The organism is Mesorhizobium sp. P2_B5 (assembly GCF_056404775.1).
Window position 1 is genome coordinate 1 of record NZ_JBFUDJ010000002.1, and the last position, 227251, is coordinate 227251.

Annotated in this window: 211 protein-coding genes, 5 tRNA genes and 7 pseudogenes (1 of these 223 cut by a window edge); 100 read left to right on the forward strand and 123 right to left on the reverse strand. The window is 62.0% G+C overall.

Going from position 1 to position 227251, the window contains the following annotated elements:
- Positions 1-260, forward strand: a pseudogene (locus tag AC1D1N_RS06505) (alcohol dehydrogenase); the annotation flags it as partial.
- A gap of 162 nt (positions 261-422) precedes the next feature.
- On the opposite strand, the gene AC1D1N_RS06510 reads toward AC1D1N_RS06505, so the two are convergent.
- From AC1D1N_RS06510 to AC1D1N_RS06525, 4 genes are all read right to left on the reverse strand, one after another.
- Positions 423-797, reverse strand: coding sequence for an alpha/beta hydrolase (locus tag AC1D1N_RS06510; protein ID WP_436260295.1), 375 nt, complete (start codon positions 795-797; stop codon positions 423-425).
- The gene (locus AC1D1N_RS06515; protein WP_436260296.1) at positions 737-1078 is read right to left on the reverse strand and encodes an alpha/beta hydrolase; all 342 of its coding nucleotides are present in this window, start codon (positions 1076-1078) and stop codon (positions 737-739) included. The genes AC1D1N_RS06510 and AC1D1N_RS06515 overlap by 61 nt, the downstream gene beginning before the upstream one ends.
- Positions 1079-1390: 312 nt before the next feature.
- Entirely contained in the window at positions 1391-1960 is a 570-nt protein-coding gene (gene gfa / locus AC1D1N_RS06520) for an S-(hydroxymethyl)glutathione synthase (RefSeq protein WP_436260297.1), read from the reverse strand.
- A 28-nt stretch (positions 1961-1988) separates the two neighbouring features.
- Positions 1989-2755 (reverse strand): IS5 family transposase gene (locus AC1D1N_RS06525; protein ID WP_436260298.1). Its coding sequence is split into 2 segments (ribosomal slippage): positions 1989-2431 and positions 2431-2755, totalling 768 coding nucleotides; the frame shifts between segments, so codons are not numbered across the junction.
- Positions 2756-3013: 258 nt separating this feature from the next.
- Between AC1D1N_RS06525 and AC1D1N_RS06530 the strand changes: the two genes are divergently transcribed.
- Entirely contained in the window at positions 3014-4246 is a 1233-nt protein-coding gene (locus AC1D1N_RS06530; protein WP_436260299.1) for a hypothetical protein, read from the forward strand.
- Positions 4247-4624: 378 nt separating this feature from the next.
- Here AC1D1N_RS06530 and AC1D1N_RS06535 read toward each other — a convergent pair whose 3' ends face one another.
- The 3 genes from AC1D1N_RS06535 to AC1D1N_RS06545 all read right to left on the reverse strand — a co-directional run bounded on the left by AC1D1N_RS06535 (position 4625) and on the right by AC1D1N_RS06545 (position 8218).
- Positions 4625-5752: an S-(hydroxymethyl)glutathione dehydrogenase/class III alcohol dehydrogenase gene (locus AC1D1N_RS06535; RefSeq protein ID WP_436260300.1), complete on the reverse strand. Its 1128-nt coding sequence runs from the start codon at positions 5750-5752 to the stop codon at positions 4625-4627.
- A gap of 103 nt (positions 5753-5855) precedes the next feature.
- Positions 5856-7277, reverse strand: a complete 1422-nt coding sequence (locus AC1D1N_RS06540) for an FAD-binding oxidoreductase (RefSeq protein ID WP_436260301.1) — start codon at positions 7275-7277, stop codon at positions 5856-5858.
- A gap of 44 nt (positions 7278-7321) precedes the next feature.
- Positions 7322-8218, reverse strand: a complete 897-nt coding sequence (locus AC1D1N_RS06545) for an SMP-30/gluconolactonase/LRE family protein (protein ID WP_436260302.1) — start codon at positions 8216-8218, stop codon at positions 7322-7324.
- 356 nt (positions 8219-8574) lie between these two features.
- Here AC1D1N_RS06545 and AC1D1N_RS06550 point away from each other — a divergent pair, with 356 nt between their 5' ends.
- The 6 genes from AC1D1N_RS06550 (at position 8575) to AC1D1N_RS06575 (ending at position 15034) form a co-directional block, all read left to right on the forward strand.
- Positions 8575-10197 (forward strand): ABC transporter substrate-binding protein, encoded by a 1623-nt coding sequence (locus AC1D1N_RS06550; protein ID WP_436260303.1) that lies wholly within the window; start codon positions 8575-8577, stop codon positions 10195-10197.
- A 44-nt stretch (positions 10198-10241) separates the two neighbouring features.
- Positions 10242-11261: an ABC transporter permease gene (locus AC1D1N_RS06555; protein WP_436260304.1), complete on the forward strand. Its 1020-nt coding sequence runs from the start codon at positions 10242-10244 to the stop codon at positions 11259-11261.
- Positions 11262-11276: 15 nt separating this feature from the next.
- A complete protein-coding gene (locus AC1D1N_RS06560; RefSeq protein WP_436260305.1) occupies positions 11277-12134 on the forward strand; it encodes an ABC transporter permease in 858 nt (285 codons plus the stop codon).
- 1 nt (position 12135) lies between these two features.
- A complete protein-coding gene (locus AC1D1N_RS06565) occupies positions 12136-13137 on the forward strand; it encodes an ABC transporter ATP-binding protein (RefSeq protein ID WP_436260306.1) in 1002 nt (333 codons plus the stop codon).
- Positions 13134-14189 (forward strand): ABC transporter ATP-binding protein, encoded by a 1056-nt coding sequence (locus tag AC1D1N_RS06570; RefSeq protein WP_436260307.1) that lies wholly within the window; start codon positions 13134-13136, stop codon positions 14187-14189. Before AC1D1N_RS06565 ends, AC1D1N_RS06570 begins: the two co-directional genes overlap by 4 nt.
- A gap of 98 nt (positions 14190-14287) precedes the next feature.
- Positions 14288-15034: a GntR family transcriptional regulator gene (locus AC1D1N_RS06575; protein ID WP_436260308.1), complete on the forward strand. Its 747-nt coding sequence runs from the start codon at positions 14288-14290 to the stop codon at positions 15032-15034.
- 98 nt (positions 15035-15132) lie between these two features.
- Here AC1D1N_RS06575 and AC1D1N_RS06580 read toward each other — a convergent pair whose 3' ends face one another.
- Both AC1D1N_RS06580 and AC1D1N_RS06585 read right to left on the reverse strand, forming a co-directional pair.
- Complete coding sequence (locus tag AC1D1N_RS06580) at positions 15133-15951, reverse strand: SDR family NAD(P)-dependent oxidoreductase (protein ID WP_436260309.1); 819 nt, start codon at positions 15949-15951, stop codon at positions 15133-15135.
- Between the two features lie 32 nt (positions 15952-15983).
- Complete coding sequence (locus tag AC1D1N_RS06585) at positions 15984-17219, reverse strand: amino acid deaminase (protein WP_436260310.1); 1236 nt, start codon at positions 17217-17219, stop codon at positions 15984-15986.
- A gap of 569 nt (positions 17220-17788) precedes the next feature.
- Between AC1D1N_RS06585 and AC1D1N_RS06590 the strand changes: the two genes are divergently transcribed.
- From AC1D1N_RS06590 to AC1D1N_RS06600, 3 genes are read left to right on the forward strand one after another with little or no spacing between them, the layout of a single operon-like run.
- The gene (locus AC1D1N_RS06590; protein WP_436260311.1) at positions 17789-18889 is read left to right on the forward strand and encodes a fatty acid desaturase family protein; all 1101 of its coding nucleotides are present in this window, start codon (positions 17789-17791) and stop codon (positions 18887-18889) included.
- 40 nt (positions 18890-18929) lie between these two features.
- The gene (locus AC1D1N_RS06595; RefSeq protein ID WP_436260312.1) at positions 18930-19259 is read left to right on the forward strand and encodes a MocE family 2Fe-2S type ferredoxin; all 330 of its coding nucleotides are present in this window, start codon (positions 18930-18932) and stop codon (positions 19257-19259) included.
- Positions 19256-20479: an NAD(P)/FAD-dependent oxidoreductase gene (locus AC1D1N_RS06600; RefSeq protein WP_436260313.1), complete on the forward strand. Its 1224-nt coding sequence runs from the start codon at positions 19256-19258 to the stop codon at positions 20477-20479. The genes AC1D1N_RS06595 and AC1D1N_RS06600 overlap by 4 nt, the downstream gene beginning before the upstream one ends.
- Before the next feature lie 232 nt (positions 20480-20711).
- Here AC1D1N_RS06600 and AC1D1N_RS06605 read toward each other — a convergent pair whose 3' ends face one another.
- The 4 genes and pseudogenes from AC1D1N_RS06605 to AC1D1N_RS06620 form a co-directional block, all read right to left on the reverse strand.
- Positions 20712-21587 carry an aldose 1-epimerase family protein gene (locus tag AC1D1N_RS06605; RefSeq protein ID WP_436260314.1) on the reverse strand — a complete coding sequence of 292 codons (876 nt, stop codon included), beginning with the start codon at positions 21585-21587 and terminating at the stop codon, positions 20712-20714.
- 369 nt (positions 21588-21956) lie between these two features.
- Positions 21957-22988 carry a LacI family DNA-binding transcriptional regulator gene (locus tag AC1D1N_RS06610; RefSeq protein WP_436260315.1) on the reverse strand — a complete coding sequence of 344 codons (1032 nt, stop codon included), beginning with the start codon at positions 22986-22988 and terminating at the stop codon, positions 21957-21959.
- Positions 22989-23155: 167 nt separating this feature from the next.
- Positions 23156-23296, reverse strand: a pseudogene (locus AC1D1N_RS06615) (pantoate--beta-alanine ligase); the annotation flags it as partial.
- A 212-nt stretch (positions 23297-23508) separates the two neighbouring features.
- Entirely contained in the window at positions 23509-24327 is an 819-nt protein-coding gene (locus AC1D1N_RS06620; protein ID WP_436260316.1) for a shikimate dehydrogenase family protein, read from the reverse strand.
- Between the two features lie 93 nt (positions 24328-24420).
- Between AC1D1N_RS06620 and AC1D1N_RS06625 the strand changes: the two are divergent.
- A pseudogene (locus tag AC1D1N_RS06625) lies at positions 24421-24597 on the forward strand (IS481 family transposase); the annotation flags it as partial.
- On the opposite strand, the gene AC1D1N_RS06630 reads toward AC1D1N_RS06625, so the two are convergent.
- From AC1D1N_RS06630 to AC1D1N_RS06650, 5 genes are all read right to left on the reverse strand, one after another.
- The gene (locus tag AC1D1N_RS06630) at positions 24594-24941 is read right to left on the reverse strand and encodes a hypothetical protein (protein WP_477347405.1); all 348 of its coding nucleotides are present in this window, start codon (positions 24939-24941) and stop codon (positions 24594-24596) included. The pseudogene AC1D1N_RS06625 and the gene AC1D1N_RS06630 sit on opposite strands and share 4 nt — an antisense overlap.
- 430 nt (positions 24942-25371) lie before the next feature.
- Positions 25372-26439 (reverse strand): LacI family DNA-binding transcriptional regulator, encoded by a 1068-nt coding sequence (locus AC1D1N_RS06635; protein ID WP_436260318.1) that lies wholly within the window; start codon positions 26437-26439, stop codon positions 25372-25374.
- Between the two features lie 402 nt (positions 26440-26841).
- Positions 26842-27510, reverse strand: a complete 669-nt coding sequence (locus AC1D1N_RS06640) for a class II aldolase/adducin family protein (protein WP_436262007.1) — start codon at positions 27508-27510, stop codon at positions 26842-26844.
- Between the two features lie 20 nt (positions 27511-27530).
- Entirely contained in the window at positions 27531-28916 is a 1386-nt protein-coding gene (locus AC1D1N_RS06645) for an FGGY family carbohydrate kinase (RefSeq protein ID WP_436260319.1), read from the reverse strand.
- A gap of 308 nt (positions 28917-29224) precedes the next feature.
- The gene (locus tag AC1D1N_RS06650; protein WP_477347408.1) at positions 29225-30595 is read right to left on the reverse strand and encodes an MATE family efflux transporter; all 1371 of its coding nucleotides are present in this window, start codon (positions 30593-30595) and stop codon (positions 29225-29227) included.
- Between the two features lie 623 nt (positions 30596-31218).
- Here AC1D1N_RS06650 and AC1D1N_RS06655 point away from each other — a divergent pair.
- Entirely contained in the window at positions 31219-31434 is a 216-nt protein-coding gene (locus AC1D1N_RS06655) for a helix-turn-helix domain-containing protein (protein WP_436260322.1), read from the forward strand.
- 234 nt (positions 31435-31668) lie between these two features.
- Here AC1D1N_RS06655 and AC1D1N_RS06660 read toward each other — a convergent pair whose 3' ends face one another.
- From AC1D1N_RS06660 to AC1D1N_RS06680, 5 genes are all read right to left on the reverse strand, one after another.
- On the reverse strand, positions 31669-32403 hold the full coding sequence (locus AC1D1N_RS06660) for a hypothetical protein (protein ID WP_436260323.1): 735 nt from the start codon (positions 32401-32403) through the stop codon (positions 31669-31671).
- A gap of 46 nt (positions 32404-32449) precedes the next feature.
- On the reverse strand, positions 32450-33982 hold the full coding sequence (locus AC1D1N_RS06665; RefSeq protein WP_436260324.1) for a hypothetical protein: 1533 nt from the start codon (positions 33980-33982) through the stop codon (positions 32450-32452).
- Between the two features lie 125 nt (positions 33983-34107).
- The gene (locus tag AC1D1N_RS06670) at positions 34108-34563 is read right to left on the reverse strand and encodes a hypothetical protein (protein ID WP_436260325.1); all 456 of its coding nucleotides are present in this window, start codon (positions 34561-34563) and stop codon (positions 34108-34110) included.
- Complete coding sequence (locus AC1D1N_RS06675; RefSeq protein WP_436260326.1) at positions 34560-35093, reverse strand: protein NO VEIN domain-containing protein; 534 nt, start codon at positions 35091-35093, stop codon at positions 34560-34562. Before AC1D1N_RS06675 ends, AC1D1N_RS06670 begins: the two co-directional genes overlap by 4 nt.
- Positions 35084-35425, reverse strand: coding sequence for a hypothetical protein (locus tag AC1D1N_RS06680; protein WP_436260327.1), 342 nt, complete (start codon positions 35423-35425; stop codon positions 35084-35086). Before AC1D1N_RS06680 ends, AC1D1N_RS06675 begins: the two co-directional genes overlap by 10 nt.
- 400 nt (positions 35426-35825) lie before the next feature.
- Here AC1D1N_RS06680 and AC1D1N_RS06685 point away from each other — a divergent pair.
- Positions 35826-35996, forward strand: a pseudogene (locus AC1D1N_RS06685) (JAB domain-containing protein); the annotation flags it as partial.
- Positions 35997-36069: 73 nt separating this feature from the next.
- On the opposite strand, the gene AC1D1N_RS06690 reads toward AC1D1N_RS06685, so the two are convergent.
- The gene (locus AC1D1N_RS06690) at positions 36070-36849 is read right to left on the reverse strand and encodes an alpha/beta fold hydrolase (RefSeq protein WP_477348813.1); all 780 of its coding nucleotides are present in this window, start codon (positions 36847-36849) and stop codon (positions 36070-36072) included.
- A gap of 193 nt (positions 36850-37042) precedes the next feature.
- Entirely contained in the window at positions 37043-37975 is a 933-nt protein-coding gene (locus AC1D1N_RS06695) for a LysR family transcriptional regulator (RefSeq protein ID WP_477347412.1), read from the reverse strand.
- Positions 37976-38141: 166 nt separating this feature from the next.
- Here AC1D1N_RS06695 and AC1D1N_RS06700 point away from each other — a divergent pair, with 166 nt between their 5' ends.
- The 7 genes from AC1D1N_RS06700 (at position 38142) to AC1D1N_RS06730 (ending at position 44413) form a co-directional block, all read left to right on the forward strand.
- Entirely contained in the window at positions 38142-39068 is a 927-nt protein-coding gene (locus tag AC1D1N_RS06700) for a DMT family transporter (RefSeq protein WP_436260329.1), read from the forward strand.
- Positions 39069-39217: 149 nt separating this feature from the next.
- On the forward strand, positions 39218-40102 hold the full coding sequence (gene coxB / locus AC1D1N_RS06705) for a cytochrome c oxidase subunit II (RefSeq protein ID WP_352557488.1): 885 nt from the start codon (positions 39218-39220) through the stop codon (positions 40100-40102).
- Positions 40103-40121: 19 nt separating this feature from the next.
- Entirely contained in the window at positions 40122-41891 is a 1770-nt protein-coding gene (ctaD, locus tag AC1D1N_RS06710) for a cytochrome c oxidase subunit I (protein ID WP_436260330.1), read from the forward strand.
- Positions 41888-42592, forward strand: coding sequence for a cytochrome c oxidase subunit 3 (locus AC1D1N_RS06715; RefSeq protein ID WP_352588670.1), 705 nt, complete (start codon positions 41888-41890; stop codon positions 42590-42592). Before ctaD ends, AC1D1N_RS06715 begins: the two co-directional genes overlap by 4 nt.
- Positions 42593-42605: 13 nt before the next feature.
- Positions 42606-43328, forward strand: a complete 723-nt coding sequence (locus AC1D1N_RS06720; RefSeq protein ID WP_112564734.1) for a heme-copper oxidase subunit III family protein — start codon at positions 42606-42608, stop codon at positions 43326-43328.
- Positions 43329-43337: 9 nt separating this feature from the next.
- On the forward strand, positions 43338-43742 hold the full coding sequence (locus AC1D1N_RS06725; RefSeq protein ID WP_436260331.1) for a cytochrome C oxidase subunit IV family protein: 405 nt from the start codon (positions 43338-43340) through the stop codon (positions 43740-43742).
- Between the two features lie 197 nt (positions 43743-43939).
- A complete protein-coding gene (locus AC1D1N_RS06730) occupies positions 43940-44413 on the forward strand; it encodes an aminoacyl-tRNA deacylase (RefSeq protein WP_436260332.1) in 474 nt (157 codons plus the stop codon).
- Between the two features lie 54 nt (positions 44414-44467).
- On the opposite strand, the gene AC1D1N_RS06735 is transcribed toward AC1D1N_RS06730, so the two are convergent.
- From AC1D1N_RS06735 to tig, 4 genes are all read right to left on the reverse strand, one after another.
- Positions 44468-45286: a DUF2189 domain-containing protein gene (locus AC1D1N_RS06735; protein ID WP_112564858.1), complete on the reverse strand. Its 819-nt coding sequence runs from the start codon at positions 45284-45286 to the stop codon at positions 44468-44470.
- Between the two features lie 317 nt (positions 45287-45603).
- Entirely contained in the window at positions 45604-46530 is a 927-nt protein-coding gene (locus AC1D1N_RS06740) for a heme o synthase (RefSeq protein WP_436260334.1), read from the reverse strand.
- 52 nt (positions 46531-46582) lie between these two features.
- The gene (locus AC1D1N_RS06745; RefSeq protein WP_436260335.1) at positions 46583-46963 is read right to left on the reverse strand and encodes a c-type cytochrome; all 381 of its coding nucleotides are present in this window, start codon (positions 46961-46963) and stop codon (positions 46583-46585) included.
- 262 nt (positions 46964-47225) lie between these two features.
- Positions 47226-48701, reverse strand: a complete 1476-nt coding sequence (gene tig, locus AC1D1N_RS06750) for a trigger factor (RefSeq protein ID WP_192257266.1) — start codon at positions 48699-48701, stop codon at positions 47226-47228.
- A 340-nt stretch (positions 48702-49041) separates the two neighbouring features.
- Between tig and AC1D1N_RS06755 the strand changes: the two genes are divergently transcribed.
- Positions 49042-49124, forward strand: a tRNA-Leu gene (locus AC1D1N_RS06755).
- A 100-nt stretch (positions 49125-49224) separates the two neighbouring features.
- Here AC1D1N_RS06755 and AC1D1N_RS06760 read toward each other — a convergent pair.
- The 3 genes from AC1D1N_RS06760 to AC1D1N_RS06770 all read right to left on the reverse strand — a co-directional run bounded on the left by AC1D1N_RS06760 (position 49225) and on the right by AC1D1N_RS06770 (position 52445).
- Entirely contained in the window at positions 49225-50673 is a 1449-nt protein-coding gene (locus tag AC1D1N_RS06760) for an aromatic amino acid lyase (protein ID WP_477347415.1), read from the reverse strand.
- 81 nt (positions 50674-50754) lie between these two features.
- The gene (locus AC1D1N_RS06765; protein ID WP_477347417.1) at positions 50755-51336 is read right to left on the reverse strand and encodes a GDYXXLXY domain-containing protein; all 582 of its coding nucleotides are present in this window, start codon (positions 51334-51336) and stop codon (positions 50755-50757) included.
- Positions 51333-52445 (reverse strand): DUF2157 domain-containing protein, encoded by a 1113-nt coding sequence (locus AC1D1N_RS06770; protein WP_477347419.1) that lies wholly within the window; start codon positions 52443-52445, stop codon positions 51333-51335. The genes AC1D1N_RS06765 and AC1D1N_RS06770 overlap by 4 nt, the downstream gene beginning before the upstream one ends.
- A 235-nt stretch (positions 52446-52680) precedes the next feature.
- Between AC1D1N_RS06770 and AC1D1N_RS06775 the strand changes: the two genes are divergently transcribed.
- Together AC1D1N_RS06775 and AC1D1N_RS06780 are read left to right on the forward strand one after the other, a co-directional pair.
- Positions 52681-52821, forward strand: coding sequence for a DUF1127 domain-containing protein (locus tag AC1D1N_RS06775; RefSeq protein ID WP_006335194.1), 141 nt, complete (start codon positions 52681-52683; stop codon positions 52819-52821).
- Between the two features lie 51 nt (positions 52822-52872).
- A complete protein-coding gene (locus tag AC1D1N_RS06780; RefSeq protein ID WP_112564748.1) occupies positions 52873-53016 on the forward strand; it encodes a DUF1127 domain-containing protein in 144 nt (47 codons plus the stop codon).
- A 368-nt stretch (positions 53017-53384) separates the two neighbouring features.
- Here the strand turns inward: AC1D1N_RS06780 and AC1D1N_RS06785 are convergent, their stop codons facing one another.
- Positions 53385-54284 (reverse strand): LysR family transcriptional regulator, encoded by a 900-nt coding sequence (locus AC1D1N_RS06785; protein ID WP_477347421.1) that lies wholly within the window; start codon positions 54282-54284, stop codon positions 53385-53387.
- Positions 54285-54418: 134 nt separating this feature from the next.
- Here AC1D1N_RS06785 and AC1D1N_RS06790 point away from each other — a divergent pair, with 134 nt between their 5' ends.
- The 3 genes from AC1D1N_RS06790 (at position 54419) to AC1D1N_RS06800 (ending at position 56198) form a co-directional block, all read left to right on the forward strand.
- Positions 54419-54898, forward strand: a complete 480-nt coding sequence (locus AC1D1N_RS06790) for a carboxymuconolactone decarboxylase family protein (protein ID WP_192257275.1) — start codon at positions 54419-54421, stop codon at positions 54896-54898.
- Between the two features lie 58 nt (positions 54899-54956).
- Positions 54957-55709: an SDR family oxidoreductase gene (locus AC1D1N_RS06795; RefSeq protein WP_477347423.1), complete on the forward strand. Its 753-nt coding sequence runs from the start codon at positions 54957-54959 to the stop codon at positions 55707-55709.
- A gap of 63 nt (positions 55710-55772) precedes the next feature.
- Positions 55773-56198: a cupin domain-containing protein gene (locus tag AC1D1N_RS06800; RefSeq protein WP_477347425.1), complete on the forward strand. Its 426-nt coding sequence runs from the start codon at positions 55773-55775 to the stop codon at positions 56196-56198.
- Between the two features lie 48 nt (positions 56199-56246).
- Here AC1D1N_RS06800 and AC1D1N_RS06805 read toward each other — a convergent pair whose 3' ends face one another.
- A complete protein-coding gene (locus AC1D1N_RS06805) occupies positions 56247-56867 on the reverse strand; it encodes a hypothetical protein (protein ID WP_477347427.1) in 621 nt (206 codons plus the stop codon).
- Positions 56868-56997: 130 nt separating this feature from the next.
- Here AC1D1N_RS06805 and AC1D1N_RS06810 point away from each other — a divergent pair.
- Positions 56998-57129: pseudogene (locus tag AC1D1N_RS06810) on the forward strand (mechanosensitive ion channel family protein); the annotation flags it as partial.
- 137 nt (positions 57130-57266) lie between these two features.
- Here AC1D1N_RS06810 and AC1D1N_RS06815 read toward each other — a convergent pair.
- On the reverse strand, positions 57267-57755 hold the full coding sequence (locus AC1D1N_RS06815; RefSeq protein WP_436260344.1) for an RrF2 family transcriptional regulator: 489 nt from the start codon (positions 57753-57755) through the stop codon (positions 57267-57269).
- 166 nt (positions 57756-57921) lie between these two features.
- Here AC1D1N_RS06815 and trmFO point away from each other — a divergent pair, with 166 nt between their 5' ends.
- Positions 57922-59340, forward strand: a complete 1419-nt coding sequence (gene trmFO, locus AC1D1N_RS06820) for a methylenetetrahydrofolate--tRNA-(uracil(54)-C(5))-methyltransferase (FADH(2)-oxidizing) TrmFO (RefSeq protein WP_477347429.1) — start codon at positions 57922-57924, stop codon at positions 59338-59340.
- Between the two features lie 3 nt (positions 59341-59343).
- Here the strand turns inward: trmFO and AC1D1N_RS06825 are convergent, their stop codons facing one another.
- The 6 genes from AC1D1N_RS06825 to yajC form a co-directional block, all read right to left on the reverse strand.
- Positions 59344-60294, reverse strand: a complete 951-nt coding sequence (locus tag AC1D1N_RS06825) for a sterol desaturase family protein (protein WP_477347431.1) — start codon at positions 60292-60294, stop codon at positions 59344-59346.
- Positions 60294-60728: a hypothetical protein gene (locus AC1D1N_RS06830; protein WP_477347433.1), complete on the reverse strand. Its 435-nt coding sequence runs from the start codon at positions 60726-60728 to the stop codon at positions 60294-60296. Before AC1D1N_RS06830 ends, AC1D1N_RS06825 begins: the two co-directional genes overlap by 1 nt.
- Positions 60729-60810: 82 nt before the next feature.
- Positions 60811-61632 carry a phytoene/squalene synthase family protein gene (locus AC1D1N_RS06835; RefSeq protein WP_477348815.1) on the reverse strand — a complete coding sequence of 274 codons (822 nt, stop codon included), beginning with the start codon at positions 61630-61632 and terminating at the stop codon, positions 60811-60813.
- A gap of 25 nt (positions 61633-61657) precedes the next feature.
- Entirely contained in the window at positions 61658-62047 is a 390-nt protein-coding gene (locus AC1D1N_RS06840) for an Mth938-like domain-containing protein (RefSeq protein ID WP_112564768.1), read from the reverse strand.
- A gap of 11 nt (positions 62048-62058) precedes the next feature.
- The gene (secDF, locus tag AC1D1N_RS06845; RefSeq protein WP_477347435.1) at positions 62059-64608 is read right to left on the reverse strand and encodes a protein translocase subunit SecDF; all 2550 of its coding nucleotides are present in this window, start codon (positions 64606-64608) and stop codon (positions 62059-62061) included.
- Between the two features lie 287 nt (positions 64609-64895).
- Complete coding sequence (gene yajC, locus AC1D1N_RS06850) at positions 64896-65243, reverse strand: preprotein translocase subunit YajC (protein WP_112564772.1); 348 nt, start codon at positions 65241-65243, stop codon at positions 64896-64898.
- A 271-nt stretch (positions 65244-65514) separates the two neighbouring features.
- Between yajC and AC1D1N_RS06855 the strand changes: the two genes are divergently transcribed.
- Positions 65515-66390 carry an ATP-binding protein gene (locus tag AC1D1N_RS06855; protein WP_477347437.1) on the forward strand — a complete coding sequence of 292 codons (876 nt, stop codon included), beginning with the start codon at positions 65515-65517 and terminating at the stop codon, positions 66388-66390.
- A 115-nt stretch (positions 66391-66505) separates the two neighbouring features.
- Here AC1D1N_RS06855 and AC1D1N_RS06860 read toward each other — a convergent pair whose 3' ends face one another.
- The 13 genes from AC1D1N_RS06860 to AC1D1N_RS06920 all read right to left on the reverse strand — a co-directional run bounded on the left by AC1D1N_RS06860 (position 66506) and on the right by AC1D1N_RS06920 (position 82417).
- Entirely contained in the window at positions 66506-68011 is a 1506-nt protein-coding gene (locus AC1D1N_RS06860; RefSeq protein ID WP_477347439.1) for a peptidoglycan DD-metalloendopeptidase family protein, read from the reverse strand.
- A 117-nt stretch (positions 68012-68128) separates the two neighbouring features.
- Positions 68129-68782, reverse strand: a complete 654-nt coding sequence (locus AC1D1N_RS06865) for a protein-L-isoaspartate(D-aspartate) O-methyltransferase (protein ID WP_112564778.1) — start codon at positions 68780-68782, stop codon at positions 68129-68131.
- Between the two features lie 26 nt (positions 68783-68808).
- Positions 68809-69570: a 5'/3'-nucleotidase SurE gene (gene surE / locus AC1D1N_RS06870; RefSeq protein WP_477347441.1), complete on the reverse strand. Its 762-nt coding sequence runs from the start codon at positions 69568-69570 to the stop codon at positions 68809-68811.
- The gene (gene serS / locus AC1D1N_RS06875; RefSeq protein ID WP_477347443.1) at positions 69570-70874 is read right to left on the reverse strand and encodes a serine--tRNA ligase; all 1305 of its coding nucleotides are present in this window, start codon (positions 70872-70874) and stop codon (positions 69570-69572) included. Before serS ends, surE begins: the two co-directional genes overlap by 1 nt.
- 116 nt (positions 70875-70990) lie before the next feature.
- Positions 70991-71866 (reverse strand): twin-arginine translocase subunit TatC, encoded by an 876-nt coding sequence (gene tatC, locus AC1D1N_RS06880; protein WP_477347445.1) that lies wholly within the window; start codon positions 71864-71866, stop codon positions 70991-70993.
- Positions 71863-72609, reverse strand: a complete 747-nt coding sequence (tatB, locus tag AC1D1N_RS06885; protein WP_477347447.1) for a Sec-independent protein translocase protein TatB — start codon at positions 72607-72609, stop codon at positions 71863-71865. Before tatB ends, tatC begins: the two co-directional genes overlap by 4 nt.
- 29 nt (positions 72610-72638) lie before the next feature.
- A complete protein-coding gene (locus tag AC1D1N_RS06890) occupies positions 72639-72860 on the reverse strand; it encodes a twin-arginine translocase TatA/TatE family subunit (protein ID WP_023667688.1) in 222 nt (73 codons plus the stop codon).
- Positions 72861-73040: 180 nt separating this feature from the next.
- Complete coding sequence (gene scpB, locus AC1D1N_RS06895; protein ID WP_477347449.1) at positions 73041-73826, reverse strand: SMC-Scp complex subunit ScpB; 786 nt, start codon at positions 73824-73826, stop codon at positions 73041-73043.
- Positions 73823-74626 (reverse strand): segregation and condensation protein A, encoded by an 804-nt coding sequence (locus tag AC1D1N_RS06900; protein ID WP_192257679.1) that lies wholly within the window; start codon positions 74624-74626, stop codon positions 73823-73825. Before AC1D1N_RS06900 ends, scpB begins: the two co-directional genes overlap by 4 nt.
- A gap of 174 nt (positions 74627-74800) precedes the next feature.
- On the reverse strand, positions 74801-75820 hold the full coding sequence (gene nagZ / locus AC1D1N_RS06905) for a beta-N-acetylhexosaminidase (RefSeq protein ID WP_023681654.1): 1020 nt from the start codon (positions 75818-75820) through the stop codon (positions 74801-74803).
- A gap of 132 nt (positions 75821-75952) precedes the next feature.
- Positions 75953-79279 carry an SPOR domain-containing protein gene (locus AC1D1N_RS06910; RefSeq protein WP_477347452.1) on the reverse strand — a complete coding sequence of 1109 codons (3327 nt, stop codon included), beginning with the start codon at positions 79277-79279 and terminating at the stop codon, positions 75953-75955.
- A 103-nt stretch (positions 79280-79382) separates the two neighbouring features.
- A complete protein-coding gene (gene argS / locus AC1D1N_RS06915; RefSeq protein ID WP_477347454.1) occupies positions 79383-81140 on the reverse strand; it encodes an arginine--tRNA ligase in 1758 nt (585 codons plus the stop codon).
- A 62-nt stretch (positions 81141-81202) separates the two neighbouring features.
- Positions 81203-82417, reverse strand: coding sequence for a deoxyguanosinetriphosphate triphosphohydrolase (locus tag AC1D1N_RS06920; RefSeq protein WP_477347456.1), 1215 nt, complete (start codon positions 82415-82417; stop codon positions 81203-81205).
- 77 nt (positions 82418-82494) lie between these two features.
- Between AC1D1N_RS06920 and erpA the strand changes: the two genes are divergently transcribed.
- From erpA to AC1D1N_RS06940, 4 genes are all read left to right on the forward strand, one after another.
- Complete coding sequence (gene erpA / locus AC1D1N_RS06925) at positions 82495-82842, forward strand: iron-sulfur cluster insertion protein ErpA (protein WP_142865088.1); 348 nt, start codon at positions 82495-82497, stop codon at positions 82840-82842.
- Between the two features lie 4 nt (positions 82843-82846).
- Entirely contained in the window at positions 82847-83239 is a 393-nt protein-coding gene (locus tag AC1D1N_RS06930; protein WP_112564799.1) for a VOC family protein, read from the forward strand.
- An 8-nt stretch (positions 83240-83247) separates the two neighbouring features.
- Positions 83248-84042: an exodeoxyribonuclease III gene (gene xth / locus AC1D1N_RS06935; protein ID WP_352588203.1), complete on the forward strand. Its 795-nt coding sequence runs from the start codon at positions 83248-83250 to the stop codon at positions 84040-84042.
- A gap of 115 nt (positions 84043-84157) precedes the next feature.
- Complete coding sequence (locus AC1D1N_RS06940) at positions 84158-84412, forward strand: hypothetical protein (RefSeq protein ID WP_352588200.1); 255 nt, start codon at positions 84158-84160, stop codon at positions 84410-84412.
- A 157-nt stretch (positions 84413-84569) separates the two neighbouring features.
- Here AC1D1N_RS06940 and AC1D1N_RS06945 read toward each other — a convergent pair whose 3' ends face one another.
- From AC1D1N_RS06945 to AC1D1N_RS06980, 8 genes are all read right to left on the reverse strand, one after another.
- The gene (locus AC1D1N_RS06945; RefSeq protein ID WP_112564806.1) at positions 84570-85394 is read right to left on the reverse strand and encodes a tetratricopeptide repeat protein; all 825 of its coding nucleotides are present in this window, start codon (positions 85392-85394) and stop codon (positions 84570-84572) included.
- Positions 85381-87105 carry a dihydroxy-acid dehydratase gene (ilvD, locus tag AC1D1N_RS06950; protein ID WP_477347459.1) on the reverse strand — a complete coding sequence of 575 codons (1725 nt, stop codon included), beginning with the start codon at positions 87103-87105 and terminating at the stop codon, positions 85381-85383. The genes AC1D1N_RS06945 and ilvD overlap by 14 nt, the downstream gene beginning before the upstream one ends.
- Positions 87106-87395: 290 nt before the next feature.
- Positions 87396-88631: an outer membrane protein transport protein gene (locus tag AC1D1N_RS06955; RefSeq protein ID WP_477347461.1), complete on the reverse strand. Its 1236-nt coding sequence runs from the start codon at positions 88629-88631 to the stop codon at positions 87396-87398.
- Between the two features lie 359 nt (positions 88632-88990).
- Complete coding sequence (locus tag AC1D1N_RS06960) at positions 88991-91774, reverse strand: valine--tRNA ligase (RefSeq protein WP_477347463.1); 2784 nt, start codon at positions 91772-91774, stop codon at positions 88991-88993.
- Between the two features lie 256 nt (positions 91775-92030).
- The gene (locus tag AC1D1N_RS06965; RefSeq protein ID WP_477347465.1) at positions 92031-92948 is read right to left on the reverse strand and encodes a DUF2497 domain-containing protein; all 918 of its coding nucleotides are present in this window, start codon (positions 92946-92948) and stop codon (positions 92031-92033) included.
- 271 nt (positions 92949-93219) lie between these two features.
- Entirely contained in the window at positions 93220-94608 is a 1389-nt protein-coding gene (locus tag AC1D1N_RS06970; protein ID WP_112564815.1) for a TolC family outer membrane protein, read from the reverse strand.
- 186 nt (positions 94609-94794) lie between these two features.
- The gene (locus AC1D1N_RS06975; RefSeq protein ID WP_112564817.1) at positions 94795-95469 is read right to left on the reverse strand and encodes a protein-L-isoaspartate O-methyltransferase family protein; all 675 of its coding nucleotides are present in this window, start codon (positions 95467-95469) and stop codon (positions 94795-94797) included.
- 109 nt (positions 95470-95578) lie between these two features.
- Positions 95579-95652 (reverse strand) — tRNA-Cys (locus AC1D1N_RS06980).
- 218 nt (positions 95653-95870) lie between these two features.
- Here AC1D1N_RS06980 and AC1D1N_RS06985 point away from each other — a divergent pair.
- Complete coding sequence (locus tag AC1D1N_RS06985) at positions 95871-96077, forward strand: hypothetical protein (protein WP_477347468.1); 207 nt, start codon at positions 95871-95873, stop codon at positions 96075-96077.
- Positions 96078-96101: 24 nt separating this feature from the next.
- On the opposite strand, the gene AC1D1N_RS06990 is transcribed toward AC1D1N_RS06985, so the two are convergent.
- Entirely contained in the window at positions 96102-96362 is a 261-nt protein-coding gene (locus AC1D1N_RS06990) for a hypothetical protein (protein WP_436260370.1), read from the reverse strand.
- Between the two features lie 233 nt (positions 96363-96595).
- Here AC1D1N_RS06990 and AC1D1N_RS06995 point away from each other — a divergent pair.
- Positions 96596-96670 (forward strand) — tRNA-Asn (locus AC1D1N_RS06995).
- Positions 96671-96788: 118 nt separating this feature from the next.
- A complete protein-coding gene (locus AC1D1N_RS07000; protein WP_477347470.1) occupies positions 96789-96932 on the forward strand; it encodes a hypothetical protein in 144 nt (47 codons plus the stop codon).
- Here the strand turns inward: AC1D1N_RS07000 and AC1D1N_RS07005 are convergent.
- Positions 96919-97809 (reverse strand): adenylate/guanylate cyclase domain-containing protein, encoded by an 891-nt coding sequence (locus AC1D1N_RS07005; protein ID WP_477347472.1) that lies wholly within the window; start codon positions 97807-97809, stop codon positions 96919-96921. The genes AC1D1N_RS07000 and AC1D1N_RS07005 overlap by 14 nt on opposite strands.
- 574 nt (positions 97810-98383) lie before the next feature.
- The gene (locus AC1D1N_RS07010) at positions 98384-98770 is read right to left on the reverse strand and encodes an ATP-dependent DNA ligase (protein WP_477347474.1); all 387 of its coding nucleotides are present in this window, start codon (positions 98768-98770) and stop codon (positions 98384-98386) included.
- Positions 98771-99196: 426 nt separating this feature from the next.
- On the opposite strand from AC1D1N_RS07010, the gene AC1D1N_RS07015 reads away from it, so the two are divergent.
- Positions 99197-99433 carry a hypothetical protein gene (locus tag AC1D1N_RS07015; RefSeq protein ID WP_162712363.1) on the forward strand — a complete coding sequence of 79 codons (237 nt, stop codon included), beginning with the start codon at positions 99197-99199 and terminating at the stop codon, positions 99431-99433.
- A gap of 1257 nt (positions 99434-100690) precedes the next feature.
- Here the strand turns inward: AC1D1N_RS07015 and AC1D1N_RS07020 are convergent.
- Complete coding sequence (locus AC1D1N_RS07020) at positions 100691-101008, reverse strand: hypothetical protein (protein WP_477347476.1); 318 nt, start codon at positions 101006-101008, stop codon at positions 100691-100693.
- A 395-nt stretch (positions 101009-101403) separates the two neighbouring features.
- Between AC1D1N_RS07020 and AC1D1N_RS07025 the strand changes: the two genes are divergently transcribed.
- From AC1D1N_RS07025 to AC1D1N_RS07035, 3 genes are all read left to right on the forward strand, one after another.
- The gene (locus tag AC1D1N_RS07025; RefSeq protein WP_477347478.1) at positions 101404-101835 is read left to right on the forward strand and encodes a cupin domain-containing protein; all 432 of its coding nucleotides are present in this window, start codon (positions 101404-101406) and stop codon (positions 101833-101835) included.
- Between the two features lie 106 nt (positions 101836-101941).
- Positions 101942-102697, forward strand: a complete 756-nt coding sequence (locus AC1D1N_RS07030) for a copper homeostasis protein CutC (protein WP_477347480.1) — start codon at positions 101942-101944, stop codon at positions 102695-102697.
- On the forward strand, positions 102694-103200 hold the full coding sequence (locus AC1D1N_RS07035; protein WP_477347482.1) for a GNAT family N-acetyltransferase: 507 nt from the start codon (positions 102694-102696) through the stop codon (positions 103198-103200). The genes AC1D1N_RS07030 and AC1D1N_RS07035 overlap by 4 nt, the downstream gene beginning before the upstream one ends.
- A gap of 118 nt (positions 103201-103318) precedes the next feature.
- Here AC1D1N_RS07035 and AC1D1N_RS07040 read toward each other — a convergent pair whose 3' ends face one another.
- A complete protein-coding gene (locus tag AC1D1N_RS07040; protein WP_112565398.1) occupies positions 103319-104557 on the reverse strand; it encodes a flavin-containing monooxygenase in 1239 nt (412 codons plus the stop codon).
- A 149-nt stretch (positions 104558-104706) separates the two neighbouring features.
- Here AC1D1N_RS07040 and AC1D1N_RS07045 point away from each other — a divergent pair, with 149 nt between their 5' ends.
- On the forward strand, positions 104707-105195 hold the full coding sequence (locus tag AC1D1N_RS07045; RefSeq protein WP_112565396.1) for an SRPBCC family protein: 489 nt from the start codon (positions 104707-104709) through the stop codon (positions 105193-105195).
- A 17-nt stretch (positions 105196-105212) separates the two neighbouring features.
- Here AC1D1N_RS07045 and AC1D1N_RS07050 read toward each other — a convergent pair whose 3' ends face one another.
- From AC1D1N_RS07050 to AC1D1N_RS07065, 4 genes are all read right to left on the reverse strand, one after another.
- On the reverse strand, positions 105213-105323 hold the full coding sequence (locus AC1D1N_RS07050; protein WP_112565394.1) for an MFS transporter small subunit: 111 nt from the start codon (positions 105321-105323) through the stop codon (positions 105213-105215).
- A 35-nt stretch (positions 105324-105358) separates the two neighbouring features.
- Positions 105359-106156 carry an FAD binding domain-containing protein gene (locus AC1D1N_RS07055; protein ID WP_112565392.1) on the reverse strand — a complete coding sequence of 266 codons (798 nt, stop codon included), beginning with the start codon at positions 106154-106156 and terminating at the stop codon, positions 105359-105361.
- A 12-nt stretch (positions 106157-106168) separates the two neighbouring features.
- Positions 106169-108520, reverse strand: a complete 2352-nt coding sequence (locus AC1D1N_RS07060) for a xanthine dehydrogenase family protein molybdopterin-binding subunit (protein WP_112565390.1) — start codon at positions 108518-108520, stop codon at positions 106169-106171.
- A gap of 116 nt (positions 108521-108636) precedes the next feature.
- Positions 108637-109137, reverse strand: a complete 501-nt coding sequence (locus AC1D1N_RS07065; protein WP_436260389.1) for a (2Fe-2S)-binding protein — start codon at positions 109135-109137, stop codon at positions 108637-108639.
- A gap of 246 nt (positions 109138-109383) precedes the next feature.
- Between AC1D1N_RS07065 and AC1D1N_RS07070 the strand changes: the two genes are divergently transcribed.
- From AC1D1N_RS07070 to AC1D1N_RS07085, 4 genes are all read left to right on the forward strand, one after another.
- Positions 109384-110568 carry an FIST signal transduction protein gene (locus AC1D1N_RS07070; RefSeq protein WP_112565386.1) on the forward strand — a complete coding sequence of 395 codons (1185 nt, stop codon included), beginning with the start codon at positions 109384-109386 and terminating at the stop codon, positions 110566-110568.
- A 4-nt stretch (positions 110569-110572) separates the two neighbouring features.
- The gene (locus AC1D1N_RS07075) at positions 110573-111916 is read left to right on the forward strand and encodes an ATP-binding response regulator (protein WP_477347486.1); all 1344 of its coding nucleotides are present in this window, start codon (positions 110573-110575) and stop codon (positions 111914-111916) included.
- A gap of 3 nt (positions 111917-111919) precedes the next feature.
- Positions 111920-112351: a hypothetical protein gene (locus tag AC1D1N_RS07080; RefSeq protein ID WP_477347488.1), complete on the forward strand. Its 432-nt coding sequence runs from the start codon at positions 111920-111922 to the stop codon at positions 112349-112351.
- A gap of 79 nt (positions 112352-112430) precedes the next feature.
- Complete coding sequence (locus AC1D1N_RS07085) at positions 112431-112754, forward strand: hypothetical protein (protein WP_477347489.1); 324 nt, start codon at positions 112431-112433, stop codon at positions 112752-112754.
- Between the two features lie 289 nt (positions 112755-113043).
- Here AC1D1N_RS07085 and AC1D1N_RS07090 read toward each other — a convergent pair whose 3' ends face one another.
- On the reverse strand, positions 113044-113727 hold the full coding sequence (locus AC1D1N_RS07090; protein WP_023681717.1) for a response regulator: 684 nt from the start codon (positions 113725-113727) through the stop codon (positions 113044-113046).
- 177 nt (positions 113728-113904) lie between these two features.
- Here AC1D1N_RS07090 and AC1D1N_RS07095 point away from each other — a divergent pair, with 177 nt between their 5' ends.
- From AC1D1N_RS07095 to AC1D1N_RS07105, 3 genes are read left to right on the forward strand one after another with little or no spacing between them, the layout of a single operon-like run.
- On the forward strand, positions 113905-114597 hold the full coding sequence (locus AC1D1N_RS07095; protein WP_477347490.1) for a fumarylacetoacetate hydrolase family protein: 693 nt from the start codon (positions 113905-113907) through the stop codon (positions 114595-114597).
- A 4-nt stretch (positions 114598-114601) separates the two neighbouring features.
- On the forward strand, positions 114602-115252 hold the full coding sequence (maiA, locus tag AC1D1N_RS07100; protein ID WP_477347491.1) for a maleylacetoacetate isomerase: 651 nt from the start codon (positions 114602-114604) through the stop codon (positions 115250-115252).
- A gap of 32 nt (positions 115253-115284) precedes the next feature.
- The gene (locus AC1D1N_RS07105; protein ID WP_477347493.1) at positions 115285-116325 is read left to right on the forward strand and encodes a zinc-dependent alcohol dehydrogenase family protein; all 1041 of its coding nucleotides are present in this window, start codon (positions 115285-115287) and stop codon (positions 116323-116325) included.
- Positions 116326-116351: 26 nt separating this feature from the next.
- On the opposite strand, the gene AC1D1N_RS07110 is transcribed toward AC1D1N_RS07105, so the two are convergent.
- The gene (locus AC1D1N_RS07110; protein ID WP_477347495.1) at positions 116352-117215 is read right to left on the reverse strand and encodes a DMT family transporter; all 864 of its coding nucleotides are present in this window, start codon (positions 117213-117215) and stop codon (positions 116352-116354) included.
- 107 nt (positions 117216-117322) lie between these two features.
- Between AC1D1N_RS07110 and AC1D1N_RS07115 the strand changes: the two genes are divergently transcribed.
- Positions 117323-118756, forward strand: coding sequence for an aminotransferase-like domain-containing protein (locus AC1D1N_RS07115; protein WP_477347497.1), 1434 nt, complete (start codon positions 117323-117325; stop codon positions 118754-118756).
- Between the two features lie 4 nt (positions 118757-118760).
- Here the strand turns inward: AC1D1N_RS07115 and AC1D1N_RS07120 are convergent, their stop codons facing one another.
- On the reverse strand, positions 118761-119654 hold the full coding sequence (locus AC1D1N_RS07120) for a LysR family transcriptional regulator (RefSeq protein WP_477347499.1): 894 nt from the start codon (positions 119652-119654) through the stop codon (positions 118761-118763).
- Positions 119655-119785: 131 nt separating this feature from the next.
- On the opposite strand from AC1D1N_RS07120, the pseudogene AC1D1N_RS07125 reads away from it, so the two are divergent.
- Positions 119786-121233: pseudogene (locus tag AC1D1N_RS07125) on the forward strand (MFS transporter).
- Between the two features lie 15 nt (positions 121234-121248).
- On the opposite strand, the gene AC1D1N_RS07130 reads toward AC1D1N_RS07125, so the two are convergent.
- The 3 genes from AC1D1N_RS07130 to AC1D1N_RS07140 all read right to left on the reverse strand — a co-directional run bounded on the left by AC1D1N_RS07130 (position 121249) and on the right by AC1D1N_RS07140 (position 123755).
- Positions 121249-121746 (reverse strand): MaoC family dehydratase, encoded by a 498-nt coding sequence (locus tag AC1D1N_RS07130; protein WP_112565372.1) that lies wholly within the window; start codon positions 121744-121746, stop codon positions 121249-121251.
- A gap of 178 nt (positions 121747-121924) precedes the next feature.
- Complete coding sequence (locus AC1D1N_RS07135; protein WP_477347501.1) at positions 121925-122350, reverse strand: phasin family protein; 426 nt, start codon at positions 122348-122350, stop codon at positions 121925-121927.
- A gap of 109 nt (positions 122351-122459) precedes the next feature.
- Positions 122460-123755 carry a DUF445 domain-containing protein gene (locus AC1D1N_RS07140; protein ID WP_477347502.1) on the reverse strand — a complete coding sequence of 432 codons (1296 nt, stop codon included), beginning with the start codon at positions 123753-123755 and terminating at the stop codon, positions 122460-122462.
- A gap of 281 nt (positions 123756-124036) precedes the next feature.
- Here AC1D1N_RS07140 and rirA point away from each other — a divergent pair, with 281 nt between their 5' ends.
- The gene (rirA, locus tag AC1D1N_RS07145) at positions 124037-124498 is read left to right on the forward strand and encodes an iron-responsive transcriptional regulator RirA (protein WP_112565484.1); all 462 of its coding nucleotides are present in this window, start codon (positions 124037-124039) and stop codon (positions 124496-124498) included.
- 5 nt (positions 124499-124503) lie between these two features.
- Here rirA and AC1D1N_RS07150 read toward each other — a convergent pair whose 3' ends face one another.
- From AC1D1N_RS07150 to hemP, 5 genes are read right to left on the reverse strand one after another with little or no spacing between them, the layout of a single operon-like run.
- Positions 124504-125292 carry a heme ABC transporter ATP-binding protein gene (locus tag AC1D1N_RS07150; RefSeq protein ID WP_477347504.1) on the reverse strand — a complete coding sequence of 263 codons (789 nt, stop codon included), beginning with the start codon at positions 125290-125292 and terminating at the stop codon, positions 124504-124506.
- A gap of 23 nt (positions 125293-125315) precedes the next feature.
- The gene (locus AC1D1N_RS07155; protein WP_477347506.1) at positions 125316-126413 is read right to left on the reverse strand and encodes a FecCD family ABC transporter permease; all 1098 of its coding nucleotides are present in this window, start codon (positions 126411-126413) and stop codon (positions 125316-125318) included.
- Between the two features lie 4 nt (positions 126414-126417).
- On the reverse strand, positions 126418-127305 hold the full coding sequence (locus AC1D1N_RS07160) for a heme/hemin ABC transporter substrate-binding protein (RefSeq protein ID WP_477347508.1): 888 nt from the start codon (positions 127303-127305) through the stop codon (positions 126418-126420).
- 11 nt (positions 127306-127316) lie between these two features.
- Positions 127317-128375: a hemin-degrading factor gene (locus AC1D1N_RS07165; protein WP_477347510.1), complete on the reverse strand. Its 1059-nt coding sequence runs from the start codon at positions 128373-128375 to the stop codon at positions 127317-127319.
- A 32-nt stretch (positions 128376-128407) separates the two neighbouring features.
- The gene (gene hemP / locus AC1D1N_RS07170) at positions 128408-128614 is read right to left on the reverse strand and encodes a hemin uptake protein HemP (protein ID WP_023673860.1); all 207 of its coding nucleotides are present in this window, start codon (positions 128612-128614) and stop codon (positions 128408-128410) included.
- Between the two features lie 255 nt (positions 128615-128869).
- On the opposite strand from hemP, the gene AC1D1N_RS07175 reads away from it, so the two are divergent.
- The 4 genes from AC1D1N_RS07175 (at position 128870) to hmuQ (ending at position 132964) form a co-directional block, all read left to right on the forward strand.
- Entirely contained in the window at positions 128870-131017 is a 2148-nt protein-coding gene (locus AC1D1N_RS07175) for a TonB-dependent hemoglobin/transferrin/lactoferrin family receptor (protein ID WP_477347512.1), read from the forward strand.
- Between the two features lie 5 nt (positions 131018-131022).
- A complete protein-coding gene (locus tag AC1D1N_RS07180) occupies positions 131023-131463 on the forward strand; it encodes a hypothetical protein (protein WP_436260409.1) in 441 nt (146 codons plus the stop codon).
- 127 nt (positions 131464-131590) lie between these two features.
- Positions 131591-132583, forward strand: coding sequence for an energy transducer TonB family protein (locus tag AC1D1N_RS07185; protein ID WP_477347514.1), 993 nt, complete (start codon positions 131591-131593; stop codon positions 132581-132583).
- A gap of 66 nt (positions 132584-132649) precedes the next feature.
- A complete protein-coding gene (hmuQ, locus tag AC1D1N_RS07190; protein WP_112565354.1) occupies positions 132650-132964 on the forward strand; it encodes a heme-degrading protein HmuQ in 315 nt (104 codons plus the stop codon).
- 38 nt (positions 132965-133002) lie between these two features.
- Here hmuQ and AC1D1N_RS07195 read toward each other — a convergent pair whose 3' ends face one another.
- Positions 133003-134064 (reverse strand): glycosyltransferase, encoded by a 1062-nt coding sequence (locus tag AC1D1N_RS07195; protein ID WP_477347516.1) that lies wholly within the window; start codon positions 134062-134064, stop codon positions 133003-133005.
- 88 nt (positions 134065-134152) lie between these two features.
- A complete protein-coding gene (putA, locus tag AC1D1N_RS07200; protein WP_477347518.1) occupies positions 134153-137761 on the reverse strand; it encodes a bifunctional proline dehydrogenase/L-glutamate gamma-semialdehyde dehydrogenase PutA in 3609 nt (1202 codons plus the stop codon).
- A gap of 164 nt (positions 137762-137925) precedes the next feature.
- Between putA and AC1D1N_RS07205 the strand changes: the two genes are divergently transcribed.
- The gene (locus AC1D1N_RS07205) at positions 137926-138378 is read left to right on the forward strand and encodes an Lrp/AsnC family transcriptional regulator (protein WP_436260413.1); all 453 of its coding nucleotides are present in this window, start codon (positions 137926-137928) and stop codon (positions 138376-138378) included.
- A gap of 1 nt (position 138379) precedes the next feature.
- Here AC1D1N_RS07205 and AC1D1N_RS07210 read toward each other — a convergent pair whose 3' ends face one another.
- Both AC1D1N_RS07210 and AC1D1N_RS07215 read right to left on the reverse strand, forming a co-directional pair.
- On the reverse strand, positions 138380-139579 hold the full coding sequence (locus AC1D1N_RS07210) for a cytochrome-c peroxidase (protein ID WP_477347520.1): 1200 nt from the start codon (positions 139577-139579) through the stop codon (positions 138380-138382).
- A 4-nt stretch (positions 139580-139583) separates the two neighbouring features.
- On the reverse strand, positions 139584-140027 hold the full coding sequence (locus AC1D1N_RS07215) for a FixH family protein (protein ID WP_477347522.1): 444 nt from the start codon (positions 140025-140027) through the stop codon (positions 139584-139586).
- 156 nt (positions 140028-140183) lie between these two features.
- Between AC1D1N_RS07215 and AC1D1N_RS07220 the strand changes: the two genes are divergently transcribed.
- Positions 140184-141104, forward strand: a complete 921-nt coding sequence (locus tag AC1D1N_RS07220; RefSeq protein ID WP_477347524.1) for a sugar kinase — start codon at positions 140184-140186, stop codon at positions 141102-141104.
- Between the two features lie 7 nt (positions 141105-141111).
- Here AC1D1N_RS07220 and AC1D1N_RS07225 read toward each other — a convergent pair whose 3' ends face one another.
- The 3 genes from AC1D1N_RS07225 to AC1D1N_RS07235 all read right to left on the reverse strand — a co-directional run bounded on the left by AC1D1N_RS07225 (position 141112) and on the right by AC1D1N_RS07235 (position 144833).
- Positions 141112-142137, reverse strand: coding sequence for an aldose epimerase family protein (locus AC1D1N_RS07225; protein WP_192257688.1), 1026 nt, complete (start codon positions 142135-142137; stop codon positions 141112-141114).
- A 93-nt stretch (positions 142138-142230) separates the two neighbouring features.
- Positions 142231-143688, reverse strand: a complete 1458-nt coding sequence (locus AC1D1N_RS07230) for an NAD-dependent succinate-semialdehyde dehydrogenase (protein ID WP_112565342.1) — start codon at positions 143686-143688, stop codon at positions 142231-142233.
- A gap of 194 nt (positions 143689-143882) precedes the next feature.
- Positions 143883-144833, reverse strand: a complete 951-nt coding sequence (locus tag AC1D1N_RS07235) for an AEC family transporter (RefSeq protein ID WP_112565340.1) — start codon at positions 144831-144833, stop codon at positions 143883-143885.
- Positions 144834-144943: 110 nt separating this feature from the next.
- On the opposite strand from AC1D1N_RS07235, the gene AC1D1N_RS07240 reads away from it, so the two are divergent.
- The 11 genes from AC1D1N_RS07240 to AC1D1N_RS07290 all read left to right on the forward strand — a co-directional run bounded on the left by AC1D1N_RS07240 (position 144944) and on the right by AC1D1N_RS07290 (position 155587).
- Entirely contained in the window at positions 144944-147958 is a 3015-nt protein-coding gene (locus AC1D1N_RS07240) for a caspase family protein (protein ID WP_477347526.1), read from the forward strand.
- A 102-nt stretch (positions 147959-148060) separates the two neighbouring features.
- On the forward strand, positions 148061-148609 hold the full coding sequence (locus tag AC1D1N_RS07245) for a histidine phosphatase family protein (RefSeq protein WP_477347528.1): 549 nt from the start codon (positions 148061-148063) through the stop codon (positions 148607-148609).
- 217 nt (positions 148610-148826) lie between these two features.
- A tRNA-OTHER gene (locus AC1D1N_RS07250) sits at positions 148827-148900 on the forward strand.
- Position 148901: 1 nt separating this feature from the next.
- Positions 148902-148968 (forward strand) — tRNA-Met (locus AC1D1N_RS07255).
- Positions 148969-149332: 364 nt separating this feature from the next.
- Positions 149333-150025: an SPFH domain-containing protein gene (locus tag AC1D1N_RS07260; RefSeq protein ID WP_477347530.1), complete on the forward strand. Its 693-nt coding sequence runs from the start codon at positions 149333-149335 to the stop codon at positions 150023-150025.
- Positions 150019-150474 carry a slipin family protein gene (locus AC1D1N_RS07265; protein WP_477347532.1) on the forward strand — a complete coding sequence of 152 codons (456 nt, stop codon included), beginning with the start codon at positions 150019-150021 and terminating at the stop codon, positions 150472-150474. Before AC1D1N_RS07260 ends, AC1D1N_RS07265 begins: the two co-directional genes overlap by 7 nt.
- Before the next feature lie 177 nt (positions 150475-150651).
- Positions 150652-150933 (forward strand): acyl carrier protein, encoded by a 282-nt coding sequence (locus AC1D1N_RS07270; protein WP_006335407.1) that lies wholly within the window; start codon positions 150652-150654, stop codon positions 150931-150933.
- Positions 150934-150989: 56 nt separating this feature from the next.
- Complete coding sequence (locus AC1D1N_RS07275; RefSeq protein ID WP_477347535.1) at positions 150990-152180, forward strand: beta-ketoacyl-ACP synthase; 1191 nt, start codon at positions 150990-150992, stop codon at positions 152178-152180.
- Between the two features lie 42 nt (positions 152181-152222).
- The gene (locus AC1D1N_RS07280) at positions 152223-153518 is read left to right on the forward strand and encodes a beta-ketoacyl-ACP synthase (RefSeq protein WP_477347537.1); all 1296 of its coding nucleotides are present in this window, start codon (positions 152223-152225) and stop codon (positions 153516-153518) included.
- A 37-nt stretch (positions 153519-153555) separates the two neighbouring features.
- Positions 153556-154584, forward strand: coding sequence for a zinc-binding dehydrogenase (locus tag AC1D1N_RS07285; RefSeq protein WP_477347539.1), 1029 nt, complete (start codon positions 153556-153558; stop codon positions 154582-154584).
- Between the two features lie 4 nt (positions 154585-154588).
- Positions 154589-155587: a lipid A biosynthesis lauroyl acyltransferase gene (locus AC1D1N_RS07290; RefSeq protein WP_477347540.1), complete on the forward strand. Its 999-nt coding sequence runs from the start codon at positions 154589-154591 to the stop codon at positions 155585-155587.
- 98 nt (positions 155588-155685) lie between these two features.
- Here AC1D1N_RS07290 and AC1D1N_RS07295 read toward each other — a convergent pair whose 3' ends face one another.
- Positions 155686-156117: a L,D-transpeptidase gene (locus tag AC1D1N_RS07295; protein WP_436260424.1), complete on the reverse strand. Its 432-nt coding sequence runs from the start codon at positions 156115-156117 to the stop codon at positions 155686-155688.
- Between the two features lie 223 nt (positions 156118-156340).
- On the opposite strand from AC1D1N_RS07295, the gene AC1D1N_RS07300 reads away from it, so the two are divergent.
- The 5 genes from AC1D1N_RS07300 to AC1D1N_RS07320 all read left to right on the forward strand — a co-directional run bounded on the left by AC1D1N_RS07300 (position 156341) and on the right by AC1D1N_RS07320 (position 162651).
- Positions 156341-157621, forward strand: a complete 1281-nt coding sequence (locus AC1D1N_RS07300; RefSeq protein ID WP_477347543.1) for an acetylornithine deacetylase/succinyl-diaminopimelate desuccinylase family protein — start codon at positions 156341-156343, stop codon at positions 157619-157621.
- A gap of 122 nt (positions 157622-157743) precedes the next feature.
- Positions 157744-159222, forward strand: a complete 1479-nt coding sequence (locus AC1D1N_RS07305; RefSeq protein WP_477347545.1) for an ABC transporter substrate-binding protein — start codon at positions 157744-157746, stop codon at positions 159220-159222.
- Positions 159219-160166, forward strand: coding sequence for an ABC transporter permease (locus tag AC1D1N_RS07310; protein WP_112565321.1), 948 nt, complete (start codon positions 159219-159221; stop codon positions 160164-160166). Before AC1D1N_RS07305 ends, AC1D1N_RS07310 begins: the two co-directional genes overlap by 4 nt.
- On the forward strand, positions 160163-161032 hold the full coding sequence (locus tag AC1D1N_RS07315) for an ABC transporter permease (RefSeq protein ID WP_192257462.1): 870 nt from the start codon (positions 160163-160165) through the stop codon (positions 161030-161032). Before AC1D1N_RS07310 ends, AC1D1N_RS07315 begins: the two co-directional genes overlap by 4 nt.
- Entirely contained in the window at positions 161029-162651 is a 1623-nt protein-coding gene (locus AC1D1N_RS07320; protein ID WP_436260427.1) for an ABC transporter ATP-binding protein, read from the forward strand. Before AC1D1N_RS07315 ends, AC1D1N_RS07320 begins: the two co-directional genes overlap by 4 nt.
- A gap of 119 nt (positions 162652-162770) precedes the next feature.
- Here the strand turns inward: AC1D1N_RS07320 and AC1D1N_RS07325 are convergent, their stop codons facing one another.
- Complete coding sequence (locus AC1D1N_RS07325; RefSeq protein ID WP_112565315.1) at positions 162771-163202, reverse strand: TerB family tellurite resistance protein; 432 nt, start codon at positions 163200-163202, stop codon at positions 162771-162773.
- 198 nt (positions 163203-163400) lie between these two features.
- Here AC1D1N_RS07325 and AC1D1N_RS07330 point away from each other — a divergent pair, with 198 nt between their 5' ends.
- The 4 genes from AC1D1N_RS07330 to AC1D1N_RS07345 all read left to right on the forward strand — a co-directional run bounded on the left by AC1D1N_RS07330 (position 163401) and on the right by AC1D1N_RS07345 (position 165857).
- On the forward strand, positions 163401-164186 hold the full coding sequence (locus tag AC1D1N_RS07330) for a TSUP family transporter (protein ID WP_436260428.1): 786 nt from the start codon (positions 163401-163403) through the stop codon (positions 164184-164186).
- Between the two features lie 52 nt (positions 164187-164238).
- A complete protein-coding gene (locus tag AC1D1N_RS07335) occupies positions 164239-164409 on the forward strand; it encodes a hypothetical protein (RefSeq protein WP_112565466.1) in 171 nt (56 codons plus the stop codon).
- A 130-nt stretch (positions 164410-164539) separates the two neighbouring features.
- Positions 164540-165454: a helix-turn-helix domain-containing protein gene (locus AC1D1N_RS07340; RefSeq protein ID WP_436260429.1), complete on the forward strand. Its 915-nt coding sequence runs from the start codon at positions 164540-164542 to the stop codon at positions 165452-165454.
- Positions 165438-165857, forward strand: a complete 420-nt coding sequence (locus tag AC1D1N_RS07345; RefSeq protein WP_436260430.1) for a VOC family protein — start codon at positions 165438-165440, stop codon at positions 165855-165857. The genes AC1D1N_RS07340 and AC1D1N_RS07345 overlap by 17 nt, the downstream gene beginning before the upstream one ends.
- Here the strand turns inward: AC1D1N_RS07345 and AC1D1N_RS07350 are convergent.
- Both AC1D1N_RS07350 and AC1D1N_RS07355 read right to left on the reverse strand, forming a co-directional pair.
- A complete protein-coding gene (locus AC1D1N_RS07350) occupies positions 165854-167329 on the reverse strand; it encodes a cobyric acid synthase (protein WP_436260431.1) in 1476 nt (491 codons plus the stop codon). The two genes, AC1D1N_RS07345 and AC1D1N_RS07350, sit on opposite strands and share 4 nt — an antisense overlap.
- 3 nt (positions 167330-167332) lie before the next feature.
- Positions 167333-167965: a dimethylsulfonioproprionate lyase family protein gene (locus AC1D1N_RS07355; RefSeq protein ID WP_477347550.1), complete on the reverse strand. Its 633-nt coding sequence runs from the start codon at positions 167963-167965 to the stop codon at positions 167333-167335.
- A 127-nt stretch (positions 167966-168092) separates the two neighbouring features.
- Between AC1D1N_RS07355 and AC1D1N_RS07360 the strand changes: the two genes are divergently transcribed.
- Entirely contained in the window at positions 168093-169259 is a 1167-nt protein-coding gene (locus tag AC1D1N_RS07360) for an isobutyryl-CoA dehydrogenase (protein ID WP_477347552.1), read from the forward strand.
- 23 nt (positions 169260-169282) lie between these two features.
- A complete protein-coding gene (gene mmsB, locus AC1D1N_RS07365; protein ID WP_477347554.1) occupies positions 169283-170167 on the forward strand; it encodes a 3-hydroxyisobutyrate dehydrogenase in 885 nt (294 codons plus the stop codon).
- Positions 170168-170449: 282 nt separating this feature from the next.
- Here mmsB and AC1D1N_RS07370 read toward each other — a convergent pair whose 3' ends face one another.
- The 5 genes and pseudogenes from AC1D1N_RS07370 to AC1D1N_RS07390 form a co-directional block, all read right to left on the reverse strand.
- Entirely contained in the window at positions 170450-171097 is a 648-nt protein-coding gene (locus AC1D1N_RS07370) for a cytochrome c oxidase assembly factor Coa1 family protein (protein WP_477347556.1), read from the reverse strand.
- A gap of 112 nt (positions 171098-171209) precedes the next feature.
- Positions 171210-171575, reverse strand: a complete 366-nt coding sequence (locus tag AC1D1N_RS07375) for a hypothetical protein (RefSeq protein ID WP_436260436.1) — start codon at positions 171573-171575, stop codon at positions 171210-171212.
- A gap of 123 nt (positions 171576-171698) precedes the next feature.
- Positions 171699-173078 carry an aspartate aminotransferase family protein gene (locus AC1D1N_RS07380; protein WP_477347558.1) on the reverse strand — a complete coding sequence of 460 codons (1380 nt, stop codon included), beginning with the start codon at positions 173076-173078 and terminating at the stop codon, positions 171699-171701.
- Between the two features lie 252 nt (positions 173079-173330).
- Positions 173331-175388, reverse strand: a complete 2058-nt coding sequence (locus AC1D1N_RS07385) for a prolyl oligopeptidase family serine peptidase (protein WP_477348817.1) — start codon at positions 175386-175388, stop codon at positions 173331-173333.
- Between the two features lie 135 nt (positions 175389-175523).
- Positions 175524-176697, reverse strand: a pseudogene (locus AC1D1N_RS07390) (MFS transporter).
- A 244-nt stretch (positions 176698-176941) separates the two neighbouring features.
- On the opposite strand from AC1D1N_RS07390, the gene AC1D1N_RS07395 reads away from it, so the two are divergent.
- The 4 genes from AC1D1N_RS07395 to AC1D1N_RS07410 all read left to right on the forward strand — a co-directional run bounded on the left by AC1D1N_RS07395 (position 176942) and on the right by AC1D1N_RS07410 (position 184153).
- A complete protein-coding gene (locus AC1D1N_RS07395; RefSeq protein WP_477347560.1) occupies positions 176942-178519 on the forward strand; it encodes a trimethylamine methyltransferase family protein in 1578 nt (525 codons plus the stop codon).
- Positions 178520-178594: 75 nt separating this feature from the next.
- A complete protein-coding gene (locus AC1D1N_RS07400) occupies positions 178595-181165 on the forward strand; it encodes a GcvT family protein (RefSeq protein ID WP_477347562.1) in 2571 nt (856 codons plus the stop codon).
- 43 nt (positions 181166-181208) lie between these two features.
- The gene (locus AC1D1N_RS07405) at positions 181209-182786 is read left to right on the forward strand and encodes an ArnT family glycosyltransferase (protein WP_477347564.1); all 1578 of its coding nucleotides are present in this window, start codon (positions 181209-181211) and stop codon (positions 182784-182786) included.
- A gap of 56 nt (positions 182787-182842) precedes the next feature.
- The gene (locus tag AC1D1N_RS07410; protein ID WP_477348819.1) at positions 182843-184153 is read left to right on the forward strand and encodes a M24 family metallopeptidase; all 1311 of its coding nucleotides are present in this window, start codon (positions 182843-182845) and stop codon (positions 184151-184153) included.
- Between the two features lie 11 nt (positions 184154-184164).
- Here AC1D1N_RS07410 and AC1D1N_RS07415 read toward each other — a convergent pair whose 3' ends face one another.
- The 4 genes from AC1D1N_RS07415 to AC1D1N_RS07430 all read right to left on the reverse strand — a co-directional run bounded on the left by AC1D1N_RS07415 (position 184165) and on the right by AC1D1N_RS07430 (position 187988).
- On the reverse strand, positions 184165-185352 hold the full coding sequence (locus tag AC1D1N_RS07415; protein WP_477347566.1) for a hypothetical protein: 1188 nt from the start codon (positions 185350-185352) through the stop codon (positions 184165-184167).
- Positions 185353-185365: 13 nt separating this feature from the next.
- Complete coding sequence (locus tag AC1D1N_RS07420; RefSeq protein WP_477347568.1) at positions 185366-185974, reverse strand: hypothetical protein; 609 nt, start codon at positions 185972-185974, stop codon at positions 185366-185368.
- Positions 185975-186051: 77 nt separating this feature from the next.
- On the reverse strand, positions 186052-186885 hold the full coding sequence (locus tag AC1D1N_RS07425; protein ID WP_477347570.1) for a phosphate/phosphite/phosphonate ABC transporter substrate-binding protein: 834 nt from the start codon (positions 186883-186885) through the stop codon (positions 186052-186054).
- A gap of 92 nt (positions 186886-186977) precedes the next feature.
- Positions 186978-187988 (reverse strand): fatty acid desaturase, encoded by a 1011-nt coding sequence (locus AC1D1N_RS07430; protein ID WP_436260444.1) that lies wholly within the window; start codon positions 187986-187988, stop codon positions 186978-186980.
- Positions 187989-188217: 229 nt separating this feature from the next.
- Between AC1D1N_RS07430 and AC1D1N_RS07435 the strand changes: the two genes are divergently transcribed.
- Positions 188218-189075: a helix-turn-helix domain-containing protein gene (locus AC1D1N_RS07435; protein ID WP_203278444.1), complete on the forward strand. Its 858-nt coding sequence runs from the start codon at positions 188218-188220 to the stop codon at positions 189073-189075.
- Between the two features lie 115 nt (positions 189076-189190).
- Complete coding sequence (gene bmt / locus AC1D1N_RS07440; RefSeq protein WP_477347572.1) at positions 189191-190213, forward strand: betaine--homocysteine S-methyltransferase; 1023 nt, start codon at positions 189191-189193, stop codon at positions 190211-190213.
- 13 nt (positions 190214-190226) lie between these two features.
- Here bmt and AC1D1N_RS07445 read toward each other — a convergent pair whose 3' ends face one another.
- From AC1D1N_RS07445 to AC1D1N_RS07475, 7 genes are all read right to left on the reverse strand, one after another.
- Positions 190227-190415: a hypothetical protein gene (locus AC1D1N_RS07445; RefSeq protein ID WP_477347574.1), complete on the reverse strand. Its 189-nt coding sequence runs from the start codon at positions 190413-190415 to the stop codon at positions 190227-190229.
- A gap of 341 nt (positions 190416-190756) precedes the next feature.
- Positions 190757-192952 carry a vWA domain-containing protein gene (locus AC1D1N_RS07450; protein WP_477347576.1) on the reverse strand — a complete coding sequence of 732 codons (2196 nt, stop codon included), beginning with the start codon at positions 192950-192952 and terminating at the stop codon, positions 190757-190759.
- Positions 192953-192954: 2 nt separating this feature from the next.
- Positions 192955-193515: an RNA polymerase sigma factor gene (locus AC1D1N_RS07455; protein ID WP_477347578.1), complete on the reverse strand. Its 561-nt coding sequence runs from the start codon at positions 193513-193515 to the stop codon at positions 192955-192957.
- A gap of 79 nt (positions 193516-193594) precedes the next feature.
- The gene (locus AC1D1N_RS07460; RefSeq protein ID WP_477347580.1) at positions 193595-194773 is read right to left on the reverse strand and encodes a BaiN/RdsA family NAD(P)/FAD-dependent oxidoreductase; all 1179 of its coding nucleotides are present in this window, start codon (positions 194771-194773) and stop codon (positions 193595-193597) included.
- Positions 194774-194831: 58 nt separating this feature from the next.
- On the reverse strand, positions 194832-195563 hold the full coding sequence (locus AC1D1N_RS07465; RefSeq protein WP_477347582.1) for a dienelactone hydrolase family protein: 732 nt from the start codon (positions 195561-195563) through the stop codon (positions 194832-194834).
- 114 nt (positions 195564-195677) lie between these two features.
- Complete coding sequence (locus AC1D1N_RS07470; RefSeq protein ID WP_477347584.1) at positions 195678-196361, reverse strand: hypothetical protein; 684 nt, start codon at positions 196359-196361, stop codon at positions 195678-195680.
- Between the two features lie 89 nt (positions 196362-196450).
- On the reverse strand, positions 196451-198025 hold the full coding sequence (locus tag AC1D1N_RS07475; RefSeq protein ID WP_352587969.1) for a trimethylamine methyltransferase family protein: 1575 nt from the start codon (positions 198023-198025) through the stop codon (positions 196451-196453).
- 260 nt (positions 198026-198285) lie between these two features.
- On the opposite strand from AC1D1N_RS07475, the gene AC1D1N_RS07480 reads away from it, so the two are divergent.
- Complete coding sequence (locus AC1D1N_RS07480; RefSeq protein ID WP_013531175.1) at positions 198286-198984, forward strand: corrinoid protein; 699 nt, start codon at positions 198286-198288, stop codon at positions 198982-198984.
- Positions 198985-199073: 89 nt separating this feature from the next.
- Here the strand turns inward: AC1D1N_RS07480 and AC1D1N_RS07485 are convergent, their stop codons facing one another.
- Complete coding sequence (locus AC1D1N_RS07485; RefSeq protein WP_023670401.1) at positions 199074-199214, reverse strand: entericidin A/B family lipoprotein; 141 nt, start codon at positions 199212-199214, stop codon at positions 199074-199076.
- A 65-nt stretch (positions 199215-199279) separates the two neighbouring features.
- On the opposite strand from AC1D1N_RS07485, the gene AC1D1N_RS07490 reads away from it, so the two are divergent.
- The 10 genes from AC1D1N_RS07490 to AC1D1N_RS07535 all read left to right on the forward strand — a co-directional run bounded on the left by AC1D1N_RS07490 (position 199280) and on the right by AC1D1N_RS07535 (position 208486).
- Positions 199280-199909: a DUF1638 domain-containing protein gene (locus tag AC1D1N_RS07490; RefSeq protein WP_477347586.1), complete on the forward strand. Its 630-nt coding sequence runs from the start codon at positions 199280-199282 to the stop codon at positions 199907-199909.
- Between the two features lie 114 nt (positions 199910-200023).
- Positions 200024-200599: a DUF4893 domain-containing protein gene (locus AC1D1N_RS07495; protein WP_477347588.1), complete on the forward strand. Its 576-nt coding sequence runs from the start codon at positions 200024-200026 to the stop codon at positions 200597-200599.
- A gap of 112 nt (positions 200600-200711) precedes the next feature.
- Positions 200712-201494 (forward strand): formyl transferase, encoded by a 783-nt coding sequence (locus AC1D1N_RS07500; protein WP_477347590.1) that lies wholly within the window; start codon positions 200712-200714, stop codon positions 201492-201494.
- Positions 201495-201686: 192 nt separating this feature from the next.
- Positions 201687-201989: a virulence factor gene (locus tag AC1D1N_RS07505; protein ID WP_477347592.1), complete on the forward strand. Its 303-nt coding sequence runs from the start codon at positions 201687-201689 to the stop codon at positions 201987-201989.
- Entirely contained in the window at positions 201982-202593 is a 612-nt protein-coding gene (locus AC1D1N_RS07510; RefSeq protein ID WP_477347594.1) for a methylenetetrahydrofolate reductase C-terminal domain-containing protein, read from the forward strand. The genes AC1D1N_RS07505 and AC1D1N_RS07510 overlap by 8 nt, the downstream gene beginning before the upstream one ends.
- On the forward strand, positions 202590-203681 hold the full coding sequence (locus AC1D1N_RS07515) for a methylenetetrahydrofolate reductase (protein WP_112565255.1): 1092 nt from the start codon (positions 202590-202592) through the stop codon (positions 203679-203681). Before AC1D1N_RS07510 ends, AC1D1N_RS07515 begins: the two co-directional genes overlap by 4 nt.
- Before the next feature lie 76 nt (positions 203682-203757).
- The gene (locus tag AC1D1N_RS07520) at positions 203758-204732 is read left to right on the forward strand and encodes a methyltetrahydrofolate cobalamin methyltransferase (protein WP_477347597.1); all 975 of its coding nucleotides are present in this window, start codon (positions 203758-203760) and stop codon (positions 204730-204732) included.
- Positions 204683-206812: an ASKHA domain-containing protein gene (locus AC1D1N_RS07525; protein WP_477348821.1), complete on the forward strand. Its 2130-nt coding sequence runs from the start codon at positions 204683-204685 to the stop codon at positions 206810-206812. Before AC1D1N_RS07520 ends, AC1D1N_RS07525 begins: the two co-directional genes overlap by 50 nt.
- Positions 206813-206986: 174 nt before the next feature.
- A complete protein-coding gene (locus AC1D1N_RS07530; protein WP_185970170.1) occupies positions 206987-207160 on the forward strand; it encodes a hypothetical protein in 174 nt (57 codons plus the stop codon).
- Between the two features lie 252 nt (positions 207161-207412).
- Positions 207413-208486, forward strand: a complete 1074-nt coding sequence (locus AC1D1N_RS07535) for an alpha/beta hydrolase (RefSeq protein WP_477347599.1) — start codon at positions 207413-207415, stop codon at positions 208484-208486.
- Here the strand turns inward: AC1D1N_RS07535 and AC1D1N_RS07540 are convergent.
- A complete protein-coding gene (locus AC1D1N_RS07540; RefSeq protein ID WP_023670389.1) occupies positions 208378-209277 on the reverse strand; it encodes a LysR substrate-binding domain-containing protein in 900 nt (299 codons plus the stop codon). The genes AC1D1N_RS07535 and AC1D1N_RS07540 overlap by 109 nt on opposite strands.
- A gap of 203 nt (positions 209278-209480) precedes the next feature.
- Here AC1D1N_RS07540 and AC1D1N_RS07545 point away from each other — a divergent pair, with 203 nt between their 5' ends.
- Positions 209481-209666, forward strand: a complete 186-nt coding sequence (locus tag AC1D1N_RS07545; RefSeq protein ID WP_112565246.1) for a hypothetical protein — start codon at positions 209481-209483, stop codon at positions 209664-209666.
- Positions 209667-209852: 186 nt separating this feature from the next.
- On the opposite strand, the gene AC1D1N_RS07550 is transcribed toward AC1D1N_RS07545, so the two are convergent.
- Positions 209853-210170, reverse strand: coding sequence for a hypothetical protein (locus AC1D1N_RS07550; RefSeq protein WP_436262099.1), 318 nt, complete (start codon positions 210168-210170; stop codon positions 209853-209855).
- Between the two features lie 343 nt (positions 210171-210513).
- On the opposite strand from AC1D1N_RS07550, the gene AC1D1N_RS07555 reads away from it, so the two are divergent.
- Positions 210514-211452 carry a GlxA family transcriptional regulator gene (locus AC1D1N_RS07555; protein ID WP_352560327.1) on the forward strand — a complete coding sequence of 313 codons (939 nt, stop codon included), beginning with the start codon at positions 210514-210516 and terminating at the stop codon, positions 211450-211452.
- 4 nt (positions 211453-211456) lie between these two features.
- On the opposite strand, the gene AC1D1N_RS07560 is transcribed toward AC1D1N_RS07555, so the two are convergent.
- The 11 genes from AC1D1N_RS07560 to AC1D1N_RS07610 form a co-directional block, all read right to left on the reverse strand.
- Positions 211457-212305 (reverse strand): DUF1194 domain-containing protein, encoded by an 849-nt coding sequence (locus tag AC1D1N_RS07560; protein WP_436260460.1) that lies wholly within the window; start codon positions 212303-212305, stop codon positions 211457-211459.
- Positions 212306-212399: 94 nt separating this feature from the next.
- On the reverse strand, positions 212400-214961 hold the full coding sequence (locus AC1D1N_RS07565) for a GcvT family protein (protein WP_477347601.1): 2562 nt from the start codon (positions 214959-214961) through the stop codon (positions 212400-212402).
- A 154-nt stretch (positions 214962-215115) separates the two neighbouring features.
- The gene (locus AC1D1N_RS07570; RefSeq protein WP_477347603.1) at positions 215116-215874 is read right to left on the reverse strand and encodes an FkbM family methyltransferase; all 759 of its coding nucleotides are present in this window, start codon (positions 215872-215874) and stop codon (positions 215116-215118) included.
- Entirely contained in the window at positions 215871-217106 is a 1236-nt protein-coding gene (locus AC1D1N_RS07575) for a hypothetical protein (RefSeq protein WP_477347605.1), read from the reverse strand. Before AC1D1N_RS07575 ends, AC1D1N_RS07570 begins: the two co-directional genes overlap by 4 nt.
- Positions 217107-217121: 15 nt before the next feature.
- On the reverse strand, positions 217122-218552 hold the full coding sequence (locus AC1D1N_RS07580; protein WP_477348823.1) for an aspartate aminotransferase family protein: 1431 nt from the start codon (positions 218550-218552) through the stop codon (positions 217122-217124).
- Positions 218553-218618: 66 nt separating this feature from the next.
- Complete coding sequence (locus tag AC1D1N_RS07585) at positions 218619-219626, reverse strand: NAD-dependent epimerase/dehydratase family protein (RefSeq protein ID WP_436260464.1); 1008 nt, start codon at positions 219624-219626, stop codon at positions 218619-218621.
- Positions 219623-220057, reverse strand: coding sequence for an EamA family transporter (locus tag AC1D1N_RS07590; protein ID WP_112565444.1), 435 nt, complete (start codon positions 220055-220057; stop codon positions 219623-219625). The genes AC1D1N_RS07585 and AC1D1N_RS07590 overlap by 4 nt, the downstream gene beginning before the upstream one ends.
- 122 nt (positions 220058-220179) lie before the next feature.
- The gene (locus tag AC1D1N_RS07595; protein WP_477347608.1) at positions 220180-221532 is read right to left on the reverse strand and encodes an FAD-binding oxidoreductase; all 1353 of its coding nucleotides are present in this window, start codon (positions 221530-221532) and stop codon (positions 220180-220182) included.
- Between the two features lies 1 nt (position 221533).
- Complete coding sequence (locus AC1D1N_RS07600) at positions 221534-222967, reverse strand: UbiA family prenyltransferase (RefSeq protein ID WP_477347610.1); 1434 nt, start codon at positions 222965-222967, stop codon at positions 221534-221536.
- Positions 222968-223174: 207 nt separating this feature from the next.
- The gene (locus tag AC1D1N_RS07605; protein ID WP_352560214.1) at positions 223175-223438 is read right to left on the reverse strand and encodes a hypothetical protein; all 264 of its coding nucleotides are present in this window, start codon (positions 223436-223438) and stop codon (positions 223175-223177) included.
- A gap of 144 nt (positions 223439-223582) precedes the next feature.
- Entirely contained in the window at positions 223583-226072 is a 2490-nt protein-coding gene (locus AC1D1N_RS07610; protein ID WP_477347612.1) for a mechanosensitive ion channel family protein, read from the reverse strand.
- 184 nt (positions 226073-226256) lie between these two features.
- On the opposite strand from AC1D1N_RS07610, the gene AC1D1N_RS07615 reads away from it, so the two are divergent.
- Positions 226257-227251, forward strand: the 5' portion of a protein-coding gene (locus tag AC1D1N_RS07615; protein ID WP_477347614.1) for a sarcosine oxidase subunit beta. It continues 265 nt past the right edge of the window; the window shows 995 of its 1260 coding nt (coding positions 1-995); the start codon lies at positions 226257-226259; its stop codon lies beyond the right edge, outside the window.

The following is a 227251-nucleotide window of genomic DNA, read 5'->3' on the forward strand; positions in this document are numbered from 1 at the left end:
AGGTCGGGCTGATGCTGGGCGAGCATGCCAGGGCACAGGTGCCGATGGATCAGGTGATCGCCTTCGAGCTCGAAATCCTCGGCAGCCTGGGCATGCAGGCCTACCGCTATCCGGCGATCATGGCGATGATTGGCAGCGGCAAGCTGAAGCCCGAACTTCTGGTCAGCAAGAGGCTCAGCCTCGAAGAGGCTCCGGCCGCCCTGATGGCCATGGGCGGCTTCGAAGGCATCGGCATCGGCGTGGTGACCACGTTCCAGTAGCCGCCCTCAAGCCCCCCGAGCCTGGTGGCAACTCGCAACGCCACCTCTCGATGCAGCGCTTCATCGAGGGGCGGTCGATGCCTGCAACATTCGCCCCGCTGCCGTGAAATCCGAATGATCAAGGAGTGGCCTTGGCGGGGCCGAATGGAGCACTCGCGGGCATCAACACGGGAGCAGCGGTTTTGGTCCCGCCATGGAAGGTATTTCCCAAGCTCCGCAGGATATCGGCGTTTTCTGAAAAAGTGCTATGCCGAAGAACATCCCCCTGCTTCGCATCGGAGGCATCGATAACGGTGATGCCGTATTGTGAAGCAGATTTTCGTATGGCCGAAAATCGGTAGCACCGAGGCGCTGCACATCGCGCGCGATCCAGGTGGATACTTTGAGCGCCAGATCGTTTTGCGAAGAGTATGGTGATACGCGACCGGTTGTCGCCCAGCTCCAAAACCTGACGCTCGAATACGTCGACATCGATGTCAGGCGAGGCGAGAATGACTGAACGAATTTTGGGCGACACTTTTGCGTCCTGTTGGCCATGTCGCGCAGAGCCCTCCATGGTCAGCCATGCCCATTGAATGGGCCAGGATCACCACCTCGGCGACGTCGGGGCTATCGACGGCTGCGTTCAGAACGGCGTCGAGCCCGAAGCGGGAATAGATCGTGCTTTCGCGATCGTAGACGTAGTCGAGCACGTTGCCGCGCGAAGGCCAGGTGAACGGCACCGGTGCGGCACTGATGCGCGCATCGTGAACGAGTTGTGCGAAACGATAGACGGCTTCGGCATGGCCATTGTCGAATCCAGGCACGAAAATCAGCACGCGCTTCGTTCCCCGGCTTGCCTTGCGAAACCACGGCACAACCTGCTCCTCGCCAAGAAGGTCGGCCTTGAGCGTGACGATGGATCGTCGGGGATCGAGCTTTTCAGCATTCGGCCACTGAACGAGACCTGTCTGACGAGCGCTGGCGGGGGAAACGGATACGACGATGTTGTCGAGGCGGACGTCGTCCCCACGCTCTCCGGTATATCTGAGCGCGGCATTGTCGGAGGGCTGGCGTGTGGTAGCAACTAGCATCCAGGGAATATGGGGCCGGATCGCTGTTCCGGCCCCATGAACGCTTGTTTCAGATCTTCAGGCCGGCAACGCCCCGGACTTCTTCGCGGTCCAGGTGGCGATGTAGTCCATCAGGCCGGGATTGAGGCAGTCATAGGGCTCGATGCCGATTGACTTCAACTGCGCACGAATGCCGTCCATGCGCTTGGGGTCGACACCGGATTCGATGATCGACGAGACGAAGGCGGTGAAGCCCGGCGGCGACCAGCCGTCTTCCTCGAAGCGCTCGGGATGGATGAAGGACAAGCCCTTGAACGGATGGTCGCGCTCGACCGGCCCATGCATATGCACACCGCAGCCGGTGCAGGCGTGACGCTGGATCAGCGCTGAGGGGTCGACAACTTTCAGCTTGTCGCCATTCTCGGTGACGGTGACGTCACCAGTGCCGGCGACGGCCACGACCGAGAACACCGCGCCTTCTGGTTTCCAGCATTTGGTGCAGCCGCAGGCGTGGTTATGGGCGATCTGGCTCTTGACCTTCACCTTCACCGGCTTGCTGGTGCAGGCGCAGACCAGCGTGCCGCCGGCAAAGCTCGCGCTTTCCTTGGGCAAGCCATTGTCGATCTTGGGATGCAGTTTTTCAGGCATTTTCTTCCTCCCTGTTTTGTCATCTCGACTAGGGCGTAGACTCATTACCGCGTAGCCAGATGCGAGTTGAGACGAGTTTGAGGGCAGCAAGATAGTTTTCTGCCAGCTTGTCGTAGCGTGTCGCGATCCGCCGGAACTGCTTGGCTTTATTGAAGAAGCGCTCTACCAGGTTGCGCGCCTTATAGAGAAACGGACTGAAGCAGATCGGGTCCTTGCGGTTGGCCTTGGGCGGAATGTTGGCCCATGCCTTTCGCTCGGTGATGGCCGTGCGCAGGGCGTTTGCATCGTAGCCCTTGTCGGCGAGCAGCATGGCACCCTCGGGCAGATCCCTGATCAAGTCGACTGCGGAGGCGATGTCGCTCTTCTGGCCCGCCGTCAGCGTTAGCTTGATCGGCCTCCCTTGGGCGTCGACAAGAGCATGGATTTTGGTTGTCAGCCCGCCTCGGGAACGACCAAGACAATGATCTCGACCCCCCTTTTTGCCGTCGCGCCCTGCTGGTGGACGCGAACAATGGAGGTGTCGATCATCTGCACCTCGCCGTTATGGGTTTTGGTAATGTTGGCCATGAGGCGGTCCCATACACCTGCTTTCCGCCATCGGACAAAGCGATTGTAGCAGGTGGTGCGTGGGCCGTATCGCTCTGGTAGATCGCGCCATGGCGCACCCGATCGCAGCACCCAGAAGATGCCGTTAAGCACCCGCCGGTCATCGACGCGCGGCACTCCTCGCGGCTTGTTGGGCAACAGCGGCTCGATCACACGCCACTCGAAGTCGGTCAGGTCATATCGGCTCATGCAGAGCCTGAATCAGATTTCGCCGCAATATGAAAGCCGCCAGTCGGAAAACTACCCCCATATTGCCATTACTGGCATAGTTCCGTGCGCCATAGTGATCGGCATCCTCGCTGGGATATCCTTGGTAGATACCTGATCTACTGCCAGGCTTATTCATTCGTTAGTAAGGCGAAGTTAGACCCAACGAGGAAGCTAAAGTGCACGCCCTTAAGATCGTGAATCGCGATATCGTCCCGTGAGCTTCGATAGGATTGGATCATGCATTATCCCACAGGTTTGGCGCTGGCGCTGCTGCTAGCAATGTTGTCGATCAGCGAAGCAAGGGCGGGAAAGGTGGCCGTCTCCGGTTGTGGGGATGGGCACTACGATCCGGTCCCAGCTTTGATGCCGTTGAAGTCCGGTCCATTGGCTCTGGCAAAGATTTTTTGCCTGAAGATTCCTGCGAGCAATTTTCCAGTTTCTCCCCCTCAACCGTCGCCCGATCACAACAGTGTCTTCGTCTTCGACAGCATCCAAGGGTTATCCATCACTGGAACGGGCACTGCGGCGGGAAGTCAGCAATTCGACGGACGCATAACAGCGGTCTTGCCGTTCATGGGGAATGTTCCGTTCGCGTGGTCGAATGACTCCCGATCAGTCCTCGGCGTCCGACAGGAAACGGTAAAGCCAAGCGGCTTCGCGCTTGGATCACTCAGGCCTATCCGCTTCCACATCAACGGCACCAACGAGAAACTTGCTGAGTTGTCTAGCTCGGCCGGGCCCCTCGACGAGATATATTGGATCGGCCATACCGGGTTGGCGATTGCAGCTTTCGGAACGAAAGGAGCCTATTACCGACCTGAGCATCCCGATCTCAAGCCGACGATCGCCTTTGTTGACGCACGTGCGGGCAAAGTGATCCAGTCGATTGCGATCGCAGATGTGCCCGGCCTGGCTGTCAAGTCCAGGATAAATGGCGTTGCTTCCAGTTTGGACGTCCGAGGAAACGCCTATGCTTTGATCACCATGGCGCCGAACCAGTGGCTGCTGTGGAATCAGGGCCGATTGCCTCGCCTCGTTTCGATCGGCGTGAAGCCACGGTGGACGCCTTACGCACTCTCACCTGGCGGCAAAACTGTACTCGTCATGAGAAATCTGAGCGCAACCGGGGTCATATGCGAACTCAATCCGCGATGCCCTGCACCAACCCCACAGAGCGGCGCAATCGCCGAACTCCATGAGCTTCCCAGCGGTAGACTATTGTGGACCCTTAACGGGACGGCAAATACATTCGCTCGGAGTGACGTACCATCGGTAAGCCCGAATAATCGATTTGCGCTCATCTCGATGCCAACCGGCACGGTTGCGCTTCTATCGATGACGAACGGCGCGGTTCTTCAAGAGCTTCCAAAGCCCTGGACGAGCGAATGTGCGATGGGCTTCTCGGCCGACGGCAAGACGGTTTGGATTAGCGGCGGATCCCGCATCGTCTTCTACAAGTTGATTGCATAACTGCCTCTCCTCGATGTCCGGAGTTCTGTCGTCTCCCAGAGGAAAGGCAGCTATCCGACCTTCTTCGCCGGAAGCTGCCGGTCCACAAACACCACACCTCGGTCATTCAGCATTTATGAGTTCACGGCCTAGGTCTCAATGACCACTTCATTTTCCATGAAGTGCACCTTCAGCAGACGATGCACTTCGGTCAGGCTCCTCCTTAGAAACTGTCCATGCACGAGATAAAGCGATCTCATCTTGGGCACAGTCGATCTCCTCCAGATTGACCGTGACGCGCTTTTCTTCGCGGAAGCTGCGCCAGAGATCCTCGCCAAAGTTCCGTATTCGATTGGATCCTCGACCTCTCAGGGTCGACGAAGCGAATTCGAACCTCCTTCAATAGACCACCACGCTCCGGATCGACTTGCCTTCGTGCATCAGGTCGAAGCCCTTGTTGATGTCTTCCAGCTTCAGCAAATGGGTGATCATCGGGTCGATCTGGATCTTGCCGTCCATGTACCAGTCGACGATCCTCGGCACGTCGGTGCGGCCACGTGCGCCGCCAAAGGCGGTGCCCATCCAGGTGCGGCCGGTGACCAATTGGAAGGGTCTGGTCGAAATCTCCTGGCCGGCGCCGGCGACGCCTATGACGACCGACTTGCCCCAGCCGCGATGCGAGGCTTCCAGCGCCTGGCGCATCACCTTGGTGTTGCCGGTGCAGTCGAATGTGTAGTCGGCGCCGCCGATCTGGTCGGCGCCGCGCTTGGTCATGTTGACGAGATGAGGGACGATGTCGCCGTCGATCTCCTTCGGATTGACGAAATGCGTCATGCCGAAGCGCTCGCCCCAGGCTTTCTTGTCGTTGTTGAGATCGACACCGATGATCATGTCGGCGCCGGCCAGCTTCAGGCCCTGGATGACGTTGAGGCCGATGCCGCCGAGGCCGAAGACGACAGCAGTCGCGCCTTGCTCAACCTTGGCGGTGTTGATGACCGCACCGATGCCGGTGGTGACGCCGCAGCCGATGTAGCAGATCTTGTCGAAGGGGGCGTCCGGGTTGACCTTGGCCAGCGCGATCTCGGGCAGCACGGTGAAGTTCGAGAAGGTCGAGCAGCCCATATAGTGAAAGATCTTGTCCTTGCCGATCGAGAAGCGCGACGAGCCGTCCGGCATCAGGCCCTGGCTCTGGGTGGCGCGGATGGCCGTGCACAGATTGGTCTTGCGCGACAGGCAGGACGGGCACTGTCGGCATTCAGGCGTATAGAGCGGGATGACGTGGTCACCCTTCTTGACCGAGGTGACGCCCTTGCCGACATCGACGACGACGCCGGCGCCCTCATGGCCGAGGATGGCCGGAAACAGGCCTTCGGGATCGGCGCCCGACAGCGTGAACTCGTCGGTGTGGCAGATGCCGGTCGCCTTGATCTCGACCAGCACCTCGCCCTCGCGCGGTCCGTCGAGTTGTACCGTCATAATTTCCAGCGGCTTTCCGGCCTGAACGGCAACGGCAGCGCGTACGTCCATCGTCTTTCTTCCTTCTTCAACCCTTTTCAGCAGGCCTTTGCCCCTTGCTGATCGCCTTTTCCGGCTCCAGCCGGGCCTCGAAGAGATCCGGCGAGGTCAATTGCTAGCCGAACCTCACCGCACCGAGACCCGCTGGTGAGGTGATCGTTTTGAGTTCTCGCGCCATATGTTTCAGCACAGCCGGCGTGAACTTGTCGTAGTAGGCTTGGTTTCTCCGGCCAATCGCATGTTCACCACTGAAGCTGCCATCAAAGTCATTGACCACGACGTCATACACCCAGTCCCGGAGCTGGCCCTCCATGCTCGCATCTGCAGCAACGCCGCTTGCCCGATCGGCAACGAGATTGAAATGCACACCACCATCGCCGATATGACCGAAATCGCAGACCGCAACGCCCGGGAAGCGCGCCGGTATTTCGGCTTTCATCCGCTCGCAGAACGTCATCACGTCACCTCTGCGAAAGGCCAGATCAAACGCGACAAGCTTTCCCATCTGTCTCACGCCCTCGGAGATCGCATGGCGCAGCGCCCACATTTCATGCGCCGACCCGAACAGAGCATCGGCCAAGGGCGCCTCTTGCAACTCCCACATCTCTGCCAGGACCGTTTCAAGCACGCTGTCGAGCGTCTGCTCATTGTCGCGAAGATCCCAGGTTCGCGTTAACTCCGCCAAGATCACGTAATCGGGGATTTCGCGGTTTTCGAAGGGATTGCGCAAAGATGGGATATGATGGAGCGTGGCCTTAATCGCATTTGCGGACATGCCCTCGAAGGCAGTGAGATAGCCACCGGCGCGTGTTTCCATTGCACGAAGCAGTGACATGACATGGCCGGCACTTGATGGAACCAGCAATGCAGCGGCGCTTTGTCTTGGGCGCCGTTCAAGGTTGAGAACACATTCGGTGATAATGCCGAGACTGCCGGATGTACCAATAAAAATCTGCTTCCAGTCGATGCCGGTGTTGTTCTTTCTGAGCTCGCGGCCGAAATCGAGGATCGTACCTTCCGCATCCGCCAACACGACCTTCATGCCAAGCGTATTCTTGCGGGCGTCGCCATATTTGAGAAATCGTGCCCCACCTGTATTTGTTGACAGCATGCCGCCCAGCCGGGGATCTGCACCAAGATCAATTGGGAAGAACAGCCCTTCGGTTTCGAGCGCGGCATTCAGATCCGACAGCAGGAAACCCGCATCTACGGCCACCGAACGGTTGTCGACGTCCAGATTGAGGCTCCGGGCCAACCGGTCAATGCTAATCACCGCCTGGGTTCCACTGGAGTCCGGCGTCGAAGCCGCGACGACGCCCGTGTTGCCCCCTTGCGGAATGATATGTATCCCGTGGCGCACGCAATAGGACACTGCTTGGGACATTTCCTTTGTCGTAGCCGGTCGCACAACGAATGAGGCGCGCCCCTTGTCATAGCGGGCACCGTCCTCATACGAGGCCGCGTCATCGCCGAACATGACGGCTTTTTCTCCAAGCATGGCGCCCAGGGTTTCAACGTGTTGAATATCAGCGACCATGCGGGGCCCTCCGGGGTTGAGATGATAAAAGTCCCGACACCGCGCTATGCGGGATGCAGGGCATGGGGTGCCTGCTCCGGAAACCTGTATGTGGGAAGACCAGGCACAGCGACGTCAAAGGCGATCAAAGTACCGGTTGAATGCTTCCCGTCCCGATCGGTTGTCAGGGACGTGACGAACATTGTCTTGAAATCCGGTCCGCCGAAACAAGGCATCGTCGGCGCTGCTACCGGCAATACCAGGGTCTCGAGGAGAGAGCCGTGGGCCGTGAACCGGTTGAGGACCCCAGCGGAAATACCTGCGCTCCAATAGCAACCCTCGACATCCACCGCTGCCCCGTCGGGCAGGCCGCCTTTTTCGTCGAGGACGATGATGGTCCGTTGATTGGAGACTTGTCCACTGCCCGGATCGAAGTCGAAAGCTCGCACGACCGGCCCCCGCGAATCCGCGTGATACATTGTTGTTCCGTCGGGATTCCAGGCGAGGCCGTTTGAGACACGCAGCCCGTCGATAATGGTCGTCACTTCGCCACCTGGTGTTACACGGTACAGGCTCGCCGTCGGTTGCCGCGGCAACGCATCGTGCATGCTACCGACCCAAAACGACCCGTCGGGACCGACTTTCCCATCATTGAGCCGGTTCGTCGGACGGCCAGGTTCAGGGTGAACGAGAAATTGGAGCGACCGGGTGGCCGGGTCGAAAATATGGACACCGCTCCTGAGTGCTACAATTAACTTGCCGCCCGCGACGAGGCCAAGACTGCCTATCTCGTCGGGCATCGGGTACTCCACCACCGTTCCTGAGGCCGGTTCGAGGGTGAAAGCTGCCGGCCGCAGGACGTCTATAAACCACAGGAGGCCTTTCTCTTCGTCCCAGACCGGGCTCTCACCGATGGCCAGCTCGAAATCTATACAGGTCTCAAAATGAGATGTTGTCGGCACAAAAGCCTCCACCCGGGATCGGAACGATCATTTTTGATATAGCAAACTCTTCGCTAGTGTCGAGACGCAATCTTCCATCGATCGCAACTTTCTCCGGTTCGGATCGAAATCATTGAAAATTCTCACATTTCTTTCCGGCTGGAGAATGCTACGGCCATTTTGACATAGCAGATAAGCCGTCTCTGAACGTCCTTTCTGCCGAAATAATCGGACTGACCTCTCGCCATTTATGGCCTGCGGGGCTGGTTCCCGCCAAATTTCCCATTGACAGGTGGCCCAAAATTCAACGTTATGATATATGATGGACGTTCTGAAGCGCCGCGTTTCGTCACCAATCAACAAAGGGGAAGATCAAAATGACCGTAGCGTTCGATAAGACTCCCAATCGCAAAAGAGTCGGCCGTGCCTTGCTCCCGCTGGCTATCGCCCTGGCTATGCTTGGCTCGACGTCTCTTGCCTCCGCGCAAGCGCAAAAACCGCTCATTATTGCCCGCAACCTTGCCGTCAATTCACTCGATCCCGCTCGTACCACGTGCGATACCTGCAACATCTATTTGTATGCGGTCTACGAGACGCTGGTGAGGCTCGGAGATGACAACAAGACGATCACCCCGGCGCTGGCCGAAAAGTGGGAGGTCAACGACAACAATACGCAGTTCACGTTTCACATGAATCCGAAGGCGGTCTTCTCCGACGGATCGCCGGTCGAAGCCAAGGACGTCAAATGGTCCTGGGAGCGGCTGGCCAATCTCCAGGGAGGCATGGCCTGGCTCTTCGAAACCGTTACGTCGATCGAGACCCCCGATGCACGCACGGTCGTGGTCAAACTGTCGGCGCCGGATTCGGAATTCCTCGGCAAAGTCATCGCGCCATACTCCGGTGTGGTAAACAGCGACGTCGCCTCGACACAGGGTGCCAAGGCCTCAAAGGATGGGGCTGCCTCGGACAGCGCGGAGCCTTGGTTCCTCACCAATTCGGCAGGCAGCGGCCCTTATGTGCTGGGAGGCTACAGCCCGAACGACGAATTGCGGTTCAAACGCAACGAAAAATACTGGGACAAGCCAGCCGCGATCGCCGAAATCGTCATAAAGCAGACGAAGGATTCTGTTGCGCAGGCACAGGCGCTTGAAAGCGGCGCGGTCGATATAGCGATGCAGATCGCACCGGATACCGCCCGGACGATCAAAGCTCCCGATGTAGTTCTCGAATCAGTGCCCTCGTTCAATTTCCTTTACATGGCGCTAAGCCCGGGCGCGAAGGCAAACACGGTACCGCTGACGCTCAAGGTGCGGCAGGCCATAGCCTACGCCATCGACTATAAGGGCATCATCGACTTCACAATCGGCGGGGCCGGCAAGGTCGTGCCCGTTGCGATTCCTAACGGCTTCCCCGGCACCGACGGCCTGCCGCAGCCGGAATACAATGTCGAGAAAGCCAAGCAACTCCTGAAGGAGGAAGGGCTTGAGAATGGCTTCGACATTGAATCCGTGTTTCCCAACGAGAACTATTATGGGGTTGATATGTCAACGCTCATGCAGTTCGTGCAGCAGAACCTCGCCAAGGTGAACATCCGCCTTCAGCTGAAGCCTGCCACCTTCCCGGTCTGGCTTGACACGGTCAAGGGAGACCACACGCCGCTGACTGCATCGTTTTACGGACCTGATTACTTCGGTACCGACCAGTATGTGAAAACCTTTGGTATGATCCCGGGCACACGCTGGCTGGCTCGCTCTGGCGGAGACAAGATAGAGGGCGTGTTGAACAACAAGGAAAAGGAACTGCTGGACAAGGCCGTTGCGGCGCCGATCAACGAACGCGACGAACTCTATCACCAGATCGCGTTGGAGATGATCAAGGACCGCATCATCGTGCCACTGGTCGGTCCCGATACGGTCCTTGCCTATAGCAAGAACATAAGCGGAATGAAGTACAGCGTGACGTCAATCCTGCCGCTACAGGATCTCAGCTTCGCGCAGTAATGCGCGACGACGGGAACGTGGAAGTCTGATCGAAAGGGCGAACAATGCAAGCTCATACATACGTTCTTCGCCGTTTGATCGGACTTCCACCCTTGCTTTTGGGTGTGCTTACCATCGCCTTCCTTCTGTCGCACGCCTCGCCGGCGGATCCACTTTCCTCGATCCTGCCCGAGCGGCAGCTCAGTAATCCGGAGGCGGTTCAAGCGGCGAAAGTCCGCTGGGGTTTGGACAAGACGCCCGTCGAGCAATATCTGATCTATCTGAAGAACGTGGTCACGGGGGATTTGGGCACGTCCTTCCGGACAAAGCGGCCGGTCGCTCAAGACCTGATGGAGCGCCTTCCCGCGACAGTGGAACTGGTCGTTGCGGCATTGCTGTTTGGCTCGGTTTCAGGAATTCTGCTTGGGGTAGTCGCAGCGCGTATGCGTGATACCGCCGTGGACCACCTGGTGCGCCTTTTCGCACTTTTGGGATCTTCGCTTCCGGTATTCTGGTCCGGGCTTGCCGTGCTCTTCATATTTTCCGTCCAGCTTGGTATTCTGCCCGGACCGGGGCGGCTTGATGCCCGCACGGCCCCAGAATCCACGATTACCGGCTTCTATACCGTCGACGCGCTGTTCGCCGGCAACATGTCGACGTTCTGGGAGGCTGCCACCCACTTGATACTTCCCGCGAGCGTCCTTGGATGGTCTGTCACCGGCATAATATCTCGGCTGGTACGCGCCAGCATGCTCGACGTGCTCAGCCAGGACTATATTCTTATGGCGCGCTCCAAGGGTGCGACCGAAAGAAGGGTCCTCTTCCATCACGCCCTCCGGAATGCACTGATCCCTGCGATCACCGTCATCGGCTATTCCTTCGCCTTCCTCATTACCGGCGCTGTTTTGACCGAAACGATTTTTTCGTGGCCCGGCATAGGCTCCTACGCAGTGGAATCCGCCCGGGCACTGGACTATCCGGCGATTATGGGAGTGACCATGCTTGGAGGGACGGCGTTTCTTTTGACCAATCTCCTTACCGATCTCACCTACGTGCTGGTCGATCCTCGCATCAAACTCCAGTAGGAGCCCGGCAATTCCATGGCCGCAGCAGACACCTTACACGCAACGCTCAGGCGTAAACGACGCCGCACCAATCTGTGGTCGGTCATTCCCGCATATATTGGCTTCGCTATCATCCTGTTTTGGATATTTGCTGCTCTAACCGCGCAATATTGGATGCCCTATAGTGCTTTCGACATGGTTGGCCGTCGGCTCCAGCCCCCAAGCCTTGAGCATCTGTTTGGTACCGACGGCTTGGGTCGCGACGTCTTTTCACGGACGCTATCGGGAGCGGTCTATTCCATTCCCGTCGCATTTTTCGTCGTGTGTGTCGGTGCGATCCTCGGCAGTTGTCTTGGAGCGATGGCAGGTTTCCTGGGGGGCTGGATAAACACGATCATCATGCGGCTGGTCGACATCACCTTGTCCTTTCCGCCAATGCTCCTGGCGATGGCGGTCGCGGCTACACTAGGCCCGGGACTTTGGACGGCGACGGTGGCGATGATTGCTGTCTGGTGGCCGCTCTATACGCGTCTGATGCAGGCCCAAGTTATCAGCGTCAAACAAATGGAGCATGTCGAGGCTGCAATATCGTCCGGCGTCCGCAAAGGCCGATTGCTGCGGAAATATATCCTGCCTCTCTGCGGAACGCCGATTCTCATAAATGCAACTATGGATTTCGGGCAGGTCGTACTGCTCGCAGCATCGCTGAGCTTCATCGGTCTCGGCGCCGCCCCTCCTGCCCCGGAATGGGGCGCGATGGTCTCGGATGGCACCGTGAATTTCTACTATTGGTGGATCGCCGCAGCGCCCGGTTTGGCCATCCTGAGTGTCGTTCTCGCGCTGAATTTCATCGGCGACCGGGTCCGCGATATTCTCGACCCGCGGAAAGCATGACATGGGCGACCAACCTCTTCTCGAAGTAAATGATCTACGCGTGACCTTTGAAATAGCGAACGGTTACGTCGAGGCCGTTCGCGGGGTGAATTTTTCTCTGAAGAGAGGCGAGATCATGGGCCTCGTCGGTGAATCCGGCTCGGGGAAAAGCATCACGATGCGTGCCGTCATGGGGCTTTTGCCGCCTTCCGCGATGGTTTCCGGCTCGGTCAAGCTTCTCGGTCGAGAACTAATCGGCAGTCCTGCAAAGGACCTGCGACAATTGCGTGGATCGAGAATGTCGATGGTCTTTCAAGATCCTCTGACTGCGCTCAATCCCGTACTGACGGTCGGCGACCAATTGGTCGAAGCGATCAGGATTCACAATCCGCAGTGCACAGCCAAGGAGGGGCGGACAAGGGCGATCGAATTGTTTCGTTCGGTCGCGATTCCTTTTCCGGAAAAGCGCATTGACCAATATCCTCACGAATTCTCCGGCGGCATGCGTCAACGCGTGGTTGTCGCAATCGCAATCGCCAACAAGCCAGATCTTATTATCGCCGACGAACCGACAACGGCTTTGGACGTAACGGTCCAGGCGCAGGTGCTGGAGCTTCTCCGCAATCTTTGCGAGGGCAGCGGAACCGGCCTGGTGCTTATTACCCATGACTTGGGCGTCGTCGCCGGCATGGCTGAGCACGTGTCGGTCATGTACGCGGGCTCGATCGTTGAACGAGCGCCAGTCGATGACTTGTTCGACAATCCGCGTCATCCCTATACCAGAGGCCTGCTGGGTTCGTTGCCCCAGCTGACCGGTGAGATTGCTCGTCTCAGCGATATCGGTGGGGCTCCGCCGACGGCAGGTACCATACCGCCTGGCTGCGCTTTCAACCCGCGATGTAGTTTCTCTGTCGAAAGATGTCAGCTCGAAAGGCCCGAACTCCGAGGTTTCGGGCCAACCGACGTGGCCTGTCATCTCGCCCAGGCCATCCCGGCTGCTCAAACCAGGGTGAACTCGGCATGACATCCACTTTGCAGGATCTCCCCGCGGGACAGACCACTAGAGCTGTGAGCCATTCGGATGCCGGTGCGCCTTTGCTGTCGGTTAGAAACCTGACCAAGGATTTCGGCGCCGGCGGGGTCTTTTCCACTCTGAAGAACGCTCCGGTCATTCGGGCCGTTGCAGGTGTCAGTTTCGATATTGCCAAGGGAGAAACACTTGGGCTTGTCGGCGAGTCCGGCTGCGGCAAGTCGACACTTGCGCGCTGTATTCTCAGACTCTTGCCACCCAGCTCGGGAGAAGTGCTCCTCGAGGGAACCGACCTCAGCAAGATCAGCGAGGCGGAAATGCGTGCAAAGCGAAAAGATCTCCAGGTGGTCTTCCAGGACCCTTTTGCTTCGCTTCATCCTCGAATGAGAATCCGTGAGATAGTGACGGAGCCATTGCGTCTTCTGGATATGTCAAAAAAGGACATGTCGGATCGTGTCAGTGAGCTGATGGGACTCGTCAAACTCAACCCGGAGCATCTTGACCGCTTTCCCCACGAACTTTCAGGCGGCCAGCGACAACGCGTGGGTATTGCAAGGGCGCTCTCGGTCAAGCCGAAACTCATCATTCTTGATGAACCCGTCTCCGCTCTCGACGTGAGCATCCAGGCAGGCGTGCTTAATCTGCTCCATGATTTGCAGCAAGAGCTAGGCCTCTCCTACTTGTTTGTCGCGCACAATTTATCGACAGTGCGCCACATTTCGGATCGCGTTGCCGTCATGTATCTTGGCAAGATTGTTGAAATCGGTCCCCGCAACGAGATTTTCACGTCGCCAAGACATCCATACACGACCGCTCTCCTATCGGCGGTGCCAACCGCCGACCCTCGAAGCGAACGCACCCGCCGCCGCATCGTTTTGACCGGGGACGTGCCCAGCCCCGCCGATCCCCCGAGCGGCTGCCGCTTCCGAACGCGGTGCTGGAAGGCACAGGAACTCTGTCGCACTGTCGAGCCCATGCTTATTCACCAGGACGAAACCGCCTTTGCATGTCACTTTCCTATGGACAAGAACGGTCTCAAGGGCTGAAAAGCGGGCTTCGCCTTGTCGACATCTCGTAATCGGGGTTTGCTGGCATTATTGCTGGTAAACTCAGACGCCGGTATTGGACAGGCGGGAAGGCATATATGAATTCGATAGTCACACCAGAGACCGACATCGATAGTAACGAGGATCTCAGTCTCAATCGGCACAGCCTGTCGGAGCGGATATACTCACGTTTGCGCGTGGCACTCATGACCGGCCAATACGAACCTGGAGCACGCCTCAATATCAGGGGGTTAGCGGCCACCTACAACACGTCGCCAACGCCGGTTCGGGAGGCCATTTTCCAGCTCGTGCGCGAGGGCGCATTGGAAATCCGACTTGGCCATCAACCCCGTGTGCCAGTGCTGTCGATTCCGCAATACATCAATATTCGCGAAACGCGGGTGCCTCTCGAGAGACTCGCAGCAGAACTTGCGGTGGTGCGGATTAGCGATGAGGACATTGCGAGACTAAGCGTACTGCACCAGAGGTTTATCCAGAGCGAAAAGGAAGAGCGTTGGAAGGAAGCACTTGCTGCAAACCAGGAGTTTCATTTCACGATCTATCGCGCCTGTGGCAACGATGTCCTCGTGAGGTATATTGAAAATCTCTGGCTCCTTGCTTATCCTTTCGTGAACAATCAATATCCGATCACCCGACCCGCAACGGCCGCTGTCCATCTGCATCTTCTGATTGTCGACGCATTGAACAGGCGCTCGCCGGCCGAAACCGGCGATTTGGTCATTCGGGATCTCCGCGAAGGATCTTACAATATCCTGCAAAGACTGAGCGGCGCGGAAAACGGCGAAGTTACGCCATCGCGGCGAAAGAAGAAAAAGGAAAGCTGAAGCACTTCGCGGTCAACGATTATCGTTGCCGGGTCGGCCGACGCTGTCGAGGCAGGCATGGCACTCTTCACGTGACGAGGCCATGCCCTGCATCGCTGTCATTGAGGCCCGTTCATTGCCTTTCCAGCGCGGCGAGCCTTGAGCTTTTCAGCGCCGATGGCAGAGTTGCGGTCCATCATCTCCCAAAGGTCTTTGGGATTGGTCCCGAGCAGTTTCACCGCATCGCCGCGTTCCGGCGGCGCGAAGGCCTCGAGGTCCTCATTGCGAATGGCTTCGAGAACCACCTTGGCGACATATTCGGGCGTGACCGATATGCCGGCAAAGGAAAGCGCCATCGCGTCATCTTCCGCTTCCTTGTCCAACATCGGCGTTTCGGTGGACGTCGGATGGACGATGGTAAATTTCACTGGCGCTTGGCGCTCTTCCAGGGCCAGCGCGAGATGAAAAGCGCGAAGGGCATGTTTTGCAGCGGCATAGCTCGCGATACCCGGGAACGGCAGCAACGCTGTCATGCTGCAAACCGTCGCGAGGTGCCCGTACCCCTGCGATTTGAAGCGCGGAAGTGCCGCGAGCATTCCCTTCACCGGGCCAAAGAAATTTGTGTCCATCGTTTGCACGTGCTTTTCCATAGGAAGGTCTCGCGCATAACCGGTGTGGACGATGGCGGCATTGTTAATCAGAACGTCAAGGCCGCCACGCTCCTTCCATATCTGGTCCAGGACTGTCTCCCACTGCGCCTCGGAGCAGATATCGAGCTTTACGGCGGACGCTGACGGACCGACTGCTGAGGCAACCTGCTCGGCTCCCCGAAGATTGATATCGGCCACAAAGACGGTGTGGCCAGCCTCCGCGACGAGCCGTGAAAGGGCAGCCCCAATTCCGCTCGCGCCGCCGGTGATGAGATAGGTCTTGGTCATGTTTTCCCTCGACAATTTGTCCGTGTTCGCTCTCAGAAATAGGTGCGAATGGAACTCGTGATGTGATAATTTTCATCAACTATGTGCATGACTCTCCATTTGTCGAAGGTGAGGCAGGGATGAGAAATGCCGAAGCCGAGCATATCCCCAACCTGGAGAGGTGAATCAGCAGGAATTGCCACATGGCAGTGCTGATCGTTCAAGCGCGTCACGACGTGATCTGGAGACAGCTGTCGAGGACGCTCCATGCCAGAACCCGGACGGAACCAAAGCAGAGGAATCGGCTGGTCGTCATGCGAGACGTCACGCTTGCCCAGTGCCGCGATGAGCTTCTCGGTCTCTGGCCTCGACTGGACATAAGCCCAAACTTCCAACGCGGGTGTCAGTCCGCCATGCGCGTCAGCCAACCCTGGATTTCTTTCCCGCAGCGCCTGAACCGCCTTGGCATACAGGATCGAGTCATGCGTGATGTAGCAACCCGAGCGAACCAGGACCATGTTTTGTTTCGAAAGCCCTGTGGAGCCCAGTTTCTCCACGACGACGTCATAGTACGCGGATCCGCCGGCACTCAGGATGACTGTCTCGGCGCCCCAAAGCTTCTCAAGGTCACATGCCTGAGCGAACTGCACCATTTTATCGAGGAACGAATGGACTAGTGCGAGTGTCCCCGCATTGTCTGCGCCCTTCAGCAGCCCCTCGAAACCTTCCACGCCGCGCAGCCTCACGGCTTCGGTTCTGCTCACGGCGCGCGCAAGATTCAGCGCCTCTTCGACACTGCGGCAACCGGTGCGGCCACCCGGATATCCGATCTCCACGAGGGCATCGAGCGGACGTTGGAGCTTCGCCTTTCGTGCTGCCTTGGCGATTGCTTCCAGATTGACCGCAGAGTCGACCAGGAACAAGAACTCGAATTCGGCGTCCCGGGCCAATTCAGAAATGACGTAGTCGATCGCCTTTGCGCCAATCAGCTGATTTGCCAGGAAGATGCGTTTGTAACCAAAGCTGCGCACGACTTGAACCTGATGGGGCGTGGAAACGGTGATCGCCCACGCGCCATCCGCAAGTTGCAGGTCAAATAGCGCCGGGCTCATGGTCGTTTTGCCATGCGGAGCAAGAACTGCTCCGCCCTGGGCCAGAAACGCCTTCATCCATTCGCTGTTGTGACGGAGGCTTTTCTCTTTGAGCACCGCCACCGGCAATGGCAGGTCTTCACTCAGCAACCTCCATCCCTGCTCGCCGACACGATTGATAGGGACGCCAACCTTCATGGGAGGAGCGCCTTTGTCGAGCTGGGTTAGAAGCGCGTCTTGGGGGTAATGTACGGCGAATGCCATGTTGCGAACTCTATGATATACGATATCTAGTCTGGCATGCTTGGCTTCGCAAGCAATATCTCCTTACGATTTACGCCTTTTCGCGAAATGTTCCCCTTTCGACGGGCTTCGCAAGCTTAAGGAAGGGGACATACGGCACATTTTTGATATGTCAAAAATGCAACTTTTGATCCTTAATCACCGAGGGCCCTGAATACCGCATCGGAGTTAAGCCGAGACTGTCAGAGTTTTGACGCGACGGGCGCGCCCGTCATAGCTTCAAAGCCCGAGCTCCTTTTCCCATATGGCCAGAAAATCCCCAGCCTTGCGGGAATTCATGCCTCTCCGGACAAGGGCGAACCTTCATCAAAAATGACATAAACATGTCATTTTGCAAATCCAACGTCTGACAGTTTGATATATCTGGGGCGTATTTCATTGCAAGAAGCAATGGGTTCGGCTTTACCTTTGTCGGCCGAGCGCACCAACAACTCTTTGAAGTCGGCAACCGGAGGCAAAGGTAGATGGCGCGAATTCGCGAGTTCAAACGGGATTACAGCCTGCTGGGCCGGGACGCGACAGCAGCGATCGAGGAAGGCATCGCCGCGGCGCAATGGTATCATACCGACATTGGGCGGGCGAAGCTGAAAGAACTTATGAAACGCTCCGACGGCCCCGCGATCCGCGATACCTTTCTATGGTTTGCCATTCTCGGGTCTCTGGCATTTGGAGCCTACATCACCTGGGGAAGCTTCTGGTGCGTACCGATCCTGGCAGTCTACGGCGTGTATTACGGTTCGGCGTCGGATGCGCGCTGGCATGAGACGGGACATGGCACCGCGTTCAAGACACGCTGGCTGAGCGATCTTGTTTACAATATTGCGTGCTTCATGATGCTGCGGGAGCCCAAGATCTGGCGCTGGAGTCACGCTCGGCACCATACCGACACGACCATTATCGGACGCGATCCTGAAATTGTAACAATGCGACCGGCAGACCTCGCAAGAATGGTCATGGCGATTTTCGGCATTCGTCGGGTTCCGTTGACATTCAAGAACATGATCAAACACGCATTTGGGAAGCTAACCCCGGAAGAAGCGTCTTTTGTTCCCGACATGGAGCGTCCGAACATCTATCGCACAGCGCGACTTCTGCTGATCCTTCATCTGGGTATCGTAGCGGCTGCCGTCTATCTGGGATCATGGCTGCCGGTGCTGCTGATTGGCCCGCTTCCAAGCATGTATGGCGGATGGCTCTCCTACTATCTCGCCATCACCCAACACGCCGGATTAGAGGAAAACGTACTTGACCACAGGCTTTGCGCCCGAACGATTTACGTCAATCCAGTTCTGCGGTTCATCTACTGGAACATGAACTATCATGTGGAACACCACATGTTCCCCATGGTCCCCTACCACAAGCTGCCGGCGCTCCACAGGCTGACGCTCCACGACATGCCCTCCCCGTATCGCAGCACCTTCCACGCCTATGCAGAGATCATCCCCGCCATTATTCGGCAGCGGAAGGACCCCAATTGGTACATCACGCGTGCGCTCCCGCCCCACGCAAAAGCCTATCGACCGGAGTTGCACAAAACTGGCGCAACCGTGGTTGCAGCAGAATAACCCCGCGGATCAAACACCACGACCCCGATCGGATTTTATCATGACTTCAGACAACTGGATCGACGCCTGCGGCACGGATGACATCGATGAAGAGGATGTTGCACGATTTGACTACGAAGGGAGGACCTTCGCGATTTATCACAGTCCCGACGGAAACTTCTTTGCCACGGAAGGGCTTTGCACGCATGAAAAGATTCACCTTGCTGATGGCCTGGTGATGGGAGACATCATCGAATGTCCGAAACATAACGGAAGATTCAATTACAAGACTGGCCAGGCCAAGGGTGCCCCGGTGTGCATCAACCTTGCAACCTATCTGGTGCGCATCCAGGCCGGGCGGGTCTTCGTGAACGTCCAGACGATGACGTGAGCGGCATTATTATCGTTGGCGCCGGAGAAGCTGGCGTCAGCGCCGCTTTCTCTTTGAGAGAGAGCGGTTATGAAGGCCCGATCGATCTCTTCGGATCCGAGTTGCACGTACCCTACGAAAGACCTCCGCTGTCCAAGCTTCGGGTGGATGGTGAGAGTGAACCCGGCCGTTCGATCCGCCCCTTGGAGGCTTTCGCAAGTCACCAGATCACATTGCATCGCGGCAAGACGATCAGCAGCATCGAGCGGCCGTCCCGTAGAGTCAAATTTGTAGGCGGCGGCAGTCTCGCCTACTCGAGACTATTGTTAGCGACCGGGTCCGTGCCTCGACGGCTACCTGTTCCAGGCGGCGAGAACTGTGTCTATCTCCGAACATTGAACGACGCCCGCCTGGTGCGGCAAGCGATCTCTCAACGCATGCAGATCGCGATTATTGGCGCTGGTTTCATCGGCCTGGAGATAGCCGCGAGTGCGCGCCAGAATGGCTGCGAGGTTTCGGTCTTTGAAGGTCTTCCACGAATTCTCTCACGGGCAGTGCCGGCAGAAATCGCCGCTGCATTGCACAACAGGCATGTGGGTGCTGGTGTTCGCATTTCCTGCAGCCAGAAACTGACAGGAATTGCTACGAACGGACGGACCCAGGAGCTGCGGTTTGCCGATGGAAGCACTTTCCAGGCCGATGTAGTGCTGGCCGGCGTTGGTTCGCAACCAGTGACCGCGCTTGCACAGGATGCAGGTCTGGCGGTATCCAACGGCATTTCCGTTGATGCGCATTTGCGAACGACGGATCCTGATGTGTTTGCAGCCGGCGATTGCTGTTGCTTTCCCACGATTAGCGGTGAATCCGTCCGTTTGGAGAGCTGGCGAGCGGCCAAAGACCAAGGTCGCACAGCTGCATTGAACATGCTTGGCCGCGCACAGCAATTCACTGGGATGCCTTGGTTCTGGTCCGATCAGTATGAACTGACCCTCCAGGTCGCTGGTCTACCGAATTCCGCAGTCCGGACCGTTCGGCGAAAGGGCGTCGCAGGCCTGTTTCTTTTTCACCTAGACGAAGCCAATCGGATCGTCGCCGTCAGCGCGCTCGCTGAAGGTAACATCCTGGCAAAGGATGTCAGGCTGAGCGAGATGCTTATCGCAGCGCAAACAATCAGCGATCCGGAATTGTTGCAGACTGAAGGGCTAAATCTGAAGCAGTTGGCAAAGATGATGGTCGCGTGAGCTTGAACCGATTGGCTTCCTCGATCTGGTCGTAGACCGAGGCATCGGCACCATCAACGCCATAGGCGCAAGGGGGTCCTCACCAATAGCGCGCGCGCTTCGGGACGATGGCTGGACGAGCCTCAGCGGGCAGTCAGCACTGGCCATGTATGTGAAGCCGGACGTCGGAAAGTGCGAGTGGTGGAAGCCAAGTCGGTCCTCACAATCATGCCTTGGATGCATTGCAGGCGAGTTAAGTCGGATCACGGCCCATGACAGTGATCGACATCTCAAAGTCCCGATGTTCACCAGGTTGAAGCAAGAGAATGCCAGGCTTTTCTGAAAGTTCGCCATCAAAGCCGAGAGGCGTGGGGAAACCTTGCCAAGGCTCGATGCAAACGTAGCCGGCCAAAGGTTTTGTCCAGATGCCCAGGTGGGGTAGGTTTCGCCATTCGATTTCAAGGTAGCTTCCCTTGCCGGAGCCATAGCGTAAACGTCGCGATTCAAGATCGAAAAACATCATGGCTTCGTCGCTGAATAGCTCATCGCACAATTCAATCCTCCTGCCCGCGACCGGACTCGGATATGGTTTCGGGTCCAGAAGACCTGCAGATAGTCTACGCAGAGCGCAGGATTCCTCCTCCTCAAATTCGATGAAATGTTCAAGCCGTTCTCCGGCATCAGGAAGAGGCCAGCGAAACCCCGGATGGAACCCGAACGAGTAAGGCATGACGTCCGCACTGCGGTTGGTCACCTTAGCCGTCATGGTTAGGGTGTTCCTGTTCAAGCCGTAGGCTACATCCAGGCAAAAGTTGAAAGGATAGAGCTCCCGCGTGGCGGCGCTTGCCTCCAGCCGGAAGATGCAGCTACCTTCCTCGGCGGCCATGAGGGCAAATTCACTGGATGGTGCAAATCCGTGCTGACGTAAGCCATATGGCCGGCCGCCGATCATCACGCTGTCGTTGGGAACCCTACCCACGATGGGAAACAGGATCGGTGATGTACCCTTCCAGATGTCTGCGTTTCCATCCCAGAGAAATTCGCGGCCTGAATGATCGCCAAACTCCACCAACTCCGCACGCCACGACGTGAACTTGGCATGCAGAAACTCACTTCGAATGCTGACCATCGTCCCTCACATTTGCGTTTGCAACTACGGTAGGGTGATATATCAAACATGGCAACCGCCTTGATCTGGGACTGGGTGGGGCGCATTTGAATGCGTCGCTTTTGACCTCGTTGCGCAACGGGAAAATTCACGCATAACGCGCTGAGAACGCGGCTCGCAGCCGCAAAGCCTGAATGAATGGCTGGTTTTCGGCCCGATGCGCCTTTTCGACCCAGATCATGCCTCGTGTGGTGGTCCAGCGACTGTCGGCCTTTTGGCATGCGCGCGCATTGGCCAACGTCGACGTTTATGAAATATCGTATGGTCGGTCAGCGCTGTCCAGTCGTGCTCGTTTGAGCGATCGTGACGTCTTTTTGCGGGCGCAGGAGCCTACAGGTTTTCGGGGCAATACAGGCGAAATTCGACATGGGTGGAGCGGGGATCCGAGGCTGGATTCAAGCCGCGGCGAACCAATTGGTCAACGATCTCGCGCGCGAGGTCCTTGCGCGGCGAATCGAGAACAATTCCGACCGTTCCGGAAGCCAGCGCCGCACGGGTCACCGGCGTCAGTTCGTGACAGACGACGTGGAGACGACGTTCGGGAGGTAAAGTTTCGAGCGTCCGCAAAACCGCCGCCACACCGGCTCCGATAAAATAGAGCCCCCTTAAATCGGGATGACGGGCGAGTAATTCCTCGAACATTCTCTCGACGACAGAGTTGGTAGCGATTCCGTAGACGCCCTCGCATAGTTCCATACCCGGTTCGTGCTCGAGAATGTAATTGCGAAGACCTATCTCTCGCTCCTGGTAGGCACGGTACTGATAGCTTTCGATCAGCATGCCGATCTTGCCAGAGCGATTGAGGAGCTTCGACAAGGACCATCCTGCGGTACGTCCCGCTTTCTGGTGATCGATCCCGACATAGCCGGCAAGGCGAGGCGCTGAAAGATTGGACACGATGGCGACGACGGGTTTTGCAATGTCGGCGAGCAGAGAGACGGCCTCATTCACCGCAGGATGGTCGAAAGCCATGACGCCGACTACATCGACCTTTGCAGCCAGCTGGTGCAGCGCACGCCCCATGCCCTTTGGGGTCAGGTCGCTAAAGTCTTCGATCAAAATGCTGCGGCATTCGGGTCGGGCATGCTTGGCATAGGCGTTGATCTCCTCAGCCAATTGTCGGAAAAATGGATTGGTTTTGTGCTGGAGGGCAAGCCCGACAGACACCGACCCGCGACTTTCATCAATCCTCTGCATCATCAGGTTTGTGCCGTGATAACGCAGTTCACGGGCCGCCGATAACACCCGCTCAGCGGTTTTCCCCTTGACCGGAAGCCGTGAGTTCAGCACTCGATCTACTGTTGACGGGCTGACGCCAGCCTTAGCGGCGATATCGGCGATAGTGGCCCGGGTGTTTTTCAAAAACGATACCTTGCTAATCTGAAAAACTCATGGGTTGGCGGATTTTGTTTACGGCAAACCGCTCGATTTGCGGAGACCAACCTACCGGTTAATGAATGATCCTACGCTGCCGCTGAACGCTTTGTCATCTGTTCCCAGCTTTCGCCTCGTCGCACGTTTCGATTGGCGAGCGCGGCACGCACCAAGCTCAGATGGCCTTCATGCAAGGCATCCATAGTCGGCACGACAGCGACCTTCAGGCCATTCTGACGCCATCCGGCCACGGCCATGCGCAACTCGGCGACGGTTCGTGCGATCGGAATGCTCATGCGCCTTCTCCGCCATTGACCGTCCTTGACGCGCATCGGACCTCGGGGACCTTCTCCAGCACGCTTCGCTCACGTCAGGCCGACATGGAGTCACGACTGGGCAGGTACGCAACGCGTATATGTTGCCGCAGGTTCATAACTTGTGGCACCCTCCCCGAGGCCGGATTTCTGGCCTTTCTCGTATCTCAGGTAATTGTCGCATCGTTGTGTGCCTATCCCCTTCGATTAGGCAGAAGCCCTAAGAACTCCGCTTCCAGACGCGGCTGTGGTTTGAGCATCTCCGCGCCGGAGACAATCGCGTGGCCGCGTTCAGCAGCTGCCTGAAGCAGCGGCGTCATCACCGGATTGACGACTACTTCGGCAACAATGGCGGCTGGCTCCATGGCGGCGATGCTGAAGGGCATGGGATCGCCTTCCTTCATCCCAAGACTGGTGGCGTTCACCACCAAGTCCATTCCGGCAGCTATGTCCTGCGCATTCGCATCGCGAACCACAATTCGGCAGGACGGGACGACGGCCGCTATTTCTGCGGCAAGAGCAACTGCACGCTCTGTATTTCGGTTCGCCAGGACGAGCTCTACCAATCCTTCGTCCGCTAAGGCAAAGGCGATAGCGCGGGCTACACCCCCGGCCCCAACGATCAGGGCACGACGTCCCGCTACCGAGATATTGTTGGCAGCAAGACCAGCGATGAAGCCCGCCCCGTCCGTGTTGGTTCCGGTCAACGTTCGATCGGCGTTGAAGCGGATTGCGTTCACCGCACCAACCCGTCTTGCGACTTCCGTCATGTGTTCGAGATGAGGGATCACGGCAATCTTGTGGGGAGCCGTGATACCCAGCCCGACCACATTAAGCATCCTTCGCAACGCCTCAAGACTAGAGGCGAGATCAGCGGGCCGGACGTGGAGCGGCGCGAACACCGCGTCGACCCCTAAAGCCTCGAAGCTCTTGTTGACAATGATCGTGCCGCGGACGTGTTCGACGGGATCGGTGAGCATAAATATGAGAGCGGTCTTTCCGGTAATTTCCATTATCTCTTCAGCTCCAAGTGGTTGGTAGAAAACCGGAAACGCCCTCGTTCCAAAGACCAGGGGGCGCTCAAGGCCGGGTGCTTCACCTAGGCGGCGCTGCGCGAATGGGTTAAGCCGCCGCCTATCCGACCTCAGCCCTCCGCGCCGTTGAATTGCCGGTACGGCTGCACAGAGATAATTGGCACCGTCCGCACGGCAGCCTCAAGTCCAACCCACCTATCAGTCGCCGCGGCCCTAAACGAGGGCAACCTGTTGAGGCTTCAAATCTAGGTCGTAGGCCGTCTAGCGGCCCAGTCGGGAGGCGTAACCACAAATATCGCCGCCGACGTGCCCTTCGACCGCCAAATCAGAGAGGTTCCCGCCGGCAACCACATCATGTCACCGGGCTTCATAAAATTCTCTTCTCCGTCGATCACGATAGAAAAGCTATCTTCCACGGATAGGCAGAACATGACTTCATCGTACCAGAGTCTAAAATCGATATTGGAGTCTTTGAAGTATACAACGCCAGCTGCCATGCTGGCGTTATCTTTGTCGTCTACAAACACATGAGTGGATGATCCACGTGGCGTGAATTCCCTCTTAATATCTGCGACCTTGTACAGTTTTGGCATGTAAATTCCCTCTACTTGTTCAGCCAATAAGATCTCGACCGGACGATGCAAGGCATCAGTCGGTGTCAAAAGCACAAACGATTGTGCCCGAAGTTAATCGGTTTTCTGAGCGCGTCAAGGTCGCTGCCAGGCAGACGGCCCCCTCCTCTAGCGCTGAGAAATTATCTAATCCCTCCAATGGCAGTTAACGCGATCTCCTCGCCCTTAGAGAGCCCAAGTATGGGCCACAATCGATTGTGATGGCAAGTTCTTTTTATCACGATCGAGGTCGGCGATCAGAGAAAGCGCGAGAGGCAGGATTTGAAGAACGGGCCGCAAGCTAGCGCGCAGCACGGGGACAAGGACTTGCCCTACAAAACGTCAAAATGGCGACGTAACTTGACCACCATCGTGATCTCATTCGTGCGCCAGAGAACCGGTAGCTCGCCCCCTATATCACGCCCGTTTCGACATTGATCATCGTCAACTCCGGCGTCGGAAGGGAAGATCTGGGAGGAACCAGTATCGGCGTTATGTAGTAGATGGTTGGGTCACCTGGATCCTTATCCAGGATATCAAAGGCCTTCTCCATCATTGCGACCACGTCTTGCTTTATCATCCATGTCCGGAAAATACAAAATGACGCAAAAGGATCGTAGTCGCAGCAACCAATTTCGATATCGGACAAATCAAGATCTGGATGGCGAGATGAAAAGCGAAGAAATCCTTCGTAATTGAGAGTACTGTTCAGGAAAATACGACGCGGGACACGGCTATGATTCTGATAATACGTCTCGAAGGCTTGACATGTTTTCGCAGGGTCATAGCCAGTAAAATGAATGACTTCGTCGGTCGGTGGACCGGCAAAGTTGTCGACAGCGACCTTGAATCCGCGAATACGATCGAGCGTTGAGACCTCACTGCATCCCCCAAAAAAATGAATATCATTAGCCCGCAGGCCGTCCTTGTTTCCAGTCTCAATAATTGCGCTCGTCAGGGTCAAGCCGCCATTGAAATTATCGCTGATGACAGACGATACTTTCGACCCGGGAAGGTCTATGTTGACATGGCGCTGCCCAGCAGAACTGCAAATCTCATGGACTCCATCCGGGTCGGCTGCACCGCAGATAACTAAACCCTCAATAGAGTACGAAATCAATGTCTTAGCGGTTTCACGTTCGGTGGCCGGATCACGACCGGCGCTAACCACGATAGGACATTTTCCCCGACGGCGAACGTTCAGTTCGAAGCTCTGTGCAACCGCTGCGAAAAACCGACTGTTGTGCGAGGGGATCATCAGTCCCGTCATTTGCGAGACGGACTTGCGAAGGCCCTGGGCCTGCTTGTTCGGCATGTAATTGTGCGCTTTTGCCAGCGCTTTCACAGCCTCCGCCGTCCGGGCTGAGATGCCCCGCCTCGACCAAGTCCCACTCAATACAGCACTGATCGTCGAGACGGAAAGACCAGCTTTTTTCGAGAGTTCATAAATCGTGGAGCGTTGTTGATTGTCGATAGCCAAAAATTCACCTCAGGTGCTGTGATTCCGTATTCCTTAGAGGATATCAATCTTACACAGTCGGTTGTGAAATGGCATGAGAACGATCCGGCCCTAACGAGCCCCAAAGGCAGCTGCCTGATCCCACATTGAGATGGCGCGCAATATCCTTGAACCGAGGCTAGGTGTTGATTTGCCACCGAGAACTGATCCGGCAGCATATGACATTTCCATTGAGAATTGACCCATGTTTGGATCAGCCCTGCACGACAATGGGGCTTTGGAGTGATCGACATGGGCGTTATTGAGCCGATCTGGCCCCGCAACGTACCGGTATCCGGTCGGACTATGACATATGTTTAGTTATGAGTTGTCTTGGCGCATGGCATCGAGCCAGCGATTCGCCAGCCCGCCGCACAGAATCAATCATCCCGTATGGTTTTCCTTTGGTATCAGACGGATGGTGGCGCCCTCCAGATCTGGCGCGTTGCCGTAGGACATCTGCTTCATCTGGCGCAGCACATGGTCCATTTCCTCGTCGGTGAGCAGGATTGGCTCGCCCATCGCAAGCGACTGAATGTACTGTCGCGCCAGCGTCTCCACTTCGTTGGCAATGCGCAAGGCATGGTTAAGATCGCGGCCGACGGCGATCTGGCCGTGATTGGCGAGCAGGCACGCGTCGCGTCCCTGCAGCGCCTTTAACGCGTTCTCCGACAATTCCTGGGTGCCATAGGGCGCATAGTCGGCGCAGCGGATGGTGTTCCCGCCGGCTATGCCGATCATATAGTGGAAAGCCTCGATCTGGCGGCGGTGGCACGAGAAGGACGTCGCGAAAGATGAATGGCAGTGCAGCACGGCGTTTCGGTCCGAACGCTCCTTCAGGATGTCGCGATGGAACCGCCACTCGGAAGACGGCAGACGCGCACCATAATAGCCTCCTTCAAAATCCATCTCGACAATATCTTCCGGTTTCATCACCTCGTAGCGCAAGCTCGTCGGGGTGATCAGGAAGCCTTTCCCGCTACGCACGGCGAGGTTGCCCGAGGTTCCCTGGTTGATGCCGGAAGAATTCATCCGCAGGCAGGTTTCGATCATCTGTTGTCTTAGTTCAAGTGTCACCGATGGTCTCCATAGTTGGATTCGTCAATCTGTTGGCGCCAGGCCCGATGATAGTCCCGTAGCGCAGTCACGTTCAGGCCGCCGCAGTCGATGGTCTCGAACCGCAGCTGATGTGGACGGGCGATCCCGGCCAGCATAGCTGCGCCCCTCGCCGTACCGTTCCTGGCCGATGCAACGAGGACCCGCCGCGCTGGATCGAGCGCCGCGAGCAGAGCGCCGAGCATCGGTTGCGCAGTCACATTTCCGTCGACGATGAGCTGCCGCTGATGACCGAGATAACCGGCGCATAGATCCGCCAGCATGGCGTAGTAGACGATCGCCAGAGCCGACAGGTCTGGGGGATCGGTCGGCATGGGGCCGACAACTCTTCCCCTGTTGCCCGCATTGGGAACCAGTCCCCCGCGCCGAACGAAGCTCGGTAGTGCTAGAATCTTCGATTCGAGAATCCTGTTGACAGAATCCACGGTGGCAATATCGCGTCTGCCGCCGGTCAATATCTCGAATTCGCGCCCGGCCATCGCCCGGCAGCTTGTCAGCGGGACATCAAGCGCCGACTGCTGGAAGGTCACGTCGATCCCATGCGGGATCGAATTCGATTTCGTGTCGCTCAGGCCGACCAGCCACGTTCCGCAAGACAGCAACGTCACGCCGGTAAAGCCGGCGGCCTGGTAGCGATGAAAGTTTGCGGCGCTGTCGTGGACGCCGCAACGAACATGCACCCCACCGAGCTGTCCCCACAGATTCACGAGATGACCCGATATCGGCCCAAGCACATGCGAGGGCATCCTCACCGGAGCCATGAGATGCTGCCATCCCTGTCTGGCGACCAGGGACGTGAACCTTTTCTCTCGCGCATTCCATAAGTGAGACTGGGCAGTGAGGCTGGTGATGTCCATCGATGCAATGCCGGACAGTCGCCAGGCCCAGTATTGGGGCGCCGGCATCAACGTGGCCGCCTTCGCGAAAAGATCGGGGTGCTTAAGCTGTATCCAGAACAGCTGCTTGGCAATATGTGTCGCGCCGAGGCCTATGTTGGCGCCACGTTCCTCGAGCCCGTCGGCCACTTCCGCATAAAGGATGTCCAGCTCGGCCGGCATGGTCGATTCATAGTCGAGAAGCGGCGTCGTCGACCCGTCCTCGTTGACGATCATCGCCGATGAACCGTGCGTGCTGACGATTACATCGGACACTTTGTCGAGCTCTGACAGCTCGCAAAGCGACTGGAACATGAAACACCAGGCGGACTCCAGTTCCTGGACGATATAGCCATTCTCCTCGACTGAGCGGTTCTCCGCCTCAAGAGACCGGATGACCTCTCCATCATTGGCGACGAGGCTCGCCTTCAGATTGGTTTTACCAACATCCAGGACGACTACCGACACGATGTCGAACCTTCGCGATCCTGCGGCCGCGATGCGTCTCGCATTCCCCCCTTTGGCTCTCCAGCCACATCAGCCACCGTTCAATCTCTCCCCGACCCGCAGCAGCCAACTCCGTCGACCTTGCCGATCCATGTGAGCTTCTAAATACAGAAAAGCGCGGGCTTTCACAATCGATTGTGGAACATATTTTTCCGAGGGTCGGCGCAATTCGAAGCAGGCCTCGAGGTCATTTCGATTTGACCGCCGCCCTGGCGAACCATCCGCGGTCAAGTTTGTGAAACAGCTTGGTGCGCGACGGCCACGCCGTGTCAGAAGGTCACGATTCTTAGCTGCTTCCGCAGCGCGAAACGCGTCACAAGCGATACCGCTACCACAACAAGGCCGACTGCGAGACCGATCCAGATGCCCGTACCGCCAAGCCTAGTGCCAAGAGCAAGATAGATTCCCAACGGCGCCGACACCAACCAATATCCTCCGAATGCAATCAGCATCGGAACCATAGTATCATTTAGTCCCCTCAAGGCATGTGTGGCGTTCACCTGCGCACCATCGGCAAGTTGGTAGATGCCAGCGATCGCGAGATAGCCAACAGCGAGTTCGAAGGTTTTGTGGCCGCCAGGAGCTGACGGATCGAGGAAAATGGCAATAACGTCGCGGCCAAAAACCACGAAGGTAAACCCAGCAACGAGCATGAACGCGGCCCCGAGCGCGATAGACACCCAGCCTGCGGCCTGAATGGCCCGGTCGTCACGGCGGCCGTAAGCCGTCCCGACGCGGACCGTGGCGGCGGCTCCGATGCCGAACGGAACCGTATACGTCAGCGCGCCCATCTGCAGCGCGATCGCATGTGCCGCGACCTCTTCCTGCCCGATGTAGCTCATAACGAGCGCCGCGCCGGAAAACACGATCAACTCGGCGAACATTGTGAGACCAAACGGCACTCCGAAACGAAATATGCGCCACAGTTCCAACCAGTTCGGATGGATGAGCGCTTGAAGTCGAAATGCCTCCCCGAGTTCCCTATCGAGGCGAATATACACAGCAGCGGCGATCGCCATGAACCCGTAAGAGACGACATTGGCCGTCGCCGCTCCTTCCATGCCAAGCGCGGGCGCGCCGTACTCACCGAAGATCAACACATTTGACAGGCATGCGTTCAACACGACGCCGCCGCCGGTGATGACGAAAACAGCCCGACTTCGGCCGTATGCCGACATCAACGATCTGAAAACCAAGAAGAAGAACGCCGGCAAAAGCATCAGCGAGGCCACCCTCATATACCGGACCGCGCGCTCCGTGAGACCAGGGTCCTGTCCGATCAACCGGAACACCGATCCTATCTGCGAAAGTATGCAAATCAGGGCGACCGCCAGCAGGAAGCTGGCGACCAAACCCTGCGTCACACAGTCAGCGACTCTATCGATTCTTCCACGCCCCCGGGCTTGCGCGGCTAGCGGGGCGACGGCGGCGACCACACTGATTCCGAAAAGAAAGAACGGCATCATGAAGGAGTAAGCCAGTGTACCCGCGGCCAAAAAAGGCGTGCCAAGCTTCCCCAACATCACGATATTCGTGGTGAAGAGCGCGCTCTGTGAGAGCTGGGCAAGGGCCAATGGCCAAGCCAGCCGGAAAGTCAGGCGCAGTTCGTCGCCCCATGCTTGGGGCAATATCGCAATCATAGAAATACCCGGGTGCGCGAATCGGGGCGCCCCATGGGGATCCCCGTCTCCAAGGGCGATATATCATATGCTGAGACGGAGTAGCCACCAGAGATCTAGTAACTTCTAGGCCAGCGTCTTCGGTTTCTTAGGTTCGGACTCAAGTGCTTCGTGCTTTAGTTTTTCGAGGTTCACGGATATCCCGGCGAACATTCGCATAGGAGCGGTGAATATCGTCGGCAATTGAGCGTCCGAAAAGGCCGGTCGGCAGCTCCCTCGTGGGTACGAAAAAAGAAGAGAAGCAGAACTTTCGTGTGCAGTTTTTGCACACAAACGGCCATAACCAATTGATTTTATTTTGGTATCTGCCCCATCCATCAATGAGCACAGTTGCGCGCTCGGCTAAGCCAGCTCGACCAAGCCGTGGGTCTTTGCGATTTTGGTCGGCAAGTCATCCGATTTCTATCCGGCCGTATCCGTTGTCACTATTCCCCTGTTCCGCGCCTTCCATTTCTCGTGCGCAGACGTCAGTCATAGCCGTGCTACTGCATGATCAACGGTTTGGGAGCGTGCCCGAGCCTACTCACAGCTAGCGGTTGGGATGCTAGAGCAGCGCAGCCGCCAGCAGACATTGGGAGGCCCCGATGAAGTATCTGACGGCCGAGGAAGTCTCGGAACGCTACCGTGGTAGCATCTCTGTTGGGACGCTTCGAAACTGGCGAGCCATGAGGATTGGACCGGCCTATGTTAAGATTGGAAAAGCGGTGCTGTACCCAATCGAGGAGCTTGAGATGTGGGATCAAAAAAATACGGTGGCGTGCCGTACGTCAAGACGACTCACGATGAGCGCTGTTGAGTGAGCGCGACGTTCACGGAGGAGGAAAAGACCGCCCCAAAACACCGCACCCACAGGGTAAAATGAATATTTTTGGCCAAGATTACCGTACGGTCGCTCAAAACTATTCGGCAACGCGATCCGCATTGGCGAAATCGTTGGGGTTGGGACGCAAGGCCGCTCCGGTCAAAAAGCCGGCGCCAAAACGCAAGGCAAAAGCGTGGATGCACGTCCACGCACGGCGAACCGTCACGTGCGCTCAGCCGCGAACCGACGGAATGCCGGCCTCCCCGTTGATCACGGTCTCTAGTCGGGTCTCAAACCGGCCAAGTTCACCGATTGTCTCTTGGCGTCGCTTCTCCTGGGCACTTTCAAAAACCATGCCAATGAACACCGTCCGCTCATAGAAGCGGAGCAACCAGCCGCTTTCGATGCCTGGACTATCCGTGACGGTGCCATAGCGGTAGTCCATGATATCAGGCTCGGCATGCGCCTCCGTCATATGGTTCAAGACTGCGGTCGGCACTGGCGCGCGCAAGGTGTCGCAAAAGACCTGGTCGTCGTCCAAAGGCCAGCGGAGTCCGTGATGGAAGCTAAGCCCTCGGACGATTTTGCGCACAGACCTTAGGATCCGCGCATCCTTCCCCGGATAGATCCTGAACATACCCGGGCGCTCGGTCGCCGACGTCATGATCCGCATCATCTCGGCGGCACGCCTGGGTCCGTCAGCGAGGCCCAGACTGCGGCGGATAGGGCCATCCCAAAGCTCGGTAACCGCAGCGTTTGCGGTCCCGGCAATGCTGATGACGTTCCGCAGATGAACATCATCGTCGGCCGTTCCATTGTTGCAGGGGCCGCAAGCGGGGATCACTATACGCTGAATGCGGCTCGACGCTTTCGACGGCGGATAGAATCCCCGCGGAATGACGTGTTCGCGGGTACTGAGACGTACCTCACCGCACAGTGCACAACGCGCGACAAATCGTTTTCCCATGACAGGTCCGCTGAATTGCTCGCCACGAATATAGCACCAAGCAAGTCTAGGGTGACTGCAGGTCCGGGTCTTCCGGGGGCTGGTTTGGTCCGTTTGGCGCTTTGGCTTTCTCGACCGCGGCATTTTCCTCGCCCGATTTGCCTTCTCCTTCGGCTTCGCCGGGCTTAGCACTGTCGGCCTCCTGGACGTCAGCATCTTCGGTGGATTCGCCCGCCGCAACGTCCCCGGGGACAGCGAATTCCCACGGCAAGCCGTGCGAGGCCACGGCAAGGCTATCGTTGAATCTGGAATGCCCCATAGTCAGATCGCATTGTTTGAGAACCACTTTGAACACGACCTCGACATAGCTCTGAAGTACGTTGACATCCTTCCAGAGCACCTCTCGCTTTCCTCCATGAACAACCTTCGACCTGACACCGTATAAGCTCTTGACTTGATTAAAGACTTTGACGCGCGTTTCGATGTCGTTGGTGCAGATGACTGATACGAACCTACTGATGGTTTGCGTGATTGGCGCAGATTTGTCGTCATTCGTGAGCAGAGCTTCCAAGGCGGTGAAGAAGGCAAGCAGACGCTCGGCACGGTCCAACGATTGCCGGCCGCGCGTAATCCACCCCAAACCCTGCGCTACCCTCCCCGCAAGTGCTTTCTCTGTGGTGTCGAATAGGAGGTCGGCGAGTTTTTGTATCGACTGGTCGGAAAGCTGGGCGGCGATAGCATGGTCAACGTCATAGGCTCGAACTCCCTGCGCTCCGCCAGCGGAGACGATAGTGCCGTCTATGGTTACGTGAGACCTCCTCGGATTGGTCGGTAGCGTCGGATGAGGTTCGATGTCTCCAATATCTGGGAAGCGAGGCGACCACCCTGACCCTAACAACCGAATGAAGGTGATCGCCACGTCAATAAGCCACTTGGCTTCTTCCGCGACATTCTGGCGAGCTGCCGGGACTTCGACAACAAACACCATCGCCGGCATCCCAACCAACAGGGTCCCTTTGATTAATTCAATGTTCGGGTAGCTACCTTTGACCAACGACACCTTCTTGTTTCCAGCCAGCGCGGCCGTTGACGCCACTGCGTCATCGGTCCGCATTGAGGTCACCCGGCCAATCTTGATGGGGCCGTCATAACCATTCGGCATTATCAGGAAGTTGGGTACGATCTCGATATATTCCTTGCCACCTTCGGCAAGTGTGTCTGCCACCAGTTTATCGGCGCATTGATCGATTGTTTTGTCTGCCTGCTGCGGACTGGCTTTGGGGTCCAACTGCTTAATGCAGTCCTGCGCCGCAGTCAGGCAGAGGTTCAGCAGGGTGGGCTCGTGGGCGCTTTTCGCTTTTAGCATAGTCGCCGCCAAGACCACGAATTCTCGCCTGGCCTCAACAAACAGGGAGGTGAAGCGTGCCGTGAATCCTTCAAAAAAAGTTCCACCGAGCTCGCCAAAGTCAAACGGCTTCGGATCGCCAATCCGAATTGCTCCTTGCAGGAGCCCATGCATGACGCCGATCGCGTGTTGCTTCAGTTCCTTTTTCTGATTTTTATCGAAAGATGGCTTGTTGCCGTTGCTTTTGCTGCTCATGCCCCCCCACTTAGCTCTCTGAATTCTGACAGTCTCTGGCTATGATCAATCGCCACCTTTAGGTCGGGTGACGGGAGGCTTTCGCACTGACGTATTTGGAGACTTCGTCTCATCGCGCTTCTTTGCTACCAAGAACCAGCGCCCCGTTCCTTGATCTGCAGACCACCTCCTGGCTCGCCGCACTCCGGACAAGTCAACGACTGCTTGAAGACATAGTCGACATCGAGATCGGTGCCGCGTTCGGCAATCAGTGCCGGCAGATCGACGACATGGCGTGTCCCGGCGGATCGAGCACAACGATCGGATAAACTGAGTTCGGCGTCGAGGTAGCCCCGCAGATCCGTATCGCCTTCATCGGCTTCGGCGAATGATCGGGGACGCAGCTCACAGCAGTTTGCCCCATGCGGCGTCCCATAACTCGTGGCTATCCAGGGCGACGACAGCCACTCATGGCCATCGGGCTCGAACCATTCGTACTGGGTGACGGTGGCGACCACCCTGCCCTTTTTCCTGAATATCCGGATCAACGCGCCCCCGGCCAGCTCCTTGGAATCGAATGGAACGCGTTTCCAGCCTTTCATGATGCCGCCACTCCAACGTCGGGGGCATTCGCTCCTGGTGCCGCCCGCCACGTCTCGGGGTCCAGCCTCAACGCGCTTTCCAGCGGCGGCCGCACTGTGAAGATACGAGGCTGTTGGGCGAACAGGTGGACGCGATAGAGATGCCAGTGCTCTGGCCGCTCTTTAGATACGGCCATCTCGTTTCGCGTCAGGAAGAATGGCGTCTGGGCCGCGCCGTTGGTTGTCTTGACTTCGATGAGCTGCTCCCTGCCGCCCAGGTCATAGGAAAGGACGTCGAAGCCAGCACCATCTCCATCCTCCATCGCCACCCAGCGAACCTTGTGGGCGAGATCACCGCGATCACCCGCGGTCAATCGCTTGCGTTCCAGGTCGATGACGAACTCCTCGCCAGCGCGGCCGAGCTGCCGATTCCTGAAATCCCGCTCGACAGGATCGAATTTCCGCACGAGGCGTTCGAGGCTTTCGCGCCGAGGGCGAGACGATGGTACCGGCATCGCGGTGAAGACGGTGTCCGGTTCTACTATCGCCATTGGCGACGCGATGGATTGCAGTTCGAGCAGTCCACGGTGGACCGAGATGTATCGGTCGACAGCCTCAGCCAAGGCGTCCTGATAGTTGGCAGTGGCTTGTAACCCCAGATCCATGGAAGTCCCAGTTCCATGAGGACAGCCGAGATGTTCTGGTGCTTGCGCTCGATGGATCCTGCCGATCGCCCGATCCGCTGCATCAGGGCGGCTCGATAATGAGCCTTCACGTAAAGTCTCTGAGCCAGCTCGTCGCCCAACATGGCGAAATAGTCTGCGATGATGACGTCGAGTTCGCCCGCATCCCACTCCTCGCCCTGCCTGCCCTGATCGGCCATCGACGCCCCTCCGGGGCAGGATGCGCGACTTCATTCCCGATTGAAAGCCCACCAACAGAACTCGTCGCCATCGGGCCTGGCCAGCGCCGAGCCAATCTCTGAACGATGAGATTGTCGCCCACGTCCTGCCCTAGTCCTGATGGTTGCCAGCGTGCTGCTGCCGATACTGTCCGCATCTAAGGTTACAACGGTGAACGAATTCACATTCAGGAGTCGCAGCGGCGGGTACTATGCTGCGCAGGGAAACTCGTGATCCCGCATGCATTTCCGGAAGCGCAAAGGATCAGGCGGAATACGGCGGGATGGTCACAAAACGTCATTCGTTCCAGACACCAAACCCATACCCCAGCTCAATTGCGAATGGCGATAACATACTGAAAAATAATCTATTTTTTCTCTTATTGTCCTGGTGCACAATCATCCCTCAGGCGACCCGACGCCGTCGCGCGCCGACATCGAGATGACCAAGCAGATTATCGACAGCGCCAAGCCGCTCGGCATCGCCGTCCACGATCACATCATCATCGGCAAGAAGGGCAATGCCTCGATGAAGGGCTTGTTGCTAATCTGAGCCCGACCCAAAGCAGCGCGGACGGAGCATGAGGCAGCTGATTTCCATGCCGCCCCAGATCCGCCCAATCCCGCTAGCTGAGCGACCCGGCTGCTTGCGAGATGAGTCCTGCGATCACGTCGGGGTGAGAGATCAGCGACAAATGGCTTGCCTTCACTTCGATGGTCTTTGCGTTCATGCGCTTTGCCATGAAGCGTTCGAGATCGGGATTGATCGTGCGATCCTCGGTCGAGACCGCATACCAGCTTGGCTTCGAGCGCCAGGCCGCTTGCGTTGTCTTTCCGGTGAAAAGCTTGTCAGAGATCGGCCCCTGGACAGCGTAGAGGATGCGCGCCTTGTCGCGAGGAATATCGCCGGCGAAATCCCGCAGGAAAGCCTCCTCACCGAGCTTGCCATAGCCTTCGGACCAGACGAGCCCGGCGGAGGCGGGCGGCGCCGCAAAAGTCTTGGCGAGCGCCGTGTAATCTTCGCCCGCGTCCGGAGCGCGCGCCGCGACATAGACGAGCGAGGAAACCTTTGGATCCATCCCTGCCTCGCTGACGATCATGCCGGCAAAAGAGTGCCCGACAAGGACCGTCGGTCCATCCTGGAGTGCGATCGCACGCCGCGTTGCCTCGACGCCAGCCTCCAGCGTGGTCAGCGGATGCTGGACGACGGTTGCGTTGAGTCCTGCCTGTTGCAGCAGGCCAACCACCTCCGACCAGCACGAGCCATCCGCATAGGCGCCATGGACCAGGACGACATTGCGAACTTTGGGGGCCGTCTGCGCTCGCGCCGTGTGGGAGCCGGCCAATAGGCTCGTCGCCACCCCGGCGACGAGCGCGGTGGAGAAAGTACGGCGATTTATCATGATCGTGGATTCCTTGAGAGGTTGGCGGATCGCGCCCAGACTTCGGCTGGGACGCACCGCAAATGCTTCGCCCGGCGCCTTCATCCAGTCTTCGCAGCCTGCCGAGCCTTCGTTACGGCCGTCACCGCTTCGTGATCGCGCGCCTTGGCTCTCGACGAAGCTCTGGGGCTTTTTGCTGGGCCCGAACGCACGCGCTTCAGTTGGCGTCCACGTCACGCACGCCGCCGAGCCTGCCTTCCAGAAGATCGCGCCGCTGCTGCAATTCGCCGGAGACGAATTTGGTAAAGGCATGCACGCGCGCCGTGCGGCGCAGATCGTCATGCACCAGCACCCACAGCGCCGAGCCTATCTCCTCGATCAGCCCGCCGACCCGTACAAGCCCGGGCAGGCTGTCGCCGAGATAACAGGGCAGTGCGGCGATCCCCATGCCGGCGCCGGCGGCGTGAGACATCGTCACCAGGGAATCCGCGCGCATGGCTATCTCGGCATCCGGCAGTGACGACCGCATCCAGCGGGCAACACCTGTGTTGGCCAGGCTGTCATCGGGCGCGATCCAGCACAGCGAACCGGATTTCGGCTCCGCTGGCAGCGTCTCGGCATAGGCGCGCGCCGCGTAGGCGGCGAAGGCGACGCCCGAAATGCGCCTGCCGACCAGGATTTCCTGCGGCTGCGACACCGGCCGGATCGCCACATCGGCATCGCGATGCGTCAAATTGGCGATGGAGTTTTGCGTCATCGCCTCGACCCGTATGCCGGGATGGAGCTCACGAAACGCAGCCAGGATCGGCGGCAGCACCGACACCATCAGCGTGTCCGTGGTCGTGACCCGCAACGTGCCTTCGAACCTGAGATCCTGCCCCGAAAGTTTGCGTGCCAGCTCATTGACCGTCTCGGCCATTGTGCGCGCCGCACCAAGCAGCTCTTCGCCGCCGGCGGTGAGCGCATAGCCCGTCGGCAACCGATCGAAAAGACGGATGCCAAGCCGCGCCTCGAACGCATTGACGCGCCTCAGCACAGTGGTGTGGTTCACGCCCAGGATCCGCGCCGCCGCCGCCAGCGAAGCGCCCTCCGCGACGGCCAGCACCATACGCAAATCTTCCCAGTCGATTTGGTCGCGTGAGCTGTGCATTCTTGCAGAAGGATAAGGGAAAACACGGAAGGTTGCGACCTAAAAGCCAACAGAGCTCTGCAGAAACGCACAACGGATGGGCAAATCGGCAGATCGATCTGCGAATCCGCGCACGCCATATAAGCCGTCGCAACAGTCGCAGGCCTCAAATTCAAGGAATGATATCGTGGAAATCCTCTTCATACCCCTGGCGCTTGTTGCCGGCAGTCTGCTCGCGGTGCAGGCCGGCGCTAACGCCCAACTGTCAAAGGCGGTCGGCTCGCCCTTTGCCGCGACGACGCTTCAGCTCGCCGTCGGCGCAATCGTGCTGCTGTCGGTCACGGCCCTTACAGGAACGGCGCCTGCGCTGCTGGCCGTTCGCAACGCCGAATGGTGGCACGCGATTGGCGGCATGGCTTCGGCCTTCTACGTCGTTTCGACCATTCTTCTGTTCCCTCGCCTCGGCGCCGTCGTATCGGTCGGCCTCTTCATCGCCGGGCAAATGCTTGCGTCCTTCGCCCTCGACACATTCGGCTGGCTCGGCATTCCGGAGGCCGGCCTGCGCGCCGGGCCTGCCTTTGGGCTGCTTGTCGTGCTTGCAGGCGCGGCCCTCATCGTTCTCGGACAGAAGGGCGCGGCCGACAATGTCGCGCCGTCGAAACTGGGCTGGATCGGCCTGGCGCTGCTGGCCGGCGCCGTGCTGCCGGTACAAGGCGCGGTGAACGCTTTGCTTCGGCACGATCTTGGCGGCGCGCCGTTTGCTGTCGGCACCATTTCGTTCCTGGTGGCGATGCTGGCCATGGCCGCGGTGCTTCTGGCCACGCTGGCCCTGAGCAAGGCGCCTCGCCCCCGCCTCGCAGGCCTGTCGTCGATGCCCTGGTGGGGTTGGCTCGGTGGGTTCGCCGGCGCCACCTATGTCACGACCGTGTTCACCGCCATCCCTGTCATTGGCGCAGCGGCTGCCGTCAGCCTGACGGTGGCTGGCCAGCAGGTCGCCAGCATTTTCGTCGACACATTCGGCTGGTTCCGGCTGCCGCAGCGGCTGGTGTCGGGCATGCGGCTCGCCGGCGTCATGCTGCTGTTGGCCGGCTGCATTGTCATCAAGGCGCTTTGATCCCGTGCCGAGCCCCGGCCGCCGCCGCAAAAGCGATTTTTCGCCCCTTCCACAGCCGGCTCTAGAATTTCCATCGCAAATCACGCATGATGCACTTTGGTATTTCCAGCGATGGCTTCACGCCCCTGGAATATCGGGAGGAACGGGACATGCCCATCGTGGTTGTACTCGTTTTGATCGTCGTGGGCTCGGTGTTGTTCCACTTCCTGAGCCCATGGTGGTGGACTCCGATTGCCTCGAACTGGGACTATATCGACAACACCATCATCATCACCTTCTGGATCACCGGCGTCGTCTTCGCCGCCGTGGTGCTGTTCATGGCCTATTGCGTTTTCCGCTTCCGTCATCGCGAGGGGAGCCGGGCGGCCTACGAACCGGAGAACAGGCGGCTCGAATGGTGGCTGACGATCGTCACCGGAGTGGGCGTCACCGCCATGCTGGTTCCCGGGCTGTTCGTCTGGAGCCAGTTCGTCAACGTTCCAAGCGACGCAACCGTGGTCGAAGTCATCGGCCAGCAATGGCAGTGGAGTTACCGCCTGCCCGGTAAGGACGGCAAGCTCGGCACATCCGACACCCGTGACGTTACCGCTGAAAATCCGCTGGGCGTGATCGCCAAGGATCCCAACGGCCAGGACGATGTCGTGGTGGAAGCGGCCGACCTGCATCTGCCGGTCGGCAAGCCGGTCAAAATGCTGCTCCGCTCGATCGATGTGTTGCACGATTTCTACGTGCCGGAATTCCGCGCCAAGATGGACATGATCCCGGGCTCGGTCACCTATTTCTGGTTCACCCCCACCAAAACCGGAACCTTCCAAGTTCTGTGCGCCGAACTGTGCGGCCAGGGGCATCCGATGATGCATGGCATCGTCATGGTCGACACCCAGGAAGACTATGTGGCCTGGCTCGACCAGCAGCAGACGTTCGCGCAATTGTCGGCGCCCCAGCAGACGGGCTCGGCGGAACAGGCGCCGGGCAACGCCACGGTGTCAGCTTTGAAAGTTGCGGCAAAACTCGAAACTGTCGGGTCCCGCTGAAGGGCACGGAGGTGCTCCCATGGTCGATGTCACGCCTGCAGATGCCGTCCCGCCCGCCGAAGTGGCGGAAATGGAACTCTACCATCCGCACAGCTGGTGGACGAAGTATGTCTTCTCGCAGGACGCCAAGGTCATCGCGATCCAGTATTCGGGGACCGCAACGGCCATCGGCCTGGTCGCCCTAGTCTTGTCATGGCTGATGCGCCTGCAACTCGGCTTCCCCGGCACGTTCGACTTCATCACCCCTGAGGCCTACTACCAGTTCATCACCATGCACGGCATGATCATGGTGATCTACCTGCTCACGGCGCTCTTCCTCGGCGGCTTCGGCAACTACTTGATCCCGCTGATGGTCGGAGCCCGCGACATGGTCTTCCCCTATGTCAACATGCTGAGCTACTGGATCTATCTGCTTGCCGTGCTGGTTCTGGTGGCGAGCTTCTTTGCGCCTGGCGGGCCGACCGGTGCCGGCTGGACGCTCTATCCGCCGCAAGCCATCATGACCGGCACACCTGGCGGCCAGGAATGGGGCATCATTCTGATGCTCGTCTCGTTGATCCTGTTCATCATTGGCTTCACCATGGGCGGCCTGAACTATGTCGTGACGGTGCTGCAGGGCCGCACGCGCGGCATGACGCTGATGCGCCTGCCGCTGACCGTCTGGGGCATCTTCACCGCCACAGTGATGGCGCTGCTCGCCTTCCCGGCGCTGTTCGTCGCCTGCGTGATGATGCTGCTTGACCGCGCGCTTGGCACCTCCTTCTTCATGCCCGCAGTCGTCGAGATGGGCGAACAGCTGCAGCACAATGGCGGCAGCCCGATCCTGTTCCAGCATCTGTTCTGGTTCTTCGGCCACCCCGAAGTCTACATCGTGGCGCTGCCGGCCTTCGGCATTGTCTCCGATCTGATCAGCACGCACGCGCGAAAGAACATTTTTGGCTACCGGATGATGGTCTGGGCCATCGTCGGCATCGGCGCGCTGAGCTTCGTGGTCTGGGCGCACCACATGTATGTCAGCGGCATGCACCCCTATTTCGGCTTCTTCTTCGCCACCACGACCTTGATCATCGCCATCCCGACCGCGATCAAGGTCTACAATTGGGTGCTGACGCTGTGGCGCGGCGACATCCATCTCACCGTACCGATGCTGTTTGCCTTGGCCTTCATCGTCACCTTCGTCAATGGCGGGTTGACCGGACTGTTTCTTGGCAACGTCGTCGTCGACGTCCCGCTATCGGACACGATGTTCGTCGTCGCCCACTTCCATATGGTCATGGGAGTTGCCCCCATCCTCGTTATCTTCGGCGCGATCTACCACTGGTATCCGAAGGTCACCGGCCGGATGCTCGACGAGACGCTCGGCCGGTTCCATTTCTGGGTCACCTTCCTCGGCGCCTACCTGATCTTCTTTCCCATGCACTATATCGGCCTGATGGGCGTGCCGCGGCGCTATGCCGAGATGACCGATGTGACGGTCATGACGGAGTCGGCGCATCACCTGAACTCGTTCATCAGCATCATGGCGTTCATCGTCGGCTTTGCCCAGATCGTGTTCCTGTTCAATCTGATCTGGAGCATCCGCCATGGCCGCGAGGCTGGTGGCAATCCATGGCGGGCCACGACACTCGAATGGCAGACGCCGCAGACGCCGCCGGCGCATGGCAATTTCGGCAAGGAGCTGCCGATCGTCTATCGCTGGGCCTATGACTACAGCGTGCCGGGCGCCAAGGAGGACTTCATTCCGCAAAACGTGCCGGGCACCTTCGGCCCGTCCAGGGAGCCGGCATGAGCGTCATCCTGGTCTTCCTGCTCGTGATCGCCGGCTTTGCCGGCTGGTGGCTCTCGCATCAGCGGCTGATGACGAAACCATGGCTCGAGCAAGGTGTGGCGGAAGACTTTGTCCCCTTCGACCGGTCGGGCCTGCCGACCGCCAAGATCGGTCTCGGCGTCTTCCTCGCCGTCGTCGGCTGCCTGTTCGCGCTGTTCACCAGCGCCTACTTTATGCGTATGGCGCTGTCGGACTGGCAGCCGCTACCCATGCCGCGCCTGCTCTGGCTCAACACCGGCATGCTGGTCCTGAGCAGTATCGCGCTGCAATGCGCCTCGGTCGCGGCTCGCAAGCGCCAGATGGACACGGTCAGGCTCGGCCTTGCCGCAGCTGGGCTCACCGCGATCGCCTTCCTCGTCGGGCAGCTCATGGCATGGCGGGACCTGACCGCCGATGGTTATTTTCTGGCCTCCAATCCGGCCAACAGCTTTTTCTACCTGATAACCGGGATGCACGGCCTGCACATAGTGGGAGGGCTGGTGGGCCTGGGCAGAACAACCGCGGGCGCCTGGAACGGAGCACGGCCGGAACGGCTTCGCCTCAGCGTCGAATTGTGCGCCATGTACTGGCATTTCCTGCTTTTCGTCTGGCTCGCCATCTTCGCTCTTTTGGCCGGCTGGGCCGCGACGTTCATCGATATTTGCCGGCAGTTGCTGACCTAGGAGGTCGAGGAGCATGGCAGAAACGACGCTGACGCATACCGGCCAAACGGAGTCGCGGCCCGCAGGCTGGCAAGGCATTGCCGCCGACTGGTCCTCGGATCAGCGCGCGTTCAAGAACGTGTCCTGGGGCAAGGCCATGATGTGGATCTTCCTGCTCAGCGACACCTTCATCTTCGGCTGCTTCCTGCTCTCCTACATGACCGCGCGCGCCTCCACGCGCGTGCCGTGGCCCAACCCGAGCGAGGTCTTTGCGCTTCGTATCGGCGGTTCGGACATCCCACTGATCCTGATCGCCATCATGACCTTCGTGTTGATCTCGAGCAGCGGAACGATGGCCATGGCGGTCAATTTCGGCTATCGCCGCGACCGCCGCAAAACAGCAATCCTCATGCTTTTGACGGCAGCGCTGGGAGCCACCTTCGTCGGCATGCAAGCCTTCGAATGGACCAAGCTGATCACCGAAGGGGTACGACCCTGGGGCAATCCGTGGGGCGCAGCGCAGTTCGGTTCGACTTTCTTCATGATCACCGGCTTCCACGGCACGCATGTGACGATCGGGGTGATCTTCCTCATCATCGTGGCGCGAAAGGTCTGGCGTGGAGACTACGACGTCGGACGTCCCGGCTTCTTCACCAGCCGCCGGGGTCGCTACGAGAACGTCGAAATCATGGGGCTATACTGGCATTTCGTCGATCTGGTCTGGGTGTTCATTTTCGCATTCTTCTATCTTTGGTGAGAGGCTGACATGGCTGAAGCAACTGCAAACGGCCTGGGGCAACCAGCACTTCACGCTGGTCATACCCATGATGCGGCAGCGACCGGCGTCGCCCAGGCGGAGGTCCATCAGGAACACCCGATCAAACTCTATCTGGTGGTCTGGGCTTGGCTGTTCATCCTCAGCGCCTGCTCCTACATGGTCGATTATCTTGGCATTCACGGCTATCTCAGATGGTCGCTGATCCTGATCTTCATGATCCTCAAGGCGGGGCTGATCGTCGCCGTATTCATGCACATGGCCTGGGAGCGGTTGGCGCTGACCTACGCGATCATCCTGCCGCCGGCTCTGATTCTGGTGTTTGTGGCGATGATGCTCTTCGAAGCGGATTACACGCTTTTCACCCGGATGGTGTTTTTCGGGCCGGGGCCCTGACGCGCAATCCGGATTTGAGGCTTCGCCCGCGGCATTTCCAGTCAGGAACCGCAGGATCCTGACTGCGGTCCGGGTCGACATGCTGCTGCCTTGAAACAAGCGGCGGCTGATCCATCTTGCTATTATCGGGAAACGATCGGAGGGGAATGATTGCCTTCGTTTCCAATGCGCCGCGAACTCCAACAGGGAGGCCGAAGATGACGATCGCAAACAGACTGAAGGACTACATTGACGGGAGAGGAATCTCCTACGACACCGTCGCCCATCATCGCACATCGACGAGCAGGCAGTCCGCCATTGCCGCGCATGTGCCCGGCAGCATGATGGCTAAATCGGTGGTCGTTCACCACGAACTCGGTTATGCGCTGGCCGTGGTCCCGAGCACGCACCGAATCGAGCTCGGTACACTGCAGGACGTCATGGACAGGCGTCTTGGACTCGCCTCCGAAGACGAGGTGGTCTCACTCTTCGGCGATTGTGACACCGGCGCCATTCCACCGATCGGCGCGGCCTATGATGTCCCGGTGATCCTCGACGACAGCCTCGGCGAAGCCGCCGACATCTATTTCGAGGGCGGCGACCACAGGACGCTGGTGCATGTGAGCGGCAAGGATTTCCGCAACCTGACCATGGACGCTCGTCACGCCCGCTTCAGCCACGCTGCCTACTGAAAAAATCAACCGTCTGCACCGGCACTCTTGCCGGTGCAGACCAGCCGGATATCGTCAACTCGTCGGCCTGACCGGCGACGGCGGTTCCACAACCTTGCGGTAGACATGCCATGTGGCGTGACCGAGGATCGGCAGCACGACCGCCAGCCCGGCAAACACCGGCAGCGAGCCGATGATCAGGGCGACGGCGACGATCAGTCCCCAGACAGCCATGGTGATCGGATTTGCCAGCACCGCTCGCACCGAGGTGTGGATGGCTTCGTAGGCGCCGACATCGCGGTCGAGCAACAATGGGAAGGCGACGACTGTCGTGCACAACACCACCACCGCGAAGACGAAGCCGATGGCGTGCCCCAGGATAATCAGAGTCCAACCGCGCCCGGTGGCAAATATCTCATTGATGAAACCGGATATCGATTCCGGCGGAGCCGGGCCGAAGAGGTATTGGTAGAACATCTGCGCTGTTAAAAGCCAGGTGATGAAGATGGCAAACAGCATGATCCCGACCGCCGCGATGGCCGGCACGGCCGGAGAATTCCTGACCTCGAAAGCGTGCCTCCAGGAGGTGTCGAGCCCGGCTTCTCGTCTGCGGCTGATCTCATAGAGGCCGATCGCTGCGAATGGACCGATCAGCGCAAAGCCGGACACCAGCGGAAACAGCAACGGCAACGCATTGGCGCCCGAAGTCCAGGCAGCAAGCACGACGCCGACAAGCGGGTAGAGCAGGCAGAGAAAGACGATGTGCGACGGTTTGACCATGAAATCGTCAACACCGCGCTTGAGCGCATCGAAAAGATCGGAAATACCGATTTTTCGAATTTTGGTGTGTTCCAGCGTTTCGCTGGCGCCTGCAATGACGTGAAAACTTGCCATGCGCGTTCCTCCAGACCAGGTCCGGTACGGTCGCGGTTTCACGGTGCTGCCGTTCTGCATGACTGGCCACGCAAAACCGCGACCTGCACCGAAATCAACATACTCCATTGCCTGGAACTTGTCGCCCTTTTGTCGCAAAGGCTCGGAAGGTCATGCGCTGGCTCTTGCGGCCCTTCTTCGATATCCTCTCAATCGAAGGTGTAGGTCATGGACGGAAAAACCATTCTGCTGCTCGGCCTTGGCGTCATCGCTCTGCTGATCCTGGGATTCTGTGCTCTGCCAGCGTGAGCCGATCCCGATGTGCAACGCTGTCAACCTCAGGCTGACATGAACGCGCGCATCGCGATGGTGTCGGCAAGCAGCATGGCAAAGATCGCGAAAAGATAGAAAATCGAATAGGCAAACAGCGCCTTTGCCGGCTTCATCTCCTTGTCGAGGATGACCAGAACCTTCCAGGCGTACCAGATGAAACCCGCGCCCAACGCGGCCGAAACAACCCCATAGAACCCGCTCGTGAATCCGAACGCCCAGGGCAGCACGCCGATTGGCGCCAGGAGCAGTGAATAGGCGAAGATCTGCCTTCTGGTCGAGGCCTGGCCGGCCACGTTCGGCATCATCGGGATGCCGGCAGCGGCGTAGTCGCCTGCCTTGAACAGCGCGAGCGCCCAGAAATGCGGCGGCGTCCACAGGAAAATGATCAGGAACAGGATGAGGCTTTCAATGCCGATGGCGCCAGTGGCCGCCGCCCAGCCAATCATCGGCGGAAGGGCACCTGCCGCGCCGCCGATGACGATGTTCTGCGGCGTCGAGCGCTTCAGCCACATCGTATAGATGACGACGTAGAAAAAGATGGTGAAGGCCAGCAGCGACGCGGCAAGCCATCCCACCAGCACACCGAGCGTCATGACCGAAAACGCGGAAAGCACCAAGCCGAAGCCGAGAGCTTCGCCGGGCGTGACACGGCCTGACGGAACCGGCCGCTTTGATGTGCGTGACATCAGCGCGTCGATGTCCGCATCGTACCACATGTTGAGCGACCCGGCCGCTCCCGCCCCAACCGCAATCGCACCGATTGCGATCACGGCGATGACCGGGTTCATCGCGCCGGGCGCCACCATCAGACCGACGAAAGCGGTAAAGACGGCAAGCGCCATGACCCGCGGCTTCAAGAGCGCAAAGAAATCGCCGGCCGTCGCTTCCGAGAAGCGGACGCCGGTATCCTTGAGGCTTTCCTTGACCGACATTTGAGACGACCATCAATGGAAAACGGGCAGCCTGGCCGACCGAAGAGCCAAGCTACTGGGAAAATTGCTTCAGATAGGCGATGACGTTGGCGACATCCTCGTCCTTCTTGAGGCCGGGAAACGCCATCTTCGTCCCTTTGATCATTGCCTTGGGATCGTGAAGGTAGGTGGTCAGCGTCGGATCATCCCATTTGACGCCGGATGCGCCGGCCGCGATCATGGCCTCGGAATATTTGAAATCCGGATGCGTGCCGGCCGTCCGGCCGATAACGCCGTGCAACGACGGGCCGATCTTGTTCGTGTCTTGGTCTGCGACGTGGCAGACCTTGCATTTGGTGAAGACCTTCTCGCCCGCCGCAGCATCCTGTGCCCGCGATGGATTGGCGATGAAGGCTGCAACAGACACGACAGCGAAAAACGCAACCAAGCGCATGGCATTTCCTCCCTGGTCGTCAAATTTGCCCGAGACGATCTGCGCATGCCGATACCGCCAGCATGCGCCTTGCACGGCAGAACGGATTCTCCGCTTCTCCCCCAAATGGAATTGCGGCACCTGTGTACCACAGAATCTGGCCGGCAGGTAGAACAGGTCGACCGTACAAAGGTTTAGGTGATCTGCGGTGGCTCAAGGCACATCCGCCACAACGAAAAAGGCCGCCTCGAGGGCGGCCTTTTCTGATCTTGTCGTCAAGCGCTTATTCGGCGTCCTTGGCCGCCTTCTTCTTGGGCGCGGCCTTCTTCTTGGGCTCTTCCGCGTCGTCGGCCTTTTCAGCCTTGTCGGCCTTCTTGGCAGCGGCCTTCTTGGCCGGCTTGGCCTTGGCGGTGTCGGTCTCCTCGTCGTCTGCCATCAGCTCTTCCTTGCTGACCTTGACGTCGGTGACCGAGATCTGGCCGAGCAGATGGTCGACGACCTTCTCCTCGAACATCGGCGCGCGCAACGTGTTCAGCGCTTCCGGATTGCTGCGGTAGAACTCGAAGGCTTCCTGCTGCTGGTTGGCCGGGTAGCGGCGCACCTGCTCGAACAGGCCGCGCTGCAGTTCCTCGTCCGAAACGGTGACGCCGGCCTTCTCGCCGATCTCGGCCAGAACCAGACCGAGACGCACGCGGCGTTCGGCAAGGCGCAGATATTCGGCGCGTGCCTCTTCTTCCGTCGTTTCTTCGTCGGCGAAGGTACGGCCGGCAGCTTCGAGATCGCGGTTCACCTGGGTCCAGATGTTGTTGAACTCGGCATCGACGAGCTTCGACGGCGCTTCGAACGAATAGGCCGCGTCAAGCTGGTCGAGCAGCTGGCGCTTGACCTTCTGGCGGGTCATCGAACCGAACTGGTTCTCGATCTGGCCGCGCACCACGTCGCGCAGGCGCTCCAGCGATTCCAGGCCGAGATTCTTGGCCATCTCGTCGTTGATTTCCAGCGCGCCGGGCTTGGACACTTCCTTGACGGTGACGTCGAAGGTGGCTTCCTTGCCGGCCAGATGCGCCGCCTGATAGTTTTCCGGGAAAGTGACCGTGACCTGCTTCTCGTCGCCGGCCTTGGAGCCGATCAGCTGGTCCTCGAAGCCCGGGATGAATTCCTTGGAGCCCAGCACCAGCGGCTGGTCGGTACCGGCGCCGCCGGAGAAGGCCTCGCCGTCGATCTTGCCGACATAGTCGATCGAAACGCGGTCGCCTTCGGCGGCCTTGCCGGTCTTCGGCTCGAAGCTGCGTGCCGATTCGGCGACGCGCTGGACCTGCTCGTCGATCTCGCTGTCCGGCACTTCGAACACCTGGCGAGTCACCTTGATGTCGGAGAAATCCTTGATCTCGATCGCCGGGATGACCTCGTAGTTGAGGCGGAATTCGAAGTCGGCGCCGCCGGCCAGGATCTTCTCGGCCTCTTTCTCGTCCTCGGTCATGATCACTTCGGGCTGCATGGCGGCCTTTTCGCCTCGCCCGGTGATGATCGAACGGGTCGAATCGTTGAGGATCTCGTTGACCACTTCGGCCATGAACGACTTGCCGTAAACCTTGCGCAGGTGCTGGACCGGCACTTTGCCGGGACGGAAGCCGTTGATGCGGACCTTGTTGCGGGCGTCGGACAGCCGCGCCATCAGCTTGGCTTCCATATCACCGGCCGGCACGGTGATCTTGATCTCGCGCTTGAGACCGGAGTTGAGCGTTTCGGTGACCTGCATCGTAAAACCTTTATCTTCACCAAAGAGACTGCCACGGCCTTCTGCCGTTCACAGCCTGCCGGTACAATCTTGCCGGGAATGGCTTTTGGTACGGAACCTGGCGATTTGACCGAAATTACGGCTCAAATTCTTCCAAACTGCGTTCCAAGATGTGAATAAGTCTTTGTTTTTCCTACTTCTTATCACATTCTGCAGAAGCGGATCGGCGCGTCCCGTCACATTTGACACGCCTTTTGTCACAGGCGAGGCTAATTTTCAACCATCTTCGCGTTGCAACGAATGACCGCCATTTTCGCCCCGACATTGACAGAATGATGGCTACGTGGGATTGCCGGGCCACGCGGGTATGGCGGAATTGGTAGACGCACCAGATTTAGGTTCTGGCGTGAAAGCGTGGGGGTTCGAGTCCCTCTACCCGCACCACCCTTCGCTCTATCGAGCTTCGGGTGGCAGGCCACCCGGGAGCTTGATAGAGCGAAGGGTGTCCTCCGAAGCCTTGGCGTAGGAAGACTGGCGCGACGCCCTACACTTCAAACGCTTGGCTCGTGAACCAGTCCGCCAGCTTGGCCAGTTCCGGCCCCAACACCCTATCGGCGTTGACCGGGGGCACGATCTTCCTGATATCCGCCACGAAAGCCTGCAGCGTCGGCGGCGCGGCGCGTTCAGTCACGTGCAGCGCCTGCGAGGCGACCATAGCCAGCATGGCCATCGCCGCATCTAGGCAGCGGCCTGCGGTCGCCTCCTTGGTCCAGGCGAAGAATGCCGTGGTGGCGACATCGTCCTGGCCGGCGCCGGCGGATTCGGTGCCCGGAATGAAGGTGCGTTGCGCTGCAAGCTTGGCCTGTTCGAGATAGCCGGTGATCGCCATCGGCACATAGCCGACATTGCCGTGGCCGTCGCTGTCGGCCCAATGCCGACCGGTCATCAACAGGTCCGGCAGCAGCGACACCTTGCCGTTGAGGAGTTTCGAGGCGTGGCGGTCGCAGAGCAGGCAGATATCGGCCCAGATCGCGGCCAGATCGTCCAATGCCGGCGTCGCCATGGCATTGTGATAGCCGCCGGTGGAGATGCAGCGTCCCAGCGGATGCGCCTCGTCGGGCGGGATATAGACGGGATTGTCGGATATCGAGGCCAGCGACACGGTGGCCGCCTGCTCGGCGCCCGCCAGCGCCCGGTGCGCGTGGCCGAGCACACGCGGCACGATGCGGTAGCTGACCGGCGCCTGATAGTTGCGCCGCCCGTCACCGGCGCCGACCAGAAACTGCCGCAACCCGCGCAAGGCCGCCGCCTCGTGTTCATCGCCCCAGAGCCCATCGAGCGCGGCATCATAATGCTCAAGCGGGGCGCGAAACGCTTCGATCGACAGCGCAAACACCTTGTGCGCCATCGCAACGCGGCGGCGTGCGGCAAGTGCCGCGTCAGCCACCAGTGCCGCCGCGCAAGGCGAGCCGTTGATCAACGAACCCCGCTCCTTCACTTCGAGCTCCAAGCCGGCGGTAAGCGTGGCAAACAGAGGATAGAGCGCCAGGATCTCGCCGGCGCCGCCCTGCCCCTGCGACGGAACCACCGGCATCGGTCGGCCATCCAGCATCGCCGCGACAGCCTGCGCGATACGCGGCGTGGTGGCGGCATTGCCTTCAATGAAATTGGTCAGCCGGGCCAGCACGATTGCCCTGACGACGCGCCCAGGCAACGGCTCGCCGAAGGAGGTGGCCGCGGCAAAAGCCTTGATGCGCGCATGGCGGTCGCGCTCGCCACGTTCGAGCTTGCGGCTCGCCAGTTCGCCCATGGCGGTGGTGACACCATAGATGACCGGCGGCGGATCGGATTCAATGAGTTTAAGGAACGAGGCGCGGCATTCGGCAATGCGTTGCAAGGCCTTGTCACTGATGGCGACCGTGTCGTTTTTCCAGGCTACGCGTAAAACCGCATCGAGATTGATGTCTTCACGCGTCGTCAGCGTAGTCGTCATGGTTCCTCGCCCGGCCTGGTCTGGATGCATCTGGGCGAAGCGATCGATGTCTACCGAAATCCGTGCCCTGGGTAACGTCGTTTAATAGAGCGGTTCCTCGAACATTGTCTTGTCGCCGTCCATCAGCGCCTTGATCTGCGCCTCGCCATTGGCGGCGAGCGCGATGCGCACCCCGAATGGCCGCACTCGCATGTCGTTCTGGATCGCGATGCCCTGTCCCTCCGGCAGGTAGAAACGGTCGATGCCATATTGCGGTGCGATTGTGGATTCGGGATCAAGCGTCCAGCCCGGCGCGACCTGGCCGACAATATCGGCTTCGTCGGCGGCCGGCGGCGTCGGCGCCTTGCCGAACCAGGCTGTGGTCGCATGCCAATAGCCGTCGGCGCCCGGCTTCAGCCGGACCATGATCGGCGTGTTTTCGGTGCTGAGCTGTCCGGCCGGAATGTTGGCGATCAGCTTCACCGGCAGGCGCGATATCTCATAGCCGAGGATAATATAGTCGCCGCGCAACAGGTCGCGCGGATCGACCGGCTCGATCTTCAGCAAGACCTCCTTGCCGTTGCGCAGGATCGCGGCCCGGCCGGCGATGATCCAGCTCAGGAAGCCGATCTGCACCAGCGCCAGGATCAGCGCCGAGATGACAAGTTTCTTTCCCGACATCATGCTGCCGCTCCTTCCGGGGCCTTCATGCGTTTTTCCACGCGGATGATGACGAGGGCCAGGATGCCGAACAGCACCGCTGCGGCCAGGAAGAAGCCGGCCGTGTCGAGCATCGACTGCAGTGTCACCACGTAGATGACGGCGAGTTCGAAGGCAAAGCCGGCATAGGCGACCCAGCGCAGCCCCCTGCTCTCGCGCCCGCCCAGCATGACCGCCGCGGCGATGCCGGCCAGTGCCACGACCGAGGCGATGGCAAAGCCGCCGTTGAAGGTGCTGTGATCGCCAAGCTCGAACTGAACCATTGCCAAGCCTGTCAGAAAGCCGATCAAGGCATGCAATGGCAGCCGCCCGCCGAGTTGCAAAATCCTATCGACCGGCTCTGCAGCGAAGATTGCCGCGGCAAACAGCAACGCCGACACCACGACCAGCGGGATGGCAAGCAGAAGCGTGTTGTGGTCCATGCCGCGCACCGCGATATAGAAGATGACCGCGAGAATAATCAGATGTCGGGCCGGCTGGCTGCGCGTCCAGAACGAGACGGCAAACAGCGCCAGTGCCATGATGACGAAGAAATTCGGGAATTCGGTGCGGTTGTTGAAGTCGAACTCGCGCACGAACAGCCAGGCCACGGATATGCCGACGGCAGCGACGGTCAGCGGGTTCGAGCGCAACGCCACCGCGGCAAGTGCTGTGCCGATGCCCCAGGTGACAATGGCCGAGGCCTCGTCGCCCGTGAGATGGTACATCTGGCCGATCAGCGCGATCGATCCACCGAACGCCGCTGCAGCCACGATCCACAGTGCCTCGCCGATCGCCGCCTGGTCGCGCGTCTTCAGCACCGCGCCACCGACATAGCCGGCGAGAATGACGGCAAACAGTGCTGCGACGCGCACCAGCCGTGGGATGGCCTCCCAGTTGGCGGCGACGAAGAGCAGGATGGCGGCGCCGAACAACAGTGCCGCCATCATCGCCAATATGGTGCCGAAGCTCAGCGATTTGCGTTCGTTTGCGTCGATGTCGCGCGTCAGCGCATCGGCCGTCTTCGCGTCGATCAGGCCGACCTGCAGCCAACGCCCGATATCCGTCCTCACCCGTGACGAGTAGCTCGCCATGCCGCGTCTCCCCCAGTTTGGTCTATCTGATAGCCGATCGGGTCAAATTATTGACGCTACGGCATTTTCCGATTCGGGTTTCTTTATGTCGAAGGCGTGAACGGGCGTTAATGTTGCATTGCACAATTTGCATTGCTGCCATGCGTCAATCGCACTTTTAAATCGATATAGGTCCACCTATTTTCTGTTCGTACACAAACGGAATGATCCGAAGAAAGACGAAACGAGCACTACCATGAACCTGATCCGCAACTACCGCAACTGGCGCCGCTACCGGGACACCGTCTCCGAGCTGAGCCGCCTGTCGAACCGTGAACTGACCGACCTCGGCATCAGCCGCAGCGACATCCACTACGTCGCCCGCAAGGCGGTCTAATCCTCTTCGGATCGCAAATGGTCCGAAACAGTTTTGAAAAAGAGAACGACAATGAACCTGATCCGCAACTACCGTAACTGGCGCGTTTATCGCGACACCGTTACCGAGCTGGGTCGCCTTTCGAACCGCCAGCTCCATGATCTCGGTATCGTCCGCGACGAGATCAAGATCGTCGCCCGCAAGGCGACCTTCTAACGGCAAGAATTTCGCCAGGGTCGACCTCCTCCCCGACCCTGACGGATACGGCCAACCCTTACCTCCTCCCAAGGGTTGACCACCAAAACGGCGCCCGCCGCACCTCCTCCCGCGGCGGGCGTTGTTTCCAAAGCGAACGCAGTTCGTCTTTCAAAGCGAACGCAGTTCGTCTTCCAGGGTTTCGCCCCCTTCATCCGGCGAAAGGAATTTCGTCAAAGCCGACCTCCTCCCCGGCGATGGCGAATACGGCCGATCCCCACCTCCTCCCGAGGATCGGCCCCCAAAACGACACCCGCCGGATCCTCCCCCGGCGGGTGTTGTCGTTTTAGGGCAGGTTTTCAGCCGAGCACGCCGTTGATCTTGCGCCCCTATGCCGCCATCAAAGCATCGTCGCGGACGGACTGGACAAGAAAGTCGAGCACCGTCGTCACCCGCAGCGGCATGTTCTTGCGGGATGGATAAACGACATTAATCGGCAGCCGCGTCGGCGGAAAATCCGGCATCACCTTGACCAGCCTGCCTGCTTCGATGTCCGGCCCGGCCAGGATATGGGACAGCACCGCAAGCCCGGCCCCGGCCAGTGTTGCCCGATGAACCGCCATTGAATTGCTGGCGACCAGGCGAGGCTCAACCCGCAGAACAACATCGTCCGCCCCGTCGGAGAACGACCATGACCGGCCATCGCCGGCACGGCTGTAACAAATGCAGCGGTGATCCCTGATGTCTTGCGGTCCTTGCGGTGTACCGCGCGCCTCGAGATAGCTGGGCGAGGCCACGAGAAAGGCAGTCGTCCAGCCGATCCGGCGGCAGATCAGGCTGCTGTCGCCGACCGGGCCGAGGCGCACCTCGAGATCGATGGCATCAGCGACGAGATCCGAGGCTTCCTCCCGCAAGATCAGTTCGACGGCAAGGGATGGATGATCGTCCAGAAGCCTTGCGAGCCGATCGCTAATGGAGAGCCCGAGCGGCGCCGGCAAGCTGAGCCGCACTTTTCCAGACACGGTTGCACCTTCGGCGCCACCCGCTTCGCTCAGCGCGTCGACCGCTTCCACCACGCGCAGCGCCATCGGCAGCATCTGTTCGCCCTCCACCGTCAAGGCAAGCGCGGTCGTGGTGCGATGCAGAAGGCGCGTCTTCAGATGCGCTTCCAGCGCGGAGACCTGCCGGGACACGGCCGGCTGCGTCAAATTGAGGTCGATCGCGGCCGCGGAGAAGGACCTTGTCTGCGCCACCCGCAGGAACGTTCGCAATGCCGAGACGACGTCCATCCTTACCCTCATTACCTTTCGACATATGCCTTATGTCCGCATCCTAGGCGGCAGGCGCTTTACTGTCCAGATATTATGGATATTAATTGTCCTTAAGGACACAAAATATCCTCAAACCTTCAAAAGGACTAGCCATGACACAGCGCCTGAACGCCGCCCAACAATCGCCCGAGCTGTTCAAGAAGCTTTCCGACCTCAGCATGGCCGAGGCGCACGGCGCCATCGAGGAAAAGATCCGCGATCTCGTCCATATCAGGGCTTCGCAGATCAATGGCTGCGCCTTCTGTCTCGACATGCATGTCAAGGAAGCAAAGATCCACGGCGAGAGCGAGCTGCGGCTCTACCATGTCGCCGTCTGGCGGGAATCGACCCTGTTCATTCCGCGTGAGCGTGCCGCTCTTGCCTGGACGGAAGCCGTCACGAAACTCCCCGAAGGCGGCATTCCCGACGAGCTCTACGAGCGCGTGCGCGGGCAGCTCTCGGAAAAGGAAATCTCCGACCTGACCTTGTCGATCATGACCATCAATGCCTGGAACCGCCTCAACGTCGCCTTCAAGACTGTACCCGGTTCGGCGGACAAGCTCTACGGGCTCGGCAAGGCCGGCCTGAACTGACCCTTCCCCAACCATCAATCGATGCGGCGTGACAGCGCGGCCGCAAACGGAGAGCATCATGAAAATCGTCATCATCGGCGGCACCGGCCTCATCGGCACCAAAACCACCGAACGCTTGCGCAAGCAGGGCCACGACGTGATCGCAGCCGCGCCGAACACCGGCGTCAACACCATCACCGGCGAAGGCCTGCAGGAAGCACTCGCCGGCGCCGAGGTGGTCATCGATCTCGCCAACTCGCCGTCCTTCGAAGACAAGGCCGCGATGGAATTCTTCGAGATTTCGGGCCGCAACCTGCTGGCGGCGGACAAGGTTGCCGGGGTCAAGCACCATATCGCGCTCTCGGTTGTCGGAACCGAACGCCTGCAGGACGCCGGCTATTTCCGCGCGAAGCTCGCTCAGGAAAAGCTGATCAAGGCTTCGGGCATCCCCTACACCATCGTTCATTCCACGCAGTTCATGGAATTCCTGCCCGCCATCGCCAAATCCGGAGCTGTCGGCGAAGCCGTGCATCTGTCGCCGGCCTATGTGCAGCCCATCGCATCCGACGATGTCGCCGATGCCATGGCCAATGTCGCGCTCGCCGCGCCGGTCAACGGCACGATCGAGATTTCCGGCCCGGAGCGTGTGCACATGAGCGAGCTCGTCGCCCGTTACCTCAAGGCTTCCGGCGATCCCCGCAAGGTCGTGACCGATCCGGAGGCGCTCTATTTCGGCGCCAGGCTGAACGACAATTCGCTCGTCTCCGACAACGATCCCCGCCTTGGCCACATCAGCTTCGAGCAGTGGTTCGCCACTTCGGCGCGGAAATGACCGTCAGGCTGCGCCTCAGCCCAGGCGCAGCGCAGTGCGCAACACAAGAAAAGGAGTTTCGAAATGATCAAGTCCATCGCCGCAGCAGTCATCGTGACGGCAGCCCTGGCCAACCCGGCCGGAGCCAAGGATGCTCCCGCCGGCGAAAAGGCCGCCAAAGTCACGCTTGTCTATGAACATGAACTGCCGAATGTGCCAGGCAAGAGCATCAAGGGCATCCTGGTTGAATATGGTCCCGGTGGCTTCTCCGAGGCGCACACCCATCCGAGCTCGGCCTTCATCTACGCGACGGTTCTGGAAGGCTCCATCCGCAGCCAGGTCAATGACGATCCGGCCAAGGTCTACAAGGCCGGCGAGAGCTTTTCGGAAATGCCGGGCGATCGCCACAGCGTGAGCGAGAACGGCAGCAAGACCAAGCCGGCAAAACTGCTGGCCGTCTTCGTCGTCGATACAGCCCAGAAAGAACTGACCTATCCGGTCACGAAATAGGCCGAAAAGGCCGGACGCCGTCCTGGCTTCCGGACTTGCCTGTGAGCTTTATCCTATCGGGGACCCATGTTCGGCAATCATCATTCCGTTGCCCTGGTCTTGATCAATCTTCTGGGGCTTGCCGGCATTGTCGTCTGGTATTTCCAGGGCCGTGGGCGCCCGATGGCACGCCTGATCGTCCAGATCCTGTTCTTCGCCAGCATGACTGCAGTGCTCTGGCTCAGCGGAATCCTGCCGCATTGGATGGCTGAGACCGATCTTCAGGGCGCGTATCTGGCAAAGTCGGCGCGCATCCTCTGGTGGATACACCTTGCCTGGACGCTTGTCGGCTTTGTGCGCCTCTATATCGTCGTGGAACATCGGCCGCGAGAAGCGCGCCTGCTCCAGGAACTGGTCGTCGCTGTCATCTATCTCGGCGTGGCGCTGTCGATAACGGGTTTCGTCTTCGGCGTTCCCGTCGCAACGCTGGCGGCAACGTCGGGCGTGGTTGCCATCATCGTCGGGCTTGCGCTGCAGAACACGCTTGGCGACGTCTTTTCCGGCATTGCGCTGACGCTGGGGCGTCCCTACACGCTCGGCGACTGGATCATGCTGGGCGACGGCACGGAAGGACGCATCGTTCGAAACAACCTGGCGCTCCACGTATCTGCTTACCGGTGCGTCCAACATTGTCGTCCTGCCCAACAGCGTGTTGGCGAAACTCAGCCTGACCAATCTAAGCCGTCCCGACGAGAGGCAGCTGATCAGCGTGAACGTGCGGATTGCCAGGACGCAGGCACCGCATGTCATCGAGGAAACCATGCGCGAGGCCCTCCGAAACTGCGAGCGGATCGTCAAGGACCCGGCACCGCTTGTCGCGCTCAAGGATATCGACGCGGTTGCAATCGGGGTGGACCTGTTCTTTTGCGTGGCCGGTCCGGCCGACCGGTTGCTTGCGAGGAATGAGGTGATCGACTCTGTTCATCGGCATTGCGAGGCGAATGGTCTTTCCCTGGCTATGCCGCCGCAGAGCTATGCCATCCTGCTGCCGGGGCGACGGGAGACCAGCCGCAAGCGAAGCTCATGCGCTCAGCCGGCGCGCTCTAGCACCCATTCAAAACTGTTCTTCCAAAGCTCAGCCGGAATCTCCTGCGCCAGCGCTTCGGTGAGGTCGGAAAGTCGGACACTGCGCAGTTTTGCCCGCCAGGCCTCGTCGGCTTCCCACATGATGCGAGACACCGCGCAGGGACCGCTTTCGCAATAGCCCTGCGGACGGCACGGATTGTTTTCGCGGATGTTAGTGCACACAAATGTCCGCGATTTGCCCTCCACGGCTTCCACGATCTCAAGGAAGGTCAACTCGGCCGGCGGCCGCGCCAGCCGGTATCCGCCTGACGGACCGAGCGTGGTATCGACCAGGCCCGCTTGCGACAGGCTTTGCAGCGCCTTGGAGAGATACTCCTTGGGAAGGCCGTGGAATTCGGCGAGCGCTTTAGTGGAGAGGTAGCGCCCTGCGGGCAGGCCCGCGAGAATGGCGCAGCAGTGCAGCGCCCATTCGACTTGGCTTTTCAGGATCATCAATGGGTTCCGGGTCGATACCAATCAAGCTTATATTAAGGATATGAAATATCCCTATTTCCCTGCGGTGTAAACACACGGTCCGGCGCAATGGTTACGGGATGGCAGCAGCCCATGCGCAGACGGCCAATTGCCAACAGCGCGGCAAGCGATTATTCCGGCGCTCATGAGCAAAAATCCCATCCATATCGTCGGCGGCGGACTCGCCGGCTCCGAAGCCGCTTGGCAAGCAGCACAAGCCGGCGTGCCAGTGATCCTCCATGAAATGCGCCCGGTGCGCGGCACCGATGCCCACAAGACCGACGGGCTGGCCGAGCTCGTCTGCTCCAACTCCTTCCGCTCCGACGATGCCGAAAACAACGCCGTCGGCCTGCTGCATGCCGAAATGCGGCTGGCCGGCTCGCTGATCATGAGCGCCGGCGACGCCAACCAGGTGCCGGCCGGCGGCGCGCTCGCCGTCGACCGCGACGGTTTCTCCGACGCGGTGACCAAAAAACTCGAAGCGCATCCGCTGATCACCATTGAACGCGAGGAAGTGCCAGGCCTGCCGCCGGCGGAATGGGACCAGGCGATCATCGCCACCGGCCCGCTGACCGCGCCCTCGCTTGCCCAGTCGATCGCCGAGGCGACCGGCGCCGATGCGCTGGCCTTCTTCGACGCCATCGCCCCGATCATCCATTTCGACACCATCGACATGGACACCTGCTGGTTCCAGTCGCGCTACGACAAGGTCGGGCCCGGCGGCACCGGCAAGGACTACATCAACTGCCCGATGGACAAGGAGCAGTATCTCGCCTTCGTGCAGGCACTGGTCGACGGCCAGAAGGCCGAATTCAAGCAATGGGAAGGCACACCCTATTTCGACGGCTGCCTGCCGATCGAGATCATGGCCGAGCGCGGCGTCGAGACGCTGCGCTATGGACCGATGAAGCCGATGGGGCTGACCAATGCGCACAATCCGACAGTAAAAGCCTATGCGGTGGTGCAGCTGCGCCAGGACAATGCGCTGGGCACGCTCTACAACATGGTCGGTTTCCAGACCAAGCTGAAGCATGCCGAGCAAGTGCGCGTGTTCCGAACCATTCCCGGGCTCGAAAACGCCGACTTCGCCCGGCTGGGCGGCCTGCACCGCAATACCTACATCAATTCGCCGACGCTGCTCGACGCCTCGCTGCAGCTGAAGTCGCGGCCCGGCCTGCGCTTCGCCGGCCAGATCACCGGCTGCGAGGGCTATGTCGAGAGCGCGGCCATCGGCCTGCTCGCCGGCCGCTTCGCTGCTGCCGAGCGGCTCGGCCATGCGCCATCGCTGCCGCCACTCACCACCGCCTTCGGTGCATTGCTCAACCACATCACCGGCGGCCACATCGTCTCCGATGATGAGCCGGGCAAACGCTCATTCCAGCCGATGAACGTCAATTTCGGCCTGTTCCCGCCGGTCGAAGCACCGAAGACCGAGGGCAAACGCCTGCGCGGCAAGGACAAGACGGTGGCCAAGCGCCACGCGATCACGTCGCGTGCGCGGGCTGATTGCCGGGAGTGGCTGGGATTGCCGGCGCAACCAGAAACTGCCGAAGCTGCGGAGTAATCCCTACTCCGCCAGCTCAGCCCTCACCATCGGCAGCCCCGGCTTGCCCGCATCGCCCGGGTTCCTCCTGACATAGGCCGCCTTCAAACTCTCCGAAGTCTCGCGTGAGCCGTCATGGCTCCAGCCTGGCGGCTTGATCAGGTAGTTGAGCCGGTCGCGCATCGTCAGTCCCGGTGCGAACGCATCCCTGAACATGCCTATCCACTCGTGGAAAGCCACCTTCAGCGGATTGAAGGTGCCGAGATTTTTCACGATGCCGTAGCGCGGCCGGTCCTCCTCCAACTCCTCGACGAAGGTGCCGAACATGCGGTCCCAGATGATCAGCGTGCCGGCATAGTTGGCGTCTAGATAGCGCGGATTGGTGGCGTGGTGAACGCGGTGATGCGAGGGCGTGTTGAAGATGAATTCGAACCAGCCCCACATCTTGCCGATCGCCTCGGTGTGGATCCAGAACTGCCAGACTAGGTTGAAACCGAAGGTGAAGGCGATCACCGCCGGATGGAAGCCGAGCAACACCAACGGCGCCTGCAAAACGAACATGAAGGTGAACAGCCCGGTCCAGCTTTGCCGCAGCGCCGTCGACAGATTGTAGTGCTGGCTGGAATGGTGGTTGACATGCTCGGCCCACACCCAGCGCACCCGGTGCGCGATGCGGTGATAGACATAGTAGCGCAGGTCATCGAGCAGGAAGGCAGCCAGGAACACCCATACCGACAGGCCGAGATTGAAGAAGCGGAACTGCCACAGCCACAACAGCGCCCAGTAGGAAACGACGCCGAGCAAGAGGCCGGCAACGACATTGCCGGTGCCCATCATCAGGCTGGTCAGCGTGTCGCGCGTCTCGAACGAGCCCTTGGCGCGGCCGGTCCGCACCAACCATAATTCGATCAGGATGGCGGCGACGAAGAACGGAATGGCAAGCTGGGTCACTTCAGGGAAATTGTAGTCGTCCATCACGCGGCCTTCCTCGCCAGGCTCGGATTGTGCGGCGCAAGCGCTGCCGCGACAGCCTTGGCGTCAGCCTTGTCGGTGAAGGCGAAGCGTCCGCCTTTCCAGGTGAAGTCGGCCAGTCTGAGCGCGATCGCGCCGGCTTCGTCGACGTCGAGGGCCAGGACATCATGTGGCGTGACGATGCGGGTCAAGAAGCAGTCGCCGACGCTGTGGACGATGCCGATGCGCGCTGGACCGAGATCGAGAAACGCCGTCCTGGCGTCCGCCGTTAGGCGCACCACTCCCGCTTTCTCGTCCGGAAAATCATCGGCAAACCGGCTGAGCGCCTGATCCGCACCGGCAAGCGTAGCTATCTTGCTGCCGCCGGTGAAGTGCACGGCGAGCACCGACAGCGCAATGCCGACAACGACGAGTGCAACCAGCACAGGCAGGCTCATGAACAGAAATCTCCTCCGGACCGGTCGCGTCTTTTGGCGACGATTTCGGGCCGAAGAATCTCTAGCACGATTGACGTTTACGTCAAATGGCTGGCCAGCCCCGCGTCGCGCGTCTGAGCAACAGCCAATGCCGGCGCAAGGCGGAAAGCCGTGCTACGCCGGCCGGAGGCGCTTGGCGACCACTCGCCATCTTGCCGAGATAGGCCCTGGTAAGGGCCAACGGCAAAAAAGCCGGGCGCAGCGTCTCTGGAACGGCCGAAGCCCCTTGCTCGAAAGCGCTGAGATGCTCCTGCGCCAATGCCATCATCGCTGCCACCGCTCGCTCCGCGCCGGGACCGCCATCGCCGCTGACAAACTCCTCAGGCGACGAGCCCGCCGCTGCCAGAATATCGGCCGGCACAAAGCATTGGCCGCGCCGTCGATGCAGCGGCAACAGCAGCAGAAGGCCGGTCATCGCCTGCGCACAGCCCGCCCGGCCCGCCAGTTCGGCAAAACGCGGCGCCTCGATGGGATCGAGCACCATCGCCGCAAGCTGGATCAGCGCTGCCGCCGTCTCGCCGCAATAGCCTTCAAGATCGGTACGCGACGGCATCGGATCGTCATAGAGGTCGAAGATGCGGGCTTCGAGCATGTTGTGGAAGGCAGCTTTCGGCAGGCCGCGATCGGCAATCGTCGCCTTCAGCGCGTCGGCGAGAGGGTTGCCGGAGACCGCGGCCTCAGTGGCGATGACATCGCGCCACCATTGCAACCTCACCTCGCCAGGCAGCGCCTCGTGAATACGATCGCGGACAGACGCGATCTCGGCATTGAAGGCGTAAAGCGAAAACAGCGCCTGGCGCTTGTCGGCAGGTGCATAGAGCGCGCTGACGTAGCGGTCATGGTCGCCGGCGCGCACCGCCTCCATGACGATGTTGGCGGTATCGGTCACGTCAGTCGACGGCGATAAGGGCTGCGGCCACGGCGCGGTCTTCGGCAAGCAGCACATTGTAGGTCCGCACCGCCGCTCCCGTCGACATCGGGTCGGAGGCAATGCCCGCCGCTTTCAATGCCGCGCGCAGTGCCGCCGGCAACGGTCGCAAATCCTTGCCGGTGCCGACCAGCAGGATCTCGACCTTGCCGGCCTCGGCCAAAAGGAGGCTGAAATCCGCCGCCGTCAGCGCCAGCGGATCGGCCGGTTCCCAGCCATGGATGCCCGAGGGCAGGCACAGCAGCGAGCCGCGATGCGACATATCGGCGAAGCGGAAGCCGCCATTGCCATAGGCCTCGATCGGGGCGCGGCCGGGGAAATGCGCCTCGCGGATGACGATGCCTTTTGCCACCGGGGTGGCCGTCAGGTCGCCACGGCCTTGCCGCCACCCACCGGCTTCTCCTCGTCCGCCGTCGCCTGCGGCCTTAGCCTGAACAGGATCAGCAACGGTGCTGCGATGAAGATCGACGAATAGGTACCGAAGACGACGCCGAACAGCATCGCCATGGTGAACGACCGGATCACTTCACCGCCGAACAGCACCAGCGCCAACAGCGCCAGGATCGTCGTCACCGAGGTCAGCGTCGTTCTCGACAGGGTCTCGTTGATGGCGTTGTTCAGCAATTGCGGCAGCGGCATCTTTTTGTATTTTCTGAGATCCTCGCGGACACGGTCATAGACGACGATCGTATCGTTCAACGAATAGCCGATGATGGTCAGGATCGCCGCCAACGACGACTGGTTGAACTCGAGCCCGGTGATGACGAAGAAGCCCAGCGTCATCACCACATCGTGCACCGTCGCCACGATGGCGCCGACGGCGAACTGCCATTCGAAGCGGAACCAGACATAGATCAGGATGCCTATCAGCGCGACCAGCATGGCAATGGTGCCCTGCTTGGCCAGTTCGCCCGAGACCGTGGGGCCTACCACTTCGACGCGGCGGAAATCATAATTATCCTGCAGCTCACCGCGCACCTTGTCGATGACGGTCTGCTCGGCATTCTCGCCACCCTCCTGGGTGCCGACGCGGATCAGCACGTCGTTGGGGGCGCCGAACTGCTGCACCTGCACTTCACCGATGTTGAGCTCCGACAGCCGGCTTCTGATATCGCCGATATCGGCGTCGCCTTGCTTGGATTGCACCTCGATGATCGAGCCGCCCTTGAAATCGATGCCGTAATTGATGTCGATGGTCAGGAATCCAATAACCGACAGGACCGACAGCAGGCTCGACAGCGCGAAGGTCCAGCGGCGGATGCCCATGAACGGGATTTTTGTGCCCGGCGGAATGAAGGTCACCGGCGCACGCGGCAATTCCTTCGGGCGCGCGCGGCGCAGCCAGATCGACACCAGCAGACGGGTGAAGGTGAAGGCGGTGAACACCGTGGTCAGGATGCCGATGGCATAGGTGATGGCGAAGCCCTTGACCGGGCCGGTGCCGAGATAAAACAGCACCACGGTGGCGATCAGCGACGTCACGTTGGAATCGACGATGGTCGCCAACGCCTTCGAGAAGCCGGTATCGATCGCCTGGATCACGGAGCGGCCAAGCCGTCGCTCCTCGCGGATGCGCTCATAAATCAGCACGTTGGAATCGACCGCCATGCCGATGGTCAGCACGATACCGGCAATGCCGGGCAAGGTCAGCGTCGCACCAAGCAACGACAACAGACCGACGATCATCGCCACGTGCACGGCAAGCGCAATGTTGGCGAGGAAGCCGAGGAAGCCGTAGGCGACGAACATGAAGGCGACGACAAGGATGGAGCCGATAATGCCGGCGACCTTGCCGGCATGGATCGAATCCTGGCCGAGGCCCGGGCCCACCGTGCGTTCTTCGATCACGGTCAGCTTCGCCGGCAGCGCGCCGGCGCGCAGCAGCACGGCGAGATCATTGGCGCTTTCAGCGGTGAAATTGCCCGAAATCTGGCCGCTGCCACCGAGGATCGGTTCGCGAATGACCGGCGCCGAGATTACCTGATTGTCGAGGATGATGGCGAATGGCTTGCCGACATTCTGCTGGGTCGCCTGGCCGAACCGGGTCGCACCGCGCGAATTGAAGGTGAACGAAACCACCGGCTCGTTGGTCTGCGAGTTGTAGGTTGCCGTCGCCTTGGCGAGATCTTCGCCGGAAACGATGACGCGATTTTCGACCAGATACGGAACCGGCGGATCATCCTGCGAGTAAAGCACCGAGGAGCCTGCCGGCGGGCGGCCATTGAGCGCATCCTGCACCGACATCGAGGTGTCGACCATCTGGAACGTCATCTTGGCGGTCTGGCCGATGATCTCCTTCAGCCTTTGCGGATCCTGCAGGCCGGGCACCTGGACCAGCACACGGTCGTCGCCCTGCCGCTGCACGATCGGCTCGGTGGTGCCGAGTTCGTTGACGCGGCGCTCGACGACTTCGATCGACTGCGCCAATGCGGCCGAAGTGCGGTATTTGACGCCGGCATCGGTGACGGTGAATTTGAGCACGCCGGCTTCGGAATCATCCAGCGACATTTCCTGGATGGAACCGCCGGTGAACAGGCCGGCGGCGACCGGATCTGTCAGCGGCTTGAGCGCCGTCTTGGCGGCATCAATCTGATTGGGGTCCGTTATGCGCACCTGCACAGTTTTGCCGGTGCCGCCGAGACCGGTATAGCCCACCTTGGCGTCGCGCAGCAGCGTGCGGATTTCGTCGCGCGTCGTCTCCAGCTGCGCCTTGACCAGATCGTTCTGGTCCATCTGCAAGAGGATATGCGAGCCGCCCTGCAGGTCGAGACCGAGCGTCATCTGCCGCTTCGGCACCCAGCTTGGCAGTTGCGCCAATGTGCTGGCGGGGAAAAGGTTGGGCGCGGCAAGGATGAACGTGGCGGCCACGGCCAGCCAGATCAGGATCATCTTCAGGCGCGAAAAATACAGCATATGGCGTCGTCCGTCAGGGCATACTGGCGGATCGTTCCGCCGACAATTCGGTTATTTCTTGGCGTTGTTATTTGCCACCGGCCCGCCCTTACCCTGCACATCGTCGATTGTCGAGCGCGCCAACGCCAAATTGCCGCCGCCGCCGGGGTGGGTTCCGGCGTCAATCGGTTGATTTACGGCCATATTATAACGCGGACACCGCCAGATGTGACGCGAAATCGACATCCAGCTTTGCCCGCAGTATCGGCGGATCACGCCGCCCGAAGATCCGTCATCGTCTGTGGAGATTATTTCTTGGCGTTCTGGTTGGCCACCGGCTCGCCCTTGACCCGCACATCGGCGATCGTCGAGCGCAGTGCCGTCACCTTGGTGCCGCCGCCGAGGTCGATCTCGAGCTCATGGTCGTCAATCACCTTGGTCACCTTGCCGACGAAGCCGCCGCCGGTGATGACCGTGTCGCCACGGCGCACCGCCGAGAGCATCTCCTGGCGCTTCTTCAGCTGCGCGCGCTGCGGCCGGATGATGAGGAAATACATGATCACGAAGATCAGCACGAACGGGAGTATCATGCCGATATCCCCGAACGGGCCAAGCGGAGTTCCTGTGGCTTGGGCGTATGCCGGTGTGACGAACATCAAGAACTCCTGGTTACGAAGAAGGCCATAAGGCGGCCTCGCCAAATTTGGCCGGAATATAGTGGGTAAAGTTGCCAATGCAACTGGACGGCCCGGCTTTCGGCTGCTTTTCCAGCCCGGTGACCCGTGTTAGAGCATGCTCCCGGATGACGGGGCGTGGTTTGCACAAAAGATCACGCTCAAACAAAAGCTTGGAACCAGTTCCTATCTCGCCCGGACCAGGACGATTTCCGCCGCTACGCACGTTTGCAGAACAACAAAAGACCGAGACATGACCGACAGCACCATCGAGGCCCTGAACCAAAAGCTCGACCGCCTGATCGAGGCTGTCACCCGCCTCGCCCCGCCGCCGGTGCCGCAGACCGATCTTGCCGTGGCCGACTGCTTCGTCTGGCAGGCCGATCCCGGCTATCTCGAACCGGTGCACAAGGTCAATCGCGTCGACATCGGCCTGATCCGCGGAGTCGACCGCGTGCGCGACATACTGGTCGAAAACACCGAGCGCTTCGCCGCCGGCCACGCCGCCAACAACGTGCTGCTGTGGGGCGCGCGCGGCATGGGCAAGTCCTCGCTGGTCAAGGCGGTGCATGCGCAGATCAACGCCAAAGCCAAATCCGGCCTGCCGCTGAAACTGATCGAGATCCATCGCGAGGACATCGACACGCTGCCCAGGCTGATGGGCCAATTGAAGGCGGCGCCCTTCCGCATCATCCTGTTTTGCGACGATCTGTCGTTCGACCATGACGACACGTCCTACAAGTCGCTGAAGGCAGCCCTTGAAGGCGGCGTCGAGGGCCGCCCGGCCAATGTCATCTTCTACGCGACCTCGAACCGCCGGCACCTCTTGCCGCGCGACATGATCGACAATGAGCGCTCGACCGCCATCAACCCATCCGAGGCGGTCGAGGAAAAGGTTTCACTGTCCGATCGTTTCGGCCTGTGGCTCGGCTTCCACAAATGTTCGCAGGACGAATACCTCGACATGGTCAATGGCTATGCCAGCCATCACGGGCTGGAGATCGACCCGGAGCAACTGCGCGCCGAAGCGCTCGAATGGGCAACAACGCGCGGCAGCCGCTCGGGCCGTGTCGCCTGGCAGTTCACCCAGGATCTGGCCGGCCGCCTCGGCAAGCCGCTCAACGACTGACAGCGATTCGGCAAAGCTGAAGAAGCCCGCCCCTTGCGGAGCGGGCTGAGCCGGCGGGCCGGACTGGAGGTCAGACGGCCTGCAATCGTTTATTGTTCTATTCGAGACAGCCCGACTATTCGAGATAGCCGGACGGATCGACCGGGGCCGAGTTCTTGCGCACTTCGAAGTGCAGCTTCGGCGAGTCGGTGGTGCCGCTCATGCCCGACAGCGCGATTTCCTGGCCACGCTTGACCTTCTGGCCGCGCTGCACCTCGATCGAACTGGCGTGGCCATAGACGGTGACCAGACCGTTTTCGTGGCGCACCAGCACCGTGTTGCCGAATTCCTTGAGGCCGTCGCCGGCATAGATGACCACGCCATTCTCGGCCGCCTTGACCGGCGTCCCTTCCGGCACGGCGATGTCGACACCGTCCTTGCCGCCGCCAAAGCTGGAGATGACGCGGCCACGCACCGGCCAACGCATCTTGCCGATGCCGGTGGCATCCGGCGCGACAGCGTCGTCGTCCTCAGCCTGCTGGATGACCTTGGCGTCCTTCTTCGGCGGCGTGTAGGTCGCGAGCGTCTCAGTCGGCTTTGCCGCTGGCTGGGTGGTGGCCGTCGTCACCGGATCGACCTTTGCCGGCTTGGTGCTGGCGACGGTCGCAGTGCCGCCGGCCGGAACCTTCAGCGTCTGGCCGATCTTGAGCAGGCCGTCCTGCATGCCGTTTGCCTGCTTCAGCGCGACGACGCCGACGCCGGTCTTCCTGGCGATGGAGGACAGGCTATCGCCCTGCTGTACCGTGTAGGTGCCGGCGCCGGCCTTTGGTGCGGCGGCGGCAGTCTGCGCCGGCGTGTCGGTCTTTGGCTTGTTCGCGGCGGCCGAGGCGTCGACCTGCGCGGCGGATTTGCCGTCCTTGAGTTTCGACTGCTGCGGCAGCACGGCGACCTTCTCCGGCGCCGGCGCCTTGGGGCTGTTCGCCGGCTTGCCATCGGCAACTTTCGGCTCGGTCCCCTTGCTCGAATAGGCATAGGCCGGGATGACCAGCTTCTGGCCGGTCTTCAGCCCCTTGGTGGCGCTCAAGCCGTTGACCTTCATGATCACATCGGCCGGCACGTGATAGCGCTGGGCGATGCCGGAAATGGTCTCGCCGTCCCTGATGACGATCTCGGTGGCATGCGGCGTGCCGGCGGCCGGCTTCGGTGCATAAGGCTCATCAGCATTCTTGAACGGCCTTGCCGGCTGAACGGTGCCGGTCGTCGTCGTCCGGTCGACATGCGGTGCCGGCGCAAGCGCCGGCGCGGAAGCGGTGCGCATCGGCGCCGCCGCCGGCTGGCTTGGCGGCGGCAGCTGCTGCACGGTGACCGGCTCCAGGCTGGAGCGGCTGACCGACTGGGTGTGGCTGCCATCGACCGGTGCTGCAGCGATCGGCGCCGGCGAAACATCGCCCGGATAGGGCTGCGCGGTGCTCTGCTTGTCGATGATGGCGCGCTGATTGTTGGTTGAGGAGGTGAAGACGTCGTCTACACCGTTGAACCGCGAGGCCTGGGAACTACACCCCGCAGCCACGCCGGCTAGCATGAGGACAGCGCAACCCCGCGACAGAGTACGCCCGTTTGCCTTCAAAACACTGAATTGCATCGCACTAACCCGCACAGACCCGGTACACACTGGTCATGATTAAAGCGCGTTAATGTTACTGGCGGGTTAACCCATTAGAATCCGACGCAAATTTTCTTAAAATACTCGAGCGTGCTGCTAGATGACGGCCGCAACGCTGCGCAGGATCGGCTGCAGGCGCACGGTTCCGATATCCTCGCGCTCGAAACGGCTGCCGACCTTGGTCAGCTTGGCCAGCACCTGCTCGCCCTCTTCCGGTCCGATCGGCGCAATGACGATGCCGCCGGACGACAACTGGTCGAGCAGGAAGCGCGGCAGGCTGTCGAATGCCGCCCAGGCGACGATGCGGTCGAACGGCCCTTCATTGGCAAGCCCATTCGAACCGTCCGCCTGGCGCACGACGACATTGCCGATGCCGAGCGCCTCGAAGCGTTGCTTCGCCTGTTCGGCCAGCGTCTTGTAGCGGTCGATAGTGACGATGCGCGCCGCCAGCCGTGACATCACCGCCGCCGTGTAGCCGGACCCTGTGCCGATCTCGAGCACCCGATTTCCGGGCTCTATTGCCAACGATGCGATCACCGCTGCCTGCAGGTCGGCGCCCTCGATCGCCTCGCCGCATTCGATCGGCAGCATGCCGTCCGACCAGGCGATGGAATGGTACTGTCCATTGAGGAAGCCGCGCCGCGGCGTCGCCTCGAAGGCGGCGATCAGCGCCTTCGGCACCGCGCCGCGGCCACGCAGGCGCAGCAGGAAAGCGGCAAAACCCTCGCGGTCGTCGAGCGGCAAGTTCATGCAAAAACCTTGTTCATGCCAAAACCTTAATCAGACAGAGCCTTGGTCAGTTGATCGCGGATTTCATGCGCGGTGAGGTCGAGCTGCAGCGGCGTCACCGACACCAGCCGATTGCGCAAGGCGTAGAGGTCGGTGCCTTGCTTGCCTTCGACCGGCTCGCGGCCGAAGCGCAGCCAGTAATAAGGCAGGCCGCGCCCGTCCCGGCGCTCGTCGACCCACAGGCTATGCACCAGCTTGCCTTGCGAAGTGACGACAGTGCCGGCGACCTCGTCAGGCAGACAATTCGGAAAATTGACGTTGAGCAGCACGCCATCCGGCAGCGGCATGGCGACGAGCTTCTTCAGCAGCACAGGCGCCAACGTCTCGGTGGTCTCGTAGGGAACAACGCGATCCTCGCCGACATAGGAATAGCCTTGGCTGAGCGCAATCGAGCGGATGCCGAGAAGCGCGCCTTCCATGGCGCCGGCCACGGTGCCGGAATAAGTCACGTCGTCGGCGATGTTGGCGCCGGAGTTGACGCCCGACAGGATCAGGTCAGGCGCGCCGGGCAAGATCTTCTTGACGCCCATGATGACGCAGTCGGTCGGCGTGCCGCGCACGGCATAATGCTTCTCGCCGATCTTCCTCAGGCGCAGCGGCTCCGAGATCGACAGCGAATGCGCATAGCCCGACTGGTCCTGCTCCGGCGCCACCACCCAGACATCGTCCGAAAGCGTGCGGGCGATGCGTTCGAGCGACGCCAGGCCCTCGGCGTGGATGCCGTCATCATTGGTCAGAAGAATGCGCATTATTTCGATTCGATCTTCGCCAGACCGCCCATATAAGGCCGCAGCACTTCAGGAATCGTTACGCTGCCATCCTCATTCTGGTAGTTTTCGATGACAGCTATGAGTGCGCGGCCGACGGCAGTACCCGAACCGTTCAGAGTGTGCACGAAGCGATTGCCCTTGCCGTCCTTGTCCTTATAGCGGGCATCCATGCGCCGGGCCTGGAAATCGCCGCAGACCGAGCAAGAAGAGATTTCGCGATAGGCGTTCTGGCCGGGCAGCCAGACCTCGATGTCATAGGTCTTGCGCGCCCCAAAGCCCATGTCGCCGGTGCACAGCACCATGGTGCGAAACGGCAGTTCCAGCCGCTTCAGCACTTCTTCGGCGCATTGCGTCATCCGCTCATGCTCGGCCAGCGAAGACTCCTGGTCGGTGATCGAGACCAGCTCGACCTTGTAGAACTGGTGCTGGCGCAGCATGCCGCGCGTGTCACGCCCGGCCGAACCCGCTTCCGAACGGAAGCATGGCGTCAGCGCGGTGTAGCGCAGAGGCAATTTTTCGTGAGCCGTGATCTCTTCACGAACGAGATTGGTGAGCGGCACTTCCGCCGTGGGGATCAGGCCCAGCCGGCCATCGCCATGCGGCGTGAAGAACAGATCGTCCTCGAATTTCGGCAGCTGGTTGGTGCCGAACAAGACTTCGTCCTTGACCATCAGAGGCGGGATGATTTCCTCATAACCGTGCTCGGTGGTGTGCAAATCGAGCATGAACTGGCCGATGGCGCGCTCCATGCGTGCCAGCCCGCTCTTCAGCACGGTGAAGCGCGAGCCCGACAGCTTTGCCGCCCGCTCGAAATCCATCATGCCGAGCGCTTCGCCGATCTCGAAATGCTCCTTCACCCAGTTCGGCCGCGTCGGCACCTTGCCGACGGTGCGCTTGACGACATTGTCGTGCTCGTCTTTGCCGACCGGAACATCGTCGAGCGGCACGTTAGGCAGCACCGCCAGCGCATCGTTCAGCGCCTTGTCGAGTTCGCGCTCGCGCGCCTCGCCATTCTGGATGAAGGTCTTGATGTCGCCGACTTCGGCCTTGAGCTTTTCGGCAAGGGCTGCGTCGCCCGAGCGCATGGCGTTGCCGATCTCCTTCGAGGCGGCGTTGCGGCGCTCCTGCTTGGTCTGCAATTCGGTGACATGCTCGCGACGCGCCTCGTCCCTGGCGATCAGATCATCGACCGTGGACTGCGCCTCGTCAGCCAACCACGAGCGCTTTACCAGCGCCTCGACAAGGGCCTTCGGGTTGTCGCGAATCCATTTGATATCAAGCATGGGTACTACGCTCCTGAGCTAGGCCAGAGGGCGTAAACCGCATCCTTGACCGATGCAAGACGAGCGATCAGCGACCGTCGCGTTTTTCCGCAGACGCGGACACCAGAACGGTGCGGCTAGGAGGGAGCCTGCGTCGAAGACGCTTTCGCTGCCTTTTCGGCCACGGCTTCGGCAGCTTCCTGCTTCTCGCGCGCCAGCTGCTGCTTGACCTGATCGCGCTCAATGAACCGGGCCGCCCAGATCGACACTTCGTAAAGCAGGATGGTCGGAATGGCCAAACCGATCTGGCTCATCGGATCGGGCGGCGTCAGCACGGCCGCGACGACGAAGGCGATGACGATCGCCCATTTGCGCTTTTCGGCCAGCGCCTTCGACGACAGCATGCCGACGCGCGTCATCAGGCTGGTCACCACCGGCAGCTGGAACACCAGGCCGAAGGAGAAGATCAGCGTCATGATCAGGCTGAGATATTCCGACACTTTCGGCAGCAGCGAAATCTGCACCTGGTCGTCAGTGCCGGCCTGCTGCATGGCGAGGAAGAACCACATCACCATCGGCGTGAAGAAGAAATAGACCAGCGACGCGCCCATCAGGAACAGGATCGGCGAAGCGATCAGGAATGGCAGGAAGGCGTTGCGTTCGTTCTTGTAGAGGCCGGGCGCGATGAATTTGTAGATCTGGGTGGCGATCAGCGGAAAGGCGATCACCATGCCGCCGAACATGGCGAGCTTGACCTGGGTGAAGAAGAATTCCTGCGGCGCCGTGTAGATCAGCTCGACCTTGTGCGGATCGAGCCCAGCCCATTGCGTCGCCCATTTGAACGGGATGACCAAAAGGTTGAACAGCTTCTTGGCAAAGAAGAAGCAGACGAGGAAAGCGGCGAAGAAGCCGCCGATCGACCAGATCAGCCGCCGCCGCAGTTCGATCAGATGCTCCATCAGCGGAGCCGACGACTTCTCGATCTCGTCCTTTTCGCTGTCCGTAATGCTCACTTGGCGGCTCCGGCCGTCTTCTTAGGCGCAGGCTTTTTGGCCGGCGCAGGCTTCGGGTCAGCCTTTGTAGCTGCCTTTGGTGCAGCAGCTGATTTACCGACTTTTGCCGGTGCCACCTTGGCGGGCGCTGCCGACGGTTTGGCCGAAGCCTTCGCCGCAGGTGCGGCCTTTGCCGGCGCTGCCTTGGTTGCTGCTGTCTTGGTTGCCGGGGCGTTCGCTTGCTTCGGTGCCGCGGCGTTCTTTGCAGGCGCTTTTTGCGGCGCTGTCGTTGCAGCGGCCGGTGTTACCACGGACTCGTCGGCCATGGCCGGGAAGATCGGCGCTGGCGGGGCAGCGTCCGGTCCGTTGACACCGGGCATCACCGTCGCGCCGTTCTTGAGCGGCTCCGCTGCCTGCGGCGTCTCTGCCGCCGGCGTTGCGGGATCGACCGCAGGCTTCGGCTTCATCACCGCATCGACGCCGGAGCGCACATCGGCTGCCGCCTGTTCGAACGGATTGAGCTGCTTGCGGATCTCGGCTGCCGGATTGAGGCCCCTGAGCGTATCGACCGACTTCTTGACGTCGTCGAGTTCGGCTTCCTTCAGCGCCTCGTTGAACTGCTTCTGGAAGTCGGCGGCCATCGCGCGCAGCTTCGCCGTCGTGCGGCCAAAGGTGCGCAGCATATTTGGCAAATCCTTGGGCCCGACGACCACGATCATGACGATCGCGATCACCAGCATTTCGGTCCAGCCGACTTCAAACATGGCAATCTGTTCCGACTAGAACCTTGGGCTCAGCTCTTGCTGGCCTTTTCCTTCACGGCCGAAACGGTCTCGTCGGGGCGGTGCTCGACGGTGCGCTTGTCATCGGCGGTGTCGTCGTCGGCCATGCCCTTCTTGAAGCTCTTGATGCCCTTGGCCATGTCGCCCATCAGCTCGGGAATCTTGCCGCGGCCGAACACCAGCAGCACGATCACCAGCACGATCATCCAGTGCCAAATCGAAAATGAACCCATTGTAACTCTCTCTCGAATGTTTTCCCTGGCGATGATCTATGCGTTTTCGCGTTGGGATTCAAACACAACCGCGACAAAGTTTATGAAGGCGCGGCTTATGTCACGCATTTTCGGCAAAGCTGCCCGCTACCAATCGGCGCATCTACATCCGGAAAGCGGCTTTTGACAGGCGCTGCCGGGTCAATCTTCCGTGACGCGCGGCGTCAACAGGCCGAGTTCCTCGAGGTCGATGTCGGTCAGCGCGTCCTCATCCTCGGTCAGCGCGTCCGGATCGGCCGGCGGCAGCGGAATGGCGAAATTCGACGGCATGCGGCCGGAAAGCAGCCCAGCCCCCTTCAACTCGTCCATGCCGGGAAGATCGCGGATTTCCTCCAGCGCGAAATGGTCGAGGAAGCTGTCTGTCGTGCCGTAGGTGACCGGACGGCCGGGCGTGCGGCGACGGCCGCGCATCCGCACCCATTCCGTCTCCAGAAGCGTGTCCAGCGTACCCTTCGACGTCTCGACGCCTCTGATGTCCTCGATCTCGGCACGCGTCACCGGCTGGTGGTAGGCGATGATCGCCAGCACTTCGAGCGCCGCGCGCGAAAGCTTGCGCTGCTGGACCGTATCGCGGCTCATCAGGAAGGCGAGATCGCCGGCGGTGCGAAATGCCCAGGCGTCGCCGACCCGCACCAGATTGACGCCGCGCCGCGCATAGATTTGCTGCAGATCGGCCATGGCAGCGGCGATGTTGATGCCGTCGGGCAGTCTGGCTGCGAGCTGTTTTTCACTGACCGGCTCGGCGCTGGCGAACACGATTGCCTCGGCCATGCGCACGGCTTCCGCCATATGCAGCCGCTCGCCAGGATTCATGGGCGCGTTCTGGGGCGAATTGTGGGTCTCGGTCGGGTCCTGGGCGATAATGCCCTCCTCCGTCTCTTGTTCGACCTTGAACGGAATGACCGAAGCGTTGGCGCGTTCGCTCATGATGCCACCTCGACTGCCTTGATTGCCGATGCCCGGTGGTCGCGCAGATAAATCGGCGCAAATGCCTGCTCCTGCCGCACATCAATCTGGCGCTCGCGCACCAGTTCCAGTGTCGCGGCGAACGAACTTGCGATCGCCGTGCGCCGTTCTTCCGGGCTCGTCATATATTCTATTAGGAAGCTGTCGAGCGTCGTCCAGTCACGCATAGAACCGATCAGCCGGGCCAGGATGTCGCGCGCATCCTTGAGCGACCAGACGCCGCGCCTGGCGATCGTCACATTGGTGATCGCCTGTTTCTGGCGCTGCTGGGCATAGGCGGTGAGCAGGTCGTAGAGCGAGGCCGAATAGGCGTTGCGCTTCTCGACGATGACCATTTCGGGCATGCCGCGCGCGAACACGTCGCGGCCGAGCCGGTTGCGGTTGACCAGCCGCGCCGAGGCGTCGCGCATGGCCTCCAGCCGTTTCAGCCGGAATTGCAGCACCGCCGCCAGTTCCTCGCCGCTCTCGCCTTCCTCGCCGGGCTGCTTGGGGATCAAAAGCTTCGACTTGAGGAAGGCCAGCCACGCCGCCATCACCAGATAGTCGGCGGCAAGCTCGAGCCTGAGCGCCCTCGCCGTCTCGACAAAGGTCAGATATTGCTCGACCAGCGCCAGGATCGATATGCGCGCCAGATCGACCTTTTGTGTGCGGGCAAGGTGCAGAAGAAGGTCAAGCGGACCTTCGAAACCGGCGACATCGACGACCAGCGACGGATCGCCGGTGACGCGTGAATCGTCGTTCTCGGCCCACAGACGGTCCATCGGTGCGGCCTTCGCAGCCTTGCTGTCCAATGTTTCCGCCACTTAGCCCTGCTTCCTTTTGGTTAGAGCATGATGCCGAAAAGTATGAAGCGGTTTCCGGACGACATCATGATCTCTATCTGATTTAGAGACGGATTCAGATTTCAGGTCGAACAGACCTGAAATCATCCGGCTCTAGGCCACCGCATCGAAATAGGTGGCAAACTCGGCGCGTATCTCGGTTTCGTCGGCCCGGTCACGATCCCTTATATAGGTCAGCGCCCGCTTGGCGCGTTCCAGCGACGTCCCTTCAAGTCCTGTGGTTCGCGATGCGATGCCCGCCATCTCCTCGAAAACGCCATTGCAGTGAAGGACCAGATCGCAGCCCGCCGCAAGGATCGAGGCCGCCTTTGTCGGGAAATCCCCAGAAAGTGCCTTCATCGAGGTGTCGTCGCTCATCAACAGCCCGTCGAAGCCGATCTCGCGGCGGATGATCTCGTCGATCACCTTGCCCGACGTCGTCGCCGGATTGTTCGGATCGATGGCGCTGTAGACGACATGCGCCGTCATCGCCATCGGCAGATGGCTAAGCTCCCGGAACGGGGCGAAATCATGCCGCTGCAGGTCGCTCAGCGAGGCATCGACCACAGGCAGTTCGAAATGCGTGTCGGCAAAGGCGCGCCCATGGCCCGGAATGTGCTTCATGACCGGCAGCACGCCGCCCGACATCAGCCCTTCCGCCGCCGCGCGGCCAAGCTCAATGACCGGGCGTGGCTCCTTGCCGTAGGCGCGCGCGCCGATGACGTCGCTGGCACCCTCGATTGGGACGTCCAGCACCGGCAGGCAATCGGCCGAGATGCCGTAGCGCAACAGGTCGAAAGCATGCAGCCGCGCCATCAGCCAGGCGGCGCGCGTGCCGGCATCATGGTCCTTGCGCCACAATGCGCCGAGCGCACCGCCGGCCGGATAGTTCGGTGCCAGCGGCGGCCGCAGGCGCTGCACCCTTCCACCTTCCTGGTCGATGAACACCAGCGCATCGGGGCGCCCGATGCAGTCGCGCATTTCGGCGACCAGATCGCGGATCTGCTCGGTCTCGCCGATGTTGCGCGCAAACAGGATGAAGCCCCACGGGCATTCATTGCGATAGAAACGGATTTCTTCGCGAGTGAGCGATTTCCCGGCACAGCCGAGGATCATGGATTTTGATTCGGTCATCCCAAGAGTTTAGGGCTTCGCGCCGTCAAAGGGAATCACCCCCGACGGCAAGCGCCTGAAGCCCTTGTTCATCCACATGAAAAAGCCGGCGCGATCCTGAGATCGCGCCGGCTTTGAACTTTAGCTCTCTTTTTAGCGCGAGACGAAGCAGTTGCCGCCGGCTGCCTTGTAGCTGGTGCACAGATTGATCGCATCGTTGCGCGACTGCGCCGGGACGCGGACGCGGTAGAAGGTGCCCTTGCCGGCGATCTCCGCCTTGACGATGTTGGCGGTGCGGCCTGCCAGAACATTGCCGTAGCGGCGCTGCAGGTCGGCATAGTTGGCCTGGGCGCTTTCGACCGTTGGCTGCGAAGCAATCTGCATCGACCACGAACCGCCGCCAGATGTCGAAGCCGTCGCCGGAATGGAGGCAACCTGGTCTGGCTTGACCTCGCCGACCACGTCGACCGGCTGGTCGGACGGGCGCTGCGGCGCCACGGCAACCGTCTCCGGCGTGTTGGCGGACTGGGTCTCAACCTTCGGCGCGGCCGCCGGCTTCACCGGCTTGACCGGCTTGACGGTCTCGGCAGTTGCCTGGTCGCTGTTTGCCTGATCGGTGGCGGGCGCCACGGTGCCGGTCTGCTCGGCATCGGCTGGAGGGGCGACGTGCTGCGGCGCCGGATCGGTCGGCTCGGCAGCTGCAATTTGCGGCGCGGCCGGCGCCGGATCCTCGCGTGCCACCAGCGAGCCGTCAGGCTTGACCACCATGGTCCGCACCTTGCGCGGGGCAACGGCGACCGTATCGGGGTTCTTGTCGGCTTCCTGCAGAACCTGCGCGATGCGGTCCTCGGATTTGGGCGCGGGTGCTGCAGCCGCATCGGGATTGCCGGCAGCGTCGGGGTTTCCGGCGGCATCGGTGCCCGGGGCAGCGTCGGTCTCGTCGGGCGACAGATCGACAACGCGGCTTTCCGGCTCCTTTGCCTTCACATCGACCGGCTCTTCGGTTGATGTGACCAGCTTCTCCTGCACCGGCTCGGCCGGCTTGGTGCCCTTGGCGACCGCGTCATAAACCTTGTTGTCCTGGTTCGGCACGACAGCGCCGCCCGGATTTTCCGGCTTGACCTTGATCGGGGTGTTGTCGGCCTTGACGATCACCGGGGCGTCGCTGCCGCCCTTGCCGCCAAAGGACAGGGCAAAGGCACCGAAGCCACCGATAACAGCCACCGCGCCGACGACCGCGGCGATAAACAGGCCGCTCCGGCGCGGCTTTGCGGCTTCCTGTTCGGCAAGGCCCGGCACCGCCATCGCCTCGTCCAGGTCCGGATCGTAGTCGAGTTCGTCGACAGAGAAATCGTCGGCCTGCGAAACCGGCTGACTGCCGGGCAAATCGCCCATGTCGAAGCCACCGGCTGCATAGGCAGTTTGCGCTGCGGCTGCAGGCGCATCGGCCGGCTGCGCCGCATAGGCGCGCTGGTCGAGCTCATGGCCCGAACTGAAGCCGGAGCTGTAGGAATCGTCGTCATAGGCGGCGCTGCGCGTGGCCGCAGGCGGCGGCGGCACTTCCACTGCGTTCATGTCGGTGAGCAGGTCGGCGAATTCGGCGTCGATATCGTCATAAGCCGCCGGCTCGTCTTCCTGGAAGCTGAGCTCGGGAATATCGAGGTCGTCGGCGATCGCCACCACGCGCTCCGGTACATCGACCGTCTCGACATCCGGCATCTCGTCATAAGCCTGAGGCGGCGCTTGGCGCGTCGGCGCCGGCGCCGCATAGGCGGCCGCCGCGACCGGCTGGTCGCGATAGGTTGGCGCGGCTGCCGCAGGCATGGAAGGCTTTTCTGCAAAAGAAGGTTGCGGCTGCGCAGCAACGGAAGGCTGGGCAGGGGTCGGGGTCACGCGGCTCCACGAACGCGCCGGCTCCGGCGGCGTCGAGCGCCAATCGCCAGCGACCGGTGCGGCTGTGTCGTCATCACCGAGATCGATGCCTTTGGCCAAGGCCCCGTCGAAGGCATGATCGTCGAACTCGATCTCAGGCTCATGGCCCTCGAGTTCACCGGCAAGCAGATCGTCGAAATCGGCATCCTTCTGGGCCGCGGCGGCTTGAGGAGCCTGCCCAGGCGCGTGTTCGTCCAGGTCCCAGTCGAGATTGTCGGCAGGAGCCGCCGGCGCCGCGGCGGACCGCTGCACCGGGACGACAGGCTCATAGGCCCGTGTGGGCTCGATGACTGGCGCCGGCCGTGGTGTGGTCATCGCGCCAAGCAGCGCGTTGAGTTCATCTTCCAAAGTCCGTTCGTCAGCAGCCGGCGCGGCCGGGGTCGCCACAACGGTGGGCGCCACAACAGCGGGCGCTACATAAGCGGGTGCGATTGGGGCTGGCTGGACCGGGGCGGCGGCGACCTCGGCAGCCGGCTCATGGTCGGCAACCGCGTCGTCGATGCTCAGGTCGAAATCGTCGAACGCTTCGTGCGCGGCCTCATGAGAGGGGCTTGCCTCCGCAGTCCACGCCGGCGTCTCGTCGACTTCCGGCGCATCCATCTCAACCGGGGCGCTGGCCTCCAGATCGCTGACATCCAGATCGCGCCCTTCCGGAGCCTCGGCTTCAACAGGCTGAGCTTCGAAAGCCTGAGGCTCGAAATCCTGGCCAGCGAAATCCCGGGCAGCGAAATCCATGTCGACATCGGCCATCGCGTCGTCGAAATGGCCGGAAAAATCCTCATCGGCAACAGCGTGGTCGCCGGCATCGACGACCTCGGTTGCCGGAGCGGCATACTGGTCCTGCGCCGGCACATTTCTGACCAGCGTCAGCTCGTCTTCCAGCGACAGCGAGACGGCATTGTCGAAATCATCGTCGAATGCGACATCGTCAGCAGGCGCGGCAGCAACCTCGGCGACACCAGCGCTATGGGCGACGTCATCGGTCGCACCGTCATCGAGCAGCAATCCCTGCTCGAGCGAGGCGGCAAGCTCATCGTCCATCGGCAGGTCGTCTTCGAGCGGCGACACCTTTTCCAGCGAGCTGGCGACAGCCATGTCGAAATCGTCATCGACTGCAGGTTCGTCGAATGCAGGCTCGGCAAACGAAGGCTCGGCGGCTGGCGCCACGGCCTGCGGGCGAGCACCAAAATCATGATCGGCGGCGTCGTCGAACACGAAATCATGGTCCAGCGAAGCGGCAAGCGCATCGTCCATCGCGGCATCGGCGGTTTCGAAAGCCGGCTCGCGACTCGCGGCGGCAGGTCGGTGAACCTCGGGAGTTGGCTGGCTAACCTCCATGGAGACGAGGTCGTCGCCGAGTTCGCCCATCAACTCCTTCTCGAGGTCGATGTCGAAATCGCCCTCGTCCGCAACCTTCTGGACGACCGGCGCCTTTGGTTTGACCGGCTGGCGTGGATCGAAACCCATGATCCTGGTCAGTTCCGCGAACGGATCATCCTCGGCGATGTCGTTGTTGTCGGCTGCTCTCAGCTGGGTTCTGTCTGCCATTATTGTTCCCGAACTCGCACTCATTCGGACGCCATGGACGTCGCGCAGGGTTGGCCCTTACCAGCGCAATGTGGGCAAATGGTGACAGGTTTTTTAGTCAAACCTAACGCATTTCGGTGGGCGCATCAGCCCCAATCAGCGTCAGGCCGGAGGTCAAAACATCCGAAACAGCCTGCACCAGCCCTAGTCTGGCATGTGTCAATTGTCGGTCGTTAACCTTAACAAAACGTAAGTCGGGATTATCGGTGCCCCGATTCCAGTGGCCATGAAAGCTGGAGGCCAAGTCGTAGAGGTAGAATGCCAGCCGATGCGGCTCCAGCGCAAGGGCTGCGGATTCGATCAGCCGGGGATATTCAGCCAGCTTCCGGATCAGGCCGATCTCGCCCTCATCGGTCAGCGACGCCGAGGCGGCCGCCAGGCTTTTGCGGTCGAAATTGGCTTCGCCCAACTGCTCGCTCGCTTGCCGGAACACCGAATGGCAGCGCGCCGAGGCGTACTGCACGTAGAACACCGGATTGTCCTTCGACTGCTCGGTCACCTTGGCGAAGTCGAAGTCGAGCGGCGCGTCATTCTTGCGGAACAGCATCATGAAGCGCACCGCGTCACGGCCGACCTCTTCAATGACTTCCCGCGCCGTGATGAAATTCCCAGCCCTTTTTCCCATCCGGACCGGCTCGCCGTCGCGAAACAGCTTGACCAGATTGCTAAGCAGGACCGTGAGCTTCACGTCGTCGCCGGCAATCGCCCGCGCCAGCGCTTCCAACCGCTTGACGTAACCGCCATGGTCGGCGCCCAGCACGTAGATCAGGTCGACAAAGCCGCGGTCGACCTTGTCCTTGAGATAGGCGACATCGGCGGCGAAATAGGTGAACGAGCCGTCGGACTTGACCAGCGCCCGGTCCATGTCGTCGCCAACCGCGGTCGAGCGGAACAGCGTCTGCTCGCGGTCTTCCCAGTCGTCCGGCTTTTCGCCCTTGGGCGGCGGCAGCTTGCCCTTGTAGATGTGGCCCTTCAGCGTCAGATCGTTGATCGCCGAGCGGATCTTCTTGGCGTTGTCGGCATGCAGCGTGCGCTCGGAGAAGAACACGTCGTGATGCACGTTGAGCAGCGCCAGATCCTCGCGGATCATCACCATCATCGCATCTATGGCGCGGTCCTTGACGATGGCCAGCGCCTCGTCATCCGGCATTTGCAGCAGGCTGCGACCGAACTCTTTCGCCAGCGCCTGGCCAAGAGGGACCAAATAGTCGCCGGGATAAAGGCCAGGCGGAATTTCGCCGATCTCGTCGCCGAGCGCCTCCTGATACCGCAATATGACCGAGCGGCCGAGCACGTCGATCTGACCGCCGGCGTCGTTGATGATGTATTCCTTGGTCACGTCATAGCCGGCGAAGCCCATCAGATTGGCCAGCGTGTCGCCGACCACCGCACCCCGGCAATGGCCGACATGCATCGGTCCGGTCGGGTTGGCCGACACATATTCGACATTGGTCTTCTTGCCGCCGCCAATGGTCGAGCGGCCATAGTTGCGGCCCCGCCCGAGCAGAGCGGTCAGATGCGTCTGCCAGAAGGCGTCCTTGAGCCTGAGATTGACGAAGCCCGGGCCGGCGACGTCGGCCGCGGCGACATCGGCGTCAGCGCGCAGCACTTCCACCAGCCGTTCGGCCAGCGCGCGCGGGTTCTGCCCGGTCGGCTTGGCCAGCACCATCGCCGCATTGGTGGCGAGATCGCCATGGCTGGCGTCGCGCGGCGGCTCCACGGCGATGCGCGACAGGTCGGGCGAAACGCCATTACTGTCTTTCAAATCAAGCGCTTCGACGGCTTTTGTGATTCGCGCGCTGAAATCGGCGAAGATGTTCATGGGTCTTGCTCTGGCGGACTGTGCAGGAGAACCGGCTCATTGGCCGGCAAATCGCGCCCGCCCTAGCTTAAATCGGGCGTATGGTCAAACAGACGGCGGTGTTCCTTCAAGGCGTAGGTGTCCGTCATCCCCGCCAGGAAATCGGCGACGCTGCGCGCCTTGATGCGATCCTCGGCCCGATCGAGCCCTTCGCGCCAGCCGTCCGGCATGGCGCGCGGATCGGCGAAATAGACATCGAACAGGTCGCGCACGATCTGCTCGGCGTCGCCACGCACGCGCATCACCTCATCGTGCCGGTAGAGGTGCTTGTAGAGAAACGCCTTCAATTCCTTCTCGGTCGCCGCCATCCCGGCGGAAAACGTCACCATCGTCTCGCCCGCCGCCCGCACCGCTTCGGCACTGTCGGGCTTGATGCGCTCCAGGTTGGCGGTGGTCGAAACGATGGCATCCTCGACCATCATGGTGATCTGCCGGCGCATCAGTTCATGGCCGGTGCGCACGTCGTCGAGGCCGGGATAGCGTGCGCGCACGCTTTCGAGGATCGATCCCGGCAGCGCAACCGTCTCCAGCATGTCCAGCGTCAGGAAGCCGGAGCGCAGGCCGTCATCTATGTCGTGGGTGTTGTAGGCGATGTCGTCGGCGATCGCCGCGCATTGCGCTTCGATCCCGGCAAAACGGTCGAGTTCGAGGTCGTGCAGTTCGGAATAGTCGCGGATCGCCTGCGGCACCGGACCCTTAAGGCCTTTTCCCTTGGCGTCGGTCAGTGGGCCATTGTGCTTGACCAGGCCTTCCAGCGTCTCCCACGTCAGGTTCAGCCCGTCGAACTCGGCGTAGCGCCGCTCCAGCCGCGTCACCACGCGCAGCGACTGCGCATTATGATCGAAGCCGCCCCATGCGGCCATCCGCTCGTTCAGCGCGTCCTCGCCGGTATGACCGAACGGCGTGTGGCCGAAATCGTGGACCAGAGCGACCGCCTCGGCCAGATCCTCGTCGCCGCGCAGCGCCCGCGCCAGAGCCCGCGCGATCTGCGCCACCTCGATCGAATGTGTCAGCCGGGTGCGGTAATGGTCGCCCTCATGGGCGACGAACACCTGCGTCTTGTGCTTCAGCCGGCGGAAGGCGGTGGAATGGATGATACGGTCGCGGTCGCGCTGGAACGGCGTGCGGGTCGGGCTTTCGACCTCGTCATAGAGCCGCCCACGCGACTCGGCGGGATCACTGGCATAGGCCGCGCGCGGCCGATAGCCGAAGCCGATGTCGCCAAGCTCATTTGTCATGGGCTGATGCCGCCGCAGTTGACTTGCCCCTTCCCGCTTCATACCTATCATGTGAAACCGAAAGCAAGGTGACGCCCATGGGCGCTGATGCCAAGACTGCCATGAAAGTCGAGATGACCGACTCCGCTGCCAGGCGGATCGCGAAAATCGTGTCTGGCGAAGCCGGCAAGACGGCGCTGCGCGTCTCCGTCGAAGGCGGCGGTTGCTCCGGCTTTTCCTACAAGTTCGACCTGGTCGATACCCGCAACGACGACGACGTCGCCATCGAAAAGGACGGTGCCACCGTGCTGATCGACGACCTCTCGCTGGTCTATATGGGTGGCTCGGTGATCGACTTCGTCGATGATCTGATGGGTCAGTCGTTCCAGATCCGCAACCCGAATGCAGTCGCCTCCTGCGGCTGCGGCACCAGTTTCTCCATTTAATCAGATGCCTGCGATCGGCGCGGTCCGTCAGGTCGCGCTGTCGGCCGGGCGCGATCTGGATGTCACGCTGGCCTTCTGGCGCGACGTGCTCGGCCTGGGTGTTCACGCCCGCTACGATCCGCCCGGCATGGCCTTCATCATGGCCGGCGATATCAGGCTGCTGTTCACCGACGGCGTGCCGGCCGGCACCGTCTATCTCGACATAGCTGGGCTCGAAGCCTTCCATGCCGAGGCGAAAGCCGAAGGCGTTCCCTTCACCGCACCGCCAGCGCTTGTTCATCGCGACAGCGAAGGCACGTTCGGTCCAGCGGGGGAAAGCGAGTGGATGGCCTTTCTAAAGGACCCGGCAGGCAATACGATCGGGCTTGTCGAACGTCTCCCGCCCGAACATCCCTGAGGCCGCCCATGAAAATCGTCACCTGGAACATCAACGGCGTTCGCGCCCGCATCGGCAACCTCACCCATTGGCTGACCGAAAGCCAGCCCGACATCGTCTGCCTGCAGGAGATCAAGACGGTCGACGAACAGTTCCCGCGCGCCGAGATCGAGGCCCTGGGCTACAATGTCGAAACCCATGGCCAGAAGGGTTTCAACGGCGTCGCCTTGCTGTCGAAGCTGCCCTTTGATGAGGTTATCCGAGGCCTGCCGGGCGACGACACGGATGAGCAGGCGCGCTTCATCGAGGGCGTGTTCTCGACCGATCAGGGTGCGTTGCGCGTCGCCTCGCTCTATCTGCCCAACGGCAATCCGATCGATGACGACAAGAAGTTCCCCTACAAGCTGTCCTGGATGGAGCGGCTGCATCGCTGGGCCGAGCAGCGCCTGCTTCTGGAAGAGGCGCTGGTGCTCGCCGGCGACTACAATGTCATCCCCGAGCCGATCGACGCGCGCTTCCCCGAGAACTGGCTTGGCGATGCGCTGTTCCAGCCGCAGACCCGGCAGGCCTTCCGGCGGCTGAAGAATCTCGGCTTCACCGAGGCGGTGCGCGCCGTCACCGACGCTGCCGACGTCTACACCTTCTGGGATTACCAGGCCGGCGCCTGGCAGAAGAACAACGGGATTCGCATCGACCATCTGCTGTTGTCGCCCGAAGCCGCCAACCGCTTTTCCTCGGCTTCGATCGAAAAGCACGTGCGCGCCTGGGAAAAACCTTCCGATCACGTGCCAGTGGCGATCGATCTGGCCTTGCTGCCGGCCTGATAGCTGCCGAACCCTGATATCGCCACAATCGCGCTCTTCATTCGGAAATCAGCATGGCGGCTGGGGTTCCATGACCATACGATTCCTTCTTTGTCCGATCGGCCTGGTATTTGCCATGGCTGCACCCGCAGCGGCCTTCGCCGACCAGCAGTGCCTGGCCAATGGCAAGTCGTACCAGGTCGGCCAGGTCGCTTGCCTGACGGTTTCCGATCAGAGCCACATGGCCCGCTGCGACCTCGTGCTCAACAACACCTCATGGACGAAGATCGGCGACACCTGCCCCGACAACACGATGAAGCCTCACCTGAAGGTCACGCCAATCTCGATGCCGGCGCACAACGCGGTGCCGACGGAACCGATCGCGAACTGATTTGGTCGAGAGCTGATCTCCCCCTCGGGGGAGATGCCGCAGATTCCAGCTGTAGGTCTCAACATTTTGTAGGTTGGACGAGAGGTCGCGATCCTTCGCGCCCTCCTCTGGCCTGCCGGCCATCTCCCCCACGAGGGGGAAGATCAGCGCACGACCCTTACTGGTCGCCGCCGCCCTTGGTGAGAATATCGTCGGCCAGCGAAATGGCAGTGCGGCGGTCGGCTTCGCCGGCGGCGGCAAACGCTTCTTCCTGCATGCCCCGGATCCATGGCTGATCGGCCGGCGAGGCGCGTTCGAGCGCGGCCGTCATCATCGCCAGCCCGCGCACGATCTTGCCGCTCTGGAACAAGAGATTGCCGAGTGTCGCCTGGGCGCCGGCATGGCCTTTTTCGGCGGCGAGCTGGAACCAGCGGCCGGCCTGCTTGACGCTGGCCTTCACGCCGCCCTCGCCCTTCAGGAACATCTGGCCCATCTCGAACTGGGCGTTCGGATTGCGGTAATTGGCAGCTGCGCGCATGTAATATTCCTGCGCCGCGACCTCGTTTTCCTCGACCGGGCTGCCTGGAATGCCTGTCCTGAGGTAGTCGCCCAGCGCCACCAGCGCGTCGGAGACATAGCTTTCCTCCGGCGACCCCGGCTCGACATCCTGATCGACGATCTCGGAGAAGAATTTGAAGGCCGCATAGTCGTCGCGGGTCACGCCGTCGCCTTCGGCATACATGCGCGCGAGCTTCCAGGTGGCGCCGATCTGGCCGTTTTCGGCGGCGTATTTATAGGCCTCGACCGCCTGTTCCTTGTGGCCGCTCTTGTAAGCGGAGAAGCCGAACTGGAACACGGCCCACGGGCTCGATTGCGGCTTTACGCCGGTCTTGTCGTCGAACACCTTGTCGTCGAAGGCCATGGCCTGGCCCACGGCGCCAAAGATCGCAACAGCGACCAGTGCCGGAAGGACAGACGACCTCAACAACTCAGATATCCGCATAGCAATGTGTTTCTTTGGCACCGCCGGGATGGGTGACCGCGCCGTCGCGGGCAGGCCCTACTGTCTGTGCGTATTTCCAGATCGCGCCCGATTGATAGTCGGTCGTGCGCGCCTTCCAAGTCTTTGCCCTCGTTGCCAGTTCAGCCTCGGACAGGTCGACCTCGATCGTGCCTTTGGTTGCATCGATCGAGATCACATCGCCGTCCTTCAGCAGTCCGATCGGTCCGCCGACGGCAGCTTCAGGCCCGACATGGCCGATGCAGAACCCGCGCGTCGCGCCCGAAAAACGGCCGTCGGTGATAAGGGCGACCTTGCCGCCCATGCCCTGGCCGTAGAGCGCCGCCGTCGTCGACAGCATCTCGCGCATGCCCGGACCGCCGCGCGGACCTTCGTAGCGGATGACGAGAACCTCGCCTTCCCTATAGTTGCGGTGCGTGACCGCCTCGAAACATTCCTCTTCCGAATCGAAACAGCGTGCCGGGCCAGAGAATTTCAGCTCCGTCATGCCCGCGACCTTCACGATCGCGCCTTCGGGGGCAAGGTTGCCCTTCAAGCCCACGACACCGCCGGTTTGGGTGATTGGTCGGTTGGCGGGACGGACCACATCCTGGCTATCATTCCAGGCAACATGCTCCATGTTTTCGGCCAAAGTACGGCCAGTCACGGTCAGGCAGTCGCCATGCAGATAGCCGTGGTCGAGCAGCGTCTTCATCAGCAGCGGAATGCCGCCGGCCTCGAACATGTCCTTGGCGACATATTTGCCGCCCGGCTTGAGATCGGCGATGTAGGGGGTCTTTTCGAAAATCGCGGCGACGTCGAACAGGTCGAACTTGATTCCGGCCTCATGCGCGATCGCCGGCAGGTGTAAAGCCGCATTGGTCGAGCCGCCGGTGGCCGACACCACCGTCGCCGCATTCTCCAGTGCCTTCAGCGTGATGATGTCGCGCGGCCGGATGTTTTTGGCGATCAGCTCCATGATCTTTTCGCCGGAGGCGAAGTTGAAGCGGTCGCGCATCTCGTAAGGTGCCGGCGCGCCGCAGGAATAGGGCAGCGCCAGGCCGATCGCCTCGGCGACGGTGGCCATGGTGTTGGCGGTGAACTGGGCGCCGCAGGAGCCGGCTGACGGACAGGCGGCCTGCTCGATCTCGAGCAGCTCGGCATCGCTGACCGTGCCGACCGAATGCTGGCCGACCGCCTCGAACACATCCTGCACGGTGATCTGCCGACCGCGATAGCTGCCGGGCAGGATCGAGCCGCCATAGATGAAGATCGACGGCACGTTGAGCCGCACCATGGCCATCATCATGCCGGGCAGCGACTTGTCGCAGCCGGCAAGGCCGACCAGCGCATCGTAGCAATGGCCGCGCATGGTGAGTTCGACGGAATCGGCGATCACATCGCGTGACACCAACGACGACTTCATGCCCTGGTGGCCCATTGCGATGCCGTCGGTGACGGTGATGGTGCAGAATTCGCGCGGCGTGCCGTTGGCGGCGGCCACACCCTTCTTGACCACTTGCGCCTGGCGCATCAGCGAGATGTTGCAAGGTGCGGCTTCGTTCCAGCAGGAGGCGACGCCGACCAGCGGCTGCGCGATCTCGGCCGCCGACAGGCCCATGGCATAGAGATACGAACGGTGCGGCGCACGCGCCGGACCGACGGTCACATGGCGGCTCGGGAGCTTGGCCTTGGAAATAACTTTGGCGTCCATACTCTTCCTTGCCGCGGGCGGTGCGGCCTGCCCCATCGCCGAGCCTTCTGGCGCGTGTCCCGAGACAAATTCGAGGTGCGCCGGGTTTATGGCGGGAAATGGGCAATTTGGTCGGGCGGGGCCGCAGCGCGGGGGTTGGCCGGGAACTGTTGCCAAAACGTCACAATCGCGAGAGGCGAAAGTGATGAGACGGATTTGCAACGCCGGCGCGTGGCGGCACGGCTCGACACCGTGCCTCAAACGAAAAAGGCCGGGCAAGTGCCCGGCCTTTTGTGTGAATTTTCAGAGGCTTAGAACTTGATCTTGACGCCGCCAGAAATGGCCGTGACCAGATCGTTGCCGAAATCATAGCTGACGTCGGTGCCGGCTTGGTAACCGTTTTCGCCATTCACGACCCCTGAATGGCCGCTGGTCAGGACGCCGACCGCGCCGGCCAGACGCACTTCGATATTGGGCGAAGGCGTGTAGGCGACGCCGCCGCCCAACGTCCAGGTGTCGGTCTGCGAGCCGTAGCCGTGTGATGTGCCACGATCCCAGGAAAGCTGGCCGGCCGCGCTCCACTCATCGTTGAACTTGTGGCCGATGCCGCCCGTAACCGTCCAGCCGTCGCGATACATCAGGTCCAGCGAGGTAATCTGGCCTGAATGCAGAGCATCACCCGTAACGCATGCCGCAGCGGGAGTACCTACGACGCAAATCGGAACACTCTGCAGCAGGCTCCAGTTGACCCACTTGAGCGAACCGAAGGCGAGCCAGCCGGGCGCAATGCCTGACTGCAACTTCAATTCGACCGTATCCGGCATGTACTGCGTCGCACCATAGATCGGCAGCACGACAAGGCCAACATGCGTCAAGTCCAGCGAGCCCGAGATGTTGTCGAGCTTGACCCGCGAATTGTAGACGAGGCTGGCGCGCAGCGCGATTTCTGGGATTTCATAGGCAAGGCCGGCGCGCCAGCCCCAGCCCGTGCCCTTGAGATCAACACGGCCGGTTCCCTGGAAACCCGGCACCAGCGGCGACACCAGGTCTTCCTTGAAGCCATAGACTTCCTGGTAATAGACGCCGCCGATGAAGCGAACCTGGCCTTTGCCGGCATCCATCTTGTAAGAACAAGTGCCGGCGTAGTTGTTGCTCTTGATGTCGGTTTCCATGTTGGACTCGGCACCGGCCCACAGACCCGGATTTGTGTGCGCGCCCCACGGCTGGGAATAGTCGAACATGCAGTCGACGCCCTTGACGACCTCGGCCTTGACGCCGATGCGCGGCACCCAGTAGCTCTTGCTGTCTTTCGCCGTGCTGCCCAGGAATGTAAGATTGCCGTCACTCGGATCGGTATCGACCGCGTTCTTGAGCTTGCGCTGTGGCATCACATAAGTCGCCTCGGCTTCCGTGGCGAACGGAGCTGGGTCAAACAGAAGGTCGATGTCGTAGCCACCGCGCTCGATGCCGCCGGCATGCGCGGAACCGATCAAGCCCAGCGAAAAACACCCCGCCCCCAGCAGTGTTTTCAAACGCAAATTGCTCATGGATGTCCTCCCCGAAATACTAGTGCGTCAAGCTAGAACCAATTCAGGTTAACGGTGCAACAATGAAATCACATAGCGTACACGTACACTCTTGCGGACCGCATTTCGAACACAGTGGTGGCCTGGCCAGCAGGTCCGAAAATAGCCATTTGGGAGGCACATTAGGAAAAAAATCAGAAAGAAACGCTTAAAACGGCACGAAATCCGGCTGTTTTGCCGGCATTGCGCCCGATTGTTACATTATGGCAACAATGGGGCTGAAACTTTCCGTTTACGTCAATATTAACGCAACGGAATGCCTATTTTTCGGGCAAAAGAGCAGTCGCGACGCGCTTGTCGGCGCCTCGCGAATCCGGTGTTCAACCGGCGTCGCGCACCCTGGTCAACGCCACCGAAAGCTTCTCTTGCTGATCGCGGTATTCGTCGAGTTTTTCGCGCTCGGCTGCAACGATCTCTTCCGGCGCGCTTGCGACGAATCGTTCGTTAGACAGCTTCTTGTGCAACCGGGCGATTTCCTCGGTCACCTTGGCCAGTTCCTTCTGGAGCCGCGCCGCCTCGGCGGAGAGATCGATCAGGCTGCCGAGCGGCAGGCAGATCGTTGCTTCGTTGAGCACGATCTGGGCCGAGCCCTTGGGTGCTGCGTCCGGCAGCGAGATGTCGCCGACCCGCGCCAGCCGCTTGATGGCCGAAGCATGGCGTTCCAGCCTGTGATGGGTCTCGGCGCTGGCGCCGACCACCACCAGCGGCGCGATCGCTGCCGGCGGCACGTTCATCTCCGAGCGCACAGAGCGTATGCCGGAGACCAGATCGACCAGCCAGTTGATGTCGGCGGCCGCATCCGCGTCCTCGAAGTCTGGTGATGGCCAGGCGGCGTGGCAAAGCAGCGTTGCGCGCGTCCTGCCCTCGCCTGCCGTCTGCGCCCACAATTCCTCGGTCATGAACGGCATCATCGGATGCAGGAGCTTGTAGATCTCGTCGAGCACGAAGGCGACGCAGGCCCGGCTTTCGGCCTTGGCCGCCTCGTCGGTGCCCATGAACACCGGCTTCAGAAGTTCCAGATACCAGTCGCAGAACAGGTTCCAGACAAAGCGGTAGGCAGCGCCCGCCGCCTCGTTGAAGCGGTAGCTGGTGATGCCCTCGGTGATCGCGTGCGACGCCCTGGTCAGCTCGGTCAGGATCCAGCGGTTGACCGGCAGCTTGGCTTCGTTCAACCAGAAATCGTCATTGCGCGCGACCTCGTTCATCTCGGCAAAGCGCGTCGCGTTCCACAGCTTGGTGCCGAAATTGCGATAGCCGGCGATGCGCGCCGGATCGAGCTTCACATCGCGCCCCTGCGCCGCCATCACCGTCAGGGTGAAGCGCAGTGCGTCGGCGCCAAACTCGTCGATGAGGTCGAGCGGATCGATGACGTTGCCTTTCGACTTCGACATCTTCTGCCCGTTCTTGTCGCGCACCAGCGCATGCACATAGACGGTGTGGAACGGCTCCTCGTGCATGAAGTGCAGGCCCATCATCATCATCCGGGCGACCCAGAAGAAGATGATGTCGAAGCCGGTCACCAGCACGTCGGTCTGGTAGTAGGTCTTCAGTTCCGGCGTATGGTCCGGCCAGCCCAGCGTCGAGAACGGCCACAGTGCCGAGGAGAACCAGGTGTCGAGCACATCCTCGTCACGGGTCAGGATCTCGCCCGGCTTGAAATTCTCAAGCTTGTCCTCGACCCAAGCCTTCCACGGCCCTTCCAGCGCCAGATAGTATTCGATGGCAGCGGCCAGCGCCTCTTCCTCGGTCTTCTCGACAAAGACCCGCCCGTCAGGCCCGTACCAGGCCGGGATCTGGTGGCCCCACCACAACTGGCGCGAAATGCACCAGGGCTGGATGTTCTCCATCCAGTCGAAATAGGTCTTTTCCCAGTTCTTCGGCACGAAGTTGGTACGGCCTTCGCGCACCGAGGCGATTGCCGGTTTGGCGAGTTCGGCGGCATTGGCATACCACTGCTCGGTCAGGAACGGCTCGATCGGCACGCCGCCGCGGTCGCCATGCGGCACGGCATGACGGTGCGGCTCCACCTTTTCGAGGAAGCCGCCAGCCTCCATCAGCTCCACAATCTTCTTGCGCGCGACGAAACGGTCGAGACCGTCGAGTTCGTCCCAGACGGCCTGGCGCTCCGGCGTGATCTCAAGGCCGGCGAGGAAGTCCTCGTTGTCCTTCAGTTTGATGGCTGCCTCGATGGTCAGGATGTTGATGGCCGGCAGCTTGTGGCGCTTGCCGACCTCGAAATCGTTGAAGTCGTGCGCCGGCGTGATCTTGACCGCGCCGGAGCCTTTTTCCGGATCGGAATACTCGTCAGCCACAACAGGGATCTTCCGGCCGACGATCGGCAGGACGACATTCTTGCCGACCAGATGCCGGTAGCGCTCGTCGTCCGGGTGCACGGCGACCGCCGTATCGCCCAGCATCGTCTCCGGGCGGGTCGTCGCCACGGTGATGAAGGTTCTCGGATTTTCCGGATCGAACGCCTTGCCCTCGATCGGGTAGCGGAAGTGCCACAGATTGCCGTTGACCTCCTGCGGCTCGACCTCGAGGTCGGAGATCGCCGTCAACAACTTCGGGTCCCAGTTTACAAGGCGCTTGTCCTTGTAGATCAGCCCCTCCTTGTACAGGCTGACGAAGACTTCGAGCACGGCCTTGGACAGGCCTTCATCCATGGTGAAGCGCTCGCGCGACCAGTCGGCCGAGGCGCCGAGCCGCTTCAACTGGTTGAAGATGGCGCCGCCGGATTCGGCCTTCCACTCCCAGACCTTCTCGATGAATTGTTCGCGGGTGAGGTCGCGGCGATGGATCTGTTTTTCCATCAGCTGGCGTTCGACCACCATCTGCGTGGCGATGCCGGCATGGTCCATGCCGGGCTGCCACAGCACATTCTTGCCGCGCATGCGCTCGAAGCGCACCAGGATGTCCTGCAGCGTGTTGTTGAGCGCATGGCCCATATGCAGCGAGCCGGTGACGTTGGGCGGCGGGATGACGATGGTGAAGGCCTCGGCCCCCTCCTCTGCCCCGGCGCCGGCGCGGAAGGCGTCCGCCTCTTCCCAGATTTTGGCGATCTTCGGCTCGACGGTCTTGGCGTCGTAGTTCTTTTCAAGCATGGGAAAATGGTCCGCGCTGTCGGGAGTTTGCTGGTCCGGTGTAAATCGGAAGGTTTTGGCCAAGTCAACCGCAGGGCGGCCTGGTCCTTCACCGGCAAATAGGCGTCGCCCCGGTCATTTCAACGGGAAGGCCATGCCTGTGTTTTCATTGCCGCGGATATCGACGGCAACCTGATCGCTTTTGCCACAGCAACCAAGGGAAGCTGCAGCTTAGAAAAGCTCAAGGCCACGCTTTTCCTCTTCGGGATCGGCGGAATTACTGCGCACCGCGCGCGACGCGCTCGATTTCCTCGCGCACCAGGCGCTCGACCAGCGTCGGCAGATTGTTGTCCAGCCAGTCCTGCAGCATCGGCCGAAGCATCTCCACGGCCATCTCGTCGAAGGTCTTCTTGCTGCGGCTGGCAAAGGCGTCGGAGAGCTCGCCGAAGGCCGCTGCGACCTGCCGTCCGGTGTGTTCCGAAACGATCGCCGGGCGAACCGGTGTTGCATCGGCCTGGCGCGCCTGCTCGCTTCGCGACAGGCCTGACTCGAAAGCCGGCTCGGCTGCGAGATCGTCCTCGAAAGCATCGATCTCCGCGGCAGCAGCCTGCCGCTTCTCGGTCTCTTGCTGCCTGATCTCTTGCTGCCTGATCTCTGGCGGCCTGACTTCTAGCGGCTTGGCCACATCGGCGGGCTTTGTCTGACTGCCCACGGCTGCAATTTCGCGCCGCCAATCGGTGACGATGGAATCGGTGGTCTCCGCCTTTGGCCGGGCTGGCGCTTCCGCCCTGGCTGCCGGGGCAGACTCGCTGGCTATTCTGGCGCTCACTTCCGCCAGGGTCATCGGCGCATGCGCGGGGGGCGCGACGGTTGTAGCAGCAGGATTTGCCGGCGTGGCCGGCTTCACCGAAGCCGGCTCGGAGCGCGGCTCCAGCCGTGCCGCGACAGGTTCGGCCAGTTGCGCCTGCACCTCGGCCAGCGTCACCGGCTTCTTGCTTTCGGCCGCGCTGTGCAGCTCACTGCGGAAGGCCTCGACATCCGAGGCCGGCCCGGCGACAGGTACAAGGTCCTGACGCAACTCATCGGCGTCACCCGGCTGCTTGCGGCCGGTGTCGCTGTCTTCGATGATCCTTCTGATGGAAGCCAGTATTTCTTCCATGGAAGGTTCGCGCTGCGCGCTGCTTGCCGTCGCCATCGTCACATCCGCCGCCCTTGTGACCCGTTCTAAGATTCTCTGTCCGTCAAAGCCGGACACGAATCATGGCGACAGCGTAGCCGACGGATCGCCATCGGAGAATCCCCAATCTCGGGAGATGCGGGATTTCAACAATTTAGACATGGCTGCGAGCCGAAAACCTTCTTCGGAAAAGATCCTGTCGGTACAAAAGGATAGCGCCGCGCATCCCTGGGATGCGCGGCGCTCCAACACTCCAATCCTGGCGGGACTTGAAACCGCCTGGGCGCGATCAGCGGCCGTCCGGTGTGCGCAGACCGATCCACTTGTCCTTGACGGCTCTGTAGTGCTCTTCAGGCTTGTACTTCACCACATTCAACGCCAGGCGCTCGACCGACAGGCGGCCCATGGCCGAGAGGATGGCATAGCTCGCCACCACCACATCGCGCTCGGAGGTGGCAAGGTTGATCTTGGCGCTGATGACATCGTTCTGGGCGTTCAGCACATCGAGCGTCGTGCGCTGGCCGACATTGCGCTCTTCGATAACGCCGTTCAAAGCCAACTGCGCGGCGGCGATCACCTGCCGGTTGGCCGCGACGCTCTCCTGTGCAGAGGTGTATTGCGTCCATGCCGATGTCACCGCCTGACGCACCTGGTCGCGGCTGACATCGACCTCGATGCGAGCCTGGCTAAGCGATTCCTTCGACTGGCGGACCAGGGCCGAGGTGCGGCCACCCGAATAGATCGGAATGGTCAGTGTCGCACCGATATTAGCGGAACGGGTGGTGCCATTCTGCGACGTCAAGGTTTCCGGCGAGTTTTTGGAGTAGTCGTCCGAAACGCCGGCGGAAGCGGAAAGCTGCGGCAGTAGCGCACCTTCCTGCGACTTCACTTGAAATGCGGCCGCGTCGACCAGATGCTCGGTAGAAAGAATGGCCGGATGTTCGGTCGCCGCGATGTCGATCGCCGCATCGAGGCTCCTCGGCAAAAGCTTCGCCAATGGCGACGCCGCCTTGAGCTTGCCCGGCTCGTCACCGACGATCTGGCGATAGGTTGCGGCACTGGCCAGCGCCTGCGCGCGGGCCGCACTCAACTGCGCCACCGCCTCCGAGCGCGAGGCGTCGGCCTGCGCCACGTCGGTGCGCGTGCCTTCGCCGACCTCAAAGCGCGAGCGCGCCGCGCGCGCCTGCTCGGTCAGGAATTGCAAATTCTGTTCGGTCAGCACCGCCACCTGACGGTCATGGATGACATCCATGTAGGCGCTTGCCGCGTTGAACAGCGTATTCTCTTCGGTGTTGCGCAGGCTCTCGACCGACGCCTTGACCTGCGCCTCGGCTGCCGCGACGTTGTTCTTGGTCTGAAACCCGTCAAACAGCATCTGATTGATGGCGACGCCGAAGCTCCCGGTTGTCAGACGAGTGCCGGCGTTTGAACCGTTGAGGTGCCGGCTGGCGTAGCCGACGTCCGCACTCCCGGTAATGACCGGCCTGTATCCTGACTTGGCGATCGCCACGCCCTCATCGGTGACGCGCACGCCCGCACGGGCCGAATTCAGCGACGAATTGTTCTGGTAGGCCTTGGAAAGCGCGCCGAGAATGGTTTCCGCCGAGGCGGCTATCGGCGAAAGCGCTGTCGCGGAAATAAGGACGGTAGCAAACAAGCTTTTGGCTAAGGACGGCACTTTAAATCCCTCATTCGTTTTGCACGGGAACCACGCCACGCCAGCCCATCCCGAGGGATCAGCCAGCGCCGCGTCGATTTATCGTTCCCCCGCTGACGGCCTCCCGAAACACCGGTTAACCAAATCAGCAACGATTGTCCAATCGCAAGCCAACATGACAGCGCCTTTGCTGCAAGGCAAAATCACTTAGAATTCGAACGCATGAATACGTTCAAACCCCGGTAGTGGCTTAATTGCCGCATTAAATGCCCGTCTTCCGGTTACAACCCCCCCTGCTTTGAAAAACAAACGGGCCACACCCGCATTGCCCTGCCCTTCAACGGCGACCAGACGGCCACCTTCGGCGAGTTGGCCGAGCAGCGCCGCCGGCACTTCCTCGACGCTGCCGCCGATCAGAATCACATTGTAGGGCGCCTTGGCGGCATGGCCTTGCGGCAGCGACCCGGTGACCACGGTGACATTGTCGCAGCCCTGCGCCGAGAGTGCGGCCTTGGCCGTCTCTGCCAGTCCGGCATCGCTTTCCAGCGCAATGACGGATTTTGCCAGCCTGGACAGGAGTGCTGCGCAATAGCCGGTGCCGCAGCCGACATCGAGTACCGAATCGCCGGCGTCGATCTCGGCCAGTTGCAAAAGCTTGGCCAGCGGCGACGGCTCCATGAGGTAGCGCGCTCCGCTGCCGTCGGCGCCGTCGGCGATGCGGATATCCTCGTCAATATAGGCAAGAGCCTGTTGGCCGGCCCCTACAAAGGCCTCGCGCGGCACGGCAAGCATGGCATCGAGCAATGCTGCGTCGGTCACATCGGTGGTGCGGACCTGGCCGTCAACCATCTTGACGCGAAGTTCGGAGAAATCAGCGCTCATGTCCCAACCAATCCGTCAAAAACCAATGCGCCGAAATGCGCTTGCCGCGCCAACACTGCGGCGCATTCGACCGGAACTCAAGCCCCCGCCGCGCGGGAGCTGAAGCAACTGGAGGCCTCGCCCGGAATCGAACCGGGGTGCAAGGATTTGCAGTCCTCTGCGTAACCACTCCGCCACGAGGCCTCGTCGCTCCCGGCGAGCGAACTCAATATGGTGACGGCGAAAGGTCGTCAAGCGTCCGCGCAGCATTCCGGCGCGCTTTCCGCGTCAGCCTCCGCGACGTGGTTCCCGAGCGGTTTAATCGCTTGGCACGCCAGCATATTAGCCGGTCATTAAGCATGACCGAGTAGCAGACGAAACTCGAACCCATGGCTCTACGTAGCGGAAGATGGAGGTAATCCATGCGTCAGCCCGCAGCAGACCGGGAATCCAGCACATCGGGCAAATTGTCGCTGCTGCGCTGCGAACAGCTTGTGCGCTACGCGATCGACCGCCTCGCCATCGAGGGCGCAAGCCGGCTCTCGCCGCACGATCGCGCGCGGCTGGCTTCAGCGGCGGCCGTCCTCAAGGAAATCTGCGAGGGGCTGGAAAAGCGCAGCGACGGCTGAGCCGGGACCGTGCGCCCATCGCATTCAACCCGGCCGCCGGCGTCGTTCCCACCAGACGACGAACCGCCGCCGCTGGCGGCGCACCGCGGCAAATTCGTAGGAAAGCACCAAAAGGCCGAGCGGAATCATCCAGAAACCGAGAATCGGCAGGAAGCCGAGAATGCCGAAAAACACCAGCACGACGCCGATGGCGATCCTGAGGCCGCGTGAGCGCGGCATGGCGAACTCGCGGCCGAACACCGAAATTTTCCGCGCCGATGCCTGGTTTTCGCCTGCTGCAGTCATGTCGAACGTCGATCCGGTTGCCACCAGTTAAAGCCATAGATGGTAAAGGCTGCAATCGCCCTTTCGGTTCCGCCGACCAGGGTCGGACGGCGTCCAAGACCGCTCATATGTGGTGTCATCGGGCGATTGCCAGAAACCATTGCATGAAAAAGCGCTAAAAAAATGCGAAATGCTTCTTTGCAAAGCCGAAACGGGTTTGCTATAGGCTGCGCCACTCACATGAGAGCCTCTGTTCCCCGGTAGCTCAGTGGTAGAGCAACCGGCTGTTAACCGGTTGGTCGCTGGTTCGAATCCGGCCCGGGGAGCCAACATTTCCATAGGTTTCAGAGTCGCAGGAACAGCCGAAAATTGGCTGGTCTACAGCATATCTACACAACTCGACTTCGCTAGGCGCCGATCTACATGAGATCGCTCGAAGGAGAGAAAATGGCCATGGAACACGTTTTTGACGATTTGATCGGCCTGCAACGGACACGGCCGAGACGGAATTGGCGCGCCTTTGCTGCAGCATTGGCGATTCGCCTCGCCCTCGCCGCCCTGATGCTCTCCAGCCGGGTCAGCCTGAGATAATTTCGTAGCTAAGGATCTGAGCGTCGCTGAGGGACGACCTCCGCCCAGGCGAGATGACGCCGGAGCCGAACAGGAGAACTGCTTCACGGCGAACGAACACTTCATGGTCGGGCCCAGTCGACACAAATGTGCCCGACGAGCTTCGCTCAACAAGCCCCGCCCTGCCGTTCGAAATGGTGAAGGTCGCGTGGTGCCTTGAGACCCACGGCCGCGGGACGACGATATTGCATTCAGGAGATCGGCCGATGGTCACGAATTCGTTGTTGCGGCAAGATCGCAACTGATCTCCATAGCGGATGACCAGATTGATGTGCCTTGGCGGGGCGAACCGCCTATCGATAATGGTGCCCCGGCTGGCGATCTGCGTAGTGAGCGCCCCATCATCGCCACCCAGGGTATAGACGTCGAACGGCTCTTCCTTCCCCTTGAAGGGCATTTTGTCGATGAGCCGCAAGGAACTGCGGCCCTCTGAGGAAAGGGCTTCGAAGAAGCTCTGGCTGATCAGCACCTCCCCCGGGTTGGCCGTGGTGGACAACCTTGCGGTGACATTGACAACGTCGCCGAATACTTCGCCCCGCGTGCGAATAACCGCCCCGAAGTGCAATCCGATCCGGGTGGTCAGCGACCCTCTCGTCAGCTGGCTGACAATTTGACGGACGGCCCTCAGCGCCCCCTCTGGCCTCTCGAACAGGCTAAGCACGTCATCGCCCTTCGAGTGAATGAAATCACCGCCGTTCCGGGAGGCGATCTCGCGTATCGCGTCTAGGCAATCCGAGACCTGCTGCAGAGCGGCATCGTCGCCGATGCGCTCATAGAGCGGCGTGCTGCCCACCACATCGGCTAAGAGGACTGCGGCTAGAACTTTTTCCTGATCCATCGTCCTAAAACTCCGGCACCGGCCTATGCTTGCGTTGTAGAATGCACGGCAGCGCAGTGTGGCGCTACCGTCAGCACGACATGGTGGGCATGGCCCGCCTGCCTCTGATGGCCGTCCGGGCGGTTGCGGTGCTGATGCTGCCGGCCACCGGCTGACTTAGGCGATCACACCATTAAGGGCACGCAGGCGACTCAGTTACGCTTCTCAAGCGGCGGACCTTACCCGCCTTTGGCCGGCGCCTGCCCACCCAACCCCCTATCGCCACTACCGAGCTACCCGTCTCCTGCATGAGGTGCTCTTGAACGCCGTGCGGGCTATCACTGGGAAGGAAGTGCAGTTCCTCCAGTGGAACGGGGACAGGGCCGGCGCAGCCGCCAAGCTAGGGGTCGAAAGGTGTCCCGTCGCCTTTTCGAACGAACGAAGGGCGGCGGGACAAAACCGGCGATAAGGGATGTTAATCGTCGGTCCAAGCGTTCTATCTCCGCAACGAAACAGCATCATGTCTCCTCGCGGAAATCCTGTAACGAGGCGTGCCGCAAGTCCTCCTCGCCGCGAAGATGCTTCACACGGCCGACTAGGCCCGGCTTGACCCACTACGTCGCCGGCCGCTCCTCCAGGCCCATCTCGCGGAGATCATGGCCTTTAGGTGCAGCAGGTCGAATGCCACGAAATACAAGTCGTGCTGCCGGCGGGTGATCGCTTTGCGTAAAGCCGCGAAGTCGGACAGGCCCTTGTCGTTGAGAACGATGATCTCGCCGCCGATGATTGCGCTCTCGGCGCTGACCCTCGGCACTTGCTGCGGCGAGGTCGCGATATTAGAGGTCCAGTCCAGGCCGCGGCGGGTGAAGAGGCGCGTGCCCTCTTCGTCGATCACTATCTGCGACCCATCGAATTTGACTTCGTGAATCCAGGCATCGCCCTCGGGAGGCTTCTCCACAAGGTCGGCATCAACGCTCGACAAACTTCAAACGCATGCACCAGCCGTCAACCGGCGATTCAATTAGCACGCGCTTTATTAGTTCCGGAAAATTTTAACGAATCATTGACCTCGCTGTCCCAAAATAGGACGGCGCGGTCAAATCCCAACCGACTGCGCAGGCGGCTCCGGCAAACGCGCCTACCCAGCCCAGTGTGTCGGAGCCGCTCCCACACCCGTCTTATTACCAGCAATGGTTGAATCAACGGTTACGACAAGGCAAGCACATCCAGAGATACCATAGCGCGGCGGGGTTGAGTCCCTGACACGCCAATTAGGTTCCATCCGGAACTGCGCGCGATCGCTAGACCGCCTTTAGGCCCAGTGTACCAGGACCTTCGGTCTTAATTGCGCGACTGCTAATATCTTCGTATTTTTCCTCGAGCGTGGGGACGCCCGATGGAGATAACTATGTCCGGCAAGCCAGCAATCTTTCCTGCGCTCGATCACCTGCCGATCCAAGCTCAGGACCATGCCCCACCTGCCTCGTTCGATATCAATACCCTGTTCCTGGCCGCTCCCGATCATCCCAAAGGCCCGGGCGAGCATTTTGCTCCCCATGCAACCGTTGACCTACCTGATGCCGGCCTTGCTGGCATCGAGCACGCGAGCCTGCCAACTCACATTTCGGATTGGTTGTTGATCTAGCAGGCAGCTAGGCGCGCGCCCGCCAGCGAGCGTTCACCCTTGCCCGCTGTTCAGTCAGGCACCGTGTGCGGCCCATGCGTCCCCAGGCGGCTCGCTGTGACCTGCAGGCAGCGTTTCTGAACTCGCTCCCGAAATAGGTCTCGCGCTGCTTCTCTGCCTCTCGGGCCAACCTGTAATTTTGGCGACGGGCACTATAGGCACGGCAGACCTGATTGCTTGGCGGAATCGCTTGCCGCCGTCGGTTGGCGGCCCAGTTTTGATCTCTCCTGCTCAAACGCATGACGAAGGTACGGCGAAAGTCGGCTAGGTCCTACAGCGGTGGGGTCAACTCCGCCCGGCCGGCGCTTAGGCAGGTAAAGCCCCAAACCCGACTGCCTAGGCGCCGGTTTGATTTCGTGCATCTTGTGCTTGCAACCAAAGTCGCCGAGCCCATGCGCTTAGCTGAGCCGGGACAATGATCCTCGAAGGTCAGGTCTCGCCTTTGGCAGCTATCTCCCATTGTGAACCGGAACTCGCCGGATGTTGGCCCCAACCCCAACTCCCGACGAGCCCATCCCGATTTGTCACACAAATCAGGGCCGGGATTAGCCGGCAATTCCAGACTTGCACAAAAGGTGCCAAGTCTTCCCCCGATCAAATCAGAGGCCGTTCTGCCAATCTGTTAACCAATTCACTTTGACGGCCCTCACTTGTCGACGATGTCGGACATCGAACCGCCAAATTGTCATGTCGGGCGGGAAGGCTTCACCAGATTGGCTTCAATGCCAGCGATTGTGCCCATCACAGGACGGCATGACGTTACGTCAAGAATCAGCTACCGCTGCAGCTGCGGCGGAGCTGATACCCGCTTGGCCGGCGCTGATCAGGCAACCTCCATTGCGGCGCCGGCCCCTTTACATCACCGACCAACTTAAAGATGGCATTGCGTTGCCAAGAAGCGCTTGGCTGAACTGCCGCCGGCCGAATCATTGCCCCCAGGATGTCACGCCTAGCGTCGCGTAATCGGATTGCGCAGTGCCCTGCCGCCAACCGAAATCAATTAGTATGCACTTAATTAGATCCGGAGAATTTTAACGAATCATTGACCGCGCTGTCCCAGAATAGGACGGCGCGGTCAAATCCCAACCGGCTGCGCAGGCGGCTCCGGCAACCCAACCCCCGCCGCACTGTCGGAGCCGCTCCCACACAACCCATTAGTACCAGCAATGGTTGAATCAACGGTTACGACAGGTACTTTCCGGTGCGTTTTGCCAGTCGTTAGACTTTGATGGAAAAGAGGGAAATAGTCGTGCTGGGATCCAGCAGCCGGTGATGGCCCACGCTGGATTCGGGACGTGGACGTTTAGTTTCCCGCGCCAGTACGGCGACAAGCACCGAGCAGTCGAGTTCCTCGTTGAATGAAACGCACGGATCCGCCTCCAGCAAAATTTGCGCCATGCGAAGCGATTTCAATCTGGCCGTCTTGGCTACACGTTCAGCGCATTCGACCTCAATGACCGCTTTCGCGGACCGCGCACCTGGGCGATCTCCCAGCCAACACATTCCTGCAACCTCGAACTCCCGATGCTGTTCCATCCATCGATTCCATACATTCGTGAACCATGTCGCCGTTCATTTTGATGAAGCCTTGCCCACGCCTAGCAGGGATTCACATCGAATTCAGTTCGATCTGGGATCGGCCTATGGAAACGATCCTTTGAGATGCGCGACATGCCATCGGCGCGGAAGAAATCGCGGGAGAAGGCAAAATGGACAAACTGAATATAGGGGCTGATCAGGCCAAACGCTGGAGGGACCAGGCCGTGCGCGGTCGCCGGAGGCGCCTTTCGCGTAACGTCGGTGCGTGGATGCTGATCCTGCGATAATCGTCTTCTCTGGTCTGATTGCCTTCAAGGCGTACAGATAGCCAAGGCTCGCCAGCTCGCGTTCATCCTTACCGCGGGACCGTGGCGGCAAAACCTGGAGGAACCATGCGAAAGATTCTGGCATCGACGCTGCTGTTCGCGGCCGCGCTATCTGCAAATCCTGCTGCGGCACTGGACAGTTCCAGCCCACCCGTCGTCGTGACGCCGCTTGCCGATCGCACCCAGACGGCTTCCGGCCAGCCGATCGTGCTGCCGCAGAAAAATGTCCAGGTGCTGGTCTCGACCTACGATATTGTGGTGGGCGCCACGCTGCCGGTGCACAAGCACCCGTTTGCCCGCTACGCCTATGTCGAGGCTGGAACGCTCAAGGTGACGAACGTCGAGACCGGCAACAGCAACACCTACAAGACTGGCGATTTCATCGTCGAGATGATCGGCCAGTGGCACCAGGCGACCAATATCGGCGACGACCCGGTCAAGCTCCTGGTCATCGACCAGGTCGAGCAAGGCGCCAAGAACACGGTGCTGCGCCAATAACAGCGGCCGGGTTGCCGGCTGGCCCAAGCAGCGATTGGCTGTTCCGCTTTCCCGGCAACCGAGCCGATGCTAGGGCTGGCCGTCTGCAATCACGAAGGATCGCCCCTTGGCCGGAAATGCTCGCCCCCTGATCGAAATCTGCGTCGAAGGCATCGACGGATTGCTGGCGGCGCAGGCCGCCGGCGCCGACCGGGTCGAGCTCTGCGCCAGCCTGGTCGAAGGCGGCATCACGCCCAGCTTAGGCACGGTGCGCGCTGCACTCGAGAGTGCGACCATTCCCTTCCATGTCATCGTGCGGCCGCGCGGCGGCGATTTCCTCTACAGCGAGGCCGAATACAGCTCGATGCTTGACGATGTCGCATCGCTCCGCGATCTCGGCGTCGCCGGTGTCGTCGTCGGTTGCCTCAATGCGGATGGCACCATCGACGAGGCGCGCATGGGCGCACTGGTCGAGGCGGCCGGTCCGCTCGCCGTCACCTGCCACCGCGCCTTCGATATGACTCGCGACCCCCCCGAGGCGCTGGAAGCGCTGATCCGCTGCAAGGTCGGCCGCGTGCTGACCAGCGGCCAGAGGGACACCGCGGTGGAAGGCGCCGGCCTGTTGGCGGAGCTCGTCCGCCAGGCCGGCAGCCGCATCATCATTCTCGGCTGCGGCGCGCTTGCCCCTGAAAACATCGCCGAGGTGCTCAAGAAAACCGGGCTGATGGAAATGCATTTCGCCGCGCTCAAGGACGTGCCGAGCACAATGGCCTACCGCAACCCGCAAGTCGGCATGGGCGGCACCGATCTCGACCGCGAGTACCGCACCACGGTGACCGACGCGGCGCTGGTGGCGGCGACGATTGCGGCGGCCAGGACATGACGGCCGCGCCGATCAGCCGCGTCTCGCCCCAGGACGAAGCGGCGATCCTCGCGCTCAACAACGAGCATGCGGCCGAACTGTCATGGCTCGAACCCGAACGGCTGTCTTTCCTGCTTAGCGAAGCGTTTTACATCAGGCGCATCGGCGCGCTCGAAGCCTTCATCATGACCTTTGACCAGGATGCGCGTTACGATAGCCCGAACTTCCTCTGGTTCCGCGAGCGCTATCCACGCTTCGTCTATGTCGACCGCGTCGTCGTGACCGGCGAGGCCCGGGGCCGCGGCCATGCCCGCCGGCTCTATGAGGATCTGTTCGCAGAGGTCGCCCGCGCCGGCCACAGCATCGTCACCTGCGAGGTCAATGCCGACCCGCCCAATCCGGCTTCGGACGCCTTCCACGCAGCGCTCGGCTTTGCCGAGGTCGGCGACGCGGTGATCCATGGCGGCAAGAAGGCGGTGCGCTACTACCTCAGGCAGATCCAGAGCAATTCAGGAAAAGCGTGAGCGGTTTCCCGGGAACGGGAGTGAAACGTGACACTGGCGCGCAAAGCGTTGGCAGCCGACCTCCGATCCTGATTTCCTGCCCTGACGGCGAAGTGCTTCTTGCCTGTGCCATAGGCGGTCACGAATGCCTTGCGATGTGTTCGACCAGGCGTGGTGCTTCCTCGGCAATGGCCAATATGATTCCGGACTTGCGGGTGGAGGCGAAATCCAGGCCGGCGAAGTAGAGGCCCGGCAGGACACCCACCCCATCCGTGTGAACGGGCTGTCCCGCGGCGTCGAGCGCATCAGCAAGTCTCACATAGCTGAAATCACCCTTGAAGCCTGTGCACCACACCACGCTCGTGATGCCGGACCCGGAAAGATCGAGCGAACCGATGAAGGTATCCGGTCGACGCCATGCGACCGTCTCCGCGGGGTCGGGGTCCGATACGGGTGCGTCGATCCGGGCCTGGCTTATGTAATCATCGATATGACGTTTGACATTGTCAGAGGCCTGGTCCCCAAAGCGGACATTTGCTTCGAGATCGTCGGCGAGCGTAAGACGGTCGCCATTCGCAGCGCCGGTCAACCGCCCGAGAAGCACAACACCTTGGGCGCTGAGCGACTGAAGGCTTATCGTGTGCTCCGACCCGAGCACACCACGCGCGGGTATGCGCCCCGCAAGCCGAATGACCTCCTCTCGCCGTACGTCGAGAAATCCGCTTTCCTCGAGCCAGATCATGACGTCGCGTCCACGATAGCGCCGTGGGAGTCGCCCGACGCGACTGGTCGCGAGGAAGACGGTCCGCCCCGCTTGCGCCAGTTCCTCCGCGATCTGAACACCTGATTGACCGCTTCCGACCACCAACACCGCTCCACCGGGTAGATCGGCAGCGCTGCAGTAGCCGGAGGCGTCGATCTGGTAGATGTAAGGTGGCAACCCATCTGATGCGATTGGGCGCACGGGGCAATTCAGGTTGCCGCTTGCGACAACCACGTTGCGCGCCCGGAGCATTCCGTTCGAGGTGGTCAGCTGATAGACGCCATCGTCCTGCGTGAGTTCGCTCACCGCAGTATCGGCTTGGATAGGCAGCTCATTTCTCCCGGCGAAATCCTCAAGGAGAGCGATGAACTGGTCGCGCGTAAGGACCCCATACGGATCCGGACCCTCGTAGCGGTCGCCCGGCATGACGGTCTGCACGTTAGGGCTATTCATATGAAAGGAAGCCCACCGCTGCGTGCGCCAGGTCTCTCCTATGCGACCCCGCTCCAGCACGGTATGGCGCAAGCCCCTTCGTGTCAGCCAATAGCTGACACCGAGGCCCGCCCAGCCAGCCCCGACGACGACAGCATCGAGAACATCGGCACTATCATCCATTGCCGGGTGATCTCATGATCGGCATCCCCCATCGCCGCGACAATTAAGCCTTGTTCATCGCCATGAGTCCAGCGTCGGCGAGCGGCTCTGGCGCTGTAAACAAGCCAGAGCTAATGTAGCGGCTTCCAGCAGCCGGGGGCGAAACACCAATGCCGAGCAACGTCTTCCGCTTCGACGAAAGCTGGGACATTCCCGAGGCGACGCCGCAACAGGTCTGGGACGTGCTCTCCGATGCCGAATTGCTGCCGCTGTGGTGGGGCGACGTCTACAAGGAGGTCGTGCCGCTCGACCGCAAGGGCAAGGGCCTCGTCGGCTCGCGCGCCAAAGCCCGGGCGCGCGGCGCCCTGCCCTATGAATTGAACTTCATCATCGAGGCGGCCGAGCTCGAGCCTGGCCGGCTGGTGGTGGTCAAGACATTCGGCGATTTCGACGGCCTGTGGCGGGCGGAACTGTCGCCTTCGGGAACCGGCACCCACGTCGATCTCGTCTGGCAGGTGACGGTCGAGAGGCCGATCCTCAAATTCCTGGCGCCGTTGCTCAGGCCGGCCTTTGCCTGGAACCATCGCTGGACGACACCGCGCGGCGAAGCCGGCCTGCGCCGCTATCTTGCGGCCCAGAAGGAGGGCGAAGCAGCCTGATGCCGCCTCGCTGAGCGCTAATGAAACAGCGCCGTGGCGCTGTTGACGGTCATCCAGAACCCCCACAGCAGCGGAAAGCCGACGAGCAGCCAGGCGAGCGTAAGCTTGAGCGTATAAAAAGGGGCCACGAAGGCCCCTTTTCCATCACTTATGTCAGAAAAATTCAGGCGTTGGCGGCCGCCACCGCGCGTTTTGCCATCACTGCGATCAGGCTGGCGCGGTAGTCGGCTGAGGCGTGGAGGTCGGTCATCAAATTCTTCGCCGAAACCTTGACGCCGTCGAGCGCCGATGCGGCAAAGTTCTTCGCCAGTGCCGCCTCGATCTCTTTCGAACGGAACACGCCGTCATCGCCGGCGCCGGTGACGGCGACGCCGACCCCGTCCTTGCCCTTGGCCACGAACACACCGACGATCGCATAGCGCGATGCCGGATTGCGGAATTTTTCGTAAGCCGCCTTGGCCGGCGCCGTGAAGCTCACCGCGGTGATGATCTCGCCGTCCTTCAGCGCCGTCTCGAACAGGCCGGTGAAGAACTTGGCCGCCGCAATCTCGCGCTTGTTGGTGACGATGGTAGCGCCCAGCGCCAGCAGTGCCGCCGGATAGTCGGCGGCCGGATCGTTGTTGGCGACCGAGCCGCCGATCGTGCCTTTGTAACGCACGGCAGGGTCGCCGATCAGCGACGCCAAATGCGCAAATGCCGGGCAGGCCTTCCTGAGCTTCTCGTCATTGGCGACATCGTAGTGAGTGGTAGCGGCGCCGATGGTGACGGTCTTGCCCGACACCTTGACGCCTTGCAGCTCCTTGATGCGCGACAGGTCGACCAGGTCGGAAGGTGCTGCAAGCCTGGTCTTCATCGCCGGGATTAGCGTCATGCCGCCCGACAGAAGCTTGGCGTCGCCGCTCTTCACCAGCTTGGCGGCGTCGGCGACCGAGGCGGCGCGGTGGTAATTGACCGAATACATTTTCGTTCCTCCTCAGTGCTTCGTCGCCGCGCGGATGGCTGCCCAGACCGTGGACGGCGATGCCGGCATGGCGATGTCGGTGATCCCGATGGCGTCGGTGATGGCGTTGATGACCGCCGGCGGCGAGCCGATGGCGCCGGCCTCGCCGCAGCCTTTGATGCCGAGCGGATTGCTCGGGCACGGCGTGTTCGAGGTCGAGACCTTGAACGACGGCAGGTCCCCCGCGCGGGGCATCGTATAATCCATGTAGCTTGCCGTCAGCAGCTGACCGCTGGCGTCGTAATGCGCGCCTTCCAGAAGCGCCTGGCCAATACCCTGGGCAATGCCGCCATGCACCTGGCCCTCGACGATCATCGGGTTGATGATGTTGCCGAAATCGTCCGCCGCGACGAACTGGATAATCTCGGTCGTGCCGGTTTCCGGATCGATCTCGACCTCGCAGATGTAGCAGCCAGCCGGGAAGGTGAAGTTTGCAGGATCGTAGAAGGCGGTTTCCTTCAAGCCAGGCTCCATGCCTGCCGGCAGATTGTGGGCGGTGTAGGCGGCGAGCGCCACCTGGAACCAGGGCAGGCTCTTGTCGGTGCCGGCAACCTTGACCTCGCCATTCTCGATGACAATGTCGCCCTCGTCGGCCTCGAGCAGGTGGGCTGCGATCTTTTTGGCCTTGGCTTCGACCTTGTCGAGCGCCTTTGATATGGCCGACATGCCGACGGCGCCCGAGCGCGAGCCGTAGGTGCCCATGCCCATCTGCACCTTGTCGGTGTCGCCATGGACGATCGAGACCGAGTCGATCGGCACGCCGAAGCGCTGGTTGACCAGCTGCGCGAAGGTCGTCTCATGGCCCTGGCCGTGGCTGTGCGAACCGGTCAGCACTTCGATCGTGCCGACGGCATTGACCCGCACCTCGGCCGATTCCCAGAGGCCGACGCCGGCGCCGAGCGAGCCGACCGCCGCCGACGGCGCGATGCCGCAGGCCTCGATGTAGCAGCTCATGCCGATGCCGCGCAGCTTGCCTTGCTTGGCGGCGGCCGCCTTGCGCTTGGCAAAGCCGGCATAGTCGGACGCCTTTGTCGCCGCATCGAGCGAAGCGCCATAGTCGCCAGCGTCGTAATTCATGATCACCGGCGTCTGATGCGGGAAGGAGGTGATGAAGTTGGTGCGCCGAAGTTCGGCCGGCGACACGCCGAGTTCGCGCGCCGCCGTCTCCATGGTGCGCTCCAGCAGATAGGTGGCTTCCGGCCGCCCTGCCCCACGATAGGCATCGACGGGTGCGGTGTTGGTGTAGACGGTGCGCACATTGGCGTGGATCGCCGGGATGTTGTACTGGCCCGACAGCAGCGTGGCATAGAGATAGGTCGGCACGCAGGACGAGAACAGCGACATGTAGGCGCCGAGATTGGCGATGGTGTCGACCTTGAAACCGGTGATCCGGTTGTTTTTGTCGAACGCCATTTCGACCGTCGAGACATGGTCGCGGCCATGCGCGTCGGTGAGGAAGCTTTCGGTGCGGTCGGCCACCCATTTGACCGGCACGCCGGTTTTCTTCGACGCCCACAGGCAGACGATCTCTTCGGGATAGATATAGATCTTCGAGCCGAAGCCGCCGCCGACATCGGGCGCAATGACGCGCAATTTGTTTTCCGGCGCGACATTGTAGAAGGCGCTCATCACCAGCCGCGCGACATGCGGGTTCTGCGAGGTCGTCCAGCAGGTGTAATGGTCCTCGGCCTTGTCGTAATGGCCAAGGGCCGCACGCGGCTCCATGGCGTTGGGAACCAGCCGGTTGTTGACGATCTTCATGCGGGTGACGTGGGCGGCAGCCTTGATCGCCGCATCGGTCGCCTTGGCGTCGCCGATCTCCCAGTCGAAGATAAGATTGTCCTCGGCCTCGGCATGGACCTGCGGCGCGCCTTTTTGCAGCGCCTTGGTGGCATCGACCACCGCCTTCAATTCCTTGTAGGTGATCTCGACCGCCTCGGCCGCGTCGCGCGCCTGGCCCTTGGTCTCGGCCACCACGATGACGATGGCGTCACCGACATAGCGCACCTTGTCGACGGCGAGCGGCGACCAGGCGCCCATCTTCATCGGCGAGCCATCCTTGGAATGGATCATCCAGCCGCAGATGAGGTTGCCTATGCCGTCGGCCTTGAGTTCCTTGCCGGTCAAGACGCCGATGACGCCGGGCATGGCCTGCGCCTTTTTGACGTCGATCTTCTTGATCTGCGCATGGGCGTGCGGGCTGCGCACGAAAGCGGCATGCTTCATGCCGGGCACCACCATGTCGTCGACATAACGGCCGGCGCCGGTGATGAACCTTTTGTCTTCCTTGCGCGCCACGCGTGCGCCAATACCTTCAATACCCATAAGAAAATTCCTCCGGAATTTAAGGGAATAGGCAGTAGGGAGTTAAGCAGTAGGGGGAGATCTCGCGGTTCAGTATGGCCGTTTTGCCCTACTCCCTACTGCCTACTGCCTACTCCCTAAGCTGCTTGTTTCGCCTTGCCCTTCGACGCCTTCGCCATCGTCTTCGATGCGGCGAGGATCGCCTTGACGATGTTGTGGTAGCCGGTGCAGCGGCAGATGTTGCCTTCGAGCTCGGTGCGAACCGTCGCCTCGTCGAGGCCTTCGGGATGGCGCGCGATCATGTCGGTCGCCGTCATGATCATGCCTGGCGTGCAGAAGCCGCATTGCAGGCCGTGATGTTCCTTGAACGCGGCCTGCACCGGATGCAGGTCGGCGCCGTTGGCCAGCCCCTCGATCGTCACCACGGTCGACCCGGAGGCCTGCACGGCCAGCATCGAACACGACTTCACCGCTTTGCCGTCGACATGCACGACGCAGGCGCCGCATTGCGAGGTGTCACAGCCGACATGCGTTCCGGTGAGACCAAGATTTTCGCGCAGGAAATGAACCAGAAGCGTTCGGTCCTCGGCAGCGCCGCTGACCCGTTTTCCGTTCACGACAAACGAAACGTCCGACATGCATCCTCCCTGGGTATAACCTCGGTAATCATGCTGCCGATGCGGCTTTGGCGCTCGGCCAGACGCTATTCGTACACCGCACAACGCGCAAAAAACACACGGTGCTCATTGTACTTTCGGTCATGGAGAAACGAAAATCATGGGCTCGTCCGCCCCATTGCCAAAGTGCGGATTGAAGGCAACAATGTCATCGACGCTGGCGCCAAAAGACATAAAAACAGGCGCACACAAAAATGCGTCGGAGGAATGCGGAGAAAGCTGCTGGCCAGTTCACGGACGAGCTATGCATCCGGTCTGTCGGCACTCACCACCGACGAGCCCGACGCCGATGCATTCGCCCGGGCGGTCGCCACCGAGGCCTCTGCCATCAACGCCGGCTTTGCGCTGCTGTTCTTCTCGCAGAGCCTGGTCGACGCCACCGCCCTGTCGCAAGCGCTGAAGACCCATGCGCCGACGCTGGCCTATGCCGCCTGCTCGACTGCCGGCGAGATCACCCCGCAGGGCCTGGAGGAAGGCCATGTGCTGGCTCTTCTGCTTCCTTCCACGTCATTCTGCGCGGTCAGCACCATGGTCGACAATCTCTCCTCATCGGGCATGGACAGGATCACCGGTGAAGTCGAGGCCTTGCGGCGCCTGCTGCGCGGGCGCATCGGCAGTTGCCATTCCAACAGCACCTTTGCGCTCTGCTTCATCGACGGCCTGTCCTTTGCCGAGGAAGCGGTGACCTCGGCCATCCATTGGGGGCTGGACGACATCCCGCTGATCGGCGGTTCGGCGGGCGACGATTTGAAATTCGAAACCACCAGGCTGATCTCGAACGGCAAGGTGGCCTCCGACAGCGCCATCATCGTGCTGATATCAACCGAAATTCCCTTCCATGTCTTCAAGACCGACAATTTTGTCCCCACAGACGAGAAGCTGGTGGTGACGGCATCCGATCCCGACCACCGCACCGTGCGCGAATTCAACGCCACCAATGCGGCCGAGGAATATGCCGCTTCGGTCGGCATCGTCGCGCAGACCCTGACGCCGATGAGCTTCGCCTCGCATCCGGTGGTGGTGAAGGTGGGGGGCGAATATTACTGTCGCTCGATCCAGAAGATGCATCCCGACGGCTCGCTGTCGTTCTTCTGCGCCATCGACGACGGCGTCGTGCTGTCCATCGCCCAGCCCAAGGATATGGTGGAGTCGACGCGTGCCGCACTGCGCGACGTCGAGGAGCGGCTGGGTGGCATCGACATGATCCTCGGTTTCGATTGCGTGCTGCGCCGGCTCGATGCGCGCAACCGCCAGGTTTTCCGCGACATTTCGGAGCTCTACCGGGTCAACAACGTCATCGGCTTTGGCACCTATGGTGAACAGTACCGCTCGATGCATCTCAACCAGACTTTCACCGGCATCGCTTTCGGCGAACGCCAGGCGGCGGAATAGCTCCATGCCGCTCAGGGATATAGACGACGTCGACAGGCTGAAGAAGATCAATGCCGCTCTGGTCAGCCGCGTCGAGCGCTCGATGGACCAGCAGGGCAACGCCTTCTCGCTGTTCCAGACCGCGATTTCGCTGGAGAACCGGGTGCGCATCCGCACCGAGGAACTGCACTCGACCTTGCGCCGGCTGGAGCAGTCGAACATCGACCTCAGTGCCGCCAAGGAAAATGCCGAACTGGCGAACCTGTCCAAGACCCGGTTCCTGGCCGCCGCCAGCCATGACGTGCTGCAGCCGCTCAACGCCGCCCACCTCTCCGTCTCGGCACTGGCCGAAGTGCAGACCAGCGACGAGGGCAAGAAACTCGTCCGTCAGGTCGAGCGCTCGCTGGAGACCATGGAAGACCTGTTGCGCACGCTGCTCGACATTTCCAAGCTCGATGCCGGCGTGGTCCAGCCCGACATTGGCGACGTCAATTTGGAGACGCTGTTTTCCTCGCTACGCTCGGATTTCCAGCCGGTTGCCAAGCTGAAGGGGCTGACACTGAAATTCCGCCCGGTCAGCGCCGTGGTGCGTTCGGACCGCACGCTGTTGCGCCGGATCCTGCAGAACATCCTGTCCAATGCGCTGCGCTATACCCGTTCGGGCGGCGTGCTGGTCGGCACAAGGCATCGCGGCGACACCATCCGCATCGACGTCGCCGACACCGGCTGCGGCATTCCCGACGACCAGCGCGAGGCGGTGTTCGAGGAGTTCCATCGCGGCTCCGCCATTCCGGCAGATGCCGCAATCTCCGGCGGCGGGCTGGGGCTCGGCCTAGCAATCGTGCGGCGCATGGCCGCCGCGCTCGGCCATCCCGTGACGTTCTCCTCGAAGGTCGGACGCGGCACGATCTTCCACATCGATGTTCCGGTCGGCATTGGCGCTAGCGCCGACGCCATCGCCAGCCTTGCCGAGATGGAGCGTCCGCGCGGCTACGGCCTGTTCGGCACCAAGGTGCTGCTGGTCGAAAACGACGCCGATGTGCTGCAGGCGATGACCTTCCTGCTCGAGCGCTGGCAATGCCTGGTGCGCGCCGCGACCTCGACCGAGGATGCAATCAGCCTGCTCGGCGACACCGACTGGGTGCCCGACATCGTCATTGCCGACCAGCATCTCGACGACGGCGACCTCGGCACCGCAACAATAGCCGAAGTGCGCGACTATATCGGCCGCGCCGTGCCGGCACTGATCGTCACCGCCGACGCCTCCGAAGCCGTAGCCAAAGCCGCCCGCGCCGCCGGCATCGAACTGATGCGCAAGCCGCTGAAACCGGCGCAATTAAGGGCGCTGCTGGCGCATTTGCTGGCTTAGACAATGACCAATGTATTGCTTGATTATCTGGGAATGCCGGCGTCAGCGCTCCTGACGTCACCGCCGTTCAAACCCCGGACGTTCAAAAAGACAGTCGATGACGACCTGCCGGAAATCCGAATAAACTATGTATCTGCATCCAATAATTTTTCCTTCACCTCCGATGTCGACGACAAGATAGACTGCATCTTCATAGAGGCTGACAATCTGGATCGAAACCTCTGGGACATTCCCTTTTCATCCAGTCGCAACGACGTGCTTAGCCGTTTTGGCGTGCCCTCAAAAAGCGGCGCCGCGCGGACAGATCCGATTTTGGGTGAGTATGGCCCCTGGGATCGATTTGATGAGACGCGTCATTCAATACATATCGAATACCAGCCTCATGCTGATCGGATAAGGAGGGTGACGCTGATGCGAGCCGACGCGGTGCCGTGAGCAAGGTGGTGAGCAACAGGCTGGCGATCACACACGGGGTGGACTTGAAGCTCGACGAGGCAGGCCGTTGGTACGTCTCATGGTCAAACGCAGGGTCTATCTCGATGAGCCCAAAGATTTTTTCAGAGTGTGGCCTCTTCTGGAGCGCCCGCTTCCAGAGGTCAGACCGCTGCTCGATGAGCTGGCGAAAAACGCCGGTTCGATTGACAGATTCCCAGCCTGGAAAGTCGTCGCCGCAGCTTTTAAGTCCGAATCCAGGCCATGGACAGACTTTGCCGTGGCATGGCTTCCGTTTCTCGACGAAGTGGAAATCGGAATGCTGAAGAGCTCGCTCGTTGCGATCAGGGATTCGAAATGGGCGAGTCAGAAAAGCAGGCAGATCGCCCGGAAGTTCGCGAGATAGTGCCTGCCCGAGGGCCGCGACAAGTGAAGAACAACCCACTGTCACCGCAATTCACGTATCGTAGGTAGAGTTTGCCCTACATCGTTCAAAGAATCATTTTGAAAATGGGGAATTAATAACTGAGAGAACGTTGCCTAATGGGGGGGTACGCTGGCAAACGCGGATTCTCCGGTTGTCGGGGACGTTCTAGAAATTGCCGTAAATGAGAAGACCATGATGGTCGAAATAATATGGGGCCGTTGGGCTGAACACGAAGATATCGATCCAGAGCAGCGCACTTTTCAGCCCCTCAAAACCCCGCCTGATCCCTGAACAACTCCGCATTGTCCAGCTTCGACACCTCGATCACCGCTTGCGTGCGGCTGTAGACGTTGAGCTTGCGCAGGATCTCCGAGACATGCGCCTTCACCGTGGTCTCGCCGACCTGCAGCTCGTAGGCGATCTGTTTGTTGAGCAGGCCCTGGCGCAGCATCTGCAGCACCCTGAGCTGCTGCGGCGTCAGCTTGGCCAGGCGCTGCACCATGTCGGCGCGGTCGGTGCTGTCGGCGTCCGGCGGCTGTCCCTCGTAGTTTTCCGGCACATAGATTGCGCCCTCCATCACCGAGCGGATGGCGGCGGCGAGATCGCTTTTGCGCGCCGATTTCGGGATGAAGCCGGCAGCACCATAGGACAGCGCCTCGGAGATGATCTTCGGCTCCTCATAGCCCGAGACGACAACCACCGGCAGGCGCGGATGGCGGGTCCTGAGCTGCAGCAGCCCATCAAAGCCATGGACATCGGGCATGTTGAGATCGAGCAGCGCCAGATCGAACGGTTTTATCCCACCCAGAAGATCGAGCGCTTCGGCGATCGAGCGCGCCTCCACCGTGTCGACTTCTGGGTAGGCCATCTGCACGGCGCTGTGCAACGCCTCGCGAAACAGCGGATGGTCGTCGATGATCAGGAAGCGCGCGCGATCGTTGATTGCGGTCATGGGGTTCGTTTCAGTCCTTCCTGGACAGGATACTCCCGCTGGTATGGCCAGCTTATTGGCAAATAGTCTATCGCCATCTTAACCCGCAGGCGGCGCCGACGCTTTGCGGACGCTCATGCCTTGCCCAGCGGTCCAAATCGGTCAAATGTGCCAGCAGTTGAAGCAGAAAGACCGCGCATGACAGACTTCGTCCTCCCCTTGCCCGCAATCCCGTCGGTCGCCATCGCCGGTTCGGCCGACCGTTTTGCGGTGCGCCGCATCTTCTGCGTCGGCCGCAACTACGCGGCGCACGCCCGCGAACTCGGCAATGACGAGCGCGATCCGCCCTTCTTCTTCACCAAGCCGGCCGATGCGGTGGTCGACAGCGGCAGCACGATCCCCTACCCGCCGCTGACCAAAAACCTGCACCACGAGATCGAGCTGGTCGCGGCGATCGGCAAGGCCGGCTTCCGCATTCCCCGCGCGCAAGCGCTCGACCATGTCTGGGGCTACGGCGTCGGCATCGACCTCACCCGCCGCGACCTGCAGGACGAGGCCAAGAAGGCAGCGCGGCCCTGGGACTGGTCAAAGGCCTTCGACCGTTCGGCGCCCTGCGGCCCACTAGTGCCGGCGGCAAATTCCGGCCATCCGCAAAAGGGCCGCATCTGGCTCGCCGTCGACGGCGCGGTGAAACAGGATGGCGACCTCGCCGAGCTGATCTGGCCGATATCAGACATCGTGTCGATCTGCAGCGAGTCGGTTGTACTACAACCGGGCGACCTGATCTTTACCGGCACGCCGGCCGGCGTCGGCGCGGTGGCGCCCGGCCAGACGATGACCGGCGGCGTCGACGGCATCGGCACGATCGAGATCGCTGTCGGCCAGCCGTGATCCGATGAGCGACCTCGTCCTCCATAACTACTATCGCTCCTCCACCTCCTACCGCGCGCGCATCGCGCTGGAGATGAAGGGGCTGACCTACGATTACGTGCCGCATCATCTGCGCCATGGCGACCATCTGGAGCCGGCTTACCTAGCCGTCAATCCGCAGGGGCTGGTGCCGGCGCTGATCCTGGGCGACGGCACGCTTTTGACGCAGTCGCTGGCAATCATCGAGTATCTCGATGAGACCAATCCCGAACCGCCGCTGCTGCCCAAGGACGCGCTCGGCCGGGCGCGCGTGCGAATGCTGGCGCAGATGATCGCCTGCGATATCCACCCGGTGAACAATCTGCGCGTGCTGACCTCGCTGCGCACTTTGTTCGGCGCCGGCGACCAGGACGTCGTCAACTGGTTCCGTCACTGGGTGAACGAAGGTTTCCAGCCACTTGAGAAGATTCTGGCTTCGTCAGCCGAGACCGGCACTTTCTGCCACGGCGACGCGCCGGGCCTCGCCGACATATGCCTGGTTGCCCAGATCGCCAGCAACGCCCGTTTCGGCGTCGACCTGACGCCCTATCCCACGATCTCGCGCATCCACGCCGCCTGCATGGCGCTGCCGGCCTTTCAGAAGGCAGCGCCCGAGAATCAGATAGATGCGGAATAGAAGCATAATGGTGCTGCCATAAGGACCCGCCGATGAAAGCCGTCGTCTTCGAAAAATTCGGCGAAGTGCCGACGATCCAGACCGTGCCCGATCCGAAGCCGGCGCCCGAAGGCGTCGTCATCAAGGTCGAGGCGACGGGGCTCTGCCGCAGCGACTGGCATGGCTGGATGGGCCATGATGCCGGCATCACCCTGCCGCATGTTCCCGGCCACGAACTGGCGGGCATCGTTGTCGCCGTGGGCAAGCGGGTCACCCGCTGGAAGGCCGGCGAACGCGTCACCGTGCCGTTCTGCGTCGGCTGCGGCCGCTGTTTCGAGTGCACCTCCGGCAATCATCAGGTCTGCGAACATCAATCTCAGCCCGGTTTCACCGCCTGGGGATCGTTTGCCGAATATGTCGCCATCGACCATGCCGACACCAATCTCGTACGCCTGCCCGACGAGATGGAATTCGCCACCGCCGCCAGCCTCGGCTGCCGCTTCGTCACCTCGTTTCGCGCCATCGTCGACCAGGGCCGGGTGACGCCCGGCGAATGGGTGGCGGTGCATGGCTGCGGCGGCGTCGGCCTGTCGGCGATCATGATCGCCAGTTCCATGGGCGCCAATGTCATTGCCATCGACCTCACCGACGAGAAGCTGGATTTCGCCAAGAAGATCGGCGCCGTGGCCACCATCAATGCCTCGACGACGCCGAACGTGGTCAAGGCCGTCAAGCAGATCACCAATGGCGGCGTACATATGTCGATGGATGCGCTCGGCCACCCCACCACGTCGTTCAACTCGATTTCCAATCTGCGCCGGCGCGGCCGCCACGTGCAGGTCGGCCTGATGCTGGGCGAACATGCCCGGCCGCAAGTGCCGATGGACAAGGTGATTGCCTTCGAGCTCGAAATCCTCGGCAGCCACGGCATGCAGGCCTATCGCTACCCCGCAATGATGGAGATGATCCGCACCGGCAAACTCAAGCCGGAACTGCTGGTCGGCAAGAGGATCAGTCTTGAGGAAGCGCCGGCTGCCTTGATGGCGATGGGCGGTTTTGAGGGCATCGGCATCGGGGTTGTGACGAAGTTTTAGGGGCGGAGCCGCCCTCCGCACCCAAACTACCGCGCGAACTTCTTCGCCCCGAATACACAGGCGACCACGCCGAGCGTGACGACCACCATCAGCGGGCTGACCTGCTCGTGCAGCAGCGTCGCCGCCAATACGAGGCCGAAGAAAGGCTGCAGCAGCTGCAATTGTCCCACGGCGGCGATGCCGCCTTGCGCAAGGCCGCGGTACCAGAACACGAAGCCGATCAGCATGCTGAACAGCGAGACATAGGCGAGACCTGCCCAGGCGCCGGAGCCGATGGCGGCAAAGGATTGCGGCAGCGTTGCAAAGCTCAGCACCAGCATGATCGGCAGCGAGATCGCCAACGCCCAGCAAATGACCTGCCAGCCGCCGAGCCGGCGCGACAGCGCGGCTCCTTCCGCGTAGCCCAGTCCGCAGACGATGATGGCGGCCAGCATCAGGCCATCGCCGATCGGTGACGCCGTCACGCCTTGCATCAGGGCAAAGCCTGCGACCAGCGCGCTGCCGATGCAGGAAAACAGCCAGAAGGCCGGACGCGGACGCTCGCCACCGCGCAGCACGCCGAAAATCGCGGTTGCCAGCGGCAGCAGGCCGACGAAGATGATGGAATGGGCGGAGGTGACGTGCTTGAGCGCCAGCGCCGTCAGCAAGGGAAAGCCGACAACCACGCCAAGGGCCACGATCACCAGCGACAGAAAATCGCTGCGCTCCGGGCGCTTCTGCCGAAACAGAAGCAGCATTGCCAGGCCGAGCAGTCCGGCAATCGCCGCGCGGGCAGAGGTCAGGAAGGTCGGATCGAAATCCGCCACCGCCACGCGTGTCGCCGGCAGCGAGCCTGAGAAGATCAGCACGCCGACGAATCCGTTCACCCAGCCGCTCGCGGTCTTGTCCATTCCAGGCTCCATTGCTTTTTGCCCTCTATCGGGCCTGAGGGTATGGAACTGCCAGAGACAATGCGGTACAATTTTGCAGAACTGTAATGGTCGATTGAACAATACAGATGATCGAACTCGCTCTCAAAACCAACGCTGCAGACGCCCTTGCCGCGACCACGCCCATCTCCCACACGCTTGTCGAAACTGTCATGGCGACCATTCGTCAGCGGATTGCCGCGCGCAGCCTGACGCCGGGCGCGCGATTGCCCTCGATCCGCGCTTTCGCCAAAGCCATGCAGGTGTCCAAGTCGACCGTGGTCGAGGCCTATGAGCGTCTCGCCGCCGAAGGCGCGATCCGCTCCCGGCCGGGCTCGGGCTTTTATGCCGCCGGGTCGCTGGCGCCGCTGTCGCTGGCCGAGATCGGCCCCCGGCTCGACCGCGCCATCGATCCGCTGTGGGTCTCGCGCCAGTCGCTGGAAGCCGGTGGCGAGATGCTGAAACCCGGCTGCGGCTGGATGCCGGCCTCGTGGATGCCGCAGTCCGCCTTGCGCCGGGCGCTGCGCACTGTGGCGCGAGCCGACGATGTCGACCTCGCCGATTACGGCACGCCGCTCGGCCTGCCGCCGCTCAGGCAATTGCTGGCGCGGCGTATGGAAGGGCATGGCATCGACGTCTCGCCCGAACAGATCATGCTGACGGAATCCGGCACGCAGGCCATCGATCTCTTGTGCCGGTTCCTGATCGAGCCCGGCGATACCGTGCTGGTCGACGACCCCTGCTATTTCAATTTTCACGCGCTGCTGCGCGCCCACCGTGCCAAGGTCGTCAGCGTGCCTTACACGCAAACGGGACCTGACATCGAGCTGTTCGCGCAGGCGCTGGCCGAACACAAGCCGCGCCTCTACATCACCAATTCCGCCATCCACAACCCGACCGGCGCGATCCTGTCGCCGGTCACGGCGCACCGGCTGTTGAAGCTCGCCGACCAGTCGGACCTGACCATCGTCGAGGACGATATTTTTGCCGATTTCGAGCACAGCCCGGCCCCGCGCCTTGCTGCATTCGACGGCCTCAACCGCGTCGTCCACATCGGCAGCTTCTCCAAGACGCTGTCGGCCTCGGTGCGCTGCGGCTTCATCGCCGCACCGCGCGACTGGATCGAACAGCTCACCGACCTCAAGATCGCAACCACTTTCGGCGGCGGCCGGCTGGCGGCCGAGCTGGTGCTGGCGCTGCTCAGGGACGGCAGCTATCGCAAGCACATGGATCTGCTGCGGGCGCGCCTTTCCCGCGCCATGGGCGAGACGGGCGCGCGCCTGAAAACGATCGGCATCACGCCATGGATCGACCAGCCCGCCGGCTTGTTCTTGTGGTGCAGCCTGCCCGATGGCGTGGATGCCGCCGACATCGCCCGCCGTGCCTTGGCCGACAACATCGTGCTGGCGCCCGGCAACGCGTTCAGCCTGTCGGGAACCGCCAGCCGCTTCCTGCGCTTCAACGTTGCCCAGTGCGCAGATGAGCGGATTTTCCGAGTGCTTGAGACGGCAATGGCGCGCTGATCGCTCACCGAGAGGCCGCGCAGACCTCGCGCACGCAATCGCGCAGCCAGAGTTGCGCCGGGTCGGCATCGAGCCGCGGATGCCAGAGCATCGAGATGGTCACCTCGACCGTGGCGACCGGTAGCGGAAAGCTGACCATGCCGGCGCGTGCGCCTTGCGTATGCCGTTCGGGGATGCTGGCGATCAGATCGGAAGCGCGTGCCATGGCGAGTGCTGCCGAGAAGCCGGAAACCATGCACACCACGGTCCGCTGCAGGCCAAGCTGTGCCAGCGCCTCATCGATCGGTCCCCTCTCCCGGCCACGCCTTGAAACGCTGATGTGGCGGCCGGCGGCATAGCGCTCGGGCGTCACCACGCCTTCGCTCAAGGGGTGACCCGCTCGCACCGTGCCGACGAAGCGGTCGCGGAACAGCGCCTGTATGCGCACTTCAGGTCCGGTTTCGCCTGCAACGCCGATTTCCAGGTCGATCGCGGCGTCGCGCAGCGAGGCGACATCCTTGTCGGCTTTGGGCGCAAAGCGCAGCAGCACGCCGGGCGCCTCGGCCTGGATGCGGGCGACAAGACGCGGTCCAAACTCCTCGACGAAGCCCTCATTGGTGCGCAGCGTGAAGATCCGGTCCAGCTTCGCGAGATCGAGAAGCCTGGCAGGGCGCAGCAACGCCTCGGCATCCCCAACGACGCGGCCAGCCTGCTGACGCAATTCCTCCGCCCGTGGGGTCGGCACCAGGCCCCGGCCGGCCCGAACCAGCAGCGGATCGCCGGTCGCCTCGCGCAGTCGCGCGAGCGTGCGGCTCATCGCCGAAGGGCTGAGCCGCAGCCGGCTCGCGGCGCGCGCCACACTGCCTTCGGCCAAAAGGACGTCGAGCGCGAACAGCAGGTTGAGATCGGGCGATGTCATCAGCGGATTGTAACACACGACATGGCGTTTGATGCATGGATAAGATGCAAATGCTGCGCCTTTCGCTATGCCACCTCAGAAATTAGATCTCCAACAGGTCCGTTTCCCGAGCCTGAAAGAAGGAGATCGCCATGGCAATTGCTGAGCAGAACGAGCGCGCATCCGTGCCGCGACAGACCCAGTCCGCAGTCCTGGCGCTGGCCAGCCTGTCGCTCGCCGCGCTGCTGTCGTCGCTCGGAACCAGCATTGCCAGCGTCGGCTTGCCTTCGCTGATGCAGGCCTTCGGCGCGTCCTTCCAGTCGATGCAATGGGTGGTTCTGGCCTATCTGCTCGCCATCACCGCCTTGATCGTCAGCGCCGGACGGCTGGCCGACATAGTCGGCCGCCGACCGTTGCTGCTTGGCGGCATCGCGCTGTTCACGCTGGCCTCGGTGCTCTGCGGCCTGGCGCCGACGCTATGGCTGCTGATCGCGGCGCGCGCGGTGCAAGGATTGGGCGCGGCGCTGATGATGGCGCTGACGCTGGCCTTTGTCGCGGAGACCGTAGCCAAGGAACGAACCGGCAGCGCCATGGGCCTGCTCGGCGCCATGTCGGCGATCGGCACGACGCTCGGCCCCTCGCTCGGCGGCTTGCTGATCGCCGGCTTCGGCTGGCGGGCGATCTTCCTCGTCAATGTCCCGCTCGGCGTCGCGGCCTTCGCCCTCGCCTTGCTGGCCCTGCCTGCCCGCGGCAATGCGGCCGAAGCCGATCGAGGCAGCTTCGATGCGGTAGGCACTGCCCTGCTCGCATTGACGCTCGCTGCTTATGCGCTGGCCATGACGCTCGGCCCGGGCAATTTCGGCACTCTCAACATCGGCCTGCTGATCGCGGCCGGCATCGGCGTCGTTATGTTCGGCGTTGTGCAAACGAGGGCGAAGAATCCCTTGATCCGGCTTGCCCGGTTGTACGACATCCGGCTCACCGCCAGCCTCGCCATGAACCTCGTCGTCGCCACGATCATGATGGCAACGCTGGTGGTCGCTCCATTCTATCTGGCGCGCGGGCTCGGGCTCGATGCCGCAATGGTCGGCGTGGTGCTGTCGACCGGTCCGCTGGTCTCGGCGCTCTCGGCGCTTATTGCCGGCCGCCTCACCGATCGCTTCGGTGCCAACAGGATGATGATCGCCGGGCTGCTCGCCCTCGCCATCGGCACCTCGCTTTTGTCGCTCGCCATGACAAAACTCGGCGTTGCCAGCTATGTCATGCCGATCGCCGTCACCTGCTTCGGCTACGCCCTGTTCCAGACATCCAACCATGCCGCCGTCATGAGCGGTGTCGCCGCCGGTGAGCGCGGCGTCGTGTCAGGCCTGCTCAATCTGTCGCGCAATCTCGGCCTGATCACCGGCGCATCGCTGATGGGCGCCATCTTTGCGGCCGCATCGACGGGAGGGCGGCAAGGCCAGGAGGTGTCGGCCTCAGCAGCAGCCGCGCACGGAATGCACGTCAGGCAGCGACGGCTATGGCAGTGGCTGCACTGTTGCTGGCGCTGCTATCGGCCCGATCAGCCGGCAGGTCATCGTCGCGGCAACAGCCTTCGTGATCGAAGGTAGGGTGCTTAAGTTGCGGCCCGCTTGCGGCGCTCATAGAGCATGACCAGCGTTTCGGCAGTCAAAGCCGGCCTCTGCTCACCCTCGATCTCGACGGTGTTGGCGGCCTTCATCAGATACTGGCCCGGCCCCCTGTCCTCCACCGACAACAGCGTCGAGCGCAGCCTGATTCGTGCGCCGACCCTGACCGGCGCCAGGAAACGCACCTTGTCGAAGCCGTAGTTGAAGGCGGCCTGCGTGTTTTCGGGCACGACGCCCAGATCGAGCGCCAGTGCGCCGATGATCGACAGCGTCAGATAGCCATGCGCGATCGTGGTGCGAAACGGGCTTTGCCGCTTGGCCCGCTCCGGATCGACGTGAATCCACTGATGGTCGCCGGTGCATTCGGCGAACTGGTTGATGCGGCTCTGGTCGATCGTCGTCCATTCCGACACGCCGAGCTCCTGCCCGGCCATCGCCCTTAGCTGCTCAAAGGTCGGCGGCGTTTTCGGCCGTATTTCCGTCATTCCTGCTTTCCCGATGGCTCCAAATGCCTCGGACCACGAACCAACCGCCCCTGTCAATTCGCTTGTTGCGATTCCGTTCCGTCATTTTCCGCCGAACGGTACGCCTCATCCATGGCCATGCGCCGCAAACAGCCGTCTGTGCAGAGGCGGCGGGCAGCGGGTCAGGCCGTGCCCAAGATCACTTCTTCTTGTCGTAGCCGGAGCGGATTTCCTCCATCGCTTCCTTGATGCGCTCGCGCAGGATTTCGACGGATTCGGTGCCGGACCTCTTGACCAACTCGGCCACTTCGCTGGCATTTTTCAGGGCGGCTTCGAAGGATTTCTTGGCGAACTCCGCCTGTTTCGTCATCAACTCCTGCGGATTGCCCGGCGCCTTGTAGTTCTGCGCCATGTCGCTGATTTCGCGCAACGTGTCCTGCAGCATCTCGCGCTGCCGGGACAGCAGCGAGGTCGCGCCGGCAGCCCCCGCCCGCGCCGATTTCTCCAGCGCCTCGAGGTTCTTGCGGTGATGCGCGAGGATCGCCTCGACATTCGGCACCTTCAGGTCGCGGCCGAACCGGCTGAACATGTCCAGGAAAGAATCGGATTCGGGTTGTTTGGCCATTGGTCGCTTGCTCCCCAGTTTGCGCAAATGCTGAACCCTAGGCTGGACAATAGCACTCGCGCGCCGCGTGTCCATTCGCCGCGCAATGCAATTTGGCGGCGAATGCAGGTCAGCCGGCAAGCAACAGCAGCTCACCCACATAGAGCGCGACTCCGGCAAGGCCGCCGATGATCATGCCGTTGAAGCGGATATATTGCAGGTCCTTGCCGATGTTCATCTCGATCAGCCTGGTCAGCTGGGCAAGGTCCCAACGCTTGACCTGGTCGGCGATGAATGTCGACACGCCGCTTTTCTGGCTCTCCACGAACGAGGCCAGCGCCACGACAAAGCCCTGGTTCATGTCGGCCCTGATCTGCGGATCGCCGGCAAGATGGCGGCCGACTTCGACGAACATGTTGGCGAGATGCTCGCGGACAATCGAATTCTCCGCCTTGGCGTCCTGTTCGATGAACAGGCGCAGACTCTCCCACATGTCGCCGGACAGCGCCTTGACCTCCGGCCGCGCCAGAAAATCGCGCTTCAGTTTCTCGGCCCGCTTGGCGTATTGCTTCGAGGTCCTGAGCCGCTCGATGAAGGAATGCGCGAAACGATCGAATTCGGCGCGCATCGGGTGATCGGGATCGGCCCGCACCTCGTCGAGCAGCGAACCGGCGGACGCTACGATTTTCTTCAACAGGTAAGCGTCAGCGCGGAACAGGTTGAACAGCGACGGCAATTCCTCGCGGATTTTTTCGCGCATGGTCGCCAGCGCCTCTTCGTCGTTCAGGAACCGGCCGATCACCCGGGTGAACTCATCGAACAGTTTCTGATGGCGGCGGTCGTCGGTCAGCGCCGACAGCAGCTCGGCCGCCAGCGGCGCCAGCGGCACCTTGTCGATCTGCTCCAGCATGCGGCTGGTGACGAAACCACGCAGGCCGGATTGCTCGATTGCCGCAAGCGTCTGCGGCACCAGCCGCACGACAAAGCGCGACAGGCCGGCAGAGCGTTCGGCGTCAGTCAGCCAGTCGGCGACAAGCACCGCAAAATCGACCTCGGCGAGTTTTTTGCGCACCGGCTCGGGCGCCAGGAAATTGACCTCGATAAAGCGGCCGAGATTGTCGGCGATGCGGTTCTGGTTCGCCGGGATGATTGCGGTGTGCGGGATCGGCAGGCCGAGCGGCCGCTTGAACAGCGCCACCACCGCATACCAGTCTGCCAGGCCGCCGATGGTCGCCGCCTCCGCGAAGGCCGCGACAAAGCCCAGCCACGGATAAGTGCCCTCGAACGATTTGGCGACGGCAAAGACCACGACGCAAAGCGCCAGCGCTGCCGTGGCGAGGAACTTTGTCCACCGCAGCGCGGAAAGCTTGGCGCCTGCTTCGGCATCGAAACCGCCGGACACCAGGGACGGGGCCGATTGAGACATTGTGGGCCGCTCCTCGTCGATCTCAGGGTATTTAGGGACTGTTTCGGCCCGTGACATGACAGGACGGCCGATTTCGCCTCAAGACATGCCGATTACGCACACAAAGTTGACAGGAATATTCATCTATCATGCAATCCCAGTCTGGAATTGTTCCAAGGTATGGGCCATATTCCCGAGAGGCCAGTGTGGGCGAATCCGAAACTCCGGGTGAGAAAGCCGCACCAGCACAAATCTAAAATCTGGTGCAGTTCCAATGCGCCAGCACTTGGGTGAGGAATGAAATGCGGTTAACGCGCCAGACCAACTACGCCATGCGCATCCTGATGTATTGCGCGGCAAACACCGAACGGCTGAGCCGCATTCCGGAGATCGCGGCCGCTTATTCGGTGTCGGAGCTTTTCCTGTTCAAGATCCTGCAGCCGCTGGTCGAACACGGTCTGGTCGAGACGGTGCGCGGCCGCAATGGCGGCGTCAGGCTTGGCCGTCCCGCCGAGCAGATCAACCTGTTCGACGTCGTGCGGGTGACCGAAGAGAGCTTCGCCATGGCCGAGTGCTTCGAGAACGACGCCGCCGAATGTCCGCTGGTCGACAGCTGTGCCCTCAACTCGGCGCTACGCGAGGCGCTCAACGCCTTCTTTGCCGTACTCTCCCGCTACACGATTGCCGATATGGTGGCGGCGCGGCCGAACGTGCGCCATTTGCTCGGCATCGACATGCTGGTGCAGCGCGCTCCGGCCGCCTGAACTTTCTAGACAGCGGACTGCGGCAAAACAAACGGCATATTGGCGGCCGGCAACACGCCGACCCGCAGCCGGCAATCGAAGACTTTTTCGATCAGATCGTCGCTCAGCACCTCTTGCGGCGAACCGTCAGCGGCGAGCCGGCCGCGATGCATGACGAAAACCCGGTCCGCATACATGGCCGTCAGATTGAGGTCGTGCAGGATAGCAATCACGCCGCCGCCGCGCCGGGCGAAATCTCGGGCAATGTTCATGATGATCAGCTGGTGCTTGATGTCGAGGCTGGAAACCGGCTCGTCGAGGAACAGATAACGCGGCTTGCCGTCGAGCACCGGCGCCCAGACCTGGCACAGCACGCGCGCCAGCTGCACACGCTGCTGTTCGCCGCCCGAAAGCTCCTGGTAGAACCGGCCGGCAAAGCCGTCGAGATCCACTCGAGCCAGCGCCCGCTCCGGTAGTCGTTCGTTTTCGCCCGGCAGCACGCCGGAGCGGCCGCCGACAAGACCGAGCCTGACCACTTCGCGCACGGTGAAAGGGAACGACAGCGTCGTCGCCTGCGGCAGCACGGCGCGCGCCGTCGCAGCCTCCACCGGCTTCATCGCGGCGAGGTCGCGGCCGTTGACAGCAACCGTTCCTGAAAACGGCAGATCACCTGACAATGCCTTCAGAAAGGTGGTCTTGCCCGAGCCGTTAGGCCCGACGATTGCCGCGATCTCGCCGGGCCGCGCGGTAAAGTCGACATCGGTGACAATGCGCTTGCCGCCCATCGCCACCGAGACATCGCGTGCTTCGATCATGCCCGCCTCACAGGTTTCAAGTCTCACAAGTCGATTACGCCGCGCTTGCGCAGCAGGATCCAGAGAAAGAACGGCGCGCCTGCGATCGCCGTGACGATGCCGATCGGCAATTCGGCCGGCGCCACGATGACACGAGCGACGGCATCGGCCAGAAGCAGCATCGAGGCGCCGAGCAGCGCCGATGCCGGCAAGAGATAGCGATTGTCCGGACCGATCAGCAGCCGCAGCAGATGCGGTACGACGATGCCGACAAAGCCGATACCGCCGCTGACCGCGACCGAAGCGCCGACTGCCGCCGAGACGCCGACGATCGCGGTGTATTTCAGCCGCTGCACCGGGATGCCGAGATGGCCGGCTGTCGCCTCGCCGAGCGCCAGCGCATTGAGCCCGCGGGCCATGAACGGCATTGCCGCCAGCGCCAAAACGATGATCGGGCCGACGGAGGCGATCTTCGGCCAGGAAGCGCCGCCAAGCGAACCCAGTTGCCAGAAGGTCAGGTCGCGCAATTGCCGGTCGTCGGCCATGAAGATCAGGATGCCGGTCAGCGCCATGGCAAGCGCGGCGAGCGCAATGCCGGCAAGCAGCATGGTGGCGACCGAGGTGCGCCCCTGCCGCGTGGCGACACGGTAGAGCACCAGCGTCACCGCAAGGCCACCGCAAAAGGCGGCGATCGGCAAGGCCAAACTGCCGAGCGCCAAAGTGAGCGGCGCCAGCCACGTCGTCCCAAGCACGATGACGGCGACGGCGCCCAGGCTCGATCCGGCTGACACCCCGATCAGGCCGGGGTCGGCGAGCGGATTGCGAAACAGGCCCTGCATCACCGCGCCCGACACGGCGAGTGCTGCCCCGATGAGCACGCCGAGCAGCACGCGCGGCATGCGGATGTCGTAGACGATCAGCCGGTCGCGAGCGCCGCGCGCGGCATTGGCCGGGACAGCGCCGGTCAGCCAGTCACGAATGACGCCGACGGCCGACGCATCGGAGGCACCCGATGTCAGCGACAGGAACATGGAAAGCGCAAGCACCAGGCACAGGAGCAAAATAACCAGGCGCGCGCGCCCCGAACGATCGCCTTCGGCCACCAACTTGCTCGCCGCGCCGGCGATCGACTGATCCACCATTCGCTCAGTCCGTGACCTGACTGCCATAGAGCGAGACGGCGAGATCGTGGATGGCGTTGGCCGTGCGTGGCCCGAAACCGAGGAGATAACCGCCGTCCATCAGGATCAGTTTGCGGCCTTCACCGGCCGGCGTCGAGGTGATCGACGGGATGGCGAACAGCTCAGCCTCCGCAATCGGCGGTCCGGCATTCTTCATCGCCAGGATCACGTCGGGCCTGGCGGTGACGATGGCCTCGTCGGACATCGCCTTGTACCCGGAAAAACCTTCGACCGCATTGACCGCGCCGGCAAGCTTGATGATGCCGTCGCCGGCAGTGTCGCTGCCGGCGGCGAGGATCTTGCCGCCCTGGATAGACAGCACAAACAGGATGCGCTTGCGCTTCTTGATTGACGCCGTCTGTTTTTCGGCCGCCTTCAGCTTGGCGTCGGTCTCGGCAGCAAGCGTCTCGGCCTTGGTGTCGACGCCAAGCGCCTTGCCGACGATGCGGATCTTTTCCAGAATGCCGTCATGGCTGTAGTGTTCGGGCACGTCGATGAATGGAACGCTCGACTTTTTCAGCACGTCCATCGCTTCCCTCGGGCCGCTGCCATGCAGCGCCAGAATGCCGGACGGATTGACCGACAAAACACCTTCCGCCGACAACTGGCGCATATAGCCGACGTCGGGCAGCGCCATCGCGGCGGCGGGGTAGCGGCTGGTCGAATCGCGGGCGACGAGATGGCCCTCTTCGCCGAGCGCGTAGACGATCTCGGTGATCGAGCCACCGATCGCCGCGATCCGCGACGTATCGGCAAACATGGCGAGGTTTTCGGTGGCCGGAGCGGGTGCCGCAAGAAGCAGTGATAGGCCCATCGCCATCGCAAGCGTCGGGCGCCTGAACAGTGAAATCATCGTCGTGATCCTCAGGCAGCGGTCGGGCTTGGAATACGCGGCAGGTTTTCGGCGAGGAACCGCCAATCATCGCGCTCGCCCTCGCCTTCATGGCGCTTGCCGAAGAACTGGATGATCATCTTGCCGTCGGCGCCATAGGCTTCGAGCGAGGTGACATGACCGTCCTTGGTCGGCTTGCGCACCGCCCAGACCTCCTGGATGTGATCGGTGCGCAAATGCAGGTGGAAAGTCTCGTCCAGCACGTTGATCCACGGACCCATCGGCTTGATCGACTTGACCGGGCCGGAATGGATCTGGATGCAGCCGCGGTTGCCCACGAAGCACATGATCGGCATGCCGCCGGCTGCAGCATGGTGGAACATGGCGCTGACGGCGTCATTGTCGAGCAGCCAGGCATAGTCCTGGCCGACCATGCGCACGGCCTGGCGACGGCTGAGTTTCAGCGCCTTCAGCATGCCGAAGAACTGATGCACGTCGGTCAACCGGCTCCAGCGGTCGCGCAGATCGTCGATGTTGGCGGCAGCACCGGGCGTCTCGGCGTCATCGTCGGCAAGGCCTGCGATAGACACGGTCGGCTCCTGGTTCGATGATTCGAGTGCCCCCACAAGCTTCTGGTAGGCATATAGATTGGACGCCGGCCGCAGATGTACCTTGTGCACGGCATCGCCCGCCGCGTCGAAGAATTGCAGGCTTCGGCGGATGTCGCCGCCGTCGCGCTTCTCCACGGCAAAACCATGCGCCCAGACTTTCGGAAAGATGCGCAGGTCGATGTTTTCGCCGAGCACCATGGCATTGTGCGTGCCCGGCACGACCTTGTCGTAGACGCCGATCTTCTCGTGCACCGCGCTTTCGTTGCGGGTCAGCGCCATCACTTCGCCGACGGCGTCGAGGCCGGTCAGTAGATCGTTGACGCGCGGCTCGACGCGCACGACCCCCTCGCCGCAATGGGCGGCGACCAGTTCGGCCTCCGAAATGCCAAGCTCGGCGGCAAGATCGCGCTCGCGCGCTTTCGGATTATCTGCCCGCGCCCGTCGGATTTCATGCGGAGCGGGTTTTACGCGCTGGTCCATGTCCTGCTTACCTGTCTGCCCTATCTGGGTCGTCACTTGTTGAGGATCAGCTTGCCCTGACGGGTGATCTTGAGCCGGTAGAGCGCGCCATGGTGCTCGATGCCGATCTCGTGCTCGCCCTGGAACAGCGTGTTGGACGACAAGGTCCGCACCGCCAGCGGCACCCGGTCGAAGCGGGTCGGCGTCTCCTCGGAACGGCGGACGCGGTAACGGAAGTCATTGGGATTGTGGGTGTTCATTTCTGTCTATCCCTTTCCTGTGCCGGGCGTCTGGCTAGGCGTTGCAAAAAAGCCGATTCATTTCTTGACTAGAATAATCATGTTTATTAGTCAGTGCATTACCGGACTAAACGAGTCAACATTTAAGACGCCGGACGAAATGAAAAATGCTAGCGAGCGCCGCCGCCAGCCAGCATCGAACCTGGAGTTGGGGCAATGGGGTTGGCAAATCGTGGACGACCGGATCTGGCAAACGCCGATCCGGCGCATCGGCCTATGGCAAAGGCAATTGCAGCCTTGCTTGCGGGGGCAGCAGCGATCGCATTGTTGACGCCGCCGGCCAGCGCGCAACAAGCTACCGGCCAGCAGCAGACTGATCCGAGCAAGAAAACCGAGGACACCAAGCCCGCGCCGGCCGGCGTAACGCTGCTCGACAAGATCCTCGTCATCAGCCGCACCGGCGAAACGGCGATCGAATCGCTGGCCTCGGCCAGCCACGTCGACCAGGAACAGCTCGAACGCCGTATGGCGACGACACCCAACGAAATGCTGCTCGGCGTGCCGGGCGTTACCGTGCAGGCCGACGCACGGCGCGTCAGCTCCAGCATCAACATCCGCGGCCTGCAGGATTTCGGCCGCGTCGCGGTGATCGTCGACGGCGCCAGGCAGAATTTCCAGCGCTCCGATCACGGCACGCAGTCGACCTTCTATGTCGATCCCGAGCTTATCAAATCCGTCGATGTCATCCGCGGACCGGTCGCCAACACCTATGGCTCCGGCGCCATTGGCGGCGTCGTCTTCTTCGACACCAAGGATGCCGAGGATTTCCTCAAGCCGGGCGAAACCTGGGGCGCATCGGTCACCGGGCGCTATGAAAGCAACGGCAAGGGCTGGACCACCAGCGCCAGCGGCGCTTACAAATTCAACGACAACTGGGATGTGCTGGGCAACATCGTCTACCGCGACTACGACGACTACAAGAATGGCAGCGGCGACACCGTCGCCGGCACCGGCTTCGACGTGCTGAGCGGCCAGCTCAAGACCACCATCCGCCCGAGTGAAAACAGCGAATTGAAGCTCGGCTGGGTCGGTTCGAGCGATGGCTGGACGGAAACCAGCGGCGGCGTGCCGGCCAACGACGTCGACCTGAAGTCGAACACCTTCACCGCCCGCTACAATATCACCGACGACGCCAAGAGCTGGCTCGATCTCCACATCAACGCCTCCTACAACAAGACCAATCTCGACCTGACCACGCTTGTTCCGCAAAACCGGTTCGATCCGGTCACCGGTCTTCCCGTCGTGCTTCCGGCAGGCTCGACGTCGACCTTCGATGTCGGCACCACCGGCATCGACATCTGGAACACGTCGCGCTTCGAGACCGCCGGCATCTCGCACGAGCTGACTTATGGCGGCGACTGGGTCGGCGACGATGTCGAGACCGGCGGCACGTCCGGCGGCGACAGCTTCTACACGCCGTCGGGCAAGCGCAACGTTTCGGGCGCCTATATCCAGGACAGGCTGAGCTGGGACTGGCTCGAAGTCATCACCGGTCTGCGTTACGACAATTACAGCCTGAAGGACTCGGACAACGAAACCTCAGGCGACAGGCTGTCGCCGCGCATCACCGTTGGCCTCTCGCCCTTCGAAAGCGCCAGCTTGGCCGGCCTGCAATTCTATGGCACCTACGCCGAAGGCTACCGCTCGCCGTCGCTGACGGAGACGCTGATCAGCGGCAATCATCCGGCCGGCGTCACCTTCCCGTTCCTGCCCAACCCGAACCTGCGGCCTGAAACCGGCAAGACCACCGAATTCGGCGTCAACTACAAGCTGAACAACATCCTGGAATCCGGCGACGCGTTCCGGCTCAAGGCGGCCTATTTCCACAACGATGTCGACGACTATATCGAGGGCGTGACACTGTCGCCATTCGACCCGACCAGCGGCTGCCCGTTTGGCCCCGGCATTCCGATCTGCTTCCAGTACCAGAACTTCGCCCAGGCCAAGATCAACGGCTTCGAACTGGAAAGCGTCTACGATGCCGGCTGGGGCTATGCCGGGCTCTCGGCCTCTATCATCAACGGCCACACCATCTCCTATGAAGGTGAGCGGGCCGACCTTGCCACCATCCCGTCCTCGCAGGTCACCGGGCAGCTCGGCTTCCGCTTCCTTCAGGACAAGCTGACCGTTGGCGGCGAGGTGCAGTACAACGGCAAGCCGAAGGGCAATCCCGTTGCCAAGGACTATACGCTGGTCAACGCCTTCGCCACTTACCAGGCAACCGACAATTTGAAGGTGGACTTCCGCGCCGACAATTTGTTCGATGTCAAATACACCAACCCGCTGAACGGCGGCACCACCGCCGTCATCTACGAGCCCGGCATCACGCTGAAGCTGGCCGCAACCATGCGCTTTGGAGGCTGATACCCATGATAAGGTTGACGACATCGCTTCGTCTTTTGACCTCGACGCTGGCGATGTCGCTCGGCTTGGTGCCGGCGTGGGCGCAGTCCGCGCCGGCGCCGCAACTCAGCCTCGAGCTCAATGCCGCGCAGCCCTCCGACAAGGGTTGCCGCCTGACTTTCGTCATCAACAATGCGCTCGGCGCCGATCTGTCCAAGGCGGCCTTCGAGATCGCGCTGTTCAACGAGGCCGGCATCGTCGACCGTCTGAGCGTGCTCGACTTCAAGGATCTACCCGCCGGCAAGACCAAGGTGACCCGCTTCGACCTCGCCGGCACCAACTGCACCAAACTCAGCCGCGTGCTGATCAACAGCGCCACCGAATGCGCCGGCACCGGTGTCGAGCCGGGCGCCTGCATGCGCGGGCTGAAAACGCAGACCAAGACAGGTATCGCTTTCGGCGTCTGAGGTGGGCCTGCATCCCGCCGTCATGCAAGACTGCGCGGCCTGGCGGCTCCCGGGTCCATTGCCGTGGCCCGCAACCGATCTTGATTTGACAATCCCACCCCGCTCGCGGCAGGTCTCGCCGCAAATCATGCAGGAAATCAGCCCCCTCCCCGACGCCAGCAACGAACTGGCGATTGCGCCGGCCGAGCCGCTTGCGCAGTCGCAGCCGTCGGCCGCGGACCGCAAGTGGGCGGTGGCGATCATCGCGTCCGGCCTGCTCCACGCTGCTGTTGCGGCGGCGTTTTTGATCGCGCCTGCGGGAACATTCGATTCCAGCAACGCGATACAATCCGAGGGAACCGATCAATCGGGCGCTGATGTCGTCGGCAGCGATTTGGACGGCCAGGCGCCTGGCGCGGTGGATGTCACTTTGGTGTCGGACCCGCGACCGTCCGAACCCAAGGCCGTTCCAGCTGCGCCACCGGCCGAGGCGCCACAACCGGTGGAGCACCCCGAGGCGCCTAAGTCGCCACCGGAAGCCGTCAAACAAGCAATCGACAGTCCCCACATGTTGACCGCCGCCACCCCTCGCCAGGACGACCAGAGTGTCACCAAAAGCAGCGAGCCGCCGACAGCGCCCGCGGCTCCGACGCAAAGCACCGAGGCGTCGCCTGCAGACGCACCTCCCGCAGAAACCCCTGTTGCCCAGCCACCAGTCCCGACTGCAAGGCCAAGCGCATCAGCTGGAGTCGGAGGAACAAGCAACACCAACGATTCGCGCGGCGCGGCGGACGGCGAGGAACGCGACGCATCGGTGGTTGCCAGCAAGGGCAAAAAGCAGGCTGCGGCCGGCAATGCGATGGAATCCCGCTACAGCGGTGAAATTCAAAAGAAACTTGCCAAGGCCAACCGCCGCGTTTCCAAAGCGGTGCAGGCAAAGGCTCAAAACAATGCCAGGGTCGTTTTCGTCGTCATGGCCGATGGCAGCATCGGCGACGTACAGCTTGCCGAAAGTTCAGGGTCTGCCGAGCTTGACGAATTCGCTCTGAAGCTGGTGCGCCAGCAAGCTCCGTTCCCGCCCATTCCAACGGAGACCGGCAGGTCGAGTTGGGTGTTCAGGGCGCGGATCGGTCCATTTTAAGAAACCTCCACCGCCGCAGCCGTAGCGGCACATCAAACACAACTCATCGGTGTCGAAAGGAAGCCAATGTACATCGCCATGAACCGCTTCAAGGTCCAGAATGGCTCGGAGACCGCCTTCGAGGATGTCTGGAAGAACCGCGATTCCAGCCTCTCGGAGATGAAAGGCTTCAGGGAATTCCACTTGCTGCGCGGCCCGGTCAACGAGACCGAGGGCTACACGCTGTTTGCCTCGCACACGGTGTGGGCAAGTCACGAGGATTTCGTCGCCTGGACCAAATCCGAGAATTTCCGCGCCGCCCACCGCAACGCCGGCACCTCGAAGGTGCACTATCTCGGCCATCCGCAGTTCGAAGGCTTTTCGGTCGTCGAGGGCGCCTGACGCGACTCGAGCGTGAGAACCTCAGGCGCTCTTGTCATTTATCGCATCGAGCCGCGGCCGCCCAGCCGCCGCAACCATCCGGCAATGTGCAGGCGCAGCCGTTGCAAAGGCTGTCCGCGGGTCAGATAACGCACAAGGCGCGGATCGCGGGCGATCTCCCTGAATTGGCGCACATGCTGCTTCAGGAATGCGGGTATGAAATTGCGCCCGTTGACATCGCTGAGCCAGGTTGAATTCGCCAGCACATAGTCGACGACATCCGCAGCCAGGACGCTCCTGTAGGTTCTGAAGCCAGGCGTTTGCAGCACAGGACCACCGGCAAAGGCAGTGCTGGTAGATAGGTTGGACCCGTGCAGGCGATAGAGACCGAGGCATTCGGACAAGATGAGGCTGCCACCGGCCATATGTGCACATGTTGCCGTCAGGTAGTCGGTCCCCACTTTCGCCTTGAAAGGGAACGACAATACCGGCTCCAGCGCACCACGCCGGTACAGGATGGCCGAGCACGGCGACCACAGCCAGCCCGACACGTTCGGAGCAAAATAGGTTACGGGATGCTGCGATGCATAGGGGATCCCTGGCGCCATGCCGGAAAGCTGGCCGCCGGGGCCAATGGCGACGCCATTGCGTTCCGGCCCGGAACGCGGTTTGCGCAACGCAAGGAAAGTACCGGCGAGCAAGGTGTCGTTGCCATCGACCAGAAAAACGTCGGAGCTGGACAGCGCGGCCGAATGCGTCGTGTTGAGATGGGTCGACAGATGCGCGAGGAGAAAGTCCGGCAGCCAGACATCATCGGCATCGAGAAATGCGATGAAAGGCGCATCGGTCGCGGCAAAGCCATCGCGGAAGCCCGCGATCTGCCCGCCATTGTCCTGGCGCACCAGTTGGCGCAGGCGCGGATCGTCTATGATCTGGAGAAGCTGCCGGACATGCTCGGCCGAGCCGTCGGTCGAGGCATCGTCGACGATGACGCAGTCCCAATTCCGGTAGGTCTGATCCAGCACAGAGCGTATGGCACGCTCGACATAAGACCGGTAATTATAGCAGGTGATGACCACGGCCACGCGCGGCAGCTCGAACGGTAGGGACGTGTCTTCCATCGGCTCGGCTACGCCCGCTCGGGTTACTGTTCTCTATCAGCGCATATCCTTGCAACCAGACACAGGCAAGCGAGCCGCGAAAAGTTCCCTACGCCGCGGCGAGCAGGCTGGCATTGCCGCCGGCCGCCGTGGTGTCGACGCAGACGGCGCGTTCATGCGCATAGGCCGCCGGGTTGAGCACTTCGCTGACCAGCGGCACGATCGGGCCGCTCCGGTTGGCGATGACCTTGCGCACGATGCGGGCTGCTTCCGGCTTGCCCGAGAAGGCGACAACATCGACGCGCAGCGAACGCGCCTCGACCGGGTCGGGCCGGCCATCTATGGCTGCCAACGGCAGCCCCTTGCCGGTCAACGCGGAGAGGGCTGCCGGCGCGCCGGGCGCCACGGCCAGCACCGCGTTGCCGGCGGCAAGCGCCTGGATCGCCTGGGCAAGCAGCGTGTCGGCGTCCGGCCCGAGGCACAGCACCCGGCCGCGCGGCGACAGCGACAGCGTGTTGGCCTCGCCGGTCGGCCCGGGCAGGTCGACCTGGCCGAAATCGATAGCAGCGGCAGCGCCGATCGCCGCTGCGCCCTTGCCGCGCAGATGTTTTCTCAAAATGGCGATGCGGTCCGGCCGCGTCGACCAGCCGCCAAGCGTCGGCTCGGGCAGATTGTCGGCGAGTTCGGTCGCCGTCACCTTGTGGCCCTCCGCAATCTCGGTGCCGGCCTCCGGCGCCTTGCGGAACCGCCGGAGATAATGCGGACCGCCGGCCTTCGGCCCGGTGCCTGAAAGCCCCTCGCCGCCAAAGGGCTGCGAACCGACGACGGCGCCGATCTGGTTGCGGTTGACATAGATGTTGCCGGCATGGATGCCGTCGACGAAATGCTGGACGCGGCCCTCGATGCGGGTGTGCAGGCCGAAGGTCAGGCCATAGCCCTTGCGGTTGATGGCGGCGATAACGGCGTCGATCCCGTCGGCGTCGAAGCTGGCGACATGCAGCACCGGGCCGAACACCTCGCGCTCCATCTCCTCGATGCCTTTGATCCGGAACACATGCGGCGCGACGAAGCGGCCATCTTTCGGTGCTTCGAGCTTGGCGATCAGCCGGCCCTGCAGGCCCATCGTGGTGCAATAGTCGCGGATCGAAGCCTGCGCCTCGTCGTCGATGACCGGACCGACATCGGTCGAAATAGCCCAAGGATCGCCGATGGTGAGCGCCTCCATGGCGCCCTTCAGCATCTCCAGCATCTTCTTCTCGACGTCCTTTTGCACATAGAGCACGCGCAGCGCCGAGCAGCGCTGGCCCGCACTCTGGAAGGCAGACGCAAGGATGTCGCGCACCGCCTGTTCGGGGAGTGCCGTGGAATCGACGATCATGGCGTTGAGGCCGCCGGTCTCGGCGATCAGCATGGCATCAGGCGCTGCCGTCTCGGCCAACTGCTTTTCGATCAGCTTGGCGACCTCGGTCGAGCCGGTGAAGCAGACGCCGGCAATGCGCGGATCCGCGGTCAGCGGTCCGCCGACCGACGGGCCGTCGCCGGGCAGAAGCTGGATGACATCCTCCGGCACGCCGGCCTCGCGCAGCAGTTCGACGGCGCGGAAGGCGATCAGCGGCGTCTGTTCGGCTGGCTTGGCGATGACCGAATTGCCGGTGACGAGCGCTGCCGCGATCTGGCCGGTGAAGATGGCGAGCGGGAAGTTCCATGGCGAGATGCAGACGATGGCGCCGCGCGCCTCGGTGCCCGCTTCATTGTTCGCCGCTTCGGCAGCGTAGTAGCGCAGGAAGTCGACGGCTTCGCGCACTTCGGCGACGCCGTCGGCCAGCGACTTGCCGGCCTCGCGGGTGGCGAGCGCGAAGAACTCGACGGCATTGGCCTCATAGAGATCGGCGGCGCGGTTGAGGATCGCGGCGCGTTCAGCGACTGGGCGCTTCGCCCAGGCAGGCTGCGCCTCCACCGCAAAGCGCACGGCCGTCGCGACCTGCTTGGCGGCGGCTTCGCTGACCGTGCCGACGAGTTCGTCGGGCTTCGCCGGATTGACCACCCGGCGCTGCTTGCCGTAGCCGGCCGCACGCGTGATCGGCTTGGCATGCCAGCGCTCAGGCCCGGCGAAGTCCGCCTTGGCCTTGTCGATCGCCGCCAGCGTCACCGGATCGGTGATGTCGAACCCCATCGAATTGCGCCGCCCAGCGCCGAAGATCGTTGCGGGACGAGCGATCGCCGGATTGGCGGCGGGGCCCTGGCTCTCGACCGTCTCGAGCGGATCACGCGCAATATCCTCCGGCTCGACGTCCTCGTCCGTCAGTTGGTGGACGAAGGATGAGTTGGCGCCATTCTCCAGCAGCCGGCGTACCAGATAGGCCAGGAGATCGGAATGCGCGCCGACCGGCGCATAGATGCGGCAGCGCGTGCCTTCGGCCTGGCGCACCGTCTCATGCAGCGCCTCGCCCATGCCGTGCAGGCGCTGGAACTCGAAGGCGTCGCGATTGTCGGCCATCGACAGGATGGCGGCGACGGTATGCGCATTGTGGGTGGCGAATTGCGGATAGATGCGGTCGGTCATACCAAGCAGTTTCTTGGCGCAGGCCATATAGGAAACGTCGGTATTGGCCTTGCGGGTGAAGACAGGGTAGCCGGAAAGCCCGAGCGTCTGGGCCCGCTTGATCTCGGTGTCCCAATAAGCGCCCTTGACCAGCCGCACCATGATGTTGCGGTCGTACTTTTTCGCCAGCGCATAGAGCCAGTCGATGGTGAAGGCTGCGCGTGGCCCATAGGCCTGGACGACGACGCCAAAGCCGTTCCAGCCGGCAAGCTCCGGCTCGGCTAGCACGCGCTCGATGACATCCAGCGACAGATCCAGCCGGTCGGCTTCCTCGGCGTCGATGTTGAGGCCCATGCGCGAATGGCGTGCGGCCAGCGCCAGCGACAGCAGCCGCTCGGCCATGACGGGCAGCATCTTTTCCTTCTGCGCCTCTTCATAGCGCGGATGCAGCGCCGACAGCTTGACCGAGATGCCGTGGTTCTGCCGGATATCGGGACCGTTGGAACCGGAATCGAGCGAGGAAATGGCGTCGGCATAGGCCTTGAGATAGCGCAGCGCATCGGCCTCGGTGCGGGCCGCCTCGCCCAGCATGTCGAAGGAGTAGAGATAGCCTTTCTGGATCATCGCCTTGCCGCGCTTGATCGCCTCGGCAATGGTGCGGCCGAGCACGAACTGCTCGCCCATTTCGCGCATGGCGGCGGCGACCGCCTTGCGGATGACCGGCTCGCCCAGCCTTCGCACCATCGAGCGCAGCGTGCCTTCGATGCCGCCTTCGCCCTCGTCGAGCACGCGTCCGGTCAGCATCAGCGCCCAGGTCGAGGCATTGACGAAGATCGAACTCGAACCGCCCGAATGCGCCGACCAGTCATGCGGCGCGATCTTGTCGGCGATGAGGTCGTCCATGGTCTCGGTGTCGGGCACGCGCAGCAGCGCCTCGGCCAGGCACATCAGCGCCACGCCTTCCTTGGTGGAGAGGCCATAGGCCGAGAGAAAAACCTCCATCAGCCTGGGGTCGGACGAGCCGCGCACCGCCCGCACCAGATCGGCGGCACGAGCCGAGATCGCATCGCGGTCTTCGGTGGAAAGCCCGGTTGCTTCGGCAAGCCTCTTCACCGCCGCGTCTTCGTCGGGCAGGTAGTTGGCGCGGATCTGCTGGCGGATGGTGTCGAGCGGCATGGCGGTCCTGCGGAGCGAGCATCAGGGAACGGGCCGGCGGTCGCCGGACCGAATGGCGCAAGCTAGCACAGAGCCGCATTTTCAACCGGTCCAAAGAAATCGACATTGCAGGCCGAATGAACTATCATTGTGTTCACATCCTCATCAATTGGACTGCAATATCAGTGACAGAAGACCAATTGGACCGCATCGATAAAAACATCCTGTCGTCTCTGGCGCGCGACGGGCGGCTGTCCATGTCGGAACTGGCCGGCAAGGTCGGCCTATCGAAGACGCCGGTGCAGGCGCGGGTAAAGCGCTTGGAAAAGGACGGCTACATCAGAGGCTACCAGGCGATCATCGACCGCGAGCGCATGGGCGAAGGCCATGTCGCCTTCGTCCAGGTCAAATTGTCGGATACGCGCTCTGCCGCCCTCGACGCTTTCAACCGCGCGGTGCAGGCCGTGCCCGAAATCGAGCAGTGCCACATGATGGCGTCGAGCTTCGACTATCTGCTGAAGGTCCGCACCACCGACATCGCCGGCTACCGCCGCGTGCTCGGCGAGCGCATCTCGGCGCTCCCGCACGTCGCCCAGACCTCGACCTTCGTGGCAATGGAGACGGTGAAGGACCGCTGACTCACTCCGACAGCGTCTTCAAGAATGCCACCAGCGCAGCGCGTTCACGGTCCGACAGCTGCAGCGGGTGTACCTCGGAGGTGCCCTCGATAGCAGCGGGTGCCGCCGAATAATGCGTCGCCACCTCCTCCAGCGAGGAGAACTGACCGGCATGCATATAGGGCGGCCGCGTCGCCGCGCCCCGCAGCGACGGCGTCTTGTAGGCGCGCATCAGTTCGGGCGCGTCCTTGACCATGAAGCGCAGTTCGCCGCAGGCGCCGGCGTCACCATCGCGGAACGCGCCGAAGCAGTTGAACGGATCAGCTTCAACCTGCGCCACTGCATCGAAGCGGCCGCGATCCAGCGGCAAGTCCTTCACCGGTGGCACGCCGGTGTTGTGGAAACTGTTGTCGGTGAAGCGCGGCCCGTTATGGCAGGTCACGCAATTGGCCTTGCCGATGAACAATTTCAGCCCGAGCATTTCCTCCGGCGAAAAGGCATCGTCGGCTTTCGGCTTGGCGCCGGACGCCAGGTCGATGGCGAAACGGTCGAAGCGCGTCTGCGCCGGTTCGATCGACCGTTCGAAGGCGGCGATCGCCTTGCCGATATTGGAAAAGACGCGGTTGACGTCATTCATCTGGGCTGCGGTCATTGCCTTCCACGCCGCCTGCTCGGCCTCATTGCCGAGCGGACTGGCATTGGCCGGCACGGTGGAAAGGTCAGGCAACGGCCCAAAGATCCGCTCGTAGCGCTCGCCGAACCGCTTCTGGATGTAATGCGCGAAGGCGGCGCGGTTTCCCGCCTGCTCGAGCGGGTTTTCCAGCGGCGTCAGCGCCTGCGCCCACAGGCTGTCGCGCCGTCCGTCCCAGAAGAACCACGGATTGCGCGCCACCCCGGCCAGCGGCATCGAGCGCCTATTGGTGCGGCCGACGCCGACGGCCTGCGGCAGGTCGTCCTGGAATTGCCGGTCGATCTTGTGACAGGTCGAGCACGACACGTTGCCGTCATGGCTCATGCCCTGGTCGAAGAACAGAGTGGAGCCCAAAGCCGCTGCGGCCGGCACGTCAGCGAAGCGGTTGGTGGTGTCGGGCTTCAGCACCGGCAAGGCGTTCAGCGCCAGCGAAGCGATGGTCTTCTTCTCGGCATCGGAAAAATCCGGCTTGCCACAGCCGGCAACCAGCAAAACCGCCACCAGTGCTAGAAGACGCGACAGGCGGCTCATCGGGTCACAGCACCACGTTGAAGACGACCGTGTCGGAACCGGCCGCGGCTGAAATGGCGAAGCGCAACTGCCACACGCCGCTCATGGTGAATTTCAACCCCTCGATGCGGTAGCGCCCCTCGCCCAGATAATCGGTCGCCTGCGGACTGGTCGGCAGGCCGTGATTGTGCTGCGGCATGCCGCCGGAGACCGAGATCGCCGCACCTTCCACGGGATCGCCTTTGACCGTCTTCAAGGTGAGCAGCCAGGATTGCAGCTCGCCTTGTTTGATAACGCCCCGCTCCGGCTGGAAACTGGCGACTAACAAACCGTTCGCGGTTTTCTTCGAGCGCGAAATATCCAGGCCCGGCGCCGATTGCGGCGCGGTCAGATAGACGATCGCCAGTATGCCAGCCAGCAGGGCTGCCAGACCAAGGCCCGCAAGAAGATAACGCCATAGTGATGCCAAACCGGTTCCTCTTCCAAACATAACGTCTCAGGGAGCAATTCGCGTCCCGCCGCTTCTGTGGGAAAACGCTCCTGGCGCAAAAAACCGCCGCAGCCAAGCATGGCGCTGCCGGCTGCAAAAAGCTACAGGACCGAAACCAAACCCCGAGGGAGAATTATGGCAGCAGACGGCATCGCTTCGATCGGTGAATGCATGCTCGAACTGTCCGGCCAGACCGGGCCCAACTGGCGCATGGGCTTTGCCGGCGACACGTTCAACACGCTATGGGCACTGCATGCGCTGAGCGGCGAGAGGCCCGCCACTTACGTCTCTGCCTTCGGCGACGATCCGTTCTCGCAGGGTCAGATTTCCTTTTTCGCAGAAAACGGCATCGGCATCGGCGCCAGCCCGGTCATCCCGGGTGCCCGGCCCGGCCTTTACGCCATCACCTTGACCGGCGCCGAACGCGCCTTCACCTATTGGCGCGGCGACGCGGCGGCCAGGCGGCTTGCCTCGGACCCAGTCGCCCTGGCAAAAAGCCTTGAAAACCAGGCGCTTGTGTATTTTTCCGGAATCACTTTGGCAATTCTCGACGCCGCCGCGCGCAAGACGTTGCTGGCAGCGGTGGCCACGGCGCGCGCTGCCGGTTCGCTGGTCGCCTTCGACCCCAACTACCGGCCGCGCCTCTGGCAGAGTCGCGAAGAGGCGCAAGCTGCGATCCTCGATGCGCTTGCCGTCACCGATATCGCGCTGCCGACCTTCCCCGACGAGCAGATGCTGTTTGGCGACACCGCGCCGCAAGTGACCGCAGCGCGGTTTGGAAAACTGGTCGACGAAGTCGTCGTCAAGAATGGCGAGGAGCCGGCATTGATCGCTACTGGCGGAACCCTGCAGCCGGTCCCGGCCCAGCATGTCGCCACCCCCGTCGACACCACCGGCGCCGGCGATTCCTTCAATGGCGGCTATCTCGCCGCCCGGCTTGCCGGCCATGCGCCGGCAGAGGCCGTGCAGCGTGCGCATCGCGTCGCCGCCGCTATCGTGCAGGTGCGCGGTGCGCTGGCGCCGTTCGAAACGCTGAAAACCGCTTTCAACAGCTGAGGAAATCTCAGGGTAAGCGGAAACGATACTCCGTGACCTGATGATAGATTTGTCCCGGCCACAGCGTGGCCTGCGGGAAATAGGGCCGGTTCGGCGCGTCGGGCCAGGCCTGTGCTTCGAGGCAAAAGCCGGAAAACGCCTTGTAGCGCCGCCCGCCCAGGCCGCCCGAGGTCGGCGTGACATATTGGCCGGTGTAAAGCTGCAGGCCGGGCTCGGTGGTCCAGACCTCCATCTCGACGCCTGAATTGGCGCCTTGCGCCCACGCCACCTGGTGAAGCGGACCACGGCTGGACGCAAGGCAGAAATTGACGTCGTAGGGGAGCTGCTCGCCTTCCGTTTCCATGCGCAGCGGCCGCGCCTGGCGGAAGTCAAACGGGGTATCGTCGACAGGCTTGACCACGCCGGTCGGGATCATCTCGCCATCAACCGGCGTGTAGGCGCCGGCATTCAGCATCAGCCGGTGGTCGAGAATGTCACTGCTGCCGCCATCGTCGAGATTGAAGTACGAATGCTGCGCCAGATTGCACAGCGTCGGCTCCTCGCAGGTGGCGGTCAGCTCCATGCTGAGCGTGCCGGGGATCTTCAGCCGGTAGGTGCAGGTGACGTCGAGCGCGCCGGGGAAGCCCATCGTGCCGTCGGGATCGTGCAGGGTCAGCGTGACAAAATCCCTGCCGTGCAGCGAAACCGTCCATGGCCGATGGAAAAAGCCCCGCGAACCGCCATGCAGCGTGTGCTTGCCCAGGAAATTGCGTTCGGTCTGGTAGCGCTGGCCGGCTATGGTAAAGCGGCCGTCGCGGATGCGGTTGGCATAACGGCCGACGACCGCGCCGAAGAAGGCCCGGTCGGTCTCATAAGGCTCGAAGCGGTCATAGCCCAGCACCAGCGGGGCGTCGTGACCGGCAAGCCGCAGATCCTGGATGATGGCGCCGAGCCCGATGATGTTGGCGCTGATGCCGCCGCCCCGGATGGTGAAACGCCGCACCGGTTCGCCCGCCTGCGTCGTGCCGAAGACCTCGCCGTCCTTCATCGCTATGCCCAAATGCTAATGCGTCGATCTGTCGACTTAGGCCGGCTGAATGTCGTCTGGCAAGGGCAGGCGCATAGCCTGCCCCGCCTTTCTACGCTGTTAGAGGCCGAGGCCGCCAATGCAGACATATTTGGTGTCGAGATAATCCTCGATGCCCTGATGTCCGCCTTCCTTGCCGAGGCCCGATTCCTTGACACCGCCGAACGGCGCTTCCGGCGTGGTGATCAGGCCTTCATTGACGCCGACCATGCCGTATTTCAGACCTTCCATGACCCGGAAGGCGCGGCCGAGATCGCCGGTGTAGAAATAGGCGGCAAGGCCGAACTCTGTGTCGTTGGCGAGCGCGATGGCTTCTTCCTCGGTCTCGAACTTGAACACCGGGGCGATCGGGCCAAAGATCTCTTCCTTCATGAAGCGCATGTCAGGCTTCGCATTGGCGATGACAGTCGGCTGGAAGAACGAGCCGCCAAGCGCGTGGCGCTTGCCGCCGGCAACAACCTTGCCGCCCTTGGACGTGGCGTCGGCGATGAATTCCTCGACCTTCTCGACCGCCTTCACATCGATCAGCGGTCCCTGCTGCACACCCTCTTCGAGGCCCGAGCCAACCTTCAGGCCATTGCTGGCTGCGACCAGCTTCTCGACAAACTTGTCGTAGATGCCGGCCTGCACGAGGAAGCGGTTGGTGCAAACGCAGGTCTGGCCGGAATTGCGGTACTTCGCGGTGATCGCACCGGCAACGGCACGGTCGAGATCGGCATCGTCGAAGACCAGGAACGGCGCGTTGCCGCCGAGTTCCATCGACACTTTCTTGACGGTCACCGACGACTTCTGGATCAGAATCTTGCCGACCTCGGTCGAACCGGTGAAGGTGATCTTCGATATCAGCGGGTTGGCGCAGATCTCGTCGCCGATTTCGGCAGCCGAGCCGGTCAGAATGTTGACGACGCCCTTGGGGAAGCCGACTTCCTCGGCAAGCGCGCCCCAGGCGAGACCCGAGTAAGGCGTCTGCGAGGCCGGCTTAACGACGGCGGTGCAGCCGGCGGCAAGTGCGGGGCCGAGCTTGCGGGCAAGCATCGAGGACGGGAAATTCCACGGCGTGATGGCGGCGATGACGCCGACCGGCTCCTTGGTCACCAGGATGCGGCGGTCGCCCCACGGCGACGGCACGACGTCGCCATAGGTGCGGCGGCCTTCCTCGGCGAACCACATGATGTAGGCGGCGGCCGAGCCGATCTCGCCCTTGGATTCGGCCAGCGACTTGCCCTGCTCGATGGTGAGCAGTTCGGCCAGCACGTCCTGATTGTCCATCATCGCGTCATGCAGCTTGCGCAAGAGCTTCGAGCGTTCGAGCGCGGTGGTCTTGCGCCAGCTCTTGAAGGCTTCGGCGGCGGCTTCGATGGCGCGGCGGGTTTCCGCCTTGCCCGACTTCGGCACGGTGCCGATCTTGAGGCCGGTGGCCGGGTTGTTGACGTCGACCGTCTGGCCGCTGTCGGCCTGCACCCATTCGCCGTTGATGAGATTGGCCTGGCGCATGAAATGGCTGGTTTTCTGAAGCATGGTCTAGCCTCCGTTCGGCGCACTGACGGGCCGGTTTCTGGATCTCTTCGATGAGCGTGCGCAAAGGCTGCGGAGCCGGCACGCTGAAGCCACTGCTCTTAACCTAGGGCAAGCCCCGCAAGCAATCGCAAGATGGCATATAGGGGTTGGGCCAGAGCAAGACGAGAGCCGCAACAGGCAAATTGCCGTGTGGCCTAACCGAAGACGTGAACCACCACCGTCAGCCAGAAGGTCGTCGTGAGAACGGCACAGGCGGTGGCGATGGTCATCTGGTTCGACGCCAGCGCCTGGCCGGTGTTGAACTGCACGGCGATCAGGTAGGAATTGACGCCGGATGGCATCGCGGCCACCATCACCGCCACCTTGGCCGTCAAGGGCGGGAGGCCGAGCAACCAGACGAAGACAAGCACCAGCGCCGGCATCAGGAACAGTTTCAGCGCCGAAAGCACCAACGCCGGCCTGACATTGCCCGAAATGCCGAAGCGGCGCAGGCTGAGCCCCATGGCGAACAGCGCCACCGGCCCTGCCGTAGCGGCCAGCGCATCGACCAGGCGCATGGCGACATCAGGCAGCGGTGCACCGGTGATGCGCCATGCGAGCCCCGCCAGAATCCCGATGATCAACGGATTCATGAACAGCCGCCTGAGGAAGCTACGCACAACGCGCAGAGGATGCACGGGTTCGCCGCTGCCGCGGCCGAACACTTCGAACAGCACGATCGAGGCCATCAGCATGGTCGGCAGATGCACGGAGACCAGCAGAGACAGCACCTCGAAGCCATCCGCACCGAATATGCCGAGGATAAAGGGCACGCCGAGCAGTACGACATTGGAAAACGCCGACGACACACCGCCAACGACACCGGCGCGGGAATCCCTGCCGAAGACACGGGTGGTGACCAGATGGCCGGCGGCCCAGGTGATGGCGACGGCCGCGAAGTAAGCGCCCCATAGCGGCCATGGCGCGACACCATGGAAGTCGGACCGCACCATCGTCTGGAACAGCAGCAGCGGCATCGCCACGTTGATGGCGAATTCGGAGATGCCCTCGCCGCTCGCCGGCCGGAGATAGCCGGTCCACCCGGCGATGTAGCCGAGCGCGACAAGGCTGAAGACGAAGAGGACGGTTTCGGTGAGCGGCGACATTTCCCGAGGGATAAGCGAGCCATGCTCGCGGCGCAATCGTGCCCGAATTTGATCATCGTCGGCTGGCAGGCTTATAGAGGGTTTGGATTATTGGGCGGACGACACGACAAATGGCCTTTGTCGGCACCTCGAAAGGCAATCTTGTCCGGCGGCTGGCGGCTTTCGTCGCCGTGCTGTTCTGCCTTGCCGTGTCTGTGGCTCAGGCTGCCGAGAACAAAAGCCTCAAGGGCGTGGCGCTGATCATCGGCCAGTCGAAATACGACCATATCGCGGCCCTGGCCAATCCGACCAACGATGCCCGCGACATAGCCAAGATGCTGACCGACCTCGGTTTCGACGCCCGCAACGTCACCGATCGTGATGCCGCCAAGCTGAAGCGCGACCTGGAGCGGTTTACCGAGGATGCCGAAGGCGCCGACGTCGCCTTCATCTACTATTCCGGCCATGGCATCGAGGCCGGCGGCGAGAACTATCTGGTGCCGGTCGATGCCGACGTCTCCTCGCTGAAAAATGCCGGTGAGGCGCTGGTGCCGATTTCGGCCGTCATGGACGAGTTGAAGAAGACCGTGCCGGTGACGATCGTGCTGCTCGACGCCTGCCGCACCAATCCGTTTCCGGCCGATGCGGTCGTACGCCTGGCGCCGACGGCTTCCGCCGAGCCAATCAGCGCCGGCGGGCTGGAACCGGTGCGTGGCGCGAAGGCGCTCGGCAATGCAACGGCGGAGGATGCCAGCCTCGGCACGGTGGTCGGCTTTGCCGCGGAGCCGGGCCGCCCGGCGCTCGATGGCACCGTAGGCCAAAACAGCCCCTATGCGGCCGCGCTGCTGCGTCACCTCACGGCGATGAAGGGTACGGAATTCGGCTCGGTCATGCGCATGGTGACCGAAGAGGTCTATCTCGACACCAAGGCAAAGCAGCGCCCCTGGGTCAGCGAGAGCCTGCGCCGTCTGCTCTATTTCGGCGTCGCGCCGCCGGAGCCGACCGGCGATGATGGGCTGATCACTGGTGAGCGGCGGCAATTGCTGTTAACCATCTCCGACCTGCCCGACCCCAAGCGGGCGCAGGTGGAACTGGCCTCGCTCAAGGACGGCGTGCCGCTCGACGCGCTCTACGGCGTGCTCAGGGCGCTCGGCACGGAAAAGATCCCGGAAGATCCGAACGACCTGCAGAAGGTGCTGGATAGCCAGGCCGAGCGCCTGAAGAAGATGATGGCCGAACGCGCGGCGCTGCGCACCGACGATCCCGAGATCAGCCGCCTGGTCGCGTCCGCCGACAAAGCCATCAACCAGGGCGCCATGGTGACGGCGCGCAAATTCCTCGATGACGCTGTCGGCCGGGTTGAGCAAAACAGCGATGCGGTTGACGAAGCCGAGGATCTGGTCAGGCAAAAGCGCATCGCCGACGCCGCCATCTATGCCAAACGCGCCGACGCCGCCGCACTGGTCTTCGACTACAAATCCGCCGCCAACGACTATGCCAAAGCTTTCTCGCTGGTCGAGAAATGGGATGACAAGCTGCGCTGGAACTACAAGAACCAGGAGGCCGAGGCGCTGAACGCTTATGGCTACGCCACGGGCGACCTCAATGCCCTGCAACAATCCATCGAGGCCTATCATGTCATCCTGAACTTCATCCCCAACGGTGAACAGAATCGCGATTGGGCAATCACTCGCAACAACATGGCAGTCGTGCTGCAAACCATCGGCGAACGCGAAACCGAGACCGCACATCTGGAAGAAGCGGCGCAGATCTTTCGCGATTCGCTTGTGGTCTTCGAGCGCGAGAAAGATGATCGCAACTGGGCCGCTGCGCAGAACAACCTGGCCAATGTGCTGCTGAAGATAGGGGAACGCGAAAGCGACCCCAAGCGCCTGAACGATGCGGTGGCAGCAATGCGCGCCACGCTGGAGAAGCGCCCGCGCGACAAGCTGCCCTTGGACTGGGCATCTTCGCAGAACAATCTTGGCCTCGCCCTCTATGCACTCTCCGAACGCGAACCCGTCGGCGAGCATCTGAAGCAGGCCGAAGCCGCTTACCGGTTGGCGCTCGAGGAGTACACACGCGCCAAAACGCCGGTGGAATGGGCGATGGTCGAGAACAATCTCGGCAACACGCTGGTCACACTTGGCATCCAGCTCAACGACAAGGCAAAGATCAATGAGGCGGCCGACGCTTTCCGCGCCGCGCTGGAAGTGCGAACCCGGGAAACCTTTCCGGTGTCCTGGGCCACCAGTCGCCTCAATCTCGGAAATGCGCTGAGCGGTGTTGCCCGCTTCGACATGGGCACGGCTACGCTTGAAGAAGCAGCTTCCGCCTATGATGACGCGCTGACTGTGTTCACCCGCCAGCGCTTCCCGATGGACTGGGCCTCGGCGCAGAACAATCTCGGCTCGATCTACCAGACGCTCGGCCAGCGCACGCGTGATGCGGCCAAGCTGGAACAGTCGGCGGCAGCCTTCCAGGCGGCACGGCAGGTCTATGTCAGGCGGAAGTTCCCGCAGGACTGGGCCATGAGTTACTACAATCTCGGCAACACGCTGCAGCTACTGGGCGGCGTGACCGACAAGCCCGAACACTATAGCGATGCGGTCGACGCCTACGGCAATGCGTTGCGCGAGTACAAGCGCGAGACCAACCCGCGGCAATGGGCACTGGCCCAGGCCGGCCTGGGCTCGACGCTGCACTGGTTGAGCATGAGCAATGCCGATCCCAAGACCCTGCAGGATTCGATTGCGGCGCGGCGGGCAGCGCTCGAAATACTCACTATCGAGGCAGCACCGGTCGACTGGGCCAATGCTCAAAATGGCATCGGTATGAGCCTGCTCAATCTCGGCAATCTCCAGCGGACCGACAAATATCTCAACGACGCCGAAGCAGCGTTCACTGCGACGTTGAAGGTGTTTACGCGCGAAAGTCAGCCGCTGCAGTGGGCCTTCGAGCAGAACAATCTTGGTGACGTCCACTGGAACCGCGCCAGCTATGGGGCGGGCAAGCCGGAATATCTCAAGGCGATCGAATTCTTCGAGAACGCCAAGCAGGGCTTTACTGAAGCCGGCTACACGATCCCCATCCCGCTCACCGACCAGAAGATCGATCTGGCGAAGAAGCAGATGGCGAAAAAGTGAAGTTGCGGACGGAGCGTCCGCCTTTCGCTTGTCTTTGTGCCGGCTTTCCGATCCCTATATGCGAATAACCGGGGCCGACATCGGGCTCCCGGAAGGTATCAGATGATTCGATTTGTGCTGGCGCTATTTCTGCTTGTTCTCCCGGCCGCGGCCCATGCGACAGATGCCGGCTGGGCGCTTTTGCGTGACGGCGGTCATGTCGTGCTGCTTCGCCATGCGCTGGTTACCGGTACCACCGACCCGGCCAATTTCGACATCGAAAACTGCGCCACCCAGGTCAACCTCTCGGCCCGCGGCAAGCAACAGGCGAGCAAGATCGGCGCCTTGTTCGGCGCTCGTGCCGCGCCCATCGAGCGGGTGCTGTCCAGCCGCTACTGCCGCTGCCTCGACACCGCCCGTATCGCCTTCGAAGCCGAGCCGGAGCTTTTTGCGCCGCTCGATCTCCTGAAGAGCGATCCGACCGAGAAGGCCGCGCAGCTCGACGCGGTCATGAAGGAGATCCGTGCCTATTCCGGCTCCGACAATCTGGTCATGGTCACCCATCTCGAAAACATCGTCGCGCTGACCGGCGTCTCGCCGCGCGAAGGCGAAGCGGTGGTGGTCGAGCCGCAAGGCGATGGCCTGCGCGTGCTTGGCCGCGTCACTTTCTGACAAGCCCAACAGCCCCGCGCACTGTTGCCGAAATACCACTGCCGAAAGAAGCCGCAAATTCGCCGCCACAATGCCGCTTGCGACAACCCGTCGCAGGGTCTATAGGCGCGCTCCCGGTCACGAAAACCGAAGCGAGCACAACGGTTGGAGCTTTCGTCTCCGCCCGTGCAGGCGGCTTTGCCGCCCTGTATACGGCGCCGCTTTGGGGATTGGGATCGCGGATGTAGCTCAGGGGGAGAGCGCCGGATTTGGGTCCGGAGGTCGCAGGTTCGAATCCTGCTGTCTGCACCACGGATAGCTCAGTTTGGGTAGAGCATCAGACTCATAATCTGACGGTCGAAGGTTCGAATCCTTCTCCAATGGCTGACAGGCCACCACCCTTTCACGGTGTTATCTGAAAAAACGGTCCGGGGACCGGAATGCTGAAGACCCGACGAGCCGCCGAAGCCTTCGGGCCAAGGCCGGTTCGAACGGTCTGACGCCATCGGCTCGCGGCCAGGCCCGCGGTGATGATCAAGGCGCAGTGTCGCCGGCAAGGGAGGCTTCGGCCCCCGGCGCTCGCTTCGCTGCCCCGCGATCCGCTCCCGAAGGCCCGCCGCGATTTGATGCCACCGGTCCCCGGATCATTCGTGCCGGGAACGACGAAGTGAAACGAGAAACGAAGGGAAGATCGACGCATGACGTGACGCCTCGCATGGGGCCATGCCCGACAGGAGTAAGACAATGACGACTATTCTCGACAAGGTTCTTGGACGCGAGCGCGTCCTCGTAAGGGAAAACGAACGTGCCCTCACCCTCTACAAGGGGGAGATCAAGGCTGTCCTGCTGCCGGGCGAGCATTCGCTCGTCAACCGGCGCGGCAACCTCGAAGTGTCCCGGCACGATCTGAAGAACCCGGAATTCGTTTCGGCATACGAGAAGGCGTTGTTCGACAAGCTCCCGGATGTGGCCGCGCGTCATTTGACCGTGGTTCGCACCGGACGCACGGAGGTCGCCGTCATCGAGCGCGACGGCAATCTGCATGCTGCGCTGGCGCCGGACCGCAAGCTTGTGCTGTGGACGGATGCCGGCCCGTGGAAGGTGACGCTGGTCGACACTGCAGTCGATCTTGCCATCGATCCGGCGCTGACCCGCCGGCTCGGCCAAAGCAGGAAGACGGAATTGATGTCCGTCCATCCGGTTGTCGATGGCCAGGCCGGACTGCTGTTCGTCGACGGTGTGCTGGTGCGCACGTTGTCGGCGGGCGTGCATGCGTTCTGGAATGTCGGACGCATGGTGCAGGTGAAGGTCGTCGACCTCAAGCGCCAGTCGCTCGATGTCGCCGGGCAGGAAGTGCTGACCAAGGATCGGGTAACGATCCGGGTCAACATCGCCGCCGAATACCAGGTCGTCGACCCGGTCAAGGCGGCATGGTGAAGGACTTCTCCGAAGCCCTCTACCGCGCCCTGCAGTACGCCTTCCGCAAGACGCTTGGCGCGCTGACGCTCGACCAGATCCTCGAAAAGAAGGTGACGGTCGACGAGGAGGCGGCGGCCAAGGTCCGTGCCGACATGGCCGCGATCGGCGTCGAGGTCAGCGATATCTCGGTCAAGGATGTGATCCTGCCGGGCGAGATGCGCGAAATCCTCAACCAGGTGGTTTCGGCCGAAAAGCAGGCCGAGGCCAACGTCATCCGCCGCCGCGAAGAGACGAACGCCACGCGTTCGCTCCTCAACACAGCCAGGGTGATGGCCGAGAACCCGGTGATGCTGCGGTTGAAGGAGCTTGAGGCTCTGGAAACCATCGCCGGCAAGGTCGAGCGGCTGACTGTCCACAACGGAACGGGCGGACTGCTCAACGACATCGTCAAGCTCCGCGAGAGCTGAGCTGACGTTACGTCAAATGGAAGGGCCGCCGGGTCAGCCGGCGGCCCTTCTTGCGCTTCTTGAGACCCCTCCCCATCTGCGCCCGGCGCATCAGGCCTTTTCCTGCCGGGAAAAACCGATTAGACAGCGCCCAAACCAGATGCGGACAGATTCCGCCCGCAACCGAAGGAAGAGCCCTTGTCCACCACGTTCGACAAAGTCGCCAAGATCATTGCCGACACCAGCGAGATCGATATCGACACCATCACCCCCGAGAGCCACACGATCGACGATCTCGGCATCGACAGCCTCGATTTCCTCGACATCGTCTTTGCCATCGACAAGGAATTCGGCATCAAGGTGCCGCTGGAAAAGTGGACCCAGGAAGTCAATGACGGCAAGGCCTCGACCGACGATTACTTCGTCATGAAGAACCTGTGCGCCAAGATCGACGCGCTGGTCGCCGCCAAGAACGCCTGATATCGGGCAAGCGCGCGGCCTTGACGGGCTGCGCCGCGTGACCCACAAAGCCGCTCATGAGCAGCCCCCGCGACGTCGTCATCACTGGTATTGGCCTTGTCTCTTCGCTGGGAGAAGGCCCTGACGCCCACTGGCAGAAGCTGGCGCAGCCAGGCCTGCAGCCGGTGCTCGAAGCCGCGCGCTTTGCACCCTATACCGTGCATCCGCTGCCCGAGATCGACTGGAACCTGCAGATCGCCAAGCGCGGCGACCAGCGGCAGATGGAAACCTGGCAGCGGCTCGGCACCTATGCCGCAGGCCTGGCGCTGGACGATGCCGGCATCAAGGGCAATGACGAGCTCTGCACGACCATGGACATGGTTGTCGCCGCCGGCGGCGGCGAGCGCGACGAGGCGGTCGATGCCGCCATCCTTGCCGCTTCGGAAAGCCGCAACGACCGCGACGTGCTGCTCAACGAGAAGCTGACCACCGAATTGCGGCCGACGCTCTTCCTGGCGCAGCTTTCCAATTTGCTCGCCGGCAACATCTCCATCGTCCACAAGGTGACCGGATCGTCGAGGACCTTCATGGGCGAGGAAGGTGCCGGTGTCGCCGCCGTCGAGACGGCTGCCGCGCGTATCCGCTCGGGACAGTCGACGCATATTCTGGTCGGCGGCGCCTTCCAGACCGAACATTCCGACATGCTGCTCGGCTATGAACTGGCCGGCTATCTGCATCGCGGCCCGTGGAAGCCGGTCTGGCAAAGACAGGGTGCCGAGGGTGGCGGCCTGGTCTCCGGCTCCGGCGGCGCCTTCCTGGTGCTGGAACAGCGCGAACACGCGACAAGCCGTGGCCGCAAGATCTATGCCGAGCTCGGACCGGTCGTCTCCGGCCGCGCCCGGCGCTCGCGCGGCGAACTCGACGCCGAGATCGCGGCCTTGCTCAAACAGGCAGCACTCCCGAACGGTAAGCTGCTTGCCATATCCGGCGCTTCCGGCGCGCATACGGCAACATCAGCCGAGAAGGCAGCGCTCGATGCCAATCCGGCGATATCGGCGCGCGGTTTCGCGACGCTGACCGGGCATATGAAGGAAGCGCAGTTTCCGTTCGCTGTGGCGCTCGCCGCACTGGCTGTCGACCGAAAGGCTGCCTACCCCGTTTTCGACGCCGCGACCGAGAAGCCGTTCGAAGGCATTCCGCAAACCGTGCTTGCAACGGCGATCGGCTATCACCAATTCGAGGGCATGGCGCTGATCAACGCTGCTTGAAGCAGTGCTGCGCGATCATGCTGCAAAGTTAAGAGGTTCCGGATGGCCAATCTCAGAGATCACATGGGCAGGCCGATCGTCGCCGTCACCGGCATCGGCGTGGTGACCTCGCTCGGCGTCGGCAAGGCAGACAATTGGGCGGCGCTGACCTCCGGCAAATCGGGCATCCACCCGATCACTCGCTTTCCCGTCGACCACCTCAACACCCGCATCTCCGGCATGGTCGATTTCCTGCCGTCGAGTTCGAAAGGTGCCAGCTCACTCACCTATGAGCTAGCAGAGCTTGCGGGCCTCGAAGGGGTGACCGAAGCCGGTCTTAATTCCGGCGATTTCGGCGGACCGCTCTTCCTCGCATCGCCGCCGGTCGAACTCGACTGGGCCGAGCGCTTCTCGCTCTACAATGCTGGCAGGGACAAAAATGCTGGCAAGGACAGCGATGACACCGCCGCCGAACGACTGCTTCGGGTGGCGCGCGGCTTGAAAGAGCTGGATATTTTCGAGACCACCCAGTTCGGTTCGATCGCCGATCGCCTTGCCGACCGTCTCGGCACGCGTGGTCTGCCGATCACGCTGTCGACGGCCTGTGCTTCGGGCGCCACCGCGATTCAGCTCGGCGTCGAGGCGATCCGGCGCGGCGAATGCGACCGTGCGCTGTCGATCGGCGCGGACGGTTCGGCGACCGCCGAAGCCCTGATCCGGTTCTCGCTGCTTTCCGCGCTCTCCACCCACAACGATATACCCGAAAAGGCATCGAAGCCGTTCTCCAAGGATCGCGACGGCTTCGTGCTGGCCGAGGGGTCCGGCGCCCTTGTGCTGGAATCGCTTGAGGCTGCACTGGCGCGCGGCGCGACCATCCTTGGCATCCTGGGCGGTTGTGGCGAAAAGGCCGATGACTTCCACCGCACCCGCTCGAAGCCGGATGCTTCGCCGGCGATCGCCGCGGTCCGCGCCGCACTTGCCGATGCCGGACTGAGCCAAGACGAGATCGACTATGTCAACGCGCACGGCACATCGACGCCGGAAAACGACAAGATGGAGCATCTGGCGCTGTCGACCGTGTTCGGCGAGAGGATCGGCTCGATGCCGGTTTCGTCCAACAAGTCGATGATCGGTCACACGCTGTCGGCCGCCGGCGCGGTCGAGGCGGCGTTTTCGCTGATGACGATGCGCGAAAGCGTCATTCCGCCGACCATCAACTATGACAATCCCGACCCGGCGATCGTTCTCGACGTGGTGCCGAACAAGAAGCGCAATGCCGAGGTTCGCAGCGTTCTGTCGAACTCCTTCGGCTTTGGCGGCCAGAACACCTGCCTTGTCATGGCGCGGGAACCGGTCTAAGCGAGCGCTTTCCGCTCAAACAGAACCGACAGGCCTTATGCGCGCACTGCAACTTATCGAGGACCGCCGTCTTGAAACGGTGGACCTGCCGCCCCCGCCGCCCCCCGCGCTGGGCGAGGTCACGCTGCGCATCAAGGCGGTGGCGCTGAACCACATCGACGTCTGGGGCTGGCGCGGCATGGCCTTTGCCAAGCGCAAGCTGCCGCTGGTCGTCGGCGCCGAAGCCTCCGGCGAAGTCGAGGCCGTCGGTCCCGGCGTTTCCAGACTGCTGCCCGGGCAATTGGTGTCGATCTATGGCGCCCGCACCTGCGGCCTCTGCCGTGCCTGTCGCGAAGGCCGCGACAATCTCTGCGAACATGTATCGGGCGTGCACGGCTTCCATCTCGACGGTTTTGCCCAGGAGAAGATCAACCTGCCGGCGCGCCTGCTGGTCCCTGCCCCGCCCGGCGTGACCGATGTCGGCGCGGCGGTCGCGCCCGTCACCTTCGGCACGGTCGAGCACATGCTGTTCGACAATGCGAAGCTGCAACCCGGCGAAACCATCCTGATCCATGCCGGCGGCTCCGGCATCGGCTCGGCGGCGATCCAGCTGGCCAAGCGCATGGGTTGCACCATCATCACCACCGTCGGCTCGAACGACAAGATCGACAAGGCCAAAGCGCTCGGCGCCGACCATGTCATCAACTACCGTGACGACCGTTTCGAAGGCGTCGTGCGCAAGCTGACCAAGAAGAAAGGCGTCGACGTCGTCTTCGAACATGTCGGCGCCGACACCTTTGCCGCCTCGATGCTGTGCCTCAAGCGCGGCGGCCGCCTGGTCACCTGCGGTTCGACCTCGGGCGTGTCGACGCAGATCAATCTGATGCAGCTCTTCCAGCAGCAGTTGAAGTTGCTGGGCTCCTTCGGCTGCCGCATGGAGAACATGGCCAACGCCATGCAGAAGATGGCGGCCGGACAGGTTGCGCCAGTCATCGACACCGAAGTCGGCTTCGACGGTATCGACGCCGCGCTGAAGCGCATGGAAGGCCGCGACGTGTTCGGCAAGATCATCCTGCGCGTCTCCTAGGACAATGGTCGGCAAGGTGTTCAAGAAAGCCCGTCGGGACTTCATGTTCCGCTATGGCCGAAGACTGCGCCAGATGGAGCACTGGCTGGTGGCGCGTGCGGCGATGACCATCATCTCGCTGCTACGTCTGCTGCCGGCCGACAGCGCGCTCAATTTCGCCGACCGCGCCGCCCGCCGCATCGGCCCGCGGGTCGGACGCCACCGCGTCGCTGTCAACAATCTGCGTCTCGCCTACCCCGACAAGAGCGACGCCGAGATCGAGGCCATCGCCTCCGACATGTGGGGCAACATGGCCCGGCTTGCCGCCGAATACATCTTCCTCGACGCGCTGTTCGACTATGATCCGAACGCGACGACCCCCGGGCGCGTCGAAGTCGGTGGCGCCGATCACTTCAAGCACATCGCCACCGAGCAGAAGCCGCACATCCTGTTCACCGGCCATCTCGGCAATTTCGAGCTTTTGCCGGTGGCGGCCGCGACCTTCGGCATGCAGATCACGGCGCTGTTTCGCCCGCCCAACAACCCGTACCTCGCCGACTACATCCACTCGACCCGCCGTTCGAGCATGGGCGCTCTGTTGCCCTCCTCCACCGGCGCCTCCTTCGCGCTGGCGTCCATTCTCGAGAGTGGCGGCAATATCGGCGTTCTGGTCGACCAGAAATTCTCCAGCGGACTGGAGACGACCTTCTTCGGCCGCCCGTGCCAGAGCAATCCGGTTCTGGGCATGCTCGCCCGCCACTATGATTGCGATGTCTATCCGGCGCGCTGCATCCGGTTGCCCGGCAACCGCTTCCGCCTCGAGATCGAAGACAAGCTGACCTTGCCGCGTAATGAAAGCGGCAGCGTCGACGTACCAGCCACCACCCAACTGCTCGCCGACGTCGTCGAGCGCTGGGTTCGCGAGGACCCGGGACAGTGGATGTGGTTCCACAAGAGGTGGGAAATCTCAGGCCGGCGTCGCCGCCGGCGTGGACAGGCCAAAGCAATTCCAGGAAAAGTGTGAAACGGTTTTCCCGGGAAAAGCGCGTAGCGCTTTCCCTTGGGAATTGCGCCGAAAAGAGTTTGACGCTGCCGGCCAGCGGCAGCGTCAATCTTAGGTCGTCAGTTCGTCACCACGATCCGGGTGTTGCTGAAGCCGACTTCCCGCACCATCGAATAGAAGGCCGCGGCATTGGCCGTGTGCAGCCGCACGCAGCCATGCGAGGCCGGACGCCCGAGCTGCCTTACCGCATTGGTGCCGTGGATGGCGTAGCCGCCATGGAAGAACACCGAATAAGGCATTGGCGACATGTGGTATTTCTTCGAATACCACATCCGCGCCGTCCGCTGCGGCCGATAGGTGCCCCGCGGCGTGAAATATCCGCTGCGTGCGGTGGAGACGTTCCACCGGTAAAGCACCTGGCCATACTGGCTGACGGTCATGGTTTGCGACGAGACGTCGATGCTGGCCACCAGCGAAGCAGCCCTGCTTTCGATGGACGTGCCGAACAGCATCGCAGCAAAAGCTGCCGCCATGAGAACGATTTTAGTCATGAGATCAAACCCCTTTGATGCCCCTTGCCTGCTCTGTCATCACGCGGTTTTTCATCTTTTTAACGACAGGTGAGTGATCTAACACACACTCCTTGATAAAATCGCCAATCTAAACCAGCGAATTTGAACGATTTTCCCGCTATAGTTGCTGCTGCTACACGTACTTTCCACGCCGATGGCGTGACGCTTGCAAAACCATCCCCTTGCCTGCTCAAATCCGGGAATGAACGAACGACTCCTTAAGGCGATCGACGACCGTTCCGATGAACTGGTCCAGCTTACCGCCGACCTGATCCGCTTCCCGACCATCAACCCGCCGGGCGAAGCCTATCGCCCCTGCGCGGAATATATTGCTGCCCGGCTAAGCAAGCGCGGCTTCGAAACCGAATTTATCCGCGCCGAGGGCACGCCGGGCGATACCGACCGCTATCCGCGCGTCAATGTCGTCGCCCGCTTCGACGGCCGCTCGCCCGGCGCCTGCGTCCATTTCAACTCGCATATCGATGTCGTCGAAGCCGGCGAAGGCTGGAGTGTCGATCCCTTTGCCGGCGTGGTGAAGGACGGCAAGGTCTACGGGCGCGGCGCCTGCGACATGAAGGGCGGCCTTGCCGCGTCGATCATCGCGGCCGAGGCCTTCATGGAGGTTTTCCCCGATTTTCCCGGCGCTATCGAAATCTCGGGCACCGTCGACGAGGAGTCAGGCGGCTTCGGTGGTGTCGCCCACCTGGCGAAATTTGGCTATTTCTCGAAACCCAAGGTCGATCACGTCATCATTCCCGAGCCGCTGAACAAGGACCGCATCTGCCTTGGCCATCGCGGTGTCTGGTGGGCGGAGATCGAGACCAAGGGCGAGATCGCGCATGGCTCGATGCCGTTCCTCGGCGACAATGCGGTGCGCCACATGGGCGCCGTGCTGCAGGCCTTCGAGGACGAGCTGTTTCCGGCGCTTGACCGCAAGGTGACGCGCATGCCGGTGGTACCCGAAGGGGCAAAACGCTCGACCATGAACATAAACTCGATCCATGGCGGGCAGACCGAGGATTTCCGCCCCGGCCTTCCCTCGCCCAACGTGCCGGATGCTTGCCGGCTGACCATCGACCGCCGCTTCCTGCTCGAGGAAGACCTTGCCACGGTCAAAAGCGAGGTCACCGATATCCTCGACCGACTGAAACGCGAGCGCAAAAAGTTCGACTACGAAATCCGCGACCTGATGGAAGTTCTGCCGCTGATGACCGAACGCGATGCGCCAGTGGTCAAGGCGGTGGCGCAAGGCATCATGGCGATCTTCGACCGCGAGCCGGATTATGTCATTTCGCCAGGCACTTACGACCAGAAGCACATTGCCCGCATCGGCCACCTCTACGATTGCATCGCCTACGGTCCGGGCATTCTCGATCTCGCCCATCGGCCCGACGAATGGGTCGGCATCTCGGACATGGTGGAGTCGGCCAAAGTAATGGCGATCGGGCTCAATGTGCTGCTCAGAGGAACGGCTGCTGGCTGATCCGTCGACATCAGCCGAAAAAACATTCCTCCCGGCGCCGCCGCAGAGCACGAAACGCAATTTACTCCACCTCGAAATCACGCTTCTATCGCACCAGGGTTCGAGCATTTGGGAGTTGCACGATGAAATTGTGGAAAACCATTCTTGCCGCCGCGCTGTTGGCGCTGGCCACCAGCTCTCAGGCGTTTGCCGCGCGCACCGACCTGGTGATCGGCATTACGCTCGAACCGCCGCATCTCGATCCGACCGCCGGTGCCGCCGCGGCGATCGACGAAGTGCTCTACGCCAACGTCTTCGAGGGCCTGACCCGCATTGGTCCGAACGGCGAAGTGCTGCCCGATCTCGCCGAGAGCTGGGCCATTTCCGATGACGGCAAGGTCTACACCTTCAAGCTGCACACTGGTGTCAAGTTCCATGACGGCACCGATTTCGACGCCAGCGACGTGAAATTCTCGCTCGACCGCGCCCGCGCCGACAATTCCGTCAACGCGCAAAAGGGCCTGTTCGCGGCCATCGACACGGTCGAAGTCGTCGATCCGGCGACGGTCAAGGTCACACTGAAGAACCCGCAAGGGTCGTTCCTCTACAATATGGGCTGGGGCGACGCGGTGATAGTGGCGCCGGAGAGCGCCGACACCAACAAGGAAAAGCCAATCGGCACCGGCCCGTTCAAGTTCCAGAGCTGGGCCAAGGGCTCATCGATCACCCTGGTGAAATCGGACACCTACTGGGGCGCTCCGGTATCTCTCGACAAGGCCGAGTTCCGCATCGTTCCCGATGCCGCGGCTTCCGTGCCGGCACTGCTTTCCGGCGACATCCAGGCCTTCCCCTTCTTCGACCCCGACAGCGTCGCGCAGGTCAAGGACGACCCGCGTTTCAAGGTGGTGATCGGCTCGACCGAGGGCGAAACCATTCTGGCGATCAACAACAAGAAGCCGCCTTTCGACAAGCTCGAGGTGCGGCAGGCGATTGCCTTCGCGCTCGACCGCAAGGCGATCATCGACGGCGCCTCGGCCGGCCTCGGCGTGCCGATCGGCTCGCACATGTCGCCCGCCAGCAAGGCCTATGTCGACCTCACCGGCCTCTATCCGCACAATGTCGACAAGGCGAAGGAATTGCTGAAACAGGCTGGCCTGGAAAATGGCTTCAAGGCGACGCTGAAACTGCCTCCGCCCTCCTATGCCCGCCTCGGCGGCGAGATCATCGCCTCGCAACTGCGCGATGTCGGCATCGATCTGGAGATCATTCCGGTCGAATGGGCGCAGTGGCTGGATCAGGTGTTCACCAAGAAGGATTACGACCTCACCATCGTCTCCCACACCGAACCCAACGACATCGATATCTATTCGCGCAAGGACTATTACTTCAACTACGACAATCCGGCCTTCGACAAGATCATCGCCGAGCTGAAACTCACCTCCGACGACGCCAAGCGCAACACGCTGCTCGGCGAAGCCCAGAAGATCCTGGCCGACGATGCCGTGGTCGGCTTCCTCTACGAACTGCCGAAGGTCGGCGTCTGGGACGCCAAGCTGCAAGGCTTGTGGGAGAACGCGCCGATCCAGGCGAATGACCTGACCAAGGTGAAGTGGACGGATTGACCGCCTACCTCCTCAAACGCCTCGCCATCGCTATCGCGACCTTGATCCTGGCCTCGATGGTCGTTTTCGCCGTGCTCGAAATCCTGCCCGGCGATCCGGCACGGTTGATGCTTGGACTCAACGCCAGCGCCGAGCAGGTCGAGCTGCTGCGCAACCAGATGGGGCTCAACGCACCACTGGCCTATCGCTACCTCCACTGGGTGGGCGGCCTGCTCAGCCTCGATTTCGGCCGCTCCTACACCTATTCGGTGCCGGTCATCGACCTTGTGCGCGAACGCATGGCGGTTTCCCTGCCGCTGGCGCTGATCGCGCTGGCGCTGTCGACCATCATCGCCATTCCGGTCGGGCTTTATTCCGCCAGCCGGCGCGGCCGGGCCGGTGACACCATCGCCATGGGCGCGGCCCAACTCGGCGTTGCCGTGCCGAACTTCTGGTTCGCGCTGATGCTGATCTACCTCTTTGCCGTCTGGCTGCGGCTAGTGCCGGCCGGCGGCTTTCCCGGCTGGGGTGCCGGTGTCTGGCCGGCGCTGAAATCGCTGCTGCTGCCGGCCGTAGCACTCGCTCTGCCGCAAGCGGCGATCCTGGCTCGCGTCGCTCGCTCGGCGCTGATCGAGGTGCTGAACGAGGACTATATTCGCACCGCTCGCGCCAAGGGCCTGCCCTACCGCGCCGTGCTGTGGCGGCACGCGCTGCGCAATGCGATGATCCCTGTGCTGACCATTTTGGGCCTGCAATTCGCCTTCCTGCTTGCCGGCACCATCATCATCGAAAACGTCTTTTATCTGCCCGGCCTCGGCCGGCTGGTGTTCCAGGCGATCACCCAGCGCGACCTAATTGTCGTCGAAAGCATCGTCATGCTGCTGGTCGTCGCCGTCATTGCGGTCAATCTCGTCGTCGATGTCTCCTACGCCATCGTCGACCCCCGCCTTCGAGGCCGGCAATGACGCTGCACATCGACATCCCAGAGGAGACGTTTGGCAGCATCCTGGCCAAAGCATTCCGCAACCGCTCCTTCCTCATCGGCTTCGCCATCACTGTGCTGGTGGTGGCAATGGCGCTCGTCTCTTACGTCTGGACGCCTTACGACGTGACCAAGCTGGTGATCTCGGACAAGACGCTCGCGCCCTCGTCGGCGCACTGGTTCGGCACCGATCATTTCGGCCGCGATATCCTGTCGATGATCATGGTCGGCGCCCGCAATTCGATCGCCGTGGCACTGGTCGCGGTCGGCATCGGCATGGGCGTCGGCGTGCCACTCGGCACCTTTGCCGCGGCGCGCGGCGGATTTGTCGACGAGGCGCTGATGCGGCTGAACGATCTCGTCTTCGCCTTCCCGGCGTTGCTGTCGGCGATCATGATCACCGCCATCTTCGGGCCGGGCGCGATCAACGCCATCATCGCCATCGGCATCTTCAACATTCCGGTGTTTGCCCGCGTCGCCCGCGCCGGCGCGCTGGCGATCTGGCCGCGCGAATTCATCCTCGCCGCGCGTGCTGCCGGCAAGAGCAAGACTCAGATCAGCATCGAACACGTGCTGCCCAACATCGCCACGCTGCTTCTGGTGCAAGGCACCATCCAGTTCGCGCTCGGCATCCTCGCCGAAGCCGGGTTGTCTTATGTCGGCCTCGGCGCACAGCCGCCAATGCCGAGCTGGGGCCGCATGCTGTTCGACGCCCAGACGCGCATGGTGGTGGCGCCATGGATGGCGATTTTCCCGGGCATGGCCATCGTCATCACCGTGCTCGGCCTCAACCTGCTCGGCGACGGCATTGCCGACATCCTCGACCCGAAATCGCGGCGGCAGCGATGAGCTTGCTGGAGATCGAAAACCTGTCGCTGGCGATCGGCGACACGCCGATCCTGAAAGGGGTGGAGCTCTCAGTCGCGCCCGGTGAGGTGATGGGGCTGGTCGGAGAATCCGGCTCCGGCAAATCGATGACGGCGCTGACCATCATGCAGCTTCTGCCGCACGCCGCGCGCGTCAGCGGCCGCGTCTCTTACGACGGCATCGACATCCTTGCGGCCACCGAGGACCAGATGTGCGCGCTGCGCGGCGACGACATCGGCATGGTCTTCCAGGAGCCGATGACGGCGCTCAATCCGGTGAAAACCATCGGCGAACAAGTCGCCGAAGGTATACGCTGGCACACCAAAGCAACTCGCGCAGACGCCGAAGACCGGGCGCGCAAAATACTCGACCGCGTCGGCCTGCCCGAGGCGAAATTCCCGCTGTCGCGCTATCCGCACGAACTGTCCGGAGGCCAGCGCCAGCGCGTGGTCATCGCCATTGCTTGCGCATTGAAACCCAAATTATTGATCGCCGACGAGCCGACCACGGCGCTCGACGTGGTGCTGCAGGCGCAGATCCTCGACCTGCTTCGCGGCCTTGTCAGCGAAAACCGCATGGGCCTGCTGTTGATCTCGCACGACCTCGCCGTCGTGACCGAAATGGCCGACCGCATCACCATCCTGCGCCACGGCGAGGTGATGGAAGCCGGCGACACCGCGCGCACGCTGTCGGAACAGCTGCATCCCTACACGCGCCAGCTGGCGCTGGCCTCGATGCATGTGCCGGCGCGCGCCAAGGCGCATGCTACCGTAGAGGGCAAACCCCTGCTTCAGGTCGAAGGCGTGACGCGCGACTATCCTGGGCGGCGTATCTCCCTGTTCAAACCCGCGCCCCCGATCCGAGCTGTCAACGACGTCTCCCTGTCGCTGACGCCGGGTCAATCGGTGGCGCTGGTCGGCCGCTCCGGCTGCGGCAAGTCCACGCTGGCCCGCATGATCCTGGCGCTCGACAAATCCACCTCGGGAACGATCCGCTTCCGCGGCGAAACCATCACCGGCAGGAGCGAGGCGGAGCTGAAGCCAGCGCGGCGCGACATGCAGGTGGTGTTCCAGGACCCCTACGGTTCCTTCGACCCGCGCCAGAAGGTCGAGAAACTGGTCGCCGAGCCGCTGCATGTGCTGGAGAAGAAGCCGACGCCTGCCGAGCGGCGCGAGATGGTGGCGCATGCACTGCACGAAGTCGGCCTCGGCGTCAGCGACATGGACAAATATCCACATGAATTCTCCGGCGGCCAGCGCCAGCGCCTATCGATCGCCCGCGCCATCATCACACGCCCGAAATTGGTGGTGGCCGACGAGCCGGTCTCGGCACTCGACGTCTCGATCCGCGCCCAGATCCTCGATCTGTTCGCCGAGCTCAACCAGAAGCTCGGCATCGCCTATCTCTTCATCACCCACGATCTGACCGTCGCCCGCGCCATCACCGACGAGGTGCTGGTGATGCATGACGGCAGGATCGTCGAGCGCGGCAAGACTAGTGATGTGCTCGACCATCCCCAGTCGGAGGCGGCAAAGGCGCTGGTGGCGGCTGCTCCCGACCTGCACCGGGCGATCGCACGGCGCATGCAGGAACAGGGGTGAGCGGCCGGTTCGCGCAGCGAATTCATCGTGCCAGTGGCACGATGAAAGGTCGCGAACGCTGGGACGCTGCGAAGCAGCGGGGACCCGGCTAGCCGCCGTCGAGCCCAGCTCTGCCGGCTTCACTCTTCCGGCTTCACCACATCGACCGGGCTGATGTCGAGCAGGTCGAGCGTGCGGCGCAGCAGCCGCACCTCGCTCCCGGCCAGTTTTGAATCGGCCTTGGCGATCTCCGCCATGTGGCGTGCCAGCAGCTTGCGCCGCTCGACATCGAGATCGCGAAACAGCGCGATGGCCTGCGAGCCGTTGGTCTCGTAGCCGAACTCGTTGAGGTATTCGATGACCGCGTCGATGCTGGTTTCCGGGATGCCGAAGGCCTCCCTGCAGATGCGCCGGAAGGCGACCATCTCGCTCTCCGACACCGAGCCGTCGGCCAGGATCATGCGAAACAACATCAGCAGTTCCGCCGACAGCACAGGGTCGTCGGCCACCTTGCGCACGCCGGGGTCGCCATCGAAGATCGAGCGTATCTGATCGAGCAATGCCATCGCCAACAACGTCCCCTTTTGCTAGTCCGCCCGGTGCCTATGACCCAAAAGTGCGCAGCGGCTTTGGGATAATGACATGCACTACAGGAAATCCAAGCGCAACGTGCCTGGATAGAGGTGCGCGGATTCGGCCTTGCGCAAACCAGGTCGCCATGATCGAAGGCGCGGCATCTCTTTTCCCGCCGGAATGCCCAGAAAATCCCGATGTTCGACCTCGCCACCCAGACAATCATCATGCTCGCCTTCGCCGCCTTTGCCGCCGGCTTTGTCGATTCGATAGCCGGCGGCGGCGGCCTGATCACCATCCCGGCCCTGCTGCTTGCCGGTTTCCCGCCGGTCGCAGCACTTGGAACCAACAAGCTGCAAGGCATCTTCGGTACGGCGTCGGCGACCATCCACTACGCCATGAATGGCCATGTCGATCTCCGGCGCCAGCTGCCGTCCGCGCTTCTCGCCCTTGCCGGCAGTGCCGTCGGCGCCTTGCTGGCGGCCTTCGTGCCCGGCGATCTCTTGCGGGCGCTGCTGCCGCTGCTGCTGATCGCCATTGCGCTCTACTTCGCGGCGAAACCCAACATGAACGATGTCGACCGCTCTGAGCGCCTGTCTCCCTTCCTGTTCGGGCTGATCATCGCCCCTTTAGTCGGCTTCTATGACGGCCTGTTCGGACCGGGAGCCGGCTCGTTCTACATGCTCGCCTTCGTCAGCCTCGCCGGCTTTGGCGTGCTGAAGGCGACGGCGCACACCAAGCTGCTCAATTTTGCCTCCAACATCGGCGGCTTCATCGTCTTTGCCGTCGCCGGCGTCATCTACTGGAAGATCGGGCTGATGATGGGTGTAGCCCAGTTCCTTGGCGCGCGTCTCGGCGCCAGCCTTGCCATCCGCATCGGCGCAAGGCTGATCAAGCCGCTGCTGGTGATCGTCTGCCTGGCGCTGGCGATCAAGCTGCTGGCCGATCCGGCAAACCCACTACGCCAGCTAATTGGTGTATGAGCCCACGCCCTGATAGAATGTAGCCGTACGAATCATGTTGGAGGGACCACACATGAATCTTAGTGCACCCACTCAGCTTATTTTCATTATTTCCCTTGTCATCGCCATCATCGGCGTTCTCGCCGCACTTGGCGTTCTTGCGTTTATTCCCTTGGCATCGGTCTGGATTATGCTCATCGCCTACATCGTGCTTGCCGCCGGCTGCATGATGCGCGGCGCCTAAGCACGCATATCTCAGGCAACCGAAGCGCCCGGCCAAAAGCCGGGCGCTTTGCTTTCGGCCCCTTTTGATTCAGGCCCCGTTTTGATTCAGGATTGGGCGTCTGCTAGATTTGATCGGCAAAGGATGGCCTATGCCGATCGAGATGCAGCGCCGCAAGGAACAGGACCTCTCCATTGCCGGGCGGTTCGAGATGCGCCGGCGGGCTCCGCCGCCAGCGCTCGAGGGCATTGTGTCGGACATTTGCGGCTATCGCGAAACCGCGCCCGGCCATTTCCGCAACATCGAATATGCCTCGCTGACCGTGCCGCTGGTGGTCAGCTTCGCCGAGCCGTTCGCCATCGGCCTTGGCAAGGATCCCGGCGACAATGACCGTTTCGCCAGTTTCGCCGCCGGCCTGTTTGCCGGCCCGGTAATCATCGAATCCTTTGGCGCCGCCTGCTGCGTGCAGATCAACTTCACCCCACTCGGTGCCCGCCGCTTCTTCGGCCTCCCGATGAGCGAGCTGACCGACAGCATGGTCGTGCTCGACGATGTGCTTGGCGCCGAGGGCATGGCGTTGCGTGAACGGCTTGGTAACGCGCCGGACTGGGCGGCGCGTTTCGACCTTGCCGAGGCCTTCATCGCCACCCGTCTCGGGCATGCCGCCGATACGTCGCCTGAAATTGCCTGGGCCTACGACCGCATCGTCACATCTGGCGGCCGGACCCGCATTTCAACCATCGCCGAGAAACTGGGCTGGAGCCGCAAACATCTTGCCGGCAAGTTCTCCGATGCGACCGGCATCGGCCCCAAGACACTGTCGCGCATCGTGCGTTTCAACCGGGCGCTCGGCCTGTCTCGGCAGGACCAAAGCGACTGGGCCGATATCGCTGCCGATTGCGGCTATGCCGACCAGGCGCACCTGGTGCGCGACTTTCGCCAACTCGCCGGCGATCCGCCAACGGCGCTGGAGGTAACATTTCTTCAAGACGGGCGAGCGGCCTTCGAACAGAGTGGGTTATCAACCAACTTGAATGAAGGAGGTTTTCATGCCCGCAATCACTGAAGCACCCCGGCTCTACCCTGCCTTGCGCTACAAGAATGCAGGAAAAATGATCGACTGGCTGGGCGAGGCCTTCGGCTTCGAAGTCCGCGCCCGCTATGGCGAGGGCGACATCGTGCACCATGCCGAGCTGGTGTTCGGCTCCTCGATGATCATGCTGGGTACAGCGCGCAGCGACGACTACGGCAAGATGGTCGGTGAGCCCGGTTCCGGCGGCGGCAAGTCGATCTATGTCGCCGTCGACGATGCCGATGCCGCCCATGCCAGGGCCAAAAAGGCCGGCGCCACGATCATTCAGGAACTGACCGACCGCGACTATGGCAGCCGCGAATTCATCTGCCGCGATCCGGAAGGCAATGTCTGGTCGTTCGGGACATATTGGCCGAAGGCGGGCGAAGCCGGCTAACGGGCCAGCCCGAAAATGGCATCGCAGTCGAGATGCCTCTCCAGCTCAGCTGCGACCTCGTCCAGGGCCTTTTCCACCTCGGCGCGATAGTCGATGCCGCCGCCTTTGACGCCGAGGCTCTCCAGGAATCTTGCCCGGAAGGCGTCGGCGGAAAACAGGCCGTGCAGATAGGTGCCCGACACCTTCCCGTCAGCGGAAATAGCGCCGTCATCAATGCCGTTGATCACTGCGGATGGCCGTGCCATATCAGGCCCGGTGGTGCGGCCGAGATGGATTTCGTAACCCTCGAGCGGCAGGCCGAATGGCACCGAGCGCGCGCTGACATTGCGCACCGTCTTTTCCGGTTCCATCACCGTCTCGATGTCGAGCAGGCCGAGCCCTTCCGCTTCGGTCACGCTGCCCTCAATGCCGGCGGGGTCGCGCACCATGCGACCCAGCATCTGGAAGCCGCCGCAAATGCCGACGACGTGGCCACCGCGCTTGCGGTGGGCGAGGAGATCGCGATCCCAGCCATTCTCGCGAAATTTCAGGAGGTCGCCGATCGTCGATTTCGAGCCGGGAATGACCACCAGCCCGGCATCTTCCGGCAGTTTCTTTCCCGGCGGCACGAACACCACTTCGACCTGCGGCTCGGCCTTGAGCGGGTCGAGATCGTCGAAATTGGCGATGCGGCCAAGCATCGGCACCGCGACTTTCAACGCCCGCTTCTCGCCGGAGGCCAGGCGTTCGAGCACAACCGAATCCTCGGACGGCAGCTGGGCCGCTGCCTTCAGCCACGGGACGACGCCAAAACAGCGCCAGCCTGTGAATTTTTCGATCGACCGGATGCCGTCGTCAAACAGCGAGACATCGCCCCGGAACTTGTTGATGAGGTAGCCGACGATCATCCGGCGGTCCTCTTCCGGCAGGATCAGATGCGTGCCGGCGACCGAAGCGATGACGCCGCCGCGGTCGATGTCGCCGACCAGGATGACCGGCACGTCGGCGCGCGTGGCAAAGCCCATATTGGCGATGTCGCGGTTTCTCAGATTGATCTCGGCCGGCGAGCCGGCGCCCTCGACGATGACCAGATCGGCGCCCTCACCGACCTTGCCCCAGGAGTCCAGTACGGCGTCCATCAGCCCCGCTTTCATCGCCTGGTAGTCGCGCGCTCGCGCCTCGCCGAACACCTTGCCCTGCACGATCACCTGCGAACCGATGTCGCTCTGGGGTTTGAGCAGCACCGGATTCATATGCACGGTCGGCTGCACACCACAGGCCAGCGCTTGCAGCCATTGCCCACGGCCAATCTCGCCGCCGTCGGCGCGGTTGTCGCCGGGAATGTCGGCGACGGCGGCATTGTTCGACATGTTCTGTGGCTTGAACGGCCTGACCTTCAGTCCGCGTTTTTTTGCGGCGCGGCAGAGCCCGGCAACCAGCACGGTCTTGCCGACATCCGAGCCCGTGCCTTGCAGCATGATCGCTTTGGCCATGGCTCAGCCCCTGCCCTGCGCGCCGGGAATGGTCGACCTCTGCGCCAGCGGCCCGCCGCGCCAGATGTAGAGCGCCAGCAGCGGCTCGTCGCCGGTGCGCATGGCATGGCTGACATTGGAGGCGTGGTGGATCACCTCGCCTGCCTGGCGGACGTGAAAGCCGCCCTCGCCCATGCGCCATTCGGTACCGCCGGTCAGCGGAATGTAGATCTCCTCGGCAACGTGATGATGATCGGGATAGGTGATATCAGGTCCGAGGATCAGCAGGCCGGCCGCGACCTCGTCGTTGGCGAAATGGCCGCGTAGCCCAAAAACCTCCAGCCAGCCGTATTTCTGCAGGAACGCCGAGCCGAAATCCGCCGCATTGTAGGTCTGCCCCCAATGCAGATCGTTGCGGCGCTCCGCCAGCAGCTGCACCAGAGGCTGCGCATCCGGCGGCGCCAGTTCGGCGATACGGTCGAGTTGGGAAAGGCAAGGCAGTCTATGCGGTTCGAGCGCACGCGCCGGCATTGTCCAGTCGATTCGGGCGACAGCGTCCCGCACCAGTGCATTGTCCACGCCTCGGAGATAGCCGTGGAAACGGTCGAGCAGCTCACTGAGATATGTCGGCACGCAATGCTCCGTTGATCCATTCATGCACAGCGGCTGCGCGGCAGGCCGGGTTGCGCGGCGGCATCATTGGTCTAGATTGGGCGGCGCGCAAAGCCAAAAACAACAGGCCAGCAAGCCAACCCCCAGCAAGGGGAAACACAGGGAGCACGCCATGGACGCCGCGGTCGATGCGAGCACCAGCCAATTCGAACTCAACGAGGAGCAGCGCGCCATCCAGGAGATGGCGCAGGCCTTCGCCGCCGATCGCGTCGCGCCCAATGCACTCGAATGGGACCGGGCAAAACACTTTCCCGCCGATGTGATCCGCGAGACCGGCCCGCTTGGCCTCGGCGGCATCTATGTCAGGGACGATGTCGGCGGTTCGGCGCTCGGCCGGCTCGACGCCGTGCTGATCTTCGAGGCGCTGTCGCACGCCGATCCGGCGTTTTCCTCCTTCATCTCCATTCACAACATGGCGGCCTCGATGATCGACCGCTTCGGCAGCGACGAGCAGCGCAAGCGCTTCCTGCCGAAGCTGACCTCGATGGAATGGCTGGCAAGTTATTGCTTGACCGAGCCCGGCTCGGGCTCCGACGCGGCGGCGCTGAAAACGCGCGCGGTGAAGAATGGCGACGACTATGTGCTGAACGGCGCCAAGCAGTTTATTTCCGGCGCCGGCGACAGCGACCTTTATGTCGTCATGGCGCGCACCGGCGCCGACGGTCCGAAAGGCATTTCCACCTTCGTCGTGCCAAAGGACGCGCCCGGCCTCTCCTTCGGCGCCAACGAGCACAAGATGGGCTGGCACATGCAGTCGACCCGCCAGGTCATTTTTGAAGACTGCAAGGTGCCGGCGGCAAACCTGCTGTCGGGCGAAGGCGCCGGTTTCGGCATCGCCATGGCCGGGCTCGATGGCGGCCGCCTCAACATTGCCGCATGCTCGCTCGGCGGCGCGCAGTCGGCGCTCGACAAGGCGCTGGCCTATACCGCCGAGCGCAAGGCTTTCGGCTCGAAGATCAATCAGTTCCAGGCGCTGCAGTTCAGGTTGGCCGACATGGAGACCGAGCTGCAGGCGGCTCGCATTTTCCTCTATGCCGCCGCAGCGAAACTCGACCGCAAGGCGCCGGATGCCGGCAAATGGTCGGCGATGGCCAAGCGCTTCGTCACCGACATCGGCTTCAATGTCGCCAATGAGGCGCTGCAGTTGCATGGCGGCTACGGCTATCTGCATGATTACGGCATCGAGAAGCTGGTGCGCGACCTGCGCGTGCACCAGATCCTCGAAGGCACCAACGAGATCATGCGCGTGATTATTGCGCGGGCACTGATTGTCCGCTGACGGCAACAATTCAGGAGAACTTGATGACCACCATTGCCTTCATCGGCCTAGGGAACATGGGCAATCCGATGGCCGCCAACCTGGTCAAAGCGGGGCATACGGTGAATGGTTTTGACCTTATGCCGGAAAACCTCACGGTCGCCCGTGAACATGGTGTGACGGTAATGGCCAATGCTGTTGCCGCGGTGAAAGACGCTGATGTCGTCATCACCATGTTGCCGGCCGGCAAGCACGTGCTCTCGGTTTACGAGGACATCGCGCCCAAGGCCAAGCAAGGCGCGCTGTTCATCGATTCCTCGACCATCGACGTCGAATCAGCCCGCAAGGCCCATGCCGTTGCAGGGAAGCACGGTCTGCATTCGATCGATGCCCCCGTCTCCGGCGGCACCGGCGGAGCTGCCGCGGGCACCCTCACCTTCATGGCCGGCGGGTCGACCGAAGCTTTTGCTGCCGCTGAACCGATCCTGAAGCCGATGGCCGGCCGCATTGTCCATTGCGGCGATGACGGCGCCGGCCAGGCGGCAAAAATCTGCAACAACATGATGCTCGGCATTTCGATGATCGGCGTTGCCGAGGCCTTCGTGCTGGCCGAAAAACTGGGCCTCTCGCATCAGGCGCTGTTCGACGTCGCCTCGACCTCGTCCGGCCAGTGCTGGTCGCTGACCACTTACTGCCCGGTGCCCGGCCCAGTGCCGACATCGCCGGCCAACAGGGATTACAAGCCGGGCTTTGCCGCGGCACTCATGCTGAAGGACCTGAAACTGTCGCAGGAGGCTGCCCAAAGTGCGGGCGCGGTGACGCCCATGGGGGCTGAAGCAGCCCAGCTTTATGCGCTGTTCAACGCGCAGGGAAATGGCGGCGCCGATTTTTCCGGAATCATAAATTTTCTGCGCGGCAATTCTCTATAAGTTTCGAATTTTGCAGCGTTTTTATCGATTTTTCTCGTATGGAAAAATTGCAAATTTAGATTTGCTTAAGCTCTCGATAACCCGACGGTAACGATGTGCCTATACAACGGATGGCGAGGCGGACATATCGCATCCGCCCGGCGCTCCGGATCAGGTCTCGCGTACCGGAGCCCGTAAGTTTCGCAAGTGTTTTGTTGGCGAAACGCCATGCGTATCTGGCAAAGCCGCGTTCCCGATGGGGCGCGGTTTTTGCGTTTTGCGGACTATACTGTGTGGTCTGAATTATATTCCGATTGCAGCGTTCGGAATTGCCTCATGGTCTTCATTGACCAGCACGATCGGTGCGCCGGCCCCTTCGACCCTGACGATAAGCAGGCGCACACGCCATATGCCGGCGGTGCGGATGGCATGCGAATACGCAGTGGCCTTTCCCTTGGCGCCGTGAATCGGAATGCTGAACCGGGCTTCACCGGAACCGTTGGCATCGACATTGATGCTGCCGCCAACCCAGTAATTGTCGGTCAGGTCATCGCCGATGGCCGCCTTGACGCGATCGTCGGCCCGTACGGCGTCCATGGTCATGTGATAGGCGTCGCTGCCTTTCATCAGGCGGGGAATGCCGCCGACGGTGACGGCAACAACGCCGAACCCGACGACCCAGACGATGAGCCCGGCGATCGCCCAGTTGCGTTGCGTCCTGCGAAAATGCTCCGCATCGCGCCATGGGTAATTTTCCCAGGCCCAGCGGCTGCCGCGCGCGCCCAGCACGAAGAGCATGACGATGTTGACCAGAGGGACGAACATCAGCAATGCGATGAACGTGCTGTTGCCGATACCCCAGATCCAGTTGAGGAAAAACGCGCCCCAGTTCCAACGGTCGAGTTCGGGCGGAATTTCAGCGGGCTGGTTGAGCGGTTGTACGGCCATCATGTCCCCCATCGGCAAAGACTGCCGCGCGGGAGTCTAGCGCAGGCGCGGCAAAACCGGAAACCGGCTTTGACCCCGACGCCAAAGTCGGACAGAGGCGGGGCCGAAGCCTCAATTAGTCCTTTAACGACAGCCGGCGAAAATTCGCTTTCACCGCGCGGCTGGCAGGCTTCAGCGCCGCACTGATCGACCGTTCCACGGCTATGCCGTTGAACAGCGATGGCGTGCGGCCGGAAAAAACCTCCGGCCAGAAGCGCGCCGCCGATTGGAACAGCGCCATTTGCGCGGCAAACGCCCCTTCGGCAACAGCCGTGGCTTTCTCATTGATGGCACGTGCAGTCTCGGAGCCAAGGCCTCTGCCGTTTTGTGCGTCGGCTGCCATCAGAGGCAGGCGCATGACCATCACCAATGGCGCCAGCATCAGGTCGGCTCCTATGGCGCCCGCTCCTCGCGTGCGCAGTGTCTTCGTGATCTTTTTCATGAACCCCTCAACTGCAGCCGATCCTGCCGGCTGAGAACACTACGCGCGACGGCGGCTATCGTTCCCTGACATCACGAGGTTGCGCAGGCGCGCTGCCCTCAGCGCGCCTGGCGATCTCTCCGCCTACTTCTTGCGCAAATCCGCTAGCGCCAGATCGAGCGCCCTGGCGATGCGTTCGCAAGCCATGTCGATCGTCTCACGCGACCAGATCAGCGGCGGCGACAGGATCATCGTGTCGCCGGTGGCGCGCAGCATCATGCCTTGCGCGATGGCGTGGTCACGGACGGTGACGGCGGCACTGCCCGCCGGCAGGAAGCGTTCCTTGGTCGCTCTGTTCTTGACGATCTCGATCGCCCCCATCAGCCCGATCGAACGCACCTCGCCGACCAGCTCGTGGCCGGCAATGCGCTCCTGCAGCGCCTGGGCGAAGTAAGGTCCGGTGTCGTTCTTGACGCGGTCGACCAGACCTTCGCGCTCCATGATCTCGAGGTTCTTCAGCGCCACCGCGCAGGCGACCGGGTGACCCGAATAGGTATAGCCGTGATAGAACTCGCCGCCCTTTTCGACCAGTGTCGCTGCGATGCGGTCGCCGACCAGCAGTGCCGAAAGCGGCTGGTAACCCGACGTCAGCGCCTTGGCCGTGGTGATGGTGTCGGGCTCGATGCCGAAGGTCTGCGCGGCGAACCATTCGCCGGTGCGGCCATAGCCGGTGATGACCTCGTCCAGCATCAGCAGCACATCGTATTTGCGGCAGATGCGCTGCACTTCCGGCCAGTAGCTCATCGGTGGGATTTTTACCCCACCTGCTCCCATCACCGGTTCGCCAATGAACGCGGCAACCTTGTCGGCGCCGGCTTCGAGGATGGCGTCCTCGACCGCCTTGGCGGCGCGCAGGCCGAAATCATGGTCGCTTTCGCCAGGCAGCGCCAGCTCATAGGCATAGGGCATCATCACATGGACGATGTTGGGGACAGCACCACCGAGCTGCTTGTGCATCAGATCCATGCCCCCCAGCGATGTGCCGGCGACAGTCGAGCCGTGATAGCCCATCTTGCGCGAGATGATGCGGTTCTTCTCCGGCTTGCCCTCCAGCGCCCAGTAGTGGCGCACGAGCCGCAGCGCCGTGTCGTTGGCCTCCGAGCCCGACGAGCCGTAGAACACTTGGGCGACGCCCTTGGGCGCCAGTTCGGCCAGCTTCTTCGACAACAGCACCGGCGTCGGCGTCGAGCATTTGAAGAAGGAGTTGTAGTAGGGCAATTCCTTCATCTGCGCGTAAGCAGCGTCGGCCAGCTCGTCACGGCCATAGCCGACATTGACGCACCACAGCCCGGCCATGCCGTCGAGAATCTCGGTGCCATCGGCATCGTAGATGAACGGACCGTTGGCATGGGTGATGATCCGCGAGCCGGCCTCTCGCAATTCCTTGTGGTCGGTGAACGGATGCAGATGATGCGCGGCGTCGATCTGCTGAAGCTGCTTCAGCGAATAATTCTGATAGGTCATCTCTGGGTCTTTCCTCTGAAATCATTCCGGCGATGCCGGGGCGAATTCGTCAGAGGACGGCAGGTGGTGAATAGCCAATGCGGGCGCAAAGCCGCAAAAGCTCGGCGCGCAGCGTGCGCGGTGACGGCGTCACCGCGACCCGAAATACGCGAGCCCCAAAGGCGCTAACCAAGATCCTGACGAGAGCCATGGCCGCACTTTAGAGCAAAGGCTGGTCGAGGTGAACCACCCTTTGCTTGGCCCACGAGGGGTCTAGGCCTTGGCGGACAACGCCCTTTGCAGGAAGACATATTTCATCGCGGTTTGTGCAGCCTGCGGCCGGCGGTCGCCGCGCCCGCCATGGCCACCCTCGGTCTCCTCGAAGAACAAAGTCCTGTCGTGCCCAGCTTCTTGAAGCCGCGCCGCCATCTTGCGGGCATGGCCGGGATGGACGCGGTCGTCGGCGGTCGATGTCGTCAGCAGCACCGGCGGATAGGCAGCGTCGGCTGACACATGCTGGTAGGGCGAATAGGCGCCCAGCCATTTGGCCTCTTCCGGTTTCGACGGATCGCCATATTCGCCCATCCACGAGGCGCCCGGCGGCAGGTCGGTGTAGCGCAGCATGTCGAGCAGTGGCACTTCGATGATGACGGCGCCGAACAGCTCGGGGTGCTGCGTCAGCGAAACACCGGTCAGCAAGCCGCCATTAGAACCGCCCTGGATGCCGAGCGAGCCGGCGGTGGCGATGCCGCGCCCGACGACATCTTCGGCCACCGCGGCGAAATCGTCGAAGGCAGTCTGGCGATTGCCCTTCAGCGCCGCCTGGTGCCAGGCCGGTCCGAACTCGCCGCCGCCGCGGATGCAGGCCTGCACATAGGCATTGCCCTTTTCCAGCCACAGCCTGCCGCGCACGCCGGCATAGCCGGGCAGCAGCGGCACCTCGAAGCCGCCATAGCCGTAAAGCAGCGTCGGCACCGGACCCTTCTGGTCGCGCCGCCTGACGACGAAATACGGGATCATGGTGCCGTCCTTCGAGCGCACCTCGAACTGTTCGGAAATCAGCGGCGCGGCATCGAAACGCGCCGGCTGCGCCTTCACCGTCGCCAGCGTCTCGCCATCGTCGTCCGACCAGATGATCGAGCTCGGCGTCAGGAAATCGGTGAAGGAGAACGAAACGCTGGAGCCGAAATGCTCGGCGTGTGCGATGCCGACATTGCCGTTTTCGGGCAGTGCGACCGGCTTGAGCGACCAGCCTTCCCCATTGCGCTCGGCGACGATGATCTTGCCGCGCACATTGTCCATCAGGTTGATGAACAGCCGGTCCTGCGTGCGGGCAATGCCTGCGATGGACACGCGATGCGCCGGCGCAAGCATGGTTTCGACAGGCCCCAAATCGCCGGTGTCGATCCAGCGTTCGAAATCCAGGGAATAGAGCCCGTCAGGTTGGCACTCGGTGCCGTCAGGCGCCGTCCACGGGCTGCGCACGCTGAACACAAACCGACCCTTGAACAGTGCCGTATCGGTGACATCGTCCGGCAGCGGAATGCGCCGGTTTTCGCCCGATGGCAGGCGCAGAAAACTGTGCGAGGAGAAGAAGGCGATCGCGCGGGCCAGAAACAGATACTGCCTGTCGCCGTCATATTCGACCCCGACGCCGGCCGCGAGATCCTGCTTCTCCGCCTCGAAGATCGGCGTCGCGTCTTCCAGGCGGGTGCCGCGCTTCCACAGCTTGACGACGCGCGGATAGCCGGACTGGGTCTTGTCCTCTTCCTCGAAGGCGGCCGAGACAAGCACGGTGTCCTTGTCCAGCCAGGAAAAACCGGATTTGGAGGCGGGAGCGCGGAAGCCGCCCTCGACAAAGGATTTGGCTTCAATGTCGAATTCGCGCATCTCGCTGGCATCGCCGCCATCCGGCGACATCGCCACCAGGCATAGATTGAAGTCGGGATAGAGGCGGCTGGCGCCGCCGAACACCCATTTCACACCCTCCTTGGCCGACAGGATATCGAAGTCGATGATCGTCTCCCAGTCGGGCTTCTCGGTCTTGTAGGAGGCGACCGTCGTACGGCGCCAGAGGCCGAGCACATTGGTCTTGTCCTGCCAGAAATTATAGACGTGGCCGTTGAGCGCAGCGCCGACCGCAATGTTGTCTTCCGCTGTCATCAGGTCGAGCGCTGTCTCGAACGCCGCCTGATAGGACGGATCGCCCTGCAACTCGCCGACCGTGACCTCGTTCTGGCGATGCACCCAGTCGAGCGATTGCTTGCTGGTCCGATCTTCCAGCCAGAGGAAATTATCCTCGGCGGCGGTCTCGGTCTGGCGTTTTGTCATCGATTGGGTCACGCATGGTCTCCAAGCTATTGGCGGGCGGCCCTGCCTACATCGCGTCCCAGGCGGTTTTATTCAAGATGGTGACGTTGGGTCATTGAGACTGATGAAGGTTAGCCCCTGCTCCAGACAACCCCGTCAGGCGTTTTGGCGCTTGAAGGATCGGTAGAGCGCGAAGCTCACCAGCAGTGCGTCGAGGCCGGCGATGACCACCGGCAGGCCGAGCGGGCCGATGACCTGCATCAAGGCACCAGCGCCGGGCGGGCCGACAATGCCGCCGGCGCCCCACATCAAGGCGAAGGCGGCGTTGCCGGCGACCAGCACCGTTCCCTTGAAGCGGCTGCCGAGCTCGACCAGCGCCATGGTGTAGACGCCGTAGCCGACCGCCCATGACCACCAGCACCGGCCAGACCAGCGGCGTGGTGATCAGTACCGGCAGCGACAGCGCGCACGCTGCTGTCGCCAATGCGCAAAAGACGATCATCGCCCGGCCGCCGAAGCGTTCGGCCATCAGCCCGAGCGGGATCTGCAGCAGGATGTTGCCGGCCGACAGCGCCGTTACCAGCGCCGCGAGCTTTGCTTCGGGAAGCGCATAGCCGGCGCCGAAGACCGGGATCAGCGCGTAGGTGCTCTGCTGCACCGCCGCCGAAACCAGCACCGCCAAAAGCAGCGCCGGCGCCAGCCTGGCAAAGCCGAAAAGGTCGCTGGCGGGCTGACCGTCATCCTCGAAACCGGTCAGCTTCGACGACACTGCGCGCAGGATCAGCGCACAGAACGCAAAGCCCGCTATCGCGGCAATGAAGGGCGGCCATCCCGAGGCGCCGACAGTGATCAGGATCAACGGCCCGGCGGCATAGCCAGCGCCCATCAGCGCGTTGAACACACCCATCACCCGGCCGCGACGCGACGGCGGCGCCAGCGACAGCGCCCACACCTCGCCAAGCACATAGAGCGGGTTGATGACGAGGCCGACGAAAAAGCGAATGACGAACCAGGCCACCCAGTCCTGCAGATAGCCGATGCCTAGAAAGCACAACGCTCCGATCAGCGAACTGCCGACGGCGAGATTGCGGGCGCCGAACAGCCGTACGGCCGCCGGCACGAAGGACGCCGACAGGATGAGGCCGACCGGCATCATCGCCGCCGAAAGGCCGATCAGCGCAGGCGACATGCCTTGCCGCTGCATCAAGAGCGTGAACAGCGGATAGCTCAAGCCTTGCGCGGCCCCGAACATGGCCAGGGCCGCAGTGACACCGGCAAGCGCTGCCCATTGGGTTACCGCTTCGCCATCACTCGAACCGGTCGCGGCCATGCTGCTTTCCATGTGAACTGCCGGACCATTCAGCGGCAAACCATGAGCTAGCGGTTCGAATTCGCGAAAGGAAGGGCCGCCGCCGAAATCCCCTTGCGCCAAGGGCCAGTGGACGCGTCCTATCTGTCGCACACTGCCATTCCGGCATGTCGCTTCCCTCGTCCTAGTGGTCGCCGCCTCCGCAATGGCCGGACAGCCGCCGGTCCATTATGCCGGCCGCTACCCGCATCGTACGAGGACCATCATGACCGCCGCCCTGCACCCAGCCGAACCGCCTTTGGCAACCGATCGCGCCCGTCGTGGTGGCCGTGCGGGCAAGCGCGCCGGCGGCTCGGCCGCCTTCGAACAGCCGGCTTTCCGACAGTTGAGAAACCCGCTGACGCCGACCAAGCTGGTCTCCGACGACGAGCTGGAATCGATCCACCTCGCCTCGTTGCGCGTCTTGAGGGAAATCGGCGTCGACGTGCTGCATGACGAAGCCCGTCGCATCATGAAGGAACATGGCGCCGACGTGACCGCGGGCAGCGAGCGCGTGCGCTTCGACAGTGACATGATCCTCGATCTCATCTCGAACTGCCCGTCGGAATTCACGCTGCATGCCCGCAACCCGGCGCACGATGTCCGCTTCGGCGGCAACAATGTGATCCTGTCGATGATGGCCTCGGCGCCGAACTGCTCCGACCTCGATCGCGGCCGCCGCCCGGGCAACCAGCAGGACTACCGCAACTTCCTGCGCCTGGCGCAGATGCACAACATCCTGAACTGCACCGGCGGCTATCCGGTCGAGCCGACCGACATCCACCCGTCGGTGCGCCACCTCGAATGCATCCGCGACCTCGCCACGCTGACCGACAAGGTGTTTCACATCTATTCGCTCGGCAAGGAACGCAATGTCGACGGCATCGAGATCGCCAGGATCGCGCGCGGCATCAGCCACGAGCAGATGCTGGAAGAGCCGTCCGTCTTCACCATCATCAACACCAATTCGCCGCTCAAGCTCGACGTGCCGATGATGGAAGGCATCATCCAGATGTCGAGCAAGGGCCAGGTCGTTGTCGTCACGCCCTTCACCCTGTCGGGCGCGATGGCGCCGGTCACCATCGCCGGCGCGCTGGTGCAGCAGAATGCCGAGGCACTGTCCGGCATCGCCTTCGCCCAGATGGTGCGCAAGGGCGCGCCGGTCGGCTATGGCGGCTTCACCTCCAATGTCGACATGAAGTCCGGTTCACCGGCCTTCGGCACACCCGAATACATGAAGGCACAGCTGGTCGGCGGCCAGCTTGCCCGCCGCTACAAGATCCCCTACCGCACCTCCAACACCTGCGCCGCCAACACGGTCGACGCGCAGGCCGCCTATGAAAGCGTGTTTTCGCTGTGGGGCGCCATCCAGGGCGGCGGTAATCTCATGATGCACGGCGCTGGCTGGCTCGAAGGCGGCCTGCGCTGCTCCTACGAAAAAACCATTCTCGATATCGACCTGTTGCAGATGGTGGCGGAGTTCCTGACCCCGCTCGACCTCTCCGAAGAGGCGCTCGGCTTCGACGCCATCCAGTCTGTCGGCCCCGGCGGCCATTTCTTCGGCACCCAGCACACGCAAGACCGCTACAAGAACGCCTTCTACTCGCCCATCCTCTCCGACTGGCGCAATTTCGAAACCTGGGCCGAAGCCGGCTCGCCGACGGCGCTGGAAAAGGCCAACAAGGTCTGGAAGGAACGGCTGGCGTCTTACGAAGAACCCTATATGGACCCGGCCATTCGCGAAGAGCTCAACGACTTTGTCGAAAAGCGCACGTCCGAAGGCGGCGCGCCGACCGATTTCTGATCGACACACCGTGCAGCGTTCGTCACGCCGCTGGCCAACACCTGATTCAATTTACGCAAAAACGGACCCATCTTTATGAAATCTCACGTCAAAGCGGTTGTCATTGGCGGCGGCGTCGTCGGCTGCTCGGTTCTCTACCATTTGGCCAAGGCCGGCTGGACCGACATCATGCTGATCGAGCGTTCGGAGCTGACCTCCGGCTCGTCCTGGCACGCGGCCGGCGGCTTCCACACGCTAAACGGCGACCCGAACGTCGCCAAGCTGCAGGCCTATACGGTGCAGCTCTACAAGGAGATCGAGGAAATCTCCGGCCAGTCCTGCTCGCTGCATTTGACCGGCGGCGTAATGATGGCCGATACGCCCGAGCGCATGGATTTTCTGCGCCTGGCCCATGCCAAGGGCCGCTATCTCGGCATGGACACCGAGCTGATCACCCCCTCCGAAGCCAAGGCGATGTTCCCGCTGATGGACGAGACGAATTTCGTCGGCGCCATGTGGGATCCGGTCGAAGGTCATCTCGATCCCTCCGGCACCACCATCGCCTATTCCAAGGCAGCCAAGAAACTCGGCGCCGAGATCGTGCTGCGCAACCGCGTTGTTGATCTGACGCAGCAGCCCGACGGCACCTGGAACGTCGTCACCGAGCAGGGCACGGTGCATGCCGAGCATGTCGTCAATTGCGGCGGGCTGTGGGCGCGCGAGATCGGCCGCATGGTCGGCGTCGAACTGCCGGTGCTGGCGATGGAGCATATGTACCTGCTCACCGAGCCGATGCCGGAGGTCGAGGAATTCAACAAGTCGACCGGCCGCGAGATGATCGGCGTGCTCGACTTCAAGGGCGAGATCTACACCCGCCAGGAGCGCAACGGCATCCTGCTCGGCACTTATGAAAAGGCCTGCAAGCCGTGGTCGCCGGTCAACACGCCGTGGGATTTCGGCCACGAACTGCTGCCGCCGGATCTCGACCGCATCGCGCCATCGCTCGAAATTGGCTTCAAGCATTTCCCCGGCATCGAGAAGGCCGGCATCAAGCAGATCATCAACGGCCCCTTCACCTTCGCGCTCGACGGCAACCCGCTGGTCGGACCGGTGCAGGGCGTGACCAATTTCTGGTGCGCCTGCGCCGTCATGGCCGGCTTCAGCCAGGGCGGCGGCGTCGGCCTCGCACTGTCCAACTGGATGGTGCATGGCGATCCCGGCTTCGATGTCTGGGGTATGGATGTCGCCCGTTTCGGCGAGTGGGCCGGCCCGCGCTACACCAACGCCAAGGTGCGCGAAAACTATTCGCGCCGCTTCTCCATCCGCTTCCCCAATGAAGAGCTGCCGGCGGCTCGCCCGGCGCAGACGACGCCGCTCTACGACACCATGCTCGCCAACAACGCCGTCATGGGCGATAGCTGGGGTCTCGAAACGCCGCTGTGGTTCGCGCCGAAGGGCAAGGAGCCGAAGGACATCGTCTCCTTCCACCGCTCCAACGATTTCGGCCCGATCGGCGAGGAAGTGCGCGCCACGCGTGAGAAGGTCGGCGTCACCGAAATCGCCAACTTCGCCAAATACGAAGTGTCGGGGCCTGCGGCGGAGGATTTCCTCAACCGGCTGATGACCAACCGCATGCCGAAGATCGGCCGCATCGTGCTGACGCCGATGATCAACGAATTCGGCAAGCTGATCGGCGACTTCACCATCGCCAAGGCCGGCGAGGACCGCTTCATGATCTGGGGCTCGTCCGCGGCGCAGAAATACCATATGCGCTGGTTCGAAAAGCACCTGCCTAGGGATGGGTCGGTGCGTATTCATCGCTTCGACCAGACACTGGTCGGTCTGTCGATCGCCGGTCCGAAATCCCGTGACCTGCTGCAAAAGCTGGTCGATGTCGACATCTCGACAAAAGCCTTCCGCTTCATGGACTTCCGCGAGATGGCGGTCGGCGGCGCGCCCTGCATGGTCAACCGCATCACCTATACCGGCGATCTCGGCTACGAGATCTGGATGGCGCCGGCCTATCAGCGTCTGGTCTACAAGGCCATCAAGGACGCCGGCGAGGAGTTCGGCCTGGTCGATTTCGGCATGCGCGCTTTGCTCTCCATGCGCCTGGAAAAGAACTTCCCGACCTGGTTCCGCGAGCTGCGCCCGATCTACGGGCCGTTCGAAGGCTCGATGGACCGCTTCATCAAGCTCGAGAAGAACGACTTCATCGGCCGCGAGGCCGCCGCCAAGGAACAGGCGGAAGGGCCGAAGCTGCGCCGCGTCTCGTTCATCGTCGATGCGACCGATGCGGATGTCATGGGCGACGAGCCGATTTGGGCCAAGGTCAGCAAGGACTACGGCACGGTTGAAAAGCCGCATGGTTACGGCGCGCCGCGCTTCGACACATCGGGCAAGGAAGTCCGCGGCTCGAAAGCGGCGGAAGGGGCTTCGGCCGTGCGCGGCATCGTCGATGGCGACTGGCGGGTGGTCGGCTGGGTCACCTCGGGCGGCTATGCGCATTCTGTGCAGAAATCGATGGCGCAAGGCTATGTGCCGGCTGCGCTTGCCGAGGACGAAAGTGCTGGCTTGTTCGAGATCGAGATCCTCGGCCATCGGCGTTCCGCCCGCATCAATGTCGAGGCGCCCTTCGACCCCAGCGGCGAGAAGATGCGGACCTAAAAAGGCGACAGCGTGTGTGAGATCGTGTAAGGGGCCATCGGCGGTGGCCGCAGGCTTTTCCCTCGATGAGAAGACGATCCCCTTGCAGTATCTAGAGAAATGGACGGACTGGCTGTGCGAAGGCAAGGTCGGTCCCTTCAACGCCGCGCTGGTCTGCCTCGCGGTTTATTGCCTTGTCCAGATCGTGGTAATGGCGCTGTTGTCCCACATCGTTGGAACCGGCGTCGGCGTCGACGATTCCGAACAGCTGATGTACATGCATTACCTCTGGGCCGGCTATGGCGGCTCGCAGCCGCCTCTCTATACGTGGCTTGCCCGCATCGTCGCCGGCGTGGTCGGGACGAATATACTCGCGCTCAAGATCGTGAAGTACCTTCTGATCGGCGTGGCGCTGGCGTCGGCTTTCATCGCTGTCCGCCGTCTCGGCTATTCCAGCCGGGCTGGCGCCGCCGCCATGTTCGGCCTGTTGTTGTTTCCGCAGATGGTGTGGGAGATGCAGCATGCCCTCACCCACTCGATTGCCGCCTTCTGCTTTTCAGCGGTGCTGTTTCTTGCGCTCGTCGAACTTGTGCAACGCCGATCGCTCTTAGCCTATGTGCTTTTCGGTGTGGCTATCGCTGCCGCGATCCTGTCGAAATACAACAATGTGATTTTCCTCGCCGCGCTGATCCTGTCGACGCTTTCGCTGCGCGAAACACGCAGCGTCGTGCTGAATCGCCAGTTTTTGATCAGTGTCGCGGTGGCTGTGCTGCTTTGCCTGCCGACACTCTACTGGAGCCTGACGCATACCGACCAACTGCTGTCGCATAGCGGCGGTTTCTTCGGCGCGGCCAGGGAAAGCGGGGTGTTACAGACCGCATTCGACGGAATAAGCGGGCTGGGCAGGGCGATCCTGTTTTTCGCCCTGCTGCCGGTCGGTATATTCGCAGTGGCTTTCCTCATCGCATGGAAGAGGCCCGCGCCGACCCCGCAACCGGCCCCCTGGCCCGAAAGACTGGTGTGGCGCACCATCGCCTTTGCCCTCGCCATCACCATCGTGCTCGTCCTGGTGAGCGGCGCGACGGAATTTCGCGATCGCTGGATGCTCCCCATCCTTGTCTTGCTGCCTGTCGCACTCGCCCTTCGCATGGACGCCAGGGGCGACAAGGGCAGGAAAGTGCAGGACATCATCGTCTTTGTCGGCGTGACGCTCGCCATCCTGGTGCTGCCGGTGACTTGGTACGCGCACCTCAATGGCGGCGACAGCCGCGGCAGCATCGTGCGCGTCGACTACAATTCGCTCTACAGCCAGTTGACGGCAAACGGACCGATACGCACCACCGTGTCGAGCTGGCACTGGTTGGGAAATCTGCGTCTGGTCGACCCCGATCTCGTCGTCCTCGATGGAGAATTGCCGGACTTCGGCCAATTGCTGAAAGAGCCGGCGGTGTTCGTCACGGCAGACGACAGGGTGGGGGTCGAAAGTATCCTCAAATTGCTGAATGAGGCCGGCTACGCAGCGGATGGACCGCCGCAGCAGCTGGCCGTGCCGATGCTGTTCGGCAGCGACCCGCCCACCCGCACTATAACCGTCACGCGCCTGAAGAAGGTGGCGGCCGCGGCAGGCGCAACACCACAATAGCATCGGCAGGGAGGCGTCGGGTGGAGAAGCAAGGGTTCGGTCGTCACCGCAAGATCATGCCGTTCGAGCCGGGCTCGGTCGAGGCTTTGCGCGACGCCTCGCGCCAGAAGGCGGCTTCGCTCAACCAGCACGTGCTGGGCTATGGCGCGCTGGCTGAGTCCGAATGGCAAGCGGCAGGCATCGCAGCACCCGACCTGCCCGCGATGCGTAAATACCGGCTCGAGCGCATCCGCGCTGAGCTGAAGCGCCGCGGCTATGCCGGCGCCCTGCTCTACGACCCCGTCAACATCCGCTACGCCACCGATTCGACCAACATGCAGCTGTGGGTGGCGCACAATCCGACCCGCCACTGCTTCGTCGCCACTGAGGGACCGGTGGTGCTGTTCGACTATTTCTCCTGTGAGCATCTCTCCGACCATTCCGGCGTCGTCGACGAGGTGCGACCGGCAGTGTCGTGGATGTATCTCTATGGCGGCGAGTTGACCGAACAGAAGGTCCGCCGCTGGGCCGCCGGCATCGCCGATCTGGTCAGGGAACATGGCGGCGGCAACAGCCGCATCGCCGTCGACCACATAAATCCGGAAGGCGTCGAGGAACTCGCTCGGCTTGGTATTGCCATCGGCAATGGCGAAGCGGTGATGGAAAACGCGCGGCTGATCAAGTCGCCCGACGAGATCCTCGCCATGCGCCGCGCCATCGTCGCGTGCGAGGCGGCGATGGGCGAGATGGAGAAGGCGCTGAAGCCGGGCATTTCCGAAAACGAACTCTGGGCCGAGCTGCATCGCGGCAACATTGCGCGCGGCGGCGAATGGATCGAAACCCGGCTGCTCGCGTCGGGGCCGCGCACCAATCCATGGTTCCAGGAATGCTCGTCACGCGTCATCGAAGCAGGTGACCTCGTCGCCTTCGACACCGACCTGATCGGCCCCTACGGCTTCTGCGCCGATCTCTCACGCACCTTCCTTTGCGGCGACGAAAGGCCGTCGAACGAGCAGCGTGACCTCTTCCGAATCGCGGCCGACCAGATCGCCCACAACACGCAACTGATGCAGCCCGGCATCTCCTTCCGTGACCTGGTCGAACGCTCCGTGGTGCCTCCGGGAGATTGCTTCCCGACCCGATACGGCGTGCTCTATCACGGCGTTGGTCTGGCCGACGAATATCCGACCCTGCCGCATTCCAGCGACTGGACGCCAGGCACGCCCGACGGCGTGCTGGAGCCGGGCATGGTGCTGTGCGTGGAAAGCTATATCGGCAGGCTTGGCGGCCATGAGGGCGTCAAGATCGAGGAGCAGATCCTGATCGCCGCGACCGGCAACGAGCAGCTTTCAACCTACCCGTTGGATGCGAGGCTGTTGGCCGACTGACGGCGGAGCTCTCAGTAATCGCAGTCGATCTTGCGCTTTGCCCGGTCGAAGACGCTATCGAACCGCCCCCGACCAATGGTCTGGTCCTTGGCCGAGACAGCCTGCCAGGTCCGCTCCTTGTCGGCACCCATGCCGGCCAGCGTGTTGATCGCCAAGTCGCCATAGCTGGCATGAAGCGGGATTGTTCCCGCCCGGATACGCTCCAGAAATGGCTCCACGGCGGGAGCGCCCCGCTCTCCAAGTTGGCAAAGGCCCTGCACGCCAGCCAGATAGGAATGCTGCCAAAAATTGCCGTTGTCGCGTGGCTGCAGCGCAGCGTCGTCGATCAGATAGAGCATCGTCGTGATGGCATCGGCATTAAGCGCCGACAACCTCGTCAAGGCACGATAGGCGGCCACGCGCCGGGGCATATCCCTCGCCAACCTTTCGAGATCGGCACGATGCGCCGGAATCACGTCGTCGGGCAGGTATTGGATAGCGAGAGCCAGGTCGCCGGCTTGCCGTGCATCGATGTTGCCGACTTCGATATCCAGCTCGAACAGCCTCGCGAAGAGCACATCGGCAAGACGCGCCATACTCTGCGGCGTCGCGTCCTTCGCATGGCTCGCCGCCGTGTAGACATGCCTTGGGATGTCCAACCGCCTGTCGTTGAGCACGGCTACGGCGAGATCGATATCGTCCTGCGACGCAGTCCGCTTGTCACCCAGCCTGCTGAAGAAATCCTCGGCGAGGGAATTGGTGACGGCGTCGATCGGCTGAGGCTGACCGACCTTCGCAGCCAGGACAACAGCGGCATCCGCCGAACCAGCCGGCAGCGCAAGCTTCATGCCGAGCGCGTGGACGACGAACCCGCTCCAGTCGGGTCGTGGGCCGAACCGGTCAAGGTGGGTGAGCCGAAGCAATCGCGGGAAGCCGATGCGAATATCGAACTGGTAGCCCGTCACGTAGCTCGGCAAGAGCAGCGGCAGCAGCCGATAGGAAGCAACGCTGGTCGATCGATAGACTTCGGAAAAACGGCCTCCCGCCTTGCTCTGCACGGAGATGCGGTAGACCGACATCGTGTCTGCCGTCGGATCGAGCCCCGCCTGATAGTCGTCCAGCCCACGCTTGACCTGCCCGGTGCTGATCATGGTATCGGCTTCCGACAGCGGGGCCTCGGCCTCGATCAGGCAATTGCCCTTGGCAATCTCGATCCGCATGCGCTCCGAGGCTTTAGGCGCCTTGAAATCCCGGGGACCACCAAGAGGGACGCGCATCGGCGAGTTCGACCAGCGGACAAGAAGCTCGATGCTCCATGTGGAAGGTCCTGGCAGTGGCCGAAAAATCGACCTCGGGCATTTCCTTGTCGTAGTCGAGCACCATGATGCGCTGGACGCTGCCGGTCAGCAGCGCGCGCATGCAGAAATCGTCGCAATGCGTCTGGGTTTTCGTCCAGAAGACGGATCGATCGGAACGAACCGCCAGTGTCCCGGTCTGGAAAGGCCGCAGAACCTGGTCGTGGTCGCCCGACACCAGCGCTGTCGTGGTCTGGTCCATCGATCTGTTGATCAGGAAAGGTGGCACGGCAAGCAGCGCCGCCGCAATCAACGGGCTGGTCAGCCAGGCCAGCCGAGCTGGAATGCGAAAGCTGATGGCCCAGGTCAACAGCACGAACAGAAACACCGGTGGGATCAGCGCCATCAGTATGGCGATCGGGATGCCGACGATGCTCATCGCCGCAACGATCGCCATCTGCGGAAAAAGCAGGCACGGTATGGCCGCCAGTCCCAGGACCAGCAACACGGCTCGGAATGTCCATCTCTGCACAGTTGCGGCGGCCATATGCACCATCCGGCGAAGTCCCGTGCAGGCTGCACGAAGATGGTGATGGTCGCGTAAAGATCGGACTCTGGCCCGATCTATCGACGGGCAGAGTTAGCGAACGGTGTGTACGACAGGTCAGAGGCCACCACGTCGGCCATGATCCGCCTGACCGGTTCCGGCGTCGTCCTGGCGGTGATGTAGGGCAGGCCTTTGCGCCGCGCCGTCCAGCCGACAACAGCGACCTTGCGTGCCGCTGACTCGAAACGCTGCGCCAGCGCCCAGCTCTCACAGTCGATCGCGGCGATATCCGCCCTGCCCTCGGCAACCGCGACGATCGAACCGCGATGGCCGCCACCCTCGCTGCGCGACGAAAAGATATCGAGACTTTCGCCGGCCGCTTGCAGGTCTCGCGTCAGCGCAATGACGCCCGACATCGAATCGAGACTGTTGAAGGTGAAGCGCTTGCCACGCATGAGATCGAGCGGCAGCGAGGCTTTGCCGTCCGCAGGCGACCGAACCTGTGGCCCCTCGCCTGTCCGCATCACCAACGCGCTCGAATAGAGTTCGCCCTGGCCGCCCTCGTAAGCGTCGTAGCTCGGCTGCCCGACCACCTGCACCTGTTTGGATAGGCCCAGCTCCATCGGCCCCCAGCAGGTCTGCGCGAACAGCAGCGCCGGATGCAGCCAGAGCTGGTGATAGTCGAGTTCGTTCGGCGGCAGCGTTACCGGATCGGGCGCGATCAGTCTGCCCTCGGCGTCGTGGATGCCGCCCGGCACCTGCGGCAGGTCACCATTGCGGCGCACGATAGCCTGCGGCGCATCGATGCCTTTTTGCCTGAAAGCCTCGCGCAACCCGGCCCATTGCGCGTCGACCTCGTCGCGCACCTCTGGCCAGTCGTACATCGGCAAAGCCGCAACCAAGTCACTCATGCCGACACCCAATCATCATGTCTCAGGAAAGGATCGCAAAAACGCGGCGTCCAATCAGAATTGGCCGACACGGGTCCTGGGATGCCCCGAAATTATTCCTTGGGCGGCTCGGCGGGAACCGGCGCGCTACCGAGCCCGCTAACACTGCGTGCCCTGACGCGCGGCTTGAACGCCCTGCCCGGCTCGGCCTGGCGGCGCAGCACCGGGTGAACGATCGGCTCCTTGGCCTTGAAGGCGTAGGCTTTGATCAGCGCAAAATAGTTCGGGTAGGCATAGCCATTGTTCATCCGCAGCCACTCGTCGCGGCGGTCGCGAAACAGCTTCGGCAGCTTGTACCAGGCCACCGTCGGGGTCTTGTGATGGACGAAGTGCAGATTGTTGTTGAGGAAAAGGAACGACAGCGGCGAGCGCTCGATGATCACCGTGCGTCCCTCAGGATGCTCGGACCACTGATGCTCGGCGAAGGTGCGGACAGCGATCAGCGACTGGCCGAGCCAGACCGGCACCAGAATGTAGAGCCATACGGGGATGCCGAAGCCGAGCTGCACGACCGGCAGCACGATGGCGAGACCGATCGCATGCAGCAGCCATGCCTTGCCGATCACCTTGTCGCCGGCAATCATGTGCTTGGCGTCGTCGATGAAGAAACCGATGCAGGACAGCCAGGGGCCGAGAAAGAAACGGCCGACCATGGTGTTGTTGATCTTGAGCAGGAATTTCATCGTCGGCGGCAGATCGTCATGCATCCACAACGCCTGGTAATAGCTCTCGGGATCGTCGAGCGGATCGGTCAGTCGCTCGTCGGCGTGGTGGCGCAAGTGAAGCGTCTTGAAGCGACGGAACGGCCAGACCAGGCCGATCGGCAGGAAGACGAAGGCTTCATTGATCAGCGCGCTGCGCGTCGGATGGCCATGCAGCACTTCGTGCATGATTGACGACTGCAGGGCCAGGATGAAGCCGAGGAGAATGAGAGCCAGGATCGGATAAGAGGGCCAGAACAGCAGACCGACAGCAAGCCATGTTCCGTAACAGAAGAAAGCGAGGACCACGGTCGGCCATTCGATGGCCGCTGCGTTGCGTCGCTTGATGCTCTTGCCTGCCATGCTATCGACCACTGTCCTTCAGTCGCCGGAACCCCAATTGGTTCCTGACAGCATAGTGTCAGGAGAAGCGATTCCACTCAACGAGACAAAGTGTACAAAATGTTGCGATTGCGCATTTTTGACCGCATATGTTACACATTGTAAACAACCTTCGGGATTCATTTACGCTTGGAGCCCTGATTCGACGGCTCTGGCGCAAATTTTTCCTCAAAGAGCGCGGAGAACAACAGTGGACAAACGGGACCTGTCAGCCATCTTTCGGGAGCGTCTGAAGCTGCTCCTGACACGATCCGACCTCAACCAGTCGGCCTTCGCGTCAGCAGTCGGCATCGATCGGTCGGCGCTGTCGCAACTGATGTCCGGCGCTTCGACGCGGCTGCCGCGCGCCGAAACGCTGCTCAACATCGCCGCCGAATTCAAAGTGTCTCTGGATTGGCTGCTTGGGCTGAGCCAGGACGAAGGCGTCACCGGCGAAATTCGCGAAAGCCTGGAGATTGAGGAGGCGCCCGACGGTTTCGACCGCACGCTCTTGGCCAAATGGTTTGCGGAAGCCGCGGGCACCAAGATCCGCTATGTGCCGGCCGGCATTCCCGACCTCCTGCGCACACGCCAGCTGGTCGATTACGAAGCCAACATCACCAACCGCAGCCGTCTGGCGCAGGCCAGCGAGACCCAGTACCGCATCGAGTATAACAGGCGCCCGGAGACCGATATGGAGGTCTGCATGCCGCGCCACACGCTGGAGATTTTTGCCCGCGGCCTCGGCGTCTGGGATCGTTTTCCTGAGGCAGACCGGCGGCAGCAGCTCGCCCATATGGCGACGCTGCTTGACGATCTCTACCCTACCTTCCGCCTGTTTCTCTATGACGGCCGCATGCGCTACTCGATCCCGCTGACCATCTTCGGTCCCTACCGCGCCGCCATCTATGTCGGCGACATGTATGTGGTGCTGAATGCCACCCAGCCGGTGCAGGCTCTGACCCGGCATTTCGACAATCTGATCCGGGCCGCCGACGTCAACCCGCACGAAGCAGCCGCCTTCGCGCGCAATCTGGCCGGCGCGTCGTTCCCGTCGGGTTCTGCCTGATCGTCAACACCCCGGAAAGGTTCGCAGCGCGGCGACCACGGGCCGCAAACACATTGACTGGACATAAAGACTTCTTTATATCCTTATTCCGTTCGAAGATTTGAAAGCCGATCCGATGACCACGACCAATCCCATCGACGCATTGCTGGCCGAAAAGGGCGTGCTGCTGGCCGACGGCGCCACCGGCACCAATCTGTTCGCGATGGGTCTGGAGGCCGGCGAAGCGCCCGAGCTGCTCAACGAGACAGCGCCTGACACCATCACCAGCCTGCACCAGAATTTCGTCGATGCCGGCGCCGACATCATTCTCACCAACTCTTTCGGCGGCACCCGCCACCGGCTGAAGCTGCATCATGCGCAGGACCGCGTCCACGCGCTGAACAAGCGGGCCGCCGAAATCGCCCGCGCTGTCGCCGACAAGGCCGGCAGGAAAGTCATCGTGGCGGGCTCGGTCGGCCCGACAGGCGAGTTGCTGGTGCCGCTCGGCGCCATGACCTATGACGAGGCGGTCGAGGCCTTCGCCGAACAGATCGAGGGTTTGAAGGAAGGCGGCGCCGAAGTCGCCTGGATCGAGACCATGTCAGCGCCGGACGAGATCCGCGCCGCCGCCGAAGCCGCCATCCGCGTCGGCCTGCCCTACACCTATACCGGGTCGTTCGACACCGCCGGCCGCACCATGATGGGTCTGTTGCCCAAGGATATCCACGGCGTCGTCGACGGGCTGTCGCAAAACCCGCTCGGCGTTGGCGCCAATTGCGGTGTCGGCGCCTCCGACATCCTGGCGTCGCTGCTCGACATGACCGAGGCCAAGCCGGAGGCGACGATCATCGTCAAGGGCAATTGCGGCATCCCGGAATTCCGTGGCACCGAGATCCACTATTCCGGCACGCCGGAACTGATGGCAGACTATGTCAGGCTGGCGGTCGATGCCGGCGCCAAGATCGTCGGCGGCTGCTGCGGCACCTCATTCCAGCACCTTGCCGCCATGCGCAAGGCGCTCGACGCGCACACCAAATCCGAACGCCCAACCGTCGAGACGATCGTCGAGCGCATCGGCCCGATGCGCAACAAGGTGGCGACGGAAAACACCGCCGAGACCAGCGAAGCCCGCCGCGAACGTCGCCGCAGCCGAGCCTGATATCGATCTGGAATTATTCGCTGTTTTCAGCGTAGCGCGACAGCGCCGTCTTGAAATCCGTGCTGGTGTTGCCGGCGCCGCCGCCCATGGTCATCAGCGTACCCGATGCGCCGGGATCGGTGATCTGCTCAAGCATGGCGCGGAAGCGGTCGTTGTTCAGCGCCGACATCGCCGTGGTCCTGGCCGCGGCCACGTCATTCATGATGCGCCGAGATTCCGCCGAATGCGCCTGCGAAGCGGTCGACTGAACGTCCCTTGCCGCCGGCATCGAAGTCGCAATGTCTCTGATCTGCAATTCGGCCCCCAAAGCCCTGTATTAGCTCTTCGTAACAAGAGGAAATTGCGATCCCGTTCCGGAATTGCCGCAAAATTTATCGATCCGGCACATCACCCCTTTGTTCGAGGAGCACCTCACCTGAATATCGGCAGATCCGAAAAAAGGCCGGCAAGGAAAAGATCCCTCGCCGGCCTGCCTCACCCGCCCGTAGCCGGTTCCCCCGTATCAGAACGACCCCCGTCTGAAAGGAACCGGCTGTATTGCCACTACCGGTTACCGCCCAGCGCCGAGGCAAGGCGCACAAGCGAAAGGAACTCGGACCTGTACCCAAACGGGTCGGCTCCTCGGGCGGCGGTGGCAATCTCCATGATCTTGTCGTAACCGAACTTCGCGGTCGCATCCTCGTCGCGCAGCTTCTGGCCGAAGGCGGCGACGGCGACGGAGAAGCGCTGGTCGGTGCTGGCCTGGTCGAAGGACTGGACCTCGTTGGCCGAGGTCACCGGCGTGGTGATCAGCTTCGAGATGTCTTCGTTCGGCAGCTTGTAGCGGATCTTCACGAAGGCATACTCGTCGGCATTGGCGACGCCGCCATTGTTGACCGTTGCCTGGCCGTAGCGCAGCGGATCCATCTGTTCGCCGCCACTGCCTTTCGGCGTGATCTCATAGATGGCGGTGACCGAATGGCCGGAGCCGATATCGCCGGCATCGACGCGGTCATTGTTGAAATCCTCGCGGTTCAAGGCGCGGGTTTCGTAGCCGATCAACCGGTATTCCGAGACCTTGTCCGGGTTGAACTCGACCTGGATCTTGACGTCCTTGGCGATGGTGAACAGCGTCGAGGAGGCATCCTCGACCAGAACCTTCTCGGCCTCGGCCAGCGTGTCGATATAAGCGGCGGTGCCGTTGCCGTTCTGGGCGATGGTCTGCATCATCTGGTCGTTCAGATTGCCGCGTCCGAAGCCGAACACCGACAAGAAGACGCCCGTCTTGCGCTCCTGCTCGATCAATCGCTTCAGATCCTCGTCATCAGTCTGGCCGACATTGAAGTCGCCGTCTGTGGCCAACATCACACGGTTGATCCCGTCCTTGACGAAGGACTGCTGGGCAAGCTTGTAAGCTTCCTTGATGCCTGCCTCGCCGGCCGTCGAGCCGCCGGGCTGCAGATTGTCGATGGCGTTGAGGATCTTGTCCTTCTCGGTAACCTTGGTCGGCATCAGCACCGTGCCGGCGTCACCGGCATAGGTGACGATCGAGATGGTGTCGTCCGCCTTGAGCTTGCTGACCAGCAGCCGGAACGCCGACTTGAGCAGCGGCAGCTTGTCCGGCTCGTCCATCGAGCCCGAGACGTCGATCAGGAACACCAGATTGGCCTTGGGCTGTTCCACCGGCTTGACGTCGAAGCCCTTGATGGCGACGTGCATCAGCTTGGTATGCCCGTTCCACGGCGTCGGCATGACGCTGACGGTCGAGTTGAATGGCGTCGAGGCCGAATCCGGACCCTTCCAGTCATAGGGGAAGTAATTGACCATCTCCTCGACACGCACCGTATCGGCCTGCGGCAGGTAGCCCTGCTTCAGCGAGCCGCGCACGAAGGAATAGGAAGCGGTGTCGACGTCGATCGAGAAGGTCGAGACCGGATCCTGAAGGGCTGCATGCACCGGATTGGTCTTGAAATCCTCAATGCGGTCGCGGTTTGGCTCCTGCGGCGCTATCTGGTCGGCCGACATCGTCGAAGGCTGCTGCGGCGCCATCAGTTTGGATTCGGCGGCCGTGCGGCCGGCCTGCGCGGCGCCATCGGCCGCAGGCGCCTGTGGCACCATTCGCATCATCGCTCGGTTGGACGGCGGCGCGGCCTCGGTGCTTGGCGCAGGCTCGGGCGCCTGCTGGTAAGTCTGCAAAGTGCCGTACTCGGCTTCGTTCACCTTCGCTGCAGCCTCGGTCTTCGGCGACGCATCGCCTCCCAGACCAGCGGTCGGACCCGACCCAGACTTCGGCGCGGTCGGCGTGACAAGCGCGTCGTTGACGTCGCGGCTTCGCACCTCGGCGTCGGCGTCGGCCTTCTTCAGGTCGCCTTCGGGCGCCTGCTTGTCTTTTCCCGGTGCGTTGATCGCCGGCCCACTGGTTGCCGGCTTGTCGGCCAGCGTCTCCGTGATCTTCTCGTCCCCACCAAATGTGGCGGGCTGTTCCCTCAGCATGTGGAAGGTGGCGTATCCGGCGATCGGCAGGGCGACGAGCCCGGCAATGGCCGGCGTGGCGATGAGTTTCTTTTGCATGATCTCGCTCCAGAGCTTTTGTGCTCGCTCTGTGAGACGAAGCCCGCCGGCCGATCCTTGGGTGGCGGCAGAAATATTTTCCTGATCATAGGCGCGCATGGCGGCTTCGAAGGCGCGTGCCTTCGCGCTCTCGCCCGGCGCCGGTACTGCTGCATCGCGCAGCCTGTTGAGTTCGTTGTCGTCGACCATGGTCACACTTCCCCGGCTGAACGCATCAACGTCTTCAGCCGTTTCTTCGCTTCATGGATGTGCCAGGAAACCGTCGTCTCCGAGATTGCCATCGTCTCGGCGGCGGCCGCATGGCTCAAACCTTCGCCATAGACCAGAAGTACTGCATCGCGCTGCTTGTCCGGCAATTGCCGCACCGCTGCCCAGAGCGCCTCAGTCGGATCTTCGGGCTCGGCGGACGCCTCTCGCGATATCATGCTGTAGGCGCCGTAGGCCTCGGTCTTGACGTTTTCGCGCGTGGTCTTGCGCATCATGTCGCGCGCCGCATTCATCGTCACGGAATAAAGCCATGTCGTGAACGCGCCGCCGCCGCGATAGTCGCGAATGGCCTTGCCGAGCCGGACGCAAACTTCCTGGGCAATGTCTTCGGCATCGGCCTTTTTTCCGCACCAGCGATAGGCGGCGCGATAGACGAAGTCGTAGTGCCGCTCCAGCAATTTGCCGAAGGCACCCCTGTCTCCGCCCTTCGCCCGCCCGATCAACTCGGCGTCGGAGGCTTCGCTTTCATCCAGCATCATCGCCATCATTTGCCTGTTGGACGAAGGCTAATGGCCAATCCTTGGGGTTATGGAAAGATTTTTTTCAGGCAGGCGCTTTTTGAAACTAGACGGCTTGTCCTGCCACCCAACCGGACGACCACGCCCACTGGAAATTGTAGCCGCCAAGCCAGCCCGTGACATCGACGACTTCGCCGATGAAAAACAGTCCCGGCACGGATTTCGCCTGCATCGTCTTCTGGTCGAGCCCGTTGGTGTCGACGCCGCCAAGCGTCACTTCGGCGGTGCGATAGCCCTCCGAGCCGGCCGGCTTGATGCGCCAGTCGTTGACGGCGGCGTCGACAGTTTTCATCTGACCATCCGTCAAATCAGCGAGATTGCCGTCAATCCCGGTGCGCTCGGCGACCGCTTGTGCCAGGCGCTTCGGCAGATGGTTTGCCAGCACCGTCTGCACCGCTTGCCTGCCATTGACGCGCCGGGCGGCGCGAAGCAGTTCGGCCACATCCATTCCAGGCAGCATGGCGATGCGGATCTCATCGCCCTCGCGCCAATAGGACGATATCTGCAGAATGGACGGCCCGCTCAAGCCGCGATGCGTGAACAGCATCGCCTCCGAAAACCGTGTCTTGCCACAGCCGACTTCAGCATCGACGGCATTGCCGGCCAGGGGCGCCAGCCGCTCGAGCGTTCTTGCGTCGAAGGTGAGCGGCACCAGCGCCGGCCGCGTCTCCACCACGGCCAGGCCGAATTGCGTCGCAAGCTCGTAGCCAAACCCCGTCGCGCCCATCTTGGGGATCGACTTGCCGCCACAAGCCACGACCAGCGATTGGCAGGCGACGGTGCCGCTGGAGAGGCTCAGGGTAAACCCTTCCGCGGTCCGGCTGACATCCCTCACCTCGGTCGACACCGCTAGTTCCGCACCCCGATCCTGCATTTCGGAAACCAGCATGTCGATGATCTGGCGCGCAGAGCCATCGCAAAACAGCTGCCCCAGCGTCTTCTCGTGATAGGCGATGCCATGGCGTTCCACGAGTGCGATGAAGTCGCGCTGCGTGTAGCGGCTGAGCGCCGAGATGCAGAAATGCGGATTGCCCGAGAGAAAATTCTTCGGGCTGGTATGGATGTTGGTGAAATTGCAGCGCCCACCGCCCGAGATGCGGATCTTCTCGCCGGGCTTTGCCGCGTGATCGAGCACCAGAACCGAGCGGCCGCGCTTGCCTGCCTCGATGGCGCACATCATCCCGGCCGCACCGGCGCCAATCACCACGACATCATAAGATTGCATCAGGCTGTTCGTTCCCGCACGACTGGCGCCGCTCTAGCAGGCCATCAACGGGAAGAAGTCAAGCCAGCGTTTCGGCAAAGAATGCCAGCAGCCGCTTCCAGTGGCGCTCGGCGCCGGCTTCGTCATAGGAGCCGTGGTCCGATATGCACCAGCCATGGCCGGAGCCGACATAATTCTCGATGACGTGGTCGACCTCGGCGACCCTGAGCGCTTCCGCCAGCCGCGCCGACTGCTCCGGCGGAAAGCTGCGGTCGACGCCGGCGGTGCCGACATAGACACGCGCCCTGATCGAGGCCGCCTTGCGGTGCGGGCTGTCGGGAGCCTCGCTCGCCAGATTGCCGCCATGGAAGCTCGCCGCGGCAGCGATCCGATCGGGATAGGTCGCCGCAGCATTCAGCGCCCGGCCGCCGCCCATGCAATAGCCGACGACGCCAACCGGCCCGGTGATGCCTTCAGAAGCCAGCGCGTCGAGAAAGGCGCCGCTGTCGCGGATGGTCATGTCCTGCGTCGTGCCGGTGACCAGCGCCATCAGCGCCACCTTCGTCTCCTCCACGGCAAAAGCCGTCTTGGCGTCGAACGGACCGTAGGGAGCATTGCGGTAGAACAGGTCCGGCACCAGCACGGCATAGCCATGACCGGCGAGCCGCTCAGCCATCGCATCCAGCACACGGCGCGGCCCGAAGGCGTCCATATAGAGGATCGCGCCGGCCTTGGCCGAGCTGGCTGGGCGAAACAGCCCTGCTTTTGCCAAGCCGTCCTTGGTCTTGATCTCGATATCCTGCTTGGCCATGGCCCGCTCCATTTGAGTGTCGCGCGATACATATCCGTGACGGACGGCTGGGCAAGTCAATCGAAGGCCCGCCGCGTTCACAAATCCGTATCGCCCGGCCGCTGGAACGGAAACTCAGCGCGCGAATGCCGCCATGTGAAAGGCCTGTACGTCAGGGGGATAGCGATAGGCCGTGCCATAGGGACAGGCGTTGCGATCGAGGCAGCCGCCGGTCCGGCAAGGCGAGCCGTTCGCTCCGCGAACATGCGCGAGGCACGACTGATAGGCAAACCCTTCAGTCGAATAGGCGTCGACCGGACAGGATTTCATGCAGGGTTTTTCGACACATGTGTCGCAAAGGTGAATCGATGCCTGAGACGCCTCGACCCCAATCTCGTCCTCGAAAAGCAAAGCGCCGCGATAGGCGTGCCAAAGCCCGTACTTCGGATGCATGAGAATGCCGAGCGGCGACGGTTTCAGCCCCTCCGCCTGCATCGCCCATTGCTGGAACGGCAGATACGGCCTGTCGGATGGCGAAACCGCCCGTGCGCCGAATGTTTCCGCCACCGCACCGATCACCTGGCGTGACCAGGTGTCGAGCGGATTGGCAATGGCTGGCGGTTGCCGTTCGCGCCAACGCAGGAAATGCGGCCACGGCTCGGCACCCGCCTGCCCGACCAAAATGGCTGATTTGGCGGAAGCACCCGACAGGCCAGAGGGTGCCTCCTCGCCTTCGGCGAATGTGACGCAGCCGCGTAGGATGAGGCCGTTGGCGGAAAGCGCGGCCGCTATCTCGTCAGCGGTGCCGCGCACAATCATCCCTTTTGGTCCGGGTCAGAGAAAGCGCTCCGCCAGACTTCCTTGTGGATGATGTTGGCGACTTTAGCCCCGCCTGACTCGGGCTCCTTTCAAGTGAAGGCGTCAGCCATCGACGCCTTCTTCGTCGCGATGTAGTCCTTCAACCCGTCGTCGATGCCCGGATCGAGATAAGGCGCCTCGTAGCTTTCCAGCCAGCGGCGGGCGAGCTCGTTGGCGCGTTGCGGCGCGGTCTTTTCGCCCTCGGCCAGCCACTGCTCGTAGGAATTGTTGTCGGCGATGCTGGAACGGTAGAAGGCGGTCTGGAAATTCGCCTGCGTGTGGTCGCAGCCGAGATAGTGGCTGCCCGGGCCGACCTGGCGGATGGCATCCATCGCCTGGCCATTTTCCGACAGGTCGACACCCTCGGCGAACTTCTGCTGCATGCCGAGCTGGTCGATGTCCATCATGAATTTTTCGTAGCAGGACGCCAGTCCGCCTTCGAGCCAGCCGGCCGAATGCAGCACGAAATTGGTGCCGGCCAGGATGGTCGAGTTCAGCGTGTTGGCGCTTTCATAGGCGGCTTGTGCGTCCGGAACCTTGGACGCGCAGAGCGAGCCACCGGTGCGGAACGGCAGGCCAAGGCGGCGCGCCAGCTGTGCGGCGCCATAGGAGACCAGCGACGGCTCCGGCGTGCCGAAGGTCGGCGCACCCGACTGCATCGAGATCGACGAGGCGAAGGTGCCGAACAGCACCGGCGCGCCGGGCCGGATCAGCTGCGTGAACGAGGCGCCGGCCAGCACTTCGGCCAGAACCTGCGTCAGCGTGCCGGCGACCGTCACCGGGCTCATCGCGCCGGCGAGAATGAACGGCGTGACGATGCAGGCCTGGTTGTGGCGCGAATAGACTTTCAGCGCACCCAGCATGGTTTCGTCGAACACCATCGGCGAGTTGGCGTTGATCAGGCTGGTCAGCACGGTGTTGTTTTCGACGAAATCATCGCCGAACACGATCTTGGCCATGGCGACCGTGTCTTCGGCCCGCTCCGGCGCCGTCACCGACCCCATGAACGGCTTGTCGGAATACTTTATGTGCGAATAGACCATGTCGAGATGGCGCTTGTTGACCGGCACGTCGACCGGCTCGCACACCGTGCCGCCCGAATGGTGGATGGATGGCGCCATGTAGGCGAGCTTCACGAAATTCTGGAAATCCTCGATCGTTGCGTAGCGCCTGACACCGTCGAGATCGCGCACGAAGGGCGGGCCGTAGACGGGCGCGAAGACGGTGGCGTTGCCGCCGATCTGCACCGAACGCTCGGCATTGCGCGCATGCTGGGTGTAGATGGGCGGCGCGGTCTTGAGCAGCGAACGGCAGAGACCCTTGGGAAAATGCACGCGCTCGCCCTTGACGTCGGCGCCGGCCTCTTTCCACAGCTGCAGCGCTTCGGCGTCGTCGCGAAAGATGATGCCGATCTCTTCCAGCACCGTATCGGTGTTGTTTTCGATAATCGCCAGGCCTTCCTCGTTGAGGACCTCATAGATGTTGATCTTGCGCTTGATGTAGGTGAGCTGCGTGCCCGGTCCGCCGCCGGAGCGCGCCGCGCGCCTTGCCGCCGCGCCGCCGCTGGCCGCACGCCCGCGTCGCGCATTGGACGCTTCCTGGTCGACTGACGCGTTCTCACTCATGATCGTTTTCCCTAAAAACCGTTTGCGGCCGCATATCGCAGCTTCTCGCCCGGATCGTAGCCATGCACCCTATTCGAAACGGCCCGCCAGCGCCAACGCCTGTCGCAAAATCGACAAGAATTCCAATAGATTTGCGGTCGCTTTCCTTTTGCGGGAAGTCGCAAATCAGCTATGGATACCTGCCCCCGCCGGGTTAGGTATTGACGCGATAAATTTGAGCCGCCGCGATCTCATCCCGCGCGGCAAGGAGCCTGAGAAAAATGTCCGACGACGAGATCATCCTCTCCGAGCTTTCCGACGACGAGTTGGTGCAGCAGATGCACGACGATCTCTATGACGGGCTGAAGGAAGAGATCGAGGAAGGCACCAACATCCTGCTCGAGCGCGGCTGGGCGCCCTACAAGGTGCTGACCGAGGCGCTGGTCGAAGGCATGCGCATCGTCGGCGAGGACTTTCGCGACGGCATCCTGTTCGTTCCCGAAGTGCTGCTGTCTGCCAACGCCATGAAGGCAGGCATGTTCATCCTGCGCCCGCTGCTCGCCGCCACCGGCGCACCCAAGCAGGGCAAGATGGTCATCGGCACCGTCAAGGGCGACATCCACGACATCGGCAAGAACCTCGTCGGCATGATGATGGAAGGCGCTGGCTTCGACGTCATAGACCTCGGCATCAACAATGCGGTCGAGAAATACCTCGACGCCATCGAGCAGCATCAGCCCGACATCATCGGCATGTCGGCGCTTTTGACCACGACCATGCCCTATATGAAGGTCGTCATCGACACGATGAAGGAAAAGGGCATTCGCGACGACTATGTCGTGCTGGTCGGCGGTGCGCCGCTCAACGAGGAATTCGGCAAGGCCGTCGGCGCCGACGCCTATTGCCGCGACGCGGCGGTGGCGGTCGAGACCGCCAAGGACTTCATGAAGCGCAAGCACAACGTGCGCGCTTCAGCCTGATCTTGTCAGCAAGGTGTCTGGCCGACAATCGAAAGCCGCGCCTTGCAGCGCGGCTTTTTTGTTCCCAGCTATTGGAACGGATAGCGGCGTCAGGGTTTGGTGACGGTGTCGTCGACGGCTTTCGCGGTCGATTTGATATCCCGGCCGACACCGCGGACGGTGTTGGCGCAGGCTGTAAGAGCCAGGACGCAAGCAAGGATTGCGATCGGCGCAACGCGTAACAGTTTCATGGACGGTTTATCCCTCTCTCGATAGATTCGCCCCACAGCAACGAAGGCCGCTTAGACCGGGTTCCATGGCCAGGAAACAAAAAACGAAACCGAATCAAGACGACAGGCTGCTGGTCATCGCCTGCGGAATGATTGCGCGCGAAGTTTTGGCCGTCAAGGAGCAGCTCAAGCTCGACCATCTCGACCTGACCTGCCTGCCGGCGGAGTTCCATTTCTACCCCGACCGCATCGCCCCGGCGATGGACAAGGCAATCGAAAAGGCCAAGACGGAAGGCTATGAGCATATCTTCGTCGGCTATGCCGATTGCGGCACCGGCGGCCTGCTCGACCGGGTACTGGAGAAGCACGGTGTCGAGCGCATGGCCGGCCCGCACTGCTTTGCCTTCTATCAGGGCATGGATGCCTACGCGAAGGTCGCCGACGACGACATGATGTCGTTCTACATGACCGACTTCCTATGCCGCCAGTTCGACGCCTTCTTCATGAAGCCGCTCGGCCTCGACAAGCATCCGGAGTTGATCAAGGACTATTTCGGCAATTACCAGAAGCTGATCTACATCGCCCAGACCGACGATCCCGAACTCGACAAGGTTGCCGAGAAGGCTGCGAAACTGCTCGGCCTCGTCTATGAGCGCCGCGCGACCGGCTATGGTGATCTGACAGGCGAACTCGCGCGGGTGGCCGCACACGTCTGAAGCAATTCTCGAGCAGAAACGCTTTCAAGCACGGATGACAGGCCGCTGCGAACGGATAAGTTGTGCGCTAAGCAACCAGGCTGATTCAGCCATTTGAAACATGGAAAGCCCCCGATGACCCCTCGCCTGCTGATCGCCGCCCTTGGCTTCCTTTGCTTTGCCCTGCCCGCTTATGCCGACGGCGAGGTGCAGAAGTTGATCACGCCAGCCGACAAGGCACGGCTCGACAAATATGGCGAGACCCGCAAGGCGGCCCTCGACGAGGCGAAGGCCGGCGACCCGGCCGAGGTTAGTGAGCTCAACGCCTTGCTGGCCAAGCCGCTGGTCGCCTTTTCCGACAAGGATCTGACCGGCAACTGGCAATGCCGCACCATCAAGGTCGGCGGCATCAGCCCGCTGGTCATCTATGGCTGGTTCAAATGCAAGGTCAGTGATGATGGCTCCGGCTGGCGGCTGGAAAAGATCAGCGGCTCGCAGCGCACCACGGGCCGTTTCTTCGATGATGGCGAAAAGCGCGCCATCTATCTCGGTTCCGGTTATGTCAATGACAACAAACCAAAGCGCTATGGCAGCGGCCCGGAAAGCGACCAGGTCGGCTACGCCTTCCGCAACAGCGCCAATGCATGGCGCATCGAATTCCCGGCGCCTTATTACGAATCGCATCTCGACATCATGGAATTGAAGCGCTGATCCCGCTGGCCTCTCACCGGCCGGGCGGTCATCAAGATTTAACCCCGCCTGGCACAGAATTGAGCCAGGCAGCGCACGGGAAGACGGTTGCGCGCCGGCAAGAAGGCGCGCCATGGCTTCAGCGATTGGGAAAAGCACTGCGATCGTTGTCGTCACCGAAGGCGGCCCGCACATCTGGGCCATCGTCAACGCCATCGCCGACCGTCTAGGCCCTGTCAGCGTCATCCTGGAAAACCCTGAATCCAAAAAGCAATTGCTGCTCGGCCGCGCCCGCCGCCAGGGCTGGTTTTCTGCCATCGGCCAGCTCGGTACGATGGTGCTGACCAGGCTGGGCAAACGCTTCTTTGCCGGCCATGCGGCGCAGCTGATTGCCGGGCAGAAATTGCAGATCGAGCCGAAGCCTGGACAAAAGATCTTCCACGTGTCTTCGGCCAACGCGCCCGACTGCCTGCAGGCGATCGCCGACATCCGGCCGGGTGTGGTGTTGCTTGCCGGTTGCCGGCTCTTGTCCCGGCAGACGCTGGCGCAAATGCCGTGCCCGGTGCTCAACTACCACGCCGGCGTCGCCCCGAAATATCGCGGCATGAATGGCGGCTACTGGGCGCTGGCTTCCGGCGATACGGCAAATTTCGGCACCACGGTTCATCTGGTCGATGCCGGCGTGGACACAGGCGGCGTACTGAAACAGGCGCGCGGCAAGCCCGAGCCCGGCGACACCATCTCAAGCTATGCGCTGCGCCAGGCGGCCTTCTCACGCGACATCTGTGTTGAGGCGGTCCGCGATGCGCTGGATGGCAAACTGGCGACCATCAAGCCGGATCTGCCGTCCAAACAATGGTACCACCCGACGATCTGGTTCTATCTCTGGACCGGCCTTACCAGGCGGGTCTGGTAGCCGGCAATTCCTCGAAATCTCGCCTTTCTTTTTGCGACTCCCAATAGCGTCGCTTTTGAATGCGCGCGCGTCGTCCCATAACAAGCAGCCCCACTGCGCATCCGGCAATGCTCGCACCTGCTGAATAGAGTGGTCGAGCGTCCTTCGTGCGTCCAAGCGGATGCACTGCGCTCGGCAGGGAGTGAGAATTTCATGGCCGATCTGATCGTCGTCTACTGGCGCGACATACCCGCCCAGGTGATCGTCAAGAAGGGCCGGCAGAACGCCAAGCGCGAACTGCCGCTGCGTTTCACCGAGGCGATCGATATGTGCGCCATGCGCACCGGCGCCGGCGGCACCGATGATTATCTCGCCGAATGGCGCAAGGCCGAACCGGTCGCGGTCGGCGACGATCTTGAAGCCGAGGTCGAGAAGGCATTCAACGACATCGACGCGAAATATGACCGCGAGCGGCTGGTCGCTCTGGTCAAGGCGGGCGGGAAAGAACATGTCTGAAACCACTCCTGCCAAAGAAGGCCCGGCGGTTACCCAGGCCACCCTGGTCAAGAAGGCAGCGCCGAAATCCGACTACAAGCCGGCCGATGTGTCGCCGCAGCGGCGCGTGCAGCGCTCGTTTGCGGTCAGGCTGTGGTCGATCCGGCATTCGCGCCTGCTCGAATGGTTCTACTCCAGATTCGCCGACATGTTCCTGCTTCTCCACCCTTTGTGGAAAGGCATTGGCTACGGGCGGGTCGAGGCCCCGATCAAGTTTGTCGAAAAACGCGTCAAAGGCTTCATGTTCGACTGCCGCATGTGCGGCCAGTGCGTGTTGTCCTCGACCGGCATGTCGTGCCCGATGAACTGCCCGAAGCAGTTGCGCAACGGCCCCTGCGGCGGCGTGCGCGCCAATGGCAATTGCGAGGTCGAGCCCGACATGCCTTGCGTCTGGGTCAAGGCCTGGGAAGGCTCCAAGAACATGGTGCATGGCGACAAGATCCTCGACGTGCAAAAGCCCGTCGACCAGTCGCTGCGGGAAACCTCAGCCTGGCTGCGGGTGACGGCGCAGTCGGCAGCAGCCCGCGAAGCCGCGGCCAAGGCCAACACCGGAGCCGCCGCATGATCGCCCGCCAGCGCGACGAGAACCCGGCCGGCATCCATCTGCCGCTCGACCCCCTGCCCGGCCACTCCTCCCGCGGCCGGCTGGAGCGCGTGTTGCGGCGCGGCGAATTCGCCGTCACCACCGAGCTCAACCCACCCGACAGCGCAGATCCCGAAGACGTCTACAACAGGGCGAAAATCTTCGACGGCTGGGTCGACGCCATCAATGCCGTCGATGCCTCCGGCGCCAACTGCCACATGTCGTCGGTCGGCATCTGCGCGCTTTTGACACGCATGGGCTACGCCCCGATCATGCAGATCGCCTGCCGCGACAGGAACCGCATTGCCATCCAGGGCGATGTGCTGGGTGGTGCGGCGATGGGCGTCGCCAACATGCTGTGCCTGACCGGCGACGGTGTGCAGGCAGGCGACCAGCCCGGCGCCAAGCCGGTGTTCGATCTGGATTCCATGTCGCTGCTCGAAACCTGCCGCATCATGCGCGACAACGGCAAGTTCCTGTCCGGCCGCAAGCTGACGACACCGCCGCAGATTTTCCTCGGCGCCGCCGTCAATCCATTCGCGCCGCCCTTCGATTTCCGACCGATCCATCTCGGCAAGAAGATCGCCGCCGGCGCGCAGTTCGTGCAGACGCAGTACTGTTTCGACGTGCCGATGTTCAGAACCTTCATGCAGAAGGCGCGCGATCTCGGCCATACCGAAAAGGTCTTCATCCTGTGCGGCGTCGGCCCGCTGGCCTCGGCCAAGACGGCCAAATGGATCCGCTCCAACGTGCCCGGCATCCATATCCCGGACGCCATCATCAAGCGGCTGGAAGGCGCCCAGGACCAGAAGAAGGAAGGCAAGCAGCTCTGCATCGACATCATCAACGAGGTGAAGGACATCGCCGGCGTCGCCGGCGTCCATGTGATGGCCTATCGCCAGGAGGAATATGTCGCCGAGATCGTCGATGAATCGGGCGTGCTGAAGGGCCGCCAGCCGTGGAAACGCGAGATCCGCCGCGACGACCAGATGGTCGCCGACCGGCTCGACCACATATTGCATGACGAGATTACCGAAACGCAGGTGGACATGGTAAAGACCGCGCACTAAGCCCGGCCGAGCACCAGACCTGGAACGAAACCAGACACGATATAAAGAAGCACTTTATATCAGGCGGAGAGACTTCATGACCCGGACCATCGTCGCCTCGGCGACACGCGAGATCATCATCGGCTTCGACCAGCCCTTCTGCGTGATTGGCGAGCGCATCAACCCGACCGGTCGCAAGAAGCTGGCCGCCGAGATGGTGGCCGGCAATTTCGAGACCGTCATCAAGGATGCGCTGGAACAGGCCGCCTGCGGCGCCACCATGCTTGACGTCAATGCCGGCGTCACCGCTGTCGACCCCAACGCCACCGAGCCGGCGCTGCTGGTGCAGACGCTGGAGATCGTCCAGGGTCTGGTCGACCTGCCGCTGTCGATCGATTCCTCCGTCAGCGCCGCAATCGAAGCCGCATTAAAGGTCGCCAAGGGCCGGCCGCTGGTCAACTCCGTCACCGGCGAGGAAGAAAAGCTCGAAGCCATCCTGCCGCTGGTCAAGAAGTACAATGTGCCGGTCGTCGCCATCTCCAATGACGAGACCGGCATTTCGATGGATCCGGACGTCCGCTTCGCCGTCGCCAAGAAGATCGTGCAGCGCTGCGCCGATTTCGGCATTCCGGCGCATGACGTCGTCGTCGATCCGCTGGTCATGCCGATCGGCGCGCTGGGCGATGCCGGCCGCCAGGTGTTTGCGCTGCTGCGTCGGCTCCGCGAAGAACTCAAGGTCAACACCACTTGCGGCCTGTCCAACATCTCGTTCGGCCTGCCGCACCGCCACGGCATCAACGCCGCCTTCATCCCGATGGTGATCGGCGCCGGCATGACCTCGGCGATCATGAACCCCGTGCGCCCGCAGGAAATGGAAGCCGTGCGCGGCGCCAATGTGCTGAACGGCACCGACGAGAACTGCACCAACTGGATCAGGACCTACAAGGACTACAAGCCGGCCGAAGGCGGCCAGGCGGTTGCCGCGCCGACGGCCGTCAACGCGCCGGGCGATGGCGCTGCCAATGGTGGCCGCCGCCGTGGCGGCCGCGAAGCCCGGATGGGTCGAGGATAAGCGCGCAACCGTGAACTCGCCTGCAAACATTACCGATCCGCTCGTGCTGTTCATGCCGTCAGGCAAGCGCGGGCGGTTTCCCGTTGGCACATCGGTGCTCGACGCCGCGCGCCAGCTCGGCGTCTATGTCGAAAGCGTCTGTGGCGGCCGCGCCACTTGCGGTCGCTGCCAGATCGAGGTGCAGGAAGGCAATTTCGCCAAGCACAAGATCGTCTCTTCCAACGACCACATTTCGCAGAAGGGCGCCAAGGAGGAGCGCTACGAGCGCGTGCGCGGCCTGCCCGAACGGCGCCGCCTGTCCTGCTCGGCACAGATCCTCGGCGACCTCGTCATCGACGTGCCGCAGGACACGGTCATCAACGCGCAGACCATCCGCAAGGACGCCGACACCCGCGTCATCGCCCGCGATGCGGCAATCCGCATGTGTTATGTCGAGATCGAAGAACCCGACATGCACAAGCCGCTCGGCGATCTCGACCGCCTGAAGATCGCCCTGATGAAGGATTGGGGCTTTAAAAACCTCGAATTCGATTTCTACCTGATGCCGCAGGTGCAAGGCATTTTGCGCAAGGGCAACTGGACCGCTACCGCCGCCATCCACAAGGATGCCGAAAGCGACATTGCCCGCGTCATAGCGCTGTGGCCCGGCCTCAAGAACGAGGCCTATGGACTGGCCTGCGACATCGGCTCGACCACCATCGCCATGCATCTGGTGTCGTTGCTGTCGGGCCGCGTCGCCGCGTCGTCCGGCACGTCCAATCCGCAGATCCGCTTCGGCGAGGATCTGATGAGCCGCGTCTCCTATGTGATGATGAACCCGGACGGCCGCGAAGGCATGACGGTCGCCGTGCGCGAGGCGATCTCCGGCCTCGTCGACAAGGTCTGCGCCGAAGGCAATGTCCAGCGCAATGACATCCTGGACAGCGTCTTCGTCGGCAATCCGATCATGCACCACCTGTTCCTCGGCATCGATCCGACCGAGCTCGGCGGCGCGCCCTTCGCGCTCGCCGTCTCGGGCGCGGTGCGCATCAAAGCCTCCGATATCGGCCTGAAGCTCAACCAGGGCGCGCGTCTCTACATGCTGCCTTGCATCGCCGGCCATGTCGGCGCGGATGCTGCCGCCGTGACTTTGTCGGAAGGTCCGCACCGCCAGGATGAAATGATGCTGATCGTCGATGTCGGCACCAATGCCGAGATCGTGCTCGGCAACCGCTCGCGCGTTGTCGCGGCCTCCTCCCCCACCGGTCCGGCCTTTGAGGGCGCTGAAATCTCCGGCGGCCAGCGCGCCGCGCCTGGCGCCATCGAGCGCGTGCGCATTGATCCCGACACGCTGGAGCCGAAATACCGTGTCATCGGTTCGGAACTTTGGTCCGACGAGCCAGGCTTCCTCGACAGCGTCCAAGCCACCGGCGTCACCGGCATTTGCGGCTCCGGCATCATCGAGATCGTCGCCGAAATGTATCTCGCCGGCATCATCTCCGAGGATGGCGTTGTCGACGGGTCGCTGGCCGACCGTTCGCCGCGTGTCACCGCCAATGGCCGCACCTTCTCCTATGTCTTGAAGGAAGGCGAACCCAAGATCACCATCACCCAGACCGACGTGCGCGCCATCCAGCTCGCCAAGGCGGCCCTTTATGCCGGCACCAAGCTGTTGATGGAAAAGCAGAACACCGAGCATGTCGACCGCATCCATTTCGCCGGCGCCTTCGGCTCCTTCATCGACCCGAAATACGCCATGGTGCTTGGCCTGATCCCGGATTGCGACCTCGACAAGGTCTCGGCCGTCGGCAACGCCGCCGGCGCCGGCGCCCGCATGGCGCTGCTCAACCGCGGCTATCGCCGCGAAATCGAGGACACGGTCAGCCATATCGAGAAGATCGAGACCGCGCTGGAACCGAAATTCCAGGAGCATTTCGTCTACGCCATGGCGCTGCCCAACAAGGTCGATCCGTTCCCGAAACTATCGGCGGCGGTAAAGCTGCCACCACGCAAGACCGTCAGCGAGGACGGCGTCGCCGGCGACGCTGCCCCACGCCGGCGTTCGCGCGAAGGCCACGCGGCCAGGCGCAGCCGCGAGTAAGCCGGCCGCCAGTCTTCAATTTCGTTTGTATGCAAATGTTTCCAGATCGCTCCGATCTGGAAACCGAAGCGCTGTTTTCGCGCAATCCACCCGATACAGACGTGAAGCATTTAACGGACACCGAATGGCGGGCCGGACTATTGCGCCGTCACAACGCTTCAAAGGAGAATGAAGATGTCGATGTTCGACAGCCTCGGCCGTTTTCGTGCGGCCATCAAGCATGCCCAGTCCGTGCGGGCCATGAACAGCCTGCCGCCTGAAGTGCAGAAGGACATTGGCTGGCCCGTGTCGCCGCGCATCGACGCCCAGGCCAACCTGACGCGCCTGATCCTGGGTTCGGGCCGCTGATGACCTTCGCCGACAAATGCAAATTGCTGACAAAACGCCGGGGCCGCCGCGTGGTCCCGGCTGCGCCTGACATCAAGCTGCGCGCCGCGCTGCTGCCCCGGCGCTGAGGCCGTTGGCGGGAAAACCGCAAACTCGGTCGATCAAACAACCGTGTTGCGTTGGTCCAAATTCTTGACATTTCGGCTGGAAGCGCGATCTTCGAAATAGTAGGGGAATTCTCTTAGTCGGCTGCTGCCGAGCTTGTGTATTCGAATGCCCAGTTTCAAAAGCCATGTCGTTTCCTTCATCCTCCGGCACAGCCGGAAGAAGGCATTTGCCAGCCCCGAAAACCTGCAGCGCTGGATCGCCTATGCGCGCAAGACCGAGGACCACCATCCTCCGGCATTGCTGCGCGAGCGCCTCCATATCACCGAGTGTAGCGTCGATGGTTTCCCCGTCTACGAGATCGCGCCGAAGGCCGGCGAGCGCCGGCGCATCCTCTACATGCATGGCGGCGCCTACGTCTTCCAGATCACCTCCTATCATTGGGGGCTGATCGCCGAGATGGCCGAGCGGCTGGGTTTCGGCATCACCGTACCTATCTACCCGATCGCGCCCGAGCATGATTTCCACGCCATGTTCGGCATGGTCGGCGAGGTCTACCGGCAGATGCTGGACGAGACGGACGCCGAAAATATCGTTTTCATGGGCGATTCCGCCGGCGGCAACATGGCCGTGGTGCTGACCATGATGGCGGCCGAAGAAGGCCTGTCCTTGCCGTCGCGCCACGTGCTGATTTCACCCGGCCTCGACATGTCGCTGTCCAACCCGGAAGTGTTCGAGGCGGAACGCAACGATCCGTGGCTGGGTATATCAGGCGGGCTGGAAGCGATCCGCATGTACAGCGCCGGCATCGATCGCAGCGACTGGCATATCAGCCCGCTCTACGGCGACCTCTCGGTGCTGCCGCAGACCCTGCTTCTGACCGGCTCACACGACCTGCTCAGCCCCGACAATCTGATCTTCGCCAAAAAGGCGCGCGCTGTCGGCGTCGATATCGACGTCGTCTACGAGGAAGGGATGTTCCACGTCTGGCCGCTGATCGAAATGCCGGAGGCGCGTCGCGCCAGGGACAGCATCGTCACCTTCCTTGAAGGTGAGCCCGCCAGGCGGCGCGCAACTGCGCGGCGCAGAGCGCGAACCGCCTTCGGCGCGCCCTGCCGAGGCAGCGGAATAACTCAGAACTTGCCGGTTTCGCGGAACAGTTCGAAGGTCGCGCGGATATGGTCGGCGACGGCCTTGACCGGCGCGCTGGCGTCCGGCGACACCACCATCGCCAGATTGTAGGTGCCGATATCGGGCATGCCGTCCTTCGGGCAGAGCTCGACCATGTCGTTGCCGAGGAACGACTTCGGCAACGGCGCCACGGCGAGATCGGACATGATGGCGGCGCGCTGGCCGGCCGTATGCGCACTCATATAGGCGATGCGGTAGTTGCGGCCCTCACGGCTCAGCGCATCGAGCGCGCCGGCCCGCCAGGCACAGCCCTCTTCCCACAGCGATACCGGCAAAGGCTCGCGCAGATGCGCGCTGCCGCCCTTGGCGCCGGCCCAGACGATCGGCTCTGTCAGCAGCACCTCGGCGCCAAGCGCGCTGGTCTTGTAGGAATTGGTCAACAGCGTGATGTCGAGCGCCCGGTCGTCCATGCGCCGGCGCAGATTGCTGCTCTGGTCGATGGTGACGTCGACGGCGATCGACGGATGCGATTGCGCGAAGCGCTTCAGCACATGCGGCAGCACGCGCTCACCATAATCGTCCGGCGATCCGAGCCGCACCACGCCGACGATCTCGGGGATGATGAATTTTGACACAACCTCGCGGTTGATTGACAACAGCCGGCGGGCATAGCCGAGCAGCATCTCGCCATCGGTGGTCAGCGTCACCGAGCGCGCATCGCGCGCAAAGACCGAGCGGCCGAGAATGTCCTCGAGCTTCTTGATCTGCATGGAGACCGCCGACGGCGTGCGGAACACCGCATTGGCCGCGGTGGTGAAGCTACCGGTCTCGGCAATGGCCACAAAAGTGCGCAAAACGTCGAGATCGAGCAGCGGCAGCGGGTGATTGAGTGGGGCGTTCATTGGGATCGACCTTCAATTTTTCTGATGTGAAGCATCATTCCATTTCGTTTGATTGAACATCAGATTGGGAGGATAGTCAACTCCATCGAAGGCAGGACGTGCCCCGGATCGAAAAGCTCCTGACACGAAATTGCATTCGATGCGGAATATCCCGGTCACAGAACGCGTTCATGCGGGACGTGCCACAACCAAAGGAGAATGAAATGTCTATCCTGTCATCCATCGGTCAGCTTGCGACCGAGTTCAGCGCGGCCCGCGCCCGCTTCCAGACCGAACGTGCGATCCGCTCGCTGCCGATCGAACTGCAGAAGGATATCGGCTGGCCTGAAGCTGCCGACACCAAGACCGGTGCACGCCACGGCGTCGGATCCTGGGCTGGAGCAAAGTAAACCATTGTGTACCATGTGCTGAAGGCCTGCCGCGCAGAACCAGCCCGGCAGGCCTTCTCTGTTTTAGCCCAGACCTTCTCTGACTTATTTGCACTCAAATGAATTTCAGAGCCATGTCGCCCTTGCATGGCGCATATGAGCAAGCTGCATACCGGCCCAGTTTCCGCATTAACGCCTTGTAAGTAATCACAAATCCAAGGCAATCTGCCCAAAAATGTCGCAATTGATGTCGCTTTTCATATCAAGCGCTTCGCATTTGCGATTTAGTTTCTGCTCACACAAGCCTATATCAGCGCCAGCAAACGAGCTGCCCCACTCCATCAAGCGAAGGCGACCCGTCTGAGCAACCGATAGGAGATGATGATGAAGCTTTTTGCCCGCCTTTTCCCCCGCCGCGAAATGAACCTGACCACCGCTCTCGAGCGCCAGCGCCTTGCCAACACCATGCCCGGCCAGACCGGCGCCATGAACGCGGTGCGCCTTGGCTTCGTCGCCTGAGATCACGACTACCGCGCAGCGCTCCCTGCCGCTGTCGACAGTCGATAACAGCGCCGCTTCGGTTTGACCGAGGCGGCGTTTTTCGTTCTGAAGCCGATGTTGCCGGATAGCGATGCTCGATCCGGCGGCAGCCCGTGCCTGTCATCCCCAAGGATTGCCCATTTGCGACCCATGTCGCAAATTTAGTTGCCGCTTGGCCGCCTAGCCAATTGACAGGAATGGTTTTTCCTGATGTCGCTATGCTGTTCGCGACATCCTGTTCGCGCCATGGCTGCGTGAGGTTCCCTTGAACGCCGTAAAGCATCCGATCAAGCGATCGTTTGTATTCTTCCTCGTCCCCGACTTCACCATGATTGCCTTTGCGACGGCGCTCGACCCGCTGCGCTCGGCCAACCGCATGCTTGGCTATGAGGCCTATCGCTGGCGCCTCGCCAGCATCGACGGCAAGCCGGTGCGCGCCTCCAATGGCGTCGAATGCGCGGTCAACACCTCGCTCGAGGAAGAGCGCAAGAAAATGGCCGGACCGGACCGGCCGAACATGGCCATTGTCTGCAGCGGCGTGAATGTCGAGCGCTACCAGAACAGGTCGGCCTTCGCCTGGCTGCGCGAGGAGTACAACAGAGGCGTCGCCGTCGGCGGCCTGTGCACCGGCGCGCATATCCTTGCCGCCGCCGGCCTGTTGTCCAACAAGCGCTGCGCCATCCACTGGGAAAACCTGCCGGGCTTTTCCGAGGCCTTCCCGAAGGCCAACGTCTTTGCCGACCTCTTCGAAATCGACCAGAACATCTACACCTGCGCCGGCGGCACCGCAGCACTGGACATGATGCTGAAGCTGATCGGCGACGACTTCGACGACAATCTGGTCAACCGTGTCTGCGAGCAGGTGCTGACCGACCGCGTGCGCAGCCCGACCGACCGCCAGCGCCTGCCGCTGCGCGCCCGCCTCGGCGTGCAGAACTCCAAGGTGCTGACCATCATCGAGCTAATGGAAGGCAACCTCTCCGAGCCGCTGTCGCTGATCGAGATCGCCGACCATGTCGACCTGTCGCGCCGCCAGATCGAGCGCCTGTTCCGTACCGAGATGGGCAGGTCCCCTGCCCGCTACTATCTCGAAATCCGCCTCGACCGCGCCCGGCACCTTTTGATCCAGTCGTCGATGCCGGTGGTCGAGGTGGCGGTCGCCTGCGGCTTCGTCTCGGCCTCGCATTTCTCCAAATGCTACCGCGAGCTCTACGCCCGCTCGCCGCAACAGGAGCGCGTCGACCGCAAGCAGCTCTTGGCCGCCTGACCTCCTAGCGCGCGTCGAACATCCAGCTGCGGTCGCGCCACATTTTTTCGCCGACCTGGCAGTCGGTCGGCCGGTCCTGCGCCAGCACCACAGGCGGGTGAGCGGCCTCTTCGCTTGCCCATTGCGGCGAAGCGGGGCCGGCCAGTTCCAGCACCAGCTTGCGGCGGATCGCTTCGGGAAACTGCGTCCAGTCATTGACCGGGATCATGAAGGATCCGGGACCGCCGATGACGCAGTCGCTATAATAGCGATCGAGATTGTTGACGTCATAGGCGCCGCCAAACCCGCCGCCGCGCGTCATCAGCGGCAGGCCGTTAATGATGATGCCTTGCTTGACCACCGCGTCGCGGGCGATGTCGACGGGTTCACCCTGGTTGTTGGGGCCATCACCGGAGATATCGATGACGCGCTTCGTTCCCTGAAAACCGCTTTCGGCAAAAAGGTCGCTGCCGAATTCCAGCGCACCCGAAATCGAAGTGCGCCGGGCGCTGGCCGGCGGATGGGCCGAAAGCTGCGCCGCGACCCGCTCCGCATCGGCCCGGCTGGCGATCACCGTCCACGGCACGACGACCTGTTGCGTGGTCGCTCCCGCCCATTCGACATAGGTGACGGCAACCTTGCCATAGGCGCCGTCGGCAATGGCCTGCAGCACATTGTCGTGTGTCAGCGCAGCCGCATAGCCGTGACGCTGAATTTCGAGTTCACCCGGCGACATGGACAGTGACACATCGACAGCCAGCACCAGTTCGACATCGACCGGCTCGGCGGCCTCAATCGGTGGTGTCAGCCAAACCACCAGCGCCAGCCCGGCGCTGCCTGAAAGGAGATGTCGTGCGCGCGAAAATGCAGACATGCCGCAAGGTAAGCGAGAATCAGCGGCTGACAAAGGGAAAAGCCCGGCTATGAGCCGGGCTTTGCATTCATACTTCCGCGATTGCGGCGTCCGCTCAACTTCTCGGCTTCAAATTCTCCGGATCGTAGAGCGGCTTGTAGCCGACACCAGCAACCTCGACGGGATAGGTCTCGCCAAAATACTCGACACTAAGCTTACGGCCTTCCTGGGCATAGGCCCGGGGCAGATAGGCGAGCGCGATGTTCTTGCCGATGGTCGGGCCATAGGCCACGGAGGTGGTGAAGGAGCGGCGGCCGAGTTCATCGACCAGCGTCTCGCCGGTCTTTGGATCCATCACCGGCATGGTGCCGACGGGATAGCGGGCGACGCCTTTGGGATCGACGTTCTCGGTCATCACCAGGGTGCACAGGATCGCCGGCTGATGGTCGCGGGCGCGATACTCGACGTGCTTCGCCTTGCCGCAGAAATCGTTCTCCTTGACCTTCGGTCGGGCAAGGTCTGCTTCCAGCAGATTGTACTCGGTCAGAAGGTCGGCATTCTGCAGCCGCAGGCTCTTTTCCATGCGCCGCGTGTTGGCGTAGGTCTCGACGCCGAACGGCATCACGCCGGTCGAGCGCAGCGCGTCCCAGACGGCCAGACCGTCTTCGTAGCGCATATGCAATTCCCAACCCTGCTCGCCGACATAGGAGATGCGGAAGGCGGTGACATCCTTGCCGCCGATCCTGACCGGCTTGATCGCCGCGAACGGGAAATTCTCGAGCGACAGGCCGTCCGGATTCTCGACCACCTTCTGCAGCGTCGTGCGGGCGTTCGGACCCCAGATGCCGATGGTGACAAACTTCTCCGTCACGTCGGTGACGGTGACATCAAAACCTTTGTCCTGCGCGGTGCGCTGCATGTAGCGGAAGTCGCGCGGGCCGGCGTCGGCGCCATCGATCAGACGGCAGCGATCGGCCATGCGGATCACGGTGAAGTCGGCGCGCACCATGCCTTCCTCGTCGAGGAAGTGGGTATAGATGCCCTTGCCGATGTTGTTGTCGCCGCCGATCTTGGCCGCGCACAGCCATTCCAGCAGCGCGACATGATCGGGCCCCTCAACGTCATACATCGAGAAATGCGACAGGTTGACGATGCCGCAATCCTCGCTCATCGCCAGGTGCTCGGCATTGGAGACGCGCCAGAAATGGCGGTTGTCCCACTCGTTCTCGCGCACGGGAACCCGGTTGCCATACTTCTCCAGCAGGTGCTCGTTGGCGGCGTAACCATGCGCGCGCTCCCAGCCGCCCAGCTCCATGAAGTAGCCGCCGAGTTCCTTCTCGCGCTCCCAGAACGGCGAGCGGCGAATGTTGCGGCCCTTGGAGAACGGCTCGCGTGGATGCACCGCCGGATTGTAGACCTTCATCGCCGTTTCGGTGCAGCGATCCCAGATGAACTGTTCCTTGGTCTGGTGTGGATAGAAGCGCGCATAGTCGATGGCGTGATGGTCGATCTCAGTGCGGCCGTCGGTCATCCAGTCGGCGATCAGCTTGCCCATGCCGGGCCCGTCCTTGACCCAGATGGCGACGGCGTACCACAGACCCCTCACCTTCTGGCTCTCGCCCATCGACGGGCCACCATCGGCGGTCACCTGCAAAAGGCCGTTGAAGGAATGGCTTTCATTGTAGCCGAGCTCGCCCAGGATCGGCGTCAGCTCCATGGCGCGCTCGAGCGGCGCCAGGATCTGCTCCATGTCGAGGTCGCGCTGCGACGGCGACAGCCGCGCCTGGTCCTTTTCCAGAAGGTCGCGCGGATGGCAAAGGCGCGGATTGGTCTCTTCGTAGTAGCCCCATTCGATCTGGCCGCCCTCGGCCGTCTTGGGATCGCCGGTGTCGCGCATATAGGCCGAATTGCCCTGGTCGCGCAGCAGCGGCCAGCCGATCTCCTTGCCGGTGCCGGCAAACTCGTTGTAGGGGCCGAAGAAGGTCAGCGGATGGTCGATCGGCATCACCGGCAGGTCTTCGCCGACCATCTCGGCGATCAGCCGGCCCCAGATGCCGGCGCAGACGACGACATAGTCGGCCATGATGGTGCCGCGGTCGGTGACGACGCCCTTGATGCGGCCCTCCTCGACTATGAGGGATTTGGCCGGCGTGTTGGCGAAGGATTTGAGTTTCCCCGACGCCTCCGCCTGGTCGACCAGCTTGCCGGCGACGGTCTGCGAGCGCGGAATGACCAGGCCGGCATCCGGATCCCACAGGCCGCCCTGCACCATGGACACTTCGATCAGCGGGAACTTTTCCTTGATCTCGGCCGGCTCGATAAGCCGGGCGCGGGTGCCGAAGGATTTGGCCGAAGCGATCTTGCGCTTGATCTCGTCCATGCGGCTGTCGTCGCCGACGCGCGCCACTTCGAGGCCGCCGATGCGGGCGTAATGGCCCATCTTCTCGTAGAAATCGATGGAATAGAGCGTCGTCCAGCAGGACAGGAAATCATGGCTCGTCGTGTAGCAAAAGTCCGAGGCATGCGCGGTCGAGCCGATATCGGTCGGGATGCCCGACTTGTCGATGCCGACAATGTCGGTCCAGCCGCGTTCGATCAGGTGATGGGCGATCGATGCGCCGACAATACCACCCAGGCCGACGATAACGACCTTCGCCTGTTTCGGAAACTCTGCCATTGCCCGCGACTCCAAGGGGATAAAGCGGGCGCGTCCGCGCCCGTTCGAATGGCGCACAATATGCAGAGGACGCGGATGGAGCTACCGCCTGTTTGCGACACGTCGCAGATGCGGCGCGACCAGCGCGCCGGCGTGTCGTCAGTGGCGATCTATCTCAGGCGAAGGCCCAGATGTCCTCGGCCTGGAAACCGACCTGGTAGCCCGCGGTCTTCAGCTTGACCACGACCTGGCCGATTTCCGGGGCCGGCAGCGCGCCGACCTCGACCTTGATCATGCCGGGACGGTAACGCTTGAGGTCGAGCTGTTCAAAGACGATCCAGTCGGCGCCCTCACAATCGACGAGGAAGGCGTCGATATGCGTGACGCCGTTGCGGTCGAGCAGCGTCTGCAGCGTTTCAGACGGCACCTCGATATCCCTGAGGTGCGGCGCGAATTTGTTGAAATTGGCATCGGCCTCGCCCCAGGCATTCTTGCCCGACATCAAATTGGTGTCGGTTACCGACGAGCAACCGATGAACTCGATCGGCAGCGTGCCGGCCTCGAGCGCTGCGGCATCGAACGTGTGGACCGTGATCGTGCCCTTGGCTTTTGTCACGGCCACCGGCTCGATGATGAAGCGTTCCGTGTCGGGGTAGTTGGCGCGCAGCCGTTTCTGATTGTACGGGATCGGCTCGACAAGCACGGCCCGCGCCTGCGGAATACGATGCAGCCATGGGGTGACGTCGTCGAACAGCGCACCGTCGCAAGCGCCGACATTGACCATCTGGAACGGTTGCCCGCCGCCGCTAAAGCGCGCCTTCAGCGCCGCCTTGGCCAGGAATTTCGTGCCGCGCAGCGACGGTCCGCGATCGAGCAGGCCGGCGGGCAGGCCGAGCGAAAGGGCAATGCGAGCCAGGCCGGATTCAGAACTCAAGGCTTATCTCCTGGTATGACCTGCAAGGCGATGGGCCGCCTTCCACCTGGGCTTGCCGACGTCCACAGTGCCATGACCGGCCCCACCAGCAGCAGGAACGGCGGCAAAAGGTTGGGGAAATAAATACGGGTATCGTGGATCGGGAAGACGGTGAATTTGGCCAGCACGCCGAGTACAAGTGCTGCCAGCAGAATGCCGGCGCGGCGATCGAGCCTAAAGCCGGCGCGGCTGAGCGCAAACCACCCGGCCAGCGCGAGCACTGAGACGCCGACCCAGCTGTTGAGCTCAATGGCTCGAAGGAAGGACGCGGCGAACGCCTTGAGATACGCGCCAACCGAAAACGGCGGCTCGAAACCATCCATATTGTAGTGCTGCTCGATGCTGGAGAACCACAGATGCGGCCACCAACCGGGATGTTGCGCCCAGTGCGAGATGGCGAAATAGGCGACGAAGGAAGCGGCAAAGCCGGCCAGCGCCCCCCATGCCCGCTGCCGGAAAACCAGCAGCAACACGGCGAAAATGGCCAGGAAAACAATATTGTCCGGCCGCGCCATGAAGGCGAGGAAAAGCAGGCTAGCGGTTGCCGCCTCGCGGCCGCGCACATAGGCAAGCAGGCCGCCGAGGAACAGCGCCGAGCACAAAAGATCCGGCGTCGAGGCGCGCGCCGCGTCGCCGAAATCGGCCATGATCAGCACCGCGCCGATCACGGGCGCCAGCGGCAGCGCACCTTCGGTTCGCAGCCAGAACAGCGTTATCGCCCCGAACAGCAGCACCGAGACCACTTGCAGCACCCGCATCGCCTCGACCGGGGACATTACCGCGCTCATCGTCGACAGCATTTCGGCGTAGAGAAACTTGATCCGGTACATGCCGAGCAGCGAGTGGAAGTCGGCGGCATTTTCAGCCATATGGCTGCGGAAGCCGCCGCCATCGTCGGTCAGCGCCTTGTAGTCGGCGGCCGACACGCCGGCCTGGACCGTGCTATAGGCATAGTCATGCAGCGCCTGCGCATCGGGGTACGTGCCCTCCTCGGCAACGGCGAGATAGGGCAGCATGTCCCAATTGGCGTCGGGCATCGTCCAGGCGGTGAAGGCCGTGAGCAGGATGTAGAGCGAAAACGCGATCGCGCCGATCGGCGCCGCCCATCGCGCATAAGTCCCCTCGCCCCACGCGAGAGCGGCAGCGGTCAGCCGGTCGAGTGTGCTTTGCGCGGCGGGAGGCTTGCTCAGCATTGTCAGGCTCGGGACTTAACGGACTTGGCTTTTGACGAAATCCTTCACGATCGACACGATGCCTCGCGACAACAGGCTGTCGAAGGCATCGACGAAACGATCGACTTGCTCGCGCTGGCAGATCAGCGGCGGCTCGAGACGGATGACGTTGCGGTTGTATTCGGTGAAGGCGACGAGCACGTCATAGTCGCGCAGCAACAGCGCGCCGACGAAACCCGACAGCGAACCCTTCAGCTTGTCGTCGAGCACGCTGACGATCGGCCGCAGCACCATCGGCAAGGTCTGCGAGAAATCGTGGAACTCGAGCCCGACCATGAAGCCCTTGCCGCGCACATCCTTGATGATCTTCGGATATTTTTCCTTCAACGCCTGCAGACGCTGCAGCAAGTAATCGCCGGTTGAGGCGGCGTTGTCGATCAGCCCCTCGTCATAGAGCACGTTGATGCCCTCGATCGCCGTGATGCAGGCCTCGCCCATGCCGCCGAAGGTGGCCATGGCGTGGATCATCGCCGTCTTCGGCGTGCCATAGGCCTTCATATAGACCTCGCGCCGCGCGATCATAGCACCGACCGCCGCCTTGCCGGCGCCGAGCGACTTGGCCAGCGCGGTCACATCAGGCACGACGCCGTAATGCTCGAAAGCATAGAAGCGGCCGGAACGGCCATAGCCGCACTGCACTTCGTCGGCCACCCACAGCACGCCATACTGGTCGCAGAGAGCGCGCAACTTCTGCCAGTATTGCGCCTCCGCCTGGATGATGCCGCCGCCGCCCTGGATGGTTTCGAGCACGATGACGCCGACTTCCGGATCGGAGCGGAACAGGCGCTCGACCGCTTCGATGTCGGCGAACGGGATGCGCACCGTGTTGTCCGCCATCTTGAAATCGGCGCGGTAGAGCTGGCCGTCGGTGATGCCCAGCACACCCTTGGTCTTGCCGTGGAAGGAGTTCTCGGCATAGACGATTTTGGGACGCTTAGGACCGGCAGCACGCTCGGCGAGCTTCACCGCTGCTTCCATAGCCTCCGAGCCGGACGAACCCAAAAACACCATGTCGAGATCGCCGGGCGAGCATTTGGCGATGTTGTGCGCGAGTGCGGCCGCATATTGCGACATGAAGGCGATGGCGATTTCCTGGCGCTTTTCCTCCTGGAATTTGCGGCGGGCCTCCAGGATGCGCGGATGGTTGTGGCCGAAGGCGAGCGAACCGAAGCCGCCGAAGAAGTCAAGAATCTTGCGGCCGTTCTGGTCGATATAGAACATGCCTTCGGCGCGTTCGATCTTGATCTTGTGGAAGCCGAGCAGCTTCATGAAATGCAGCTGGCCCGGGTTGAGATGCGCCTTGAACAGGTCGGTCATGCGCGCGACATCCATCGACTTCGCCTGCTCGACGCTGATCAGATCGGGCTTGGCAATAGTGGTGGGCGACAGCGCCGGCGCACTGACCATGGTGCGCGCGTTCGTCTGCTCAGGCTTGGCCATGACGGTCATCTCGGAGTTCTCCTGGTCGTCCCATTATTCAGCGGGGACATGATTGGCGTTGACGGCAAGCCCGTCCTTTTTGGCGCGGTATTCGCTGTAGGCCGCGATCAGCATGTCCTCGTCGCGATATTGCGGCACCCAGCCAAGCTGGCGCTCGGCCTTGGACACGTCGAGCACGCACTCCTCATCGGCGATCAGATATTGTTCCGGATCCATGATCGGCATGTTCATGAGATCGAGCAGGTCGAGCGTGCGCTTGACCGCCCAGCCCGGTGTTGGGATCAGCAACGATTTCGACCCGGCGTGCTTGATCAGGTCACCGAGCAATTTCCGAACCGGCGGCGGATTGAGCGAGCCCAGATTATAGGCCTCATTGGGCACGCCGGCCTTCCAGGCCGCGCGCGCAGCTTCCGCACAATCGAAAACAGAAATGAACTGATAGGGGTTCTTGCCTGAACCGATCATCGGCACCGGAAGGTTCCAGTCGATCAGCTTGAACAGTTTTTCCAATATGCCGAGACGGCCGGGGCCGATGATCAGGCGCGGCCGGAACAGCGAGATCGACATCCCGCGTTTGCGCCATTCGGCGGCGAGCTCTTCTGTCTTCTGCTTCGACCAGCCATATTCGCCGAGCGGGGCGACCGGATGCTCCTCGGTCATCGGCTGGGTCACCGTGTGGCCGTAGATCATGTCGGTGGTGTAGTGGACGAGCTTGGGCGCGCCGGCTTTGTCCATCGCCTGCATGATGTGTTCGGTGCCGTGGAAATTCACCGGGAAGAAGAAGTCGTGGCGCTTGGCCCGCACCTGGATCGGAGACAGCATCTTGGCCGACAGATTGTAGACCATGTCGTCGGCCTTCAATCCGACCTTGGCCACCGAGGCCGGATCGGTGACATCGCAGGTGACGAAACGGACCGAACGATAATGCGGCAGGTCGCTCTTGACGACATCGGCAACGACAACCTCTTCGCCGTCGGCCACAAGCTTCGGGGCAAGATGACGGCCGACGAAGCCGTCACCGCCGAAAATTATATGTCTCATCGAACGATCTCGTTTGTCTGGATCTTGTCGGGGTCAATGGAAGCCGTCTGATCGTCATGCCCCCGCCCGCTTTGCGCGATCAGCACGGTGCCGACGCAGATGAAGGCGATGCCGGCAATGCGCCAGGCGTTGAGGTCCTCGCGGAAGATGAAATAGGCGAAGATCGCGACCGCGACATAGGCAAGGCTGAGGAACGGATAGGCGAAGCTGAGCTCGACCTTGGAGAGCACATAGAGATGCGACGCCATCGAGATGACGAAGGTGCACAGGCCGAGGAACACCCATGGGCTGAAGACGATCTGCAGGAGCTTCAAAAGCGGGTTGGTGCCTTCGAACGAAATCGGGCCAAGCGACATCATGCCTTGCTTCAGCATCAGCTGAGCGGCGGCATTGGTCATGACTGTGAACAGAATGAAGACTATATATTTCATATTTTCCACTCGTCGCTTGCAAGCGTCCTATTACAAACCTGCAAACATTTCGTGAAGCCACGACAATGTTTGAACTACGCTGGGTTTTACGGTCTATTTACCATAATCTATTCGAATTCTGGCTATTGCGCCGCCTCGACGCGCGCCGGCCGCATGTCGAGCTTTTTCGCCGTCCGCAGCCAGAAACTGGACATGAACGCCGGGTCGCGCAGCGCCTCCAGCCGCTGCCAATCCGGGAAGGACGCCGCGAAAACATCGGCGCTCATGCGCGCATCCTTGTAAGGGTTGACCGCCCCGCCGGCCGCGACCGTGATGCGGTCGAGTTCGCCAAGCAGTGCCAGCGTCTTGCCGCCGCGATTGGGAAAATCGAGCGTCAGCGTGAAGCCGGGCCGCGGAAATGACAGAAGACCCGGCGAGCGGATCGACCCGAAGCGCTTCAGCACGGTGAGGAAAGAGCCCTGCCCGGCTCGCCGTGCGGCGTCGAGCAGCTCCGGCACGGTCTGGCGCGCGGCATGTTCCGGCACCACACTTTGGTGCTGGTAGAGACCTTTGGGGCCATAGAGCCGGTTCCAGTCACCGACGCCGTCCAGTGGAAAGAAAAAGCCCTGATAGCCGGTTTGGCACGGCGCCGCCGAGCGCCCTTTCTTCCACCGATAGGCGGCGTTGAAAGCAGTCAGGAACGGCCGGTTGAGGACGTTGAACGGCGGTTGGATCGGCACCGAAAGGCGGGAGCCGGCGCGCGACGCCGCATGCGAGCCATGCTCGGCGTGATTGCCTGACAACAACAGGCCGCGCCCGCGGCCATGGCCGCCGGCAAGCTGGTTGATCCAGGCGACGGCATATTCATTGGCCTGGTCGGCGGCCTCGGCCAGTTCGAAGAATTCACCGAGGTCGGCAAATCGCGCTGCCGTCTCGACGATGTCGAGAGAAGGCACCCGCATCAGCCGGATCGAGGCCGACAGGATTAGGCCAGTCAGCCCCATGCCGCCGATCGTCGCCGCAAACAGCCGGGCATTGTCCGTTGCCGAGCAGGTGTAGGTCCGCCCGTCCGAGCGCAGCAGCGTCAGCGATTCGACATGGCAACCAAAAGTGCCGCGCCGGTGATGGTTCTTGCCGTGAACGTCGTTGGCGATGGCGCCGCCAAGGGTCACGAACTGGGTGCCCGGAACCACCGCCGGAAAGAAGCCGTAGGGTGCGGCGTGCGCAATGATGTCGGACAGCAACACGCCGGCTTCGGCCTCGAGCAGGCCGGTCTCGGCGTCGAAGGCGCCGATACGGTTCAGCGGCCGCATGTCGACGACCGCGCCCGCCTCGTTCTGGCAGGAATCACCGTAGGAGCGACCGTTGCCATAGGCGAGCAAGCCGTTTGCCTTCGCCTTGCCGCTCTTCATCAGCTCGACAGCCGTATCGGCCGCGATGGTCCGCTTTGCGGCCGGCGTGGCGCGGCCGAAACTCTGGAACCGTTCGTCCGCCATGCTACCAGCCTCCGGCGACCAGCAGTGCTGCGCCGATAGCCACGATGATCTGGCTGCGCCAGTCGCGGATGATGAAGACGACCGGATCGTCGTTCATCTCGTCGCGGCGTGCCAGGATCCAGACGCGCATGGTCAAATAGAGCACGATCGGCGCCAGCGGCCAGACCAGCCAGGGATGCGGATAGAGTTCGCGCACGGCGGCGCTGTCCATATAGAGCGCCAGCACCAGCGCCGAGGAGAAGGCCGACGCCATGCCGGCCTGGGCGACGATCTCCTGGTCTTCGATGCGGTAGCCGCGGCCTGCAATACGCTCGCCCACTGGAATGGCCGTGGTGCGCAGTTCGACATAGCGCTTCACCAGCGCCAGCGACAGGAAGAAGAAAATCGAGAAGGCGAGCAGCCAGAACGAGACCTCGACGCCGGTTGCCGCGGCGCCCGCCAGCACGCGCACCGTGTAGAGGCCGGCCAGCGTCAGCACGTCGACCAGAAGCATGCGCTTGAACGACAGCGAATAGGCCGTGGTCACCACAATGTAGCCGGCGAGCACACCCAGGAACTCGATCGGCAACAGCAACCCGGCTGCAATGCCGATCGCCAACAGGCCGACCATCGCGCCGAGGCCGAACGGGATCGACAGCGCGCCGCTGGCGAACGGCCGGTTGCGTTTGGTCGGGTGCTTGCGGTCGAGCGCAAGGTCGAAGAAATCGTTGAGGATGTAGATCGCCGAAGCCACCGCGCTGAAGGAGACGAACGCCAGCATGCATTGCCAGATCATGTTGGCGTTGAAGTATTCGTGTGACAGCACCATCGGCACCGCGATCAGCGAATTCTTCAGCCACTGATGCATCCGCAGCATCTTGACGAATGTCTTCAACGTCCTTTCTTGCGCCGGCACCATTTCGGCGCTATGCGCGGTCTGCCAGCGCTTCGCGTGGCGGTCGGGCGCCACGACGATGGCGTCGCGCGCGGCTTCGAAAACCTTGAGATCGTGACGGCTGTTACCGGCATAGTCGAAACCGCCATCGCCATAGGCGGCGATGAGCGCGTCGCGCTTGCGGCCCGAGGTCATGTTGTGTGGACCGTCGGTCGCCAGCACATAGTCGAAGATGCCCAGATGGGCGGCGATCGCCTCGGCGAACTTGCGTGGCGTTCCTGTCGCCAGCACGATCTTGCGGCCGTCCACATGGTCGGCTCGCAGGCGCTGCAGCAGTGCTTCGCGATAGGGTAGCGCGGCCGGATCGATGTCGATGCGGTCGGCGATGGCTTGCTTCAGCCGCGCCGGGCCGGCGGCCAGCCAGAACGGAACCAGGAAGATATAGAGCGGATTCTTCTTGAGAAGGATGAACAGGCCTTCCCACAAAAGGTCGGTCGCAATCAGCGTGCCGTCGAGGTCGACCGCAAGCGGGATTGCGTTCTTGTCCGACCGCGCATCCATGTCTGTCCTGTCCTGCTCATAAACCCGTCGCGCCGTGTTTCGGCGTCTTTGCAAGGGTATAGCGGCGGAACGGCGCAGTGAACGTTAAAACGCCTGGTTGCAGCCGGTAGGCGCGACGATATTTCCCGCGTCATTGTTAAGCAATCACTACCACGAACAATAAAAGGCCGGGCATTGCCCGGCCTTTGCAAGAGCTGCCCGCCAACTTTACTTGATGCGAGCGACGCCACCCGAAATTTCGACCGTTTCCGAGCCGGTCAGGGCCTCGAGGTCACCATTGGGTAAGGTGACGAAACAGCCGTTGGGGCAGAATTCCACTGTTTCGCCGGCGGCTAGCGCCAGCTCCGTCTTGCCGCCGCCTTCCGTCACGATCAGCATACGGGTCTCAGCGTCCTTGTTGACCGCGCTGGCGGCAAAGGCCGAGCCACTCGCTGCGGTAAGGGCGATGGCGACGACGAGCGACTTCCACATTTTGCAATATCGGTGTTTCCACACCGCCTCTGTTGCATTTCGCAAGGCATTCTCGCCTTTGCATGTGAGCTTATATGAGATGCAAGCTGAACCGCAACTGAATGCCGCATTCATGCCGCAATTGGTTTGGGAGGAGCCCGGGCCCTAGCTGGGATCGGGTTTGCGCGCCTTGCGGCCTGATTTGGCCAGGCGCGCCTTCTCGGCGGCGGCTTCGGCCTCCGCCTGCTCCTTCTCGGCGAATTCGACTTCGATCTTGTCGTCGTCGAGCGGCCATGCCTCGGTCTGCTTGACCTTGACTTCGGCGCGCGGCGTCGAGGGGATTTCGATATGTTCGGCGTCAAAAGCATCGAGCACGGCAAAGCGGATATCGTTCTGCACGATGGCCCCGTTCAGCACATCGGCGAGAAACACGCGGATCTCGAACTCGAGTGCCGCCGCACCGAAATTGGTGAACAGCACGAAGGGCTCCGGGTTCTTCAGGACCAGCGGATGGCCACGCGCAATCTCCAAGAGGATGGCGTGCACCCGCTTGACGTCGCTGCCATAGGCGACGCCGACCTTGATCTCCACACGCCCAAGCTTGTTGCGGTGCGTCCAGTTGCCGACGGCGTTGTTGATCAGGTTCGAGTTGGGCAGGATCACCGACTGCCGCTGGAAGGTCTCGATCTCGGTGGCGCGCACGCTGATCTTCTTGACCGTGCCTGAGGTGTCGCCGGCGACGATCCAGTCACCGACCTTGAAAGGCCGCTCGGCCAGCAGGATCAGGCCGGACACGAAGTTGGAGACGACATTCTGCAGGCCAAAACCGATACCCAACGAAAGTGCGCCGGCAACGAGTGCCAGGTTGGAGAGGTCGATGCCCGCCGCCGAGATGCCAACGAGACCGGCGACCGCGACGCCGGCATAACCGACCGCCAGCCGGATCGAATTGCGCACGCCGGTATCGACCTTGCCGCGCGCCATCACCGAGCCGTCGAGCCAGCCCTGGAACCAGCGGGTCAGGAAATAGCCGATGATGAAAACGACGATGCCGCTGAGGATGCCGGTGACCGAAATCGTCACCGAGCCGATGGTGATGCCTGTTGCCAGCTTGTAGGCCCAAGCCTGGATGTCGCCGGGCTGGAACCCCCACATAAACAGGATCAGCGGCAGGAACACCAGCACGATCATCAGATTGATGGCGACGCTGACGACCAGGCCGAGCTGGTCGAGCGCGGTGTCCTCGTAGCTGGCATTGGCCGACAGCCAGCGCCCGATCGAGGTGCCGGCGAAACCGCCCTCCTCGCCGATCTCGCGTGCCGACAGAAAGCCGATATAGGCGGTGACCAGGATGGTGCCGGTGACCACGACCTGGACCGAAACGAAGATTGCCAGGCCGATATAGCCGAACAGCGCTGCCACAATGGTGGCCAGGCCGAGCGCGATGGCGGTATAGCGCAGCCAGGTTGGCCATGGACGCCAGCTTCCATCGGAGCCCTTGTACGGCCTCAGCAGCGCCATCAGGATCAGGATGACGCCGACGATGATGGCGGCGACAAAACTTCTGGCGACCGTCAGCGACAGCGGCGAGCCCATACTGTCGTTGACCACCGCCAGGAAATAGTGGACGCCGATGACAATCGCCATGGCTGTCGTCAGCCGCACCAGCCAACGCGCCGGGCCGGTCTCAACCTGGATCAGGCGCCAGTTCGGCTGCCGCGGTTCCAGCGCCGCATTGGTCAGGCGGTTGACGCAGAAAACGACGGCGATGACGCCAGCCAGCGCGTTGAGGAAGAGGCCGATGTCGCCGCGCAGCACATTGTAATAATTGTACAGGAAGACCGTCGAAGCGAGAAAGGCGCCGACCGCCAGCGTCGGCAGCAAGGTCGACCAGAACGCCACCGAAAGGCGGCTGAGATAGGTGGGGTCCTCGACCGATGGATCGGCTTCGAAGATACGCCCGAACAGGCGGCGTCCGCCGACGAACAATATCGCGGCCAGCCCCAACGACATGAAGGTCGCCGCGAGCATCGCCTGGAACTTGAACTTGAAGGCAAAGGTGAGCCAGGACGACACCGCCCTGAAAAGGTTGGCGTATTCGTCGCGGGCGTCGGAAAAAACCTGCGGGCTCAGCACGTCGGACAGCACATAGCGCTTGGTCAGCAGGTTGCGGAACAGTTCGCTGCGCATATTGCCGATCTTGTCGATCAGCCCGCTGATGCGGATCGACAGGTTCTGAGCGCTGGCGACAACCGCGTTGATCTCGGCCTTTTCCGATGCCAGCGCCTGGCGCTCGCCGGTCACGATGTCGGGCTCCTGCGGCTGGCCCGCCGCCGGAGGAGGACCCAGCACCTCGATGCGATTGTTGATGTCGGTGAGCCGCGAACGGAACGCCAGCGCACTGGTCAGCGCCGCCCGCGACAAATCCTCCAGCTGCAGACGGATATCGACGAGGGAGGCATCGTCCTCGCCGTCCTGCTGTATTTTCTTCTCGAGATCGTCGGTCTTGGCCGTCAGGCCCTGGATGACCTTCTGCTGATCGGTGATCAAGCCGGCGGAGCCCTGGCCCAGCGCCTGCGCCATCGCCTCGAACGAAGGCGACGCCGAAATGATCAGCGTGAAAACCAAAATGAGGCGAAGCAATCTCAAAAGCATGACTATTGGCGACTCACGGGCGGCAAAGGCATTCAAAAAGCCTGTCCTTGATAAAGACGGCCATATCGTGGGGCAAGCCGTCGCATCGCGGCGTCGGCCAGTCGAAAAGCCATGGCGCAATCTTGGCTTTGCACCCGCCGCCTGCTCTATAGTCTGCCGCATCGCACCAAGGATGGCATGAAGAATGGCCGAATATTCAGCCCTTTCGCTTCTCACGAACGCGCTCAAGGGAAACCAGGACTGGAAGCCGGCCTGGCGCAAGCCCGAGCCCAAGGCCTCCTATGATGTCATCATCATCGGCGGCGGCGGCCATGGCCTGTCGACGGCGTATTATCTGGCCAAGGAGCACGGCATCACCAATGTCGCGGTGCTGGAGAAGGGCTGGCTGGGCTCCGGCAATGTCGGCCGTAACACCACGGCGGTGCGCTCCAACTACCTCCTGCCCTCCAACACCCGCTTCTACGAACATTCGATGAAGATGTGGGAGAACCTGTCACACGACCTCAACTACAACGTCATGTTCTCGCAGCGCGGCTGCCTGAACCTGGCCCATACGCCGGCCCAGTTCGACGACTATGCACGGCGCGGCAACGCTATGCGCCATCTCGGCGTCGACGCCGAGTTGATGAGCACCGCCGAGATCAAGCGGCTGGTGCCGGCGCTGGACGTTTCGGCCTCGGCGCGCTTTCCGATCGTCGGCGGCCTGATGCAGCCGCGCGCCGGTACGGCCCGCCACGATGCGGTGGCCTGGGGCTATGCGCGCGGCGCCGACCGGCGCGGCGTCGACATCGTCGAGAATTGCGAGGTCACCGGCTTCCTGCGCGACGGCGACCGCATCACCGGCGTGCAAACGACGCGCGGCGAAATCCGCGGCAAGAAGGTCGCTGTGGCGGTTGCCGGCAGCACCGGACGGGTGATGCAGCTTGCCGGCGTCGACAGAATGCCGATCGAGAGCCATGTGCTGCAGGCCTTCGTCACCGAATCGCTAAAACCCTTCATCGACACGGTGCTGACCTTCGGCATGGGCCATTTCTATATGTCACAGTCCGACAAGGGCGGCCTCGTCTATGGCGGCGACATTGACGGCTACAACAGCTACGCCCAGCGCGGCAACCTGCCCATCGTCGACGAGGTTATGAGCGAGATGCTGGCGCTGTTTCCCGGCCTTGCCCGCGTGCG

Bases quoted from the DNA above. Each gene is read 5' to 3' on its own strand.
- AC1D1N_RS06795 (WP_477347423.1), top strand. From the start codon at position 54,957: ATGAAAATCGTCATCATCGGCGGCACCGGCCTCATCGGCACCAAAACC.
- AC1D1N_RS07610 (WP_477347612.1), bottom strand. From the start codon at position 226,072: ATGCTTTTGAGATTGCTTCGCCTCATTTTGGTTTTCACGCTGATCATT.
- AC1D1N_RS07545 (WP_112565246.1), top strand. From the start codon at position 209,481: ATGTCTATCCTGTCATCCATCGGTCAGCTTGCGACCGAGTTCAGCGCG.
- AC1D1N_RS06620 (WP_436260316.1), bottom strand. From the start codon at position 24,327: ATGGAAATTACCGGAAAGACCGCTCTCATATTTATGCTCACCGATCCC.
- AC1D1N_RS06745 (WP_436260335.1), bottom strand. From the start codon at position 46,963: ATGCGCTTGGTTGCGTTTTTCGCTGTCGTGTCTGTTGCAGCCTTCATC.
- AC1D1N_RS07300 (WP_477347543.1), top strand. From the start codon at position 156,341: ATGAACGAACGACTCCTTAAGGCGATCGACGACCGTTCCGATGAACTG.
- mmsB (WP_477347554.1), top strand. From the start codon at position 169,283: ATGACCACCATTGCCTTCATCGGCCTAGGGAACATGGGCAATCCGATG.
- AC1D1N_RS07515 (WP_112565255.1), top strand. From the start codon at position 202,590: ATGATCGCCCGCCAGCGCGACGAGAACCCGGCCGGCATCCATCTGCCG.
- AC1D1N_RS07025 (WP_477347478.1), top strand. From the start codon at position 101,404: ATGCGAAAGATTCTGGCATCGACGCTGCTGTTCGCGGCCGCGCTATCT.
- AC1D1N_RS07525 (WP_477348821.1), top strand. From the start codon at position 204,683: ATGGTGGCCGCCGCCGTGGCGGCCGCGAAGCCCGGATGGGTCGAGGAT.
- AC1D1N_RS06560 (WP_436260305.1), top strand. From the start codon at position 11,277: ATGGCCGCAGCAGACACCTTACACGCAACGCTCAGGCGTAAACGACGC.
- AC1D1N_RS07235 (WP_112565340.1), bottom strand. From the start codon at position 144,833: ATGTCGCCGCTCACCGAAACCGTCCTCTTCGTCTTCAGCCTTGTCGCG.
- AC1D1N_RS07155 (WP_477347506.1), bottom strand. From the start codon at position 126,413: ATGGTGGATCAGTCGATCGCCGGCGCGGCGAGCAAGTTGGTGGCCGAA.
- AC1D1N_RS06735 (WP_112564858.1), bottom strand. From the start codon at position 45,286: ATGGCAAGTTTTCACGTCATTGCAGGCGCCAGCGAAACGCTGGAACAC.
- AC1D1N_RS06540 (WP_436260301.1), bottom strand. From the start codon at position 7,277: ATGGTCGCTGATATTCAACACGTTGAAACCCTGGGCGCCATGCTTGGA.
- tig (WP_192257266.1), bottom strand. From the start codon at position 48,701: ATGCAGGTCACCGAAACGCTCAACTCCGGTCTCAAGCGCGAGATCAAG.
- AC1D1N_RS06580 (WP_436260309.1), bottom strand. From the start codon at position 15,951: ATGACCAAGACCTATCTCATCACCGGCGGCGCGAGCGGAATTGGGGCT.
- AC1D1N_RS06760 (WP_477347415.1), bottom strand. From the start codon at position 50,673: ATGACGACTACGCTGACGACGCGTGAAGACATCAATCTCGATGCGGTT.
- AC1D1N_RS07240 (WP_477347526.1), top strand. From the start codon at position 144,944: ATGGCCTTTGTCGGCACCTCGAAAGGCAATCTTGTCCGGCGGCTGGCG.
- AC1D1N_RS06920 (WP_477347456.1), bottom strand. From the start codon at position 82,417: ATGACAAATGAGCTTGGCGACATCGGCTTCGGCTATCGGCCGCGCGCG.
- AC1D1N_RS07560 (WP_436260460.1), bottom strand. From the start codon at position 212,305: ATGTCTGCATTTTCGCGCGCACGACATCTCCTTTCAGGCAGCGCCGGG.
- AC1D1N_RS07555 (WP_352560327.1), top strand. From the start codon at position 210,514: ATGATTGCCTTTGCGACGGCGCTCGACCCGCTGCGCTCGGCCAACCGC.
- AC1D1N_RS07415 (WP_477347566.1), bottom strand. From the start codon at position 185,352: ATGCGGATCGAGATTGCCAAGGGCAATTGCCTGATCGAGGCCGAGGCC.
- AC1D1N_RS07105 (WP_477347493.1), top strand. From the start codon at position 115,285: ATGAAAGCCGTCGTCTTCGAAAAATTCGGCGAAGTGCCGACGATCCAG.
- AC1D1N_RS07480 (WP_013531175.1), top strand. From the start codon at position 198,286: ATGTCCGACGACGAGATCATCCTCTCCGAGCTTTCCGACGACGAGTTG.
- AC1D1N_RS06965 (WP_477347465.1), bottom strand. From the start codon at position 92,948: ATGGCGACGGCAAGCAGCGCGCAGCGCGAACCTTCCATGGAAGAAATA.
- AC1D1N_RS07015 (WP_162712363.1), top strand. From the start codon at position 99,197: ATGTCCGGCAAGCCAGCAATCTTTCCTGCGCTCGATCACCTGCCGATC.
- AC1D1N_RS07355 (WP_477347550.1), bottom strand. From the start codon at position 167,965: ATGAATGGATCAACGGAGCATTGCGTGCCGACATATCTCAGTGAGCTG.
- AC1D1N_RS07280 (WP_477347537.1), top strand. From the start codon at position 152,223: ATGGCCAATCTCAGAGATCACATGGGCAGGCCGATCGTCGCCGTCACC.
- AC1D1N_RS06630 (WP_477347405.1), bottom strand. From the start codon at position 24,941: ATGCCAAAACTGTACAAGGTCGCAGATATTAAGAGGGAATTCACGCCA.
- AC1D1N_RS06780 (WP_112564748.1), top strand. From the start codon at position 52,873: ATGAACCTGATCCGCAACTACCGTAACTGGCGCGTTTATCGCGACACC.
- AC1D1N_RS06695 (WP_477347412.1), bottom strand. From the start codon at position 37,975: ATGCACAGCTCACGCGACCAAATCGACTGGGAAGATTTGCGTATGGTG.
- AC1D1N_RS07330 (WP_436260428.1), top strand. From the start codon at position 163,401: ATGTTCGACCTCGCCACCCAGACAATCATCATGCTCGCCTTCGCCGCC.
- AC1D1N_RS07080 (WP_477347488.1), top strand. From the start codon at position 111,920: ATGACCAATGTATTGCTTGATTATCTGGGAATGCCGGCGTCAGCGCTC.
- AC1D1N_RS06670 (WP_436260325.1), bottom strand. From the start codon at position 34,563: ATGAAAGGCTGGAAACGCGTTCCATTCGATTCCAAGGAGCTGGCCGGG.
- rirA (WP_112565484.1), top strand. From the start codon at position 124,037: ATGCGGTTAACGCGCCAGACCAACTACGCCATGCGCATCCTGATGTAT.
- AC1D1N_RS07065 (WP_436260389.1), bottom strand. From the start codon at position 109,137: ATGTCGGACGTTTCGTTTGTCGTGAACGGAAAACGGGTCAGCGGCGCT.
- AC1D1N_RS06605 (WP_436260314.1), bottom strand. From the start codon at position 21,587: ATGGTCAGCATTCGAAGTGAGTTTCTGCATGCCAAGTTCACGTCGTGG.
- AC1D1N_RS07115 (WP_477347497.1), top strand. From the start codon at position 117,323: ATGATCGAACTCGCTCTCAAAACCAACGCTGCAGACGCCCTTGCCGCG.
- AC1D1N_RS07455 (WP_477347578.1), bottom strand. From the start codon at position 193,515: ATGGCGATGATGCTGGATGAAAGCGAAGCCTCCGACGCCGAGTTGATC.
- AC1D1N_RS06530 (WP_436260299.1), top strand. From the start codon at position 3,014: ATGCATTATCCCACAGGTTTGGCGCTGGCGCTGCTGCTAGCAATGTTG.
- AC1D1N_RS07180 (WP_436260409.1), top strand. From the start codon at position 131,023: ATGATAAGGTTGACGACATCGCTTCGTCTTTTGACCTCGACGCTGGCG.
- AC1D1N_RS06960 (WP_477347463.1), bottom strand. From the start codon at position 91,774: ATGCTTGAAAAGAACTACGACGCCAAGACCGTCGAGCCGAAGATCGCC.
- AC1D1N_RS07490 (WP_477347586.1), top strand. From the start codon at position 199,280: ATGGCCAGGAAACAAAAAACGAAACCGAATCAAGACGACAGGCTGCTG.
- AC1D1N_RS07320 (WP_436260427.1), top strand. From the start codon at position 161,029: ATGAGCTTGCTGGAGATCGAAAACCTGTCGCTGGCGATCGGCGACACG.
- AC1D1N_RS07505 (WP_477347592.1), top strand. From the start codon at position 201,687: ATGGCCGATCTGATCGTCGTCTACTGGCGCGACATACCCGCCCAGGTG.
- AC1D1N_RS07430 (WP_436260444.1), bottom strand. From the start codon at position 187,988: ATGGCAGGCAAGAGCATCAAGCGACGCAACGCAGCGGCCATCGAATGG.
- AC1D1N_RS06680 (WP_436260327.1), bottom strand. From the start codon at position 35,425: ATGGCCGATCAGGGCAGGCAGGGCGAGGAGTGGGATGCGGGCGAACTC.
- AC1D1N_RS07085 (WP_477347489.1), top strand. From the start codon at position 112,431: ATGGTCAAACGCAGGGTCTATCTCGATGAGCCCAAAGATTTTTTCAGA.
- trmFO (WP_477347429.1), top strand. From the start codon at position 57,922: ATGAGCAAAAATCCCATCCATATCGTCGGCGGCGGACTCGCCGGCTCC.
- putA (WP_477347518.1), bottom strand. From the start codon at position 137,761: ATGCCGCTCGACACCATCCGCCAGCAGATCCGCGCCAACTACCTGCCC.
- AC1D1N_RS07305 (WP_477347545.1), top strand. From the start codon at position 157,744: ATGAAATTGTGGAAAACCATTCTTGCCGCCGCGCTGTTGGCGCTGGCC.
- AC1D1N_RS06550 (WP_436260303.1), top strand. From the start codon at position 8,575: ATGACCGTAGCGTTCGATAAGACTCCCAATCGCAAAAGAGTCGGCCGT.
- AC1D1N_RS06770 (WP_477347419.1), bottom strand. From the start codon at position 52,445: ATGGCGAGCTACTCGTCACGGGTGAGGACGGATATCGGGCGTTGGCTG.
- AC1D1N_RS06660 (WP_436260323.1), bottom strand. From the start codon at position 32,403: ATGGGAAAACGATTTGTCGCGCGTTGTGCACTGTGCGGTGAGGTACGT.
- AC1D1N_RS07210 (WP_477347520.1), bottom strand. From the start codon at position 139,579: ATGAGCCGCCTGTCGCGTCTTCTAGCACTGGTGGCGGTTTTGCTGGTT.
- AC1D1N_RS07460 (WP_477347580.1), bottom strand. From the start codon at position 194,773: ATGCAATCTTATGATGTCGTGGTGATTGGCGCCGGTGCGGCCGGGATG.
- AC1D1N_RS07340 (WP_436260429.1), top strand. From the start codon at position 164,540: ATGCCGATCGAGATGCAGCGCCGCAAGGAACAGGACCTCTCCATTGCC.
- AC1D1N_RS06815 (WP_436260344.1), bottom strand. From the start codon at position 57,755: ATGATCCTGAAAAGCCAAGTCGAATGGGCGCTGCACTGCTGCGCCATT.
- AC1D1N_RS07535 (WP_477347599.1), top strand. From the start codon at position 207,413: ATGCCCAGTTTCAAAAGCCATGTCGTTTCCTTCATCCTCCGGCACAGC.
- gfa (WP_436260297.1), bottom strand. From the start codon at position 1,960: ATGCCTGAAAAACTGCATCCCAAGATCGACAATGGCTTGCCCAAGGAA.
- AC1D1N_RS07165 (WP_477347510.1), bottom strand. From the start codon at position 128,375: ATGGACCAGCGCGTAAAACCCGCTCCGCATGAAATCCGACGGGCGCGG.
- nagZ (WP_023681654.1), bottom strand. From the start codon at position 75,820: ATGACCGAATCAAAATCCATGATCCTCGGCTGTGCCGGGAAATCGCTC.
- tatB (WP_477347447.1), bottom strand. From the start codon at position 72,609: ATGTTTGAAGTCGGCTGGACCGAAATGCTGGTGATCGCGATCGTCATG.
- AC1D1N_RS07260 (WP_477347530.1), top strand. From the start codon at position 149,333: ATGACGACTATTCTCGACAAGGTTCTTGGACGCGAGCGCGTCCTCGTA.
- AC1D1N_RS06860 (WP_477347439.1), bottom strand. From the start codon at position 68,011: ATGCAATTCAGTGTTTTGAAGGCAAACGGGCGTACTCTGTCGCGGGGT.
- AC1D1N_RS07055 (WP_112565392.1), bottom strand. From the start codon at position 106,156: ATGTATTCGGTCAATTACCACCGCGCCGCCTCGGTCGCCGACGCCGCC.
- AC1D1N_RS06930 (WP_112564799.1), top strand. From the start codon at position 82,847: ATGCCTGCGATCGGCGCGGTCCGTCAGGTCGCGCTGTCGGCCGGGCGC.
- AC1D1N_RS06775 (WP_006335194.1), top strand. From the start codon at position 52,681: ATGAACCTGATCCGCAACTACCGCAACTGGCGCCGCTACCGGGACACC.
- AC1D1N_RS07265 (WP_477347532.1), top strand. From the start codon at position 150,019: ATGGTGAAGGACTTCTCCGAAGCCCTCTACCGCGCCCTGCAGTACGCC.
- AC1D1N_RS07600 (WP_477347610.1), bottom strand. From the start codon at position 222,967: ATGGATGCGCGGTCGGACAAGAACGCAATCCCGCTTGCGGTCGACCTC.
- hemP (WP_023673860.1), bottom strand. From the start codon at position 128,614: ATGAACACCCACAATCCCAATGACTTCCGTTACCGCGTCCGCCGTTCC.
- AC1D1N_RS07485 (WP_023670401.1), bottom strand. From the start codon at position 199,214: ATGAAACTGTTACGCGTTGCGCCGATCGCAATCCTTGCTTGCGTCCTG.
- AC1D1N_RS06990 (WP_436260370.1), bottom strand. From the start codon at position 96,362: ATGACTGCAGCAGGCGAAAACCAGGCATCGGCGCGGAAAATTTCGGTG.
- AC1D1N_RS07295 (WP_436260424.1), bottom strand. From the start codon at position 156,117: ATGACTAAAATCGTTCTCATGGCGGCAGCTTTTGCTGCGATGCTGTTC.
- AC1D1N_RS06975 (WP_112564817.1), bottom strand. From the start codon at position 95,469: ATGAGCGCTGATTTCTCCGAACTTCGCGTCAAGATGGTTGACGGCCAG.
- AC1D1N_RS07195 (WP_477347516.1), bottom strand. From the start codon at position 134,064: ATGGAAGACACGTCCCTACCGTTCGAGCTGCCGCGCGTGGCCGTGGTC.
- AC1D1N_RS07075 (WP_477347486.1), top strand. From the start codon at position 110,573: ATGCCGCTCAGGGATATAGACGACGTCGACAGGCTGAAGAAGATCAAT.
- AC1D1N_RS06715 (WP_352588670.1), top strand. From the start codon at position 41,888: ATGAGCGTCATCCTGGTCTTCCTGCTCGTGATCGCCGGCTTTGCCGGC.
- AC1D1N_RS07470 (WP_477347584.1), bottom strand. From the start codon at position 196,361: ATGATTGTGCGCGGCACCGCTGACGAGATAGCGGCCGCGCTTTCCGCC.
- AC1D1N_RS07385 (WP_477348817.1), bottom strand. From the start codon at position 175,388: ATGACAAAACGCCAGACCGAGACCGCCGCCGAGGATAATTTCCTCTGG.
- secDF (WP_477347435.1), bottom strand. From the start codon at position 64,608: ATGCTGTATTTTTCGCGCCTGAAGATGATCCTGATCTGGCTGGCCGTG.
- AC1D1N_RS06570 (WP_436260307.1), top strand. From the start codon at position 13,134: ATGACATCCACTTTGCAGGATCTCCCCGCGGGACAGACCACTAGAGCT.
- erpA (WP_142865088.1), top strand. From the start codon at position 82,495: ATGGGCGCTGATGCCAAGACTGCCATGAAAGTCGAGATGACCGACTCC.
- AC1D1N_RS07040 (WP_112565398.1), bottom strand. From the start codon at position 104,557: ATGGATGATAGTGCCGATGTTCTCGATGCTGTCGTCGTCGGGGCTGGC.
- AC1D1N_RS06825 (WP_477347431.1), bottom strand. From the start codon at position 60,294: ATGGACGACTACAATTTCCCTGAAGTGACCCAGCTTGCCATTCCGTTC.
- AC1D1N_RS07060 (WP_112565390.1), bottom strand. From the start codon at position 108,520: ATGGGTATTGAAGGTATTGGCGCACGCGTGGCGCGCAAGGAAGACAAA.
- AC1D1N_RS07160 (WP_477347508.1), bottom strand. From the start codon at position 127,305: ATGATTTCACTGTTCAGGCGCCCGACGCTTGCGATGGCGATGGGCCTA.
- AC1D1N_RS06785 (WP_477347421.1), bottom strand. From the start codon at position 54,284: ATGGACGTCGTCTCGGCATTGCGAACGTTCCTGCGGGTGGCGCAGACA.
- AC1D1N_RS06565 (WP_436260306.1), top strand. From the start codon at position 12,136: ATGGGCGACCAACCTCTTCTCGAAGTAAATGATCTACGCGTGACCTTT.
- AC1D1N_RS07380 (WP_477347558.1), bottom strand. From the start codon at position 173,078: ATGACCTATCAGAATTATTCGCTGAAGCAGCTTCAGCAGATCGACGCC.
- AC1D1N_RS07185 (WP_477347514.1), top strand. From the start codon at position 131,591: ATGCAGGAAATCAGCCCCCTCCCCGACGCCAGCAACGAACTGGCGATT.
- AC1D1N_RS06640 (WP_436262007.1), bottom strand. From the start codon at position 27,510: ATGATCGAAACCTGCCTGCGGATGAATTCTTCCGGCATCAACCAGGGA.
- AC1D1N_RS06835 (WP_477348815.1), bottom strand. From the start codon at position 61,632: ATGGAGGCGGTGCGCGCCGGCGACCATGACCGCTACGTCAGCGCGCTC.
- AC1D1N_RS07520 (WP_477347597.1), top strand. From the start codon at position 203,758: ATGACCCGGACCATCGTCGCCTCGGCGACACGCGAGATCATCATCGGC.
- AC1D1N_RS06805 (WP_477347427.1), bottom strand. From the start codon at position 56,867: ATGTTGGACGCACCGGTAAGCAGATACGTGGAGCGCCAGGTTGTTTCG.
- AC1D1N_RS07095 (WP_477347490.1), top strand. From the start codon at position 113,905: ATGACAGACTTCGTCCTCCCCTTGCCCGCAATCCCGTCGGTCGCCATC.
- AC1D1N_RS07410 (WP_477348819.1), top strand. From the start codon at position 182,843: ATGCCGTTCGAGCCGGGCTCGGTCGAGGCTTTGCGCGACGCCTCGCGC.
- AC1D1N_RS07605 (WP_352560214.1), bottom strand. From the start codon at position 223,438: ATGTGGAAGTCGCTCGTCGTCGCCATCGCCCTTACCGCAGCGAGTGGC.
- AC1D1N_RS07150 (WP_477347504.1), bottom strand. From the start codon at position 125,292: ATGATCGAAGCACGCGATGTCTCGGTGGCGATGGGCGGCAAGCGCATT.
- AC1D1N_RS06575 (WP_436260308.1), top strand. From the start codon at position 14,288: ATGAATTCGATAGTCACACCAGAGACCGACATCGATAGTAACGAGGAT.
- bmt (WP_477347572.1), top strand. From the start codon at position 189,191: ATGACCACGACCAATCCCATCGACGCATTGCTGGCCGAAAAGGGCGTG.
- AC1D1N_RS06765 (WP_477347417.1), bottom strand. From the start codon at position 51,336: ATGATGTCGGGAAAGAAACTTGTCATCTCGGCGCTGATCCTGGCGCTG.
- AC1D1N_RS07045 (WP_112565396.1), top strand. From the start codon at position 104,707: ATGCCGAGCAACGTCTTCCGCTTCGACGAAAGCTGGGACATTCCCGAG.
- AC1D1N_RS07000 (WP_477347470.1), top strand. From the start codon at position 96,789: ATGGCCATGGAACACGTTTTTGACGATTTGATCGGCCTGCAACGGACA.
- AC1D1N_RS06595 (WP_436260312.1), top strand. From the start codon at position 18,930: ATGACTTCAGACAACTGGATCGACGCCTGCGGCACGGATGACATCGAT.
- AC1D1N_RS07005 (WP_477347472.1), bottom strand. From the start codon at position 97,809: ATGGATCAGGAAAAAGTTCTAGCCGCAGTCCTCTTAGCCGATGTGGTG.
- hmuQ (WP_112565354.1), top strand. From the start codon at position 132,650: ATGTACATCGCCATGAACCGCTTCAAGGTCCAGAATGGCTCGGAGACC.
- AC1D1N_RS07345 (WP_436260430.1), top strand. From the start codon at position 165,438: ATGCCCGCAATCACTGAAGCACCCCGGCTCTACCCTGCCTTGCGCTAC.
- AC1D1N_RS07020 (WP_477347476.1), bottom strand. From the start codon at position 101,008: ATGGAACAGCATCGGGAGTTCGAGGTTGCAGGAATGTGTTGGCTGGGA.
- AC1D1N_RS07395 (WP_477347560.1), top strand. From the start codon at position 176,942: ATGACCGCCGCCCTGCACCCAGCCGAACCGCCTTTGGCAACCGATCGC.
- AC1D1N_RS07130 (WP_112565372.1), bottom strand. From the start codon at position 121,746: ATGACGGAAATACGGCCGAAAACGCCGCCGACCTTTGAGCAGCTAAGG.
- AC1D1N_RS06910 (WP_477347452.1), bottom strand. From the start codon at position 79,279: ATGGCAGACAGAACCCAGCTGAGAGCAGCCGACAACAACGACATCGCC.
- AC1D1N_RS06590 (WP_436260311.1), top strand. From the start codon at position 17,789: ATGGCGCGAATTCGCGAGTTCAAACGGGATTACAGCCTGCTGGGCCGG.
- AC1D1N_RS07035 (WP_477347482.1), top strand. From the start codon at position 102,694: ATGACGGCCGCGCCGATCAGCCGCGTCTCGCCCCAGGACGAAGCGGCG.
- AC1D1N_RS07175 (WP_477347512.1), top strand. From the start codon at position 128,870: ATGGCAAAGGCAATTGCAGCCTTGCTTGCGGGGGCAGCAGCGATCGCA.
- scpB (WP_477347449.1), bottom strand. From the start codon at position 73,826: ATGAGCGAACGCGCCAACGCTTCGGTCATTCCGTTCAAGGTCGAACAA.
- maiA (WP_477347491.1), top strand. From the start codon at position 114,602: ATGAGCGACCTCGTCCTCCATAACTACTATCGCTCCTCCACCTCCTAC.
- AC1D1N_RS07120 (WP_477347499.1), bottom strand. From the start codon at position 119,654: ATGACATCGCCCGATCTCAACCTGCTGTTCGCGCTCGACGTCCTTTTG.
- AC1D1N_RS07530 (WP_185970170.1), top strand. From the start codon at position 206,987: ATGTCGATGTTCGACAGCCTCGGCCGTTTTCGTGCGGCCATCAAGCAT.
- AC1D1N_RS06830 (WP_477347433.1), bottom strand. From the start codon at position 60,728: ATGAGCCTGCCTGTGCTGGTTGCACTCGTCGTTGTCGGCATTGCGCTG.
- AC1D1N_RS06535 (WP_436260300.1), bottom strand. From the start codon at position 5,752: ATGGACGTACGCGCTGCCGTTGCCGTTCAGGCCGGAAAGCCGCTGGAA.
- AC1D1N_RS06720 (WP_112564734.1), top strand. From the start codon at position 42,606: ATGGCAGAAACGACGCTGACGCATACCGGCCAAACGGAGTCGCGGCCC.
- AC1D1N_RS06945 (WP_112564806.1), bottom strand. From the start codon at position 85,394: ATGCGGATATCTGAGTTGTTGAGGTCGTCTGTCCTTCCGGCACTGGTC.
- AC1D1N_RS07445 (WP_477347574.1), bottom strand. From the start codon at position 190,415: ATGAATGACGTGGCCGCGGCCAGGACCACGGCGATGTCGGCGCTGAAC.
- AC1D1N_RS06555 (WP_436260304.1), top strand. From the start codon at position 10,242: ATGCAAGCTCATACATACGTTCTTCGCCGTTTGATCGGACTTCCACCC.
- AC1D1N_RS07285 (WP_477347539.1), top strand. From the start codon at position 153,556: ATGCGCGCACTGCAACTTATCGAGGACCGCCGTCTTGAAACGGTGGAC.
- AC1D1N_RS06725 (WP_436260331.1), top strand. From the start codon at position 43,338: ATGGCTGAAGCAACTGCAAACGGCCTGGGGCAACCAGCACTTCACGCT.
- AC1D1N_RS07580 (WP_477348823.1), bottom strand. From the start codon at position 218,552: ATGGTCAGTGCGCCGGCGCTGTCGCCCACCACTATTGCCAAGCCCGAT.
- AC1D1N_RS06865 (WP_112564778.1), bottom strand. From the start codon at position 68,782: ATGAACTTGCCGCTCGACGACCGCGAGGGTTTTGCCGCTTTCCTGCTG.
- AC1D1N_RS07375 (WP_436260436.1), bottom strand. From the start codon at position 171,575: ATGAAAAAGATCACGAAGACACTGCGCACGCGAGGAGCGGGCGCCATA.
- AC1D1N_RS07400 (WP_477347562.1), top strand. From the start codon at position 178,595: ATGAAATCTCACGTCAAAGCGGTTGTCATTGGCGGCGGCGTCGTCGGC.
- AC1D1N_RS06955 (WP_477347461.1), bottom strand. From the start codon at position 88,631: ATGAGCAATTTGCGTTTGAAAACACTGCTGGGGGCGGGGTGTTTTTCG.
- AC1D1N_RS06740 (WP_436260334.1), bottom strand. From the start codon at position 46,530: ATGTCGGTCAAGGAAAGCCTCAAGGATACCGGCGTCCGCTTCTCGGAA.
- AC1D1N_RS07510 (WP_477347594.1), top strand. From the start codon at position 201,982: ATGTCTGAAACCACTCCTGCCAAAGAAGGCCCGGCGGTTACCCAGGCC.
- AC1D1N_RS07495 (WP_477347588.1), top strand. From the start codon at position 200,024: ATGACCCCTCGCCTGCTGATCGCCGCCCTTGGCTTCCTTTGCTTTGCC.
- surE (WP_477347441.1), bottom strand. From the start codon at position 69,570: ATGCGCATTCTTCTGACCAATGATGACGGCATCCACGCCGAGGGCCTG.
- AC1D1N_RS06900 (WP_192257679.1), bottom strand. From the start codon at position 74,626: ATGGACCGTCTGTGGGCCGAGAACGACGATTCACGCGTCACCGGCGAT.
- AC1D1N_RS06585 (WP_436260310.1), bottom strand. From the start codon at position 17,219: ATGAAGGTTGGCGTCCCTATCAATCGTGTCGGCGAGCAGGGATGGAGG.
- AC1D1N_RS06790 (WP_192257275.1), top strand. From the start codon at position 54,419: ATGACACAGCGCCTGAACGCCGCCCAACAATCGCCCGAGCTGTTCAAG.
- AC1D1N_RS07425 (WP_477347570.1), bottom strand. From the start codon at position 186,885: ATGAGTGACTTGGTTGCGGCTTTGCCGATGTACGACTGGCCAGAGGTG.
- AC1D1N_RS06940 (WP_352588200.1), top strand. From the start codon at position 84,158: ATGGCTGCACCCGCAGCGGCCTTCGCCGACCAGCAGTGCCTGGCCAAT.
- AC1D1N_RS07350 (WP_436260431.1), bottom strand. From the start codon at position 167,329: ATGGCCAAAGCGATCATGCTGCAAGGCACGGGCTCGGATGTCGGCAAG.
- AC1D1N_RS07090 (WP_023681717.1), bottom strand. From the start codon at position 113,727: ATGACCGCAATCAACGATCGCGCGCGCTTCCTGATCATCGACGACCAT.
- AC1D1N_RS07475 (WP_352587969.1), bottom strand. From the start codon at position 198,025: ATGAGTGAGAACGCGTCAGTCGACCAGGAAGCGTCCAATGCGCGACGC.
- AC1D1N_RS06855 (WP_477347437.1), top strand. From the start codon at position 65,515: ATGACCGACAGCACCATCGAGGCCCTGAACCAAAAGCTCGACCGCCTG.
- AC1D1N_RS06655 (WP_436260322.1), top strand. From the start codon at position 31,219: ATGAAGTATCTGACGGCCGAGGAAGTCTCGGAACGCTACCGTGGTAGC.
- xth (WP_352588203.1), top strand. From the start codon at position 83,248: ATGAAAATCGTCACCTGGAACATCAACGGCGTTCGCGCCCGCATCGGC.
- ilvD (WP_477347459.1), bottom strand. From the start codon at position 87,105: ATGGACGCCAAAGTTATTTCCAAGGCCAAGCTCCCGAGCCGCCATGTG.
- serS (WP_477347443.1), bottom strand. From the start codon at position 70,874: ATGCTTGATATCAAATGGATTCGCGACAACCCGAAGGCCCTTGTCGAG.
- AC1D1N_RS07220 (WP_477347524.1), top strand. From the start codon at position 140,184: ATGGCAGCAGACGGCATCGCTTCGATCGGTGAATGCATGCTCGAACTG.
- AC1D1N_RS06985 (WP_477347468.1), top strand. From the start codon at position 95,871: ATGCGTCAGCCCGCAGCAGACCGGGAATCCAGCACATCGGGCAAATTG.
- AC1D1N_RS06730 (WP_436260332.1), top strand. From the start codon at position 43,940: ATGACGATCGCAAACAGACTGAAGGACTACATTGACGGGAGAGGAATC.
- AC1D1N_RS07370 (WP_477347556.1), bottom strand. From the start codon at position 171,097: ATGATGGCCGTACAACCGCTCAACCAGCCCGCTGAAATTCCGCCCGAA.
- AC1D1N_RS07315 (WP_192257462.1), top strand. From the start codon at position 160,163: ATGACGCTGCACATCGACATCCCAGAGGAGACGTTTGGCAGCATCCTG.
- yajC (WP_112564772.1), bottom strand. From the start codon at position 65,243: ATGTTCGTCACACCGGCATACGCCCAAGCCACAGGAACTCCGCTTGGC.
- AC1D1N_RS07450 (WP_477347576.1), bottom strand. From the start codon at position 192,952: ATGGTCGACGACAACGAACTCAACAGGCTGCGCGATGCAGCAGTACCG.
- AC1D1N_RS06890 (WP_023667688.1), bottom strand. From the start codon at position 72,860: ATGGGTTCATTTTCGATTTGGCACTGGATGATCGTGCTGGTGATCGTG.
- AC1D1N_RS07585 (WP_436260464.1), bottom strand. From the start codon at position 219,626: ATGAGACATATAATTTTCGGCGGTGACGGCTTCGTCGGCCGTCATCTT.
- AC1D1N_RS06510 (WP_436260295.1), bottom strand. From the start codon at position 797: ATGGCCAACAGGACGCAAAAGTGTCGCCCAAAATTCGTTCAGTCATTC.
- ctaD (WP_436260330.1), top strand. From the start codon at position 40,122: ATGGTCGATGTCACGCCTGCAGATGCCGTCCCGCCCGCCGAAGTGGCG.
- AC1D1N_RS06665 (WP_436260324.1), bottom strand. From the start codon at position 33,982: ATGAGCAGCAAAAGCAACGGCAACAAGCCATCTTTCGATAAAAATCAG.
- AC1D1N_RS06650 (WP_477347408.1), bottom strand. From the start codon at position 30,595: ATGATTGCGATATTGCCCCAAGCATGGGGCGACGAACTGCGCCTGACT.
- AC1D1N_RS07290 (WP_477347540.1), top strand. From the start codon at position 154,589: ATGGTCGGCAAGGTGTTCAAGAAAGCCCGTCGGGACTTCATGTTCCGC.
- AC1D1N_RS07070 (WP_112565386.1), top strand. From the start codon at position 109,384: ATGCGGAGAAAGCTGCTGGCCAGTTCACGGACGAGCTATGCATCCGGT.
- AC1D1N_RS07360 (WP_477347552.1), top strand. From the start codon at position 168,093: ATGGACGCCGCGGTCGATGCGAGCACCAGCCAATTCGAACTCAACGAG.
- AC1D1N_RS07230 (WP_112565342.1), bottom strand. From the start codon at position 143,688: ATGCTTCAGAAAACCAGCCATTTCATGCGCCAGGCCAATCTCATCAAC.
- AC1D1N_RS07465 (WP_477347582.1), bottom strand. From the start codon at position 195,563: ATGGCCAAGCAGGATATCGAGATCAAGACCAAGGACGGCTTGGCAAAA.
- AC1D1N_RS06675 (WP_436260326.1), bottom strand. From the start codon at position 35,093: ATGGCGATAGTAGAACCGGACACCGTCTTCACCGCGATGCCGGTACCA.
- AC1D1N_RS07335 (WP_112565466.1), top strand. From the start codon at position 164,239: ATGAATCTTAGTGCACCCACTCAGCTTATTTTCATTATTTCCCTTGTC.
- AC1D1N_RS07135 (WP_477347501.1), bottom strand. From the start codon at position 122,350: ATGGCCAAACAACCCGAATCCGATTCTTTCCTGGACATGTTCAGCCGG.
- AC1D1N_RS07110 (WP_477347495.1), bottom strand. From the start codon at position 117,215: ATGGACAAGACCGCGAGCGGCTGGGTGAACGGATTCGTCGGCGTGCTG.
- AC1D1N_RS07140 (WP_477347502.1), bottom strand. From the start codon at position 123,755: ATGTCTCAATCGGCCCCGTCCCTGGTGTCCGGCGGTTTCGATGCCGAA.
- AC1D1N_RS06800 (WP_477347425.1), top strand. From the start codon at position 55,773: ATGATCAAGTCCATCGCCGCAGCAGTCATCGTGACGGCAGCCCTGGCC.
- AC1D1N_RS07590 (WP_112565444.1), bottom strand. From the start codon at position 220,057: ATGAAATATATAGTCTTCATTCTGTTCACAGTCATGACCAATGCCGCC.
- coxB (WP_352557488.1), top strand. From the start codon at position 39,218: ATGCCCATCGTGGTTGTACTCGTTTTGATCGTCGTGGGCTCGGTGTTG.
- AC1D1N_RS07275 (WP_477347535.1), top strand. From the start codon at position 150,990: ATGAGCAGCCCCCGCGACGTCGTCATCACTGGTATTGGCCTTGTCTCT.
- AC1D1N_RS07245 (WP_477347528.1), top strand. From the start codon at position 148,061: ATGATTCGATTTGTGCTGGCGCTATTTCTGCTTGTTCTCCCGGCCGCG.
- argS (WP_477347454.1), bottom strand. From the start codon at position 81,140: ATGAACATCTTCGCCGATTTCAGCGCGCGAATCACAAAAGCCGTCGAA.
- AC1D1N_RS07540 (WP_023670389.1), bottom strand. From the start codon at position 209,277: ATGAACGCCCCACTCAATCACCCGCTGCCGCTGCTCGATCTCGACGTT.
- AC1D1N_RS07595 (WP_477347608.1), bottom strand. From the start codon at position 221,532: ATGGCGGACGAACGGTTCCAGAGTTTCGGCCGCGCCACGCCGGCCGCA.
- AC1D1N_RS07420 (WP_477347568.1), bottom strand. From the start codon at position 185,974: ATGGCCGCCGCAACTGTGCAGAGATGGACATTCCGAGCCGTGTTGCTG.
- AC1D1N_RS07575 (WP_477347605.1), bottom strand. From the start codon at position 217,106: ATGCTGAGCAAGCCTCCCGCCGCGCAAAGCACACTCGACCGGCTGACC.
- AC1D1N_RS07565 (WP_477347601.1), bottom strand. From the start codon at position 214,961: ATGGCAGAGTTTCCGAAACAGGCGAAGGTCGTTATCGTCGGCCTGGGT.
- AC1D1N_RS07500 (WP_477347590.1), top strand. From the start codon at position 200,712: ATGGCTTCAGCGATTGGGAAAAGCACTGCGATCGTTGTCGTCACCGAA.